We start from the raw sequence: 230686 nt of genomic DNA on the forward strand, positions 1-230686 counted from the left end.
ACTGTACTGCGGAATTACAGGTTCTTGGACTTCAGCCATTTTAAACTCAATATTTTTATAGGTGTCAGCAGATTTTTGTGCAGAAACTGTATTGAAACTCAAAGCAAAAGAGGCGAGAGCGACACATAAAAGGTTAATTCGGTTAGTTTTCATTCTTATTCTATTATAGTTAAAAGTCTTTTTAGGAAAGCGATTTACTGATAATTCAATTTTTAATTACTGAAATTTTTATTCAATAAATAAAATTATACTTTTTTAATTTGAAATGTTTAATGTAATCGATTACACAAATCTATTAAAAAAATAATATGAAATGACATTTTAGAATAGTTTATCACAGATTTTTTATGAATTTAATTTTTTTTGAATGCGAAATCAATAGAAAATGAAATGGCTGTTTTTATAGAGAAAGTCTATAAAACATGATGTTTATCAAAGTTACAGGAGGGTACAGGATGCATAGTTTTTTATGTTCGATTAAATTGTGCCGAATATTTAATTTATCTGTTAAAATTAATCATGATGTAAAATTTTTAGTACTTAAAATTTATATCCTGATAATTTTAGAGAAGAAAAAAGAAAATAATGCGTTCAATTCCTTTCAACAAATTACTGATCATTTTTTTAATGGTATTTACAGTTTCGGCAAATGCTTGCTGAAATCTGGGTTTCTCCAAATGGAAAAGATATAAATTCTGGAACCAAAGAGAGTCCGTTGGCAACGGTTCACATGGCAATGCGAAAAGCCAGAGAACTTCGTCGTTTAAAAGATCCATCTATAAAAGACGGAATCCGAATCATAGTAATGAACGGAACGTATTATTTAAACGAACCTTTATTTGTACGACCAGAAGATTCTGGAACTGCAGACAGCCCAACAACGATTGAAGCCGATGTAAATGCAAGACCCATTATAAGCGGTGGAATCGAAATTAAAAACTGGACAAAATCGACAACCATTATCAACGGACTTAAAAAAGGCTCTGTTTGGGTGGCAGATGCTCCTAAAAAAGCAGGAAGTCTGATTGATTACAGACAATTATGGGTAAACGGAAAAAAAGCCGTTAGAGCCAAAAATACCGCTGGAACTACAATGGAGCGTATTTTATCGTGGAATCACGAAGAACAAACCTGTTGGATTCCGTTTAAGGATAAATCAGTTAAGTTCGAACCGGGAATGGAAATGTTTATTGTGCAATGGTGGTCGAATGCCAACTTACGCATCAAAAATATTGAAGTTCAAAAAGACAGCGCTAAACTTTCGTTTGAAGAACCAGAAAGTCGTATTCAAAGTGAACACCCGTGGCCTGCACCGTGGATTTCTAAAAACAATGGAAATTCGGCTTATTTTTTAAACAATGCTTTCTCACTTTTAAACGAACCAGGAGAATGGTATTTGGACAAGAAAAGTGCTAAAATCTATTATATTCCAAGAGCTGGAGAAGAAATTAATTCGGTTACCGTTACAGCTCCAGTTTTAGAAAATCTGGTTGAAGTAAAAGGAACAATCGATTCGCCTGTTCATCATTTTCAATTTAAAGGAATTTCGTTTCAATACAGCAACTGGCTTCGTCCTTCACAGCAAGGTCACGTTCCGTTACAATCTGGTTTGTATTTGTTAGACGCTTATAAATTGAAAGTTCCTGGAACGCCAAATCAGGCGAGTTTAGAAAATCAGGCTTGGGTGGGAAGACCTCGCTCAGCAGTTGAAGTAAATTATGCCAATAATATTCAGTTTGAATCTTGTCGTTTTGAGCATTTAGCTTCGACTGGTTTAGATTTAAATAAAGGAACAAATCATAATACCATAAAAGGTAATTTATTTAAAGATATTGGCGGAAGTGCCATCAATGTTGGAGTTTTCTCAGAAGAAGCTTTTGAAGCGCATTTGCCTTTAATCATAAAAGACGAAAGAGAAATGTGTTCGGATGAAGTGATTTCGGATAATTTAATCACCAATGTAACCAATGAAGATTGGGGAACTTTAGGAATCAGTGCTGGTTTTGTTAGAAACATCACAATTGAACACAACGAAATTTCGGATGTATCGTATTCTGGAATGGCAATGGGCTGGGGTTGGACACATACGCCAAACGTGATGCAGAACAATAAAATTCTTGGAAATAAAATTCATCATTATGCCAAACATTTACATGATGTTGCAGGAATTTATACGCTTTCGGCTCAACCTGGTAGTCGAATTGAAGAAAATTATATCGACAAAGTTTACAACAGTCCGTATGCACACGATCCGTTTTTATGGCTGTATTTATATACCGATGAAGGGAGTGAAGGTTTTACGATTAAAAACAACTGGATTGCCGAAAAGAAAATCCTTAAAAACCATAACGGTCCAAAAGGGAATATCTGGGAGCACAATGATCCGTATGTAAGCACTAAAATTAAAGATGCTTGCAGGAATTAGAGCACCTTATAAACATTTAGAAAAAGAAGTCGTAATCGATGAAAAATGGGGATTGCAGGAAATGCCAAAATCGTATGCAATCGAATTAATCGGTTCTGATTTTGACATTGAAAAAATCAAATCGACTTTAACTGGCTTTAGAATAGTTGGTCAGGAATTGTACCAATGGAAAAATCATTTGGTGATTTACGGAAAAATGAATCAGCCCGAAAGAACAAAACGAAAACTGGCAGGCGCTTTTCCTTCTTTAGAAATTAAAATCTATGATGATTTGGTTTATGATTTCCAAAACTTCGAAAGATGTAAAGATTCAAAACCAGCATCAGATTGGGAAAATATTGTTTTAACAGCAAATCTTCCTGCTGATGAAAAACTGCAAAAAGAGTATGTAGAGTATCATAAAACGCAATTCGAAAAATGGCCAGAAGTTGCAAAAGGCTTCTGTAACGCCGATTTCCAGCAATTGCAGGTTTTCAAAAAAGACAGACAATTAATCTTGATAATCAGTATTCCGAAAGGAGAAAGCTTGGATAAACTGAATCCGAGAACAACACAAAATAATCCAAGAGTTGACGATTGGAACGCCTTAATGAAAAAATACCAAAGCGGAATTGAAGGCGCAAAACCAGACGAAACTTGGATTTTCTTAAACAAAGTAGAAACGAAATAATATTTTGCCACAGATTAAAAGGATTAAAATGATTTTTTCTAATCTGTGAAAATCCTTTTAATCTGTGGCAAAAAAATCTAAAATCTAAACTCAACAATCTAAAATAACCACAACCAATGTTAAAAATAGCCATTCTAGGACTTGGAGAAGGACGAAGCACAATGTCGGCTGCTATAGAAAGTTCAAAATTAGAACTCGTTAAAATATGCGACCGAAACGAAGAATTGTGTAAGCAACGTGCAAAAGAATTTGATTTTCATTCGTACACAACTAATTACGACGATTTATTGAATGATTTGTCAATTGATATTATCGCGATTTATACACCAGATCATCTGCACGCACAACACGTAAAGCAAGCTTTATTAAGTGGAAAACATGTCGTTTGTACCAAACCTTTTATCGATGATCTTTCGGATGCTAAAGAATTGCTAGAATTAAGCAAATCAACCGGAAAGAAAGTTTTCATCGGGCAAAGTTCTCGTTTCTTCGAACCAGCCAAAAGACAAAGAGCCGATTATGAAGCGGGTTTAATAGGAGATTTAATTACAATTGAAGCGCAATATCATGCTGATCACAGATGGTTTTTAAAGAAAGAATGGTCGCTTTTGCAATCGTTTAAATGGCTGTATGGAGGTTTGAGTCATCCTGTAGATTTCATTAGATGGTATTTGCCAAACATTCAGGAAGTGATGGGTTACGGAATGATCAGCAGTAATGGACAAAATGCAGGATTGAAGAATGAAGATACAATGCATTTTATCTTCAAAGCAACTGATGGTAGAATTGCTCGTGTAAGCGGTGTTTACACTTCGCCAACTCAGCCAGCACAACGTGACAGCGGAATGAGCACAATTTTGCGTGCTACAGAAGGAGCAAGTCAGGCTGATTATCATGAATTGCGTTATGCCGTTACAGACAAAACAGGCGAAGAAAAAGTAATTACTTGGGGAGACAGTACGATAAAATATTATTTCCGTTTTGAAGGACAAAGCCACCACGGCGGAGAATATCAGAATTACTTAGAATATTTTGTAGACAGTATCGAGCAAGGTTTTGAAGCCTATCCAAACATGGAAGAAGGAATTGGAACTGTTGCTTTATTACAAGCAATGGACAAATCCTTACAAACTGGAATGCCGGTTAAAATTGCCGATATTCTTAACGAATACGGACTATGAACAGTATCTACGATAAATTAACCACACTCGATTTTGTAATTGTTGCGGGTTATTTAGTGGCTTTATTGGTCATTGGATATGTGGTAAGTATGAAACAGAGAAAGAAAAACGAAACGCTTTTTCTGGCCGGAAACTCTTTAAACTGGTACAGCATCGGGTTTAATATGTGGGGAACAAACGTTGGTCCTTCGTCATTATTGGCTTTTGCAAGTATTGGTTATGCTACGGGAATTGTAGCCGGAAATTTCGAATGGTATGCTTTTGTGTTTTTACTGCTTTTGGCGATGGTTTTTGCACCAAGATATATTGCGAGTAAAGTAAGCACAATGCCTGAATATATGGGAAAACGCTATGGCGATAGTACTCAGAATATTTTGGCTTGGTATGCTTTGGTAAAAATATTAGTAAGCTGGCTGTCTTTAGGATTATTCAGCGGAGGCGTTTTAGTACGCCAGATTTTGGGAATTCCGATGTGGCAGAGCGTTACGGTTTTAGTGATTTTCTCTGGAATTTTCACATTTGCCGGAGGATTAAAAGCGATTGCAAAAGTGAATGTTTTTCAGATGATTTTACTGATTGTCGTTTCATTGACGCTTTCCTTTTTAGGTTTACAGAAATTAGGCGGAATAGATGTTTTAATTGCTAAAACGCCTTCTAACTTCTGGAATTTAGTTCGTCCTTCTGACGATGCGCATTATCCATGGCCCGCTATTTTATTAGGATATCCTGTAGCCGCAGTGGCTTTTTTCTGTACCGATCAGTCGATGGTTCAAAGTGTTTTAGGAGCGAAAAATTTAGAGCAGGGGCAATTAGGAGTAAACTTTATTGGATGGTTAAAAGTGATGGCGTTGCCGTTGTTTATTCTTCCCGGGATTTTGTGTTATGCGCTATATCCTGAATTAGGAAGCAATTCTGATTTGGCTTATATGACAATGGTTACGAATCTTTTTCCAAGCGGAATGAATGGTTTGGTTATTTGTGTGATGATTGCGGTTTTGGTGGGAACAATTGGTTCTTCGTTAAATGCTTTAAGCACCGTTTTTACGAATGACATTTATGTAAAGAAAATCAACCCGACGGCGACGATTCAGGATCAGATTAAAATTGGCCGTTTGACAATTGCTATAGGATGTGTTTTTGCAATTCTGATTGCCGTTGCAATTGACAATATCAAGGGACAGAATTTATTCAACATTTTTCAGGCGGTTTTAGGTTTCTTGGCACCTTCGTTATCTGTTGTTTTCCTTTTGAGTGTTTTCTGGAAACGCACTACCAAAAAAGCCGTAAATGCAACACTTTCTTGGGGTTCTGCTTTTAGTTTGTTTGTTGGAGTTTTATATTTATGGATTTTCCCTGCCGATAAATATCCAGTTTGGCCTCACTTTTTATTGATTTCGTTTTACATTTTTGCTACGCTTTTAATTGCAGCCGTTATTATTTCTTTAACCGATAAAAATCCTGAAGTGAATGTTTCAGATGAAACGGATATTCCTAAAACCAGTAAAAAGGTAAAGCTTTTGTTTGGTTTGTTGGGGTTGGTGATTTTGGTTTTGTATTTGGTTTTTAATGGGAATTAATAAATTCAAAGGATTTCAAATATAGCCCTTGGTTTTAACCACGGGAATGCAATGTATAACATTACGTTTGCCAAAATACGTTTCCCGTGGTTGAAACCACACGCTATGTTTTGAAAAAGATTGTAAATAAAGCAAGGTTATTTTATGAGTTGCCTCCATTTTTAACTGGAGGTCTATGTAAAAAGAATAGAAAAAGGCTTTAGCCAAATTGTCGATATTTGGCTAAAGCCTTTTGAGCTTTGTATTTCGGTTTCATCCAGCTAAAGCTGGACGCAATTAAAAACTTATTTTTTTAATAAATCTTTGAGTCTTTGAGACTTTGTGGCATTAAAAATTATTTCTGAGTTTTTTTCTTCTCCAAATTAGGCAAGAACCCAGTAATTACTCCAATCAAAGGTAGAAACGCACAAATCTTAAATACATATTCTATACTTGTAGCATCGGCAATTTTCCCTAAAATAGCAGAACCTAAACCGCCCATTCCGAAAGCAAATCCGAAGAAAAGACCCGCTACAAGTCCTACTTTTCCAGGCATTAATTCAGTTGCATACACTAGAATTGCTGAGAATGCCGAAGAAAGAATTAGACCGATAATTACAGATAAAGTTCCAACCCAAAATAAAGAAACATAAGGCAACATCAAAGTAAATGGAGCAACACCTAAAATAGAAACCCAGATTACATATTTTCTGCCGTATCGATCTCCAATTGGTCCACCAATTAAAGTTCCTGCAACAACAGCGCCAGAGAACAAGAATAAATACACTTGCGATTGCTGAATCGTAATGTGAAATTTATCTATAAGAAAGAAAGTATAATAACTCGTAATGCTACTCATATAGAAGTATTTAGAGAAAATCAGAACCAATAAAATAACCAACGAAGCAATTACTCGGTTTTTAGATAAATGATGTGTTTCAATTTGGTGAGAAGCTTTATTCGCATTTCTTTCCGATAAATGTGCCGTGTACCAAATCGCAATTTTATACAAAGCAAAAACACCAACTAACGCAATAATACAAAACCAAGCGATATAAGATTGTCCGTGCGGAATAACAATAAATGCGGCTAACAAAGGCCCAATTGCACTTCCTGCATTTCCTCCCAATTGAAAAATAGACTGCGCCAAACCTCTTTTTCCGCCCGAAGCCAAATGCGCTACACGCGAAGATTCAGGATGGAAAATCGAAGATCCAATTCCGATTAAACTTACCGATAATAATAAGTTGATAAAACTCGAAGCGATCGAAACAAAGAAAAGTCCAACCATTGTAAAACACATTCCAACAATTAGCGAGTATGGTTTTGAGTTTTTATCGGTATACATTCCCACAAAAGGCTGTAAAATAGAGGCTACCATTTGGTAAGTCAAAGTAATAATACCAATTTGAGTAAAACTTAGACTAAAATTATCTTTTAAAAGCGGATAAATTGAAGGAACAACAGCTTGTAAAAGATCATTAATTAAATGAGAAAAACTAATGATAAATAAGATCGAATAAGTGGTTTTTTTAACTATGTCAGGATTTGCTTTAATAGTGTCCATGAGATATTTTTTGATTTTTAAATTAGGTTAAAAAACAACAGCTGTATTATTTTTTGCAAAGATTAAAAGAATAGTAATGTCAGAATTGCTATATTTGGACAATGAATAGTCAATATCGGACATATAGAGTAGCAACGGATTTTGGATATCAAGTAGATTCCTCAATCCCAGTTATAGGTTATACTGAAACAGTTAACAACGAAATGTGTATCTCCCACTCGCATCCAAGAGCTCAATTGATCTACGCGACTCGTGGCGTAATGAATGTTGTGGTGGGCAATAACATTTGGGTTGTAAATCCGTTGCAAGGCCTTTGGATTCCAAGCGGAGTAGAGCATCAGGTTACTTTTCAGAAAGACGTTAACTATTACAGTGTTTTTATTGATCCTTCTGCAATTGGAGGATTGCCAGAAAAGAGTTTTTCGTTTGATATTCCGATGTTTTTAAAGCAGTTGGTTTTCAAAATCATTTCTTTTGGAACAAGTGGCAACTTAACAGAATCACAATTAAGAATCATTTATGTCTTTTTAGATGAACTGGCTTTAATAGTGCCAAGCGCCACATTTTTGCCTACTACAAATGATGAAAGAGTCGCAGAAAGTGGTAGAACTTTTAATGAGTGATGTTTCGAGTAAACAAACGATTGATTATTATGCTGAACTTTCTTTTATGAGCAGACCGAACTTTATCGCGATTATTCATAAAAGAATTGGGAATGAATTTCAGCGATTGGCGCACCCGAATGAAATTACTAGAAGCCATTAAAAGATTAGGCGAAAAACAATCCATAAAAGAAATCGCTTTAGATTTAGGTTACGAAACAGCGAGTGCTTTTATTTATATGTTCAAAAAGCATTTGGGCAAAACGCCTTCTAACTATATTTTAGAAGATGAAAATGAGAACGATAAAATGATTGCTTAGGTTTTGAATGTAAATTGAACGCTGATTAAACGGATTTGATTTACACGGATTTTTTTTGTTTTTATCTAAGATAACCACAATCTTTGTCATTTCGACGAAGGAGAAATCTTCGCAAGTAACTCCGCAACGAAAGTCCAATCTTTTTAGAGCTTCTCGTGGAGATTTCTCCTTCGTCGAAATGACAATAAAGAGAAAAAATAAATCCGTTTCATCCGAGTCTTCGCGATAGCGAATCCATCTCATCCGCGGCCCATAAAATTCTAACATCATTTTTTTTATTACTAAAAAAGTGATAAGCCATAATTTTTCCCTTAAAAAATTATCAAAAAGTACTGTTTTTTATGAAATAGCAGGATAGTGCAGGGTGTGAAATGTGATAAGAACACTTAACTTTAGTCCCAAAATACACTAACTATGCTAAACCGCTTTCCCATTTTTAAGACTTTACTTCTTTTTGTTGCCCTTTTTTCCTGTTCGCTGTCATTTGCACAAGAAAAACCAAAAGAAGCGACATGGATCTGGTATCCAGGAGATTTTGAAGTTTGGTTAAGCAACAAAATGCAAGTAAGACGTACAGAACGTGAAGCCGTATTTCCTCCGCTTTGGCAATATTACAGTCCGTATGCTTTAGTCACTTTTCAGACAGAAGTAGATATTCCACAGCCAGATGAAGTGAAAATCTTTTCAGAAGGACCTTTTCAATTACTTTTAGACGGCGTTCAAATTTACGGACAGCCAAAATCAATCGCAGTTCCTGCCGGAAAACACAAAATTTCTTTTAAAGTTTACAATCAGGAAGTATTGCCGGCTATTTATATTTCGGGTCAATATGTTAAATCTGATGCTTCTTGGAAAGTAACTAACGAAGATAAACTTTGGATTGATGAAACTGGAAAAGCACAGCAATCTGGCACGCCGTGGGTTCCTGTTGGTTCTTGGAATTTTAATTCGCCAGAAAATAAACCTTCTGAGTTTAAACTAACAACCAAACCTTTAAGTGCTAAGAAAACAGAGAAAATAGGAGCGGGTCAATTAGTAGATTTTGGCAAAGAAACTTTCGGTTACATTAAAATTCATGGTTTAAAAGGAAAAGGTAAACTAGCATTGTATTATGGAGAATCTCGTGAAGAAGCTTTGGATTCTGCCAAATGCGAAACTTTAGATCATTTATCTTTTGATGGAAAACAGCCTGAAATCTACACACATGATGGATCGAAAGCATTCCGTTATGTTCAGGTGCAAGCAGATGCAGGGGTGAAGTACGATTCTATTTCGATGCTTTATGAATATCTGCCATTAGACTATCGTGGAGCATTCAAATCTTCTGACGAGCAATTGAATAAAATTTGGGATGTGTCGGCTTATACGATGCATTTAACTTCTCGCGAATTTTTTATTGACGGAATTAAACGCGACCGTTGGGTTTGGTCTGGCGATGCTTATCAAAGTTATTTAATGAATTATTATTTATTCTTTGATTCGGCTTCGGTAGAAAGAACTTTGTTAGCGCTTCGCGGAAAAGATCCTGTAACGGCTCATGTAAACATTATAATGGATTATTCGCTGTATTGGTTTGTAGGTGTTTACGATTATTACTTACATACAGGCGATACAAAATTCATCAAAACTTTTTATCCAAGAATGAAATCGCTTATGGATTTCTGTTTAGAAAGAAGAAACAAAAACGGATTTTTGGAACCTTTAGAAGGCGACTGGGTTTTTATTGATTGGGCAGATGGACTTCCAAAAACAGGCGAAGTGAGTTTTGAACAGATGCTTTTAGCGAGAAGTCTTGAAGCGATGGCAGTGAGTGCTGAAATTGCTGGGAAAAGCGAAGATCAAAAACAATATCAGAAATTGGGAACTGATTTAAAAACTAAATTATTTGATGTCTTTTGGGATAAAAAAGAAAACGTAATGAAACATCAGCGTATCGATGGAAAAATTCAAAATATTGTAACCAGATACGCTAATATGTTCGGTATTTTCTTCAATTATTTTACTGAAGAACAGAAACAAAGCGTAAAAAATAAAGTGCTACTGAATAAAGATGTTCTTCAAATCACAACTCCATACATGCGTTTTTATGAGTTGGAAGCATTATGCGCAATGGGGGAACAAAACTACGTTTTAAAAGAAATGAAAGATTATTGGGGCGGAATGCTAAATGAAGGTGCAACCTCTTTCTGGGAAGAATACAATCCGAACAAAAAGGGAACGGAACATTTAACGATGTATGGTCGTCCTTACGGGAAAAGTCTTTGCCATGCTTGGGGCGCAAGTCCGATTTACTTATTAGGAAAATATTATTTAGGTGTAAAACCAACTGCTCCAGGTTATTCAGAATACGAAATCAAACCAAATTTAGGCGGTTTAAAATGGATGGAAGGAAAAGTACCAACACCAAACGGGGAAGTTGTCGTGTATTGCAGTACCAAAGAAATCAAAGTAAAAGCTGGAGAAGGACAAGGAAAATTGATTTTTGAAAGTGCCAGCAAACCTAAAACAAACTCGGGAATAATTACTGAATTAGCAAAAAACAAATATCAATTGATTGTAAAACCGAATGTGGAGTATAAAGTGAGTTATAAGGCTTTGTGAATTATGAATTATGAATTATGAGTTATGAGTGATTAGTAATTAGTGATTAACCGATAGTTTATAACGCCCAGTTTGTCATTCCGACTGAAAGGAGGAATCACGCTCGTAACCATAAAGATTGTCACGTTCAATTTGTCATTTCGACGAAGGAGAAATCTTCGCAAGTAGCTCCACAAAGATTGATCTGCAAAGCGTGCTCAGCAAACGAAGATTTCTCCTTCGTCGAAATGACAAGATTGAAGAAATGCATAAGAAAGAATAAAAGCCAATAAAAAAATAAAAAACCAATGTTTTCAAAAAACACAAAATACAACTTCAAATTAAAAACAGCATTCTTAATGTTATTAACCGTCTGCATCCAAGCCACAGCACAAACCACAGCATGGAAACCAGCTTCATTTGAAATCGTAAAATCAAATTACAAAACTTTCAAAACCACGCAATACGCACACGTTTTTTCAGGAAGCAAACACAATATTGTTCGTTTAGCTCCAGAATTGCAAGGTTTAACAGGAATTGAACTTCCTTTAGAGAAATATAAAAATGGAACTAATGCTCCATTACAATTAAAATTTAAAGAACAAGTTCAGGTTTTGATTGGAGTTTTTCAAGAAAATAATTCAGATTATCTTCAAGCTGATAAGCTTCAAAATGCTAAATTAATTTTAGAAAGTGGGGTTACTATAACAGGATTGCCTTCGGTTAATGTATATGCGATTTCTTTCTCAAAAGGAACTCAAACATTAAATTTTGAAAAAGGATTATTTGCAGTTTTAGGAGTTGTAAAAGCTTCTGAAAAACTAGAACCAAGAAATGCCAATTTTCCAGATGGAAAACTTTGGAACCCAACTTTTATCGTTGAAGGATTTTCAGATGAAAAACCACTTTTCGAAATTATTGGTGGAGAAAATAAACCTGTTATTGACGAAGGAATGTCTGGAACTGAAGGAATTCAGGGAGGTTTTGAAGGCGGACGCGTTGTAAAAGTTGGCGATACGTATCACATGTTTCCAACTGAAAGAGCTGGAGAAAAAGGAGTAGATTACTATTACGATCGTGTAAAAACCAAAATCGGACATTGGACAAGTAAAGATGCAATCCATTGGAAAAGAGAATCAACTATTTATCAAGCAAGCGGAACTTATGCCGTTACAGAAGACGATAATCCGATGAATGATCGTCGAGCGACTATTTGGTCTTATATGCCAATTTTCAACGAAAAAGAAAACAAATGGTACGGCTATTATTTGGCTTATACTGTTAGTAAAGAAATAGAACCAAATCATTCATTCGGAAGAATTTGGCGTTGTGAATCAACGGTTGATGGAATCAACGGAATCGGCGGGCCGTATAAAGATATGGGAATCATTATGGAACCAGGATTGGATTCTCAGCCTTGGGAAGGTCGTCAGGGTGTTGCTTCGTTTTTTCCGTATCAGGTTGGCGATAAATATTTTGGATTTTACAGTGGTGCTTATCCGTTCAATTCATGGGCAGATTATCCGAAGAAATCTGGTAAAGGCTGGTTTGTGGCTTTAGCAGAATCCAAAAGTTTAGAAGGCCCTTGGTTAAGAATGAATAAAGGTTTGGAACCCATTAAAACCATGCATCCGTTATTTGTAGAAAATCCAATAGTAAGTCAATTACCAAATGGAATGTACATCGCCATTTTCGACGGAGGTCCAGACGGTTGGGGACATCATTTACCAAATATGATTGCGTATTCTTTATCAGCAGACGGTGTTAATTGGGCTGAAGCTCATTATTTACCAATCGAAACCAAAGTCGATAAATGGTGGGATATTATGCGAACGCCATTATGTTTAATACCAGAAGGAAATGACGTTTACACAATAGTCTATAACGCCATTGATCTAAAAAGGAGATTTCATCCAACAGGAATGGTAAAAGTAAAATTAAACAAAGACGTTATGGAGTCTAAATTAAAGGAATTGAAAAAATAAATTAAAGTTTCCCGCAGATTTTGCAGATCAGGTAGATAAAAAAATCAGCTAAATCTGCAAAATCTGCGAGAGAAACAAAATAAAATCCGCATCATCCACGGACCAAAATATAACCAAAAAATGAAAATTAAATATCTACTAATTGCCATTTCAGCGCTTGTCATAACAAGCTGTGCTACCAAATACAAGAAAAGAGAAATTACTGATAGTGTAATGCAGGAGATTTACGAAGAAATCAAAACGCCTTACAAATACGGCTTGGTAATGGTTCCAACTGACAACTCATACAAAATGGATTGCCCGAGTGTATTTAGAAAAGATGGCAAATGGTATATGACGTATTTAATTTACGACGGAAGAGGTTACGAAACTTGGCTAGCAGAAAGCGATAATCTTTTAGATTGGAAACATCTAGGAAAAGTAATGTCTTTTTCAGAAAATGAAAAACATTGGGATGTCAACCAAAAAGCAGGATATATTTCGTTGCAAGATTTGACTTGGGGCGGAAGCTACGAATGGGAAAAATACGATGACAAATACTGGATGAGTTATTTTGGCGGAGACAGCAAAGGTTACGAAGCAGGCGTTCTATCAATCGGAATGGCTTACACAAAAGAAGCTCCGACAAAACCACACGAATTTCAAAGATTAGAAAATCCGGTTTTAACACCAAAAGACAAAGACGCTAAATGGTGGGATAATAGTACGATGTATAAAAACAGTGTAATTCGTGATAAAGACAAAGTTACAGGACACAATTTTATCATGTATTACAATGCCCGTGGCGATAGTATCAATCCTGCAAAAGGTGCTGAACGTATTGCGATGGCGGTTTCAAACGACATGAAAACATGGAAACGTTATGGCGATAAACCTTTAATCAATCATCATAAAGGAATTTCGGGAGATGCTTATATTCAGCGTATTAATGATACTTGGGTAATGTTCTATTTTGGAGCTTTTTGGACAGGTTGGAATCAAGGTGCATTTAACCGTTTTGCCGTTTCGAATGATTTAGTAAACTGGACGGACTGGAAAGGCGACGATTTAGTTAAATCATCAGAACCTTACGATGATATGTTTGCGCATAAGTCATTTGTTGTAAAACACGACGGAATTGTGTATCATTTTTATTGTGCCGTTAACAAAGCAGAACAAAGAGGAATTGCCATTGCAACATCTAAAGATTTAGGAAAAAGCAAATTGAATTTTGTGGCACCGCCGGAGAAAAAGAAGAAATAATTATGAGTTATGAGTTATGAGTTATGAGTTATGAGTTATGAAATATCTTAATACTCCCAACTGAAATGACTCCGTTAGGAGGCTCTCGTCGGTAGAAAAAACAAATTATCGCAAAGGAAATTTTGTCCCGTAGGGACAATTGAATCAAATAATAATGAACAATAATATAAAGCCAATGTTTTCATCAAAATACAATAATCCATTTTTCAGATTACGATTTTTGACGTATACATTTTACATTTTACTATTCACAACTTACACGCAGGCACAATCCGTAACAGGAGAACCAGCGGGAGTTCCGGAATTACATAAAAAATACGAATTCGCTCCGTGGGAAGATCCAACAATTACGAGTATCAATAGACAGCCATCAAGAGCAACTGCTTATTCTTATTCTTCTGTTGAAGATGCTTTAAAAGGCGACAGAACCAAAAGCCGAATCCAAATGCTAAACGGCGATTGGGATTTTAAATATGCAGTAAATCTAAAAGAAGCATCAAAAGATTTCTATAAAAACACCGTTTCAGGTTGGGATAAAATCGAAGTGCCTTCAAACTGGGAAATGAAAGGATACGATAATCCGATTTACAAAAGTGCCGTTTATCCGTTTCGACCAATAAATCCGCCTTATATTCCTAAAGATTATAACGGAGTTGGTTCTTACCAACGCAGTTTTACGGTTCCTGAAAATTGGAAAGATATGACCGTGACTTTACATTTTGGAGCCGTAAGTTCAGGTTTTGAAGTTTGGCTTAACGGAGAATTTTTAGGTTATGGAGAAGACAGTTTTCTGCCATCAGAATTTGATATTACACCATATTTAAAAGCAGGAGAAAATGTAGTTTCAGTTCGTGTAATTCGTTGGACAGATGGTTCTTATTTAGAAGATCAGGATCATTGGCGTATGAGCGGAATCCAGCGTGAAGTTTTCATTATGGCCGAACCAAAATTACGAATTCAGGATTTCTTTGTTCAAACTAAATTAGACAAACAATATACAGATGCAATTTTTAAACTGCGTCCGAAAGTAGAAAATCTGACTGGAGCAAAAATTAAAGATTATACGATGAATGTTCAATTGTACGATGCCAATAATACGGCAATGTTCAAAGAACCGCTTCAAAGACCTGTGATTGATTTAATCAACGAAAGTTATCCTCGTTTGGATAATGTACGTTTTGGATTTTTCAGGAAACGATCAAAAATCCAAAGAAATGGAGTTCAGAGGAGCCGAATTTATACACGATGGTCATTTCGATAAAAGATAAAAACGGAAACGTTACCGAAGCCAAAAGCTGTAAAGTTGGTTTCCGTTCGATTGAATTTTCGAAAGAGAATGGAAAAATGCTCATTAACGGAAAAGAAACTTATGTTTATGGCGTAAACCGTCACGATCATCATCCCACAAGAGGAAAAGCGGTTACTAGAGAAGATATCAAGCAAGATATCACTACGATTAAAAAGTTCAATTTCAATTTTATACGTACAAGTCATTATCCAAATGATCCTTATTTCTACGAATTATGCGATCAATACGGAATTATGGTCATGGACGAAGCCAATCAGGAAACACATGGAATTGGCGGTAAATTAAGCAACGACCCACTTTGGACAAATGCTTATATGGAAAGAATGATCCGAATGGTCGAAAGAGATAAAAACCATCCATCGGTCGTGATGTGGAGTTTAGGAAACGAAGGAGGAAAAGGGCCAAATCATCTTCGCAATGTCGGGTTGGGTTCACGATTTCGACATTACCCGTCCAGTTCATTATGAACCAGCGCAAGGAAATGCCAAATTAGACGGATATATCGATCCGCTTGATCCAGGATATCCAAAAACAATCGATCATGCTTATCGATTTGAAAACCCGCAGGATGATTCGTATGTCGATATGGTGAGCCGTTTTTATCCGGGCGTTTTCACACCTAAGTTTTTAGTAGATCAAAAGAAAGATACTCGTCCAATTATTTTTGTGGAATATTCTCATGCGATGGGGAATTCAGTTGGAAATTTAAAAGAATTATGGGATGAATTCCGTTCGCTTCCAAGAGTTATCGGAGGTTGTATTTGGGAATTTAAAGATCAGGGGCTTTTGAAATTCGATTCGAGATCAGGGCAGAATTATTTTGCTCACGGAGGAGATTTTGGCGAAAAATACCATGACGGGAACTTCAATACAAAAGGAATTGTAGATTCTAACGGAAAACCAAAAGGTTCCATTTTTGAAAATAAATGGGTGTATCAGCCAGCGATTTCGACTTTAAACGGAAATCAGTTAGAAATTAAAAATCGTCAAGCTGTTAAATCTTTAGAAGGATATATTCCAGTTTTAAAAGTGTTGGAAAACGGAAATGTAATCAAAACTCAAATTTTAAAACCATTTAAAGTAGAAGCAGGGCAATCAACAACTTTAGATATCAGTTCTTATCTTCCAAAAATGAAAGCTGATGCCGAATATATTTTAAATATAGAATTCCAACTTTCAAAAGACGAGCTTTGGGCAACAAAAGGTTACGCCGTTGCGGAAGATCAGTTCATATTGAAAAAGAAAGAGGCTGTTTCGCCAGAATCTAAAAAAGAAACGCTGAACGTTTCTGAATCAGATTCAGATTTTAAAATCAAAGGAAAAACTTTTGATATTACAATTGGAAAAACAAACGGAGCTTTAAGTTCTTATATTTTTAACGGAGAAGAACAAGTTTTCGCACCGCTAATGCCAAACTTTGTAAGACCACTTACAGATAACGACAAACGTGGATGGAAATCGCAAAAGCTACTGAAACAATGGTATAAAGCAAAACCAAAATTGGTTAACATTTCAATTGACAAATCAGCTTCAGAAATCAAAATTACAAGCAATTACGAAGTCATAAAAGACAGTGCGAACGTAAAAGTAGTTTACAACATTTTACCAAACGGATTAATAAAAGTAGATTACAGTTTAAAAGCATCAAACAAATTACCAAACATTCCAAAAATCGGAATGCAGATGGGAGTTCAGAGAAAATTCGATCAAATTTCATGGTACGGTAAAGGAGAATTAGAAAATTACAGCGACAGAAGTTTTGGTTCGTTTGTTGGAAAATATTCGCTTCCAATAAATGATTTTATCGAACATTATCCAAAACCGCAAGAAAACGGAAACAGATGTGATGTAAGGTGGATGGCATTAAGCACTCCGCAGAAAAACAATGGTTTTTTGGTTGTAAACGATAATAAAGTTCTAAGCATGGGCGCATGGCCATACACACAAGAAAACCTAAGTTTATCAGGACATACATACGATTTGAAAGATCCAGGATTCTTGACTGTAAACATCGATTTAATCCAAATGGGAGTGGGAGGAAACGATAGCTGGACGATTGTAGCGCAGCCATTAGAACAATATCAGATTAAATCTGGAAATTATGAGTATAGTTTTTATTTGACGCCGTTCAGCGGTTCAAAAAATGAATTGGAAAGTAGTTTGAAGAAGTTTAAGTATTGATAATTTTAAAATTAAGAACTATAAATTAAAGATACAGTTTGTCATTTCGAGGAACGAGAAATCTTCGCAAGAAACTCCACAAAGGTGATCCAGCATGCGGAGCTACTCACAAAGATTTCTCCTTACGTCGAAATGACAAAACAAACGAATAAAAATGGCGAATATCAAACCCGACAGGTTTCAAAAACCTGTCAGGTTTACAAACGAAATAAAACAAAGAATAATGTTTCAAAAAAAACACCTCTTTTTTATCATCCTTTTAGCAAGCCTCGTCTCTGCACAGGAAATCCATAAAAAAGAATCTTTTCAGCCAACTTTAGAATCCTCAAGACCTTGGGTGTATTGGTATTGGATGAAATCAGCGTATTCTAAAGCTGGACTTACAGCCGATTTAGAAGCTATGAAACAAGCTGGGATTGCGGGAGCTTATTTAATGACTATTAAAGGGCCAGCAAATCCGCCCTTGATAGATCCGCCAGTTTTACAGTTGACGCCTGAATTTTGGGATATGATTCATTGGGCTTTTAAAGAAGCAGATCGTTTAGGGTTAAAACTAGCTTTTCACGGAGCTGACGGATTTGCCGTTGCAGGCGGGCCGTGGATTACACCAGAAATGTCTATGCAGAAAGTAGTCTGGTCAACGACTGAAATTTCAGGTGGAAAAAAAGTGGCACTGAAACTGCCAGTTCCAGAACATTACAAAGACTATTATAAAGACATTGCCACTTTTGCGATTCCGATAAAAGAATACCAAATTACTTCGCAAATACAATTGCCAAAAGTAACGACATCAAACAATACCGATGCATCGTTTTTGGCTGATCTTAAAAAAGACGAAAACTTCAAGTTTGCCGATGCTGGATGGATTCAATATGAATTTCTCCAGCCTTTTACCTGCAAATCTATTGTAATTGAAACCAAAGGAAGAGATTTTCAGGCACAGCGTCTTATTGTCGAAGTGAGTGATGACGGAATAAATTTTAGATTCCACGAAAGAATGATTGCGCCACGTCACGGCTGGCAGGATATGGATTTTCCAAATACCCATACTATTACGCCAGTAACAGCAAAATATTTCAGATTTGTGTATGATCCAAAAGGAACAGAACCTGGAGCAGAAGATTTGGATTTTGCGAAGTGGAAACAGAATTTGAAAGTCAGTAAAATAACCCTTTCGAATCAATCACTGATTAATAATTACGAAGGAAAATCAGGAGCAATTTGGCGTTTAACTCCGCAGACTACAGAAAAAGAAATTCTGAATTCTGATGCATTCAAAAAATCAGAAATTATCAATATCTCTAATTTTGTTGATGCTGATGGAAACCTAAACTGGAAAGCACCAAAAGGAAAGTGGAAAATCATCCGAATGGGACATACTTCTACAGGGCATGAAAATGCCACTGGCGGAGCAGGAAAAGGACTGGAAGTTGATAAATTTAATCCAGAATTAATTCGTTTTCAGTTGGATCATTGGTTTGGAGAAGCCGTTCGTTCTGCTGGACCTGAATTGGCTTCGAAAGTTCTTGAAATCCTTCATTTTGACAGTTGGGAATGCGGAAGTCAAAATTGGTCTTCAGTTTTTCAAGCTGAATTTAAAAAGAGACGTGGTTATGATATTATAGAATATCTGCCAGTTATGGCTGGAGTTCCAGTAGAAAATGCCGATTTTTCAGAGAAAGTTTTATACGATGTTAGAAAAACAATTGCCGATTTAGTTGCCGATAATTTCTACGGAACAGTAGCAAAAATCGCCAAAGAAAATAACATAAAATTAAGTGCCGAAAATGTGGCACCGGTTGTAACAAGCGATGCATTGCTTCATTATAAATATGTCGATTATCCAAGTGGAGAATTTTGGCTGAAAAGCCCAACCCACGATAAACCTTTTGACATGGTTGATGCCATTTCAGGCGGACATATTTACGGAAAAGATATTATTCAGGCTGAATCTTTTACGGCTCTGAGAATGGATTGGGACGAACATCCCGGAAATCTAAAAACAACGGCAGACCGGAATTATGCTTTAGGAATTAACCGTTTATTCTATCACGTTTTTGTCCATAATCCGTGGACGGATAGAAAACCAGGAATGACTTTAGATGATATCGGAACTTTTTTTCAAAGGGACCAAACTTGGTGGAAACCCGGAAAAGCATGGTTTGATTATTGTCAAAGAGTGCAGTTTCAATTGCAAAAAGGAAAACCAGTAATTGATCTGGCAGTTTTTATTGGAGAAGATTTTCCTTCCCGTTCTTTTGTTCCAGATCGATTAGTGTCTTTTATTCCGAATGTATTTGGAAAAGAAAGATTGGAAAGCGAGAAAATCCGTTTAGAAAATGAAGGTCAGCCAACGGCAAAAATGCCAAAAGAAGTGACCTATTCTAAAAACATCACCGATTTATCACAATGGATTAATCCGCTAAATGGTTATCAATATGATTCTTTCAATGCCGATGTTTTAATTAATAGAGCGAAAGTAGTAAACGGAAAAATTTCGTTTGATGGTGGAATTGAATATGGAGCTTTATTCTTCCCAGGAAGTCATAAAATGGCACCAAATAAGATGCTTTCTTTGGCTTCCGCCGAAAAAATCCTCCAATTAATAAAAGATGGAGCAACGATTTTTGTAGATGAAAAACCAAACCTTCAGCCAGGAATTCAATCAGAAGCTAATGAAAAAAAATGGGAGAATGTAATTGATGAAATCTGGAATAATGCCAATTCATTAACATGGAAAATCGGAAAAGGTACGGTTATCAAATTACCGTATTTAGGAAATGATTTTACTTCAATTGGAATCACGCAAGACGTTTATTTTCCAAATTTAAACCGAGCTGATTCAGAAACATTGGCTTGGGCGCATCGTAAATCAGATACCGAAGATATTTATTTTATTTCCAATCAAAAAGCAGAAAAAAGAACATTCGATGCTTCTTTCAGAATAGCTGGAAAAGTTCCGCAATGGTACAATCCTGTGACAGATCAAACGTCAGATTTAGACAGTTGGATGATTTTAGATGAAAGAACAATTGTTACGATAACATTAGAGGCCAACGAATCTGGTTTTGTGATTTTTAAAGATGAGATAAAAGAACTTATAAATGAAAATTACAAAAAAGTATCGCAATTTGAGAAAGTTCAGACTTTAGATGAGAATTGGAAATTACAATTTGATCCTGAATTTAAAGGACCGAAAGAAATAGTAAAAACAAATAAACTTTTTGACTGGAGTACTTCTGAAAATGATCAGATTAAATATTATTCTGGAACTGTAGTTTATGAAAAAGAGTTTATCTGGAAAGGAAAAGAAACCAATAAAATCTGGTTGGATCTAGGTGAAATATCAAATATTGCCGAAATCAAAATCAACGGAAAAGATTGCGGAACGCTTTGGACTTTCCCTTTCAAAACTGATATTTCAAAAGCTTTGCAAAAAGGAAAAAACACGATAGAAATAAAAGTTACAAATACGTGGGCAAATAGATTAATTGGCGATCAAAAATTACCAAAAGAAGAAAGACTGACATGGACAACAGCGCCGTTTCGTTTAGAAGGAGAACCGTTGTTGAAAGCTGGATTATTAGGGCCAGTTATAATTTTACAGGAGAAATAAATGTTAGCCACAGATTAAAAGGATTAAAAAGATTTCTTTTGGAAAAATAAAAAGAAATCAATTGCCTCCAGCTTTAGCTGGAGGTTTCATAAGATAAATAGATAAGGGCTTTAGCCAAATAATTAGTTTGGCTAAAGCCCGACAAGTTCGAATATTTTTAACCTCCAGCTAAAGCTGGAGGCAATTGAAAAAAAATAACCATATATTAAATGGTGCAGAAGTAAGGAAAATTCGTGAATTCGTGGCGAAAAAAATCTTTCTAATCCTTTTAATCTGTGGCAAAAAATAAATAAAAAATGAAAAAATCAATTATTGCATTATTAACGATTTTAGCAAGTCTTCAAATCAGTGCAAAAATCAAACTGCCAGCATTGTTTACTGATAACATGATGCTACAGCAAAAATCTAACGCACCAATTTGGGGCTGGGCAGAAAAGAACGCTAACATCATAATCAAAACTTCGTGGGATTCTAAAAGCTATAAAACAAAAGCAGACGCTTCAGGTAAGTGGAAAACAGAATTACAGACTTCTTCTTTTGGTGGCCCATACACGATTGAAGTTTCAGAAGGAAACGAAAAAGTAACCATCAAAAATGTTTTATTAGGTGAAGTTTGGCTTTGTTCAGGACAATCGAATATGGAAATGCCATTGAAAGGATTTCAAGGTCAGCCAGTTAAAAATGGAAACGAAATTATTGTAAGATCGACCAATAAAAACATTCGTTTAATTACGATTCCAAGAGCAACGGTTTTGGAACCTTTGCAAGATTTCGAAGGAAAATGGGAAGAAGCTTCTCCAAAATCGACTTCAAATTTTAGTGCAACAGCTTGGTATTTTGGGTCGCTTTTACAGGAAGTTTTAAATGTTCCGGTTGGATTGATTCATGTTTCGTACGGAGGTTCGAGCATGGAAGCGTGGATGAATCAGGAAATGCTGAAAGATTTTACAAGTGCTAAAATTCCGACCACAAAAGAAGAATTGGCAAAAGATCCGAATCGTGTTCCGACAACTTTATTTAACGGAATGCTTTCGCCTGTAATTGGTTACGGAATTAAAGGCTGTATTTGGTATCAGGGCGAGTCGAATTACGAAAGAGCTTCTGAATATACCGCTTTAATGAAGAAAATGGTCAGCAGTTGGAGAGCGTTATGGAAACAAGGAGATTTTCCGTTTTACTATGCGCAGATCGCACCGTTCAATTATGCTTCTTTTCACCCAAAAGATTATCAGGAAAAATACAATTCAGCTTATTTGAGAGAAGCGCAGTTTAAGGCTTCAAAGGAAATTCCGAATGCAGCAATGGCAGTTTTAATGGATGTTGGAGAAGAAAATAACATTCATCCAATGGACAAAGAAAAAGGAGGGAATCGATTAGCTTTTCAAGCTTTGGCAAGAACATACGGAATTGAAGGTTTCGAATTCGAAAGTCCGAAATACAAATCGATGGAAATAAAAGATGGTGCTGTAACGGTTTCTTTTGATGATGTTGCAAACGGAATTACATCTTATGATAAAGAAGTAACTGGTTTTGAAATAGCAGGAGAAGACAAAGTTTTTTATCCAGCTAAAACTGTGCTCAGAAGAAAATCAGTGGTTTTGACTTCGGGTAAAGTAAAGAATCCTGTTGCGGTAAGATATTTATGGAAGGATTTCGCTAAAGCGGAATTGTTTAGCGCAGGTGGTTTGCCAGTTTCTTCATTTAGAACAGACGAATGGTAATTATGAATTGTTAATTGTGAATTGTTAATTGTGAATTGTTAATTGTGAATTGTTAATTGTGAATTGTGAATGATGAGTTATGAGTTTTGGCGTCTAGTTTGTCATTTCGACGAAGGAGAAATCTTCGCAAGTAACTCGACAAAGATTTGGATCCAAAATAATGATTTTTAAGAAGCTTAATTTATAACTCTCGCAGATTTGGCAGATTTTGGAGATAAAAATAAATCTGCTCAATCTGTCAAATCTGCGAGAGAACAAAAAATATACCTACAAGGTTTTGGAAACCTTGCAGGAAAACGTAAAAAATGAAAAATAATATACTATTACTACTTCTCTTCACGACGCTTTGTCTTAGAGCGCAAATCCCTGCACTTGATAATTACAATCAGGTTTGGACAACGCAAAGCAACAATTCATCAGAATCGATGCCTTTGGGTGGCGGTGATATTGGTATGAATGTCTGGGTAGAGAAAGGTGATTTGTATTTCTATTTTTCCCGAAGCGGAACTTTCGACGAACATAATACTTTATTGAAATTAGGTCGTGTAAAAGTGACGTTAAGCCCAAATCCTTTTGAAGGAAAAGATGGTTTTCGTCAGGAATTGAAACTCAAAGACGGTTATATTTTATTAGGGCAGAATAATACTAAAATCAAACTTTGGGTAGATGTTTTTAAACCCATAATTCATGTTGATTTAGAAAGTAAAAATGCACTGAAAATGACGGCTTCTTATGAAAGCTGGCGTTATCAAAATCGTTATCCAAAAGGAAAAGAAAACAACGCTAATTCATATAAATGGGCGCCTAAGGGAGAACTTATTACCTATAAAGATTCTATTTCGTTTGAAAATAATGGAGTTAAATTTTACCACAGAAATAGAGAAAATACTGTTTTTGATGTTGCGGTAAAACAGCAGAAAATGGAATCGGTAAAAGACCAAATGCTGAACCCAATTGCGAATTTGACTTTTGGTGGATTCATGAAAGGCGATAATTTAAAACCAGACAGAACATATCTTGGAAAATATCAGGATACCGATTTTAAAGGCTTTAATTTAACAAGCATTAAACCATCCAAAAAACATGCATTAGAAATTTATTTAAACACCAATCAATCTGATTTTTCTACTTGGGATAATGGATTAAAAAGTTTGATTTCGGCAAATAAAAATACAGCAAAACAAGCCGAAAAAAACACTCAAAAATGGTGGAATAACTTCTGGAATCGCAGTTTTATTTTCACTCAAAAAAATCAGTCAACTGCCAAAGATTCGGTGTATCAAATTGGGCAGAATTATCAATTGTTCCGATACATGCTTGGATGCAATGCGTACGGAAAATATCCAACCAAATTCAACGGCGGGCTTTTTACGGTTGATCCTGTTTACACAAATAAAGACCTCAATTTTACGCCCGATTTCAGAAATTGGGGAGGAGGAACGATGACGGCTCAAAATCAGCGATTGGTTTATTTTCCGATGGTAAAAAGTGGTGATTTTGATATGATGAAATCGCAATTGGATTATTACGTAAGTCTTCAAAAAAATGCTGAATTAAGAAGCAAAGTTTACTGGAAACATAATGGTGCATCATTCACAGAACAATTAGAAAATTTCGGCTTGCCAAATCCAGCTGAATACGAATGGAAACGTCCCGCAGATTACGATCCAGGAATGGAATATAATGCGTGGCTCGAATACGAATGGGATACGGTTTTCGAGTTCTGCCAAATGATGTTACAGCAGAAAGAATATGCGGGAGAAGACATTCAAAAATACAATCAATTTATTATAAGCTGTCTTCGATTTTTTGATGATCATTATCAATATTTAGCAAAACAAAGAGGAAGAAAAACTTTGGATGGAAATGGAAAATTAATTCTTTTTCGGGTTCAGGAGCAGAAACGTATAAAATGGCGAATAATGCCAATAGTACGATTTCGGCTTTACAGGTAATTACAGAAAAACTTTTAAACCTTTCCGGAAATCAATTGTCAAAAGAAGACTCAGAATATTTAAAAGCATTTCAAACTAGAATTCCGCCTTTAAATTTCGGGCAGATTGAAAATCATAAAGTTTTACTTCCCGCTAAAACTTGGGAAAGAGTTAATAATTCAGAAGTTCCGCAATTGTATCCTGTTTATCCGTGGGGAATTTATGGTGTTGGAAAACCTGATTTGGAAACGGCTTTAAATACATGGAAATACGATCCAGATGCTTTAAAATTTAGAAGTCATGTAGGTTGGAAACAAGATAATATTTTCTCGGCTCGTTTGGGCTTAACCGAAGAAGCGATGAAATACAATACACTTAAAATGGCCAATTCAGAAAGACGTTTTCCAGCTTTTTGGGGACCAGGATTTGACTGGGTTCCAGATCATAATTGGGGCGGATCGGGAATGATTGGCATGCAGGAAATGCTTTTGCAGGAAGCAGACGGAAAGATCTATCTTTTCCCAGCGTGGCCAAAAGATTGGAACGTTCATTTTAAATTACACGCCAAACAAAATACAACAATTGAAGCCGAACTCGTGAATGGAGAATTGAAGGTTTTAAAAGTAATTCCAGAAGAAAGAAAAAAAGATATTATAAATCTGCTTGGAAAATCTGAAGTAGAGAAAACAAAATTAAACTAACTATTGCTAATTAAAATGATAAAGAAATTAATAAGTGCTTGCAGTTTTGTCCATGCTTTTAACCACAAACGGACAAGCACAATCAGTCGCAAATACTGATAAACAAATTGTAAAAGTTGACTTTGATTTTTTTCAAAGAAGACTAGAAGAAGTTCATGATCCTAGTTATGATTCTTGGGTGATTAATGAAGGAAAAGAGGCCGAAAAATCATTTAATAATGTATCTTTTAAGTTAAAAGGAAACTTTACTTCAAAATGGTACAAAGTTGGAATGAGCGCTCCGTTTTACAACAAATTAGGAAGTGACGGTTTGGTTACGTCCGAAAATTTGGAATTGAAAATCAGTGGACTGAAAGCTGGAAGACATACACTTTTGACATTTCATAACGCTTTTGATGTCATTACAGGAAAAACTTTTTCTCCGATAAAAATCTACGTAAACGGAAAACTTCAGGAAACCGTAAATGCAAGTCAGAGAGCCAATGCTAAAATTGATGCTTCTATGGCGTATATTACTTTTAATGCTGAAAAAGGAAAAGATGTAATTGTTCGGCTTGAAATTGATCCTACTTCAAACCCGGATATTATAAAACAGATTGTAATCAACGGTTTTGAAATTGATACGCCAAATTTAATGAATCAGGCCAGAACTCCAGAACCAAAAAACAGAGACGAACATGTTGAAGTGGGTAAAACTTTAACTCTAAAATGGGATGCTGTAAAAAACGTAGCATCGCATAAAATATATTTCGGTGAAGATAAAAATGCGGTAGAAAACGCAACTGAATCTTCAAAAGAATTTAAAGGAAAATTAACAGAGAAATCTTTTACAGTTTCTGATTTATATTCGGGAACAACTTATTATTGGAGAGTCGATGAAGTGGATAATAATGGCGAAGTTACATTAGGAAATGTTTGGTCATTTAAACCTGCACAATTGGCGTTTCCAGGTGCTGAAGGTTATGGACGTTATGCTGTTGGTGGACGTGGAGGAAAAGTGATTGAAGTAACCAATTTAAATGACGATGGTCCGGGAAGTTTACGCGATGCCATTAATCAGGAAATTGGTCCAAGAACGATCGTTTTTAATGTTTCGGGAAATATAAAACTGGCTTCGAGATTAGTAGCAAATCAGCCTTATATCACTATTGCGGGACAAACGGCTCCAGGTGAGGGAATCACAATCAGCAGAGCGCCAATTGGATTGACAGGAAATGATGGTGTAATTCGATTTTTGAAAGTGAGAATTGGAGGCGGAACTACTTTTGACGGAATGGGATTAACGGGCGCAGATTATAGTATTATAGATCACTGTTCAATTAGCTGGACAATAGATGAATCGTTTAGTTCGCGTGGTGCGCATCATATTACTTTACAGCGAACTTTAATTTCTGAAGCTTTAAACATTGCGGGACATGATAAATATCCTGCTGGAAAAATGCATGGTTTTGCGGCAACAATTGGTGGAGATATTGGTAGTTTTCATCACAATTTATTGGCACATAATCAAGGTCGTAACTGGAGTATAGGCGGTGGCTTAAACGGTGACGGCTATTACACAGGAAGATTGGATATCACAAACAATGTGGTTTACAACTGGGGAGGAAGAACAACTGACGGAGGAGCAAACGAAGTAAATTTTGTAAACAATTTTTACAAACCGGGTGCTTCAACTACCATATTTGTGGCATTAAATGCACAGCATGAGGGCGTTGGAAAAGGAATGCAACGTTATTATTTTAACGGAAATATTATGCCAGGTTATTTTGATGAGAAATCTCAGGATAAAGGCAGAAAATCTACTATAAGTCATAATGAGAAAGTAGATTATGAAACTTTTGTAGACAAACCATTTTTTCCTTCTTATGTAGAAACGCAATCAGCGAAAGCGACTTACAAAAATGTGCTTTCAGATGTTGGTGCTAATCAGCCGTTTTTTGACAAACACGATAATAGAATTGTTGATGAAACTTTAAAAGGAACTTTCACTTATAAAGGCAGTAAAAGCGGTTTAGGCGGAATGATCGATAATGAACAAGATGCAGGCGGATGGCCAAATTTTGCATCAGAAACTCGTCCGACAGATTGGGATACAGATCATGACGGTTTGCCAAACTGGTGGGAAAAAGCTTTTGGCTTAAACGAAAATTCGAAAGCTGGAGATTTCTCAGATGCAAATCAAGATAATGACAAAGACGGATTTACGCAATTGGATAATTATTTAGACTGGCTGGCTCAACCTCATTATTTTCTGAATTCGGGAGAGAAAAAGACTTTAAATGCCACAGATTATTTCCAAGGATACGAAAACAAACCAGTGTATACTTTCTCTGATCTTAAAAATGGAAAAGTGGTTTTAAAAGGAAAAGAAATTCAGTTTACAACTGTTGAAAAAGGATTTGCTTCTTTCGTCTTAACCGTAAAAGATGCAGACGGAGATTCAATGAGTAGAATCATTAATTTCTTTATTAAATAAAAAAAGGTTTCACGCAGATTTGGCTGATTTAGGCAGATCTGCGCAGATTTTCTTAAAGAATAAAAATCAACAAATATCTGCTAAAATCTGCAAAATCTGCGTGAAAAAAAATCAGATTAGGAGATTATAATAGATTAAAAGAAAAAAATAAATCAGCGCAATCTGCTAAATCTGCGAGGAAAATTTAAACTCTCGCAGATTTAGCAGATCCAGCAGATTAAATTTATATCAAAATGAAAAAGAACATCATCATATCCTCTTTATTTCTTTCAACCGTAATCTTTGCACAGAACAAAGGTTTGGTTGCCAATTCAGAAAGTCCTTATTCGAAATTACAGAGTGTTGGTTTGCAAGACGTAAAATGGACAAACGGTTTTTGGAAAGAACAGTTTGATGTAGAAACCAAAAACACTTTGCCGTATATGTGGGATTTGTATCATAATGATGAGATTTCGCATGCTTACAAAAACTTCGAAATTGCGGCAGGTTTAAGCAAAGGAACTTTCAAAGGGCCTTCGTTTCATGATGGTGATTTCTACAAGATTTTTGAGGGAATGGCAGCAACCTATGCGGTTACAAAAGATAAAAAGCTAGATGCCGAAATGGATAAGGCTATTGCGCTTTTCGCGAAAGTGCAACGTAAAGATGGTTATATTCATACGCCAGTTTTAATTGATGAACGTTGGGGAACTTTAGGACCAGAAGAAGTAAAAAAACAATTGGGTTTTGAGAAATACAATATGGGACATTTAATGACTGCAGCTTGTATTCATTATCGCGCGACAGGAAAAACAAATTTCCTGAATATCGCTAAAGGTGTTGCTGATTTCTTGTATGATTTCTATAAAAAAGCTTCACCAGAATTGGCTCGAAATGCCATTTGTCCGTCTCATTATATGGGAATTGTAGAAATGTACAGAACGACTAAAAATCCGAAATATCTGGAATTAGCCAATAATCTAATTGACATTCGCGGAACTACAAATGACGGAACCGATGACAATCAGGATAGAGTTCCGTTTAGACAGCAGACAACTGCAATGGGGCACGCTGTAAGAGCGAATTACCTTTACGCTGGAGTTGCCGATTTGTATGCCGAAACGGGAGAAAAAAAATTACTAGATAATTTAGAATCGATTTGGGACGATGTAACGTATCGTAAAATGTACATTACAGGAGGTTGTGGTTCTTTATATGATGGTGTTTCTCCAGACGGAACATCGTATGATCCAACAGTAGTTCAGAAAATTCATCAGGCTTACGGAAGACCTTTTCAATTGCCAAATGCAACAGCTCATACCGAAACCTGTGCAAATATTGGAAATGTTTTGTGGAACTGGAGAATGCTTCAAATTACGGGAGATGCCAAATATGCTGACATCGTTGAATTAGCATTGTACAACAGTGTGCTTTCGGGAATGGATTTAGAAGGAGAAAAATTTCTTTACAATAATCCGCTGAATGTTTCAAATGATTTGCCATTTCACCAAAGATGGGGAAATGAGCGTGAAGGTTATATCGCCTTATCCAACTGTTGTGCACCAAACGTAACGAGAACAATTGCTGAAGTTGGAAATTATGCTTACAATATTTCGAAAGATGGTTTGTATGTAAATTTATACGGAAGTAATCAATTGAAAACAAAATCTTTAAACGGAGAAGAAATCGAAATCGAACAGCAAACCAATTATCCTTGGGACGGAAAAATAACGTTGAAAATTGTAAAAGCACCAAAAGATTTACAAAATTTCTTTTTAAGAATTCCAGGCTGGAGTCAGAATGCTGAAGTTTCGGTTAATAATTCGAAAATTACAGATAAGATCGCTTCTGGAACTTATTTGAAATTAAACCAAAAATGGAAAAAAGGAGATGTAATCGAATTGAATCTTCCAATGCCGGTTGAATTGATGGAAGCGAATCCGTTGGTTGAAGAAGTTAAAAATCAGGTTGCTGTAAAAAGAGGACCTTTAGTTTATTGTTTAGAATCAGATCAGCTTCCTTCGAAAGTAAGTGTTAATGATGTAGCTTTAAATTTAAAATCGAATTTCGCAACAAACAATTTCATCTTGAATAATAGAAATTTAGTAAGCATTGATGCAGAAGCCGTTATAAATTCAAATAATTCATGGAATAAAACGTTGTACAAGCCGCTTTCTTCTAAAAATGCAGATGCTGTACAGGTAAAATTGATTCCGTATTTTGCATGGGGAAATAAAGGAAAAGGTGAAATGACGGTTTGGATGTCGCACTAAATTTTGGACGCGGATGAAACGGATTTTTAAATTTGTCATAGAAGTATAAACGCACAGTTTTGTCATTTCGACGAAGGAGAAATCTTCACAAGTAGCTCGACAAAGATTGATGATTTAGATTACGGAGTTACTTACGAAGATTTCTCCCTACGGTCGAAATGACAAATACAAGATAAATAAGTAAATTGAAAAACATGAAATACATTCTATCCTTATTTTTAATAACGACACTTTCAATATCAGCTCAAACGCTCGATAATAAATTAACACTAACCGTTGCACAAGATGGTTCAGGAGATTTTAAAACCATTCAAGAAGCGGTGAATAATGTAAAAGACAATTCGGAGAAACGTGTTGTAATCACTATAAAGCCAGGAAAGTATGTTGAGAAATTGGAAATTCCGGCTTCAAAACCCTTTATTACTTTAAAAGGTTTAGACAGAAATAAAACGATTATTTTATTTGATGATTATTCTGGAAAACCGCTTCGAGAACCAGATCCATCGGGAAAGAAAGAATTTGGAACAGGAACTTCGTATTCTTTCATAATCAAAGGAAATGATTGTACGCTTGAAAATCTTACTGTAGAAAATACGGCAGGAAGAGTGGGACAGGCGGTGGCGCTTCATATTAAAAGCGATCGCGTTATTGTGAAAAATTGTAATCTTTTAGGAAACCAAGACACTCTTTATTTATCTGAAGAAAAAACTCGTATCTATTTTGAAAACTGTTTTATCAATGGTACAACCGATTTTATTTTTGGAGCCGCAACGGCTTATTTTTACAAATGTACAATTGAGAGTTTGGTAAATTCTTATATTACAGCGGCTTCGACTCCACAAGGACAAGCTTATGGTTTTGTTTTTGTTGATTGTAAGCTTACTGCAAAAGACAAATCAGTAGATAAAGTATTTCTGGGAAGGCCGTGGAGACCTTATGCACAAACCGTTTTCATTAATACAGATTTAGGTTCGCATATTATTCCAGAAGGTTGGAATGAATGGATTGATACTCGATTTCCTAATAAAGACAAAACTGCTTATTATGCAGAATTTGGAAGTAAAGGTTTGAGCGCAAAGTATATTTCGCAACGCGTATCGTGGTCGCATCAATTGAAGAAGGAAGATCTTAAAAAATACAATCGAGATTTAGTTTTAAACGGATGGGATCCGAATAAATAGTGCTTTAATTTTACCCAAAATAGGGAACCTTAAACAGAACAAAATTTTAATTTAACAAAAACCCGCTGACATCAATGTTTAGTGGGTTTTTTGTTGTTTTTGGGTTAGCAAAAAATGGATAGATTATCGTTTAAATTTCGTTGGTCAGAATTTACTTTTAAAAAATATATTTTTTAGTAAAAATTATTCAAACTTTTTTTATGCCATCCTGTAACTATCCTGTTTATTGTTTTGTAAGTTTTTTATCGTAAAATAAATATACTCTTAGTATTTTTCTCTATCGTTTTCGTAAGAAAAGGGTATTTCATAAGCACTTATTTATCAGTAGGGATACAGTTTAATTTTGCAGAATATATACTATATGTTTATTTTTGATATAAATCTTATTGTTTTTTCGTCAAAATGAGTTTATAAATTTTCTTTTAAGCAAACATTTGCCCGAAATATTTAGGTTCATCTATTTTTTCCATTCGTTTTTTATTAATATTGTTTTTTTAGTCACATTTTTTTTGACATTCTGCGATTAAAACAGGATAGAGCAGGACGGTTCTCATGTATCATCGTCCTATTTTTGGAATATTAAAATAAATGTGTTTTAAACATTTAATAATCTTTAGTTAAGATTTCTTTAAATAAAGTTTTATTAAAATTAAGACATGTTTAAAACATGACTAACTAACATTAATAACCTAACCAAAAAAAACATTTATGAAACAAGCACTTATAAGAAGATGTAGTTTTCTTTTGTTTGCACTGATGAGTGTATTGAGTTATGCTCAAGGCTCTAGTAATCAAGTTACGGTAACAGGAGCTGTTACTGATAATACATCAGGCCTTCTTCCTGGCGTAAATGTAACTGAGAAATCTACAAAGAATACAGTTACAACAGATTTTAATGGTAAGTATCAAATAAAAGTAAGACAAGGCGCTACTTTAGTGTTTTCATTTATAGGAATGAAAAAATTAGAAATTCCTATTAATGGACGTACTGTAGTAGATGCAAAATTAGCTGAAGATTCAAATGAACTTCAAAATATAGTTGTAGTAGGTTACGGTACACAGAAAAAGGAAAAACTTACGGGTGCGATTGCAACAATTAATGCAGCAGATGTACAAGATTTACCTGTTTCTAACTTATCTGATGCATTGAAAGGATTGGTTCCTGGATTGGCTGTTATAGATGGAGGCGGACGTCCTGGTGATGCTGCTTCATTACAAATTCGTCAAACATTTAGTTTTTCTAAAGATGGAGGATTTAATACACCATTAATTGTAATTGATGATATGGTTCAGGTAGATCCAGTATCTGGTTTTCCAACTTTAGATGCTTTTAACCGTTTGGATCCTTCAGAGATAGAAAGTATTACTGTATTAAAAGATGCTTCTGCGGCTATTTATGGTTCTCGTGCTTCACAAGGAGCAATTGTGGTTAAAACAAAAAGAGGTAAAGCTGGTGTTACCAAATTTTCATACTACAGTCAGTTTGCAGTAAATGATGCGGTAAGCCATAGTAAAACCATGAGCGCTTATGATTATGGAGTTTGGTCTAATAGATATCTGTCTGTAAAAAATTTAAGCAATAATGGGGTTGGTTATTTTTCTGATCGAGAATTAGAAGAAATGAAAGGCTTGAATTATGATTGGTTAAAAGAAGCTTGGAAACCAGCAATTCAAGACAAACATACTTTGACAGTTACTGGTGGTAACGAAAAAATGACATATTTTGCAGGTTTAAACTATTTTACTCAAGGAGCTAATTTAGGTAAGCAAGATTATCAAAAATGGAATTTTAGAACTGGTATTAATGCTAAAATTTCTAATTCAATGGATTTTTCTGTCGCAATTGCTACCAATTCTGGAGACATAGAAAAATCGTTTACTAAAGCATCTGCTAATATCAATGACAGTAGTTATGGTAGTATTGCAGGTGGTGGTGAGCAAGCTGATTATGGTTATTTGCTACATATGCCTAAATATATTCCTTGGGAAACGGTAGTTAATGATAAAGAATATTACATGTCTCCATTTCCTAAAACAACTAGAACTTTAGGAAGTGCTAATGCTAATACTACAATTGCAGGGTGGAACTATTTTGCAACATTAAACAATGGTTCGAAACAAATTTCAGATGATTTTTCATATAACGTGAATATGTCTTTGAACTATAAAGTTCCTTTCGTAAAAGGATTATCTCTTAAAGGTACGTTTGCAAGAACAGAAAGCACAGGATATACAGAACAAGTTCAGTTACCATTTGACTTGGCAAGAATTGTTGGATACGAAAAAGCAGATATGCACTTAGCAAGTTCTGCAGTTCCAACTACTGTAAATAATGGTGTTGACCCTTATTATCAAATTGATACTAACGTTCGTAACTCACGCGTATACTATAATACTTCTCTTAGCAGAAATAATCAAGCTAACTTTTTTGCAAACTACGCAAGAGTATTTGGTAATCATGATGTTAGTGGTATGGTTGGTATGGAGCGTACAGAAGCTGAATACAGAACAACACGTTTAGCATATGAAGGTACAGGAAAAGATTATGCTGGAACTTATCAGACAGCAGGAACAATTTCTTCAAACTCAATTAATACAAAAGGAGAATCAGGAACACTTTCTTACTTAGGTAGATTTAATTACAGTTTTAAATCTAGATACTTATTAGAGTTCCTTTTCCGTAGCGATGCTTCAACAAAATTTGCTCCTGAAAACTATTGGGGATTCTTCCCATCACTTCAAGCAGGTTGGATTGTGTCTAAAGAAGATTGGTTTACTAAAGCATTGCCAGGTGTAGATTTTCTTAAACTTCGTTATTCTATTGGTAAAACAGGAAAAGATAACGTACAAGCTTGGAGATGGATGCAGTATTATGATGTTATTGTTGATAAAGGTGCTGTGTTTGGAACTGGTGCTACTGGTGGATCTTTAGGAGGAGGAGTTACTCCAAAAGTTAACCCAAATAGGAATGTTGGTTGGGATACAACAATCAAAAACAACGTTGGGCTTGATGTAAATGTATTGAAAAATAGATTGCAAATTAGTACTGACTTCTATTATGATAGAACAACAGATATGTTAACTAACATGGCTGGTGCTGTTGGTGTGCCAATTTCAGTTGGTGGTGGTTTTGCTGAACAAAACTATGCAGCTGTTGATGCTTGGGGACTTGAGGTAAGTTTGAACTGGAGTGATAAAATCAAAGATGATTTTAGTTATAATGTTGGAGTGAACTTTGGTTACTCAGATAATAAAGTGAAAAAATATCCAGAGCAAGCTTTGCAACATCCATCATTTAATGTAACTCAAACTGGATCTTCTTCTTTCTTCCCATACTGGGGATTCAAAACTTGGAACGGAACATCTACTGGAGACGGAATTTTACGTACAGATGAAGATATTGCAAACTACTGGGCTTACTTATCAGAAAGAGCTGCTGCAGCCGGAACAACACCTAGTTTTAATAAAATTACAAGTATATCTGGTATGATTAAAGGTATGTTGGCTTATGAAGATGTCGGTGGAGCATTTGATCCTGCAACTGGTAAACAAGCAGGACCTGACGGAAGAATTGATAAAAATTTGGATTATCAGAAATTAGTAAATACAAATAGAACCTATGGTTTTACTACCAATTTAGGTATGAAATACAAAAGTTTTTATATGAGAACTCAAATCTCTACATCTTGGGGTGGATTCCGCGAACTTGATGTAGTAAAACAAGGAACTGCTACAGCACACAATATGTGGGCTCACGAAAGCTATTGGACAGATATGTACGGACCAGATAATGTCAATGGTAAGTATCCTAACTTAGCATTATATGACGATGAATTGGTTGGTGCTCCTTCAAACTTCTGGCAATTAAATAATTTCCGTTGTTTTGTTAGAAACTTAACAATTGGTTACGGTTTGCCAAAAGATGTTTTAAATAAATTAAATATTAGTAGTTTGTCATTGGGTGTAACTGGAAATAATCTTTGGGATTTCTACAATCCATATCCTGACCATTATCGTAATATGTATGATTCATCTTATGACACTTATCCAACATTGAGAACTTGGTCTGTTAACTTAAGTGTATCATTCTAAAAAAATAAGTAATTATGAAACTAAGAATAAACTCAATATTAACTCTTGCAGTATTACTTATAGTTAGTGCTTCATGTAGTGACAATTTTCTTGAAGATAAGAAAAATTTTGGACAGATTGATGATTCATTTTATGAAAGTCAAGAGCGTACAAATTGGTATATAAACAACCTATATTATGACTTTTTCTATGCATTTAAGTCTCCACAAGCTACTTTTGTAGGTCAGTACACCGATGCATATTCTAGATTAACAGAAGAAATAGGAGGAATTACAGACCTTGTAAATCCAACAAAAACATTAGTAAATTCTGATGATGCAACAAATTATTTTGGAACAAAACTAGAAGATAAAATTAAAAATGAGCCTTACAACCGTATCAGAGACTGTAATAGCTTCTTAGAAGAAGTAGATGTAAAAGGATCTAGTTTAGATAAAACATTCCGTGATCGTGCAAAAGGCCAAGTGTATTATTTAAGAGCGCTTCAATATTTTGATTTAATGCGAATGTATGGAGGTGTGCCTCTTGTTACTTCAACACAAGCGACAACTTCTACAAATGATGCAATTAAATTGCCAAGAGCTTCAGTTACTGAAGTAGTAAATCAAATTGTTGCAGATTTAGATATGGCAGCTTCGTTATTACCAGGAAACTGGCCAGACGCAGGCGCAGATTATGGACGCTTTACAAAAGGAGCAACTTTGGCACAAAAAGCAAGAGTACTATTAACCTATGCAAGTCCATTGTTCAATAAAAACTGGGATGGTTCTACAGAAAGATGGGATGCTGCACTACAAGCTGGTTTAGCGACAGAAACTCAATTGACAGCTGATGGATATGGCTTATACGGAAGTTCAGCAAAACAATGGAATGATATGTTTACATTAGAAGGATTTAATAAAGAAGCTATTGTGGTTCAATTGTTAGGAAACGGAGCAACTCTTTCTGTTAGTAATAACAATTCATGGGAAAAAGCAATGCGTTTAGTTAGCCAAGGCGGTACAGGAGCATTTGAAGCGCCAAAAGAAATGATCGACTTGTTTCCAATGGATAACGGAAAAAAACCTACAGCAGCCAATGGTTACGATCCTTTCTTATTCTTTAAAAAACGTGATCCTAGATTTTACAGAACATTTGCTTTTTCTGGAATGAAATGGGGATATGCAGAAAGTACAAGCAGTGTAGCTTGGTCTTATCGTTGGTTAGATGGATCAGATAAAGATAAACCATACTTTAGTGACAATAATCAAGAAAATAGCCCTGCATACGTAAGAAAAATGTCAAATGTTACTGCATCAAATGCTAGTAGTTTCCAATATTCTGTAACTAATATTCTTGAGTATCGTTATGCAGAATTGTTACTAAATATTGCTGAATGTTACGCTGCAAAAGGCGATATTGGTAATACAATTAATTACCTAGGAAAAATTAGAGCTCGTGTAGGAATTCCTTCTGCTGATAACTACGGAATTGGTATTTTGGCTGATAAATATGCTTGCTATTGTCGCTTGTTTATATGAGCGTAGAGTAGAATTAGCTTACGAAGGAAAACGTTTTTGGGATGTGCAGCGTTGGATGCTTTACAGTGATGAAGCTCTTCCAGGTATTAATGGTGGGACAGTTTCTAAATTAGGTTTAACGCCAATTAACGGTACACAACGTACAGGATATTATTTACAATATAAAAATGTCGCTACTAAAACAGATCCATTGTCTAGTGCACGTGCAGCAATCAGCGTAGATCCTGATTCAGCTAATTTTAGCAGTCAAATTGACGCTTTAGCAACTTTTTACACTGATAATTTTGTATTCACAAACTTATTGACTCCAATGGATAACGTAAACAACGTTGCTGCGCAAATTAAATTTAACCCAAACTATTATATAATGGGGTTACAAACAAGTATTCTAACTCAGAATAACTGGTTGCAAGCAAACGGTTGGATGGAACGGCGGAACCGCTGGAACCTTCAATTATCAAGAATAGATTTAATGTCAAAACAATGATTATTATATAAAGCTTTTCACCTGTATTCGTTAAAAGATACAGGTGATTTGTTTAAAAAGAATTACCACAACTAGAAATTAACATGAAAAATTCCGCATTATTTATCGCATCATCTCTGCTTTTTTTAGGAAGTGCAAAATGTTTTGCTCAATATCCGAAGATTAGTCCAGAAGTTCAGGCTCAGGAAAAAGCTATCAAAGAAGAAGCTCAAAGACTTTCTGATGAAGCTTGGGAAAAAGCTTTAGTCGTTATTGAAGAAGAAGCTAGACATGGAAAACCATATATTCCATGGGCAGCAAGACCAACAGATTTACCTCAAGCAGAAATTCCTGCTTTCCCAGGTGCTGAAGGTGGAGGAATGTACACATTCGGTGGTCGTGGCGGAAAAGTTTACACGGTAACGAGTCTAGAAGATCGTGGACCAGGAACTTTACGTGAAGCTTGCGAACAAGGAGGAGCTAGAATAGTGGTATTTAATGTTGCTGGAATTATCAGACTTAAAAGCCCGTTAATCATTCGTGCACCTTATATCACAATTGCTGGACAAACAGCTCCTGGAGATGGAATTTGCGTGGCGGGAGAATCAACTTGGATTGATACTCACGATGTAGTGATTAGACACATGCGTTTCCGTCGCGGAGAAACTTTTGTAGGTCGTCGTGATGATGCTATCGGAGGAAATCCTGTTGGAAATATCATGATCGACCACGTTTCTGCAACTTGGGGATTAGATGAAAATATGTCAATCTACAGACATATGTACAATCCTGGACCAGGTTATCCAGACATTAAAGTGGGAACGGTAAATATTACAATCCAAAACAGTTTGTTTGGAGAAGCTTTAGATACTTACAACCATGCTTTCGGAAGTACTTTAGGTGGTGAAAATTGCTCTTTTATGAGAAATATGTGGGCTAATAATGCAGGAAGAAACCCTTCTATCGGTTGGAACGGAATTTTCAATTTTGTGAATAACGTAGTTTTCAACTGGTACAACAGATCTACAGATGGTGGAGATTACACTGCTAATTACAACATCATCAACAATTTCTACAAACCAGGTCCTGTAACCGATTTAACACAACCAATAAGTTACAGAATTTTAAAACCAGAATCTGGAAGAAGCAAATTGCCTTATATGGTTTTTGGTAGAGCTTATGTAAACGGAAACGTAATTAACGGAAACGAAAAAGTTACTAAAGACAATTGGGACGGAGGTATTCAAATCGAAAATAAAAAAGGTGAGTTAATGACTTATGATGAATCGAAAGACTATTTTGCAAAGATGAAAGTAGAGAAACCTTTCCCAATGCCTTGGTTCAATAAATTCATGACTGCTGAAGAATCTTATGAGTTCGTACTTAAAAACGTTGGGGCAACCTTACCACTTAGAGATAAAGTTGACGAAAGAATTGTAAGAACAGTAAAAACTGGAGTTCCAGAATATGCAAAAGGATTAGAGAAAAAGACTTTCTATCAATTCGAGCACAGAAGGCTTCCAATGGATTCTTATAAAAAAGGAATAATTACAGATATTTCTCAAGTTGGAGGATATCCAGAATACAAAGGAAAACCTTATGTAGATACAGACAAAGACGGAATGCCGGATGCATGGGAGAAAAAATACGGTTTAAACCCGAACGATCCATCTGATGCGCAAGGAGATTTAAACGGAGACGGATATTCAAATATTGAGGATTACATCAACGGTGTAAATCCTGCGATAAAAGTAGACTGGAAAGATTTGGCTAATAACAAAGAAACATTAGTTAGACCTTTATTAGATTTAAAATAAGAATCGGCGAGATTAGAAACAGCAGAATAAAAATCTGCAAATCTGCTAAATCTGCGAGAGAAAAAAATTAGCCCGCAGATTTAGCAGATTAGGCAGATTAAATATTGTAATTCATAAAATTTATTAAGATGAAATTAATAAAAAATATAGGTGTTTTAATGATGTTTTTAGTGTTTGGGAGTAATATTGCGCAACAACATTTAGATCCTGAATATGTAAAAGTTACCAACGAAAGAGTCGCGAAAATCGTTACCAAATTAGATTTGAAAAACGAAGCAAAAGAAAAAGTAGTTTCAAATATCATCGCGCAACAATTTAGAGATTTAACTGAAATTCAGGATGGAAGAGATGCTGAAATCAAAAAAGTAAAAGAAGATACTTCTTTAGTTAAAGAAAAGCAAAACGAGAAAATTGATAAACTGAAAGCAAAGGCAGACGAGTCAATTGCAAAACTGCATAAATCTTATATCAAAAAATTAGGTAAAGAATTATCAGAAGATAAAATCACTGAGGTAAAAGACGGAATGACTTATGGAGTGCTTCCTATCACAGTCGCAGGTTACAACGATATGTTGCCAAATTTAACTGCAGAACAAAAAGACTATATCTACAAAGCTTTAGTTGAAGCCAGAGAGTATGCAATGGATGCGGGTTCATCTAAAGAAAAACACGGCTGGTTTGGTAAATACAAAGGAAGAATCAACAATTATTTATCAAAACAAGGTTACGATTTAAATAAAGAAAGTGCTGACTGGCACAAACGTATCGAAGAAAGAGAGAAAGCAAAAGATTCTACTGCAAAAGAATAATCTCTTAAAAACTAACTGCTATTAACTAGACCACACAATACAATGCAAAATATTTTTCCCAACTGTACTTTAAAGAGAACATTAATGGCTTTCTCATTTTGTTCCCTTGTTTCGTCGGCGTATGCCCAATATCCAGTAATTCCAAAACCTGTTCAGGAAAAAGCAGATGCTATTTTAGCTGATGAAGAAAAAAGATTGAGCGAAATATGGAATGCTAATTATCACATTATTAAAGAAGAAGCAAAACAAGGGAAACCGTATTTACCTTGGGCATTCTATCCAAAAGATTTTGTTTTTGCTGATATTCCTGCTTTTCCAGGTGCAGAAGGTGGTGGAGCTTACACACAAGGTGGACGTGGCGGAAAAATATTTGTAGTGACAAGTTTAGAAGACAGCGGAAAAGGAACTTTCCGTGAAGCTTGTGAAGCGGTAGGAGCAAGAACAATTGTTTTTAATGTTTCGGGAATTATTCAATTGAAAAAAAGAATCAGTATGCGTGCGCCTTACGTAACTATTGCAGGGCAAACCGCTCCGGGTGACGGAATCTGTATCGCCGGAGAAACTTTAGAAATCGACACGCACGACGTTATTATCAGACATATGCGTTTTCGCCGTGGCGCTACAGAAGTTACTAGAAGAGATGATGCATTGGGCGGAAACCCAATGGGAAATATCATTGTAGATCACTGTTCTGTAAGCTGGGGATTGGACGAAAATATTTCTTTATACAGACATCAATTTGCGGCTAATGCAAAATCAAAACTGGAGAAATTACCAGCTTGTAATATCACGATTCAAAACACTATTTCATCAGAAGGTTTAGATACTTATAATCATGCTTTTGGAAGTACAATCGGCGGATTAAATAGTACTTTTATGCGCAACTTATGGGCCGACAACATTTCAAGAAATGCTTCTATCGGAATGTATGGCGACTTTAATTTTGTGAATAACGTAGTATTTAATTGGTGGAATCGTACTCTTGATGGCGGTGATTATCGTTCGATGTTGAACATCATCAACAACTATTTTAAACCAGGGCCAATAACGCCACAAAACGAACCTATTGCACATAGAATCGTAAAACCTGAATCTGGATATATTGAACCAAAACAATACGGAAGAGCTTACGTTTCAGGAAACTTTATTGTAGGTTCTCCAGAAGTTACAGCAGACAACTGGAATGGAGGAGTACAATTGGAAAACCTTCCAGAAGCGGAAACAAAAGAATTTTTAGCGACAATTAAACAGCCAAAACCTTTTTCAATGCCAAAATTCAATATCATGTCGGCAGAAGAAGCTTATGATTTTGTTTTGACGAATGTTGGAGCAACAATTCCGAAAAGAGATGCTGTTGACGAAAGAGTCATCAAACAAGTTCGTACAGGAAAAATCGAAGTAAAAGATGGTTTAGAAAATAATATCGGAAAAGAATATATCAAAAGAAGATTACCAGCTGACTCATATAAAAAAGGAATTATAACGCATCCTGATCAAGTTGGCGGATATCCAACTTACAAAGGAAAAGCTTATAAAGATTCAGATAATGATGGAATTCCAGATGCTTGGGAGAAGAAATATGGCTTAAATCCTAACGATGCTTCAGATGCCAATAAAGATGCAAACGGAGATGGTTACACCAATATCGAAAAATATTTTAACGGAATCGATCCAAACACTAAAGTTGATTGGACGAAAACGGAAAACAATACAGATACATTGTCAAAATTAAAGTCTTTATTACAATAGAAAAATTATGAAGACCTAACAGGTTTTTAAAACCTGTTAGGTCTCTTAAATGTAATATCCGCTTAGTTTGTCATTTCGACGAAGGAGAAATCTTCGCAAGAAACTCCGCAAAGTATGTCAATCTTTGTCGATTTAGCAACGAAGATTTCTCCTTCGTCGAAATGACAAGATTGGAGAAAATAGGATTTTATAAATTTATTGTTCCTTTAAAAGGTTAATTTTAAGAATCTAAACTCTGAAATTTAAATTAAGAAAAAAAGTGAATTTCGATCAATTAAAAAATATAGTTTCTTCTTTTAAAAACACATTTTCTTTAATGTGTATTACTCTGTTTATTAGCGGAAACATCACAGCCCAAAACAATTCCCCAGACATTGTAAAAACCAAAGAAGGCAAACTTTCTTTCACAGCTGATAATCAAGGAAATCAAATCCCAGATTTTTCTTTTGCAGGCTATAGAAACTCAGAAGTTGCCATTCCGAATTTGGATAACAAAATTTTTGTTTCGCAGACAAGAAGAAGATGCAACACAGAAAATCCAAAATGCAATTGATTATGTAAGTTCTCTTAAACCAGATAAATCAGGGTTTCGTGGAGCAGTTTTGTTAGACAAAGGAACTTTCAAAATCAGTGGAACATTATACATTAGAAAATCGGGAGTTGTTTTAAGAGGAAGCGGTAATACCGAAAACGGAACTGTACTTTTAGGAACCGGATTAGAAAGAGAAGCTCTAATTAGAATTTTGGGTGAAAATGATAAAGTGTACAAAGATTCATTTGAATTCGCAAACGCTTACACGCCACTTGGAACACAGAAAATCCAATTAAAAAATACATCAAAATTAAAAGTTGGCGAGGAAATCGAAATCAGCAAACCTTTAACGGATAATTTCATTAAAGAGGTTAAAATGCAGGATTTCGGCGGAGAAACTTCTTGGATTGGCTGGAAAAAAGGGGATTGGACGACAACTTGGAATCGTGTTGTAACCAAAATCAACGGAAACGAAGTAACGGTAAATGCTCCAATCACAATGTCTTTAGATGATGTTTTCGGGACTTCTAAAGTAACTGTTTATTCTTGGCAAGGAAGAACTGAAAATAACGGAATTGAAAATATCTTAATTAAATCAACCTATAATTCTTCAAATTTAAAAGACGAAGAACATAGATGGCAGGCAATCAGCATTGAAAATACCAGAAATGCGTGGGTAAAACAAGTTAATTTCAAACACTTTGCAGGCGGAGCTGTTACGATTTTAAAAACAAGTCAGCAAATTACAGTTGAAGATTGTATTGCTACAGAACCAATTTCAGAAATCGCTTCATTCAGAAGACATACTTTTTATACCGAAGGTCAGCAGACTTTATTCCAGCGTTGTTACTCCGAATTTGGATATCATGATTTCGCCGTGGGCGGATTCGGAACAACTGGACCAAATGTGTTCGTACAATGCGAATCACATTTGCCATTCGAAAACAGTGGCGCAATCGGAAGCTGGGCAACTGGAGTTTTATTTGACATTGCTAATATCGACGGAAAAGCATTAAGCTATAACAACAGAGAACAAGGCGGAAGAGGCGCTGGATGGACAGCCGCTAATTCTGTAATCTGGGAATCATCGGCTTCAAAAGTTGAATGTTATAGTCCGCCAACAGCACAAAACTGGGCTTTTGGAGTTTGGGGACAATTTGGAGGAAACGGACATTGGAAAAACGTAAACGAACATATCAGTCCAAGAAGTTTATTCTACACACAACTAGAAGCTAGATTAGGAAAACTTCCAGTTCAGCCATTTATCTATGATTTAGGTTCAGAAGCTTCTTCAAGTCCGAGTGTAGAAGTTGTCGCAGAATTGACTAAAAACTCTGCTACAACGGCAAAAAGTTTACAAGAATTGATTGCAGAAGCTTCAAAAGCAAATCCGATTAATACAGACATTAAAGGTTTAAAAAATGCAAACGATTTAAAAGTTGCATCAAATAAAACAGAAAAATCAACTTCTAAAGTAACTACAGAAAATGGCTGGTTAACTTTTGAAGGAAAAGTAATTGCAGGAAAACAAACGAACGTAGCATGGTGGAGAGGCGATTTAAGTGATGATTTCGTTAACAAATCAACACCACATATTACTCGTTTTGTACCTGGAAGAACAGGAAACGGATTGACAGATAAAGTACAGGAAACAGTAGATTATTTGACTAAAAATAATATCGTTGCCTTAGAACACAATTACGGTTTATGGTACGAAAGAAGAATGGACGATCACGAACGCGTACGCCGATTTGATGACGATGTTTGGCCTCCATTTTACGAACAACCTTTCGCAAGAAGCGGAAAAGATTTCGCTTGGGATCATTTAAGTAAATATGATTTAACAAAATTCAACGATTGGTACTGGAGCCGTTTAGCGCAGTTTGCAACGCTGGCAGAACCAAACGGACAAATGTTAATCAATCAGCAATATTTTCAGCACAATATTTTAGAAGCTGGAGCGCATTGGGCAAGTTCGCCTTGGCGTTCAGCAAACAATATCAACAGCACGGGATTTCCGGAGCCACCACCATACGCAGGAGACAAACGTATTTTTATGGCGGAGCAGTTTTATGATATTACGAATGCCGAAAGAAGAAAATTACACGAAGGTTTCATCAGAAAATCGTTCGAAAACTTTCAGGAAAACAGCAACGTAATTCAGTTAACAAGTGCCGAGTATACAGGTCCGTTACATTTTATGGAATTCTGGTTAGACCAAGCCCAAAAATGGAAAGACGAAACAGGAAAAAAAGGCTTAATTGGATTAAGTGCTACAAAAGACGTTCAGGATGCTATTTTAAATGATGCTAAAAGAAATAAAACCGTTGACGTAATCGACATTCGTTATTGGTATTACAAAGAAGACGGTTCAGCTTACGCTCCACAAGGAGGCGTAAATTTAGCACCAAGACAGCACGCCAGAAAACTAAAAACCGGAAAAGAAACCGATAATCAAGTGTATCGTGCAGTTAGAGAATACAGAGAAAAATATCCTGAAAAAGTCATTTTATATTCAACAGACGGTTCTTCAAGATTTGGATGGCCGGCTTTAATGGCGGGAGCTTCATTGCCAAATATTCCAAAAATCGAATTGCCTCAGTTTTATTCTGCTTTAAGCGAAATGAAATTAGTTGATGGAAATACGTTTTCAGATAATCTTTGGAAACTGGAAAATAAGGGAAAAAGCTATCTTTTTTATGTAAAAAAAGACCAAGATATTACAATCGATTTATCAAACGAAAAAGGAACATTTGAAGTATTTGCAATTAATGCAACAACAGGAAATATAACGAAAAAAGCAAATGTCAGCGGAGGAAAACAAATGGTAATCCCACAAGCTGAAATAAAAGAAAAAGTACTTTTCTTAATTAAGAAATAGTTAGCCACAGATTTCACAGATTAAAAGGATTAAAAATAAAATCTGCCTAATCTGTGAAATCTGTGGGAAAAAATATAAAGACAAAGCTTGGGAAATCCATTAAATCAGTGAAATCTGTGGCAAAAAAATAAGAACACAATTCAAAAACAAACCAAAATGAATCTGAAAATTAAATCTTTATACGCTCTTTGTATAAGCTTTATGTTGACAGCACAAAGCGGATTTTCGCAATCTGCCAAAACAAAAGCATCTCTGCCTGAAATCAAAGTATCTAAAAATCAGCATTATTTTGTAACCGAAAACGAAAAACCATTTTTCTGGCTTGGTGACACAGGCTGGCTAGCATTCGGGAAACTGGACAGAGTAGGAATTGAGAAATATTTTAAAGACAGAAAAGAGAAAGGATTTAATGTCGTTCAGGTAATGGTTTTGCACAACATCAATGCCGTTAACGTTTATGGCGATGCGGCTTTAATCAACGAAGACGTTTCAAAACCGTTGATTACGGCAGGAAATGATTTCAAAGATGCAAAGCAATACGATTACTGGGATCACGTAGATTACACTTTAGATGTAGCTCAGAAAAACGGAATTTATGTAGCGATGGTTCCAGTTTGGGGAACCAATGTTTCAAAAGGGAATAAAGTAAGCAAAGAACAGACAACAGAATACGCTCAGTTCTTGGCTAACCGATATAAAAACAGAACCAATGTAATTTGGTTAAACGGAGGAGATACACATGGAAACGAATTTCAGGATATCTGGAATGCTATCGGAAATACTTTAAAAACCAACAATCCAAACCAGTTAGTAACTTTCCACCCGTTCGGAAGAACCGATTCTTCAGAGAATTTCCACAACGAAAAATGGCTGGATTTCAATATGTTCCAATCAGGACACAGAAGATACGATCAGGATTCTATAAAAACGAATTTCAAAGAAGACAATTACAAGTTTGTACTAAGAGATTTCGAATTGAAACCAACGAAACCTACACTTGATGGAGAACCATCTTATGAAGGAATTCCACACGGTTTACACGATACTTTACAGCCAAAATGGACAGCAAACGATGTTCGCCGTTACGGATATTGGTCGGTTTTATCAGGCGGAGCAGGATACACATATGGGCACAATGCTGTAATGCAAATGTTCAGAAAAGGAGATAAACCAGCTTACGGAAACAAAGAATTATGGACATCAGCCATTAATGCGCCTGGAGCAAAGCAAATGGTTTATATTAAGAAATTAATGGAAGAAGTGCCATTTTTAGAAGGAGTTCCAGATGTTTCTTTAGTAGTTAACCAAGGCGAGAAATACGATTATATTCCAGCGATAAGAGGAGAAAAATACGCTTTATTATACACCTACAACGGAAGAATAATAGAAGTAAAACTAGGAAAAATTGCTGGTGATAAATTCGAAGCGACTTGGTACAATCCAAGAAATGGCAAAAAAACTAAAATCGGAACATTTGATAATAAAGGAACTCAAAATTTTCAGCCAGAAGGTAAAAAAGAAGATGGTAATGACTGGGTTTTGATTTTGAAGTCAAAGTAAAAAAAGTCTAGTATGTCCTCCTGAGCGAAGTCGAAGGACTGCAACGATTGGACACTGTAATTGACATTGCATGCGCCCTTCGACTTCGCTCAGGGTGACAAAAAATGAGAATAAAAACTCTCGCAGATTTTGCAGATAAAGCAGATAAAAATCATTTTAATCTGTGTAATCTGTGGTAGAAAAAAAATCTGCACAATCTGCTAAATCTGCGAGAGAACAAAAAAATAAACTATGAAAAACATACTAATAATACTCTGCTTTATAACCGGATTAAACACCACTTTCGCAAACGACGGCTGGTTAAACATTCTAAACGAAGGCGGAAACAACAAAGGAATAAAATGTACTCAAGCCATTCAGAATGCTATAGAAAAAGCATCTAAAAACGGCGGAGGAACGATCTTTTTCCCTGCGGGAGAATATTTAACAGGAGCTTTAACATTAAGAAGCAACATTACGATTCATTTAGATTCGGGAGCGCTTTTAAAGTTCTCAGAGAACTTTGATGATTTTCTTCCTTACGTAGAAATGCGTTACGAAGGAATTGTAATGAAAAGTTTCCAACCATTATTTTATGCAAAAGACGTAGAAAATATTACCATCACAGGAAGAGGCGTAATCGACGGACAAGGAAAAGCATGGTGGAATGAAGTTTACCGAATCGAAACAGCCAAAGAACCGCTTCCTCCAACCAAGTATCAAACTATGTGGGAAGAACAAAACAAAGGCCTTTACACAGAACCATATTATAAAAGAACAGTTGATAAAAAATTCTTTAGACCTTCTTTCTTTCAGGCTTACAATTGCAAAAACATTTTGATTGAAGGCGTAACCTTTAAAAACTCGCCTTTCTGGACCATCAACCCAGAATTCTGTGATAATGTAACCGTTACCGGAATTTCAATTTTCAATCCACATTCACCAAATACAGACGGAATCAATCCTTCTTCTTGTACCAATGTTCACATTTCAAACTGCCATATCAGCGTTGGCGACGATTGCATCACGATCAAATCAGGAAGAGATGGTGATGGACGTAAATATGGGAAAGCGACAGAAAACGTTACCATCACAAACTGCACCATGTTAAGTGGTCATGGTGGAGTGGTTATTGGAAGTGAAATGTCAGGAGGAATCAAAAAAATCACAATATCCAACTGTGTTTTCGACGGAACAGATCGCGGAATCCGTATCAAATCGGCTCGCGGAAGAGGCGGTGTTGTAGAAGATATTCGTGTCGATAATATCGTAATGAAAAACATCAAAGAAGAAGCAATCGTTTTGAGCCTTTTCTACGATAAAGGAACTACAGTTGAACCTGTAACCGAGAAAACTCCGATTTTCAGAAATATTCACATGAGCAACATTACAGCTTCAAACGTAAACAAAGCCGGACAGATTCTTGGAATTACCGAAATGCCAATTCAAAACATTACGTTCTCCAACATCAATATGGACGGAAAAGAAGGTTTTACAATAAGTACAGCCACAGATGTTGAATTTCATGATGTAAAAGTAAATGCAACAATTGGTTCCTCTTTCAAAATATCAGATTCAAAAAATATTATTTTAGACAATGTTGGATCTTCAACACCAATAAAAGATGTTCCGGTTATCAAATTAGATAATGTTTCGAATGCGTTGATCAACAATAATTTTCCATTCAATCCAACTGATATTTTTATCGAGGCGGATGGGAAAGACACTAAAAACATTTTCTTGAAAAACAATGTTTTAAACAACGTAACAACGAAAATCAAAAAAGGCACTTCTTTAGATAAAAAAGCAATTACAGAATAAAAACTGGTGAGCCAACTTTGACAAAGTTTAAACAGAATGAAACATGAAAAAAATATTCATCATAGTAACCCTTTCACTTTTTGCGATTAGTTATTCGCAGAAAAAGAAAGATTTATATCTTTTTACGTCGTTTAGAGAACCTGCAACAGAAGGTTTATATTTGGCCTATAGCGAAGACGGTTACAATTGGAAAGGATTAGAAGGATCATTTTTAAAACCAGAAATCGGAGCCAGTAAAATCATGCGCGATCCGTCAATTACAATAGGAGCAGACGGAACCTATCACATGGTTTGGACAACTGACTGGAAAGGCGGAAACGGTTTTGGCTACGCAAGTTCAAAAGACTTAATTCATTGGTCAGAACAGCAGTATATACCCGTAATGAAAAACGAGGCAGAAGTGGTAAACGTTTGGGCGCCCGAAATTTTTTATGATGATGTGAAAAAAGAATACATAATTATCTGGGCATCGACAATTCCGTTTCGATTTCCAAAAGGAGTGGAAGAAGAGAAAAATAATCACAGAATGTATTACGTAACGACAAAAGATTTCAAAACGTTTTCGGATACAAAATTATATTACGATTCCGGTTTCAGTGTAATTGATTGTGTGATTGTCAAAAAAAGCAAAAAAGATTATGTTTTGGTTTTGAAAGACAATACAAGACCTATGCGAAACATAAAAGTAGCTTTCGGAAAATCGCCTTTAGGGCCGTTTGAAAAACCTTCAAAACCTCTAACCGAATATTTATCTGAAGGTCCAACAGTTGTGAAAGTCGGTAAAAACTGGTTATTGTATTATGATAATTATGGCTCAAAGAATTATAAAGCGTTAAGCACAACAGATTTTGTTCATTTTGAAGATGTATCATCCAAAATTAGCCTTCCAGAAGGACACAAACACGGAACGATTACAACAATTTCAAATGAAGTTTTAAAAGGATTAATTGATAGAAAATAAAAAGAAAAGACCGCAAATTTCAAAGATTAAAATGATTTTATAGTATTTAATAATCAAAAAATAAATCTGCACAATCTGCCAAATCTGCGAGACTAAATTTTTCTCCCGCAGATTTTGCAGATCAAGCAGAAAAAAAATCTTTTTAATCTGTGAAATCTGTGGCAAAAAAATAAAATACCAATGATTACTTTCCAAAACATAAAAACCAACATCATTACAACAGCCACAATCCTTTTGGCATGTACCGCTGTAAATGCGCAGAACGATACTGTGCGTTATGTTGGCAAAACACTTTCAAACATCGATTACCATCACGGACAATTGAGTCCTGCCGTTGGAGTCCACGCTACACAAATCATGCGTGCAAGCCGTGAACATCCTGAAAAAGCAGATGGTTTTGGATGGACGTACAATCACCAGCCGATGATGGCGTATTGGAATAATACCTTTTATCTGCATTATTTAAGCGACCCATCAGGCGAACATATTCCGCCAAGCCAAACTTTATTAATGACTTCTAAAGATGGCGTAACGTGGACAAAACCTGAAGTAATTTTTCCAATTTATAGAATTCCTGACGGATGGAAGAAAGAAGGCGTTGAAGGCGTTGCCAAAAATCTGGATGCGATTATGCATCAAAGAATGGGCTTTTATACGTCAAAAGACAACCGACTTTTTGCTTTAGCCTATTACGGAATTGCAATGGATGAAAAAGATGATCCAAACGATGGAAAAGGAATTGGTCGTGTGATTCGTGAAATCAAGAAAGACGGTAGTTTCGGCGAAATTTATTTCATTAGATACAACAAAACTTGGGACAAATCGAAATCGAAATTCCCATTTTATACCGCATCAAAAGACAAAGGTTTGAAAAAAGCCTGCGAAGAAATCTTATCAGAACCTTTGGTTTTACAGCAATGGGTAGAAGAAGCCGATCGTGATGATGAATTAATTCCGTTACAGAAACCTTATAAAGCCTTTAGTTATTACCATTTGCCAAACGGAAATGTAGTAGGATTATGGAAACACGCTTTAACTTCAATAAGTAGAAATGGTGGAAAATCTTGGGATTATATGCCATTGCGTGCTCCTGGATTTGTAAACAGCAATGCTAAAATCTGGGGACAAAAAACGTCAGACAATCGTTATGCAACGCTTTATAATCCGTCGGAATATCGCTGGCCTTTGGCAATTTCAACAAGCGATGACGGATTAAATTATAAAGATTTATTATTGGTTCATGGAGAAGTAAGTCCGATGCGTTACGGTGGAAATTATAAATCAGCAGGTCCTCAATACGTTCGTGGAATTACAGAGAAAAATGGAACTCCGCCAGATGGAAAAATCTGGGTGGGTTACAGTATGAACAAAGAAGATATTTGGGTGGCTTCGATCCCTGTTCCTGTAACTTCGGTAGTAACAGAAAATGTAAATGACGTTTTCAATAATCTTCCTGACGGACAAGAGTTAAAATTGTGGAATACGTATGACCTTTCATGGGCATCAACCAAAATCGAAAAGAAAGCCGATGGTAAAAAATGGCTGACGTTAAGAGATCAGGATTATTTTGATTATTCCCGTGCCGAAAGAGTGATTCCTTTCGCATCAAAAATGGAAGCCGTTTTCACAGTAAAACCAGAGCAAAATAATCACGGTTTATTACAGATTGAATTCCAAAACAAACAAGGTTTGCCTTCCGTAAGATTGATTTTTGATTCGGATGGAGAATTAAAGGTGAAAAATGGTGCGCGTTTGAGTTCGGTTACAAAATACGAAGCAAACAAAGCATATACAATCACAGTTAAGTTAGATGCTAAAAACCGTCAGTACACTATAAAAGTAAACGATGGAAAAGAATCAACAAAGATATTTTACGCGCCAACAGACGGTTTCGAGCGAATCATGTTTAGAACGGGAGAACAGAGACATTCGCCAGATCCAGACACAGCGCCAGACACAGACGATTACGACGATCTGCCTCAAACCGGAAAATTAATCCCAGAAGCAGTATTCAATATCGAATCTTTGATTACTAAAAAGTTATAATTATTTTACCATTAAGAGATTAAGTAAATTAAGCTGAATGTTTTAGTTTAGTTATTACCATAAAGATATTAAGAGAATTAAGTGGAGTGCTTAATGAAACTTATTTTTAAGATTATAAAGTAGTCAAAGCTTAATTTACTTAATCTCTTAATGGTTTGAAAAACAAGTATCTCAATGGTTCAATTAAAAATTTATAAAGTGAATATTTCAAAATCCATATTAACCTTCATTTTTGTTTTTTTCTTTTTCATTTCAAATGGACAAATTCTGCCTGTACGTTTAACAACAGAAATGGCTGAAAATCCATTAGCAGTTGTCGAGAATCAGCCAAAATTAAGCTGGCTATTGGTTTCAAAAGAATCCAATGCATCGCAAGTTGCTTATTTGATTTTAGTAGCTTCATCAGAAGAAAAATTAAATAATGACGACGGAGATATTTGGAACAGCGGAAGAGTTAATACCGACAAAAACTTGCATATCGTTTATAATGGAAAACCATTAAAAAGCGAAACCAAATATTTCTGGAAAGTAAAAGTTTGGAATCAGTCAGGTAAAGTTTCTAAATGGAGTAAAACAGCTATTTTCAGAACCGCTTCGTTAGAATCAGATTTAAATCCAATTTGGATTGGGGCGATTACAAAAGCCGACAGTCATTTGCCAGAAGGAAGAAATTACCACACAGCCACTTTCAACAGAGAAAAAAAGATGTCCTTTATCAATGCTTCCGATTCTTTGGCAAGAAGAAGTATCATGTTACGTAAACCTTTCGAAATAGAAAAAGCAGTCAAAGAAGCTGTAGTTTACATTTCGGGTCTAGGACATTACGAATTGACTATCAACGGGAAAAAAGTGGGTAACAGTCAATTTGCGCCTTTGTGGACCGATTATGACAAAACAGTCAATTACAATGTTTATGAATTAAATGCAAAAGAATTTCAAAAAGGTGATAACGTAATTGGTGTTTTGTTAGGAAACGGAATGTACAATACGCTTGCTGAAAGATATACCAAATTCTTTGTGAGTTTTGGACCGTCGACTTTATTCTTCAAAATGAAAATCAAGTATAATGATGGTTCAGAAGAAATTATAAAGTCAGATAGAACTTGGAAATACAGCAAAAGTCCTATTACCTATAATAGTATTTTTGGAGGAGAAGATTACAATGCCAATCTAGAACAAAAAGACTGGAATCGTAAAGGTTTCAAAGATAGAGATTGGAAAAAAGTAGTGATTCAGGAAGCACCAAAAGGAGTTTTAAGACCTCAGACTGCATCGCCAGTTACCATTCAGAAACAATACGAAGTGCAAACCGTAAAAGAGCTGAAACCCAATTTCTATGTTTTTGATATGGGACAGAATCTTTCGGGATTTCCAACCATCAAAGTAAAAGGAAAAAGAGGGCAATCGATTCGTGTTTGGGTTGCCGAAGGTTTAAATGAAGAAGGCACAATTGCTCAGGGAAGATCAGGAAAACCATACTATTACGATTATACTTTAAAGGGCGATGGAGTGGAAGAATGGACGCCAAAATTTAGTTTCTACGGTTATCAATATGTTCAGATTGAAAATATTAATTATAAAGAAGATAAGAATAAAGAGTTTCCAACTTTGGTCGATTTAAAATCGAATTTCATTTACAATTCGGCTGGAGAAGCAGGAAATTTTGCTTGTTCGAATGAGATTTTCAATAAAACACACGAATTGATCAATAATTCGATTAAAAGTAATTTCCAAAGCGTTTTTACCGATTGTCCGCAACGTGAAAAATTAGGCTGGTTGGAAGAAATTCAGCTGAATGGTCCAGGTTTAATGTTTAATTACAATCTTCAGAATTTCCTTCCCGCAACCATGCAGAATATTTCTGATTCACAACGTGATAACGGCTTAATTCCGACAATTGTTCCTGAATATGTAATCTTTGGAGGCGATTTTACCGATTCTCCAGAATGGGGAGTTACAGGCGTAATTCTGCCTTGGATGTATTATGAATATTACGGAGATGCTTCACTATTAGAAAAATATTTTCCTGTAATGAAAAACTATGTGGATTATTTAGGAACAAAAGCAACAAATCATATCGTTTCACACGGATTAGGTGATTGGTATGATTATGGAACACATCCTGCTGGATATTCTAAAAATAGTCCGATTGCGCTTTCTGCGACTTCGCACTATTATTATGGAGCTTATTTAGTAGCAAAAGCATCAAAATTACTAGGTAAAACCGAAGATTTTGAGAAATACGATACATTGGCTTCTGAGATTAAAACGGCTTTCAACAAAGAATTTTTTAACGAAGAAACCAAACAGTACGGAACAAACAGCCAGTTTAGCAATGCTGTTCCGATTTTTATGGATATTGTGGAGCCTCAGTATAAAGAAGCTGTAATGCAGAATTTATTAGCAGATATCAAAGAAAAAGGAGATCGCTTGACAACAGGAGATGTTGGAAATCGTTACTTATTTCAGACTTTGGCAAGAAATGGCGAAAACGAAACCATGTACAGAATGCACAATCATTACGATGCGCCGGGTTATGGTTTTCAGATTAAATTTGGCTTGACTACTTTAACGGAACAATGGGATCCGAGAAAGGGAAATTCGTGGAATCATTTTATGTTAGGACAAATTGAAGAATGGTTTTATCAAAGTTTAGCTGGAATCATGTCTGATCCTGAAAAACCAGGATTCAAACATTTCTTTATTCAGCCAGAAGTAGTTGGCGATATGACTTTCGCGAAAGCGGACTATCAATCAGTTTACGGAAAAATCGCTTCTTCTTGGGAAAAGAAAGACGGCAAATTTATTTTGACAGTTCAGATTCCGGTGAATACAACTGCGACAATAAAATTGCCGGTTGCTAAAAATTCGGAAATAAAAATTGACAATAAAAAGGTTAGGGTAGGTTTTGATGAAAAAGCTCAAAAGCCTGTTTTGGAATTAGGATCTGGAATTTATACAATAGAATGTCAATTGTAATTATGAGTTATGAGTTATGAGTTTTGAATTGTAAATAAACTCGAAAAAGTAGAAAAAATCAATTGCCTCCAGCTTTAGCTGGAGGTTTAAAATAAAGCAAGTCACAAGGCTTTAGCCAAATGAATAAGTTCGGCTAAAGCCAATTTTAGAAATTAATTTGTTTTCCTCCAGCTAAAGCAGGAGGCAAATCAAAAAAAATGTAATAATGAAAAGAATAAAATACATCTTCTTAGTTTCCATTTTTGCTTTGACATTCGCCAATGCGCAAAGTACTTCTGACACTAATTTTAGAAAGCCTGTATCAGAAACACTGAAAAAAATAGAAACACTTTTTAACGTCACAATCAACGATGACAGAGGTTTGCTAAAAGGAAAAGAACTAGATTATGCCGATTGGAGAATTGAACCTGGAAATTTAGCGCTTTCGCTAACGAACATTCTAGCGCCGTTTGAATTGATGTATTTTAAACAACCCGATGGAACCTACATTATACGCAAATATGAAAACCATAAAGTTTCGGTAGATAAAGGAAAAGAACGCTTGTTTTACTTAGAAAGCCTTTACTCGACCAAAGAAGAATGGGAAAAACGTAAAACGGAGTTAAAAGCTTGTATGATTGAATCATTTGGTTTGGATAAGGCGCCCCCTACGCCAAAATCTAAACCACTTTTAACTCCAAAAAGAATTTACAAAGATTACAGTGTCGAAAATATTGCATTGGAAATTTTGCCTGGTGTTTATGCGACAGGATCGATTTACAAACCATATCCGTTAAATAAAAAAGCAACTGTTATTTTAACTCCTGACGGACATTTTGGCGACGGAAGATATAGAAAAGACGAGCAGTACCGTTGTGCTATGATGGCAAAAATGGGAGCAATTGTGGTAGGTTACGATTTATTTGCTTGGGGAGAATCGTTACTACAATTTCCAGAAGAAACACACAGAAACAGCATTGCATCAACGGTTCAGGTTTTAACAGGAATTCGTTTTTTGGATTATTTAGCAACGGTTAAGAATGCTGATATGACAAGAGTTGGCGTTACAGGTGGTTCTGGAGGAGGATCTCACACGATGTTTTTAGCGAGCAATTGATGATAGAGTTAAAGTTTCAGCTCCAGTTGTAATGGTTTCGTCTCATTTCTCTGGCGGTTGTCCATGCGAAAGCGGACGCGGAATTCACTTGTGTGGAAATGGAACAAACAATGCCGAAATCTCAGCGATGATGGCACCAAAACCGCAATTGATTGTCTCTGATGGAAAAGACTGGACATTGGCAGTTCCGGAATTGGAATTTCCTTTTATCCAAAGAACGTATGAATTGTACGGAAAGAAAGATTTAGTCGAAAATGCACATTTTGCAAAAGAAGGACACGATTTCGGAATCTCGAAACGTATGGCTTTGTATCCGTTTATGGCGAAATATTTAAATCTTGATTTGAATAAAGTGAAGAACGACAAAGGCGAAATCGACGAATCGACTTGTGTAATTGAGCCGAAAGAGAAGTTGTTGGTTTTTGGAGATAAAGGAGAAAAACTACCGAAGAATGCTTTGAAAGACATCAACAAATTATATGAAATGTTCGGAGAAAAAAATCTGAAAGTTTACGAGGTTAAGAAGTAATAGAGTTTGCCACTAATTTCACGAATTGGCACGAATTATTTTTTTGCCACAGATTACACAGATTAAAAGGATTTTTTATCTCCCTAATCTGCTAAATCTGCGAGAGTAATTTTTTTTCACGCAGATTTAGCAGATTTAGCAGATTTTTTAATCGGTGGAAATCCATTAATCTATGGCAAATAAATTAGAGAAATTGAAAAAAATTAAAAAAGAAATTAGTGCAATTCGTGTAATTCGTGGCTGAAAAAAATACTATGAAGTTAAAAATTAAAATAACGGCAATCTGTATCGGAATTTTTTCCTTGACAGCAACAGCACAAAATGACCTAAAATTATGGTACGATAAACCCGCATCAATCTGGAACGAAGCTTTACCTTTAGGCAACGGACGTTTGGGTGCAATGGTTTTTGGCGATCCAGCGGTAGAACGTTTACAATTGAACGAAGAAACCATTTGGGCAGGTTCTCCAAACAGCAATGCACATAATAAATCTATTAAAGCACTTCCAATTGTTCGTCAGTTAATTTTTGACGGAAAATTTGAAGAAGCGCAGGATTTGGCGACGCAAGATATTATGTCGCAAACTAATGACGGAATGCCGTATCAGACTTTTGGAAGCGTTTATATTTCATTCGCTGGACATCAAAAATATACGGATTATTACCGTGATTTAGATATCAGCAATGCTACGGCGAAAGTAAAATACAAGGTAAACGGTGTTGAATTTACGAGAGAAATTTTAACCGCATTTTCAGATCAGGTAATTGTAGTAAAACTTTCTGCTAGTCAGCCGGGACAGATTACTTGTAATGTTTTCATGAACAGTCCGATTGATAAGACAGTTGCATCCACAGAAGGAAATCGGATTATACTTTCGGGAGTTGGAACTAACTTTGAAGGTGTAAAAGGAAAAGTAAAATTTCAAGGCCGATTAACAGCTAAAAACAAAGGCGGTGAAATAGATGCCAGCAACGGTGTTTTAAGTATCAACAAAGCTGATGAAGTAATTTTATACATTTCTATTGCTACGAATTTCAAAAACTATCAGGATATTTCAGGAGATGAAATTGCGAAAAGCAAAGATTATTTAGCAAAAGCCGAAGTAAAAGATTTTGAAACGATTAAGAAAGCCCACGTTGATTATTACCAAAAATTCTTCAACAGAGTTGCTTTAAATTTAGGCTCAAATGATTTGATTAAGAAACCAACAAACGAAAGAATCAGGGATTTCTCTAAACAATTTGACCCGCAATTGGCGAGTTTGTATTTCCAGTTTGGACGTTATCTTTTAATTTCAAGTTCACAGCCAGGCGGACAGCCAGCCAATTTACAAGGAATTTGGAACGACATGGTCACTCCGCCTTGGGATAGTAAATACACAACAAACATTAATGCCGAAATGAATTACTGGCCGGCACAAGTAACCAATTTGCAGGAAATGCACGAACCTTTTGTACAAATGGCAAAAGAGTTGGCTGTAACTGGTGCAGAAACTGCCAAAACAATGTACAATGCTAGCGGTTGGGTTTTACATCACAATACCGATATTTGGCGTGTAACTGCTCCGGTAGATTCAGCTGCGTCGGGAATGTGGCCGACGGGTGGCGCTTGGGTTTGTCAGGATTTATGGGAAAGATATTTATATACAGGAGATAAAAAATATTTAGCAGAAATTTATCCAATCATGAAAGGTGCTTGCTGATTTCTTTTTGGATTTCATGGTGATAGATCCAAACACAAAATATTTAGTTGTTGTTCCTTCAAGTTCTCCTGAAAACACACACGCAGGCGGAACAGGAAAAGCAACAATTGCATCAGGAACTACAATGGATAATCAGTTGGTTTTTGATTTATTTACGCATGTTATGGAAGCTTCGGCTTTGGTTTCTCCTGATGCTTGCTTATGTGAAAAAAGTAAGTGATGCTTTGGCAAAAATGCCACCAATGAAAGTCGGAAAACACAATCAGTTGCAGGAATGGCAGGAGGATTGGGATAACCCGAAGGACAATCACAGACACGTTTCGCATTTGTACGGATTGTATCCAAGTAATCAGATTTCGCCAATTAAGACGCCTGAATTATTTGAAGCGACCAAACAATCTTTAATTTACAGAACAGACGAATCTACAGGTTGGTCAATGGGCTGGAAAGTGAATTTATGGGCGAGATTATTAGACGGAAATCATGCTTATAAATTAATTCAGGATCAATTGCATTTGGTAACAGCGGATCAAAGAAAAGGTGGCGGAACGTATCCGAATATGTTAGATGCGCATCAGCCATTTCAAATTGACGGAAATTTTGGATGCACAGCCGGTTTTGCAGAAATGTTAATGCAGAGTCAGGAAGATGCGATTCATTTATTGCCTGCTTTGCCAAGCGTTTGGAAAGATGGAAGCATAAAAGGGTTAGTGGCAAGAGGTGGATTTGTAATTGATATGACTTGGAAAAATAATAAAGTTTCGGAGTTAAAAATCTATTCGAAAATAGGGGGAAACTGCCGATTGAAAGTTGAGAATAGACTGAAAGGTTCTTCGCTTAAAAAAGCAAAAGGAAAGAATCCGAATTCGTTGTTTTACGATGTAGAAGTGAAGAAACCGATTATTTCTAAAGAAGCAAAACTGCCTAAAGTGCAATTGCCAACTTACAATATTTATGATGTAAATATGAAAGCAGGGCAGACGTATACTTTTTCGGGGAATTAATTTTTTGAACCATATAAGTTATTTAAGAAAATATAATAGCACGTCATATTTGTCATTTCGACGAAGGAGAAATCTCCACAAGTAACTCCGCAAAGTGAGTCGCCAATCTTTGTCAAATTTCTAACGAAGATTTCTCCTTCGTCGAAATAACAAGATTGAGTAAAAAGAATAAAATAAAAACAGAATATGTTACAACATTTCAAACATAAAATAATTACGCTTTCAGTTGTCGTTGCTTGTATAAACAGCAGTTGCAAATCGACTGTGGATCATTCGCAAAAAGGAAAATCGGTTATTTTAAAAGAAGAAAACTTCAAACATTATGTTGATTATTTCAATACAATGGAAGATGAAAATTTGAAGTTTGCAATTCCGAATGACAGCGCTTGGACCTGGATGGAAAAGAATATTCCGTTGTTTGAATGTCCACAGCAGAATTTTGAGGAAATCTATTATTTCCGTTGGTGGAGTGTTCGAAAACATATTAAAAATACACCACAGGGATTTGCAATTACAGAGTTTTTGGTAGATCGTTCGTATGCCGATAAATACAATATGATTAGTTGTGCTTTGGGGCATCATATCAACGAATTCAGATGGGTTCACGATCCGAAATACATTGAGCAGGATGTGAAAATCTGGTACCGAGGAAATGATGGAAAACCAATGAACAAATTGTATAAATTTAGCAGTTGGACAGCCGATGCTTTATACAATCGTTATTTGGTGAATAAAGATGAAAAATTCTTATTGGATTTGTACCCAGACATGGTTACAGATTATGTCGTTTGGGAAAAAGACCGTCAGAGAAAAGATGGTTTGTTTTGGCAGCATGATGTGAAAGATGGAATGGAAGAATCTTTAAGCGGAGGAAGAAAAGTGCAAAATGCGAGACCAACGATTAACAGTTATATGTACGGGAATGCTATAGCAATTTCTAAAATGGCTGAGTTGAAAGGCGATAAGGAAACAGAAACCAAATTCAAAGCGAAAGCTGACGTTTTACAACAATTAGTCGAAACCAAATTATGGAATCAGAAAAGCGAATTTTTTGAAACTTTAACAGAAAAAGATACTTTAGCACAAGTTCGAGAAGCAATCGGATTTATTCCGTGGTATTTTAATCTTCCAGAGCAAAACAAAGGATTTGAAAAAGCCTGGGAACAGATTAAGGATGAAAAAGGATTTTCGGCTCCGTTTGGTTTGACAACGGCTGAAAGAAGAAGTCCAAGATTTAGAACACACGGAACAGGAACCTGTGAGTGGGATGGTGCGATTTGGCCATTTGCAAGTTCGCAGACTTTAACGGCTTTGGCGAATGTTTTGAATAATTACAATCAGGATTTTGTAGCCAAACCCGATTATTTCAAACAAATGGAATTGTATGTTCAATCACAATATTATAGAGGAAAACCTTATCTTGGCGAGTATTTGGATGAAACAACAGGTTATTGGTTAATGGGCGACAGAGAAAGAAGCCGTTACTACAATCACTCGACTTTTAATGATTTAGTGATTACGGGTTTGGTTGGTTTACGTCCGAGAGCAGATGAAAAGATTGAAGTAAATCCATTGATTCCGCAAGAAAAATGGGATTGGTTTTGTCTTGACAATGTTCTGTATCACGGCAATATTATTACCATTCTTTGGGACAAAACTGGAGAAAAATATAAAAAAGGAAAAGGTTTTAGAATCTTTAAAAACGGAAAAGAAATTGCAGTTTCTGAGAAATTGGAGAAGTTAGTTTCTGAATAATTTTAAACCCGACAGGTTTTTAAAACCTGTCGGGTTTAGCAGATAAAATTGATTTAGTTTAGAATAAAATTTGGAGAAAACAGTATTAAATTATTCAATCAAAGGTGGTGTATTTCATATTATATGGAATATGGTATTTGTGGTTTTAGGGATTTACTTTTTATCACTTATAAATGTTGAAAAATTTGCATTTAAATTTAGCAATTTAGTATTGCCAATTGTTGCTGTTTTGTTTATCGTCGTTTATGGAAAAAAGGCGGTAATGACTCTTTTTAATTTTCATAAAAAAATAATATTCTCACAAGAAGGATTAGAACTTAATGAGATTTTTTATGAATGGAAAGATATTGTATTTCCAAGAGTTATTGTCAAAACAGAACACACGGCAAAGTACAATTTGTCATACAAGGAGTTTTACCTCACTTTTGTTTATAAGCAGAAAACGATCGAAATAAAAATAGATGATTACGATGTATCTGAAAATGAAATTAAAGAACTTCTAAAAAAATATACTCCAAAGTTTACACCAAGCACTATGAGCGAAAATAAAATAGTTTACCAACCGATACATGATTTTGACCAGATCATCACTTTAGATGAATATTATGATCTTGAATATGAGGAATCTGAAGAAGCCATTAAAGACATTCAGAAATTAGCTGTAAAAGATCTAGACTCAGTAAAGCGTTTTTGTGAAACCAATATTTATGCACAGCCTGATAAAGTTAGGTTTGTCTATTACGCATTAAGTGAGGATGAAGATCTTGATAAATGGGCAGATTTTCTTTCGGATGAATTCAGAAGGGTTTATCAAATAGGATTAGAGCAAAATGAAGTAAAGGAACTTTCTTCTGTTATTAATGAGATTATTGTCGAGACAATAGATTCTTATCCTGCAGAAAGGGTTAGAGAAATACTGCTAAAGGGTTTAGATCATAAAGAATTTGAAACTCGCTTGAATGCCTTGGAATTTCTTCCTGACTGGATTGATGAACAGGTTTTAAAGAGTAATCCATCTATAGTATCGAAGCTGAGACAAAAGCTGAAAGATCCAGAATGGAAAATACGTTGGGAAACAAGTAAGTTATTAGAACGGAATAAAATAGCGTTTGAGAGTTTAAACGTATTGGATAAATTAAGACGATTTATTAATCCTTAACAATCTAGTTGTGAGCTTCGGAGAAGCATAATATTTATAGCATAATATATATCCAAATGATAAAAAGCTCCAGCGGAGCGATACCTATAGAAAATTATGTCACTCCGCTGGAGCTTATTGAACTTGTTATTATAAAATCTATAAATATATCGTCCCTCTGGGACTGAAAATAAAATCATGAAAAAGTTTTTTTTACATCTTACCTTAATCATTTCACTTTTCACAGTTTCGGCGAAAGCCCAAAACAAAATCATTGTGAGTGATTTAAAATGCGAAATGCTGACCAATCCTGAAGGAATTGACGTTTTACAGCCAAGATTAAGCTGGAAAATTAAAGCAGATATTAATGATGTAAAACAAACTCATTATCAAGTTTTAGCATCGTCATCTTTAGAAAAATTAAATGCAGGAGACGCAGATTTATGGGATAGCGGAAAGGTACAAAGCGAGGAATCTGTAAATGTAATTTATAATGGAAAAAAGCTAAAAGACCGACAAGATGTTTATTGGAAAGTAACGGTTTTTACCAATAAAGGAGAAGTTCAATCAAAAGAAACAGCACATTTCAGCATCGGAATTTTGACTTATGCTGATTGGAAATCAACACGATGGATTGGTTATGAGAAAACTTCTCCTGGAGATAGTATTTCGCAATACTCTCGATTATCAGCGAGATATTTAAGAAAAGAAATCAACTTAAAAAAGAAAGTCAAAAACGCCAAGGTTTATATCATGGGAATGGGCTTGTACGAGCTATACATTAACGGAAATAAAATTGGAGATCAGGTTTTAGCTCCCGTTCCTACGGATTATACGAAGAACGTGAAATACAATGTTTTTGATGTGACTTCGCAATTGCAGGAAGGTAAAAATACGTTGGGAACGATTTTAGGAAACGGACGTTTTTTTACGATGCGTCAAGATTATAAGCCCTATAAAATCAAAACTTTTGGATATCCTAAAATGGCTTTGCAGTTGTTTGTAGAATATACAGATGGAAGTAAAGATGTGATCAGAACCGATGATACTTGGAAAATCACAACTGACGGTCCAATTTTATCCAACAACGAATACGATGGTGAAGAATATGATGCCCGTAAAGAAATGAAAGGCTGGAATACCATTAATTTTAATGATAAAAAATGGCTTTCGGCAGAATATGTGCAAGAACCAGGCGGATTCTACGAAGGACAGATGTCGGCGAATATGAAGGTAAAACGCGAAGTAAAACCTATTTCGATAAAACAAACATCAAAAGGAACTTATATCTTAGATATGGGGCAAAATATGGTGGGCTGGTTGCAATTGAAAGTAAAAGGAAACGCTGGAGACAAAATCACCATGAAATTTGCTGAATCTTTACAGCCAGATGGTTCGTTGTATATTGCGAATTTACGTGATGCCAAAACAACTGATATTTATACTTTAAAAGGTGAAGGAGAAGAAGTTTGGGAACCTCGTTTTATTTTTCACGGATTTCGATTTGTGGAGATTTCAGGTTTGAAAACAAAACCAAGTTTAGAAAATTTCGTTGGGAAAGTCGTTTATGATGACATTGCCACAACAGGAACTTTTGATTCTTCAAACCCAATAATGAATCAGATTTTTAAAAATGCTTGGTGGGGAATCAGTGGAAATTATAAAGGAATGCCAATCGATTGTCCGCAACGAAATGAGCGTCAGCCTTGGTTGGGAGACAGAACAACGGGAGCTTATGGAGAAAGTTTCTTGTTTGATAATCAAACGTTATACGCAAAATGGTTAGATGATATTAAAAATGCCCAGACTATCGATGGCGGAATTCCAGATGTGGCACCAGCTTTCTGGCGTTATTATGGTGATAATGTGACTTGGCCGGGAACTTATATTACAGTTGCCGATATGTTGTATCAGCAGTTTGGAGATAAAAAAGTGGTTGAAAAACAATATCCGTCTATGAAAAAATGGATGGATTACATGGAAGAAAACTATTTGGTTGACGATATCATGATCAAAGACAAATATGGCGATTGGTGCGTTCCGCCAGAATCGTTAGAATTAATTCGTTCGAAAGATCCTTCACGTTTAACCGATGGCGAATTGATTTCTAGTGCGTTTTATTATCAGCTTTTAAATATCATGAAAAAGTTTGCTGTGATTGCAAATGCTCAAAATGATATTAAACATTATGATGAATTAGCTTCAAGAATTAAAAAAGCATTCAACGCTAAATATTTTAATGCGACCAAAAATAATTACGCCAATAATACGATAACAGCCAATTTACTGCCTTTAACTTTCGGAATGGTTCCGAATGAATTAGAGCAAAAAGTTTTCGAAAATCTGGTACACCAAGTGGAAGTGACAAAAAACGGTCACGTAAGCACGGGAGTTATTGGAACCCAGTTTTTAATGCGAACATTAACCAATTTTGGTCGTGGCGATTTGGCTTTTAAACTGGCCTCAAACAAAACCTATCCAAGTTGGGGTTATATGGTCGAAAATGGCGCGACAACCATTTGGGAACTTTGGAACGGAAATACAGCAGATCCAGCAATGAATTCGCAAAATCACGTCATGCTTTTAGGCGATTTATTGATTTGGTATTACGAAAATATGGCGGGAATCAAAAGCAATCCTGAGACTCCGGGTTTCAAACAAATTATTATGAAACCAGATTTTAATGCTGGATTGACTTATGTAAATGCTTCATACGAATCGATTTACGGAACAATTAAAAGTGATTGGAAAAAAGATAAAAAAGCTTTGGTTTGGAATATTACGATTCCAGCTAATACTTCTGCAATTGTGTATCTTCCTGCGACTGATATTTCGGCTATTTCAATCAATAAACAGAAGCTGGATAAGACTTCTTATACTTATTCGGTAGAAAAAAATCAAATAATTGTCACACTTTCGTCAGGAAATTTTGCTATTAGCGTTAAATAATCTGCATTTTTAATAATTCGGGACAGTACAGGATACATTGTTAATTTTTTGGTGTTATTTTTACACTTATTAAATATTTTTACCTAAAAAAATGTTAGGTATGTATTTATAGTCAAAAAAAATAATTCATAATTTAATTAAGAATGAAGTTAGCAAAATTAGCATTTGTCTTGTTTGGACTTTTCCTTTTAGGAAGTTGTAAATCGGCTTTAGAGAAAAAGACTTGGAAAGAAGGAATTTTAGTAGATGAATTTATTTATGATAAAGCACCTTATCCGTCTTGCCACGCCGTTACAATTGTCGAAGCTACAAATGGTGATTTAGTTGCCTCATGGTTTGGTGGAACTCACGAGAGACATCCAGATGTTTGCATTTATGTGGCCATTAAACCAAAAGGAAGTGATAAATGGGGAGAAGGTGTAAAAGTTGCCGATGGTGTGATGAAAGAAGGGCCGAGATTACCAACTTGGAACCCAGTTTTATATCAAATTCCGGGAGGCGATTTAATGTTATTCTACAAAATAGGTCCAAAACCATCGGAATGGTGGGGTGTTATCAGAACTTCATCTGATGGCGGAAAAACTTGGTCCGAGGCTCAGAAAATGCCAGACGGTTTCTTAGGCCCAATCAAAAATAAACCAGTTTTATTAAGCAACGGAACTTTATTATGTCCGTCAAGCATTGAAGGCGACGGCTGGAGACTTCGTATGGAATCTACTCCAGATTTCGGAAAGACTTGGGTAATGGGCGATACGCTTCCAAGAGGAAAACAAAAAATCAATGCGATTCAACCAAGTATTTTATTCCATAAAGACGGAAGTATTCAGGCTATTGGAAGAACTAGAAACAGAGCTATTTTCAGCACATTCTCAAAAGATAACGGAAAAACTTGGTCGGATGTAGAGTTAATCGGACTTCCAAATAACAATTCAGGAACTGATGCTGTAACGTTAAGAGATGGTAGACATTTATTAGTTTACAATCACGTTCTTCCTCCAGGAAAAGAAGCAAAAGGGCCAAGAACGCCTTTGAATGTTTCGGTTTCTAAAGACGGAATTCATTGGAACGCTGCTTTAGTTTTAGAAGATTCAAAAATCAGCCAATATTCTTATCCTTCAATGATTCAAAGTTCAGACGGAATGGTGCATATTGTATATACTTGGAGAAGAGAAAAACTGAAATATGTAAAAGTTGATCCAAGTAAATTAGTGGCGCTTCCAATTAAAAACGGAATCTGGCCAGGCGAAGAAGGAAAAGTAGTTACAGCGGTAAAAGCCGAAGAAGAGTAAAATAAATTGAACCATTAAGAGATTAAGAAAGTTAAGTTGTTGTATCTATTTATTCTTTTAAAAAGAACATTAAGCTTAATTTTCTTCATCTTCTAATGATAATAATAAAAAGTATTGAAGCTTAATTTCCTTAATGCCTTAATGGTAAAACCAATTAACATGAAGCTAAATAAAAATTTAATTGTTGTATTGTTTGTTACTTTATCAACGACATTTAATAGCTGTGCAACGGCGCAGTCTTCCAATAAAAAGCAAAAATACAAAGTTGCTGTTTGTGACTGGATGATTTTAAAAAGACAAAAATTAGGTGCTTTTGGTTTGGCAGCTGAAATAAAAGCGGATGGAATCGAACTGGATATGGGAGGTTTAGGAAATAGACCAACTTTTGACAGCAAATTGGGTGATCCAGTTGAAAGACAAAAATTCTTAGATAAATCGAAAGAAACTGGCGTTGGAATTAGCTCAATTGCGATGTCTGGATTTTATGCACAGTCTTTTGCTACAAGAGAAATCACACCAATGATTACGGATTGTATCAAAGCTATGAAAGACATGAAAGTAAAAGTGGCTTATCTTCCGTTAGGAACACAAACTGATTTGGTTAAAAATCCAGAATTACGTCCAGAAGTGATTAAAAGATTGCAATGGGCAGGAAAAAAAGTCGGTAAAATAGGTGGAGTAATTGCGATTGAAACTTCTTTGGACGCGACAGAAGAGAAAAAACTTTTAGATGAAGTAGGTTCAAAATATATTAAAAGCTCTTTCAATTTTGCGAATGCTTTAGATAATAAAAGAGATATTTCATCAGAATTGAAAATATTAGGAAAGAAATACGTAGCACAAATTCACGCTTCCAACACCGATCAGTTTTGGTTAGAAAATGACAAAGCGATCGACATGCCAAAAATCAAACAAACTTTGGATGAAATGAAATGGAGCGGATGGCTAATTGTTGAGCGTTCTCGCGACGTGACACAAGTACATAATGTTAAAGCCAATTATGGAGCAAACGTGGCTTATTTGAAGAAAATTTTCCAGAATTAAACAATAAACAGTGATCAATATGTAATCGTTAAACAACACAATTTTTCACTATAAATCTGCCGAATTTGCTAAATCTGCGAGAGATATTTTTCACGCAGATCAGGCAGATTTAGCAGATTATTTTTAGAATGAATACCCAAAAACAGCATACTATGAAATATTTACAATTACTTTTTTTATGTCTTTACGTCTCTTTCGCGACAGCGCAGAACATCACAGTTGTGAGTGATCCGAGTTCGCCGAGAGCAAAATTTGGAGCAGAGAAATTATCAGAAACCCTTTCAGCAAAAGGATTCAGCGTAACTTCTTCTGATAAATTCAAAAAATCAAAAGATAAAGTAATTGTAATTGGAGAAAAAGGAACCGATTTCTGGAAGAAAAATGCTAAAAGCGCTAAAATCGATGATAGCAAATTAACCAAGAAAGAAGGTTTCCAGATTCGCACTCAAAATAATATAATTTATATTGAAGGAACAGATGCAAGCGGAGCTTTGTATGGCGCTTTAGAATTAACAGATAAAATTAAAGCTTCAGGAAAACTTCCTTCAGAAATCAATATTGACGATAGTCCAGAAATGGTTTTGAGAGGCGCTTGTATCGGAATGCAGAAACCGGTTTATCTGCCTGGACGAGATGTTTACGAATATCCATATACGCCAGAAACTTTTCCGTGGTTTTATGATAAAGCTTTATGGATTAAATATTTAGATATGCTGGTAGAAAACCGCATGAACTCTTTGTATTTATGGAACGGACATCCATTTGCTTCTTTGGTGAAACTAAAAGAATATCCGTTTGCAGTTGAAGTGAGTGATGAAGATTTCAAAAAGAACGAAGAAATCTATAAATTCTTAACAGTTGAGGCCAACAAACGTGGAATCTGGGTAATTCAGATGTTTTATAACATTATTGTTTCTAAGCCTTTTGCAGAGCATTACAACATTAAAACACAAGATCGTTCAAGACCAATCACGCCATTATTGTCTGATTATACTAGAAAATCTATTGCGGCTTTTATCGAAAAATATCCAAATGTTGGATTAATGGTTTGTTTGGGAGAAGCAATCAATACCGTTGATGATGATGTAGAATGGTTTACCAAAACTATTATTCCGGGTGTTCGTGACGGTTTACAAGCATTAGGAAAAACAGAAGAACCACCAATTATTCTTCGTTCTCATGATACAGATGGGCCTTTAGTAATGGAAAAATCACTTCCGTTATACAAAAACTTATATACAGAAAGTAAATATACAGGAGAATCTTTAACGACTTATACGCCGGGAGGTCCTTGGGGAGAAACGCACAAACAATTAAGCGCTTTAAAATCAATTCACATTGAGAACGTTCATATTTTGGCTAATTTAGAACCTTTCAGATACGGTTCACCAGACTTTATTCAGAAAACGGTAAAAGCAATGCATAGCGTTCACGGAGCAAATGCACTGCATTTATATCCGCAAGCTTCGTATTGGGATTGGCCATATTCGGCAGATAAAACGAAATCAGGAGAACGTTTATTAGAAATGGATCGTGACTGGATTTGGTACAAAGCTTGGGCAAGATATGCTTGGGACAGCAAAAGAGATAGAAATGAAGAAGTTAAATTTTGGGATAATGATTTAGTCGCAAAATTCGGAACGAGTCAGGAAGCTGCAAATAACATTTTAAAAGCTTACGAAGAAACAGGAGAAATTGCTCCAAAAACATTAAGACGTTTCGGAATTACAGAAGGTAACCGTCAGACTTTATTGTTGGGAATGTTTGAAAGTCAGTTGGTCAATCCGTCAAAATGGAGAGTTTATCCAGGATTCCACGAATCATGCGGACCAGCGGGCGAATTGCTTTTAGAATATGCTAAAAAAGAGTGGAACAAAGAACCGCATTCGGGCGAACTTCCAACTCAGATTATTGCTGAAATTACAGAACATGGAAGATTGGCAGTTGAAGCAATAGATAAAGCAGAAGCAAGCATAACTAAAGACAAAGAAGAATTTGCACGTCTTAAAAATGATATGCATGCTTATAAGGCTTTCGCCGATTTCTTCTCAGAAAAAGTAAAAGCCGCTTTATTGGTTTTAAGATACAGTTATTCAAATGATATTACCGATTTAGATAAAGCTTTGCCTCATTTAGAAAAGAGCATTGAGTACTATGAGTTATTGGTAAAACTAACAAAAGATACGTACTATTATGCTAACAGTATGCAGACTGCTCAACGCCGAATCCCGATTGGAGGAGACGACGGAAACAACAAAAATTGGGCTGAATTGTTACCGCATTATGAGCGTGAATTGGCTAATTTCAAAAGAAATCTAGAGAAGCTAAAATCTTCAAAAGACGGTAAAATAGAAACTAAAGAAGGAAAACCTTGGAAACCAGCCGAAGTAACTTTTATAGATGAAAAACCGGGAACGTATCTAGTTAAAACAGGGACAAAAGTGTACGGAACAGATATTTCTGAATTGACCAAAGTTGCTCCAGAACTTCAGAATTTAAGAGGTTATTCTTTTGTTGAAAACGATCAAAACGAAAAAGGAACACATTTGAAGTTTAGAAATACAAAAGCGGTTAAATTAGTGGTAGGATATTTTAATTCTGATCAGAAGCGATTTTTATTGTCGCCAAGTTTGGAGACAGATGCAGCAGGAAATGCGCACGGTCAAGCTGAAGTAATTCTGGCAAGTGCAATGAATTTAAAAGATTTACCTCGTGTAAACATTCATACCTATACGTTCCAGCCGGGCGAGAATAAATTAGATTTAGGAAAAGGAAAAGTATTGATTTTAGGTTTCATCGACGCAGATCAAACTATAACACCACGTGATGTTGGATATATCGATGCAGGAGAAAAAGCGACAATTGACTGGTTGTTTTATTAGTTTGCATTCCTGCAAGGTTTTGAAAACCTTGTGGGTATTCTAAATGAACGTTAAAAATAAACCTACAAGGTTTTCAAAACCTTGCAGGAAATAGAAAATATGAATAGAATAGTTTTTTTTATTTTTTGTTTTTTTTCAAGTCTTTGCTTTGTTTGGAGTCAGAGCAAAGATTCGGGGAAGTTTCGTAAAGAAATTTCACTGAATTCGTCTTGGGAAACCATAATACTGGATAATCTTCCGCTGAAAGAAGAAGATTTTGTAGAAAATCCAAAAACTGATTCCAATTGGCAAAAGGTTAGTGTGCCTCACAATTGGGATCAGTATTATGGTTTCAGAAGAACAAAACATGGGAATTTACATGGTACCGCCTGGTACAAAAAAACACTAAAACTCGATAAGAAAGACAGTTCAAAACAGCATTTTCTCTATTTTGAAGGTGTAAGTTCTTATGCAACCGTTTGGATAAATGGTAAAAAAGTGGGCGAACACAAAGGCGGAAGAACTACTTTCACCTTAGACATTACAAAAGCAGTTTCTTTCAACAAAGAAAATATCATTTTAGTAAAAGCAGCGCATCCCTCTTTTATTGCAGATCTTCCTTGGGTTTGCGGAGGTTGTTCAGGAGAATGGGGATTTTCTGAAGGTTCTCAGCCAATGGGGATTTTCAGGCCAGTTTCTTTGGTAGTTACAAACAATGTTAGAGTTCAGCCGTTTGGTGTTCATATCTGGAACGATAAATCGGTTTCTAAACAAAAAGCGATTCTTCATACCACTACAGAAATCAAGAATTACAGCACTTCACAACGAAACTTAACTGTCGAAAATATCCTTTTGGATGCTTCAGGAAAGAAAGTTGCTATCAATAAAAGCGATAACAAAATCAATTCGGGAGAAATAAAGGAAATAGCAATGACACTTCCAGAGATTCAGAATCCGAAATTATGGTCGCCATCCAATCCGTATTTGTATAAATTGGTGACTTCGGTTTATGAAAATGGAAAAATAATCGATCAGTTAACAACTTCGTACGGAATCCGTTGGGTAAGCTGGCCGGTTAGTCGTGACGGGAAAGACAATCGTTTTTTCATAAATGATGAACCTGTTTTTATAAACGGCGTTTGCGAATACGAACATTTGATTGGAAAAAGTCATTCGTTTTCAGATGAAATGATTCATTCCAGAATCGAACAAATCAAAGCAGGCGGATTTAACGCTTTTAGAGAAGCGCATCAGCCTCATAATTTATTATATCAAAAAGAATTAGACGAAAACGGAATCCTGTTTTGGAGTCAGTTTTCAGCACATATTTGGTACGATACGCCAGAATTTAAAGAAAACTTCAAAACCTTATTACGAGAATGGATTAAAGAACGCAGAAATAGTCCATCTGTAGTAATGTGGGGATTGCAGAATGAAAGCACGATTCCGAAAGAATTTGCAGAAGAATGCACTCAGATTATCCGCGAAATGGATCCGTTATCAGCATCGCAAAGAATCGTAACAACTTGTAATGGAGGAGAAGGAACAGATTGGAATGTCGTTCAAAACTGGTCGGGAACGTATGGCGGAGATCCGTTAAAATACCATCTGGAAATGACTACTCAGTTATTAAACGGAGAATACGGCGCATGGCGTTCTGCCGATTTACATACAGAAGGTGAGTTTGACCAAAAAGGAGCTTTAAGCGAAAACCGTTTTTCTCAATTAATGGAAATTAAAGTTAGAGAAGCCGAATCGGTAAAAGATAAAATTGCGGGACAATTCAACTGGCTTTTTGCTTCGCATGAAAATCCGGGACGAGTACAAAACGGAGAAGGATTTAGAGATATTGACAAAGTTGGACCAGTAAACTACAAAGGACTTTTTACGATTTGGGGCGAACCTCTGGATGCGTTTTATATGTATCGAGCCAATTATGTTTCAAACAAAACCAATCCAATGGTGTATATAGTTTCGCATACTTGGCCAAGCCGTTGGGAAAAACCAGGAATCAAAAACGGAATCGATATTTATTCGAATTGTGACGAAGTAGAATTATTTAATGATGTCAATAAAGCTTCACTTGGAAAACTAAAAAATCCAGGAATTGGACAGCATTTTCAGTTTAATAATATCAATATTCAGTACAATGTTTTATATGCTGTTGGGTATGTAAACAAAAAAGCGGTTGCTAAAGATTATATCGTTTTAAATAACTTTCCAAAAGCACCAAGTTTTGATGCTTTAACCACCAATAAAGCAGATATTACAAAAGCCAAAAGCGGTTATAATTATATTTACAGAGTAAATTGTGGAGGTTTTGAATTGACAGATTCTGCTGGAAATACTTGGTTTACCGATACACATAAAAACGGACAAAACAGTTGGGGTTCGTTATCGTGGACAGATAATTTTGAAAAATTGCCCGACTTTTTTGCCAGTCAAAGAACAACTTTCGACCCAATAAACGGAACAAAAGATCCTGAGTTGTTTCAAAGTTTTAGATACGGAGTTGATAAACTGCGTTACGAATTTCCAGCATCAGACGGAGAATATTTAGTTGAATTATATTTTACAGAACCTTGGTACGGAACTGGCGGAGGCTTAGACTGCAAAGGCTGGCGTTTGTTTGATGTTGCTATCAATGAAAATGTAGTTTTAAAAGATTTCGATATTTGGGCAGAAGCTGGACATGATAACGCTTTGAAGAAAACATTCAAAGTAAAAAGCACAAACGGAAAAATTGTGATTTCGTTTCCAAATGTAAAAGCTTCGCAGGCGATCATTTCTGCGATTGCGATTGCAACAAAAGACATTCATGCAAGACCTGCGTCAGAATCTTCAAAAAATATCCAGAATTTGGTTTTAGATACTTATGATAAAACTAACAAAGTAGCTTCATGGCTAGATATTAATTCAAAACAATATTCAGATTCTGATGTTATTTTTACCGAATTGCCTTCTGAGATTTTTGGAGCAGATTATTTACAGTTTTCAGTTAATTCTAAAAATAAAGGTTCGTTTACAGCTAAAGAAGATTCAGATATTTATGTTTTTGCTGATGCTAAATTCAAAACGTCAGGAAGTTTTTCGGAGTATAAAAAATTAGAAGAAAATGCGAGAAACAGCAATGGGATTTCATTTGATGTTTTCACTAAAAAAGTAAAGAAAGACGAGAAAGTTCTTTTTGATAATTCAGAAACTATAAACACAATTGCAGTAGTTCCAACTTACGATATGGGCGAAAAAGATGATTCGAGACCAGTTGTAATCATTGAAGCTGAAAAGACAAAAACAACGGGAACAGGAATCGAAAAAGGAAATTTCAAAAAAGCCGATTATATTGAATTCATTAAAAAGACAAACAATAGCATCGAGTTTGAAGTTAAGCCAGGAGTTGCCGGAATTTATTTAATGCGTTTTCGTTTTATGAATAGAAATGAAACACCATTAAAAGTCAAATTCAAAATGGAAGATGCCTACGGAATTTTAATGCGAAATGATACGATTGAGTTTTTCCCTTCGCCTGAAAAATGGAAAATTTTGAATACGACTTCTGGGGGTTATATTAATGCAGGAACGTATAAAATAACACTTGAAGGTGATGATTTGAAGGGATTAATGTTGGATAATTTCGAATTTCAATAGTTTTTTTGAGGTTCAAAGAGGCAAAGGAGCAAAGGTGCAAAGATTTATGTTGTTTGTCAGGCTGAGCGAAGTCGAAGCCCACGTAAAGTTTATACCAAGTCTAGTTTGTCATTTCGACGAAGGAGAAATCTCCACAAGAAGCTCGACAAAGATTGGCGAATTACGTTGCGGAGTTACTCGCGAAGATTTCTCCTTCGTCGAAATGACAAGATTGTAGAAATTTGGAATTTTAAAAAAGAGATTATTTATATATTATGATTTTAAAAAAGATAATAATTGCTTTAACAATATTGTTTTCGGTATCAGTTTTTGCACAAAAACAAGCCAGAATTGTCGAAGATTTTAACAAAAACTGGAACTTCAAATTAGGAGATTATCCAGAAGCAATAAATGCCAATTTCAATACATCAGATTGGAGAACACTTCAATTGCCGCACGATTGGAGTATTGAAGGTGCTTTTGACAAAGACAGTAAAACGAAACAAGCACAAGGATTTTTACCTGCAGGAAAAGGCTGGTATCGTAAAGTATTTACAATTCCTGCAAACTGGAAAAACAAAACGGTTTCAATTGAATTTGACGGTGTTTTTAAGAACAGTGAAGTTTTTATAAATGGGAAATCATTAGGAATGCGTCCGAATGGATATATTTCTTTGGGATATGACTTGACGCAATATTTAAACTTTGGAAAATCAAATACAATTGCCGTAAAAGTCGATAACGATGCACAACCCAATTCAAGATGGTATACGGGTTCTGGGATTTACAGAAATGTACGTTTGGTTGCCAGTGAAAAACTGCATGTAGGGAAGTGGGGAACTTTTGTAACAACGCCAGAAGTTTCAGCAGAAAAATCAAAAATACATCTAGAAGTTACGATTGATAATGATAATGCTGTTGCAAAAGAATTTAAACTGGTTACTTCGATTGTAAATTCAGAAAATAAAGAAGTTGCCAATTTTACATCAACAGAAAAAATTGGTGCTAAAACCTCAGAAAAAAAGATTCATGATTTAAAAGTAAAACAGCCGAAATTGTGGAGTACAGAAAATCCGTATTTGTATAAAGTCATTACAAAGGTTTACGAGAAATCGAAATTGGTTGATAATTATGAAACTCCACTTGGATTTAGATATTTTAATTTTGATTCAGAAAAAGGATTTTCTCTAAATGGTGTTCCAACCAAAATTTATGGCGTTTGCTTGCATCACGATAATGGTGCTTTGGGTGCGGTTGAAAACATTCATGCGGTTAGAAGAAAACTGACTTTAATGAAAGAAATGGGAGCAAATGCTATCAGAATGTCTCATAATCCACATTCTTTAGAAATGATGCAATTGTGCGATGAAATGGGATTTATCGTTCAAGACGAAGCTTTTGACGTTTGGAAAAAGAAAAAAGTTACCAACGATTATCATAAAGATTGGGATGCTTGGCACAAACAGGATTTGGAAGATTTTATCAAAAGAGACCGAAATCATCCATCGGTTATGATGTGGAGTATTGGTAATGAAATTAGAGAACAGTTTGATTCGACAGGAATTGCGATTACGAGAGAATTAGCTAAAATCGTAAAATCATTAGATGTTACTCGTCCTGTAACTTCGGCTTTGACAGAAAATGTAATTGAGAAAAACTTTATTTATCAGTCAGGAGCTTTAGATCTTTTGGGATTCAATTATAAACACGAAGATTATAAAGATTTTCCAACTAAATTTAAAGGACAAAAAATATTGGCTTCAGAAAGTGTTTCGGCTTTAGAAACTCGCGGGCATTATGATTTTCCAGACGGAATTAAAGCTTGGCCAACAAAACACGGCGCTCCTTTTGACGGAAATGCTGATTGGACGGTTTCGGCTTACGATCAGGTGAAATCGTATTGGGGAGCCACGCACGAAGAAAACTGGAAAACTATTAAAAGTCAGGATTTCATGGCGGGAACTTTTATCTGGACAGGATTCGATTATATCGGAGAGCCAGACCCGTATCCATTTCCTGCAAGAAGTTCATATTTCGGAATTGTAGATTTAGCTGGTCTTCCAAAAGATGTGTATTATATGTACCAAAGCGAATGGTCGAATAAAACGGTTCTGCATATTTTACCGCATTGGAACTGGAAAAAAGATCAAGAAGTAGAAGTTTGGGCGTATTACAACAATGCCGATGAAGTAGAATTATTTTTAAATGGAAAGTCGCTAGGAAAGAAAGCAAAACAAAATGATGATCTTCATATCTCTTGGCTTGTGAAATTTGAACCTGGAACTTTAAAAGCGGTTTCAAGAAAGAACGGAAAAATAGTTTTAGAAAAAGAAATCCGCACAGCAGGAGAAGCTTCTAAAATCGATTTAAAAGCTGAAAAAACATCAATTAAAAACGACACTTATGATTTGGTTTATGTAACCGTTTCAATGGTTGACAAAGACGGAAACTTATTGCCAACCGCAATGGATTTAATTAATTTTGAAGTTTCTGGCGGTGGAAAATTAGTTGGTGTTGATAATGGTTATCAGGCCAATTTAGAATCTTTTAAAGCGAATTCTTGTAAGTTGTTTAATGGAAAATGTGTTGTTATTATTCAGTCAAATGGGAAGAAAGAGAATATTCAGTTGAAGGCGAAGGTTGGGAATAGAATTCCGATTTCATTGATTAAAATAAACGTTAATTAATTTTATATGCCGCTCCTTTGGAGCTTTGCTTCTGTAACCGTTGATTATTTTCTATAAATATTGCGCTTCTCCGAAGCTTTGTTTTAGGTAATTAGTCGTTTTCAATATTAGCTCTGGAAGAGCGAAATATTTATAGAAAAGATTAATTCAATATGGAGAAAAAGCTCCGGAGGAGCGAAACAAAAAAATCCGTTTCTAACTAGAATCGGATTTTTTTGTTTTTAATATTATTCGTCATTTTGGCTAAGACATCTTCCAAAACGGCTACAAACAACTTTAGGCTTCGGATGATCTTTGCATTATAATTTTAAAACAATTAAAAATGCAAAAGACAATTTTTATTACAGGAGCTTCAACAGGATTAGGAAAATCTACAGCAAAATTATTTCAAAGTAAAGGATGGCAAGTCATTGCCACGATGCGAAATCCGGAAAAAGAAACAGAATTAAACCAGCTGGAAAACGTCATTGTACTTCCGTTAGATGTTACAAATCCAGAACAGATTGATTCAACGATTAAAAGTGTTTTGGAGAAATATTCTGTCGATGTGGTTCTGAATAATGCAGGTTATGGTTTAATTGGCGCTTTGGAATCTCTGGAAAATCATCAAATTGAACGTCAGATCGTGACTAATTTATTTGGCGTTATTAGGGTTTCAAAGGCATTTGTGTCTCATTTCCGTGAGAAAAAAAGCGGTATTTTCATTAATATAACTTCTACTTTTGGATTAATGGGTTTTCCAACTTGCTCTATTTACGGCGCTACAAAATTTGCTGTTGATGGATTTTCGGAAAGTCTGGCATCAGAATTAGTTCAGTTTGGGATACAGGTAAAAGTGGTTGCGCCAGGCGGAATGAAAACAGATTTTGCCATAAGATCTATGGAAGTTGCTCAGCATGAAGCGTATGAAAAATTAACTTTAGAAGTTAGCAAAGGTTATAGCGCTGAACAAATTGACAATTATACAAATGCTGAAGATGTTGCCCAAATCATTTTTGAAGCTGCTACAGATAATAAAAGTCAACTTCGATATGTAGCGGGAAAAGATGCAAATGCATTGTATAACGAACGATTAAGTTTGGGAGCTGAAACTCAGATTCAGAACATCAAATCAATGTTTACTTTTTAATTTACAAATCAGATGAAAAATCAAGCTATAGAATTGACTACCTTTAAACTCAAAGGTTTTACAGCCAAACAATTTATTGAAGCAAATACTGAAATTGATGCTTTTTTGAAACGCCAAAAAGGATTTCGTTCCCGAACAATTTTTGAATTAAAAAAAGATTTTGTGTATGACGTGCTTGTTTGGGATAGCGTAGAAGAAGGTACTAATGCCATGCATAAATTAATGACAGAACTTAGTGATTCTCTTGTACACGATATGATTGATCAAAGCACCGTGAGTTGGAATATTGCACCGGTTGAACATTTTGTAAATTTGTAAAAAGCGGAGCATTTTAAGTCAAAATTTAATTCATAAAAAATGAAAAATCAACCCAGAATATTCCAGTCTGTTCCAGAATTGCATAAAGCTATGGGACAGCCTAAACCGTTGCATCCGCTGATTAGTATTCTGAATTATGGTGAAGCAGTTTTTGATCCCAAAGATTTTGAAAACGGAATTGTTTTGGATTTTTATAAAATATCTTTCAAAACAAATTTTTCAGGAAAACTGAGATACGGACACGGTTTCTATGATTTTGAAGAAGGTGGAATGTCGTTTGTGTCTCCGGGACAAGTTCTGAAAATGCAGGACGAAGAAGCGGATTACAGCGGAATGTCATTAAATATTCATCCTGATTTTTTTCGTCCTTATTCCTTAAATGCCACGATCAAAAAATATGGTTTTTTCTCTTATTCTGCTGCCGAAGCTTTATATCTTTCTGAGAAAGAAAAAGAGACTATTTTGGGCGTTTTTAATAATATTCAGGATGAATTGAATCAACGTATAGACAATTTCAGTCAGGATGTTATTATTTCGCAGATAGAACTTTTGCTTAATTACAGCAATCGTTTTTACAACCGTCAGTTTATAACCAGAAAAGCGGTTAATAATGATGTGCTTTCTAAACTGGAAGAACTATTAGAAGGTTATTTTAATAGCGAAAAACCAGAAGAAAACGGTTTGCCAACCGTACAATTTGTAGCCAATGAAATGCAGTTGTCACCCCGATATTTGAGCGATTTATTACGCAGTATTTCGGGACAAAATACTCAGCAGTTTATTCATGACAAATTAATTGAAAAGGCTAAAGAATATATTGCAAAAGGAACTCTTTCAGTCTCTGAAATTGCCTATAAATTAGGTTTTGAGCATCCACAGTCGTTCAATAAACTTTTTAAAAAGAAGACAAATGTAAGTCCGATTGCATTTAAAGAATTATTTACTAAAAACTAAATTATGGCATCATTAAATTTTGAAGAATTAAAACAACGTTCTGCACAGATAAGAAAGCGTTATCACGAACTAGAAATAGCGCATCATGGAAGTGAATGGACAATAGAAGAAGATGCGTTGGCTTTTCTAACCGATGCTGGTTTGGTTGGCCGCCATGTTATGTCGCACGAAGGCAGATGGCCAAAAGCAAATACAGAAGAAGAATTGAAGCATAAAATTGGAGAATCAATTTGGTGGCTTACAGTTTTAGCTGAAAGAATGAATATCAATATTGAAACCGTTACAGAAGATTTCTTAGCTAAAACAGAAAAATTATTATAAGGTTATTAAAAATAAAATAGATATAGATGACACCAACTTTCTTCCCAAATCAATTAGAATTTAGAAAATGGCTTGAGAAAAACCATCAAAAAGAGAAAGAACTTTTGGTTGGTTTTTATAAAGTTACGAGTAAAAAGCCTTCTATAAGCTGGTCAGAATCTGTAGATCAAGCGCTTTGTTTTGGCTGGATTGATGGTGTTAGAAAATCTATTGATGCGGAAAGTTATACAATTCGTTTTACTCCAAGAAAGCCTTCTAGCATTTGGAGTGCGATTAATATTCAAAAGATAGAAGATTTGACCAAAGCGGGTTTAATGACCGATGCTGGTTTGAAAGCGTTTAGTTTTAGAACCGAAAATAAGTCTAAGATTTATTCGCACGAAAAAGAACCAGTTCCGTTGTTAGATGTTTACGAGAAACAGTTTAAAGACAATAGAACTGCTTGGGAATTCTTTGAGAAGCAAGCTCCTTCGTATAAAAAAGTAATGATTCATTGGATTATGACCGCCAAACAAGAAAAAACACAGCTTTCAAGACTAGAAAAAACTATTACTGAAAGTGAAAAACAGAAAAGAGTCTTGTAGTTATTTTGAATAAAATGTTTTACTTTAGTAATCTGACTTCTAGTGAAATATGGAAAAAGAAAATACCACAAAAATAAAAGGAGAAATTTTGCTGGGTATTATTTTTGCCCTAGAATTATACGCCTTGCCTGTACAGTTTTATTTACTGTTGAAAAATCCTGAATTCACTTTTTTTAGTGCAAGCAGTTCGTTTTTTTAGTTTCTTTACCATTACAACCAATACGATTGTTTTTATTTGCAGTGCTTTGTTATTATTTGGCGGCAAAAGTAAGGCAAATGCTTTTTTCAGAAAGTGTACTACTATTACGGCCATTACAGTTTATATATTGATTGTCGGAATTGTTTTTAATGTGCTCCTTCGCCCAATTTTAGATTTGCAAGGACACCATCGCATTGTAAGCGAAATTTTCCATACTGTTGTACCAGTTTTATTTTTCTTTTTCTGGCTGTTTTTTGTAAGTCCAGAAAAGATCTCTTTTAAAACCATTTGGTTTTGGTTGGTTTACCCGATTATTTACATGATTTATACCATAATCCACGGTTTTATTTCTAGTTTTTATCCTTATCCTTTTATTGATGTTACTAAGCTCGGATTGCAAACAGCACTCATAAACGGAGTTTTCGTTTTAATCTCTTTTGTGGTATTGTCTGTGATTTTGATTTCGATTTCAAAAATTAGGACTAAGAAGATTAGCTTGGAAAACTAAAATAAAATATGCAATCTTCTAGTCAGGAATTGGCAAAAAAAGGAACTTTCTTCTTTCCTTCTTTCTTCTGAAATTTTTCTACAAACTTCCGATGGCATTAATTTAATAGATCAAAAATATCTTCATTTTTGTATCTAAACTTTATTTTAAGGTTGTAATTGATTGTTTTTTAGGTTATTAAAGATGAAAATTCATTACCTGAATATTGCGTAATTACTGGTCTGACTAATTAATTAGTACAAATATTAATCAATTAGTTTTGCTACTAATTAATTAGTAGTTATATTTGTCAAAAGATTTCTACTATGATAAAATTAGCCAAACGAGAAGAACAGATTATGCAGGTTTTTTGGGATTTAAACAAAGCCTTCATCAGAGACATTATTCCATTGTTGCCAGATCCGAAACCACATTATAATAGTGTTGCAACGATTGTCAAAATATTAGAAGAAAAAGGGTTTCTAAATCGGGAAACAATAGGGAATATGCATTGCTTTTTTCCGGTAATTCAAAGAGAAGAATATCAACAATTTGCGCTTAAAGATGTTGTGAGTCAATATTTTGATAATTCGTATCCACGTATGCTTGCCTTTTTTGCTAAAGAGCAAAAATTAACCGAAAAAGAATTGGACGAAATCGTAAACATGATAAAAAAAGATTCTATATGATACCATATATTCTATACACAGCGCTTATTCTTTTTGCTTGTCTTATGTTTTATAAGTCTGCTTTTGCAGAAGGAAACTTTTTATAATTTGAATAGATTTATTTTGCTGGCGTGCATGCTAGTAGCTTTTACTTTGCCGTTGCTCCCGATTCCGCAAGCAATTCTCCCTTCAAAAACAAAAAGAAACTGCGGCTATTCCTTCCATAAAAAAAACATTTGCAAAAGAATCAACTGCTGAGCTGAAAACACTTCCTGTAAATGAAGTTTTAGTAAATGAAACAAAGCAACAGTTTAATATGTCTTTGATCCTACAGTGGATAGTGTATTTGTATTGGTTTGGTGTCATTGTTTTTGCGCTTAATTTTTTGATGCAAGCGGTTATATTATTTTACAGAGCGTACACATCAGAGATTATTAGGGATGGAAAATTTAGAATTGTCGAAATAACAGGCGATAAAGCACCTTGTTCTTTTGCTAATAATATTTTTATAAATCCTGAAAAATACGAATGGGAAACGTACAATCAGATTTTGCTCGCATGAAAAAATTCACATTGAGCAAAAACATACTATTGATCTTTTGCTTGCAGAAATCGTACTTGTTTTTCAGTGGTTTAATCCTTTTGCTTGGCAATGGCGAAAAGCATTAGAAAGTAATCTTGAATTTTTGACTGATAACGAAATGCTACAACAAGGTAGCGTAGAAAAAGAAAGTTATCAATTTAGCCTGCTAAAAGTAGCGGCGCCACAATTTCCTTTGAGTCTTACAACTAATTATAATCAATCATTACTCAAAAAACGAATCATTATGATGAATTCAAAAAAATCAAACGTAAACACAACATGGAAATATTTTTTCCTGTTACCATTATTGGTATTGTTTGCCTGCCTTTTTAATCAACCGGCAGCGCAAAGTCAGACGCTAACTTCGAATATTAAAAACGAAGGAACTAAAGCGAGTCCAAACACTCAAAAGGGTGATCAAACGGAAGGAAACTGGTTTGCCACAATCAAAGGCAATAAAGTAGAAATGGAGTTTAAAAACGACGAGAATAGTCATTCTACTCATACTTATGATATTAGCGAGTTTAGCGGATTATCAAAAGATAAACAAGGAACATTTTCTCTAACGCGTGAAGCGGGAACAATGAACTTTACCGGAAAATTTGAAGGAAATAGTGGAAAGGGAACGTATAAGTTTGTTGGCAATAAAAATTTCGCCAAAGAAATGGTCGCACAAGGGATTACATTGGCAGATGATACAGATCTTATGGTTTTCTTTGCTGTAAATATAAAAACGTCGTATGTAAAAATGCTGCATAAAAAAGGGTATAAAAATGTAGACAAAGAACAAGTAATTCCGTTGGCGGCTTTAAACGTAAGTGAAGATTACATCGATTCTATTAAAGATGCCGGAATTGGAAATATAGATATTGAAACGCTGATTCCTTTTAAATCCTTAAACATTGATAAAGCTTTTATTGAAGATATTATTAAATCGGGTTATAAAAATGTTTCACCAGAAAATCTGATCACTTTAAAATCTCAAAATATTGACGGAAAGTATATTAATGATTACCGTTCTTCGACAAAAACAAAAAAGAATGAAAGTGGAGAAGAAAATGAGGACAATATTGTTGCTTTCAAAACTTTAAACATAGATAAAGCTTATATTGATTCTTTTAAGAAAATGGGTTATAATGATCTTTCAAATGACGACTTAATTGCTTTAAAAGCTTTAAATGTAACTCCAGAATATGTTACTCAATTCGAAAAAGTAGGTTATAAAAACATTTCGTCTGAAAATCTTGCGGCTTTAAAATCGCAAAATATCACGGCAGATTTAATTAAGGAATATAAGGATTTGGGTTTTTCAGATCTAGATTTAAATGATATTGTGGGTGCAAAAGCGGTTGGTGCAACGCCAACTTTCATTAAAGCTATGAGAGAAAAAGGACATAACTTTAAAGGTATTGAAAAGTATATAGCTTTAAAAGCAGTTGTTGGCAACTAAGCTAATATTGCTTTTGATAGTTAAAGCAATACATTTTCTCTGTAAATAAAATATTTCAAGTTGTAAGACTACAATCAAAATATATTAATAAAGCCCGAATCTACAGATTTGGGCTTCATTTTTTAGACAACTTCAAAAACAGTTGTTTTAAAATAGCATACTCAACACGAATTATTTAAATAAAATCATTTTATACCAAAATGCTGTAAAAAATGTTGTTGGTCGAAATTCTATTCGAGAGATTTCAATTTATACTACATTTATGCTTTATAGACTATTCTAAAGCAAATCAGCAATGAAAAAAATATTTCTTTCCTTATGTCTTTTTGGTGTAATTTCTAGTGCTTCAAGTCAGGAATTGGCAAATGCACCTAAGCCTTTTGGACCAGTTCCGACCCAGAAACAAATTGATTGGCAGGAAATGGAATTTTATGCTTTTGTGCACTTTTCATTAAATACTTTCACGAATAAAGAATGGGGTTATGGAGACGAATCACCAGAACTTTTTAATCCGTCGCAGTTAGACGTTCGCCAATGGGCGCGCGTGGTAAAAGAGGCTGGAATGAAAGGAATTATTTTGGTTGCCAAACATCATGACGGTTTCTGTTTATGGCCTTCAGCTTATACAGAACGTTCTGTAAAAAATTCTCCGTGGGAAAATGGAAAAGGAGATTTGGTAAAAGAACTGGCTGCTGCCTGTAAAGAATACGATTTAAAATTAGGATTATATCTTTCTCCTTGGGATAGAAATCATCCACAATACGGCAAACCAGAATATATATCGTATTTCAGAAATCAGTTAAAAGAATTATTGACGAATTATGGAGACGTTTTCGAAATGTGGTTTGACGGAGCAAATGGCGGAGACGGTTATTATGGTGGTGCAAACGAAACTAGAAAAATCAATTCTTTGACTTATTATAATTGGGATGAAACGTATAAGCTAATTTACGATATCGCGCCAAAAACGCTAGTTTGGGGAGTTGGACCATCTGAAGCAAGATGGATTGGAAATGAAGAAGGACGCGCAGGAAAAACGAATTGGTCGTTACTTCGTCAGAAAGATGAATTGGCTGGAAAAGTACATTACTCTGAGTTTATGTCTGGGCATGAAGATGGAGAAAAATGGGTTCCTGGCGAAGCCGATGTTTCCATTAGACCAGGATGGTTTTATCATTCAGTAGAAGACGATAAAGTGCGTTCGCTTGACGAAATGGTCGATATTTATTATGAATCGATTGGACGAAATGCGACTTTATTATTAAATCTTCCAGTTGATACGCGTGGTTTAGTTCATGAAAATGACGAAGCAAGATTGAAAGAATTGGTTGCCACAATTAAAGCCGATTTCAAAAAAGAACTATTGGCAGGAACTCAGGTTCAAGCTTCAAATATTCGTGCAAACGATTCTAATTTTGGTCCGCAGAATGTTATTGACGGAAATAAAAATACGTATTGGGCAACTGACGATAAAGTGAAACAAGCTACAGTTGAATTTACGTTTAAAAAGCCAACTGCAATCAATAGAGTTTTGCTTCAAGAATATATTAAACTTGGACAGCGTGTAAAAGCATTTTCGGTAGAAGCAAAAGTTGACGGACAATGGAAAACAATCGCCAACGAAACGACAATTGGCTACAAAAGGATTTTACGTTTAGATCGCGTTACGGCTTCTGCACTTAGAATAAATATTCTGGATGCAAAAGCAGGATTTGTAATTAGTGCAATTGAGGCATATAATGCGCCAACTTTTGTAAAAGAACCTCAAATTCTTCGTGATAAAAATGGCTTGGTTACGATTAAATCGGAAGAAGGAAATGCAGTTTATTATTCGCTTGACGGAAAAAATCCTTCAGAAAAAAGTACTTTATACAAAACTCCATTCGTATATAATAAAGCAGTAGAAATAAAAGCTATTTCGAGAAATACAAAAGAGAAAATTAATAGCGCGGTAAAAACAGCTAAATATGGTGTTTCTAAAGAGAAATGGAGAGTGATTTCTATTTCAAGCGGAGACAATAAATCGGTTGAACGAATTATTGATGGCGATGCGAATACCGATTGGGCTTTTGGAAACAATGAAAATAAATTGCCGCAGGTAGTCATTATTGATATGGGCGAATTGCATACGATAAATGGCTTTACTTATACGCCACAGCAAGTTGGAAATAATTTGAATTTGATTTCGAATTACGAATTCTATACGAGCGAAGATAATATTACTTGGACGAAACAATCTGAGGGAGAATTCTCCAATATCAAACATAATCCAATTGAACAGCTTAAGAGTTTTACTGCGGTAAAAGCTAGATTTTTAAGATTTGTTGCCACAGCAGCTGTTGGGAAAACACAAACAGTTTCGATAGCCGAAATAGGTGTTGTGGAATAAAAGTCCTTTTTTTGGAAAAAAAGTTGTTTTAAAAAGAGCCGATATTGTAATTGTATATTATTTCTATAAATATTAAGCTTCCCGAAGCTTATAAAAAAAGGAGTTGCTTTTTTGAAACTGTCCTATTTTGTCTTTTGCCGAAGCTTAGCCGTTATTAGTCGAATTTTTAGTACAAGCGGATAATATAATTCTACTTTTATCTTAATAATTAAATGGCAAGGCAAATGATTAAAGAAGATATTGGTTTTAGAGAAGCAGGAAAATTTGAAGAAACACGTTTTGAGAAAATTCACAATGTTATTTTCGAATCGTCGCAAGAAGCTTCTTTATTGGTAGCGCAGGAAATTGCCAATTTAATTCAGAGAAAAAATGAGCTAAACGAGCCTTGTGTTTTAGGTTTGGCTACGGGTTCTTCGCCAATTAAGGTTTATGAAGAATTAGTTAGAATGCATAAAGAGGAAGGTCTGAGTTTTGAGAACGTTGTGACTTTCAATTTAGATGAATATTATCCGATGGATAAAAATGATATTCAGAGCTATTATCATTTTATGCACGAACATTTGTTCAATCATGTAAACATTCCTTCTGAAAATATCAATATTCCTGATGGACAGGTGAGCGCCGAAGAATTACAGCAATATTGCATTGATTACGAGATGAAAATTATCTCTTATGGAGGTTTAGATTTTCAGCTTTTAGGAATCGGTAGAACGGGGCATATTGGGTTTAATGAACCTGGTTCGCACGTGAATTCGGGAACTAGAAGCATTACTCTGGATCATATCACGAGAGTTGATGCGGCTTCTTCTTTTTTAGGAATAGATAATGTTCCGAGAAAAGCCATTACAATGGGAATTGGAACCGTTAGAAACGCAAAAAGAATCGTTTTACTTGGCTGGGGAATCAGCAAAGCAGGAATTATAAAAAACACAATCGAAGGAGAAGTTTCTTCGCACGTTCCAGCTACGTATTTGCAAGAGCATAACAACACAACATTTGTTCTAGATACAGAAGCTTCGTCTGAATTGACAAGAGTTAAAACGCCTTGGCTGGTTAAGTCTTGTGTTTGGACAGATGAATTAAAATTAAAAGCGGTGGCTTGGTTAAGTGAGTTAACGAAGAAACCTTTCCTGAAACTGACGGATAAAGATTATAACGACAACGGTATGTCGAGTCTTTTGACGGAAGAAGGAACTGCATACGATTTGAACATTAAAATGTTTAATAAAATGCGGCAAACCATCACTGGATGGCCGGGCGGAAAACCCAATGCAGATGATACTTATAGACCGGAGCGTTCCACGCCGGAGAGAAAAAGAATTATCATTTTCAGCCCGCACCCAGACGATGATGTGATTTCTATGGGAGGAACTTTTGACCGTTTGGTAGAGCAAGGTCATGAAGTTCATGTAGCCTATCAGACTTCTGGAAATATTGCAGTTTCAGATGTTGAAGCTTTGAAGTTTGCTGAAATTTCAAAAGCATTACATCCAGATTCTAGAATGTCGGACAAAATAATTGACTTTCTTCAGAACAGAACAGGAAATGAAATCGATTCACTAGAAGTTAGAAAGTTAAAAGGATTAATAAGAAGAAGCGAATCTTTTGGAGCAACACGTTACATTGGTTTGCCAGATTCTAACGTAAACTTTTTAGATCTTCCGTTTTACGAAACTGGCACGGTTAAAAAGAATAATCTTTCGGATGCAGATATCAACATTATGTGTGATATTATAGAAAGAATAAAACCGCATCAAATTTATGCCGCAGGAGATTTGGCAGATCCGCACGGAACTCATAAAGTGTGTTTAGACAGTTTGTTTGAAGCTTTAAAAAGACTAAAACATAACAGCTTTATGGACGATTGTTGGGTTTGGCTTTACAGAGGCGCTTGGCATGAATGGGAATCGTACCAAATTGACATGGCAGTACCAATGAGTCCTGATCAGGTTTTAAAGAAACGACATGCTATTTTTTATCATCAGTCTCAAAAAGACGGCGTTATGTTTCAAGGTGATGACAGCAGGGAGTTTTGGGTGCGAGTTGAAGACAGAAACAGATTGACTGCAGAAAAATATCACAGCTTAGGATTAGCAGATTACTCGGCTATCGAGGCGTTTAAGCGTTATCATTTCTAAGTGCTTTTGCAGCAATAAAGATAATAGACTATTTCATGGTTTATTTTGGTTAGTTACCTATAATTGAGAGAAAATGCGGTCGTGGTTGGCCGCATTTTCGTTTTTTATAGTTTTGTTTTTTTAACCGAAAAGTTTTTTTACCGCAAAGAGCGCTAAGATTTACGCAAAGGTCGCCAAGATTTTATTTTTACGTTGTTTGAAAATTGAGCATAAAAAAGTTCGCAAAGCTTAACGAATAGCTTTGCGAACTTTTTGATTCTCTTTTCTTTATCAACTAGCTTAAAAAAACTTAGCGAACTTTGCGTAAATCTTAGCGTGCTTTGCGGTTAAACCTTTATATAGATGAATTAAGGATTTTCTGTTTTACTTCATCAATATAAGATCTTCCGATAACGTAACGAAGTCCTTCGATTTCGATGCTATTTCCTTCTACAGCATCAATTTTATCAATTGCAATTGTGTAGGATCGATGTATTCTAATAAAATCTCTTTCTGGCAGTAATCCTGTAAAATCTGATAAAGTACTGTGAATTATGAATTTACCAGAAGTTGTACTGATTTTTAAATAATCTTTTAAACTTTCGATAACTAGAATTTCGTTCAAGAAAATCTTTTTCATTTTTTTCTTGTCGATTTTCACGAAAATAAAAGGATTCTCTTTACTATTTTCCTGTGGTGTTTTAGTGGTATTATTAAGGCGTTTGTTGATCTTGTTTACCGCTTTCATTAGTCTCGGAAACTCAATTGGTTTTACCAAATAATCTAAAACATCAAGCTCATACGTTTCAATTGCGAACTGATCGTAAGCACTTGTGATAATAAGTAAAGGAGGGTTTTCTAAACTTTTAATAAAATTAATACCATCCAAAACAGGCATGTTAATGTCTAGAAAAATTACATCTATAGTATTGTTTTTTAAGAAATTTAATCCTTCAATAGAATTACTAAAAGTATTTACTAATTCTAAATCTTCAATCTGTTCAATATAATTTTTAATAACGTTTATTGCCAATGGCTCATCATCGATAATTAAACACTTTATTTTCATTTGTACTGTTATTTTTGGCCGGTATGTGATTTTTTGTAGGTATAGTTTTCTAAACTTATAAAAGGCGGGGTCAAGTAACTTTTATAACTAGTTTAACGACAAAAATATTCTTTTTATTTTTAAATGAAAGCTTATAGTCACTTTTATTATATCCTAATTCGAGTCTTTTCTTTACGTTTTCAATACCTATACCACTTGACTTGTTAAAATTATCTTTATGTACGGTAAATTCGGGCATTGGGTTTGAAATTGTGAAATATAAATAATCTCCTTTTACTTTAAAGTTAATGTCAATTACAACATTACCAGTGTTTTTGTTTACTCCGTGTTTAAAAGCGTTTTCGACAAAAGTCAAAAGCAATACCGGTGAGATTTCTTTATCATGAATATCTCCAGAAATATACATGTTAACTTCAAGGCGTTCTCCATTTCTAATTCTTTCCAAATCCAGATAATTCTGAATGCACATAATTTCATTTTCTAAAGTCTGCTTTTTGCCTTTTGTTTCATAAAGCATGTATCGCATCAATTCAGAAAGTTTTAAAACGATCTTTGGTGTTTTGTTTGATTTTTCTACCGAAAGCGAATAAATATTATTTAAGGTATTAAAGAAGAAATGTGGAGAAATCTGCGATTTTAAAAACAATAATTCGGTTTCTAGTTGAGATTTTTCTAAATCGGTAACACGTCTTTGCTCTTTTAAGAAATCCAAAGTAATTTTAATTGCTGTAACAAATGTCATTACATACAATTCGCCCATCATCATGTCTATCGTGTAATTGAGCGTAAGCGTGTTGATGGTCTGTGGACCTTCTGGCCAGACATTGTGTGTAATTAGCAAATAAGTGAGATTAAATTTTAAAACCACCATTATAAAAATAGCGGACAATACGGTTACTATATATAGGAAGTATTTTTTACGGTAAACCAAATAGGGCATTAAAACCAAAATATTCAGATAACATAATGCCATGTGAATAGGAAATCCGAGTAAAGTAGTTTTTAAAGAGTAAACGTAATCGTTAAAATAGCTTCCCCATCGGAATGTATTAAACACAAAATACGTCAGCCAAAAGTAAACATGATAACGTATAGGTAAACTATAAGGTTTGCTGGAGTTGAAAATCATAATCGTAGAAAAGAATGTCGTTTGTTACTATTTTTTGATGTTTAGAGCTGTTTAAATGTCGTCCGTCTAAAAATATTTTGGTAAAAGTTGAATTTGTATAAATTTAAAGTTAAATTAATATTGTTTTGATATGAGGAAAATTACGCCGCTTTCTCTGACGGTAATTTTTACTGCAAGTTGCAAAATAAATGTAGATAAAAATAAACATCCGCAAAGTTTTGCAACAAATTATGTTGATCCTTTTATAGGTACTGGAGGCCACGGACATACATATCCTGGCGCAACAGTTCCGTTTGGGATGCTTCAAGTGAGTCCAGATAATGGAATTTCTAGTTGGGACTGGTGTTCGGGCTATCATTATTCGGACTCCATAGTTTCTGGATTTAGTCATTTACATTTAAGCGGGACAGGAATCGGTGATTTGGCTGATATTTTATTTATGCCGACAGACAAAAAGTTAGACTTAACCGCCAAAGCCGCTTCACGCGATTTCTTACCGTATAAATCAAAATATAATCATGTTAACGAAAAAGCAATACCGGGTTATTACCAAGTTTTTCTTGAAGATCCTAAAATCAATGTAGAATTAACTTCTACACAAAGAACCGCATACCATAAGTATACCTATAATAATAACGACACACAATCTGTTGTTGTCGACTTAGGTTTTGCTATTAATTGGGACAAAGCAACAAAAACAGCTATTACAGTTGAAGATGCAAATACTATTAGCGGTTACCGTTATAGTACAGGTTGGGCAAAAAATCAGAAAGTATTTTTTGTAGCAAAATTTTCTAAGCCAATTATTGAATCTATTATTACGGCAGATAAAAAAGTAGTCTCAGGGAAAAGCGCTGAAGGCGAAAATACTGCTCTTCAATTATTTTTCGATCCTAAAAACTCTAAAGAATTAGGCGTAAAAGTGGCGCTTTCTTCTGTAAGTATCGCTAATGCGAAAGATAATCTAGAAGAGAACAAAGAATTTGAGAAAGTAAAAACAGACGCTTCTGCAGTTTGGAACAAAGCTTTAAGCAAAATTACAGTTGAAACTCCAGTCGATTCTCTAAAAACTATTTTCTATACGGCTTTATACCATGCTCAAGTTGCTCCAGTAACGTACAGTGATAAAAACGGACAATTTAGAACGGAGGATGATAAAATTGTAACTTCAAAAAATTACACAGCTTATTCCACCTTATCTCTTTGGGATACGTTTAGAGCTGAAAATCCGCTGCTAACTATTTTAGATCCGAGTAGGGTTTCAGATATGGTGAATTCGATGTTAGCGTACTACGAAACCAAAAAGATACTTCCGGTTTGGACTTTATATGCAAATGAAACCAATACAATGACAGGATATCACTCGATTCCGGTTATTGTTGATGCTTATTTAAAAGGTATTAAAGGTTTTGATGCTGAAAAGGCTTTTGAAGCAATGAAAGCAACAATGATGCAAGACGAACGCGGATTGAACTTCTACAAAAAATACGGATACATTCCTTACAATTTATTAGACGAATCAGTTACAATCACTTTAGAATATGCTTATGATGATTGGTGCGTGGCTCAAATGGCGAAAGCTTTAGGAAAACAAACAGATTATGAGTTTTTCTCTAAACGTTCAAAAGCTTACGAATATTTATTTGATGCCAAATCTGGTTTCATGAGAGGAAAATCTGAAGATGGAAAATCTTGGAACGAACCTTTCGACCCAAAACACTCTAATCATAGAGAACACACAGATTATACTGAAGGAAATGCTTGGCAACACAGCTGGTTTGTGCCTCATAACGTTGACAATTTTATTAAACTTCATGGCGGAAATGCCACTTTCACAAAACGTTTAGAACAGTTATTCACAGAGAGTTCTGAAATTACTGGAAACAATGTTTCAGCAGATATTTCTGGTTTAATCGGACAATATGCACACGGAAACGAGCCAAGCCACCACATTGCTTATATGTTCAACCATGCAGGTCAGCCTTGGAGAACGCAATATTGGGTTCGTCATATTTTGGACACACAATATAATACCACAGCAAATGGTTTGAGCGGAAACGAAGATTGCGGACAAATGTCGGCTTGGTATGTATTTAGTTCAATGGGATTATATCCAATGAACCCAGCTTCGGGAGAATACGAAATTGGAAGTCCGATTTTTGAGAAATCGACCTTAAATCTTCCAAACGGAAAAACTTTTGTGATTGAGGCAGAAAATGTTTCAGACAAAAACTTCTATATCCAATCGGCTACTTTAAACGGAAAAACATTTAATAAAACAGCCATTTCTCACCAAGAAATGCAAAAAGGCGGTGTACTTCATTTTGTAATGGGGGCACAGCCAAACCAAAATTGGGGTCTAAACTAACTAATTCAAAATAAATAATTTAATGAACATTATTGACGTATCAATCATTTTAATCTATATCGTACTCTCGGTCGGTATCGGAATCTGGATTTCAAGAAAAGCATCAAAAGGACTTGATGATTATTTCCTTGGAGGGAAATCAATCAAATGGTATTTCTTAGGATTGAGCAATGGCTCAGGAATGTTTGATGTTTCAGGAACTTCCTGGATGATTGGAGTTTTATTTTTATATGGCGTAAAAAGTTTCATGTTTATGTGGCTTTGGCCAATCTGGAATCAGATTTTTGTCATGATGTTTCTCGCAGTCTGGATTAGAAGATCAAAAGTAATGACGGGATCTGAATGGATTTTAACTCGTTTTGGAAGCGACAAAGCTGGAAAAGCATCGCATATTATTGTAGCTATTTTTGCTATTATTTCTACAATTGGTTTCATCGCTTATTTCTTTGTTGGAATCGGAAAATTTGTAACCATCATTCTTCCTTGGGATTTAACAGTTCACATGAATGGTTCTGTTTTCTTAACATCAGAACAAGCTTATGCTTTGTTAATCATTTTCTTGACTACCATTTATACCGTTAAAGGCGGAATGTTTTCTGTAGTTGCAACAGAAGTAGTACAATATATTATTATGATTGTTGCCGGAGTTTTAATCGCTGGTTATGCATTCATCAATTATACAGATATTCAAATCAATTCGGTTATTACGCCAGAATGGAAAAATGTTTTCTTCGGATGGGAATTTGAAACGCAATGGAGCGATAAATTCGAAACTTTCAACAGATTAATTGATACTGAAGGTTACAAAATGTTCGGCGCTTTTATTGGAATGACTTTATTCAAAGGATTTTTTGCGAGTGTTGCAGGACCAACTCCAAGTTACGATTTACAAAGAGTTCTTTCTACGAAATCGGTAAAAGAAGCGGCTTACATGAGTGGTTTTACCAACTTGATTTTATTCATTCCGAGGTATTTATTAATCACAGGAATTGTAGTTATTGCCTTAGTAAATTTAGCTCCAGAATTAAACGCAAACGTTAATCTAACAGGAGCAGATTTAGAATTATTGATGCCAAAAGTTGTAAATCTTTATATCCCAGTTGGAATTAAAGGAATTCTTTTAGCAGGATTATTAGCCGCTTTCATGTCTGGATTCTCAGCCTTCGTAAATGCAGGTCCAGCGTATATTGTAAATGATATTTATAAAAAGTATTTCAAACCTGTTGCTTCAAACAAACACTATATTAAAGTAAGTCAGATTTCTTCTTTCTTGGTTGTTGGTCTTGGAGTTTTCATGGGATTCTTTGCAGATTCTATCAACTCATTAACACTTTGGATTACAAGTGCTTTATACGGAGGTTACGTTGCAAGCAAACTTCCTAAAATGGATTTGGTGGCGTTTCAACGGATGGGGGTATTTCTGGGGAATGGTCGGCGGATTAATTGCGACTTCTCTTCAATTCATTTTAGATCAAAACAAAGGAAATTTAGCAGCGGGGACATTCTTGCATGATCTTTCGCAAGTGCCATCAATTTACTTATTCCCATTAATTTTCGGAATGTCAATATTAGGTTGTCTTTTGGGAACTTACTTAAGCAAACCAACAGATATAGAAGTACTGAAATCTTTCTATACAAACGTTAGACCTTGGGGATTCTGGGGGCCAGTTTACAAACAATTGAAAGCGGAAGATCAATCTTTCCAAAAAAATAATGATTTCTATCTTGATATGATGAATTGTGTAATTGGAATTGTATGGCAGTCAAGTATGATTCTGCTTCCAATTTATTTCATTATAAGAGATTATCCGAAGGCGGGTGTTGCTTTAGCAGTGTTTTTAGTGACGACTACGGTGTTGAAGTTTACTTGGCTGGATAGAGTTCGTAAGATAGAAGAATAATACGTGTAGCAACTTTGTCAAAGTTTCAAACTTTGACAAAGTTTTACCATACAGTTTGTCATTTCGACGAAGGAGAAATCTTCGCAAGAAGCTCCATCTCGTAAGTTGCCAATCTTTGTAGAGTTACTCGTGGAGATTTCTCCTTCGTCGAAATGACAAAACTGTGTGTGACAGTTCAAAACAACAGTCACAAACAACAGAATAAAAGAATAAAAAAACTAATAATAAAAAAAAACAAAAAATGAGTACTATTCCTTGGCAAGACAGACCCGAAAACAGTAAAGATGTAATGTGGAGATATTCTGAGAATCCAATTATCGACAGATATTCGATTCCTTCATCAAACAGTATATTCAATAGTGCAGTTGTACCTTTTGGAGACGGATATGCTGGGGTTTTCAGATGTGATAATAAAGCGGTTCAGATGAATATTTTTGCTGGTTTCAGTAAAGATGGTATCAATTGGGACATTAACCATGAACCAATTGAGATGAAATCTGGAAATACAGAAATGATCGAATCTGCTTATAAATATGATCCACGTGTAGTTTGGATCGAAGACCGTTACTGGATTACTTGGTGCAACGGTTACAACGGACCAACAATTGGTATTGGTTATACTTTCGATTTTAAAGAATTTTTCCAATGTGAAAATGCCTTTTTACCATTCAACAGAAACGGAGTTTTATTTCCACAGAAAATTAATGGAAAGTACGCGATGTTAAGCCGTCCAAGTGATAACGGACACACGCCTTTCGGAGATATTTGGATCAGCTATAGCCCAGACATGAAATATTGGGGAGAACACAGATTGGTAATGAAACCAAGTCCGTTTGAACAAAGTGCTTGGCAATGTACAAAAGTTGGTGCAGGACCAATTCCGATTTTAACAGACGAAGGTTGGTTAATGATTTACCACGGAGTAATCAATACTTGCAACGGTTTCCGTTATGCAATGGGTTCAGCACTTTTAGATGTTGATTCGCCAGACCAAGTAAAATACAGAACACAACCTTATTTATTAGGACCAGCAGAGACTTATGAAATGGTTGGAGACGTTCCAAACGTAGTATTCCCTTGTGCTGCTTTACACAATATTGAGGAAGATAAATTAGCGGTTTATTACGGTGCAGCAGATACTCACGTAGCAATCGCTTTCGGAAAATTAAGTGAAGTAATTCAGTTTACAAAAGAAAATAGTTTATAATATAAAGATGCATAGTAGAAGTAATTTATTGTCCCTTGCCGTTTTTTTTGTTGGATTGATGGGTTATGCGCAATCTGAAAAAGAGGTTACACCAAAAAGTTATATTGCCTATAAAACTTCAAAAGAAATTGTTATTGACGGAGACGGCGCAGATAAAGACTGGGAAAAAGCATCTTGGACAACTCCTTTTGTCGACATAGAAGGCGTTGAAACTCCAAAATACAAGACTCAAGTCAAAATGTTATGGGACGATAAATACTACTATATTCTCGCTAAAATAGAAGAACCTCACGTTTGGGCAAATCTAAGACAGCGCGATACTATTATTTTCTACAATAATGATTTTGAGGTTTTTATCGATCCAGATAACGATACGCACAATTATTATGAATTAGAAATTAATGCCTTAAACACGGCTTGGGATTTATTCATCAATAAACCCTACCGTGAAAAAAATACCGTTCTAAACGATTGGAATATAGATGGTTTAAAATCGGCTGTAAAGGTTGACGGAACTTTAAATAATGCTTCCGATACTGATAAAGGCTGGACATTAGAAATTGCAATTCCGTGGTCGGTTTATAAAACATCCTATTTTGATGACATTGTTCCAAAAGATAAGTTTTGGAGAGTCAATTTCTCTCGGGTAAATTGGCGAGCATTCTATCGTTGACGGAAAATACGAAAGAAAAAAAGATTCAGAAGGAAAGTTTCTCCCAGAATACAATTGGGTTTGGTCGCCTATGGGAGTGATAAATATGCATGAGCCCGAAAAATGGGCTTATGTATACTTCTCTTCAAAAGAAAGCGATGATAAATTTACAATTCCGCAGGAAGAAAAAGTAAAATGGGAACTGTATACATTGTACCGTGCTCAAAAGAGATATTTTGATAAAAATAAATCATGGGCAAAATCACTGCAAAGTATCAGTAAAAAAAATATAGTTGTTGATGGAAAAGTTTTAAAACCAGTTTTAGAAAATCATTCATCAGGATTTAATATCTTGGTAAAGAGTCCTTTTTCAAACAAAACCTTAATAATTAAAGAAGATGGTAAAATTATTACGAACGAATAAGTCGCAAAAACTATCAAAAGTTTTAGTATTAGCGCTTTCGCTGAGTTTATTCTCGTGCGGACAAAAAGAAAATAAAGATCAGCAAAACGGTAAATTCACTTTTGGAGTCTGGACAACTGCCGACGCTAAAAAATCGGATGCAGATTATTCAAAAGAATTCAAAAAATACAAAGACGGAGGAATCGACGAAGTTTTAATTAACACACAAACCGATCCGAAACTATTAGCAAGATTAGTTCCGCTTGCAAAAAAAGAAGGACTAAAAGTACACGCTTGGATTATGGCAATGAACCGTCCAAATGATTCAGTTGCTCTACAACATCCAGATTGGTATCAAGTAAGCAAAGAAGGAAAATCTTGTTTTGATAACCGTCCGTATGTAGATTATTACCAATGGCTTTGCCCAACTAAAGAAGAATCTAGAAATCACGTTTTAGGTTTGGTTGAAGGTTTAGCAAAAGTAGAAGGAATTGAAAGTGTGCACTTAGATTACATTCGTTTCCCAGATATTTTTCTGCCAATTAGTTTGTTGCCAAAATACAACTTGGTTCAGGATGTAGAACTACCACAATTTGATTTCTGTTATTGTGATGCCTGCGTAAGCAAATTCGAAAAAGAACATCATAAAAATCCGAAAAATAGCCACAACACTTCAATTGATATGGAGTGGAAAAACTTCAGATTAAATGCAGTAAAAGCGGTAGTTGATGATGCGTATAAAATCGCACACAAATACAATAAAAAATTAACTGCTTGCGGTATTCCCTTATCCAGAAATGGCAGATCATATGGTGCGCCAGCGTTGGGACAAATGGAATATTGACGAAGTATATCCAATGATTTATCATAGTTTTTATGATGAAGAAATTGACTGGGTAGGTTATGCAACCAAACAAGGCGTAACCGATTTAGAAGGAAAACAAACGAAAATAAATACAGGGATTTATATTCCGGGATTAAAATCGGATGCAGAATTGAAAGAAGCGATTTTGCTGGCTAAGAAAAATGGTGCAACAGGAGTTTCATTTTTTGACGGAAATGCCTTATCGGATAGTAATTTAAAAACAATTGCGGCCGTAAAATCGGCCTTGTAGTCGATTTTACTGGGATTAAAAATTATTACTGATTAATTTAGCAACATTAAGAACGTTTTGTTTCTGAAAGTTGAATTAAAACCAAAAGACATGTCAAATAGAAGAGATTTTATTAAGAAAACCACTTTAGGCACTTTAGCCATAAGTTCTGTTTTGGGCGTAAGTGGATTTGCTTGCTAATCATGAAAATGAAGAAACAGCAGAACCAAAAGAAAAAAGCAGACCAAACCAATTATTATTTCGACATGGAATCACGGTTTGCCTGCGAATAAAGAATCCTGGAAGAATTTAAAAGAAGGGAAATCGGCTTTGGATGCTATCGAAGCGGGAATGAAAATACCTGAAGCAGATCCAACTATACGTAGTGTTGGTTATGGAGGATATCCGGATCGCGAAGGAAAAGTTACCTTAGATGCTTGTATTATGGATCATAACAGCAATTGTGGTTCTGTTTGTTTTTTACAAGGAATAATGCATCCAATTTCGGTTGCAAAAAGAGTATTACAAAATACTCCGCACGTTATGTTGGCAGGACAGGGAGCATTACAGTTTGCCTTATCAGAAGGCTTTAAAGAAGAAAATTTACTGACTCCAGAATCTGAAAAAGACTGGAAAAAATGGCTGGAAGATTCCAAATACAAACCAGTTATTAATATAGAAAATCACGATACCATAAGCATGCTAATGTTAGACCAAGATGGCAACCTTTCTGGCGGATGTACCACGAGCGGTGCAGCTTGGAAAATGCACGGACGCGTCGGTGACTCCCCAATAATCGGCGCAGGTCTTTTCTTGGACAACGAAGTTGGAGCTGCAGCGGCAACAGGTTTGGGCGAAGCCGTTATTAGAACTGCTGGAAGCGCAATGGTTGTCGAATTAATGCGTCAAGGAAAATCTCCTTATGATGCTTGTAAAGAAATTACAGAACGTATTTACAACAAACATAAAAACCACAAAGACATGGAATACCTGCAAGTTGGTTTTATTGCTTTGAATAAAAACGGTGAATACGCAGGTTACAGCTTAAGATCAGGATTTAATTTCGCTGTTTCTGATGATGCAAAAGGACATAGAATGGAAGATGCGAAATTTAAAATGTCTTGGGATAAATAAATATGATTACGTTAGATGGATTAAAATCCATCCCTACAATATATTTCGAGCCAATGGCTCTTTCATAAAAAGTTCCGAAAGAACGGATTATTTTGTAGCAACGGATTTTAATCCGTTGAAGATATGAAATGCAATATTTGTCATTTCGACGAAGGAGAAATCTTCGCAAGAAACTCTACAAAGATTGGCGAGTTACTTTGAGGAGCTGCTAACGAAATGACAAACTAAACCTAAAAACTACATCTTTAAATGTTTGAACAAACAATTAGAGAAACCAAAAAACAAAGAATGAAAAAATTACTATTCCTATTAACCGTAATCACTTCAATTTTCTCGGCTAACGCGCAGAAAGTTTACACGGAAAGTGATATTCGCATCATTCCGAAACCGACTCAAACTCTGATTAAAACAGGTGTTTTTGAATTTACAAAAGACACAAAATTTGTAGTAAACGGTGATTTCCAAAAAGATGCTCGCAAATGCTTTGGCTTCTAAATTTGGGACTGCTGCAGGATGGAAACCAGAAGTGACTACAAAAGCTCCTGCGAGTAATTATGTTTTATTGAAAACAGATCCGAACTTAAAGAATGAAGCTTACGTTTTAGATGTAAATCCGACTAATATTGTTATTTCTGCAAAAGGGAATAATGGTTTTTTATATGCTTTAGAAAGTATCAGACAATTACTTCCTGAAGCAATTGAAAGTCAGTTTGCAATTACTTCTGCAAAATGGCAGATTCCAAGTTTGACTATTAATGATGAACCTCGTTTTAAATGGAGAGGTTTAATGCTGGATTTTTCACGTCATTTCTTTGATAAAAATTATGTTTTAGCTACAATAGACCGTTTAGCGACACATAAAATGAATGTTCTTCACATGCATTTAGTAGACGATCAGGGTTGGAGAATTGAAATCAAAAAATATCCAAAACTAACAGAAGTTGGCGCATGGAGAGTAGATCAGGAAAACAGAAGCTGGAATGCCAGATTAACCACAAATCCTGACGAAAAAGGAACTTATGGTGGATTCTTCACACAAGAAGAATTAAAAGAAATTGTAAAATATGCGACCACAAAAGGAATTGAAGTAATTCCAGAAATCGAAATGCCAGCTCACGTAAGCAGTGCCATTGCATCTTATCCGGAATTGGCTTGTTTCGATCAGAGAATTGGAGTTCCTTCTGGAGGAGTTTGGCCTTTAACAGATATTTACTGTGCAGGAAAAGAAACTACGTTTGAGTTTTTACAGAATGTTTTAGACGAAGTAATGGCCATTTTCCCTTCAAAATATGTTCATATTGGAGGAGATGAAGCGACTAAAACCAATTGGGCAAAATGTCCGCACTGTCAAAAAAGAATTAAAGACGAGCACTTAAAAAGTGTAGCAGAATTACAAAGTTATTTTGTAAAACGTATTGAAAAATATGTTAATTCTAAAGGTAAAAAGCTAATTGGCTGGGACGAAGTATTGGAAGGCGGATTAAATCCAAGCGCAACAATTATGTGCTGGAGAGGTGAAAAAATTGGTGCAGAGGTCTGCTAAACAAGGCCACGATGTAATTATGTCTCCAGAATCTCCTTGTTATTTTAACTTCTATCAAGGACCTCAAAATGAAGAACCTTTAGCTTTTGATGCTTATAATCCGTTAAATAAAGTATATCAGTTTGATCCAGTTGTACAAGGAATGACTCCTGAAGAAGCTTCGCATATTTTAGGCGGACAAGCCAATTTATGGGCAGAACATATCGCTGGTCCAAAAGATTCTGAATATATGATTTTCCCAAGATTAGCCGCTTTATCAGAAACATTATGGAGTCCGAAAGAGAAACGTAATTGGAACGATTTTACATCGAGATTGTTTTCAATGTTCAAGCGTTACGATTATCAGGGATTAAATTATGCAAAAAGCGCTTATTTGGTAACGGCTTCTTCTACAGCTGATTTGGCAAATAAACAAGTGAAAGTGGAATTGAAAAATGAATTTCCAAATCCAGATATCCGCTATGTTTTAGGAAACCAAAGCATCGATCACCATGCTATAAAATATACTACGCCAATTGAAATTAAAGAAACTACAGTTTTAAAAGCTTCTTTATTTCAAGACGAAAAACCAGTTGGAAAAACATTTACAGATACGATTGTTTTCCATAAGGGATTTGCGAAAAAAGTAAAATACTTAACACCTTTTAATGAGAATTATAAGGGAGATGCTAATACTATGGTAAATGCCATTCGCGGAAGCAAAAATTTCCACGATGGGCAATGGCAAGCTTGGCTAGTTAATGATATGGAATTGGTAATTGATCTTGAAAAAGTAGAAAGTATTGAGCAAGTATCAGTTGGAGCTTTAGAAAGTCAAGGCGCAGGAGTTAATTTCCCAATTCAAGTGAAAGTTTTAATTTCTACTGATGGAATTAAATATACGCAAGTTGGAAAAATAACACGTCCGTATGCGACAAATCCAGTTCCGGAGTTGAAAGATTTCAAAATCAATTTCCAAAAACAAAATGCACGTTTTGTAAAAGTAATCGGTGGCAACTTAAAGAAAAGTCCAAAAGGAGAAAGCTCTTGGTTGTTTGTAGATGAGATTTTGGTGAATTAAATATTTTAAAAAATGAATAAGATATTATTTAAGCTCGGTGTATTATTGATTTGCGTGATGCCGTTTTTTACAAAGGCGCAAACCAAAGGATTTTCTATATCTAATGGAGAATTTCAAAAAGATGGGAAAATTATAAAAATACATTCGGGAGAAATGCACTATGAGCGTATTCCTAAAGAGTATTGGAGACATCGATTGCAAATGATTAAAGCTATGGGATTGAATACCGTGGCGACCTATGTGTTTTGGAATTATCACGAAATAGAACCAGGTGTATGGGATTTTAAAACGGGAAATAGAGATTTGGCAGAGTTTTTACGCATTGCTAAAAGTGAAGGATTATATGTGATTCTTAGACCAGGCCCGTATGCATGTGGTGAATGGGAATTTGGAGGATATCCTTGGTGGTTGCAAAACAATCCAGATTTAGTAATTCGTACCAATAACAAAGCATTTTTAGAAGCTTGTAAAACGTATCTGGAACATTTATACGCAGTCGTAAAGGGAAATTTTGCTAATCAGGGAGGCCCAATCATTATGGTTCAGGCTGAAAATGAATTTGGTTCTTATGTTTCTCAAAGAACTGATATTAGTGCTGAAGATCATAAAGCATACAAAACTGCAATTTACAATATACTTAAAGAAACGGGATTCCCAGAACCATTTTTTACTTCTGATGGTTCTTGGTTATTTGAAGGCGGCATGGTTGAAGGCGTATTGCCAACTGCAAATGGGGAATCAAATATAGAAAATTTAAAGAAGCAGGTTGATAAATACCACAAAGGGCAAGGGCCTTATATGGTAGCAGAGTTTTATTCTGGTTGGTTGGATCATTGGGCAGAGCCATTTATTAAAATTGGATCTGAGGAGATTGCAAGCCAAACTAAAAAGTACCTTGATGCAGGCGTTTCTTTTAATTATTATATGGTGCATGGCGGTACTAATTTCGGATTTACTTCTGGAGCAAATTATAATGAAGAAAGTGATATTCAGCCGGATATTACAAGTTATGACTATGATGCACCTATTAGCGAAGCAGGTTGGGCAACACCAAAATTTATGGCCATTCGTGAAGTAATGCAAAAGTATTCTAAAACAAAATTAGCACCGATTCCAGAGAAAATACCGGTTACAAAATATCCAAATCAGCCTGTCCAAGCCAGTATGGATGTTTTAAGTTGGATCAAAAAAGAAAAAGCGGTTGTAAATGATCAGCCTTTAACATTTGAAAAGTTAGGTCAGGGAAATGGATATGTTTTGTATAGAAAAAGATTTACGCGACCAATTTCTTCTGGCAAATTGAAAATTGAGGGATTGAGAGACTTTGCTACCGTTTATGTAAATGGAGTTAAGGTGGGTGAATTGAATAGAGTTTTCAAAAATTACGAACTGACAGTTTCTATTCCGTTTAATGGTATTTTAGAAATTCTGGTTGAAAATATGGGACGCATTAATTACGGTGCCGAAATTGTACATAATACGAAAGGAATTATTTCTCCAGTATTCATTAATGAATATGAAATTAGTGGTGGTTGGGAAATGTATAAAATGCCAATGAGTGAAGTGCCAGCTATTAAAAACGAAACGATAAAACCAGGACGTCCAGTTTTATATGAAGCTACAGTAAACATCGATAAACCAGCTGATACTTTTCTTGATATGTCTGCTTGGGGAAAAGGAATTGTATTTGTTAACGGACACAATCTTGGACGCTACTGGAAAGTAGGCCCGCAGCAAACGCTATACGTACCAGGTTGTTGGTTGAACAAAGGTGAAAATAAGTTTGTTGTATTGGAGCAACTTAACGAAAACACTCCAAAAGAATTAACTTTTACAGATCAACCGATACTTGATAAACTAAACTAAAAAAACAAAGAATAATAAATTATAAATTAGATTAAAGATGAAAAAAGGAATATTCATAATCGCCCTTTTATTTTCAGCTCAGATATTCGCTCAGGCGATTTATGAAGATGAAAGATACGTACCAGAAACAGATCCGTTAGTTTTAAAGAACTTAGACGAATGGCAAGGCAAAAAATTTGGTTTGCTAATGCACTGGGGAACTTACAGCCAGTGGGGTATTGTAGAATCTTGGTCTATTTGTCCAGAAGATTATGGATGGTGTGAACGTAAAAAAGGAAGCAATCCATCTAATTATAATGATTATATCAAGGATTACGAAGGATTAAGAAAAACGTTTAATCCTGTAAAATTCGACCCTGCAAAATGGGCAAAAGCGGCTAAATATGCGGGAATGAAATACATGGTTTTTACCACCAAACACCATGATGGTTTCAATATGTATGATACTAAATATTCTGATTACAAGATTACTAGTAAAGATGTTCCTTTTCATACGAACCCGAAAGCAGATGTTTTAAAAGAAATTTTCAACTCTTTTAGAGGAGAAGGTATTTCAACTGGAGCTTATTTTTCTAAACCAGACTGGCATAACGAAAACTATTGGGATCCTTATTTTCCTCCATTCGACAGAAACGTAAACTACGATCCGTCTTTATACCCTGAAAAATGGCAGAAATATGTTGATTTCACGCACAACCAAATCTTAGAAATTCTTTCTAACTACGGAAAAGTAGATATCTTATGGTTAGATGGAGGATGGGTTAGAAAAAGAGACCAAGTGAACATCAAAGAAAACTACGACGAGAAATTTACTGAAAACGAATCTAAAAACGGTTTCATTAAACACAGAGTGGTAGACCAAGATCCAAAAATGGATGAATTGGTTGTAAAAGCGCGTCAGAAACAACCAGGTTTAATTGTGGTAGATAGAGCAGTTCACGGTAAAAACCAAAACTACTTAACACCAGAAGGACGTGTTCCTGATAAAACATTGCCTTATCCTTGGGAATCTTGTATTCCAGCTGGTGGTGGATGGTCTTATTCTCCAGGTGCTCAATACATGACAGGAAGACAAGGAATCCATTTGTTAATTGATATTGTAGCTAAAGGCGGAAACTTATTATTAAACGTTGCTCCAAGTCCAGAAGGAGAATGGGATAAAGGCGCTTACGATTTATTGCAAGCTTACGGAGATTGGATGAAAGTAAACAGCACAGCAATTTACAATACAAAACCAATCGAACCTTATAAAGAAGAAAACATTTGTTTTACACAAAATAAAGCAGGTAATGTATTTGCATTTTATTTAGCTAAAGAAGGAGAAGACAAAATTCCTGCTGAAGTTACTGTAAAAGATATCAGTCCTAAAAAAGGAACAAAGATTACGATGTTAGGTTCTAAAACTTCTTTAAAATGGACAAAAGAAGGAAACGGATTTAAATTAATTATTCCAGAAAGCTTAAGAAATAATCTTCCTGCAAAAGAAGCGTGGACTTTAAAAATTGAAGCGATCAACAGATAAAAATGAAACCTATGGTTTTAAATAGAAACAAATTTCAAACAGCATGTATTTTTTGCATGCTGTTTTTTAGCATTACGATTTTTGCGCAGGAGCCTGCCGATTTCGTGAATCCGTTTATTGGAACTTCTAATTATGGAGCGGCTTTTCCAGGACCAATTGCTCCGCGCGGAATGGCAAGTATCAGTCCGTTTAATGTGGCTGGAATAAAAAATACGCCTATGGAAAAAGACAGTCAGTGGCTTTCGAATCCGTATGTGAATGAAAATATTTTTTTGACCGGATTTAGTCAGGTGAATTTAAGTGGTGTCGGCTGTCCAGAATTGGGCGTTATTTTATTGATGCCAACGACTGGAGCAGTAGAAGTCGATCATTTAAAATATGGTTCTACTTATTCTAATGAAGTTGCAAAAGCGGCATATTACAGCGTAAACATCGACAAGTATAAAGTAAAAGGCGAATTTACAGCTTCAAAACGAGTTGGGATTAGCAGATTCACTTTCCCGAAAGGTCAATCTAATATTTTGCTAAATCTTGGTCTAGGATTAACGAATGAAGAAGGTGCCATGATAAAAGTGGTTTCTTCAACAGAAATTGAAGGAATGCGTTCTGTTGGATCATTCTGTTACAATAGCCCAGAAGATGCTTATCCGGTTTATTTTGTGGCTCAATTTTCTAAACCTGCCGATAAATTCGGAGTTTGGAAAAAAACTGCGAAATACAACGGTGTCGAAGCACAATGGATGGGCTACAACGGAAAAACCAGAATGATGGAAAATACGATCAAAACCGTTGTGGGGGATAGTATTGGAAGCTATTTTACCTATAAATTCGATAAACAAGAAACGGTTGAAGTGAAGATCGGAATTTCGTACGTAAGTATCGAAAATGCTCGTGAAAACTTAGCAAAAGAAGTGGGTAACAGATCTTTTGACGCAATTTACAAAGAAACCTATAACGAATGGAATGAAGAACTTTCTAAAATTTTGGTTGAAGGCGGTTCAAAAGATGACAATACGATTTTCTACACGGCTTTGTATCATACTCTAATTCACCCAAATACTTTAAATGATATTAACGGAGAATATCCAGTAATCAAAAGAAGTGAAATTCGTAAAACCAAAGATACTCGTTATACCGTATTTTCTTTGTGGGACACGTATAGAAATGTCCACCCGTTAATGTCTTTGGTTTATCCAAAACAGCAATCGGATATGGTAAAAAGTATGTTGAGTATGTTCGATGAAAACGGCTGGTTACCAAAATGGGAATTGAATTCGACTGAAACTTTTACCATGGTTGGAGATCCTGCAAGTATAGTAATTACAGATACTTATATGAGAGGGATTCATGATTTTGATGTTAGTAAAGCATATTACGCGATGTTGAAAAGCGCAGATAATATTGAAAATAATCCGCTTCGTCCGGGATTGAAAGATTATATCAAAAAAGGATATTTGACAACCGACCATAAAGGTCCAGTTTCGACGACTCAGGAATACAATATTTCAGATTATTCCATTTCGCTTATGGCCAACGAATTTGGAGACAAAGACAATGTAAAACGTTTTAAAGAACGTTCTTTATCCTACAGAAAATTATTTGATAAAAACTTAAATCTGCTTCGTCCAAGAACGCCTGACGGAAAATGGTACGAACCTTTTGATCCTGCTTCTGGAGCTAATTTTGAAGAAAATGTTGGTTTTATCGAAGGAAATGCTTGGCAGTACGCTTTTATGGTTCCGCACGACATTATCGGATTAAAGAAATTAATGGGTGGTGATCAAGCTTTTTCGGCACAATTGCAGAAAATTTTTGATATCAAACAGTTTGATATGGCAAACGAACCAGACATTGCCAATCCGTATTTATTCAATTATGTAAAAGGCGAAGAATATAAAGCTCAGGATATGGTAAAGAAATTGGTTCAGGAATATTTCAAAAATGAACCAAAAGGATTGCCAGGAAATGATGATACCGGAACAATGTCGGCTTGGTTAGTGTATTCGATGATGGGAATTTATCCAATTTCTCCAGGAGATCCAATTTATACCATTACCACGCCAATGTTTCATAGAGTGACTATTAAATTAGATCCAAGATATTATAAAAAAGAAAACATCATAATTGAAAGACAAGAAAATAATGGTGGAAAAATCAATTCGATTGAGATAAACGGAAAAACACTTAACAGCTTTTTTATTTCGCACGACGATTTTGTGAATGGAACAAAGCTTAAAGTGATTCAAAACTAAACACACACAACTATGTTACAATTAAGAATGAGGAAAACGGCCATTATTTTTGTAATGGCTGTTGGTTTTTTAAACCATACCCATGCCCAGAAAAAGTATCTTTATCAAGATGCAAAAGCTCCTGTTGAAGATAGAGTAAAAGACTTGTTAAGCCATATGACACTTGAAGAAAAAGTGCGTCAGATGGATATGTATAGAGGAGATTTTTTTAAGGAGAAGGAAGATTTTGCTAAAGGTAAGTCGGCTGAAAAAATAGGGAAATTGGGGATTGGAGCAATTCATGATCTTTATCCGCGTTCAGCGAAAATGATCAATGATTTGCAGACTAATGTAATCAAAGGAAACCGTTGGGGAATTCGGCACTGATTATGTGTGAAATGCTTCACGGATATTTAGACGAAGGAAGCACTGCTTTTCCAATGAACATTGGACTTGGAGCAACTTGGGATACTTCTGTTTTAGACAAAGTGGGTAAAGTTATTGGTATGGAAGCCAGAGCTCATGGAGTTCATTTTGGTTTTGGACCAAACTTAGATTTAGGACGCGAGCCAAGATGGGGAAGAGTTGCAGAAACTTTTGGTGAAGATGCATTTTTAAACAGTGAAATTGGTTTGGCATTCATCAAAGGATTACAAGGAGACGATTTAAAATCGGATCGTTCTATTATTGCTGAGCCTAAACACTTCGCAGTTCACGGTATTCCACAGGCAGGAGGAAATTCTTCTCCAATTTTAGTTGGAGAACGTTCTGCTAGAGAAGATCATTTGCCATCTTTCCAAAAAGCATTTACAAAAGGCGGCGCATTGGGAACAATGTGCGCATATTCTGAGTTAGACGGAATTCCTTGTGCAGCAAATCACTGGTTATTGACTGATGTTTTGAGAAACGAATGGGGTTTTAAAGGACTTGTAGTTTCAGATTTAGGAGCAATTAAATACATTCAGACAACTCACAAAGTGGCTGATTCTCCAAAAGATGCGATTAGAGAAGCTGTTTCTGCAGGAGTTGATATGCAGTTTTACGATTTTTCTAATGAATTCTGGCAAAATACAATTATTGAATTAGTAAATGAAAAGAAATTGACAATGGAGAACATCGACCGTGCAGCGGGAGCAGTTTTACGTTTGAAATTTTTATTGGGTCTATTTGAAAATCCGTACACAGATAAAAACTTGATTAAAGAGCGTTTTCATACTAAAGAAAACCAAGCTGTTGCTTTAGAAGCGACTCAAAAATCAATGGTTTTATTAAAAAATGACAATAATATTTTACCATTAAGTAAAAATCTTAAAAACATTGCTGTTATCGGGCCAAATGCAAACGCTTCAAGACTTGGAGGTTATGCTCCTAAAAACAGCGTTGGAATGACGGTTTACGAAGGTGTGCAACAAATAATGGGAAAAACAGCAAATGTTGTTTACCAAGAAGGTGTTCCTTTGATCGTAAAGGGTCAGGCTATTCCATCTAAATATTTATTCACTTCAGACGGATCTCAAAACGGATTAAAGGGAGAATATTTCAATAACAGAGAGCTACAAGGAACTCCAGCTTTAACTCGTATTGACAGCCAATTAGAATTTGACTGGCCTTGGGCTCCTGGCGATGGTGTAAATGTGGATGATTTTTCTATTCGTTGGACGGGCTATATTCAATCAGACAAATCGTTTGATGGTTGGTTAGGTTTAAGTTCAGATGACGGAATCAGAATGTGGGTTGATGATCAATTGGTTATCGACAACTGGACAAAAGGAGCAACAAGCATTGTTACCACTCCTAAAAATATTGAAGCAGGAAAGAAATACAAAGTCCGCATTGAAATGTGGGAAGGCGGCTGGGGAGCTAGAGCTCACTTACGTTGGAACTTAGAAAAAGTAGACATGCAGCCAGCAATCTATGCCGCTAAAAAAGCAGATGTTGCAATTGTAGTTTTAGGAGAATCAAACGAATTGGTTGAGGAAAATAGAGACGTTGCAAGCTTGGATTTGCACGGAATGCAACAAGAATTGATTGAAGCGATTCAAAAAACAGGAACTCCAGTAGTTTGTGTGTTATTAAACGGCCGTCCGCTTTCGACAAACTGGATTGCTGAAAATATTCCAGCAGTTTTAGAAGGATGGTTTCCAGGAGAATTAGGAGGAAGAGCTGTAGCAGATGTTTTATTTGGAGATTACAATCCAGGTGGTAGATTACCGATTACGGTTCCAAAATCGGTTGGACAGTTACCTATATATTATAATCAAAAGCCGTCTGCGATACATAAATACGTTGCAGAAAGCGAACACCCTCTATATTCATTCGGTTACGGATTGAGTTACACGAAGTTTGAATATTCTAATTTAAAAATCAGTGCAAACGAAATCAAACCAGACGGAGACGTAAAAGTTTCTGTTGATGTGAAAAACACCGGAAATTTAGATGGAGATGAAGTTGTACAATTATATGTAAATGATGTTTACAGTTCTGTAACAACTCCAGAGAAAACTTTAAGAGGTTTTAAACGATTAAACATTAAAAAAGGAGAAACAAAAAATGTTGAATTTACACTTACAAAGGACGAATTAGGCCTGTATAACAGGCAAATGAAGTTTGTTGTAGAGCCAGGAGACTTCGAAGTAATGGTTGGCGGAAACTCAATAGATCTTCTAAAAACCAAATTCAAGGTTTCTAACTAAAAAGTGTTAAACACCGAATAATTTTAAACGATTTTTAGTTAAAAAAATGAATACAATCAAAAAAGGCCAATTTCTATTCGATTAATAGATTTTGGCCTTTTTTATAAGGCAGAGTAGGATTACAAATGAAAACGTTTTCTTTCAATATATGACCAAAGATTTACCAACACCTTTGAAAAATTGTCATTTGTCGAAATTATATTTTGTTAACAGAATGTATTCTTAAGTTTAACATGTTATTAACTCTAAAAAAACAACTAATATGATTAAAAGCGTACTAAAATTACTGTTTGTCATATGCCTTTTTGGGTTTCAAAGCCTACAAGCGCAGACAACAGTAAAAGGAACGATAACAGATGCTCAAAGCGGAATTCCAATTCCTGGAGCAAATATTATTGTTAAAGGAACTAAAACAAGTGCTTCATCAGATTTTGATGGTAAATACAGCATTAATGTTCCTAATCAATCAGCAGTTTTAGTTTTTACTTATGTAGGATCTTCTACAAAAGAAGTTGCTGTTGGATCACAATCTACAATTAACGTATCTTTAGGTCCAGATACACAGCAATTAGGAGAGGTAGTTGTTACTGCTCTTGGTATTAAAAGAGAGAAAAAAGCAATTACATATTCTGCGCAGAATGTTTCTGTAGACGAATTGTCTGAAGCAAGATCATTAAACGTTGCCAACTCACTTTCTGGTAAAGTTGCTGGTCTTAACTTCTCTACAACTTCTAATGGTGTTGGTTCTTCTTCTAGAATTACATTAAGAGGTAACAGATCTCTTAACGGAAACAACCAGCCTCTTTATGTAGTAGATGGTGTGCCAATTAGTAACGGAACAACTAATACAAATCCTGATATTGATACAGGAGGAACAACACAGCCTGATGGTATCTCAAACATTAACCCTGAAGATATTGCTTCGATGACTGTTTTGAAAGGACCATCTGCAGCGGCTCTTTACGGTTCTAGAGCATCAAATGGTGTAATCGTAATTACGACTAAATCTGGTAAATCTGGAAAAACTTCAGTTTCGTTATCATCTAACTTTATGGCATCTTCTGCTTATAACTTGATGAATTTACAAAATGAGTACGGACAAGGTACAAACGGAAATTATGTTTCTAACTCAAGCTCAAGCTGGGGTGCACCTCTAGACGGACGTCAGGTATCTGCTTGGCAGTTAGTTCGTAATCCAAATTATGCTGGACCAGCTACACAAAGCTATTCTCCACAGCCAAATAACGTTATTGATTTCTACAAAACAGGTTATAACTTGGCAAACACGTTAACAGTTACTGCTGGTAACGAAAAAGCACAAGGTTATTTCTCTTATACTAACACACGTGCTGAAGGTATTGTTGGAGGAAACCAAATGGACAGACACAATCTTAACTTAAGATTGACAAGCAAAATTTCTGATAAATTATCTTTAGATGTAAAAACAAACTACATCGTTCAAGATATTGATAACTTATTGAGAACTGGTGAAGAATCTATCGGAACATCTGCTTATTTATTGCCTCGTAGTATCGCTTATAGAGATTACAAAGACTTCGAATATATTGATGCTGCAGGACAAAGACAAGTAAACTATTTCCTTGACGAAACAGGAGCTCCAGGTGGAAACCCATTTTGGTCTGCTTTAAGAGATGATGCTCGTACAGATAAAAGAAATAGATTTATTGGTTTAGCTTCTCTTAAATATGAGTTTACAAAAACTTTAAGTTTACAAGGTAGAGCAGGTTTAGACCAAATGACAAACAAAAACGTAAGAAACAGATATGCAACAGCTGCTTTCAACAGCAACTTAGGTTCTTATAGCGAATCTTATGAAACAGTAAGCGAATTAAACATTGATGCTTTACTTTCTTACAACGAAAAATTCGGAGATTTCTCTATTGGTCTTAACGCTGGTGCGAGTTCATTGCAACAAAATAGTTCAGCTTTAAATTCTGGTGGGGTATTAAGTAAAAGAAATTACTTCGCATTATCAAACGTGCAAACAGTTCAATCTACTTCTACAGCTTCAGAAAAAAGAATTAACTCTGTTTACGGATTTGGTCAAATTGGTTTCAGAAACTATTTATTCTTAGATTTAACAGCTAGAAATGACTGGTCTTCTACACTACCAACAGATTATTTCTATCCATCTTTCGGACTTTCTGCTGTTCTTTCTGATATGTTTACATTGCCAGAAGTAATTAGTTTTGCTAAATTAAGAGCTTCTTACGCAGAAGTTGGTAACGATACAGATCCGTATCAAACACAACAAAGATTCTCTTACATTGGAGGAAATGGTGGTATGTTATACGGACAAAACACAAAAGCAAATCCAAACTTAAAACCTGAGATTTCTTCTTCTACAGAGTTTGGTGCTGATGTTAGATTTTTCAATAATCGTTTAGGTTTAGATTTTACATACTTTAAGACATTAACTAATAATCAAATTTTCTACATCAATACTCCTGAATCTTCTGGATATTCTAGAGCAATCGTAAATGGTGGAGATATTGAGAATAAAGGTATCGAGTTCACACTTACTGCAACTCCAATTCAAACAGAAAACTTTACTTGGGATATTACAGCAAACTACGCTTCTTACAAGTCAAAAGTAAAATCTATCTTTGAAGGAAGAGATGAGTTAGTAATTGGTGAAGGACGTTTAGTTAGAAGTAAAGTTGTTCAAGGTGGTGAGTATGGTGATTTATACATTAAAGGTTTCCAAAGAAATGATGCTGGAGAAATCCTTGTAAATAGTGCTGGTATTCCATTAGCAACAAATGGTTTTGATGTTCGTGCTGGTAACTTTAATCCAGATTGGACTGCAGGTTTCAAGAACAACTTCAAATACAAAGATTTCTCTTTAAGCTTCTTAGTTGATTTCAGAATTGGTGGTGAAGTTATTTCATACACTCAAGCTAGACAAGCTGGTTTAGGGGTAAGCGATATCACTTTAGCAGGAAGAAATGGCGGAATCATTGTTGATGGTGTTGTAGATAACGGAAACGGAACTTACACTAAAAACACAACAAGCATTAACGCTGAACAATATTGGACAGCTATCGGACAAAGAACTCCAATTGCAGAACCATTTATTTATGATGCAACAAACATCAGATTAAGAGAACTTGTTTTTGGTTACTCAATGCCAAAACGTTTATTAGGTAACTCAGGATTTACAAGCATCGATTTCTCATTAGTAGGTAGAAACTTGTTCTTCTTCTTAAACAAAGCTAAGTACTTTGATCCAGAAGCTGGTGCAGGTACAGGTAACTTACAAGGAATAGAATCTTTCAACATTCCATCAACGAGAGATTATGGAGTGAATGTTAAATTCGGATTTTAATTAAAAAAGAGATATCATGAAATATAGTTTTAAAATAAAAACATTAGGAGTTGCATTAATGGCAGTTTCGATTTTATCAAGCTGTACTGGCGATTTTGATGAAATAAACAAAGATCCTAATTCATTAACTGAAGATCAGTTGGATGCAACATTAGCCGGTCCAGCATTTGCATCTGCATTATATGCGGGAATTCACAACGGCTCTTATTCGTCTCCAGGAGTTGATGATCATGGAACATGGGGTATTGCAACTGGTATTCTGCCATCCACTTTTGTGCAATATAATAGTGTTCCTTATGGTACAGAAAGAAATGCTTTTGTTAATGGGTATGAAGGACGTGCATGGTCAAAATTTTATACTGTTGCAGTTCCAGCTTTAAACAATGCAATTAAAGCATCTGAAGGAAATGCAGAAGCTCTAGCAGTATTAAAAATTTGGAAAGTTTTTATGTACAACCAAATGGTTGATGCTTATGGACCACTTCCTTACACTCAGGCTGGTAATGGTAAAGAAAGTGTATCTTATGATAGTGTAGATTTTATTTACGATGATTTCTTTAAATTATTAAACGAGGCAAATGCAACATTAGCTTCTGCTTCTATGACCTCTGTTGCCTCTCTTGCACCAAATGATAGAGTTTATGCAGGAAGTGTTGACAAATGGAGAGTTTTTGGAAATAGTTTGAGATTACGTTTAGCTTTAAGAATTTCTGACAAAGATCCTGCAAGAGCAAAAACTCAAGCTGAAGCTGCAGTAGCAGCAGGAGTTATGCAAACAAACGATCAAAGTGCATATTTTAAAGTTAGTAACATTACTCCAAACAATTTAAACATGATTGTAAACAGCTGGGGCTATGTAATGACTTCTTCTATGGAAAGTATTTTAGTAGGATACAACGATCCGCGTTTAGCAAAATGGTTCTCTCCAATTGATACAGGCGTTTATAGAGGAAAACCAGTTGGAGGATTACAAGATCAGTTTGGAGCTACTAAATTCTCTACTTTTAATAATGATGTTTTAGGAAATGGGGCAACTAACACACTTAGCGAAACTAAAAACATCGAAATCTTTATGGCTTCTGAAAACTACTTAAGTAGAGCAGAAGGAGCTTTAAATGGATGGAATATGGGCGGAGATGCTAAAACGTTGTATGAGACTGGTATTAGATTATCTATGTTACAATGGGGAATTACTGATGCAACAGCAATTAATGCTTATATTTCAGGATCAACTTTACCAACTTTACCAAACGTTTTAACAGTATATCCAACATTAGATTTACAAGATATTCCAGTAAAATTGCCAGTTGCTTGGTCTTCAACAGAATCAAATCAAAGAACACAAATTGCAGTTCAAAAGTACTTAGCAATTTTCCCTGAATCTTGGGAATCTTGGGCAGATTTACGTAGAAGCGATGCTAAAGTTATCTATCCAGTTTTAAATACAGATAATCCTGATGCTGGAGTTGGTAAATCTTTAATGAAAAGAATTATTTACACGACAAATGAGTACTCATCAAACAAATCTGGTGTAGATGAAGGAATCTCTAAATTAGGAGGTCCAGATTCTGGTGGAACAAGACTTTGGTGGGACACAAAATAATTAATTTGGTAAAGTAAAAAGTCAATCGATTTGTTACTTGAGCAGAAGGAGAGGTAACTCTCCTTTTGTTTTTTATGAAGACCAGTGAATTTTTGCCCCAACTTTAATTCATTACATACAATATTAATTTTCATCAAAATAAAATGATTTTAAAGACAAAATATACTGTTGCAGCATTGTTTGCTTTATTTCTTTTTTCTAATGGAATAAAAGCGCAAATAAAGGCTGTAAATATCGAAAGCAGTTATATTGCAGATCCGCCTGTTACAACCAATAGCCACGCTTCAACTTTGGTTGAATACAAACCAAACGAAATTTTAGCGACTTGGTTTGGCGGAAAATATGAAGGTGCAAAAGATGTCGGAATTTACATTTCGGCTTATAAAGACAAGAAATGGTCTGCACCAAAAGAATTGATTCAGCCATTGATTAAAAACGGAGATACACTTCCTTGTTGGAATCCGGTTTTGTTTAAAAGCAAAAGTCAGAATTTATATTTGTTTTATAAAATTGGAAAAAATCCAAGAGAATGGTTTGGTGCTATGATGATTTCGAAAGATAACGGAACAACATGGGGAGAGCCAAAATATCTTCCAGAAGGAATTTTAGGTCCAATTCGGAACAAACCAATCGAAACTACTCCTGGCGTAATTTTATGTGGAAGCGAGCACAGAAAGTGTGAGTACAGACGAATGGCGCGTGCATGTTGAAGAATATACAGAAGCAACAGATTCTTGGAAGAAAATAGCGGTAGAAAACAATCAGAATTTCGATATCATTCAGCCCACATTTTTAATTCATAGCAAAAGCGATATTCAGATGCTGTCTCGAAGCAAACACAATAAAGTAATTTCGAGCTGGTCAGGAGACAATGGTAAAAGCTGGATTAGAACCAATACGATAAATGTCATTAATTCCAATTCGGGTATCGATGCTTTAACAATCAATAAAAATTTGTTTTTACTGGTAAACAATCCACTTCCAATTGGAAAAGACTGGTTTAACGGACGTAATATTTTAGACGTAGAATATTCTAAAGATGGTTTAAAATGGACTAAATTATTCGATCTAGAAAAAGAAGAAAAAGGAGAATTCAGTTATCCAGCCATAATCCAGACCACAGACAAAAGAATACACATTTTGTATACTTATGATCGAAAATATATTAAACATACTTCTTTTGAGCTTAGTCTATAATATTCTGTAAAACAAAATATGCAAACTTTAAAACACTTTCTTCCAGCAATTTTATTTTTTAGTATTCAATTGAATGCTCAAAGTAATGACATGTCTAAGACCTTTTACAAACATGACAAATATCTTTCATCAGATAAATTAGAAGGTCGCTTTGTGGGAACTAAAGGAAATAATGATGCAGCTGCATATATCAAAAAATATTTTGAGAAATATGGTTTACAGCAATTCAAAGATAGTTACTATCAGCCTTTCAAAGTATTTGTTAAAGAAGGAATCAATAAAATGAAATCGGATACAGTGGCAACGCAAAATGTTGTGGGTTATATTGAAGGTTCAGATCCTAATTTAAAAAACGAATACATAGTAATCGGAGCGCATTACGATCACTGGGGCTGGGGCGGACAAGGTTCTGGAAGTAAAAAGAAAGAGGCTTTTGCCATTCATAACGGAGCAGATGATAATGCGTCGGGAGTTTCAGCTTTGTTGTGCATTTTAGAAGAAATTTCGAAACAAAAAGTAAAACCAAAAAGAAGCATCATTTTTATTTCGTTTAGTGGAGAAGAAGAAGGATTACTCGGTTCAAAGTATTTTATTAATCACCCTCCAGTTTCAAAAGAAGCCATAAAAGTAATGCTCAATATGGATATGGTCGGAAGATTGAACGATAAAAAAGAGCTTTATATGGGTGGAGCAGGAACTTTTCCGAACGGTGTAGAATTAATGAAAAAACTGCAAGAAAACTCAGGATTAAACCCTGTTATTCATGCGGGAGATGTCGGTGGTTCAGATCATGTTTCTTTTTACAAAGAATCCATTTCAGCAGTTGGTTTTCATACAGGCGGACATCCGCAATACCATACGCCAGATGATGATATTGAGCTGATTAATTCAAATGGAGGAGCGTTAGTTGCTAAATATATTTATAATGTGCTCATACAAATTGCCAATTATGAAGAAGCTTTGGTTTTTATCAAACAGAATTAAATAAAGCATTATTCAATACAATAAATTAAGTCGACTAGTGAAATTAATGCCTGTTCAGTTTCACATAAAAAGTTAAGTTAATTAGTTTTTGTTTGTTAGAAAAGACGGTGTCTATTAAATGTTATAGACACCGTCTTTCATTTTGAAAGCCCATGAAGCCATAGCATCAATAACGGGCAGCAGGCCAGTTCCTGCATTACTTAATCTATAAGTTACAAATGGAGGTACAACGGGTTTTGCTTCACGAATGACCAATCCATCTGCTTCTAGCTGTTTTAAATGCTGAATAAGCATTTTTTCTGTTACAGCGGGAATTGCTCTTTTTAATTCGCTGTAACGTTTATCTCCAGTTGATAAATGATATAAAATAATAGGTTTCCAGTAGCCTCCAATTTTCTCCATAACAAAAGTTACAGGACATTTTTCCAACGCATACTGCTTGTTTTCCTGAATAGTAGACGATTCTTTAATTGCTGTCATGATACATACTTTAGGGTAAGTACTTGTATAAAAGTAAGTACAAAGATACCTTTGTCTTGTTAAATAAAAAAACATTTTAAGATGAAAATTATAATCTCAGGTTCATTAGGAAACATAGGAAAGCCACTAACGGCACAATTAGTACAATCAGGTCACGATGTAACCGTTATAAGCAGTAATGCAGATAGAAAATCTGCTATTGAAGATTTAGGTGCAAAAGCCGCAATAGGATCAGTTAGCGATGCTGATTTTCTTTCTAAAACTTTTGCTGGTGCAGATGCTCTTTTTGCTATGACTCCTCCAAATATGGGTGGAGTAAATATTATTAAAAATACTACAGATGCTGGTACCGCTTTCGCGAAAGCAATCCAAACAGCAAACATTAAAAGAGTGGTAATGTTAAGCAAGCATTGGAGCAGATTTACCAATAGGAAATGGGCCAATTGCAGGTTTGTATAATATTGAGAAGATTTACGAGAAATTAGACGTTTCTGTCACATTTTTAAGAGCAGGATATTTCTACATTAATTTCTATAATGACATCCCAATGATAAAAGGAGCAGGGATTATGGGAGCAAATTTTCCAGCATCAAATCGTATTCCGTTAGTACATCCAGAAGACATTGCAAATGCTGCTGCAGAAGAATTACAGAAAAATCAAGAAGGTAAAAATATTCGTTATATCATTAGTGATGTAAAAACACCTTCAGAAATTGTAAAAGCATTTGGAACTGCAATTGGTAAACCAGAACTTCCTTGGATTGAATTTACAGATGAGCAATATTTTGGTGGAATGACTCAAGCTGGAGTTCCAGAAGAAATGGCTGGTTTATATACGGAAATGGGATCTGGATTAAGAAACGAAACCATTGTCGCCGATTTCTTAAATAATGATGGAATTGCAACTGGTAAAATCAAATTAGAGGATTTTGCAAAAGAATTTGCTTCAAAATTTTAATTATAAGCTGTTGGTTAAAATGATTTAATACATAGAAACATAGTTTTTGTTATTTGAAAAAAGTCGGTGTCTATTAAATGTAATAGATGCCGTTTTTTGTTTTAAAAAATTGATGTAGAATTAAAAACATTGGTATTATTTTAGTATTTGCTTAAATAAACAAATTAGTTATTTTTGTCTTATGGACAATAATTCTTGTATTAGGCAAAAGGCAGACATTAAACAAATTAATCGTTGTAAGGAACGAATTTCGGAGCTGCATAATTCTTTTGATTATTTATCGAATGGACTTGAATTGGCAGGAAATAATGTAAGATTGAGAATTTTATTTCTGCTTTATGAAGAAAAACGGCTTTGTGTTTGTGATTTAAGCGATATTCTAAACATGACAATTTCTGCTGTTTCTCAACATCTTCGAAAACTCAAAGATCGAAAGCTTATCATAACTGAAAGAGAAGCACAAACTATTTTTTATTCATTGACAGAAGAGTATGAAAAAATGTTGAATCCATTTTTTAAAATACTTAACGATAACAAAATTTTCGAAACAAATGAAAATGAATAAGAAACTAATCGGCACTGGACTTTTGACCGCGTTTGCAGCTTCATTATGTTGCATTACACCAATACTAGCTCTTATAGCAGGAACTAGCGGACTTGCTTCAACTTTTTCTTGGCTTGAACCTTTTCGTCCGTATTTTATTGGCTTAACAATTTTAGTGCTCGCTTTTGCTTGGTATCAAAAACTAAAACCACAAAAGAAAATAGATTGCAATTGCGAAACCGATGAGAAAACAAATTTTACGCAGACCAAATCATTTTTAGCAATTATCACTGTAGTAGCAGTTTTGCTTTTAGCATTTCCATCGTATGCTCATATCTTCTTTCCAGATTCTGAAAACAAAATAATTGCTGTGGATGCGTCCAAAATTCAGAAAGTTGAGTTTACGATTAAAGGAATGACTTGTTCGGGTTGCGAGCATCATATTAAAACGGAAATAAACAAACTCGAAGGCATTATCGAAGTGTTGGTTTCTTATGAGAAAGGAAAAGCGATTGTTAGATTTGACAATACAAAAGTCAGCATTGAAGAGATAGAAAAAGCAATCAACGCTACAGGTTACACAGCATTAGAAAATAAAACTATAATAGGATGAAAATCGAATTACAATCCATACTAACTTGTCCTAACTGCGGACACAAAAAAGAAGAGACAATGCCAACAAATGCTTGCCAGTATTTTTACGAATGCGAAAAGTGCAAGACAATTCTAAAACCTTTAGAAGGTGATTGTTGCGTTTATTGCAGTTTCGGTTCTGTAAAATGTCCTCCGATTCAAGAAAACAAGAAATGCTGTTAATAATGAAATGAAACTATCATAAAAAAACATTCCGCTTACTATAAATATAAGCGGAATGTTCGATTAAAAAAACTCAAGTGATGAATTTTTCACAGACTGTTTTCACAGTTGTATATTTTTAGAACACACCAATGTAGTGGTTTCCTGGTTTGTTAACCAATTTTGCACCCTTAGTAACTTTTCCAGAAGGAATATCAATTACATAAATGTTACCATCCTTTCCAACTGGCGTAACAGCGATGTAGAAATTATTTCCATCAACTACAAAACCTTGGTATTGACCAAAATCTAAATTAGCATCATACTCAATACCTTCTACTTTTGTAGCTGTTCTTGCGTTTAAATCAAGTCTTGCTAAGAAACCTTGATCAGTCCCATTTTGAGTATAAACCGCATAAGCAATTCCGTTTCCAGCATATCTCCAAGCATCAATATAAGTTCCTTTTACTCCTAAAGCTGTATCTAAGCTAAACACATAAGAATTGTCATATTGATTGTTTTGATTGATTTTTAAAATATAAGAACCTTTTTCAGTATCTCTTTGTGTTGCTTGATAAATATTTCCGTCAGTTCCAACAAAACTATTAAAGCTTCTAAAACCACTTGTATCACCAAAAGCAACTGTCGAAGTAATAATTTGAGGATTTGTTAAAGCAGGATAATCAACTATAAGAGATTTAGATCCTAAACGTGTAAAAGTTGCCTGATTTTGCCCTGTTGCAGGATCTGTTTTACGCATCCATGTTCCAATGATTAATTTATCTCCAGCTTTGTTTAATGTTGGAGCATCTAAGCGGAAAATGTGGTGTCCTTGCGCTTCTTCTTCAGCGGTTAATGGAAGTTCATATTGTTTGAAAGCAGAAATTAAAGTTTGTCGCATATCTAAAGATAATACAGTAGCAGTTCCTCTAGTGTACTTGTATGTTTTATCTGGATTCGTGTTTACCACTGGAGCAGTTACATTTACTGCAATACCAGTTTTATCTCCATCAAAAATTTTATTCCATCTTGGAGATGTTCCTGCATATTGAGAGATGTTAACTTTTGCTGTAGATTCGGTAAAACTTTTTCCTCCGTTTACTTTGTAAGTCATAAACTCTCCGCCATTTGCACCTGTGTAAGTGATGTTGAAAAGAGTATTTCCGTCTACAGAAGACTGTAAACGAGCCGTTCTGCTAGATTGAACAGCCATACCATTATCGTAAACATTTACAGAAAAATTAGGATCGATTGCGTTTTCTTTACTGATAGAATAAACTCTTGTTCCACCATTTCCATCTCCTGGATCAGTTTGCATTAAAGCTCCTGCTACAGTAATCCATCTTCCGTCTGTTACTGGATTTACTGGTTCTGTATTTTTATTATTGTCATCGCTGCTGCAAGAAATGGTTAGCGCTAACGCACCTAGTAATAAACCAGAGGTTAATACTTTTAATGTGTTTTTTTTCATATTTATGGATTTAAAAAATTAGTTATTTATAATGTGATTAAAATTTACTGATCGTATAATTGAGCTTAATGTAAAAAGCGCGACCTGGTTTTTGAGCGACGAAATTGTCATAGACTTGCTCATCGAAAATATTTTTAGCATCAAAACTCACTACAAATTGTTTGTTTGGAAAGGCATAACTTAGACCTAAATCCTGAGGAAACTGAGCTGTTGTTCTATCAATTTCAAGCCAAGAAGTGTAAAAAGGAGCTACATAACCGCAGTAGTAATAAAGGTTTAATTCTGATTTACTTTGAATTACATTTTTAAAATTATATTGAAGATTTCCATTTACAGTAAAATAAGGCTCGTTTGGGAGCTGTTTATTATAATGAATAATGGTATTTCCATTTTCATCGTACCTATCTTTATAAATAGAATTGAATTTAGAAAGGTTTACTCCTGCGAATAATCTTTCTTTAAATGAATATTGAATAGATGTTTCAAAACCTACAGATTGCGTTTTTCCTAAATTTACGAATGGGGTAGCTTGAACGGCTTCATTAACTCGATTACTTATTTGCTGTACAATTTTATCTTGAATATTTCTCCAAAAAGCATTTCCATAGAATGAAAACTTATGATTATTAATTAAATAAGGCCCTAATCGTAAACCAACATTGAAATTATTACTTTGTTCGGGACCTAAATTAGGATTGCTTAAAATGTTTTGGCCCGGAAGTCCAAATATTTCATTCTCATTTGGCAATCGAATTGCTTTTTCTGCAGAAAACATAATCAATGCCTTTGGAAAAACAGCATATGAAGATGCAAAACCATATCCTGTAAAGTTCGTATTTCTAATGTCAGTATCCATAATCACAGACCTCTGACCATCTTGGCCGACTAATATTGTTGGGGTAACTTGTTCTGTTTTTAAATAATAATTTTTGACAAAAAAGTTAGCTTTTAGACGTGCTTGAAAAGCCTGCATTTCATAAGCAAAAGAAGTAACAGATTTATCCAAATCTCGCGTAGCCAAAAAATTACGAATCAATTCTGGCAAGCATCTCATCTTTATCATTTCTGTCAACAGTATAAAACATTCCGTTTGCAAGAATCTTATGGTTTTTAGAAATGTTATAAGTTAAACCGGCTCTTGTATTAAAAATATTCAATTTTTGATGGTTCATTGTAGGTGCTCCCTGCTGTGCGCCAAATACAGATAAAATAGGCTCGCCATATAATCCTATAGCTTTTTCACCATTCCAGTTGTAATTCCACTTTACCGTATCGTTAACCATATCATTTCTATGGCTATAAACAGAAATTATCGAGAAATCTAAATTCTTGATTAAGAAATCTTTTTTATTATAATTAAGACTAAAAACATTTGCGAGCAGATTCACTAAAACGTCCTTTATAAGGTTTAGTCATGTACTGACCGTGCTGAATCTGATTATAATCTTCAGAACCATTATAACTGATAGAAAAATTATCTGCCCATTTTACATCAGTAAAACCCGCTTCAAGTCTTCCTCCATACGATCTGTACATGCTTTCAAAACGTTTCGCCCTAATATATTCATAGCGTCCGTTAGGAGCAATATTATATACAAATCTTCCCCAAACTTCATAGTCATTGTCAGAATAATTCTGAAATCCATTGGCTTTAACAGTAAAACCAGATTTGTCTCTATAAGTGGTACTAAAGTTTGATTGGATAGTATTAAAAGAACCATAAGAAACCGAAGCCGCAATCATGTTTTTAGATCCTTTTTTAAGAATCACATTAATGGCGCCACCAAGAGAATCATCTGCTAAATTTGCAGGAACAACACCTTTGTAAACTTCAATTCTTTCAATTAAAGCTGGCGGGATACTATTTAAGCTAAATGAAGCACCATAAGTTTGAATAGGAATTCCATCAATAAAAATACGAATAGCATTTCCAGACATCCCGTTAATGTTGTAAGTTACAGCAGAACCTAAACCTCCATTTTGCCTAATTCTAACACCTCCAGAACGATCCAATAAATCGTTGGTTTGAAGATTTCTTTTTGCCGCTTCCTGTGTTTCGATAACATTTACAGCAAAACCTTTCTCCATTATTTCTTTTCTAATAGAAGATTTTTTGATTACAACTTCTTGTAAATCTTTAGGGCCATTTCGGTCTAAAGAAATATTAAGTTCTGTATTCGGTTTGTTGATAGTAATTTTTGTAGTTCTTGTTTGACCTTCCATAGAAGAGGTTTCCAAGATATACTCTCCGTATTTTAAACCCTTAAAATCGTAACGACCAAAATCATTAACAATAGCATATTTTTGAGTTCCTTTAATAATAATTGATGAACCATAAGCTAATTCATCGGTTCCAAAAGTCACTTTTCCTGTAAGATTTCCAGTTTGTGACCACGCTGAAATGGTAAATAAAAATAGTAGTAAAATTGTTCTCATATTGAGTCTGCGTGTAAAAGTGCTTGCAAACTTATATGATAATTTAAATTTAATCTAAATAAAGCAATTAGAAGATTATTAGAATTGCAATGAAGATTCTAATGTTATTTTAATATTATTTTTTTTGAGTTATGAATTATGAGTTGTGAGTTATGAGTTACGAATTGATGATTCGGTTGTCTTCCTGAGCGAAGTGGAAGGATATGCGCAAAGTATTTTTCTGATCATTGAAATGAAATAATCTCGCTAAGTCGCGAAGACGCAAAGTTCATTTATGAGTTGCCTCCAGCTTTAGCTGGAGGTCATTTTTAAAAGAAATGAAAAAGGCTTTAGCCAAAATAAGTTTGGCTAAAGCCTTTTATGTAGGATTTATTTATCCCCCAGCTAAAGTTGGAGGCAATTCATAACTCATACTTCATAACTCATAACTTATAAGCGAAGTTCTTAGACTTAACAACTTTCCCTTTATCAGTAATCATTACACAACTATAATTAGGAAATTTTTGAAGTAAAAGCAAACCTTCTTTCTGTCCCAAAACCATCATAGAAGTGCTTAATCCGTTAGCGGTTTCTGCGTTCGGACCAAAAACCGTAACACTGCATAAACCAGTTGCAGGATAACCAGTTGCAGGATTTATAATGTGCGAGTAACGTTTTCCGTTAAAAACAACGAACTTTTCATAACTGCCAGAAGTTGTTACAGCGCCCTCTTTTAACGGAACGGCGACTAAAATCTTCTCCGGTTTAAACGGATTTGTAATTCCGATTTTCCAATCTTTTCCATTGGGTTGTTTTCCCCAAGTGCTCATGTCACCAGAACCGTTTACAATGCCAGCTTGAACACCTTTTGCAATCATCATGGCGCGGCATTTATCAGTTGCATAACCTTCTCCTAAAGCACCAAAACCAATTTTCATTCCTTTTAACTTTAAGAAAATAGTAGATGCTGTGCTGTCTAAAATGATGTTTTTATAGCCAACTTTCTCAACAGATTTTTTTATGGCTTCCGCCGAAGGCATTTCAGTCATCGAACCGTCAAATTTCCAAATACGGTCCAAAGCGACAAAACTAACATCAAATCCGCCATTTGTAATTTCAGAAAGTTTAATCGCTCTTTGTGCCAATTCGAAAACTTCGCGATCTACTTGAATGGGTTTTATTCCCGCATTCTGATTCACTTCAGAAACTTGAGAAGTGGGTTTCCAATCGGAAATTAAATTTTCAATTCGCGTAATTTCAGCGATAACTTCATCTATATTTTTTTCTGCAGAAAGAGAATCTTTGTCGACAATAGAAATATCAAAACGTCCGCCCATCAAAAGCGTAGTTCTTTTTCGTAATACTTGCGAATGTGCAGATACACAGCAAATAATTACAAAAAACAATGAAATTTTATAGGATAATAATTTATGCATGAAAATGTATTAAAAAGTCAAAAGTCGAAAGTTGAAAATCAACAATCTAAAATTACTCTAATAACAATCCGTTAAAAATTGTTTATTCGCTTTATATTCTTCAAGTGTTTTTAGTCCTTTTGAAAGACACAATTCATTTAAGATTGATTCGACATCTTTCTGCATGGCAAGTGAACCACAAATCATAACGACACCACCTTTTTTAAATAGATTCGTAAAGAAAGAGGAATCTCTTTTAATCAAATCCATTACATAAATATGTTCTGCTTCACGCGATAAAGCGACATGAAAATTATCCAGATGTTCTTTCTGAATCATAATGTCAGCAAACTTTTTGTAAGCCATTAAAGTTGGCGTCTCCATTCTAAATCCGCTATACAAATGAAGTTCTTGTTTTGCTTTATTTTGTTCAATCATTCCTAAGAAAGGAGCAATTCCTGTTCCGTTAGAAATAAAAGCCACTTTTTGAACTTTTTTAGGAAGATGAAAAGCAGGATTTTTTACAATCTGTGCTTTTATTACATTTCCTGGTTCTAAAGCATTCAGGAAGCCAGACCCCAATCCGTTTGGATGCAATTTTACAACTAATTGAATATTTCCAGAATGATTTCCAATCGAGTAGAGGCGTTCTCTAGAATCGTTAGCGGGATAAATTGCCAATAAATCGCCCGAACTAAATTTAACTCTAGAACTAGCTCTTAAAGTCAGAATAAAAGTATGTTCGGTTTCAGAAATTGGTGTTTTATCCAAAACCATTAATTTTTGCAGACCTTTCGGAATATGGTTGTATAATGATGGAGTTGTAGCCAGCGGAATTCCTGTTTTCTCGCTCCATAATTTTATCCATTCTACAAACTCAACCGCCGATTTATCATTTACAGTTTGTAAATTCAAATAACGATCTGCCCATTTTTGTTTTCCTAAAAGCTGATCTATTTCAATAGCAAACTGGCAAAAATCTGGATACGATTTCGAGCCAAAACCAACTACAGAGAAATTAATATTTTGATTTTGATTTTGTTTCTCTAATAAAGTTTTGAATTGCGTTCCGTTAGAAGGAGCGTCTCCTAAACCATGAGTTGAAGTAAAAACAATAATGTGTTCTGCTTTTGGATATGCGGAAAATTTATTCAATTCACTGACAAAAACTTTCTGCCCGTGATCAATTAATTGTTTCTGAATTGAATTGGCAAATCGGAAAGTGCTTCCGTTTTCTGAACCAACCAAAAGAATAAAAGTGCTTTCGCTAGCTTTAAATTTATTCTTAATACGACTAGATCTTCTTTTTAAAGTAATTGCAAAACCAGAATAAATAAAGAACAGAATGTTAATGCAGGCTATAGCCAAAATAATCGCCCAGATTCCGTTAATTCTTCCTGTATGAAGATCTAAGCTTAATGCCGCAAATTGAGTTCTCATTGGCGAAAGCTTTTCAGAAATTACAGCTCCTGTAACCTGATTGATTTCAATTTCTCGGTCTTTCAATTCGATAATATAAAATTCTTCAGGATCATCTGTAAAAGGAAATTCGATTTTCTTTACGTCAGATAATAAAGTGGTATTAAAAATTGAAGTTGTTTTGGCTTTCTCTGAAAGTTCTGTTTTTACAGGTTTTGATTTTTCTTCGCCCATAAAAAAGTTGAATCTTTCTAGAGATAAGTAAGTTCCTGTAAGCGAAATAATTAAAATCGGAATTAAAGCCAATCTTCCTAAAAGAACATGGTAATATTGTGCAAAGTATTCTTTGATTATTTTAGAAAAGAAATTTCGGATGCCGCGCTGTCTTTTTAAAACCAGTACGAAACCCGAAATTGATATTAATAGCAAGCAAAAAGAAATTACGCCCACAAAAAAACGTCCTGTTTCATGAAGAAACAGTGAACGGTGCAAACTGGTAATCCAATTTATGAATTCGCTTTTCTTTGTAGGAGTTCCTAATACTTTTCCAGTTTTTGGATCAATGTATGCTTTAACGTCATTTCCATCTCCATCAATAGCTTGAAGCGTTACAAATTGATTGTAATCTACACTCAATTCTGTAATTTCAGAATACTTTTTCTTTAAAATTGGAAGCGTTTCGCCTAAGGTTATTTTATTAAAATCTTCTGCTTTGTACGGAAGTGTTTTTTCCTGAACCGCATCGACCGCCAGAATGATTCCTGTTACCGAAGCCAAAAGCAAAAAAATAGAAGAAAATAGGGCCAAAGCCAAGTGTGCGTAACGCCAAAAAGAAAGAGTCATTGAGTGTATTCTAGAAATGTAATGGTATTATATTTTACTTAATCTTACGTATTTGATGTAACCTTTACCATCTGTTTTTTCTGCAAGACCTTCAGTTGTAAGAGGCACTTCAAGATCGCTTACATAATATTTCTGATCTTCTACAGCAGATTCAAAACGTAATTTGTAACCTTTATTAATTTTAGAATTCTCAATTTCGATTGTAGTAACACTACGATCACCTCCCGTTACAGAAGCTCCAGTTTTAGCGCTTATGTCGTCTGATTTTTGTGCAGTGTGAAATTTATTCCATTCTTTTAAAGACTTGTACCATTTTTTATCATCGCCCATTACGTAAAGAGTTTTTTCGTATTCTCCTGCCGAATTCACTAGCGAAACAACGATATAAGCACCTTCTCCCATATAGTTATTCATTTGTAGCATAATCTTGTATTTGCTTGATTGCGCTTGAGATTGGAAAGAAACTAAAAAGATAAAAGCGCTTGTAAGAGCAATTTTTAATATTGATTTCATCTGAAATTATGTATTTGTGTGGATTTGTAATGTGAAATCCCAAATCCCAAATGTAAAGTTTGGAATTTGGAATTTCAAATATTGATTATTAATTAATTGTTTATTTTAAGAATTCAACAGAAACGTTGTTTTTGGTTAAAAGCTCATTCTCTTTCGCTAAAGCGTAAGCCGTTTCGTCAAATTCTGTACTGATGTCTTTTTTAGCTCCAGCAGAAACTAAATATTTTAAAATAGCATCATCCTTAGAAGTCATTGCCGCTCTGTGTAAAGCCGTTAAACCATCTTTATTTTTAGCGTTGATGTCAACTTTTAAGTCAGTGATTTTTTTAAGAAGAGAAACATCATTTTTAGTAATAGCTAAATGATATAAAGTGTTTCCGTCTTTTTGTGGAGCCGCAAGGTTTAAACCTTTGTCTTGAAGTAATTTTGCTTTAGCATCAAAAGGATCAGTAGCGACTTTTTCTCTTCCTGCAGGGCGATATGATTGTACTAAGTAAACACCTAAATTATTTCCGTCTTTGTCTTTTACATTTACATCTGCACCTTTGGTCAAAAGTAAATTTACAGCTTCTGGAGTTCCGTTTCTAACAGCAAAAGTCAAAGCAGATTCTCCTTTAAGATTTTGAGCATTTATGTTTTTAACAGAAGGAAGAAAAAATTCTAAGACAGCAGTTTCTCTAGCCGCAGCAGCAACCATAACTGGCGTATTTCCTTCTTTATCAGCTTTGTTTACATCAACACCTTTACCTAAAAAATATTTAATAATTTCAGCTTGATTTGGTTTTCCAGCCAAGAAGTGCAATACATTTTGTCCCGCTTTATTTTGAGCAGTTGCTTTAATTTTTACTTCTTCAACCAAATATTTATAAGTTTCTAAAGTATTACTTTCTCTTCGGCTTCCTTGTGCGACAAATAAAAGCGCATCGCTAGTTGGTTTAATGCCTTTTTCTACAAGTTTTTTCAAAAGAGCAATATTTCCATATCTTGCGAGCATAAGTAAAAGCTGTGTTTCCGTCATTATCTACATCTTTTAAAGACATTCCTTTAGTAGAAAAATAGTCAGCGACTTTTAAATCTTTATCAGATGCAATGGCCAAAAGCAAAAGGTTTGCTCCATTCGCATATTTTTTTGTCGGATTAAGTCCAGCTTTAAAGAAAGCATCGTACATCGCAAGCATCAGACTGGCCGTTTGAAGCGACGAAATCAGCAGGAGCGGTTCCGTGGCTGTCTTCAAAATTTACGTCAGAACCTTTAGCAATTAAATATTGAACCAATTCAGTATTTCCTCTATATGCTGCCCAATGGAGATAGATACGATTATCGTGAGTTAATTTTGTGATTGAATTTCCAGGTTGCTCAACCAAAAATTTGATCGTTGCAAAAGGCGCGTCATTATTAATGGCTAAGGTGGTAACATCAAATGCGTTTGCATTGGCTTCAGCTGGATTATTTCCTTTAGAGATTTCTGCCTGAACCGTTTCAACAGTTGGAGAAGTTTTCCAGAAAGCCGCATCTAGCAACGCATTTTTTTGCTGAGCACTTACAAATAGAGTAGCGACAAATGCAAAAGAAACAAAAAGATTCTTTTTCATATTTCGATAATTTATGGTTATTGAATTGTACAAGATTAATTTATTTTTTGGGAATATTTTATTCTATTTAGAATAAATAAAAATAAAAGCAAATGTAAAAATTAATATTCTTAAACCAAGAATAATTTACTGTAAAAAGGGAATTTGAAGGTATTTTTTCAAAAATTAAGAATCCCTTAAGTAAATTTTAATTTTGTTTTAATTCGATCTCTTTTTGGAAGTGGCAAAATGATTTTTGAATGTTTTTTCTCTTTTATAGCTCTAATAAGATTAAATGGCGAGAATTGTTGCAATAGTTCTTTTGTAAGCCGTTGATTTTAATAACATCTTTGACTTTTTTACTATTGGTTTGAGTGTAAGTTTGTGTAATAAAGTATGTTATGATTTTTTTGTAGGCAATTATTATTTGGAATTATTATAAATAACTGATGTTTTTTTGCTGAAATATTTACTTTCAAATTTCTCTTTCATCAAAACGAATGTTGATAACTGTTTTCGTTTTGACCTCAGAAAGTACTTTTTTTCATGTTGATAACTTAGTATTATTTTTAGGGAAACTGCTAGCTCATTGTAAATTACAGCGTATTATTTTCATGTTGATAAAATTTGCAAAATCGTGATTTTTTGAAGTTTCAAAACTGTTGATAATTGGGCAGATTTTTAACATCAAAAATTGGACAATAGAATAACTGTGGGTTAAATTTGTAATTATAGAAATCACGCTAATACCTCCCCAAAATAAGCGCTCGGATTTCTATTTCAAATAGTCACTTAAAACTCTATATATATATGTCAATTTTTGATAAAAGAATCAATTATAAACCTTTTGAATATCCTGAGGTTCTGCAATTTACCGAAGCTATTAATAAAGCTTATTGGGTACACACTGAAGTAGATTTTACTGCCGATACGCAAGATTTTCATGCGCATTTGGATTTGGCAGAAAAAACAGCTATTAAAAATAGTTTATTGGCAATTGCGCAGATTGAGGTAGCTGTAAAAAGTTTTTGGGGCAATATATATGAGCATTTTCCAAAACCAGAATTCAACGGATTGGGAACTACTTTTGCGGAATGTGAATTTAGACATTCTGAAGCGTATTCTCGTTTGTTGGAAGTTTTAGGATATAATGATGAATTTGAAAGATTATTGGATGTTCCTGTAATTCGCAGACGTGTAGATTATCTTTCGAATGTATTAAAAGACACAAAATCTCAGGATAACAGAAAGTACATGGTTTCCTTGATTTTGTTTAGTATTTTAATTGAAAACGTTTCTCTTTTCAGCCAGTTTGCTATTTTATTGTCATTCACAAGATTCAAAGGATATATGAAAAATGTGAGTAATATCATTGCTTGGACTTCAATCGATGAGCAGATTCATGCTAATGGCGGAATTTATATTATTAATAAAATCCGTGAAGAGTTTCCAGAATATTTCGACGCAGAAACTCTCGAATTAATTAGAGAAACTGTTAGAGAATCAATCACTGTGGAAGCCGATATTTTAGATTGGATTTTTGAAAATGGAGCGATTGAAACGATAAACAAAGAAGACTTGGTAAACTTCATGAAATTTAGAATTGATGAAAGTTTAAAACAAATCAATATCGAAACGATTTTTAATGTTTCTCCCGAAGAGTATTCAAAAATGACTTGGTTTGAAGAAGAAGTTTTTGCAAATAGTTTAGATGATTTCTTTGCGAAACGTCCAGTAGAATATACAAAACACGATAAGAGTATCACAGCAAACGATCTTTTCTAATACAAGCCCATAATACATTATGAATACGATAGACACAAACCCAGCAAATAATAATTTTGAACCACAAAACGACAGCAAAATGTGGTGGAAAAATTCTGAAAGTGAACAGATTTTAAACCGCGGTTATCTTTTAAAAGGAGAAACTGTAGAAGGAGCAATTGATAGAATTTGTACGGCTGCGACAAAAAGGCTTTACAAACCAGAATTGAAAGAGTCTTTCATGGAAATGATCGAAAGAGGTTGGATGAGTATCAGTTCGCCAGTTTGGGCAAATATGGGAACAGAAAGAGGATTGCCAATTTCTTGTTTTAATGTGCACGTTCCAGATAAAATTGAGGGAATTACACATAAACTTGGAGAAGTAATTATGCAAACCAAAATTGGAGGTGGAACTTCTGGTTATTTTGGTGAATTACGCGAACGCGGAAGTGCAGTAACTGATAACGGAAAGAGTAGTGGAGCAGTGAGTTTTATGAAGCTTTTTGACACGGCTATGGATACCATTTCTCAAGGAGGAGTTCGTCGTGGTGCTTTTGCCGCTTATTTAGATGTAGATCATCCAGATATTGAAGAGTTCTTGAAAATTAAAAGTATTGGAAACCCAATTCAGAACTTGTTTACCGGAATCTGTGTGCCAGATTACTGGATGCAAGAAATGATTGATGGAGATGCTGAAAAAAGACAAGTTTGGGCAAAAGTATTAGAAAGCCGTCAGCAAAAAGGATTGCCTTATATTTTCTTTAGCGACAACGTAAATAAAAATAAACCGCAAGTTTATAAAGATCAGAATCTAAGAATCAACGCTAGTAATTTATGCGGCGAGATTATGCTTCCGTCTACGCATGACGAATCATTTATCTGCTGTTTATCTTCTATGAACTTAGAATTATATGAAGAATGGAAAGATACTGAAGCAGTAAAATTAGCGATCTTTTTCTTAGATGCTGTTTTACAAGAATTTATTGAAAAAACAGAAGGAAACTATTATCTTTCTGCGGCAAATAAATTTGCTAAAAGACACCGTGCACTTGGTTTAGGTGTTTTAGGATGGCATTCTTATTTACAGAAAAATATGATTCCGTTTGAAGGAATGGAAGCTAAAATGAAAACAACAGAGATTTTCAAACATATTAGTGACAAAGCTGATAAAGCAAGTCAAGAGTTGGCTAGAATTTACGGAGAACCAGAACTGTTAAAAGGTTACGGAAGACGCAATACTACAACAATGGCAATTGCTCCAACAACATCTTCTTCTGCAATTTTAGGACAAACTTCGCCAGGAATTGAGCCTTTTAGCAGTAATTATTACAAAGCTGGATTAAGCAAAGGTAATTTTATGCGTAAAAATAAATACCTTAAAAAACTGCTTGAAGAAAAAGGTTTGGATAATGAAGAGGTTTGGAGAGGAATTATGCTAAATGGAGGAAGTGTTCAGCACATGGAACAATTGACTCAGCAGGAAAAAGACGTTTTCAAGACGTTTAAAGAAATCAGCCAATTAGAAATTGTACAACAAGCAGGAATTCGTCAGAAATTTGTTGATCAAGGACAAAGTTTAAATCTTAATATCCCAGCAGAATTGGCAATCAAAGATGTAAACCGTTTGATGATTGAAGCTTGGCAACAAGGGGTAAAAAGTTTATACTACCAAAGAAGCCAAAGTGTTTCTAAAGAACTAGTAACAAGTCTTGTTTCTTGCAGCAACTGTGAATCATAAAAATTATAAAGCCGAATCTTTAGATTCGGCTTTTTTTGTGAATTTTTACAGCTAAGATTTGTTAAGATTTACTCGTAAGAAACGCAAAGGGTTTCACGCAGATTTTAAAAGATTTAAGCTAATTAAGACAGATATGAATTGCCTCCAGCTTTAGCTGGAGGTTTTTGTTTTATATTGTAAAAGGCTTTAGCCAAATTCAAAGTTTGGCTAAAGCCTTCTTCCTTTCCTTTTTACCTCCAGCTAAAGCTGGAGGCAATTCATGTGAAAAAAAACTTAGAGTCTTAGCGTCTTAGTGGCAAAAAAAATAGCTCTAAACCTTAGACTTCAACCTACTCAAAGTTTCCTGAGAAATATTAATATAAGAAGCCACAATTTTATTGGGCAATCTTTTCACAATCGCAGGATTTATCTTCAAAAGTTGATTATATCTCTCCAAAGCATCCATTGTGGTAAAAGACATTAACCGATTGGCATTATTCACATAAGCTTTTTCTAAATAATTGCTGTAGAACTCACGCCATTGAGGAATAATTTTCATTAAATGATTAAAATCTTCGTGTGAGATGCTTAGCAATTCGGATTTCTCAACAACCTGAATATTTTCTAACGCTGGCATTTTGGTAATAAAACTAACTAAAGCTGTTGCAAATTGATTTTCGAAAGCAATATATCTCGTAGCATCTTTTCCTTCTTCATTAATAAAAAAGATTCTCAAACAGCCTTTTGCAACAAAAAATGTTTCTTGACTTATTTGTCCCTGAGCTAGCAAAATTTCATTTTTCCCTTTTTTGATAAATTTAAAATAGGAAAGAATGGTTTCTAAATCTTCATCAGAAACGTTAATGCTTTTTCGAATGGAATTACCAAGTTGTTCGTATATCATTTAATTATAATCTCTCACAAATTTGCGGTAATAAATAATATCTTCAATAGATAAAACCACCAAATCGTGTTCTTGTGCAAAGCTAACAATTTTGTTTAGTTTAGCCATGCTTCCGTCTTCGTTCATCAATTCGCAAAGAACGGCTTCGGGTTGTAAGCCAGCCAATTTCATTAAATCTACGCTTCCTTCTGTATGACCATTTCGTCCTAAAACACCATTTTCATTCGCTCTAAGCGGAAAAACATGCCCAGGTTTCGCTAAGTCTTCTGGCTTCGCATTCATTGCAATTGCAGTCTTTATAGTTGTAATTCTGTCTTTTGCAGAAACTCCTGTTGTTACTCCATTTTTAGCTTCAATCGTAATGGTAAATGGAGTTTGAAAACTGCTTGTGTTTTCTTTTACCATGTAAGGAAGTTCCAATTCGTCTGCTTTATTGTTAGTCAAGCAAAGACAAACAATTCCGCTGCATTCACGAATCATTAAAGCCATATCTTGAGCACTCATATGATGTGCAGAAAATATAAGATCGCCTTCATTTTCTCGATTTTCATCATCGGTTACCAAAACACCTTTTCCGCTTTTAAGTTGCTCCAAGGCATTTTCAACACGTTCTTTACTCGAAATTCCAAATTGGGTTAACGGACTTAATTCTGTACTTATCATAAAAGTTTTTTTAGAAATAATAAGAGACAAATCTAAAATTGTTTGAAACTAAAAAGTTTGATATAAGTCAATAAATCGACATTCTATTTTTTTAATGTTAATCTAATTAAGTTGTCATAAAATCTTAATTTAGTACCCAGATTCCATAATCGAAAGTTTAATAAATACCATCTTAAATGGAGAATATCACCGTTATTATAATGCTCGCTTTTCGGCGTTGCTTTTCTTAGTCTTGTTAGCAAAAGATATAACTTTCCCATTCCGATTGTTTTGGTTTTATGTGGCGTTGTTATTAGTATTGTTCCTGGACTTCCTGTGATTGCTTTAAGTCCTGAAATTGTATTTATTATATTTTTACCACCGCTTTTGTATCATGCGGCGTGGCATACTAGCTGGTCAGACTTTAAGCAATCTATACGTCCAATAACTTTTGCGACTGTCGGTTTGGTTTTCTTTACAACAGGATTAGTTGCTGTTTTTGCACATTGGCTTATAGATGATATGTCTTGGCCGTTAGCTTTTTTACTTGGTGCAATTGTTTCGCCTCCCGATGCAGTTTCGGCAACAGCGATTACAAAAGGGTTAGGTCTTAATCCTAGATTGATTGCTATTCTAGAAGGAGAAAGTTTAGTAAATGATGCTAGTGGTCTTGTTGCATACAAATATGCGCTTACGGCAATTACAGCGGGAAATTTTGTTTTGTGGCAAGCCGGATTAAATTTCGTCTTAATGTCAGCTTTGGGCATAGGAATTGGTTTGGCTGTTGGCTTTATCATGTATTATATCCATAAAAGATTTGTTTGCGACGATATTATCGAAGTAACGCTTACATTATTGACACCATTTGCTTCCTATCTTCTTGCCGAGCATTTTGAAGGATCGGGAGTTTTGGCTGTGGTAACAACAGGACTTTTTTGGCGACAAGATCAGGTACGATTTTTTCGCATGAAAGTCGAATAATGACCAATACCATTTGGGATGTGCTTAATAATATTCTGAACGGTTTGATTTTTATTTTAATCGGACTTCAGTTAAGACAAATTATTGCTGGAATTAGCAATTACTCTGGAAATTCATTATTTATCTGGGGAGCAGTTATAAGTATCGTGGTGATTCTAGTTCGTTTTTTGTGGGTTATTCCTGCTACAATTCTACCAAGAATAATTAGTAAAAAGATTCGAGAAAAAGAACAATTTGATTATCGAAACATGATCATTTTTGGATGGTCAGGAATGCGTGGTGTGGTTTCTATGGCTGCGGCTTTGGCACTTCCGTTAATGTTGAATAAAACAGAAGAATTTCCGCTTCGAAATTTAATTATATACTTAGTTTTCTGTGTAATACTTTCAACTTTGGTTATACAAGGTCTTACGCTTCCGTGGTTGATTAAGAAGCTGAAAATTGAACGTTATTCGATACTTGCAGAAGAATATAATATTAGAAATGTAATTGTTTCAGAAACTATTGCTCATATAGAAGACAATTTCTCACTATTGAATGACGAATTGCTTCACAATATTAAAAGTAAATACGAAGTAAAATTTAATCGTCTGCAAAAGACTGAACTTCCTGCAAATTTCTTTGGAAATGGAAAACTTCTTGGAGGTGAAATTTTTAATGATTTCACTAAAATTCAAATTGATTTGCTAAATGTAGAAAGAGGAAAATTAGAATCAATGCATAAATTTGGCTCTGTAAACGAAGAAATCTTCCGCAAAATCGAAAAAGAACTAGATCTGGAAGAAACCCGTTTATGGATGGAAATGTACGAGGAAAATTAATTGTTAATTGTAAATGGTGAATTGTGAATGTCTTCTTTGCATACAGAAAATAATTAATAATTCACCATTTACAATTCACCATTAAATAACCCCCATTTTCTGCATTAAGAATGTTGCGCTTTTATTTTTGCAGATTCCGTTTCGGAGTTTGTAATCAAAATGTAAATCGTTGTTTTGGATCTCAACTTCGAAACATTGATTGGTTAAAATATCAGGAAATTCGTTTGTTGTTAGGCATACTTCAATGTCGTGTGTTGCGATGGCGCCAATAGCTTTTTTAGAAATGATTTTCTTCACCACTTCAATTGTTCCGTTTCTTTTATCATCAGAGTTTGTACCTCTTAAAATCTCATCTAATAAAACAAAAGCAGGTTGATTTTCAAGTTCATCCATGATCTGTTTTAAACGTTTAATTTCAGCAAAAAAGTAAGACTCAGAATCAGATAAAGAATCTGATAATCGCATTGAAACTAATACTGGAAGTGGATGTACTTTAGCTTCTGATGCACAAATAACTGAACCAATTCCGCTAAGTACCATATTGATTCCTAAACTTCTTAAAAAGGTACTTTTACCAGACATATTAGATCCAGTCAAAATCACAAAAGATTGTGGGTGAAATTGTGTGTCATTTCCAACTCTTGTTGCGGGGTTCAATAACGGATGACTTAGATTTTTGAACTCGATTTTATAATCAGAATTGATTTCGGGAAAAACGAAATCTTCATTGTTGTAAGCTAGATTAGCTAGACTATTTAACGCTTCAATTTCGCCAATAATAGAAACCCAATGATTCATTTCTGAAGCATAATCTTCTTTCCATTTTAAAAGTGCCTTTAAAACATGCAGATTAAATAAGAATGTTCCGTTGAATAAAGTGGCTGTTACAAAGTTATTTATCGTATCCATTCTTGAAAATAACTCAGAAAGCTGTTTTAAATGCTGACTTGCTTTGGCATTCTTAAAGTTAAGCTGTTCTTGTAATCGAATTAGTTTCTTAGATTGGAAAGATTCACGTTCAATTTTTTCAATCAATAAACTGTATTGCTTTATGATGTTAGCGACATTATCAGCTTTTGCTATTTCCGATTGAATTCTCTTTACAGCTCTTCCTAAAACAATTAAATTGGCAATAAAAACATACGTTAAATAAGAAAGTATAATAGTTTTTGATGTAATAAAATACGCTGCCAGAAATCCAAAAAACGTTACTGGAAGAATAAATGATAATGCAACTAAAACTTTAGGTAAGGAGTTATTTGTAAAAGAAGTCCAATGTTTTATTGCTTCGTAAGATTGTTTAGAATCTTGACTTATGATTGCTAAAGCCTGAAATTCTTGCCTCCAATCAATTTTGTTTTTTAATTCATTTATAGCTTCCTGATTTTCTAAAATTTCAGCCTCAGGAAGAGTGTGAAGCAATAATTCTGCGAGTGTTTTTTTTCCGATAAAAGATGCTGTTCTATTTAGATTTTGAAATAAAGAATGATCTCCAAAAATATCCAAATCGTAAGCATACGGATGATGGAAATCGATAAATTCAGCTCCATTTTCAAAAGGCGTTTTTTCTCTTCTCAGAAAGGCAATTTCATTCTGATTAATTTTTAAAAGTGTTTCTGCAAGCAATCTTTGAAATGACACTCTCGAATGTATTCTCAGAAAAAAAATAAAACCAGCAAAAGATAGAACAGCTAGAATGACATAAAGTATTTGATCTGTTTTGATGTAATAAAACATAAAAAACAAGAAAAGGAAAATACTTAATAGTCTCAAAAGACTTATGCTGTTGTATTTTTTGTTGGTTTTATTATAGAGTTCTGAGTATTTTGTAACGTTGTCTGGATATGCTTTCATTCTATTATTTTGGTTGAAATACAAATATAGCTTTTAAGTCACAAAATCATCACTATTGTTATTTAATCTTCATGCATAACCAAAATCGGAATGGTAACTTCTTTGGCTATTTTTTTTGAAAAACTAGAATCAAAAAGACTTTCAAAGAAAGAACGTTTATGTGTTATTGTGGTCAAAATATCAATGTCTTTGTAAAGTATAAAATCAAGAATAGTTTCTTTTACATCGTCACTTGGCAAAACTAGAAACTCCACATTTTCTTCAGAGAATTCTTTTTCCCATTCTTTTCGAACTTCTTCTGAAACATCAGAATTAGAAGTTTTAACGTATAAACTTTTTACTTTAGCACCGGTTTTTTTAGCAATTTTCAGAATTTTTTTCAGTTCTTTTTTATCTTTTTCACGGTAGCGTGTCGTAAAGCCAATAGTTTTTACTTTTCTGTATTTTGCATCGATAGGAATACACAGAACAGGAACTTCAACTCCAGAAATGACAGATTCGGTATTAGAACCTGTAAAGAATTTAGTCCAGTCAGAAGCACTGTTGGTTCCCATAATCACAAAATCGACTTGATCTTCTTCTACAGCGTTTTTTAAATTGTAGATAAGATCACCATCCATTAAACGGTGTTTGATTACAATATCTTCTAATTTACGTTCGGCTGCAATTTGACGCAGTTTTGGAATTTCGTCTTTAAACATTTCAAATTTTGCCAATTCGATTGAACTGTATATAGAAGCGTAATTCTCTGGAAAGAATTGGCTGTCGTAAACGGGAATCTCGAATGTATGAAGTAAGATTAATTCGGCGTTTACCACTTTAGCAAATTCTAAAGCATGGACAAATGCATTGGTAGCAAGATCAGAGAAATCGGTTGGAAATAATATCTTTTTCATAGTACTTAAGATTAAGGTTTGTCTCTCAAATTTACTCATTCTGCAAAGAAAACAACCTGATATTTATCAGTATTTTAACAATTAATATTTTATTAATCTCAATTAATTTGAAGATTTCTTGTTTGAATGGAGTTGCATTAACGCAGAAAAGAATTTGAGCGTTTTTTTATACCTTTGCAAGCATGATAAATCAAGATTCTATAGTTGCTTTGGCTACGCCTTCGGGAGCTGGAGCCATTGCCATAATTCGTATTTCTGGAGCCGAGGCCATCACAATTGGCAATTCGGTGTTTAAATCTATTAAAAACAAAGATTTAACGAAACAGAAAACACATACGCTTCACTTAGGGCATATTGTAGATGGAAGCAAAACATTAGACGAAGTTTTGGTTTCGGTATTTAAAGGTCCGAATTCTTATACGGGAGAAGATACGATTGAAATTTCTTGTCACGGATCAACGTATATTCAGCAAGAGATTATTCAGTTATTGCTTCGAAATGGATGCAGAATGGCCGATGCTGGTGAATTTACATTGAGGGCTTTCTTAAATGGAAAACTGGATTTATCGCAGGCAGAAGCCGTTGCAGATTTGATTTCGTCAGACAACGAAGCTTCTCACCAAATTGCCATGCAAGCAAATGCGTGGCGGATTCAGTAATGAAATTGCGAAACTAAGAGAAGAACTTTTAAATTTTGCTTCTTTAATTGAATTGGAATTGGATTTTGCAGAAGAAGATGTAGAATTTGCAGACCGAACACAATTTCATGAATTATTAAATAGAATTGAATTTGTTTTAAAACGTTTAATTGATTCGTTTGCTGTTGGAAATGTAATTAAAAATGGAATTCCAGTTGCGATTGTAGGTGAACCAAACGTTGGAAAATCAACTTTGTTAAATGCTTTATTAAACGAAGAGCGTGCCATTGTTTCTGACATTGCCGGAACAACTCGTGATACCATTGAAGACGAATTGGTAATTGGTGGCATCGGATTTAGATTTATTGATACTGCAGGAATTCGTGATACTAAAGATGTTGTAGAAAGTATCGGAATCAAGAAAACTTTCGAAAAAATAGAACAAGCTCAGGTTGTAATTTATTTGTTTGATGGATTAAAGTTTCAAACATCAAGTTCTGAATTTGTAAATGAAATTGAACAGATTAAGAATAAATATCCGCTAAAACCGCTAATTATTGTGGTTAATAAAAAAGATATTTTATCTGCTGATGAAGTAGCTAATATTACTAATCAGTTAGAAAATTTAAATGCAAAATTGCTATTAATTTCTGCAAAAGAAAAAATAGGAGTAGAGGATTTAAAAAATGAATTATTATCTTTTGTAAATACTGGCGCATTGCGTAACAATGAAACGATTGTTACCAACACGAGACATTATGATTCGTTATTAAAAGCGTTAGACGAAATTCAGAAAGTAAAATTTGGTTTAGAATCAGGTCTTTCAAGCGACCTTATGGCGCTTGATATTCGCGAAGCTTTATATCAATTTGGACTTATTACAGGTCAGGTTTCTAACGACGAATTATTGGGGAATATCTTTGCTAATTTCTGCATCGGCAAATAGAGGGCGCAAAGAAACACAAGATAAAAACAAACAAAATAGCTAAAATGTTGGTAATTAACATTTTGGCTATTTTTTTATTCAATTATTTTTTGGAATATTTAGGTGTTGTTTTGTTAAAATTTGTACCTCATTTGTACCTCGGGTTCCGAGGCACAAGAAAAATTTAACGGTATGGTCAGATTTTGGCACATTTTGGCACCTTATGGCACAAAATGACACATCAGGAGAGGATTTAATGGACAATGTAGGGCACATAACTAAAAAAATTAAAAAATTATGAGTTCAAACATGCGAATTACAAGAATCTGCCAATTCTGCAATCAGGAATTTACGGCAAAAACCACGAAAACCAAGTACTGCTCGCTAAAATGCAGCAGTAGGAATTACAAATGTTTTGTATTCTGGTGATTTAACGAATCTGGATATATAATTTGCTAAATTTTAGAAGCATAAACTGGTAAATGAAAAAAAAACAGAGTGCAATTGCATAATAATTGCATAATATGTATCGCTTGTTCTGATTATTTTTGATAATGATTGTAAAGTGTAGCAGGATTTGGAAAGGCTGTAAATGGAGTTGTTTTTTCAGTGTGGTCTTTCTTCTAGATTTGTCAAAAAATTTAAAATCAAAAAATGAAAAAATATATACTTTTTATTTTGATGTTTATTGGAACAATGGCCTATTCCCATAAAAACATATCTCATCGCGCTTTTTTAGAAAAGAACTTGACGGAAATAGAAAAACTGGCGGCAACGGCTAAAGTTTGGGGATTTTTGAAATATTATCATCCTAAGGTTGCCGATGGAAGCCAGAATTGGGATGAGCAACTTTTTAAAATTTTAAGACAAACTGAAAATACGCAGACTGTACAGCAATTTTCAAATGCCATCTCAGACTGGATCATGTCTCTTGGAGAAGTTAAAAAGTATGAAAACATTAAAACTGATATTGATAATGTCTATTTTGATAAAAATATAGATTTTTCGTGGTTTGATGATAGAACTATATTTACAAAAGAACTTTCTCAGATGTTGAAGTTTGTTCAAAAATATAAATTCCAAGGCGAAAACTATTATGTGACATTTCAGAAAAAGGATCCTAATGCTGTCCCGTTGCAATTTATTAATGAAGTGAAATACTCAAAATTTGATTGGACAGATAAAAATATGCGTCTTCTAGCATTTTTTAGATATTGGAATTACGTTGAATATTTTTTTCCATATAAATATCAGACAGATCAGGATTGGAATTTGGTGCTTACGGAAATGATGCCAAAGTTTTCAGATCCGAAAACAGAGCTTGATTTTCATTTGGCAATGCGAGAATTGTCAGTTAAACTGAATGATTCTCATTCTTCACTTGGCACAAGTAAAATGTATGATAAATTTGGAGAGAAATTTGTACCTGCTGATTTTAAAATTATTGACAGTAAAGCTGTGGTAGTGGGTCTTAAAAATGATTCTCTTGCACGAATATCAGATATAAAGATTGGTGACGTCATAACAGAAGTTGAAGGGAAATCTATCCAAACCATAATTAAAGAAAATACAAAGTATGTCGAAGGATCTAATAAAGCTTCTGTTTTAAGAAATTTTTATTGGGCTATTTTCAACGGTAATTCAGATTCTGTTCAAGTTAAGTATACTAGAGAGGGAAGATCCTCTCAAAAATATATAAAGAGATATGAATATGCATATTTAATTGCAATTCCTAAACCTAAAGAAAAGTGGAGATTTTTAAATAACAAGGTTTCTTATGTTAATCTTGGTGAAATTACAGAAGATGATGTGCCTGAAATGATGAATAAAATTATGGTCTCAGATGCCATTATTTTTGATTTGAGAAATAATGCCAGAGGCGCAGATTATTTAATTGCTGAATATTTAAATCCCGAACCTAGAGAATTTGTAAAGTTCGCAGATGCTGATTTGAAAACTCCTGGCAATTTCATCTGGCGAAAAGAGGAAGAGAAGTGCGGAAAAGTTAATCCGAATTATTATAAGGGTAAAGTTATTGTCCTGGTTAACGAAGTGACACAGAGCCATGGCGAGTATACTGCAATGAGCTTAAAAGTGGCTCCAAACACTACCGTGATTGGTAGCCAGACTTCAGGAGCAGACGGTGGGGTAGTCCGATTTGAAATTATAAGAGGATTTAGGACACAGTTTAGTAGTTATGGCGTATTTTATCCTAACAAAAAAGAAACACAGCGTATTGGAATTGTTCCCGATATAAAGGTAGAACAAACCATTAAAGGCATACAGAGCGGGAAAGACGAAATTTTGGAGAGGGCTTTGAAGTTTGCCGAAAAAGGCAAATAAACCAGTAAAGCTTTACTGGTTTTTAAGACTTCTCAATTTTTCTTCCAATTCAATATTTTCTTTCAATAGCGAATCAATCTGCTGTTGCAGATAGAAAGGAATATGCTTATACTGGTTTTGTAAGATTGTATCTAATTTTTTTTCACAAACAGCAGGCTCATATATTTCTTCCATTTCGACCTGCAGAACTTTTGCTATTTTAGTCCATTCACCCATGGTGATTTTTGTTATGCCTTTTTCTTTGCGGCTGTAAGTGGATTGCGTCATGCAGAGTAAATCAGCTATTTCCTCTTGAGAGAGTTGTTTTTCAAGACGTTTAGCCTGCAATTTAACTTTAATCATTTTTTCTTTCTTTTTGGGAAGCAATTATAATAAAAAAATATAAGAATATACCAATAAAAATTAAAATTGAAATTTTGATTTTGATATTTTTTTGTGATAAAAATAAAGGTTATTGCATTTTTTATTGTAATAAATAGATGAAATTGCATAAAAGTTGCATAAGACTTATCTGTCATGTTTTCTATTTTTGAATCGTATCTAAAGAAATAATTCAGAGTTTTTTTACCAGAAGTCGACATGGTTTAAAACATAGGTTATTTTACAATTTAGATGAATTAATTTAATTTATTGTTCAACATCAAACAATCAACAAATGAAGAAATTAAGTTTAAAAAGTTTAAAAGTAGTTAAACTGTCAGACAAGGAAAAAGCTACCATTACAGGTGGAAGCGCAACATGTTACAACTCAGGATTAAACTCCTGCAATCAGACATCTGCGTGGCCAATTAACTGCAGAACCACATATACTACAACCTGTTAAAAGTATTTATTGTAGGAGCTGAATAGGTTCTTATTATAATTTATCTGCTCTAAGAGTATTTTCATATTGAAAATACTCTTTTTTTAACCACAACAGATTAATCGTCAAATAAATGAAAAAAATTATCCTTTTTGCCATTTTGTTGGTAAGTATTGTAGGCTACTCCCAAGAGAAAGATTGTAAAAAATTTAAAAATGGAAAATATTATTCTTCTGCTTTTCCTGACCAGTATATAATTAGAAAAGATTCAATAGAAGAAACATATACTGATGGAAAATTAGGTCTTGTATGGGATGTTAAGTGGTTGTCTGATTGCAAGTACGAACTTGTATGTAAGAAAAATTATGGTACAGAACCTGTTCCACTAGGATACAAACTAGTGTATACCATATTTGCTACCGAAGGAGACTGTTATTATATGACTGTATTTTTTAAAAATGAAAAATATCCTCAAGGCAGTACATTTCAGCGAGGAGTTTGTTTAATGAATGATTAAGAAGCCAACAGTGGTTTGTTAATAGCAGTAGGGCTTTATATGACATATTTTACTAATAGGAACGATTCCATATTGAAAATTGAAAAATATATTTGGGAATCATTTGCGAATGAAAAAAAGATTGGACTGTTGACAGGTTTATCAGGAATGGCTCTATTTTATGATAAAATGTATGCTGTTTATAAGGAAGATGTTTATCTGGAAAAGTTGGAAAGTATTGTTGAAAAAGTGAACAATATTCTTGAAAAAGAACCTACATTATCTTCTTTATGCTCTGGTTTAGCAGGTTTTGGTCTATTACTATTAAGTTTAAAAAATAGCTCGATTGAAATTGATAGCGAATATTTTGAGGACATAGATGTTATTTTATTAGAAGATCTTAGAAGTTTTAGCGAAACAGATAATTACGATTTTTTGCACGGTTCTATGGGAGTTGCCATGTATTTTATTGAAAGGTGCAAATCTTATAAAAGCCAAAATAACATATCTAAGTTAAATAAGTTTGCAGAAGATTTGATTCATAAAATGAATCAGAATTTTAAAGAAGTGCTGGTATCTGAAACGGCATTAGAAAATGATGATAGATTTTGCATTTATTTTGGCATTGCCCATGGTGTGGCGTGTTATTTGAATTTTCTGATCCATTTAGATCAAAATTTTGACGAGCTTACATCAGACATTACATCAGTAATAAAAACAGGAGTGGCATTTTTGGAGTCTTATAAAAGGTTTGATGAAAACTCGAAACAATATTATCCCAATTTACTTCTAATAAAATCGGGTACAATTGTAGGTTCAAGATTGTCTTGGTGCCAGGGCGATTTTGGCATCTCAAATGCACTTTACAATTGCGGTGTTTTTTTTAATGAAGATCGTTTAATAGACGAAGCAAAAATGCTGATTAAAGCATCTTGCCAAATGACTTTAGAAGAATCTCTTGTGAACGATATGGGAATATGTCATGGTTCTGGCGGGATTGCATTACAATATTATTTGGCTTCAAAAAAATACAATATTGATTTTTCTCCGGAGATAGAAAAATGGCTAGATATTGCCAATACTCAAACTTTAAATTATAAATCCTTTTTATCATTTGAAAAAGGAGAATACCATGAAGAAAATAATCTTTTGGAGGGTGCTGCAGGTCTTGGAATGACTTTGCTAACAGTAGAAAATAAGATTGATACCAAATGGCTCGAATTTATAAATCTATTTTAATCACTACTTTTTTAATCTTATAATAAACCAGTTACATGAATTTTTTTGATGCAATTATTAAAAGAGCTGTTAATTTTTCTGTTCAGTCCTATACTGAGAATAAGAATGATGTAATACGTTTTTTTGAACAAGACGATTTATTTCAGCTTTCAATTTTAGTTTCTTCAAATAGTCTATTTCACGATGTAAAAAAGAAGAAAACGGAGAAAATAGAAACTTCGCTGGCAAAATATTATACAAGAGCTCATTTCAAGCCAACGCCTTTTGGCTTATTTAGCAGTGTGGGAGTTGTAAATTGGGGAACTGCGACCCAATTGTCAAAATCTAAAAAAATTAGTCTATCTGTAACACATGATAATTTGTTTTTGTCTCTACAAAAGGAAAAACAAATTATGGAAAATTGGACATTATTTCAATACTCAATAAATCCTTCTATGCATTTTGTTGGAGAGGAAAAAATCGGTTTTTATAATTCTAAACCCAAAATCAACGACAAAATCGAGATAAATTTTGTAGAGCTAGATTATGATGAGGATTTAAAATGGCTTCTTGAACAGTTTAAATCAAAACCTGATATGAGCTCTCTTATAAACGCATTGCTGGAACAGGGATTTGAAAAAGAGGATGTAGAAGACTACTTATTGCGACTTATTGATACTGGATTATTGATTGAAAATTTTATGTTTAATCCATACGCTAAAAAATTAGAAAATAAGCAGATGCCTTATTTATCCGATTTAATAAGTAAGGGAAATTTTCAGTTAAACAGTGCCGAAGATATTAAATCGTTTAACAATCAATATCTGCATGAGCAAAATTTATTTTTTGGAGAAATCGGAAGCGAACGCTTTTCACATTCTATTAATTCTTTTGAAATGCAGTCTGGACAGCTTAATGCAGATATAAAGTCATCAGTAAAAAAATATATTGATTTTGTACTAACCTATAATTTTAATACAAAACCTGTTACAGGAAAAATAAACGAATTTATTGCCAAAGTTTCAGAACATTACAATGACGGTTTTATTCCTTTAAATACAATATTTAATCCTTATTCAGGCATAACCTATTTTGACGATAATTCAGATTATATTCTTAAGCTTCATCAGGATATTTTTTGCAAGGTTATCGCTTCTAGCGAAACAGAATTAGTATTGGATCTTCCTATAGCGGATGATATTGCGGAAAAAAGAAAAAGTCTGCCTCTTACCTTTAGCGTGCTTGTTGAGGTTTTAAAATGTAAAAAAACAGGAAAAGAAATCACCTATATGCAAGCCTTTGCAGGTGGCTCTGCTTTGAATATCATTTCGAGATTCAGTGAGGTTAATAAAGAACTTTGCCAACAAATCACCAATTTTGAAAAAGAATTTCATAAGGATAAAATTTTAGCAGATATTAATTGTGTCGGAAACTTTCGAAGCATAAATATTGCTCCCAAAAAACAGCTGTACGATTTTTGCATTCCTTTAAATACTTCTAATACAGCAAGTAAAAATCCTGTATTCGTCTCAGACATTTATATGCATTTACAAGGCGATAAATTTCGGTTAGTATCAAAAGAATATCAGAAGGAAATTATACCTAAGAAAGTTTCAGCGGTCAATCCTAAAGTATCTGAATCTGATTTATACAAATTTTTATGTGATCTTGAACTGTATAACCAAGAGATTTATGCCATTAGTTTTGATTTTAATACGTATGCTTGTTTTAAAGATTATATTCCCAGAATCTATTTAGATGAAGCTATTTTATTATCCCGGCCCAATTGCTATTGGTAAACAGCAACTATAGTTTTGAAGAATTTAAAGCTTATTTTTTTGAAAGGCTTTTAAAATTCCAATTTACGCAAACCGTTAATTTTTATTATTTAAAAGGAAATTCAATTATTGACACTTCAAAAGATAATGAACTAAGAATAATCTATGACAGTTTGAAAACTAGGGATTATTTTTACATCTCTGAGAATATATATGAACATTTTGATCCTATTGTAGAAGACGATTCTGGCAATTATGCGCATGAATTAATAATAAGCGTGAAGAACACTTCTTATGAACCAAATGAATTTTCTAATAGTGGGGTTGTCATTGAAAATTGTAGTTCTCCTCGAGTACCAATTGTATCAGAATGGATCTATTTTGAAGTCTATTGCAATTCATTCGCCGATAATGATATTTTAAAGGGCATTTATAGTGAGCTTTATTTGCAAAAGAGGTTTTCAAATTTCTTTTTTGTCCATTACGATACTAATGGACGTGTGTTGAGATTAAGGTTTAGAACAGATTCTATAGATAATAAAAAAGCTGTGCTAAGTTTTGTAGATGGCTTAAAACAGAAAAATATCATTAAAAAATATCATCTTCTGCCTTATGAGCCAGAAACATTCCGATATGGAGGTGAGGAGCTAATGGCTTGTGCTGAATATATTTTTAATTTGGATACCATAGATTTAATCGAAAATGTAACACTGCAAGATTTAAGTAAAGATGATTCTAATATTGTTTCGGTATTAAAAATTATCAATTATCTCGAATTAATGGGTTTTAGCAAAGATCAAATGATTGATTTTTGTGAAAATGCAGTTCGGAAATTTTCAAAAGAATTTGAACTAAATGCCGACTTAAGAAAAAGTTTCAATGAAGACTATGCCAAAATAAGGTTTAAAATTTCAGACTACAGATATGAAAGCTTTGTTAATATTGAATCATTAAAAAATAGACTTTCTCAAAATTTAAAACAGAACACAATTCCGAATAATGCGTATGCATGGCTGATTATACATATGAGTATGAATCGTCATTTTAATGAAAATCAAAGGTTTAATGAATTTCGTTGCTATTATTTGGCAAAGAATTATCTGAACCAGTTAAAATTTAAAAACCGCTTAAACTAATATTGTTTTCAAAATGAAAATTATACAAAGCTTTTGGTCCGGAAATAAAAAAATGAATGAAAAGTACGGATGGTACAATTCTGAATTTCATTGGATGGGATGGATATTGAGCGTAAACCAGCTCATTAAATATTATGATAAAGTTGAGTTGTATACTGATAATTACGGATATGAAATCCTGATTAATCAGCTTAAACTGCCTTATACAAAAGTTCATGTTGTTTTAAATGAATTAGACATTTTTCCTTCTGAATTATGGGCACTGGCAAAAATAAAAGTATATGCAATGCAGGAGGAGCCTTTTATACATGTTGATGGAGACGTTTTTATTTGGGAACCATTTCCAAATAATTTTAAAAAGGCCTCTTTAATAGCTCAGAATATTGAAACTGCAACAGACTACTATTTTGATACATGGAATAGTATTACACCATTTTTACTGCATATGCCAGACGAAATGAGTGATTTTGATATTAATATGGCAAATTTAAGTGCCAATATGGGAATCACTGGAGGCTCAAATCTTGAGTTTTTTACCGAGTATGCTAGCAAAGCTTTTGAGTTTGTTGAAAAAAATAAACTGATATGGAACAAAATAAACCTTTTTAATTTTAATGTATTTTTTGAGCAGGTTCTATTTTTTAAAATGGCAAAAAACAATAGTATTTCTGTAGAATATTTGTTTTCTGAAATTTGGGCAGATAACTTATACGAAGGATTTGGCGATTTTCATTATGTCCCTTTTCAGAAAACGTATCTTCATTTGCTAGGTGATTTTAAAAGAAATGCTTCTGTATGCAGAGCTATGGAATCGTACGTAAAAAAGTTTTACCCTGAAAATTATTCGCCGCTTATTGAAATGTATTCAAAAAATGGCGACCATTTAAAATCAGAATATCCTTTAGATCAAAATATGATAACAGAGTTGGAAGAAGAATTTGAACTAGAACTTCATAACAACGATTTCAAGGTTTTAAATTTCCTCTTAAAAAGAGACCTCAACAATGTTAGTTTAAATGAATTCTATAAAGGGTATTTGGATAAAAAAAGAGATTTTAAGATTGTGCGTTTGCCAGGTTTTAAAATTGCAGAGAAAGATGATGTCAGAATTTTTGAAATAGATGAAAGTAAGTCAGAAATTAGGTTATATGTAATTGACGAGGTAGATGAGATTCTTATCGATGAGTTGAGTGTTCCTATTACTTATTTTGATCTCATAGAAAAAATGAATCTCTATCTGGAAGATCAGCAAGATCATGAAGCTGTACAAGAACTTGCAGCAGTAATCGAAGGAAAAATAGAAATATATATCACCTTAAAAATTATAAGTATTTATAGTTGCAATTAGTAAATTAAGCATGAAGATTATTCAGAGTTTTTGGAGCGGTAATCAAAACGATTTTAGCAATGCATGTGGCTGGGAATCCTATAGATACAATTGGATGAGCTGGATTTTGAGTCGCTATCAATTAGTGAAATACCATAAAAATGTAGAGTTGTACACTGATGCTTTTGGTTATAAAATTTTAATCGAAAAATTAAAATTACCATACACAAAAGTTCATGTTGTTTTAGACGAGGTAAACCATTACCCAAAAGATTTTTGGGCAATTGCAAAAATTAAAACTTTTCAGCGACAAGAAGAGCCTTTCCTGCATGTTGACGGAGATGTTTTTGTTTGGGAAAGTTTGACAAACCATTTTCACGAATCGAATTTGGTAGTTCAGAGTATGGAAGTTACAGATTACTATTATCAAAACATATGGAGCAATATCTATCCAGAACTGGAGTATTTGCCTAAAGAGCTGGCGGAATTTCATAATGATAAAACCAATGTTTCTTTTAACATGGGAATTGTAGGCGGAAATAATGTAGAGTTTTTAAAAATTATTGTAGCAAAAGTTTTGAATTTGTCAATCTAAACAAGAAATCATGGAGTCGGATTAATGGTTTGCATTACAATGTTTTCTTCGAGCAGTTGCTTTTTTGCAAATATGCACAATCAAAGAAACAGGAAGTTGATTTCTTATTTCCTGAAATTCCAATCGATAACGAATATTTTGGATTTGCCGATTTTCATGAAGTTCCGCATAAAACGTATCTGCATTTACTTGGAAATTATAAGAAAGAACCGGCAGTATGTAAATTTATGGAACTCTATCTCATGAAGAATTATCCGGAAGCTTATTCAAATTTGGGAGCTGTAATTAATGAATTTACTGGCAGCAGTTCTGAAAATGATTATTTAAACCCGAATTTATTCAAAGACTTGAATGCGAATTTCAAATCGAGATTCGTAAAAATTCATTTAGCTCTGGAAATTTTCTTCTCAAACGAGATCTTAATAATTCAGGACTGCATCAAAGAATAGAGGAGTTATTTCTAAAAAGGGAAAATTTTTCTATTGTAAAATTAAAAGGCTTTGAATTTAAGAGAAATACTTCGCCAGAAACAGACGAATTGGATTATCTGGTAATCGAAGAGATTAATTCAGCTGAAAGGAAATATAAGCTGGATGAGTTTGACGAAATTTTACTCGACGAACTTCAAAATCCTATTTTATATTCTGATTTACTAAATGTGATGAAGGAATATCTAGAAGAACATAATGAAGAATCTTTAAATGAACTGTCAGATGTGTTAAATGCAAAGTTGAAAAATTATATTAAGCTAAAAATAATAAGCATATACAATTAATTTTGAAAAAATTCCCCAATTATATCCAAGCCGATTCAAAGGACTGTGGTGCAACCTGTATAAAGATTATTGCCAGATATTATGGTAAAACTATTCATATTCAAGATTTAAGGACTTACAGCGAAACAAGCAGAGAAGGAAGCAATTTGCTGCTTTTGGGAGATGCTGCGGAGAAAATCGGTTTTAGAACTTTGGGGGCAAAACTGAGTCATGAAAAATTAGAAGAAGTTCCGCTTCCCTGCATATTGCATTGGAACAAGTCGCATTTTGTCGTTTTGTACAAAATAAAAAAAAGGAAGTATTATATTTCAGATCCTGGATTTGGCCTATTGGAATATGATGAAGAACAGTTTTTAAAATCTTGGATTGGAAATAATGCAGAGCGGTCGACAGAAGAAGGCATAGGTCTTTTAATAGAGCCAACGCCAAATTTCATGGACAGTAAAGATGATATTGGATCGCAAGAGAGTAAATTTGGGTTTTCGCCGCTTTTTAAATACATTATTCCTTACAGGCATTTTTTATTGCAATTGGCCATAGGTTTAGCCGCAACGAGTTTGTCGCAGATCTACTTTTTCCGTTTCTGACCCAAAGCATTGTAGATGTAGGAATTCAGAACCAGAACATTCATTTTGTTTATCTTATTCTGTTTGCCCAGCTTTTTCTGTTTGTAGGAAAAACGGCTTTAGATCTTATAAGAAGCTGGATTATGCTTCATATGTCAGCGCGAATTAATATTTCTTTAATCTCAGACTTTTTCATTAAGCTCATGAACCTGCCCATATCTTTTTTTGATGTGAGGATGACAGGCGATATCATGCAGCGTATAAATGATCATCATAGAATTGAAAGCCTTCTTACTTCATCTTCGCTTACTGTTTTGTTTTCTGCAATAAATATGATAATCATGGGAGGTGTGCTGGCTTACTATAATGTTGAAATTTTTTGCGTTTTCTTTTTAGGAAGTGGCTTATATTTTTTATGGATCATCCTGTTTTTAAAACGAAGAGCAGTTCTTGATTATAAGAGGTTTGCAGAGGTGAGCCAAGAACAAAGCAAGGTCATCGAGCTTATAAGCGGCATGCAAGAAATAAAGCTTCATAATGCCGAAAAGAAGAAAAGATGGGGTTGGGAATTCATACAAGCAAGACTCTTTAAGGTCTCAATTAAAAATCTTGCATTGGAGCAGGCTCAGATTTTGGGATCAAATTTTATTAATGAAATTAAGAATATCATAATTGTGTTTCTTTCTGCTAAATTTGTTATTGACGGGCAGATTACTTTAGGAATGATGCTGGCTATAAGTAGTATTGTTGGAAGTTTAAATGGACCTGTCGTTCAGATTATTGCTTTTGTTAGGGAAGTGCAGGACGCTAAAATTTCATTGGCCCGCCTTTCTGAGATACATGAGAAAGAAGATGAATGCCAGCAGGAGGATAATCAGATTCATGAACTTCCAGGTGAGTTTGATATTTTAATCAATAATCTGTCTTTCCGTTACGCGGGTTTGCACGATTTTGTACTTAGCGGACTCAATTTAATGATACCTGCAAACAAAGTGACAGCTATTGTTGGGACAAGCGGAAGTGGTAAAACAACCCTAATGAAATTGCTTTTGAAATTTTATGATTTGGAACGTGGTGCTGTAACTCTTATGGCAAAGGATCAAAAGCAGGATAATGCAACTGTCGATCTGAAAAATATAGCGCAAAAGACTTGGCGCAATGCAATAGGAACTGTCATGCAGGAAGGGTTTATATTTAATGATACTATTGCAAACAATATTGCGGTAGGATCTGAAATAATTGATAAGGAGAAATTGAAATATGCTGCAGATGTGGCAAATATTTCTGGATACATATCAGGGCTTCCTTTAGGCTATAACACTAAGATTGGAGCAGAAGGACAGGGAATGAGCACTGGACAGAAGCAGCGCCTTCTTATTGCGCGGGCAGTTTACAAGAATCCTGAAATCTTATTTTTTGATGAAGCAACTTCAGCTTTAGATACTAGTAATGAGCGAAAGATAATGGAGAATCTAGGAGTCTTTTTTAAAAACAGAACGGTGGTTATTATTGCCCACAGATTGAGTACCGTTATTAAGGCAGATAAAATTGTCGTATTGGATAAGGGACAAATCATAGAAGTGGGAACACATCAAGAACTTGTTAAGTTTAAAGGGTCATATTACGAACTGGTTAGAAACCAATTGAATTTAGGAGCCTGATTAAAAATATATTTATAAAAATGCCTCAGAGAACCGATATTGAGTTAAGAAGTGAAGAAGTTCAGGATATCCTGACCAAAATGCCGCATTGGATGATCCGATGGGGAACAGTTTTAATGTTTGTTATTATCATTCTGCTATTTTTCATCTCATGGTTTGTGAAATATCCGGATGTGATAAAAACCGAAATTATAATTACTACCAATATTCCGCCAGAGAAAATCATGTCGAAATCTTCTGGAAGAATTGAGGCTATTTTGGTTAAAAATAAAACATTGGTTAAAAAGTACAGCACATTGGCTATTATCGAAAATACAGCCAATTACAAAGACGTTTTTTTGTTGAAGAGTATTGTTGATAAGCATAATATCAATAACGCTAAAGAAGAATTTCCTTTTCAACTATTGAAAAATATGCAACTGGGCGAAATTGAAAGTGCGTATGCGGCATTTGAGAAAGACTATCAGGCTCAGGAATTGAATATAAATCTGCATCCTTTTCAAGTCGAAACCAGAGCGCAACAGTCTGAAAAAAATCAGATAAAGGAAAGAATAGGAATCTTACAGCAGCAGAAAGTGATCAACGAGCACGAACTGGAACTTCAGAAAAATGAAGTTGCCCGTTTTGAAACGTTATTCAATAAAGGGATAATTTCTGCTCAGGAAATAGAAACCAAAAAAACTGAACTTGCTTCAGGCGCAGAAGAGTTATAAAAGTTTATTATCGTCGATTTCTCAACTTAAATCTTCTTTGATTGACAACACAAAATCGAGCCAGAATTTGCAGATTAACAGCACCAAAGAAGAAGTTAATCTCGCCCGCAATGTTTCACAATCCTTTTATCAGTTAAAAAAAGCAATAAGAGATTGGGAGCTAACATACGCGCTGAAATCATCAATAACAGGAAAGGTTACCTTTTTGCAGGTATGGAATGAAAGCCAGACTATAAATGTTGGAGATAATGTATTTTCAATTATTCCGCATGAAGAAAATGGATTTATTGGAAAGCTAAAAGCATCTGCTTTAAATTCAGGTAAGATAGAGGTGGGACAGCGTGTCAATATTCGTCTGGCAAATTATCCTGACAGGGAGTTTGGGGTTGTGAAAGGAGAAATCAAAAATATTTCGCTCGTGCCTGATAAGGATGGAAATCTGCTAATGGATGTCACACTTTCTAAAGGCTTGAAAACATCATATGGGAAAAATATTGCTTTTCAACAAGAGATGAAAGGAAACGCCGAAATTATAACTGAAGACCTGCGTTTGATAGAGCGGATTTTATATCAGTTTAAAAGTGTTTTTGAGGAGTCATAGTGAGAGTTTAGAAGGCAAATGTTTTTTGCCGCTTTTTAATCTACTTCTTGTTAGCGTCCTGTTTTTTTGAATGCCTTGTGATTGTTGGAAAGTTAAATTTCTGATACAGGTATTGTTTAGCTTTTAAATAATTTATGCAAATAAGACTTTTTTTTCTCATAAAAAAAGTCCCTGGCTTGGTTTGATTGCATGTATTTTGTACCTGCTTAAAGATTGCATTCATTCCTGTTTTTTTAGAGTTTCTTGTACTTTTTAGAAGGTTTTGGTACGATAATTAGATGCTGAATTTCTATATTCAATCTTGATTTTAGTTTTGTCTCCGAAATTGTAAATGTTTGTAGGCTAATTTTTTAAATCAATAAAATAGTTTTTAAAATCTTGATTTTTATTTGATACTTTTTTATCCATTTATTTTCCATATAAATTAGATTTTTCATTAGCACGAATTTTACTAGTTAAAAATTACAGGTATGAAGAATCAATTATCACCGCTTTTTAATAAAGGAGCCTTCCTCCTAATTTACGACTTTTTTTTCTTCTAAACCTTCAGCAACCAATACTTTGGTCCTGTAAAATAATGAAAGGAGAATGAAACAGACTTGGTATTATCTTTTTTTAATAAACGCAGAAGTGATTAAACTAAAATTGCAGATTATGCGATTGCAAAAACAATTATCGCAGGAAGAAATTGCTGATCTGGTAGGTATGACTCAATCCACTTACAGCAGAAAAGAAAAAGGAATTACGAATATAACAATGCAGGAATGGATGAAAATTGCTAACGTCTTAGGTGTCGAAAAAGACGAAATATATCAGGCACCCATTTCCAAAGGAAGCATGTTAAATGTATCGGAGCATCAAAATCTCTATGATATTACTTATGTTTTAGAGCAAATAGACTTTTTGCAGAGGAAAAATTATGAGCTAAGGGAAAAAATAAGTACACTTCAAAAATAACGTTGCAATTTTTAATTGAACCTTATAATATTAGACTGTAAAGGCCTGAAAAATCTGCAAATTTGTGCATAAAAAAGAGATAACTAGTTATGCACTGCCCCCAAATAGTGTCTAACTTTTTGGGGGCAGTGCATTTAAGGGTCTGAATTTAGTAATGTTTCGAACTTCAGTAGTTAAATAGTTTTATACTAGTGTTTTAAAACAATATTAAATAAAATTGCACCGATTCTGCACCCAGATTGATAAGTTTATTTCAATATTTTGTATAACAAACATCTTTCAAGGTGACTTTATTTTCGAGGCCGCATATAAATTACAGACACTATGAATATGCTCGCCTTAGTTTTTCGAAAATAAAATAAGTAGAAAAAAATCTTACTAATACAAGATAATCTAAAGGTAATTTTTCAATGTTTAAATTGTAACGAAATTTTGGATGGTAAATAGGAAAGATGTTAGAAAGAAAATCGTCATTTATTAAAATTAAACGGACTATGGTCTTCAAATAATAATAATCATTCTCATTAACTGCTTAACTTGTTTTGTATTTTAGAAGAATTAAAGAATAATTTTTTTAAATTTGACACAACTACTTAGTTCATAAGTTCTTTTTACACTCTGCAATAATTTTCCATAAGAAGACATTTTTCTGCGTGTTTTTTTGTAATACTTTTCTATGTGAAAATTTGTACCTTGACTAGTTTAACCCTTATGAAATAAGGAAAGTTAACTTTTGCATCGGGAAATAGAGGGCGCAAAGAAAGACAAAGTAAAAATAAAAAAAGATTCAAAATGTTGGTAATTAATATTTTGGATCTTTTCTTTATTGAAGTGTTTTTTAGAATATTTAGGTGTTGTTTTGCTAAAATTTGATATTGCCAAGCTGTAAAATCTTCAGTCTTGTTTCTGTGGCTGCAGATGGAAGCTTTTTTAAGTGCAGATGCCTGATAGCCTTTGCTTTTAAGAGATTTTCTGCGGCTCGCAAGAAGGGGCTACTCCGAAACAATAATATAATAATGGTCCGGATCCCAAAGCGTAAATTGGTTTTTCAGGGAGTTTTCATTATAGTGGATTCCCTTTTCAACAGAGGCATCCAGCTCCAGAGCGTTTTGAAAGACAGCAGGCAGATCATCCACCCGGAAGAAAAGTATCAATCCGTTTGCTGCGCCATCATTTGGGCTGGCCATGGTCGGGTGCTTGTGTTCGCCCCATTTATGGAGGCATAATATCACAATATCCCCACTGGTGAGGATTTCAAAGGTTTCTCCTCCGTGCACGCCTTTACAGCCCAACAGGTTCTGATAGAATCTTGAGCTTTCCGGCACGTTAGCCACTGCAATGATTGTTTCGGTTTTTACCATATTATAAGAATGGGAGTGCAAATGATATTTGGATTTGGAAGCCTTTTTCAAATGTAAGGATTAAATGGGCGCGAACTGCTGGCATTGCCGCTTTTTTGCGTCTTTCCTGCAATAGCGTACGGCGCTTTTTTATCAGAACCGGCAGTTCTATCAGGTGGCGATAAAAAAGCAATGGCAATGTATAAAAAGGCTCAGTAGCATAGTTTGTAAGCTAAAATCCGATGCATATTGACAGTTAGTTAGTTAGTTAGTTAGTTAGTTAGTTAGTTAGTTAGTTAGTTAGTTAGTTAGTTAGTTAGTTAGTTTTTCTTCTTTTAGATTATTTTTAATTTTGGTTTTGGCCGGCGGGAGAGAGAATGAAGGGAGGGTTTTGTCTTTTAAAGGGAAGGAGTATTTTTTCTTGTTCTAAGCACTGTTTAATGATTATTTCGTTACTGCGCAGTAACGAAGTACCTTTGTTGTTGTCTGGTATCCATTCAAACTTAAAGGCTCCAGATTATTGTGGGCGAATGAATGAAATAGAAAAAAAGGTACAAAATTCAGCAGGTGCGGGGTTATTAACTGTAATGCTTTATCAATAGGAAATATGCGGCTCTGCTGCGGCATCGTGCCGTTAAGGCTGCTACGGAAGCCCTTTCAATCCTGTCGGCAGGAACGTTAAAACAGCAGAATAGGCGCCGTCTTTTCCGCCGACCAATTGAGGAAGGTGCCCGTCTTTGTACAATACGAAAGCGGTAATTCCCAGAAGCATTACGAATCATTAAATAAAAAAGCACCTGTTTTTGGACAGGTGCTTTATAAACTAGTACTATAGTATATATTATGCTACGATTACGTTTACTGCGTTCGGACCTTTTCGGCCTTCTTGGATGTCATATCGAACTGAATCGTTTTCACGGATGTTTTCCGATAGACCTGAGGCATGGACAAAAATTTCGCTTCCTCCATCATTAGGAGTTATAAATCCGAATCCTTTTTCCTCATTGAAAAATTTTACTGTACCTTCTTGCATATTAAATATTTAATTTGGACAAATGTACTCTATTAAATGATAGCAACTTAGGAAATAGTTTTTAATTATGTTTTAATTAACTTTAAGTGCAGACAGTCCAATTTGATGGAATATGAGGAATCTTTGAAATAAATGTAACTCATCTGATCTGGATTTTTTTTAAAATTAGCGTTTTCAGCTTTTCTTGAAAGAGCGGTTATGCTTGGAGATATTCCTTGAAGGAGTAGGTTTTGAATAGGATTTTGGGTTTTAAAATTATTTAGGCATTAAGAAAACTTACATGTACTTTTTTGTTGTTTTGTTCTTTTTACTTTAAAGTGAAAAAAAAATCTTACATTTATATTTACTATATGTATTTCAAGGATATTCAACACCTTATGGATTATACTGATATGTTGCACGAACCTTTACATAAACTTATTTATTTAGCAGAGGATGATGAGGATGACAGAATTTTATTTTTGGAAGTCCTTAAGGAAATCCATCCTGAGATTGGCGTAAAGGTATTTGAAGACGGCCAGCGACTTTTAGACAGTCTTCATGAGGCAGAAAATGACAAGCCTAAAATCCTATTCCTAGATATAAATATGCCCTGCAAAAATGGTTTTGAATGTCTAAAGGAGATAAAATGTAGAGTAGGATGTTTGAGTGGGGTAAAAATTATTATGTTTTCTACCAGCAGCAGTACATTACATATTGAACTTTCCTATAAACTAGGAGCTGATGGCTATGCTATTAAGCCAGGCTCATTTAACGAACTTAAGGATTTGCTTCAAGAAATTATAGCAATAAACTGGAGCAAAGCCTCAAGAAATAGAACAGAATTCGTTTTGGATAGTAAAAAGTAAAAAACAAATGAAAAGTTAGTCGCGCCTAGTGATTTTTTAAAGCTATTTTTTTATGCAAGATTATCTGATGCAAATTAATTTATACCGCAACTTCTTTTTCAGTGGTAGCTAAATGGGCAGATTCTTCAATAGGAGTTTTTAAAGAAGCCTCTTCTGCTTGGGTTTCTTCAGTAGGACTCTGCTGAGCATTTTTTTTCATAAGAATATAAAAATCCCTCAGGTGCCACCATGCAGGACAACGATCGATAGGACCGTTAAAGTTTCGAATACCAATGTAACAGCTTTTTAGAAATAACCGAGTATCGGTAATCTTTGCCCATCCTGTCCATTCCACAATTTCAGGCGGTGGATTATTCTCAAAATGGCGTTTTATCTCTTCGTAATTCATGCCGTAAAATTAGATAAAAACTATGCATGAGGCAAGGTATACAATTGGGTTTATGCTTTATTAGCTATGGGGTTGTACTGTTTTTTAGTTCACTGTTTTGGAAGTCAGTTTATTGGAGACAAAGTTTTTTTTTAAGTTTATTTTTATTAAACTTAATTTTTGGCTATCTGCAATACCAAGCTTAGAATGATGTAATATTATTAGCAGATTCTGTAAGTTTTTATATTCATATTGCAATAAATTTGTTTCTATACTGGTAATGATACTTTATTAAACAGTCAGAAAAAGTAACAGGGGACCGGCGGGTTCGTCTGAAGGTTCTGTACAATGATTTAGTTAGTTACCGCATACCATTTCAGGCACCCGCCAAGTTGCCGAATAACTCCTTAAATATTTAAGGAGTTTTTTCTTTTCTTTTAGCAGATAATTTTCTATAGAAAAAGATATCTTTTTTATGTTGCCATATTTTTTTCTTTTTAAAGACTTTTTAAGTTTGATTGGTTTATCAAAGGTTTTGGTTCTGAAATCATTACAGTTGGTATCTGCATTTATTCAATATTGTTTTAAAAAAAACAGCCTTTTGAGCTGTTTTTTAATTGAAAGAGAATTTTATCTATTTGGTTTTCGTCGGACGAATCTCTATTTTGCTCGGTAGAACATTAGGGTTCATTTTTAGGAGATCTACTACCATCTGTCCGATATCTGAGGGTTGGATTTTCCAATTGTCATCTTCATTTGGCGTATGGCCGTTAAAATTTGAAGTAACCGATCCTGGCATAATGGTGGTACACTTTACATCATAATCACGCAGATCTAACATCGCAGCTTGGGTAAAACCCACCAGTCCGAATTTTGAAGCATTGTAGGCAGCACCTTTTGCAAAGAAATTGGTGCCTGCAAGTGATGCTATTGATATGTAATAGCCTTTGTTTGTTTTTAGTTGTCCGCTAGTTGCTTTTAAGGTATAGAAAGCTCCTGTCAGATTAGTATCAATCATTGCGTTCCAGTCCTCTAAGGACATTTCGTCTACGGGAGCAAATTTACCTACTCCAGCATTAGCAATAACAATATCGAGTTTTCCAAATTCAGATGTAATCTGTTCAACAGCTTTGAGCTGGTCATTATAATTTCTGACATCAGATTCTAGAATAAGGATATTCTCGCTTCCCAATGCCTGCTGCGCCTTTTCAAGCGCCTTTATATCCCTTCCTGAGATCGCTACTTTTAGCCCGTTCTGAACTAAAGCTTCTGCAATGCCAAAACCAATGCCTTTTGTCGCGCCGGTTATGTAGGCAACTTTGTTTTCTATGTTCTGCATTTTTATAAAATTAATTTAAGTCCTTTTTATTGCCTGTTCTAAGGCAACTATTTTGTATGTACTGTCAAAAAAAGCATACCGTTTATAAAAATACGATAAATTTCTAGTATTGTAGTAATAAAGCTGGTATCTAAAAACATAAACATACACTGTTTAAAGTGCCTCGAACATTAACAAGTGCTCATGTTAATCAACATCTAACTGTCTTTCATTAATGAGACTTTAAGGGCAGTTTTTACATATGCTAGTAACACTATTATGGTTTTAAATATGATTTTAAAAGAATTGTATATTTGTAAGAAAATAGGTGTAAATACGTGAAATTAACCCGATGTAAAATTTTACATTTGGCCTTTGAAAGAGAATTTACAGATACAGAATATACAAATATTTAGGTTTTAATTTTTTAATGTTTTATGACAGATAGATATCATGAGATTATAGCAGGAGAGAAAGCGGCTTTAAAACTAAAGCTCTCAGAGATTAGGCGCCGCCACAATAAAGAACTCTGTATTTTATTTGCGAGCATATGTTTTGATTGTGCTTTGTATGATCTTCTTTTTACTTCCGCTCTCGTAATGCGTTTGTTTGATAATAGCATATTAGAAGTTTTCGTGGTTTTGCTAAGAAGAAGGGAATTTTGCTGGGCAATCTACTTTATTTAGAGGGAAACAAAAAAGGAAACATCCGCAGGGATATTTCCTTTTTTTATTGTTTAATGGAAGATATTTGAATTTATCTACCGCTAGATGCTGTAATTTTTCCTAACTGCAATCTGAAGTCTGGTCTTTTTGCATTGCTTATGTCAACAAAAGTTTCTTTATTGTCGGTTTGCGAATATACATTTTGGAATAGGTTGTTGCCATACCAGTTTTCTAGATCAGAATTGTCTGTCTTATTTTCTGTAAAGATGTTACCCGTACATTGGTTGAAAAACATTTCTTCAAATTTGATCTTCTTTAAGTTATCTGCATTTACTGCCATTTGGCTATCTAATAATACAGCTGGATTAAAACCTGAAATCACACTTCTTTTAAGCTCAAGAGAAGCATTATCAGCTACATAAACAGCTTCTTTTATAAGACCAGCCTGAATATCAGCTTTGATATTATCACTGTCATTTAAAAGTGTAAGGTTTGAAGCAGAAACGAAAGTTGATTTTCTAGTAAAATCAGTTTCGCTCTTCTTTTCGTATGCTTTTACCTCAAGACATCTTGAACCGTCTCTGTTACTTGAAAGATAAGAAGATCTAACCGCTAGAGAATTAAACAAACGGCATTGAGCACCTTGTGTGATTTTAAAATCGTCGTTTATAGATTTATATGAAACCAGTTGTGAAGCATTTACATCTCCACCATAAAAAGCAAATGAATCGCCTCCTGAGAAGCTCACCATAATGTTTTCTAAAACAGTTTTGTTTCCAGCTCCTGCAACAGTTAACCCATTAAAGCTATCTGCTCCTTTTACTTTTCGGCCTGCAAACTCAATTCGAACAAATTTAAATATTCCAGAGTTGCCAGCTGCATTGTCTCCTCCGTATGCGGTAAGTGAAGGATCAAGATCCATAGTGTATGAGCCAGCTCCACCAAATTTATTGATAGGGGCATCACCAAGGATTACTACGCCACCCCAGTCGCCCGCTTTTTTCATGCTTGCGTTTGAAGTGAAAATAATAGGATCAGTTTCCTGTCCTTCTGCTATGATTTTTGCTCCTTTTGTTATGATAAGAGTTCCTTTGCTTGCTGCATCTCCAATAATTACAGTACCAGGATCAATTGTTAGAATTGCGTTATTAGTAACATATACATTTCCTTGAAGGATGTATACATTTTTTTTCATCAGCTTAGTGTTCTGAGTGATATTTCCAGCCAGTATCTGGTTGGCATCTTTAGACTCCGTCTTTTGCGGTTTGAATTCTGTCCAGTTGTCCAGCCAGTTCGCATATCCGATAATTCCTTTTTCCTGCTGCGCGTTCACGCCTACGGCAATCAGCAGGCACATCATTAAAGTAATTTTTTTCATAGTCTTGGGGCTATTTGTAGTGGTATTTTTTTTGGCTCTTTTTAAACAGATTATAAAGTTTTTAGCTTTTGTGGTCGCTGGGAAGAAAATGTCTGACTAACAACTACAAGAAAATTTAAATCTTTTTTCTGAAGAACCTCTAACAAAAATACGTAAAATCATGAGACTTTACAGGGCTTTACTTATATTTAACATTTGTTGAAGCTAAGTTTAACAATGAGTGACATCTTTCTTTCTTTTAAATTTTTTAAATCATGATTTTAGCGCTGAAGGATAGGTAGTTAGGATAATTTATTAGTTTTCATTGAATTTTAGCTTTCTTGCTAGCGTTTAAAAACTTTTATCATATTATTTTCATTTCTGTTCCAACCTTTTAGGCCAAGTAACAATCTATTATAGTAAGGGAAACAAAAAATATTCTTTTTTGTAAAAATTCTGCCTTTCTTTAATCAAAAAATATATTTCTAATGAAACTTAGATTATGCCTGTTGTATTGCCTTATATGCATTTTTGCATCTTGTAGAACGCAAAAAGATTCAAAATCAGATATTAAAATTGCTAAAACAGTTAGCGGAATTGTGATGGATGAAAATGGTCCGTTGCCTGGAGCTACTATCACTGTGAAAAACCAGAAAAAGGGAACATATGCAGACTTGGATGGAAAATTTGAAATTAGCTTAAATGAAAATGATGTATTAATTGTAGGCTTTATAGGTTTAGAATCAAAAGAAGTCACCATTACTGCTAAAGATTATTATGAAGTAAATTTAGAAGCTTTTAAGCCTTTTGTAAGTCGTAAGGAAAAAAGAAGAATAAGACGGGAGATGCGAAGAAACGGATTTTATATTTATCCAGATTAATGAACTTGATGTTTCTTAAGTTGAGATTTTGATGAGGTTTTATTTTTATCGACAACAATATGCCTCGATTCTGTTGCAGTACTTTTATGCAGTTTTACATATAGTGAAAAATATTTTAAGAAAAAGCAACCTATAAATTGTCTGACCTTGTTTTGGTTATCCCTTGCTTTTTTGTGTAAAGCAATAATAGTTAACTTTGTTTTACTGCAATAGAGACAAATGCATATGAAGATAAAGCCGATCCCAGTAAATACATTACCACCTGATTTTAATGAGGGCATCATAATTGGAAGAAGGTTCTTGAATGGCGCAATCGGATTCTAAAGAAACGGAAAGATCTCATCGAGATTCTGGATTTACCTTTATTGTGCAAGAAAAAGGGAGTACTCACATGGAAATTGATTTTCAGAAGATGGAAATCAAAGCGCCTTCGGTTATTTTTATCCATCCAAACCAAGTGCATCGTTTAATCTTATTTGAAGAAGCTGTAATTACGAGTTGGATAATGACAGTAGAAAATCTTCGTCCAGAATATTTAAAGATTTTAGAAGATCTTGTTCCTGTAAATGTACTTCCTGTCGAAGAAGATGTTCTATCGATAGTAACTGAAACGGCTTTACTCTGTGTTAAAATGTCTGACAGAAAAGAGGAAAAATTATATGGTTCAATTGTAAATGAATTTGGCAATGTATTGGTCGCATTAGTAGTATCACAATATTTAGCCGAATCAAAAAGAAATGAGAACTATTCAAGGTTTGAAATTATCACTAAGGCATTTATGACCGCCTTAGAATTGAATTTTACAATCGAAAAAAGTCCAAGTTCTTATGCTGAGAAATTAAATATCTCAACGCCTTATTTAAATGAATGTGTTAAAGCTAAAACAGGCTACTCGGTTTCACATCATATACAACAGCGTATTGTGCTAGAAGCAAAGCGCTTGCTTCATCATTCTGATCAGTCTATTAAAGAAATTGCAACAGAATTAGGCTATGATGATTATTCTTATTTTACCCGTTTGTTTTCTAAAATAACCAAAATGACTCCATTGGCATTTCGAAATCAAAACCGCGATTAGTCCTATATTTGCTTCTTTCTGACATTGTCCGTTCCTACGAAACGCGATTTCTTTGCACCAATAAAAAGTATGATAAGATGGAAAGAAAAGCAAGCAGTCTGTTAGAAAATAAAAAAATAGCTATTCTAGGCGCTGGACCAGGTGGATTAACATTGGCTCGTCTGTTGCAATTGAAAGGAGCAGAGGTTAAAGTTTATGAAAGAGATTTTAATCAGGATTCTCGCGTTCAAGGTGCAATTGTGGATCTGCATTTTGATTCTGGTTTAAAAGTAATGCAAGCAGCGAACTTATTGGAAGCTTTTAAAGCTAATTATATGAAAGATGCCGATAGGTATCGTTTGGTTGACAAAGATTTAAATATACTTCTTGATGAAATTAATGAGGGCAATCAAGATAATTTTGACGATGAGCATTTTAGGCCTGAAATTGATAGAGGAGTATTAAGAAATATGATAATTGAAGGCCTTTTGCCTAACACTGTAGTATGGGATAGCCAATTTCTGAGTATGGAACAGGTTAACAACACGTGGGAATTGAAATTCAAAAATGGTATGACGGCTAATGCAGATATTGTAATCGGCGCCGATGGCTATCGTTCAAAAGTTCGTTCCTACGTGACAGATATTAAAGCATTGTATTCTGGTGCAACAATTATTCAAGGGGAAATTGAAAATCCGAAAATTGACTGCCCTGATATGTATGAGCTAGTCAATAACGCAAATCTTAGCGCAATGGATATAGGAAAAACTATTGCGGTACAGCCAATGGGAAATGGCGGTTTGACATTTTACGCGGCTTCTCTGTATGCTAAAGATTGGATTGAAACAAGTGGTATCGATTTTAATAATGCTGATGAAGTTTATGCTTATTTGGTTGGATTTTACGCCGACTGGAACCCAAAGTTTTTCACTTTATTTAAATCGTGCAAGAAATTTCTAGTTCGACCGCTAAATTATTTTCCAACGGACCAGCACTGGGAAGCAAAAGAAAATGTAACGCTTCTTGGTGATGCTGCACATCTGATGCCACCTTCTGGAGAAGGAGTTAACACTGCTATGCTAGATGCTTTAGATTTGAGCGAATGCTTAACTAATGGAGAATTCAGCGATCTAAAATCTGCTGTTGCGGCTTATGAAACAAAAATGAGGGCAAGAGCTTCAGTTTTAGGAAAAGAAGCTATTGAAGGAATAAAGGATTTTGCTTCTCCAAGCAGGGATTCTATAGAAGATTTAGTAAGAATGTTTTTAAATCGGAAAGAATGAAATACAGATTTTTTTTTGATTATACGGGACAATTGTTAAATTAAATTTATATGTTAATTTTTTTTAAGAATAAGATTTATATTTTTTTATTTTAGCGAACTCAATTAGCCCCCTTTTCCAAAATGATGTTCTGTACAAAAAAAATTAGATTCTTTTTTGTGTTATATGCTTTTGTTTTTTTTACCAAATTACAATCTCAAAAGCTATTCTCTTCATCCAAAGATTTAACAACTCATATTGAGTCTATTATAATCAAAGAAAATAATCAAAAGAAAGACACTTTAGAACTAAAAAAAAGACTGTCTTTTTTGAAGGAATCATCCAATAAAAAATACCATATTCTTTATGATGCTTTATTAGCAAACGGCTATTCAGTCTTCTTTGACAAAACAAATCCCCAAAGCGAGTATCATTATTTAAAATCTATTCAAGAGGCCCAAAAAAGTAAAGACTTAAGTCTTATTATTTGGACACAGCTAAATTATTCAAAGTACCTGTATTTTTACTGTCAGATTGATAGGCTTACTCCGATCGTTCTTAAAGTAATGGAAGAAAGCAATCAGATCGATAGTTCGGAGATGATTTTACCAGGAGAAACTTTTAAATTTTTTGGATGGATAATGTTTACTATAGAAGATGATTCTGCTGTAGATTTTTTAAAAAAATCAATGCTTTACATGAAAGGAACTTCTTCAGAATCTGCAGATGTTTTAAATGCAATTGGTAACTGTTATTTCAGAAAGAAAGATCTTGTAAATGCAATGCATTATTTTGATAAATCTGAGGCTGTGGCATTAAAAACTAATGATAGTGTAAGATATGCAAAAGTTTTAGGTGATAAAGCGCTTATTTACAACAAAAAAGGAGACGTAGATACAGCTGTGAATCTTTTAAGGCAGGATATAGCTTATTCTCAAAAGTTCAAAATTGAAAAAAATGAGATGTATGCTTCGATACTATTGGCAAAAATTCTGCTGAAATTAAACAATAAAATAGAGGCTGAAAAAATTCTAGAAAGAGCTGGTAAAATTGCAGGAACTAAATCTTATTACAGAAGTTCTTTAAAAGAAGTAATCGAATTAAAACTACTGCTTTTAAACGGTGAAGACTCTCAAAAAGAACTGATATTAAGACGACAGCTCAAACAGGTTGAAGAGTATTTACTTCAAACCAATGGCAATACTGTATTGAAAAGAACTAATTGGCTTATTCAGAAAAAAAGTATGAAGATGAAACCCAAAAAATCTTATTGGAATTAGAAAAAAGCGAAAGAATAAGAAACATTGGTCTCTTAATCTTAATTTCAACGATACTTTCGAGTGCAATTGCTTATGTTTTTTTTACTAAACGACTGGAAAATAAAAGATTAAAAGAGGAAGAATATGAAAATGATCTTTTAATGTATGAAGAAAAACTTAAAGATGTAAGTTCTAATATAGATAGCTATGCTGAAAATCTTCAAAATAAAGACAAACAAATATCATTTTTAGAAGAAGAACTCGAAGAAATTAAAAGTTTTACTTCAAAGCATTCAGAACAAGAAAAAAACAAATTGCAAGCAAATGTTAAGTTCTCACATTATGACTGATGAAAATTGGAGTGCTTTTAAAAGAGAATTTATAAATCAGTACAGTGATTTTTATTATGCGATAATAGAGAATTTTCCTGAAGTAAAAGAGTCAAATCTTAAAATAATAATGCTTCAAAAATTAAATCTTAACAATTATGAGATGTCTAATTTACTTGGTGTAACAATTGATGCGGTCAAAAAAAGCAAACAACGACTGAAGAAAAAATTAGGCGATAAATATGACCTTTTGTTTGAAATGGTAGAGTATAAAACATAAAGTTAGCAGCGCATAAAAATAGTATATAAAACAAAAAATGGAAACAAGCTTCGGCTTGTTTTTTTTATATTTTTTTTAAATCTGTCCTTTTTTAAGGGAAGTTATTTTTTTAGAAGTCATGGAGCTAGTTGAGTGAGCTACAAAAACAAAAAATTACTACGCGCGTACTTTTTTTTCTGAAAATGAAGTTTGTGGGGCAAAAATATAACATCATTTTAAAATGTCTTTTTTTTGTCCACCCTAATAAATAGGCTTAGTAGGGAAGATGTTTTTAATTTTGAAGCTTAATTGAGACTTTATTTTTAATCTCATTTCTGTAAACACTTAAAATAATTACAGTTGCTTGAAAAAAATCTACTTACAGTTATTTATGATGTTCTCTTGTTCATCTATCACTTTTCGAAACCCAAATATTTCATGTCTTGAAAAGATTGGTGCATTTGCAAAAATCTCAATATCTAAAATTGCAACGGTAACGTTATTTTTTGAATTTTTCCCCTTATTCAGTAACAAACAAAAAATGTCAATCTTATGAAAGAAATGACTTTTTTATTAAATGTCTCCAAAATATACAGTTAAACTAACCGAGAATTATATCAATCAATTTTACTACTTACTTTTTTATGGAAAAAAACTACTTATTAATTTTGAAGTTTCTAGTCTTTGTATGGCATCTCTATTTACAGAAGATTAAAACTTTTAAGCTTTTAAAAAAACAACCCAATTTATTAAGATACTCGTTTGTAACTTGTTTCTTTTTATTTACTGTTTTATTGCAATCTCAAACAATAAAATATGTTACTGTAAATGGTTCAGGAAGTAAAGACGGAAGTTCTTGGAGTAATGCTTCTGAGAACTTACAGAAAATGATTAGTTCATCTGACAGTGGTACTCAAATATGGATTGCCAGAGGAACATATACTCCTAAAGTAGCTTTGGCGCCTAACGGCAGTGCACAGGACAGGAATAACACTTTTGGACTAAAAAAAGGTGTACAATTATATGGTGGCTTTATTGGTAATGAAAACAGTCTTTCACAGAGAAATATTACAGCAAATGAAACTATTCTTAGCGGAAATTTGGGTGGTGGAAATTTTGCACACCATGTGATACTTATCTATGCTCTTGAAGAAAATGAGAATTACTACTTAAACGGACTAACCATTAGTGATGGTAAGGCTGATTCATTAGAGTATTATAAAATATCTACAGAAACTAAGAAGAATTCTATTAACGATAATATCAAAGATAAATATCCGGATTGGTTTGTTTCGATGACGGAAAGCCCTTATTATAGTTATGCTTCATTAGGTTTGCAACTTGCAGGATTTAGTGGCTTGCCAAGTATAGCTTCAATTCCGGGAGGTGACATGGTAACAACGGAAATACTTAATACATCCTATCCTAAAAGTAATGGTGGGGCTATATACAACATAAAAGGGGTTTTAACATTAGAAAACGTAACCTTTAAAAATAATCAAGGTATAATTGGTGGGGCAATATGTTTACAGGAAGGTGCTCGCGCCAATTTTACTAACTGTATATTTTCTAATAATACGGCAACAGATAATGGAGGTGCAATTAGCAACAGCGACAGTTATTTGACTATTGCAGGAGGAAATTTTAATGCTAACAGTGCGCCTCTGGGAGGAGTTATTTCTGATTTAGATGGAAAACTTTTAAATCTAAGTAATGTAACATTTAGTAATAACCTGGCGAATAAAATTAAGACTGGTACCGGTTATGGCGGGGCTATTTATATTGAAAAAGTGAGTCAGGATAATTCGTCATCAAGGATTGTCAATAATTGTACTTTTGATAACAATAGTGCAGATGTTGCAGGTGCTATTTATGCTGACGAAAATATACGTAATCTTAAAATTACGAATAGTGCATTTACCGGTAACAATGCTTTGATGGAGGCTTCTGCTACAATTGCTGGAGGTGGAGGAGCTATTTTGCTTCGCAGAGTTATTAATGCAGAAATAACATCAAATAATTTTAGCAATAATAAAGCTTTAAAAAGTATAGGAGGAGGAACCTTTGCAGTTGAAACAAATGGTATTACATTTTCTGGAAATACATTTTCTGGAAATGCTTCTTTGTTAGGAGGTGCTGCATGTTTCATTGAAAATAAAAATACAACGACCTTAACCGGAAATACTTTTACCGGAAATAGTGTTACGGATACAAGTAGTTATTCTGTTTCTGGATTTGGAGGTGCTATAGTATCTGCAAATGATAATAACATTAAAATCTCTGATAATATATTTACAGGAAATACGGCTACTAAATTTGGAGGAGCCATTAATTTCGAAACAATCACAGTTAATTCTGTCATTAATAATAATATTTTCAAGACCAATAGTGCTTCTGAATTTGGAGGAGCAATCTATGCCAATGTAGTTAGCAATAATATTACTACCAAGCTAACAATAAACAATAATAATTTTGAAAGTAACAACTCTGTAAAAAGAGGAGGAGGAATATTTTTAGCTAATTATAGTACAACTGACATTCGTGATAATTCATTCGTAGGAAACAAATCTTATTTTGGAGCTGTTTTAGATATTGAAAGTTATACAAAAAACCAGTTTTTCAATAATACTGTAAAGAATAATGTTGGCGTCGCAGACAGCGCAGGGTATTCTGGTTGTATAATTGCTGTCTTTGAAGGTGTAAATAAACTGTATAATAATGTTTTTACAGGAAATGAAAGTTTTACGACTATTTTTCAACCTAATTCTACAGTCGATTTTATAAATAATACTGTTTGGAATGAAAGTCCGGGTTATGGTATTTATACCTTCAGTAAAAATGTTAAGCTGTATAATAATATTCTTGAAGAACTTACTGTCTCAAGTACTTCGGCAGATGTTCAAAGTAATTCTTTTAGGTATGATAGTCAGAATAATTTTGTAAATAAAAACAATAATATTCGCGAAACTAACCCATATTTTGCTGATCTTGCTAATTATAATTTTAATCTAACAGGTTGTAGTTCCATAATAAATAAAGGAAACAATTCTTTATATTCAAGTGAGTATCCAAACACTGATTTTTTAGGTAAGAACAGAAAAGTAAATACGATTGATATTGGTGCTTATGAAAATGAATTAGGTGCTTCTGGTAAAACAGCACCAACTGCTGTTGCGACACAATCTTTTTGTAATGAAGCGATTGTTAATGATTTAAAAGCAACTGGCACAAATGTAAAATGGTACAGTCAAGCTTCAGGAGGAAGTTCGTTAGCCAGTAATACAGCTTTAGTTTCTGGTAATACGTATTATGCAAGTCAAACCGTTAATGGTTGCGAAAGTGATAGAACAAGTGTTAGTGTATCGATAAGTTCTACTCAGGCACCAACTGCACAATCTCCACAAAATTTTATTATTGGTCAAGCAGGAGCTAAAATCGTAGTAAATGGAAGCAATTTAAAATGGTATACACAAGAAAAAGATGGTACAGCATTAACAGCAACACCTTCTTTAAATATGTCATCTGAAAATTCTGCTACTTATTGGGTAAGTCAAACTAACGCCAACAATTGCGAAAGTATCAGGACTAAAATAGTTGTTAATGTAACTAAAATACCTCTTACAATTAAAGCTGTCAATAAGGTAAAAGTATTTGATGGAAGTGTTTATGGAAATAGTAATTATACTGTAACTTATTCTGGTTTTGAATCTGGTGATAGTCAATCAAATAGTACCTCTGGAACTCTTTCTTTTTCAGGTGACGCTGCTACTGCAACTGAACCAGGTATTTATAAAATTATTCCTCAGGGTATTACTTCTACTAAATACACTGTTTTGTATGAAGAAGGAACTTTAGAAATAAAATCAAATTTAATTCTAACAGACAATATCTTATATGTAAAACAAAACGGAAGTGGCGACGGTTCTTCATGGAATAGTCCTTTAAGTAATTTAGAACTTGCTTTAACAAGAGCTTCTAATATTAACTCCGTACATACAGATGATACTGATCCTAAAAAAGTTAAAAAAATATTTGTAGCAAAAGGGACTTATCAAGTGACTTCAGGAAAGTCATATATAATGCCTAAAAATATAGAAATATATGGCGGATTTGATCCTGATAATGCTATTACAAATCTAACACATCAACGTATCACAGGTAATTTAAACGATGGAAGTATTTTAAAAGGAAATAATGCATCGGTTATTAAAAATGATGATAATAGTTTAACTAGCAGTGCTCTTTTAAACGGTTTTACAATAACAAGCGGTAGTGCAACTAATGGTGGAGGTATATACAATAAAAAAGTTGCAAGCAAGATTTGAAAACTGTATCATCAGAGCCAATAATGCTACTACAAACGGTGGTGCTATATATAATGAAAACGCCAATACAACATGGGTTAACTGCTTAATTGTTAATAACACAGCACCAAATGGAGCATCTATTTATAACAATGCATCGTTACCTACACTTCTTAATCTTACTATAGCAGATAACACAGGTGCGCAAGGAGCAGCATTGTATAATGCAAGTGGTTCTTCTGCAAGAATTGTAAATACAGTTAGTGTAAAAAATAATTCAGACATTGTTAATAATGCCAGTACTCCTAGTTATGAAAACAGTTTAATACAAGGTATAGGTGGTGTTACAAGCACAACTACAGTTTTTGATGCAAATTATTCGTTATTAACTACCAGTCCTGCTCTAAATGCTGGTAAAAACAATCCTGCTAGTATTGCTTTTCCAGCTAAAGATTTAAAAGGCAAATCGCGTATTATTGATACTAATGTAGATATAGGGGCTTTTGAGAGAAATAAAACCCAAACCATAACAGTGGCTGCTCTTACAAAAAAATACGGAGATGAGCCATTTACACATGGTACTGCAACAAGCGGATTACCATTAGAATATACGTCTAGTAATACTTCTATTGCTATAATAGAAAACGGAAAAATTAAGCCCGTAGGTGCCGGAACAGCAACTATAACCCTAAAACAATCAGGAAATGACAGCGAATATGATGCTTGCACCTCAAACAGATTTCTTATTAACTGTAAATAAAGCGACATTAACTGTAACAGCAGATAATAAATTATTTTTTGAAAATGGTTCTGTCTTTAAAGACTTTTCTGTGAGTTATACTGGGTTTGTCCTAGGAGATACTCCAAGTACAGCTTTTGGGGGTGCAATAGCTTATGGCGGTACAGCTGTAACTGCAACCACTATAGGTAACTACGTTATAACTCCTTCTGGATTAACATCTTTAAATTATAATATTACTTACAATAATGGTAAGCTAACAATTGAGTCTGATGTTCAATTAACAGATGGTACAATATACGTTAAAAAAGGAAGTGCAGGAAAAGGAACCTCTTGGGATGATGCACTAGGAGAAGTTGCTGAGGGATTAAAATTAGCATACTCACTTAATACTAGTACTAGACCAGATGTTACTAAGGCTAATAAAATATATGTGGCTAAAGGGACTTATGCTCCACAATACAGTCCAAAAGACAGTTCTAACTTTGCGGATGAAGATACAGACAATAGTTTTTTATTAGTTGATGGTGTAAAAATTTATGGAGGTTTTGATGGATCTATTGCTAATGAAAGCATATCCAACAGACAAATTCAAAAGAATAAAACTATTTTAGATAGTTATAATCCAGTAACAGGACAAAAAGTACATCACATTGTTATTGTTTCTAACTCTACAGGAGACAACGAAATAGATGGATTTACCATTATGAATGGTGCAGGAGGCTTTGGATCATGGATGGGGGCTGGTGCGACAATGACCATAAAGGGTAAGCCAATTACCCAAGCATTTGGTTCAGGTATTCGTGTACACAGTTCTAACCTTAATATAAAAAACTGTACTATTACTGGAAATTCCTCTGGTAACCAAGCTGGTGCTATGTATATAACGGATGTGTCAAATGTATCTGTTTTTAATACGCTTTTTTATAATAATAGCGCAGATCATTATGGGGCATCAGGTACCTCTATGGTGATATCAGAAGCTAATGTGAAAATTTATAATTCTACTTTTGGAGATTCGCAGAATTCATTTCAAATTGTTACTGATCATGTAAATGCTAATTTGGAAGTATATAACTCAATATTTAGATATTTCGCTGATCCTACTCATAATGATATAAATAAATCGAGAGGAACAATTACCGTTAAGAACTCTTTTCTGCCTAATGCAGAAACTTTTTATAGTAGTAAAGGCTTTGTGTTAGCAAATAACATCTATAATGTAGACCCTGGTTTTATTGATGTTAACGCTAATAACTTTGCTTTAAAAACAAGCTCTGTAGTTGTCGATAAAGGAGACAATTCTTTTTATAACACCGCTATTTATCATGATAAAGATATTGCAGATGATAAACGTGTTCAGAATAATACAATAGATATGGGATGCTTTGAATCTAAGCTACCTCAAACTATTACAGCATCTGATTTAACCAAAAATTATGGAGATTCAGATTTTGTTAATGAAGCTGTAACAGTAAATACTGGCTTAGCGTTAACTTATACCAAAAGTAGTAACACTACTGTTCTCGCTATTGTAAATGGTAAAATTCATACACAAAATGCTGGTACAACTACAATTACTGTTGCTGTAGCAGGTAATGAAACTTATGCTCCAACAGAAAAAACCTTTGTTTTAACTATAGCAAAAGCAAACTTAACTGTAAAAGCAAATGATAAGACCAAACTTGCCAATAATTTAGCAATGTCAAATGCAGATTATGATGTAAGTTATACAGGTTTTGTTAACGGTGATGATCGTTCTAAGCTAACTGGATCATTAGTATATTCAGGTAATGCTATAGGTAAAACCGAAGTTGGCATTTATACAGATGGGATAATGCCAGGTGGTTTATCTTCCAATAATTATAATTTTATTTATAATGCAGGAACTTTAAAAATACTACCTAATGCTTGCATTAACAAATAATACGCTATATGTAAAACAAGGTGCAGTTGGTGGGGATGGTTCTACATGGCAATTAGCACTAAGTGATTTGTCATTAGCTTTACGCTATGCTACTATTCTTAATAACAATGCATCAAATACTGTAAATAAAATCTATGTAGCTCAAGGTACATATACACCAAAATACAGCTCAAGAGATAACTCTAACTTTATTGATGAAGGAAAAGATAACAGCTTTTTATTACCAGATGGTGTAAAACTATATGGAGGTTTTGATGGAAATATTGCCAATGAGAGTTTAACTGACAGAAATATTAAGGAGAATAAAACGATTCTAGATGGACAATCTACAATTAACCATATTATTACAGTTTCTAATTCAGCAGGTAATAATGAGATAGATGGTTTCAGTATTGTAAAAGGTAAAGCGACAAGCGCAACACTTGGAACAGAAGGAACTGTAACAATAAACGGAAAAGCTATTACCAGAGAGTATGGAGGAGGAATGCGTGTACACAGTTCCAACCTTACTGTAAAAAACTGTATTTTTTCAGAAAACTCTTCAGGCCATCGAGGCGGCGGTATGTATATTACAGATAATTCTAATGTTTCAATATATAATACACTGTTTTACGGTAATTTAGTTTCTAACACTGGAGCACAAGGAACTTCAGTAGCACTAAATGATGCCACTGTAAAAATTGTGAATACTACTTTTGGAGATAATATTAGTAATTCAGCTCATATTTTTACTAATGGTACTTCAAATTTAGAAGTGTTTAATACTGTTTTTAGAGATAATCCAGGCAATAATGATATATATAGAGTAACAGGAACAGTTACGGTTAAGAACTCTTTGCTGTCTAAAGCTCAATCTTTATACGCTCCAATGGCATTAGCCAATAATTTCTATGAGCAACCTGCTGATTTTGTTGATGCCAATGCATTTAACTTTGCTTTAAAAACCACATCTCCAGCAATTAACAAAGGAGATAATACACTATATAATGTATCAATTGCGGGTAATAAAGATATTGCGAATAACAGTCGTTTTCAAAGTACGACAATTGACATGGGATGTTATGAGTCCAAAATATTACAAACTATTGATGTCGATGATATTACTAAAAAATATACAGATGCTGATTTTGTAATAGGAACTGCATCAAGCGGGCTGTTACCACTTACTTATAGTAGTGATAACAAAAATATAGCTTACATTACAAAAGATAACAAAATTCATATTGTAGGAGTTGGACAAGCTATAATAACAGTTGTTCAAAGTGGAGATGAGATTTATGCTCCAGCAACTAAAACCTTTAAACTTACGGTTGGAAAAGGAGACTTTTCTGCCACTTTACAGCCGGAAACATACACTTATGATGGTCTTGCAAAATATCTGAATGTTACAGCTTTACCAGCAGGGGTTAGTGTGTCTTATGAAGGTAATGGACAAATAAATGCAGGAGACTATATTGTTAAAGCAATTATTAACGGAGGTGAATATTATAATGATATTACATTATCTAATACACTTAAAATTGATAAAAAAGAGCTGTTAGGTATTTCATTTCCATCAAATACATTTACTTATGATGGTTTTGATAAGCACCCTGAAATATCAGGAACTTTACCTGAAGGAGTAAGTGTGGTTTACTCAAATACACAAAAGAATGCGGGAGCCTATAACAACGTAAAAGCAACGATTTCAGGTTCAAATTACAACACGTTTGAGTTAACTACTTCTATGACAATTAATAAAGCAGATCTTCCGAGTGGAATATTTTTATTAGAAAAAGAAGAAGTTTATGATGGCACTCCTAAAAGCTTATCACTTGATGGAATGCTTCCTGATGGAGCTACAGTAACTTATATAAATAATGATAATATAAATGTGGGCTCTTATAATGTTACAGTTAATATCAATGGAGGAATAAATTACAATGACAAACAGCTTATTGCCAAATTAACAATTGTAAAAGGCAATCTAACAGATAATTTCGTTCTAGCATCCAATACCTTTACTTATGATGGAAGCGAAAAATCATTAACGATTCAAGGCGGTCTTCCTAATCAAGTTTCTGTCAGTTATACTAATAACGACAAAATAGAGGTTGGTACTTATAGGGTTTATGCAGTATTAAGCAAACCAAATTATAATGATAAAGTAGTTGAAGCCGATTTAATTATAGAACCAAAAACTATAAATGCTATAGCACAGGGTAAAGTATCAAAAGTTTATAATGCGACTGCTGTCATAGCATTAAATGCTGATAACTTTGCTTTAGAAGGTGTTGTTGATGGCGATGATGTACAATTGGATAATCCTGCAGCTGGTGATTTAGATGATAAAAATGTAGGAGAAAATAAGCAAGTTACTGTTAACAATTTAAAATTATCTGGAACAGCTTCTAAAAACTACGTTTTAAGCCCAACTTCTTTAGTGGCTAATATAGCAAAAGTTGCACCTAAAGAAGTAGAGGTTTCATTAAAAGGAAATGTATCCAAAGTTTTTGATGGAACAACTCAAGCAGTTTTATCAAGTAATAATTTTGAGCTTATCGGAATTTTAGAAAATGAAACAGTAACGTTAAACAATGCGTTATCAGGAACATATGATACAAAGAACATTGGAGACAATAAAACTGTAACAATTAGCGACTTAACAATTAGCGGAGCCAATGCTTCAAATTATGTGTTAAGTGCTGAAACGAAGTCGGGACAAATAGGTGAGATTACACCAAAAGAAATCACTGTAACGGCTGATGCTTCTCAGGCAAAAGTATATGGAGATGTTGAACCATCTTTGAGCTACACTATTACTCCTGATTTAGTAAGTGGTGATTCATTTACAGGAACTTTAGAAAGAGCAGTAGGAGAGAACATAGGAACTTATGCAATTGCACAAGGAACGTTGAGTGCAGGAACCAATTACAATCTTACCTACGTTGCTGATGATTTTGAAATTACAGCAAAACCAATTACTGTAACGGCAGATGCTTCTCAAAGAAAAGTATACGGAACAGCAGATCCAGTTTTCACTTATGCGGTTTCACCAAGTTTAGTTGGAAATGATGCTTTCTCTGGTACTTTAGAAAGAATATCGGGAGAGAATGTCGGGAATTATGCAATAGGACAAGGAACACTGACAGCAGGCGGAAATTATGCCGTTACGTATGTTGGAAAAGACTTTGAAATTACAGCAAAAACAATTGAAGTCACTGCCAATTCGCAAACAAAAGTATATGGAGAGACAGATTCAGCATTAACCTATTCGTTCGCACCAAGTTTAGAAAGCGGAGATTCATTCACAGGAGAGCTATCTAGAGTTGCGGGAGAAAATATTGGAGATTATGCTATTAACCAAGGAACTTTGAGTGCAGGATCTAATTACAGCATTGATTACGTAAGCAAAGATTATACAATCACAGCAAAACCTATCACGGTAACTGTTGATGCATCTCAAAAGAAAATCTATGGTTCAGCAGAGCCAATTCTGACATCGACTGTTTCGCCAAGTTTGGTAGGAACCGATGCTTTTACAGGAGCTTTATCTAGAATAATTGGAGAGAATGTTGGCTCTTATGCAATTGAGCAGGGAGATTTGAGTGCAGGCTCAAACTACACCATTACTTTTGAAAGTAAAGATTTTGAAATTACGCCAAAAGAAATCTCAGTAAGCGTTAATGCTTCTCAAAGCAAATATTATGGAGAAGCCGATCCGATTTTCACTTATACTGCAAGCGAAGCTTTGGTATCAGGAAATAGTTTTAGCGGAAGCTTAAGCAGAGCAAATGGAGAGAATGCTGGAACTTATGATTATACTATTGGAAGTCTATCAGCAGGATCAAACTATGTTCTAACTTTAGTTACCTCAGACGCCTTTACTATTGCGGCAAAACCAATCACTGTAACGGCAGATGCTTCTCAAACAAAAGTATACGGAACAGCAGATCCAGTTTTCACTTATGCTGTCTCACCAAGTTTAGTTGGAAATGATGCTTTCTCTGGTACTTTAGAAAGAATATCGGGAGAAAATGTCGGAAATTATGTAATAGGACAGGGAACATTGACAGCAGGCGGAAATTATGCCGTTACGTATGTTGGAAAAGACTTTGAAATTACGGCTAAAACAATTGAAGTCACTGCCGATTCGAAAACAAAAGTATATGGAGAGACAGATTCAGCATTAACCTATTCATTCGCACCAAGTTTAGAAAGCGGAGATTCATTCACAGGAGAGCTATCTAGAGTTGCGGGAGAAAATATTGGAAATTATGCTATTAACCAAGGAACGTTGAGTGCAGGATCTAATTACAGCATTGATTACGTAAGCAAAGATTATACAATCACAGCAAAACCTATCACGGTAACTGTTGATGCTTCTCAAAGAAAAGTATACGGAACAGCAGATCCAGTTTTCACTTATGCGGTTTCACCAAGTTTAGTCGGAAATGATGCTTTCTCAGGTACTTTAGAAAGAATATCGGGAGAGAATGTCGGAACTTATGCAATAGGACAAGGAACGCTTACAGCAGGCGGCAATTATGCCATTACGTATGTTGGAAAAGGTTTTGAAATTACACCAAAAGAAATCTCAGTAAGCGTTAATACTTCTCAAAGCAAATATTATGGAGAAGCCGATCCGATTTTCACTTATACAGCAAGCGAAGCTTTGGTATCTGGAAATGCTTTTAGCGGAAGCTTAAGCAGAACAAATGGAGAGAATGCTGGAACTTACGATTATACTATTGGAAGTTTATCAGCAGGATCAAACTATGTTCTAACTTTAGTTGCCTCAGACGCCTTTGCTATTGCGGCAAAACCAATCACTGTAACGGCAGACGCTTCTCAAACAAAAGTGTACGGAACAGCAGATCCAGTTTTCACTTATGCGGTTTCACCAAGTTTAGTCGGAAATGATGCTTTCTCTGGTACTTTAGAAAGACTAACAGGAGAGAATGTCGGAACTTATGCAATTTCACAAGGAACGCTGACAGCAGGTAGCAATTACATCATTACATATACTGGAAACGATTTTGAAATTACCAAAGCAGATCAGGTAATTACTTGGAACCAAACTTTAGTTTCAAATTGTGATGGAGTAAGTGAAAGTGTTTTAACTGCCAGTTCAAATAGCGGTTTGCCTGTAATGTATACTTCTTCGAATACGGATGTGGTAACGATTTCAAATGATGAACTAGTTTATAACAATTCCGGTTCGGCGACCATTACAGCATCTCAAGCGGGCAATAATAATTACAATGCGGCTGAAACGGTGTCATTGCCAGTTATAAATAGCCAGCCGAATTTAATCAGACAACAGTTTGAAAATGTTATTTTCTTTGACAATAGTTCAAAAGAATTTAAATCTTATGCCTGGTACAAAGACGGAATTTTAGTTGCAGACCAAACTTTGCAATATTATAAAGAAACAGGAGGTTTAAACGGAACATATTATGCCGTTGCAACAAAATTAGACGGAACATTAATTACTTCTTGTCCATTAACGCTGTCTTCAACCAAAACAGTTGAAACGGTTAGAATTTATCCTAACCCTGTCAGAAAAAATGAGAGCTATCAATTGATTACCAATATAGACCCAGCTAAAATGCTAAATGCTCGCATTGAGGTGTTTGCTGTAAATGGATCGCTGATAGACCAGAGAACAACTAATGATAACGAGACTACTTTGCAGGCTCCAAATGTTGAAGCTGTTTATATCGTGAGAATGACTTTATCAAATAGCAAGACGTTTACAAAAAACCTTTTAGTGAAAAACTAAATAACCGAAGAATATGAAATCCCCATTATTTATAAATGGGGATGGATTGTTCTGAAAAAAAATAACAGACATGAAATTTAATAGTAAATATATACTAGGAATAATATTAATTCTATTCTCTACAGTTGCCAATGCCCAATTTTATGTAGGCTTGCAAACAGGAGTGGCCAATCTAGAAAGTAACGTACAAGGAATAGTAGCCGAAACAAAAATGGGAGGAGCTATAAAAGCAGGATACATCTATTCCTTTACAAAAAACATCGGAATTGGATCAGGATTGGAATTTTCGCAATACAAGCAAAACATATCTTTGGTTTCCCCTTCGAGCACACTAACTAATTATGAAGTAGATGCTTCAGGTTCTGCATTTATTTATACGGTTACTACAAGCAATTATAAAGAAAAACAAACATTGCAATCTATTCAAATCCCGCTTTTTGTGCAATTTAAAACGAACATCAATACAGGAATTGATTTTAATTTTAGAGCAGGAGTAAAGTATTTTTTGCCTGTTAGCTACAAAATAAAAGCGACCGCAGATAATGTAAATGGTATGGCTTATTATCCTGATGTAAATTTAACGATCGATAATCTGCCTGAATACGGAATAGGACAGCAAAGCGGCTATTCAGCAGAAGGGGAATATGACACCAAAGGAATTTTTATGAGTTCTTTCGAGTTAGGATTTACATTCGACATCAATAAAAAGAATGCTTTATATGTGGCAATGTTTTTCGAGAACGGATACGGAACGATACTTGACCAAAAAAATAATCAGTCTTATGTAGGGTTTAATCCAAAATCAAGCACCGACAGAAAAGCGAACGGTTTATACAGTACTGAGAAAAATGCTGAAATAAAACCAGTGGCGTTTGGTTTGACATTAGGATGGAATTTTAAATAATTTTATTCTTTAAAAAGAATGATGCTTTAGACTTTATGTTTTGCCAATTATTTGTATTTGCTTCTTTTTAATAAGATGAAATCAATTGTTGCATAAGGAAATTATAAAGTTCCAAAGAAAACAAAACAAGAAATAACAAAAAGAGTTAAGATGTTCATGAAATTATCTTAGCTCTTTTTTTGTGTTTATTTTTTGTTGAGGTTTTAGTTGGTCTGCATCTAATTTAAATTTTCTATTGAATAGCGATTTCAAACACCAATAAAATTTATAATTGTTATTTTTGAGTTAATATCGTAATCAAGATTTTTTCTTGGCCTTTAAATCTATATTTTTAAAACCTTAAAACGATATCTTTAGAAAAAAATGACAAGGAAGTTCTTAAAGAAAACTGCAATTACCATTACAACCCTATTTCTGCTTTTCATAATTGTACTAACAATTGTTCCGTATGTCTTCAAAGATGAAATAACAAATAAATTAGAAAATTTAGCCAATGAAAAACTGGATGCAACAGTACGTTTTGACCAGATTGGATTGTCAGTTTTTAAACATTTTCCGGCATTAACCATTTATGCCAAAAATGTCAGTATAGACAGCAAAAAGAAACAATTTGATACCGCAAGAATTGTAAAAGCAGGAAGAGTGTCAGCTGGATTGAATTTTTACAGCTTATTAAAAGGAAAGATCGTTTTGGATGCAGTGTATCTCGACGAGGCCGATCTTAACCTTGAAATAGATTCTAAAGGAAATGCCAATTTTAATATTGTAAAACCTTCTAATTCTGCAGATACCACCCAAACAGAATTTAATATCAAACGGGTTGTAATAAAACAAACCAACATATCCTACAATGATAAAAGTGCATTGTTAAAATTTAAGGTTCAGGATCTTAGTTATAAAGGAACAGGAGATTTAAGTGCAGAATTATTTGATCTTGATTCTAACGTAAAAATAAAATCATTCGATTTTAGCTTAAATGGCGTTGATTATGTGCGCAGTAAACCGGTTAATGCCGAAATTACAACTTACATTGATGCTAAAGCACTTAAATTTAAGTTTGAGCGAAATGTCATTCGCATTAAAAATTTTCCATTTTCATTTAATGGCTATTTTGCATTTATAAAAGGAGGATATGATTTTGATTTGCGCATGCAGTCTAAAAATTCTACATTAGAAGAAATGCTATCGCTCGTGCCTCCAGTTTATGATAAGTGGCGCGAACAAATGACAATTACAGGTAATATAGATTTTAGAATATTTGCCAAAGGAAAATACATGCAGGATCAATCAGAAAAACCAATCGTTTCAGCTGATTTGCAAATTAATAATGGCGCCATAGCATATAAAAAAATTAAAGAGCCATTAAAAGATATCAATATAGCGACAAAAGCTGAGGTTAAGGATTTAGACATTAATAAATTAAAATTCGATTTAGATAACCTATCCTTTAATTTGGATAAAAAGAAAACGACAGTTAATTTTCATTCGGAAGGTTTCAAAAAGCTGAAAATTAAAACCCTTATAAAAGCCGATTTAGATTTGGCAAAATTAAAAGATGCCCTAAATCTGAATGATAATGATATTCGCGGCGATATTGCTTTAGATTTAAAAGCCGATGGCGTGTTTTTAAGAGATTTAGGTTTTAGCCCTCGTTTAAACAAGATAGATACTATAATTAAGAGTATTCCAAAGTTTGAATTTAATGCAAGCTTAAAAAACGGATATATTAAAAATATAAAGAAACCAGATGCAATCAAAAACATAAATCTAAATCTTAGTTTAACTGCCAAAGACAGTATTTTGCGTAATGTTTCGGGTAAAATAACCAATTTGAATGCAGAAGCACTCGATAATTTTGTACGAGGACGTTTTGAACTTCATAAATTATATCCTTTTACAGTAGATACAGAATTAGAATCTAAAATTGATTTAGCGCAAATACATAAATTCTATCCTTTAGACAGTTTAGAAGTCAAAGGAGATTTAAATTTAAAAGTAATTATGCACGGAGTTTTAAACCGTAAGCAGAAAAAATATCCATCATCAAAAACAGTGATAAATATTAAAAATGGATATTTAAAATCACTTAAATTCCCAAAAATACCTGTCGAAAATATAAACATAAGCGCAGCTGTAACAAGTGAAAAAGGAACTGGAGAAGATTTAAATGTCAAATTACAGCCTGCCGAATTTGTATTAGCAGGATCACCTTTTAAAGTTCAGGGCGAAGTAACTAATCTTTATGATTTAGTTTATAACATCAAAACTCAAGGAACATTAGATGTTGGTAAATTAACGCAGATATTTCCTGTAAAAGACATGAACATTTCAGGAATTATCCAGACCAATCTTATTGCCAAAGGTTCTAAAAAAGATATAGATGCCAAAAATTACGACAATATTAAAAATGGAGGTAAGCTAGAAGCTAAAAATTTGGTAATTAAAAGCACCCTGTTTCCAGAACCTTTTGAGATCTCTAAAGGAACATTTAAGTTCTTTAAGGATAAAATGCGTTTTGAAGAATTCAATCTTACGTATGGTAAATCTGATGTGGTATTAAATGGTTATATCCACAATGTATTGCGATATCTTTTTAATAGAAAATATTTACGTCAAGCTAACGAAAAGCTTAAAGCAGATATTAATTTATCAAGCGATCAGATTAATGCGAACGAGTTTTTTGATATGATTGCTAAATATACAGACCAGAAAGCGGAAGAAGAAACAATGCAGAAAACAGATTCTACAGCTGTAAATGCAAATAGTAAAACCAGTACTGATAAAAACAAAAACTACGTAATTAGAATTCCAAGCACTGCCGATTTGAAAATCTCAGCAAAAGTTAATAATCTTCAATTTGATACATATAAAATTAAAGATTTTGTTGGAACACTAGTGGTTAATGATCGAAAAGTTCAGGTAACAGAAGCAGACTTTTAATATGGCTGGAACCAAAATCGCAATGACAGGAGATTATAAAGCGCAACATAGACGTTTAGCAAAATACAATGCAAATTTTAAAGCCAGTAATTTTGATATTCAGCGTGCTTATGCAGAAATTCCAATCTTTGCCGAATTGGTCAGTATGGCTAAAGATGCCTACGGATTGGTATCAGTCGATTATCAGCTTGGAGGAAGTATAGATCAGAACATGGATATTGATTTTAAATCTATTGAAGGTGAAGGAACTTTGACTCTGGAAGACATTAAATTCAAAAATTTTAAACTTTTAAATCATGTAGCTAAAAAAGCTGATGCGGCAGATTTAGAAAAAGCGTCATTTAATAAAATTGCCATTCATTCGGCAATAAAAAATAATGTAATGACGATTACACCTACAACCATGAAAATGGCAGGTTTTAGAGGAAAACTCGAAGGACAAGTTACAATGGATGGTAAAATTAATGTTGGATTCCGTTTAGGTCTTCCGCCAATGGGACTTATTAATATTCCGATGAAAATTACGGGAACTGCAGATGATTTTGAAATTTCTACAGGTAAATTTAAAGAAGATACAACTTTTGCAGAAGAAAGCGAATTAAACAATTTGCAACCAGAAACAAGACGATCAAGAGAAAGAGATAGTACAAGATTACCTCGTCGTGAAGGGGGAAGAGTAAAAGATACGCTTAAATCAAAATAGCGGTCAAATAAATAAAAATTATGGTAAACGACTATAAAAAACACGATTTGTACGGAAAGACATTGATTCAGAAAATTGAATTGGCACCACCGTTTCATTTTGATTTTCCTGTTACAGAACAGGCCTGTTTTTTATATGTAAAAGGCGGAGATATTGAATATCAAATTGATGACCAACAAATAAACATTACCGCCAATTATTCATTATTACTGAACTGTATAAATTCTGGAAAGCAGATTCATAATTCAAAGTCAAAAAATAATTGTGAAATTGTAATTGTCACTTTTTATCCAGAGATATTAAAAAAGATTTACGACAGAGATCTTCCGCAGCTTTTACAGAGACCTCTAAACGTAATCTCGAATAAATCTAGTGAAAAAATAAACAATGATTTTCTAATCCAGAAATACATAGAAGGATTACTATTTTATTTTGAAAATCCTTCTCTTATCAATGAAGATATTCTGATTTTAAAATTAAAAGAGATTATTCTGCTGTTATCACAAACACAAAATTCAGAATCAATACAAGTGATATTGTCGCAACTTTTTTCTCCTACAACTTATACTTTCAAACAAATTATAGAAGCAAATTTGTTTTCGCTGACTAACTATTGAGGAATTAGCACAATTGAACAATTTGAGCGTTTCATCATTCAAACGTGAATTTGCAAAAATATACAACGATACGCCGGCCAATTACATTAAGGTTAAAAAGCTCGAGAAAGCGACTCAGTTATTGCAAGTTTCAGATCAGCGTATTACAGAAATAGCGTTTGATTGCGGTTTTAATGATCTGGCCAATTTTACCAAAAGCTTTACAAGCAAATACAATATAAGTCCAACAAATTTCCGCCAGAAAAAGGACAATGAATAATTAAAAAATGGTTTTACATATTCTTTTAAGCATCCTTAAGATACATTCTTTTGGATGCTTTTTTGTGGACTAAATTGACAAATAATTGAACAAATCGACAAAACCATTTTCTTTGTTTTATTCGAAGTTTGCTGTGTATTTTCAAACAATCTAAATCAATAAAAAATGGGATTATCAAGCTTAGGAATTTTTCATACAATTATAGGTGTTGCGGCGATCATTGCGAGCAATAGCAGATTTTATCAAATATGGTAAAATCAATTTAAACAAATCATCTGGTAAAATATATTTTTACGGGACAATTGTTACCTCACTGACATCATTAGGCATATCAAAACATGGCGGATTTAATCCTGGACATGTCTTTTCTATTTTTATAATTATTCTTGTTTTAGCTGACTTATTTTCTGAATTCTAAGAGAAAAAATAGTAAAAGAGCTCGCTATTTTGAAAACTTTTGGTTGTCTTTTAGTTTTTTTCTGTCTCTAGTTCCTACAGTTAATGAAACTTTTACAAGAATTCCATTAAGTCATCCATTGGCTAAGGATATAAAAGACCCAATAATAAGCAATACGCTTCTTGTTTTATTAGTACTATTTGTTGCAGGTTCAATTTATCAGTTTAAAAAGCAAAAGTTAATCAATGAAAAGCAGGATTTTAATTCATGAAACCTTTGTCTTAAAATAGAACAGACCTTCAATTTAATTGAAGGTCTGTTTATTGTTTGAAGATTAGATTGTTTTCAAAAAAAGTTTAATCTTCTTTTTCAATAGATGCTTGTAGCATCAAATAATGAAGATCTATGTTCTGTACAAAAGGCTTTAATAATTCACTACCTGGGCCAAACATTGCCAATTCGACATAATCTCCTGAATGATCCATACTAATCCATCCCACATTATTATGCTTTTTCTGAATTTCAGAGTAGGCTTTAAAAGGCAGTTTTTTGTAATTATATAACCCATCTTCCTGCTTTTCTAATCCAGAATAGAAATTCAGTAAATGTTTAGCCTCATCATCTGTAAGACTGATTTTATTAGTTTCTTTTATCCAATCTTTAACTTGCTCGCAAATTAAAATCGGCATGAATAGCGTTTAAAATATATTCGTTGGTGTATTTATAATCTGCAATACTATTGAAATTTTTGGTTGCATCAGCACCATATATAAGACCCGGATTTGCATTTCCGTGATCGGTTGTTATAATTACAAGCGTTTCTTTATCTTTTTCAGCAAAATCAATTGCAGTTTTAACCGCTTCATCAAAAGCAAGTTGATCATGAATTAAAGCCGCAATATCATTTGCATGTGCAGCCCAATCTACTTTTCCGCCTTCAATCATCAATACAAAACCATTTTTATGATCTTTCATTTGGTCAATAGCTGCCGCACTCATTTCGGCAAGAGTAGGCGTTTGTTGTAGAGCCTCGATATTATTTCTGTCAATCGTGTACGGAAGTGCACCAGAATTAAAAACGCCTAATGTTTTTTCACCTTTTTTAATATTCTCTAAATCTGATTTTTGTTTTAATACCTGATATCCTTTTTGTTCATAAATTTTATAAACATCTTTTTTATCAGCTCTTTTAGAAGGATTAAAAAACTCATCGCCGCCACCCATCATTACATCCAGTCCAAGATTGGCATACATTTCTGCAATTTCATTTTCAGCATTTCTGCTATCAGAATTCACACAAAAACCTGCAGGAGTTGCATGAGTAATGGTAACTGTAGTAACGCAGCCTGCTTTTTTTCCAGCATTCTTAAATTTCTGCCAGATTGGAAGATACTTCTCTCCATTCGGACCAATATTCAGCACACCGTTTTTAACGCGATGCCCGCCTCCAAAAGATGAACTTGCAGCAGCAGAATCAGTTACTGCAGAACTTGCAGATGCGGTATCCATTAAAGCTCTCGAAACTTTATTCTCTTTATAAAGGTTCATCCAATTTCCATTTTTCCCCAAAATATTTTGAGAGTAAAGATTGGCCATTTGTAACGTTCCGGTGCTCATTCCGTCACTTATAAGAAAAATGATGTTTTTTGCTTTTTTTCCTTTTTTATTTATCGCTCCTAAATCATTTGATAAGATAACGGAAGGACTAAGAGTAAATAGTCCTGCCAAAACTGATGAGCCTTTTAAAAATTTGCGTCTGTTCATTGTGCTTTAATTAGAAGAAGTAAATTAAAAGTATTTCTTTGTTTAATGCAACTTTGATGCGTTAAATAATTGTTTTGTTTTGATAAATATAATTTTTAACATGCGAGTTTTATTGTTAAATGTTTTGATGTTTAGTTGTTTACGGGTTTTTGATTATAAATAATTAGTGTAATTTGTCAAGATGAAATAAAAGTTTAATTTTACTTTTTTATAATATCCTTCTTGTTTGCCACCTAATATATTTCCTTCCTAACTATATTGGCAAGCTGTTGGTTCAGAAGGCTATTTTCAAAACTTACACTATTTACAAAACCTCATTACCACATGTATCAATTTATAAAATATATTGTACTGGCTTTTGCAGTATCATTAAGTTTAATTTCTTGTAAAGAAAAACAAGGAAATAAGATTAAAGTTGGTTTTTCGCAGGCCATGACAACCGATGATTGGCGAAAACAAATGAATAGTTCTATTAAAATTGAAGCGTCGCTGAGACCAGAAGTCGATTTGACAATTAAAGACGCCAATAACAATGTCAATAAACAGATAGAAGACATAGAAAAATTTATTTCTAATAAAGTTGATGTTATAATTGTTTCTCCTATTCAATCTAAACCATTAACAGCTGTTGTAGAAAAATCAATCAAAGCTGGAATTCCCGTTTTGGTTGTCGACCGAAAAATTGAGGGAGAAAATTATACAGCTTATTTAGGTGCCGATAATATAGAAATTGGTCGAATTGGCGCTCGTTATATTATTTCACACAGCAAAGGTACTGGTAAAATTATCGAAATTACAGGAGCAAATGGGTCTTCGCCAGCCTATGAAAGATCGCTTGGTTTTAATCAGATTATCAATGAAAATAAACGTTTTAGCATTGTTAAAACCATTCAAGGGGATTGGGAAAAAGAGTCTGTGAAAGAGCCATTAAAGATTGCTCTTCAGCAAAATCCCGACGTTGAATATATTTTTGCGCATAATGACCGAATGGCTTTGAGCGCCTGGGAAACTGCCAAAACTTTAGGATTAGAAAATAAAATTAAGTTTATTGGTGTTGATGCATTAAACAGTGTAAATGGCGGAATTGAATTGGTAAAAAATGGTGTTCTAGATGGAACAATTTTATATCCTACTGGAGGAAATGAGGCTCTAAAATTAGCATTGAAAATTTACAACAAAGAATCTATTTCCAAAAACAACATATTAAACACTATTGTTATCGATAAAAATAATGCAGAAATTATCGAAAACCAAATGGATAAAGTCGACCAGCGAGCAAGTTGTAATAGAATCGCGACAAGAGGCCATTAAAGTACAGGAAAAAGAATATGCTTCACAAAACAATTTGGTTCGTTTACTGAGTTTCTTTCTTGTAATTATTTTAAGCTTAACCATTTATAGCATTTATTCTACGATTTCGATTTCTAAGAAAAAGAAACAGCTGGAGAAAATTAACCAAACTGTTATTCATCAGAATAGTGAAATTCAGGAAATGGCAAAACTTGCGACTAAAAGTAATCGCCGCAAAATTGAGTTTTTTTACAGGACTTTCACACGAGTTTAAAACTCCTATCACTTTAATAATGAGTTATGTGGAATCTTTAATAGAAAATGATAAAATTAAAGGAACTGCATTGATCGACGAAGTTAAATTAATCCATAAAAATTCTAACCGTTTATTGCGATTAATTAATCAATTGTTAGATTTCAGAAAAATCGAAGAGCAAAAATTTACTTTAAGAGCTTCCAATACTAAGATTTATGATTTTACTAATGAAGTCATGCTTAATTTCAAAGGTGAAGCTGCGCGTAGAAATATTGATTTTCAATTGATTTGCAAAAACAAAAATCTTGATCTTTTTATTGATCGAAATTTGATGGATAAAGTGTATTTCAATCTATTGTCAAACGCTTTTAAATTTACGCCAGATAACGGAAAAATTACGATTTCAATTATTGAATCGTCTGATAATTCAGTTAAAATTCATTTTAAAGATTCTGGAATTGGAATTCCCGAAAATGAATTGTCAAATGTTTTTAATCCTTTTTTTAGAGCATCAAATAATAACAAAAACAGTTCGGGAATTGGTTTGCATTTATCGAAAGAATTTGTGCTTTTGCATAAAGGGAATATTGAATTGAAATCAAAACAAGGCGGCGAATTTGTAATAACGTTATTGAAAGGAAATGAGCATCTACAGCCTTCAGAAATTATTCAAAAAGTAGAAAATTTAAGTAGTATTCCAAGTCTGATTACTGATAATTTGGAGCTAGAATCAGAATTAAAAGATTTAAATGCAATTGCAGATTCTGAAAAACATTCTCTTTTAATTATAGAAGATAATGCCGATTTGGTAACTTTCTTAAAAGCTAAATTATCTAATGAATATATTGTAAATATTTCTGATGGGAGTGATGCTATAGAAAAAGCTTTAGAAATTATTCCTGATATTATTATTTGTGATATTAATCTAGTGGATAAAGATGGTTACGAAATTAGTAAAGAATTAAAAAAAGATCTTCGTTCCTCACATATTCCTATTATTATTTTAACGGCGCAAAGTAATAAAGAAGCTGTTTTAAAAGGATTACAAAGCGGTGTCGATCTCTATTTGACTAAACCATTTAGTCTTTCAATTTTGAAACAGTCTATTTTGAGTCTGCTTTTCAACCGAGAAAAATTACGTTATTATTATACTAATAATATATATCGTGTAGAACCTGAATCTAAATTTGGAAACCAGGAACAGACTTTCATTACCAAAATGAATAGCATTATTATGGCAAATGTTGAGAATCCTAAATTTTCTGTTGAAGAATTGGCAGACAAATTAGGCGTTTCTAGAGTACAGTTGTATAGAAAAGTAAAAGCAATTATCGGAATTAATATTAGCGATCATATTAATAATGTCAAATTAGAGAAAGTCTGCAGAGCTTTTAAAGTCAAATGAAATGAATATTTCTGAAATTGCGTACTCATTAGGTTTCTCTTCTCCAAACTATTTTTCTACAGCTTTTAAGAATAAATTTGGAATTTCTCCTAAAGAATATAAAACGTCCAGCTAATTTGTCTTTAAAATTGTTTCTTTTAAAGTATCAATTTTGAAGGTGATGTAACAAAATCGAAACTACAAGGTTTTCGTAAAAGATTTTTAATTTACGTAAAGTCTTGTAAATAAAGGTTTTGAGCTTAAAATGCTAAACCATCAATATTTATAGGAATAAATTGTAACATCATTAAAAATAAGTTGATTTTTTTGCAGATATCTTAGCAACAAGTTTTTAATACATGTACAATGAATAAGATATTGATTTGGTCTGTTACTGCTGCACTGGCAGGTTTTCTTTTCGGTTTTGATACCGTAGTTATTTCTGGAGCTGATAAACAATTACAGCTTCTGTGGCACTCGTCAGATGCCTTTCATGGTTCAGTTGTTATGGCAATGGCATTATGGGGAACTGTAGTTGGTGCTATTTTTGGAGGAATCCCAACTAATAAAATAGGACGTAAAAAAACGCTGTTCTGGATTGGTATTTTATATTTCGCTTCAGCAATTGGTGCTGCCTTTGCAAATAATCCATTTGTATTTGCTGCTTTTAGATTTATTGGCGGTTTAGGAGTTGGTGCTTCTACTATTGCTGCTCCGGCTTATGTGTCAGAAATTGCTCCGGCAGACAAACGAGGAAGATTGGTTGCTTTATATCAGTTTAATATTGTATTAGGTATTTTAATTGCTTTCATCTCCAATTATTTTCTGAAAGATATTGGAGAAAATGCATGGAGATGGATGATTGGTGTTCAGGCAATTCCTTCTCTTATCTATATTCTTTTTATTTTGACAATTCCAGAAAGTCCAAGATGGCTTTTGTCTAAAAACCGTGACGAAGAAGCTCGTAAAGTTTTATATACCATTGATCCGTTTGCAAATATTGCCGACTTAATAGATGATTCCCGTGAAAACGGTGTTACCAAACACGAAAATATTTTCATGAAGAAATACCGTTTCCCTTTGATTCTCGCTTTTTTAATTGCCTTTTTCAATCAGTTTTCTGGAATTAATGCATTTCTATATTACGCGCCAAGAATTTTTGAAGAAGCCGGCTTAGGACAAAATACAGCGTTGTTAAGTAGTATCGGAATTGGAGTTACAAATCTTATTTTCACCTTAATTGGTGTGGCATTAATTGACAAATTAGGAAGAAAGTTGTTAATGTACATTGGTTCTGTTGGATATATTATTTCACTCGGACTAGTATCGGCTTCTTTCTATTACAATTGGGGAGGCTTATCAGTTCCTATTTTCCTTTTCCTTTTTATTGCTTCACATGCAATTGGTCAGGGCGCGGTAATTTGGGTTTTTATTTCAGAAATATTTCCAAATCATATTCGAGCATCTGGACAAGCATTTGGAAGTTCAGTACATTGGGTTTTGGTCGCGATTATTCCCTCTTTAATTCCAATGTTATTTTCAGAAATCGGACCCGAAGTTGTATTCCTTATTTTTACTTTAATGATGGTTTTACAATTGTTATTTGTAATTTTTCTGATGCCGGAAACAAAAGGAATCTCTTTAGAAGCTTTAAGCGAAACACTAACTAAAAAAAATAACCACAAAAATGAAATCAAAGAAACATCTGCCGTTAGCTCTTTATAGTGCTGCCTTACTGTCGATAGTAGGATTAAAACCGTCTTCTGCAACTGCACAAACTGCTGCCGTAACTGTATCGAACACCGCGGAAGAACAAATGTATCGACCAAATTTTCATTTTACGCCAAAAAAAGGCTGGATGAATGATCCTAACGGAATGTTTTTCTCCAATGGATATTATCATTTATTCTACCAGCATTATCCTGACGGAAATACATGGGGACCAATGCATTGGGGACATGCCATTTCTAAAGATTTAATTAAATGGGAAGAACAGCCAATTGCGCTTTACCCAGATAAAGACAAATATATATTTTCAGGAAGTGCTGTTGTCGACACGCACAATACATCTGGATTAGGAACTGGAAATACAGCACCAATTGTTGCTATTTATACTTTGCATGATATGGCAAAGGAAAAAGCTGGCAAAATTGATGTGGAGCAGCAGGATATTGCTTTTTCTAATGATAATGGTTTTACATGGCAGAAATTTGAGGAAGGAAATCCTGTCGTTAAAAATCCTGGAATTAGAGATTTCCGCGATCCAAAAGTATCTTGGGATGAAACTCATAAACAATGGATTATGGCTTTGGCAGCGACAGGATCGAATTCATTTTTACAAATCAGCGAATCTGAAAAACTGGGAATTTGCATCTGAATTTGGAAAAAATATTGGTGCTCATGGCGGTGTTTGGGAATGTCCCGATTTCTTCGAAATAAAAGTAGAAGGGACAAAAGAAACCAAATGGGTTTTAATCGTAAATCTTAATCCAGGCGGGCCAAACGGAGGTTCTGGAGTTCAATATTTTGTTGGAGATTTTGACGGAAAAACATTTACGATGGATCAAAGTTTTGCCGAAAGAGTAAATAACGAAAAAGCAGTTTGGGCAGATTATGGAAAAGATAATTATGCCGGAGTAACTTGGAATAATGTTCCAACTTCAGACGGAAGACGTTTATTTATCGGATGGATGTCAAATTGGGAATATGCACAGCAAGTTCCAACAACAACTTGGAGAAGTAGCACCACAATTCCGCGCGAATTGAAACTGGTTAAAAAAGAGGGCAATTATAATTTGGTTAGTATGCCAGTACGAGAACTAAATAATTATGTTGCTGAAACTATTAGTGCAAAGAGTTTAAACGGAAAAGGAAATTTAACATTGGTTAAAGATGGTTTTAATGATTTGACTAAAAGCATTATTAACTTAGATTTAAAAAAATTAAAACAATGCGATTACACTTTTACGCTTTCTAATTTAGATGGCGAATCTTTAAGTTTTGGACTCAATAACAAAGAGAATTTTCTATTCATAGATCGTTCTAAAGCCGGTAAAGTTGATTTCTCTGATAAGTTTGCTTCAACCATAAGTAAGGCGTTTTTGGAAGGAAGCCAAAAAAGTGCCGCTTTTAAAATTATTTTGGATAAAACTTCAATTGAAATTTTTTATAACAATGGCGAAAAAGTGATGACTGAAATCTTTTTTCTAAATAAACCATTCTCAGCTTTATCTATTTCTTCGAAAGAAAAAATGGAGATAAACAATTTTAAAATTCAAGAACTAAATTTTTCTAAAAGTCATTAAAAAAGAATAGCAAAAGCACTTTTTCTTTAGTGAAGAAATGACTGCCAAAGCTTGAAAACATTCGAAAGATTATTCCTTTCTGACCTTTTATGCTTTATTCTGAAATAGATCGGCCACTTAAAATTGGCATTCGAAATACTAACTACGTAATTAACCAATTAAATATAACCAAAACCATTAATTTATGAAAAGTAAGATTATTTATTTTCTATTTTTCTTCTTTCCGATGCTGATGATGACGGCTCAGGAAAACGGAATAAAAGGAACGGTCTTTTCGTCTGATGACGGAATGCCGCTTCCTGGAGCGACAGTAATTATTTCAGGAACTAATACCAGTTCAGTAACTGACTTTGACGGAAATTTTTCCTTGCCGAATGTTGCTCCAGATGCTGTGCTTGTAGTTTCTTTTATAGGATATGCACCGCAATCGATTTCAGTTAAAGGGCAAAAAACAATCAATGTAACGCTAAAAGTTGACAACAATCAATTGAATGAAGTTGTTGTAACGGGATATTCAAAACAAAAGAAAACGGATATTACAGGAGCGGTTGCTGTTGTAAACATGAAGGAAGTCATGAAACAGCCAGAACCAAACCCTATAAAAGCTTTACAGGGAAGAATTGCCGGAGTAAAAGTATCGTCTGATGGTTCGCCAAGCGGCGGAAATACCAAAGTGGTGATTCGTGGTGTTGGAACTTTAAACAACACAGATCCGCTTTATGTTATTGACGGAATGCCGACAAAATCTGGAATGCATGAACTAAACCCGAATGATATTGAAACCATTCAGGTTCTGAAAGATGCTTCTTCTGCAAGTATTTACGGTTCTCGCGCTTCAAACGGTGTGATTATCATTACAACCAAAAAAGGAAAAGAAGGTAAAATGAGAATCAATTTCAGCACCTATGCTTCCTTTTCTGATTATTCAAGAAAGTTAGATGTTCTAAATGCAAACCAATTTGGACAGGCGCTTTGGCAAGCAAATATTAACGACGGTTTAAATCCGAATAACAATAATTTACGCTATCAGTTTGATTGGTCGGTAAATAATAATAAACCGCAATTGAATAAAGTTTTGGTTCCAGAATATTTAGATGCACAGCAAACTCTTAAAGCTTCAAATACAGATTGGTATGATGCTATTTCTCAAACCGGAGTTGCCAATTCTTATGATTTGTCTGTTTCAAATGCATCAGATAAAGGAAATTATGTTTTCTCGCTTGGTTATTATGATAACGAAGGTGTCGTAAAAACTACTGATTTCGAAAGAATTTCGGCTAGAATGAACAGTTCTTATAAATATTTTGACGGGAAATTAGTTATTGGAGAAAATTTCAGTTTAAACCGTACAAACGAAGTGACAGATCCTGGCGTTTTAGATCCTGCACTTAGAGCTTTGCCAATTATTCCGGTTCACACTGTAGACGGAATAGGTTGGGGAGGTCCTGTTGGAGGAATGAACGATAGACAAAATCCTGTTCGTCTTTTAGAATATAATAAAGACAATAAATACGATTATTTGCGTCTTTTTGGTAACGTTTACGCGGATTTGGAAATCATTAAAAACCTGCATATCAAAACCAGTTTCGGAATGGATTATGGTTTTTATAAGAAGCGTACTTTACAAAGAAGCTACAAATCAGGTTATCTGCAAAATGATCAAACTTCTGTAACTATCGATCAGTCAATCAGTGATAAATGGACTTGGACGAACACAGCAATTTATAGCTTAAACTTTGGAAAAAGCAATCTGAATTTGATGGCGGGAACGGAAATGTATAAAGATACTTACGATACAAATACATTACGTAAAAATGACTTTTTGATTGAAACGCCAGATTATATGTATCCAGATGCAGGAACGGGAGAATCTTTTACTAGTGGAACTTCGACTGTATATTCTTTGCTTTCTTATTTTGGAAAAGTAGATTACGAGTTTGATAATCGTTATTTGGTTTCGGCTACAATTCGTCGTGATGGTTCTTCTCGTTTTGGAAAAAACAATCAATTCGGAACATTTCCGGCAGTTTCAGCGGGATGGAGAATCAGCAATGAAAACTTCATTAAAAACAATGCTCCTGTTTTTTCTGACTTAAAATTAAGAGCAGGCTGGGGACAAACCGGTAATCAAGAAATTAGCAATACAGCAGTTTACTCGCTTTATCTGGCAAGTTACGCAGGTGGAAGCCCAACTTGGGCAACATCTTACGGAACCGCTTACGATATTGCAGGAAACGGAAACGGATTGCTTCCGTCTGGTTTTATCGCAACGCAATCAGGAAATGATGATTTGAAATGGGAAACTACGACACAGACCAATATTGGTTTGGACTTTGGTTTATTCAAACAAAAATTAAGCGGTTCTGTAGATTATTATATCAAGAAAACAGATGATATTTTGGTATTGCCACCGTACTTAGGAGTTATAGGAGAAGGAGGAAACCGTTGGGTAAATGGAGCTTCTATGGAAAACAGAGGTTGGGAATTTTCTTTAGGATATCATGACGAAACTTCATTTGGATTGAAATATGATATTTCAGGCAATATTTCGGCTAACAGAAACAAAATGACCAAATTACCAGATGAAGTTAAAAACAATTATGGAGGTGATGGTCTAAACGATAATATCTTGGGACGACCAATAAATTCAATGTACGGTTACGTTACTGATGGCCTGTTTACAAGTCAGGATCAGGTTGATAATTCGGCTATTCAAGAAGGAAAAGGCCTTGGAAGAATTCGTTACAAAGATTTAAATGGCGATGGCGTAATTACAGACAAAGATCGTACATGGATTGGAAACCCAAATCCAGGATTGCTGTACGGAATCAATTTAAACTTGTCTTATAAAAACTTTGATTTTACCACTTTTTGGGAAGGTGCAACAGATGTTGATGTGATTAACAACACAAAATACCAAACTGATTTTTGGAGTGTTGATGACGTAGGATCAAATAAAGGAACTCGTTTACTGAATGCCTGGTCTTTGGATAATCCAAATTCAACTATTCCGGCTTTGACAACGGTTGACAGAAATGCAGAATCTAGATTTTCGACTTATTATGTAGAAAATGGCAGTTACCTTAAACTAAGAGTTTTGCAACTTGGATATAGTTTGCCAAAAGAACTATTGAAAAAGCTAAGTATGGAAAGCTTCAGACTGTACATCAGCGGTCAAAATTTATTGATTCTTGATGCGAAAAGCTTCACAGGAGTTGATCCTGAAAATGCAGGTTTTGGATATCCACAGCCAACAACTTTTACTGCTGGTCTTAATTTTACTTTATAATAAAAGATTAAAAAAATGAAAAAAATAATATATATGGCAGGATTTTTAGCGATAGGTTTCTTCGCTTCCTGTTCCGATTTTTTAGAAAATGATCCGCGTGGCGTTTTGTCAGAAAAAGATATTGTAACGCCTGAGAATGTTGAAGGATTTATGAATGTCGCTTACGCTCAATTAGGAAATGATCATTACGATTCTCCGTACAGTTTATGGCCATTTGGAAATGTTCGTTCTGATGATGCCTACAAAGGTGGAAGCGGTACGAATGATATTCAGGATTTTCACTTTTTTGAAGTTTCAAATAATATCCGCCCAGATTTTGGAGAGTTGGACAGTTTCTGGTATATCAGTTATGTGGGCGTTTCAAGAGCCAATAAAGCATTGAAAGCTTTGGAACAAATCTCAGAAGCAGATTATCCGTTGAAGAAAACGAGAATGGCTGAAATGCGTTTCTTGAGAGGGCATTTTTACTTTATGCTGAAAATCATGTTCAGAAATGTGCCTTATATTACCGAAGATGTTCCGGTTGAAGATTATAAAACGATTTCAAACAAAGCACTTTCAAACGAAGAACTTTGGGAAAAAATTGCAGAAGATTTTCAGGCAGCAGCTGATAATTTGCCTGATACACAACCAGAAGTTGGACGTGCCAATAAAAAAGCGACTTATGCTTATTTGGCAAAAACTAGATTGTATCAGGCTTATACGCAGGATGAAACTTTTAAAGTTACAGGAATCAGTCAGCAAGCATTTGCAGGAAGTAATTGCCGCAACGGATAAAGTAATCGGAAAAGCTTCTTTAGAACCTGACTTTGCCAACAACTTCTTACCGGGAACTTATGAAAACGGACCTGAATCTATTTTCTCAATTCAGTTTTCTGATAACGACGGAACTTTATACGGAAGATTAAATTTCTCGGATGTTCTTTCTACGCCACAAGGTTTAGGCTGTTGTGATTTTCATAAACCAAGCCAAAATTTAGTGAATGCTTTTAAAACAGGAGCAAATGGTCTGCCTGAATTTGATACGTACAACAACGAAGATTTTGATTACAAAAATATAGATGCAAATACGGTTGATCCAAGATTATATCATACGGTTGCAATGCCGGGTCTGCCTTACAAGTATGATCCAGAATTTTTATATGTTGAAGCTTGGGTACGTTCTCCAGGAACGTATGGTTATTATGCTTCTTTAAAAGAAAACGTTGCCCCAAATTGCAGTTGTGTTGTAAATATTGATCCATTTTACGGAAATTCTAAAAACAGAATTCAGATTCGTTATGCTGATGTGATTTTGATGCGTGCCGAAGCTTTGATTGAATTAGGAAGACAATCTGAAGCTTTGCCCTTAATTAATGAAATCAGAGAAAGAGCAGCGCAAAGTACAGGAAGATTACCTTATGTGAGTAACTTCAAAATCAATACTTATGTGGATGGAAGCAATTGCAACTGGACACAGGATTTTGCCCGTAAAGCTTTGCGTTGGGAACGTCGTTTAGAATTGGCGATGGAAGGAAGTCGATTCTTTGACCTTGTTCGTTGGGGAATTACAGATCAGGTTATGAATGATTTTTATGCAAAAGAAAAAACAAAACGTACCTATTATCAAGATGCTTTTTTTGATGCGCATAAAGAAGAATATTGCCCAATTCCGTTGAAGCAAATTAATTTCAGTCAGGGATTGTACAAACAGAATCCAGGTTATTAATCTTTAAAAAATCAGCAATATGAAAAAAGCTTTAAATAAATATTGGACCAAAGTGTCTATAGTATTCGCAATGATTTTTATGATTACTGCCTGCGAGAATAGTTTTGAAACTGGCGGATTTGATGTGAGTTCGCCTTCAAATGTACTTTCATTCAAATTGAATGGAGTTTCAGGAAGCATTGATCAGGCAGCAGGAAAAATTACTGTTGTAATGCCTTACGGGTCTGATATAACAGCCATAAAACCGGAAGTTGTTTTTGTAGAAGGTGCGACATCAAATCCAGAATTAAATTCGGCGATGAATTTTACAAATCCGGTAAAATTCAGAGTGGTTAACGGTAATTTATATAAAGATTATACAGTGACTACAACCGTTTTGAGTCCAATTAAGAGTTTTACAATTAATGGAGTTGCAGCGACTGTAAACGACATTAGCAAAACCATTAATATGACGCTTCCTGAAAATACTGATTTAACAGCGCTTAAACCAGTAATTGAAACAACTGCTGGTGTTACGATTTCACCTGCTTCAGGAGCAACAGTTGATTTTACAAATGCAGTTACTTTTGTAATAACATCAAACGGAAAAAGCGTTAATTATACCGCAAATGTTGGAGTTCCGGTAACAGGATTAACTGTGGCGTTTTTAGGAACTGCGGCTACAAGATCAGGAATTACAAATATGGATGAAGTTACGGCTTCGAACTGGTTGTTTGATAACTTTCCAGGAGCTAAATATATTTCTTTCGAAAGTATACAAAACGGTGCCGATTTAAGTGATATTGACGTCATTTGGTGGCATTTTGATTCGGTCGCCAATTTACCTTCTGTAGCTTATAATCCTGCGGTTACAAATGCATTGAAAAATTTCAGAACAAATGGAGGAAATCTGTTGTTGACTTCATTTGCTTCACAATATGTTGATGCTTTAGGAATTGTTCCGTCAGGAAAAGGACCAAATAATGTTTTTGGTGACTTTCCTCCAAACGGATTTGTAGACGGAAATTCATGGGGAATGTCATTCGTTGGTCATGAAGGTCATCCAATATTCCAAGGTCTAACCACTTTTGAAGCTGGAAAAGCCAATTTACTGCAAAGTGGAACTTTCAGATTAAATCATACAGCGTGGTGGTTTTTACCGGAATGGGGAGGCTACAACAATGGAGAAGGTTGGAGAAACCAAACAGGAGGAACCAATCTGGCAAGTGAAGCGTGGGATAATGAACTTAACGGAAGAGTAACCATTGCAGAATTTCCAAATACAAGCACAAATAAAAATGTAATTGTTATCTCGATGGGAGCTTACGATTGGTACAATGAAACCAATAGCAGCGGAGTGCCAAGTCAGGCAAACGAGTTTATTACAAATATCAAACTGTTGACACAAAATAGTATCAATTATCTAGCGGCAAAATAATCCACTTTGAATTTAATTTAATTAAAATGAAATATAGAAATATAATCACAATCGCCTCTGTTTTCTTTTCGCTGGTTTCGTGTAGTCAGGATGAAACGTATATTGGAGGTTCGATTTCGGGAGGGAATTCTGAAATAACAAGTGTTTTTCCTGTTCCGCCGGCGCAATGGATGGGCACGAACGATCCTTATTACAGCGCGGGTTATACGGGAGATATTATGCCTTTTTTCGATAACGGAAAATTTCATATTTATTTTCTGCATGATGCACAAAATAAACCTGCCGGAAAAGGATTTCATGATATTCATGAATACCAAAGCACAGATTTGGCACATTTTACTTATGAAGGTCAAACCATTCCGTATGGTACAACGCTTGAACCTGATTTTGCTATTGGCACAGGATCAGTTGTCAAAGTGGGTAATCTCTATTATTTTTATTATACAGGGCACAACGAAAATCCGGCTTTTGTGCAGTCGAATGCCAGAGAAAGTGTTTTATGTGCAACAAGCAACGATTTGAAAAAATGGACAAAAGTTCCGTCTTTTAAAATTACAGCTCCTGCAGGATATTACAATTATGATTTCAGAGATCCGCACGTGTTTTATAATGATGAATTGAAAAAATATTCAATGTTAGTAAGCACACAGACAGAACCAGGAAGAAAAGCTGTTTTGTTACATTTTACAATCGCAGATCCTGCATCGGGAAAATGGGATGTTGAAGCTCCAATTTATACCACAACTCCTGAAGATAATTATCTGATGATGGAATGTGCGGATATTTTCAAAATGGGAAGCAATTGGTATTTAATTTTTTCTGAGAATTGGAGCGGAAACAAAGGAACGCATTACAGAATTTCATCATCAATCAATGGGCCATGGATAAAACCTGAGAATGACAGAATTGACGGAGAATATTTTTATGCAGGAAAAACAGCTTCTGACGGAAATAAAAGATATGTTTTTGGATGGAATGCCAGAAAAACACCTGAAAATGATTTAGGAAACAAGGATTGGGCTGGAAATATGGTTATTCATGAATTGATTCAGAATTCAGATGGAACTTTAGGAACGCAATCACCGAAATCGGTTAAGGATTTATTTTCGAAAAAGAATGCTACTGCAGAAGTAAATGCCATTTCAGCAAATGCAACAGCTAATAATGGAACTTATTCTTTATCTGGAGAAACAGAAAAAGCAATGGTTACTTTTAAAAGCGTTGGAAAGAAAGTTAAAATAAAAGCCGAAATCACTTTAGCGAAAGCTAACGGAACAGCCGGATTTGTTTTTCATACCAATGATACAGGAAGTTATTATAAAGTAGTTTTGGATATTGCTAATGGAAAAATAAGCGGTTATAATTCGGCTTCACAGGAAGTAACAAGCTTGCCTTTTGCTTTTCAGATAAATACAAAATATGATGTTGAAGTAATTGCTGAAGGAAGTGTTGTAGTCTTTTATATCAACGGAAAAGCAGCGCTCACCAATCGCATTTATGGGAGAGACAAAAATAAATGGGGTTTAATTGCAGAAGGGCAAACAAGTACAATTTCAAACCTTCAGGTAACGCAGCCCGAATAAAAACTAATATTAAAATAATTCTAGAATGAATAAGGGAAAAAACCTTAAGGCGATGGCATACGGAGAGGTTCTTTGGGATGTCTTTGCCAATGAAAAAAAGATTGGCGGAGCTCCATTGAATGTGGCCTTACGCATGAAAACGTTAGGTTGCGAAGTAGCCATGATAAGCTGTGTAGGAAATGACGAAGATGGAAAGGCAATAAAAAGTCAAATAAAAGAGCTTGGGCTTGAAACAGATACGATTGTAGTGTCACAAGATTTTCCAACGGGTTTGGTCAATGTTACATTAAATGAACGTGGATCGGCAACGTATGAAATAAATTATCCGGCAGCTTGGGATAAAATTGTTTTGAATGATTTAGCAAAAACTACCGTTGCAGAAGCAGATGTACTGATTTACGGAAGTTTGGTTTGCCGTGACACGGTTTCGAGAAATGCTCTAGAAGAATTGCTTCAAAATGATGTTTATAAAGTATTTGATGTGAATTTAAGAAAACCGCATTATACTTATCAAATCTTAGAAGAACTTATGCAATCAGCCGACTTTATTAAATTTAATGATGAAGAATTACTTGAGATCGCAAAAAAGATGAATTCTCCTTTTAAAACTTTGGAAGAAAACATGGCTTTTATTGAAGAAAAAACGAAAGCCACAGCGATGTGTGTTACCAAAGGAAAACATGGAGCTTTACTGTTATGGAAAGGGAAAATCTATGAAAATGGAGGTTACCCAATTGAAGTTGCAGATACTGTTGGTGCAGGAGATTCTTTCTTAGCGAGCTTTAATCACTTCATTATTAAATAGTAGAGATCCTCAAAGTTCAATTGATTTTGCCTGTGCAGTAGGAGCACTTGTTGCTGAGGCGCCTGGTGCAAATCCCGAAATTTCTACTTCAAGAATTAATGATTTAATGGCAACAGTTAAAGGTTAGTCTCTTTGATAGAAGTTAAAGAAACTAGATTATTTTATTAGCAAAGAACTCAATACTTTAAAAGAGCAGTATTTTTACTGCTCTTTTTATTTATATAAAATTTTATCGGTTAGATTGGCAGGTTTTTTTCAAATGCAGAACCAAAAGAGAAAAAAGAATCAGTGCTTCCTACGCCTTCAATTTGATGAATTTGTTCATATAAGATTTTGCGGAGCTCCTCATTATTTGCCGCAACAATCTTAATGAACAAAGCATAATTTCCAGAAACCCAATGGCATTCTACCACTTCAGGAATTTCTTTGAGTTTGTTCGCAATCGAATACGAAAAATGTGCTTCTTTGGTCACTATTCCGGTATAAGTTGTGGTTTCAAAACCCATCATTTTAGGATCTAATTTCACAGAAAAACCTGTTATTACTCCACTTTCTTGCAATTTTTTAACTCTTAAATGGACTAATGAATTAGAAATGTTTAATTCTTTTGCTAAATCTGAAAAAGCAATTCTACTGTTCTCGCTGAGCTTTTGAATAATTTCTCGATCTAAATAATCAGTATTTTCGTTCTTATTGAGCTTTGCCATAAGTTATGTCAATTTGTGTTTTCTATAATTTTGACAATTCTAATTGTCAAACTGGTTTTTAAAGTGTCAAAAATACATAAAAAAATGTTAAAAATGTCTAATTGTAAATAATCGACTTCATTGGCTGTTATAATAACAGTATTATTGATATGTTTGTGTCATTATAACACTATTTAACAAACCAACAAATGAAGAACAATCAACTACTTACAAAGCTATGGGAGCAATATATCGATATAACTCCATCGGCACTGAAAATACATGAGTTGTTAGAAGAGAAAGGTGAAGAAATAAAAAATGACCATATTGCAATTCGAACTTTTAACGATAAACGTATCAACATCGAAGTATTAGAAAAAGCTTTTCTAAATGTAGGATATGAGGCAAAAGGCGAATATTATTTTGAAACCAAAAAGCTGTATGCTAAACATTATGAAAATGCTTTGGATAAAGACGCTCCTAGAATTTTTATTTCGGAATTGGAATTAGAAAAATGTTCTGCAGAATTGCAGGAAACAGTGCGACAACTTTTAGACAGCTGTGATCAAAATGCATTTAATGATCCGAATCTGATTTTAAGCGGAGCAGTTTGGAATGGAAATTCACAAGCGGTTTACAAATCGCTGTTAGAAGAATCTGAATATGCGGCATGGATGTATGTTTATGGTTTTAGAGCAAATCATTTCACTATAAACACAAATGCATTAAAAGGATTTCAAACATTAGAAGAATTAAATAACTTTTTAGAAGATAATGGTTGGAAACTTAACGCTTCTGGCGGAAAAATTAAAGGAACTCCAGAACAATTATTAGAACAATCTAGCACATTAGCAGATTTATACGATATAGATTTTAAAGAAGGTACACTAAAAGTGCCATCATGTTATTATGAATTTGCCCTTCGTTATCCTATGGCAAATGGAGAATTATATCAAGGTTTTGTAGCATCATCAGCAGATAAGATTTTTGAAAGTACTGATGTAAAACTTCAAAAATCGATTTAAATAATCGTTTTTTAGAAGAAAAAGACTTTGAGATAAACATAACAAAAAGTTCATAATGAAAATCGAAGAATTAAAAGCTACAATACAAGAAGCTTTAAAGGAATTAAATATAAAAGACGTTAACGAAGGAACTTCGACAGGGCTTAATAATTTTTCAGATGGAGAAATTTTAGAAAGCTATTCTCCTGTTGATGGCCAATTAATAGGAAAAATTAAAACATCATCTCCTGCTAATTACGAAAAAGTAATGGAAGTGGCGAGTGTTGCTTTTAAGGAATTCAGATTAATGCCAGCGCCACAGCGAGGCGAGATTGTTCGTCAGTTTGGCGAAAAATTGCGTAAAAACAAAGAAGCGTTGGGCAAATTGGTTTCGTACGAAATGGGCAAATCATTGCAGGAAGGTTACGGAGAAGTTCAGGAAATGATCGACATCTGCGATTTTGCTGTTGGACTTTCGCGTCAATTGCATGGATTGACAATGCATTCAGAGAGACCTGGACACAGAATGTACGAACAATATCATTCTTTAGGAGTTGTCGGGATTATTTCTGCATTTAATTTTCCAGTGGCTGTTTGGGCTTGGAATGCTGCTTTGGCATGGGTTTGCGGTGATGTTTGCGTTTGGAAACCATCTGAAAAAACACCACTTTGTGCAATTGCATGTCAAAATATAATGGCTGAAGTTATTAAAGAAAACAATCTTCCAGAAGGTATTTCTTGTTTGGTTAACGGAAATTATAGCATAGGAGAACTGTTAACCAATGACAAACGTATTCCGTTAATTTCTGCTACAGGATCTACTCGAATGGGTAAAACTGTCGCGCAGGTAGTCGCAGGGCGTTTAGGAAAATCATTGCTAGAATTAGGTGGAAATAACGCAATCATTGTAACGCCCGATGCCGATTTAAAAATGACAATTATAGGTGCCGTTTTTGGTGCCGTTGGAACAGCTGGACAAAGATGTACTTCTACACGTCGTTTAATTATTCACGAAAGTATTTATGATAAGGTAAAAGATGCTCTTATCTCGGCATACAAACAATTGCGAATCGGAAATCCTTTAGATGAAAAAAATCATGTTGGTCCTCTGATTGATACGCAAGCAGTAGAAATGTATGAGAAAGCTTTGAAACAAGTCGTTACACAAGGAGGTAAAATTCTTGTTGAAGGCGGAGTGCTTTCTGGTGAAGGATATGAAAGTGGCTGTTATGTAAAACCTGCAATTGCAGAGGCAGAGAATACTTTTGAAATTGTACAGCATGAAACTTTCGCTCCTGTTTTATACCTATTAAAATATTCAGGTACAGTTGAAAATGCTATAGAAATCCAGAATGGAGTAGTGCAAGGATTGTCTTCTGCAATTATGACAAATAATTTAAGAGAAGCAGAATTGTTTTTATCTGTTACTGGTTCTGATTGTGGAATTGCAAACGTGAACATCGGGACATCTGGTGCCGAAATTGGTGGAGCTTTTGGTGGAGAAAAGGAAACCGGTGGAGGACGTGAATCTGGATCTGATGCATGGAAAATTTACATGAGAAGACAAACCAATACAATCAATTATACTACGAGCTTGCCATTAGCGCAAGGAATAAAATTCGATTTGTAGCCCAAAGAGATTAAAGCTTAACAAAAAATCACCCCAAAGAGAATACCACATTTTGTTTGATAATGTTTCTTGAACATTATCAGGCGAGGTGTATCTGCATGCAAAAAAACTAAAAATGTAAAAAAAACAACTAAAAATTTACTAACTAAAACCATTACCGAAATGAACAGAAAACTAATTAGGAGACTTTATTTTATTCCTTTACTGCTATGTTTGTGGTTACCAAACATCAATTTTGCGCAAGCGCAAAAGACTATTTCAGGAAAAGTTACAGACGATAAAAATAATACGTTGCCTGGCGTAAGTATTTCTATCAAAGATTCTAAATTTAATGCGACAACGGATATTGATGGAAATTATACGTTGGTGTATTCATCGACTTTAGAAAATCCAGTTATCGTTTTTTCTTATGTAGGATTTACAGGAATAAGCGAAGAGGTAAATAATCGCAAAGAACTTAATGTGGTTATGCAGGAAGAAACCAATAAACTGAATGAAGTTGTCATTATTGGTTATGGTTCGCAAAAGAAAAGTAATGTTACAGGAGCCATTTCTACCGTTAAAAAAGAAAGCCTAGAAACGCGTGCGACAACAAGTCCAGCAGAAGCACTTCAAGGCTTAGTTGCAGGGGTGAATGTGCAAAAAAGCGGTGGTGTTGCAGGTGCCTCTGTGAGCGTGAAAATTCGTGGAGTAAATACATTTGGAGCAACAGAACCGCTTTATATTATTGACGGATTTCAGGGATCTATCAATACTATTAACCCAACAAATATAGAATCGATGGAGGTTCTTAAAGATGGTGCTGCGGCTGCAATTTACGGATCTGTCGCTGCCAATGGTGTAATTATCGTAACCACAAAAAATGGACAGAAAGAAGGAGTAAAAGTAGATTTTAGTTCTTTTTTAAGTATCACAAACCCATCTAAAACATTAGATTTATTAGATGCTGATGGTTACAAAACGGTTAATAAAAGAATGTATGACGAATACAATAAATATGCAACTTCTCCAAAACCGCTTCCAGCCTATATTACTGCACCGTCTGATACAAATACAGATTGGCAGGACGAAGTTTTCCGTTCTGGACTTACACAAAATTATGGTTTAGGAATTCAAGGAAGACAAGGAGATTTCAAATTTGCACTTTATGGTAATTACGTAAAGCAAAAAGGTATTGTAATAGATAACGAATTTGGTCAGCAAACAGGTAGTGCGAGAGTGAGTTTCAAAAAATCGATTTTTGACATTGATGGAAAAATGGCTTATATGGGAACGCAAAATGCATTGCCTAATTTCCAGTTAAAAGAAGTATATACAATGTCTCCTTTGGTTCCAGTTTATGACTCATCAGAGGAATATGGCTATGGATTGTCAAATAAAAATGGTTTGCCAGCAGGTACAAATCCAGTTGCTGAAGAGCATTTTAGAAAAAGCAATGATATAGGACAGGATATAACGGCAAATATTGCGACAACAGCAAACATCGCACCTTGGTTAAAATACAAACTGGCTTATTCTTACCGTGTGAAAAACAACCAGCAAACGGCTCATTTTCCACCTTATATTGCAAATCCTAAGGAAGTGCATCTTTATCCGATGCAAACAGAATTAAGAACTACTTGGAATGAGCAAATATTAGACAATATTATCACGATTGATAAAACCTTCGGGAAACATGTTTTTGGTTTAATGCTTGGTAATACTTTTAATAGTCAGGCATCAAACTGGAATCAGGTTAGTGTTGAAGGTAAGACAACAGATTATACAGTAGAAAACGGACAACTAGTTTCTATCGATCGTCCGTCAGGATTTCTTGATCCTAGTTTTGAAACAATTGGTGCCGGAAAAGGAGGAACGTATTCTGCCGACGGTTCAAAATTTCAATACAACAGAGTATCTTTCTTTAGCAGGTTAAATTACTCTTACAACGATCGTTACTTACTTCAAGTAACAGTTAGAAAAGATGGTTCTTCTAAATTTGGAGAAGACAGCCGTTGGGGAACTTTCCCATCTATTGCTTTAGGATGGAAAATCGAGCAAGAAGATTTCTTTCCAAAAGACATGATTCTTTCTACTTTAAAATTAAGAGCAAGCTGGGGACAATTGGGTAACGAAGCGGCTTTAGGTTATTATTCTGCAAATACATTAATTAAAACAGGTAATACTTTAGGAAACGGTTATGTTCAAGGTATAGGAAGCAATCCTTGGCCAGGAAGTATTGCAACAGCATTAGAAAATAGAAATTTGCAATGGGAAACCACAGATTCTAAAAACATCGGTATCGATTATACGCTATTAAAAGGAAAAATCAGCGGTTCGATGAACTATTACCATAATGTTACAGACAACTTATTGATTACGAAAAAACTTGCTCCATCTGCCGGAATCGATGATCCAGTTCTTAACGTAGGTAAAATTAGCAACAGCGGATTCGAATTTGAAGTAAATTACCGTGATCAAGTTAATGAATTTAAATATAATGCAGGATTAAACCTTACTACGCTTAAAAATAGGGTAGAAGAATTGGCAAACGACGGACAAACTATTTACGGAGAAGGATTAAAATACGGAGACGAACACTTTCCAACTCAGGCTCGCGTTGGAAGTCCAATTAGCGGATTCTATTTATACAAAACAGATGGTATTTTCCAATCTGCTGACGAAGTTGCCGCACATAACAAAAATGGAGTTTTATTACAGCCAAACGCTAAACCTGGAGACATTCGTTTCAAAGATTTGAACGGAGATGGTGTTATCGATGAAAAAGATAAAGCTTATGCAGGAACAGGATTGCCAAAACTAGAAGTAAACCTTAGCTTAGGTGCAAGTTACAAAGGATTTGATTTTTCTGCTTTGATAGGAAGCGGTTGGGGCAATAAGTTATACAACGGAAACAGATATTTCTATGAGTCTATGAATTCAGGAACAAATATGCTGGCTTCTACACTTAATTCATGGACACCAGAAAATCATAGTAATATACCACGTGCCGTATTGCAAGATCCTAACGGAAACAGTCGTGAATCAGATCGTTTTCTTGAAAGCGGAGACTTCATCAGAATGCGCCAATTGCAACTTGGGTATACTATTCCAAGCAAAATGTTAGGCAAAGCAAAAATTGATAAACTTAGAATTTATATAAGCGCCGAGAACTTGTTTACTATCACCAATTACTCAGGTATCGATCCTGAATTCTCACGAGCTTCAGTAATTGATACTGGTGTAGACCGTTTTGTTTATCCATTTACAAGATCATTTGTTTCTGGTATTCAGTATATATTTTAATTCTATTTAATAAGACACTATCATGAAAAAGATATTTTTAATATTATCCACTATAGGTTTATTCACTTTTGCAAGTTGTGATGATTATCTGGATCAGCAATCGCCTGATCAGCTTACATCAGATAATTTCTGGAGAAACAAAGCTGACGCCGAATCAGCTTTAGCGACCACTTATTCTCAGTTAGAATGTGCGGTTGATGAGTGGGCTTTCGCCGAAGTAAAATGGCCAGTTGAGGCTTATCGTGAAGACATAAACGAATTAGGAAGCGATGCATTGAACTACCAAAACTGGGTAGAACTTTCGACTTTTACGTACACCAACGGAAACAGTCAGTTTACTAGTTATTGGAAAATTAATTATAGAGGAATCAGTAATGCCAATCAGGTTATTGATAAGTTACCACAGGTTCCTTCAGATAAAATAACTGATGCAGACCGCAAACAAATTGAAGCCGAAGCTCGTTTTTTACGTGCTTACTATCATATGAAACTTATTCTTAACTGGAATCAAATCTATATTAGAAATAAATATGTTACTAAAGAAAGCGATTTGAATATTCCTTTGTCAACACGTGCAGAAGCTTGGGATTTTATTATAAACGAGTTTAAAGCTGTAGCCGATGTTTTACCAGCAAAACAATCAGCAGATAAAACAGGACGCGCAACAAGCGGTGCAGCAAACAGTTATTTAGGATTTGCATATTTAACAAGAGCCTATGAAGAAACAGCTCAAAAACAAACTTTCTTAAATGACGCACTTACAGCATTTAGCAAAGTACAAGGTTATGAACTAGTTAAAGATTATGTTTCTATGTTTGACGGAACAACCAAAAACACAAAAGAATCGATCTTTGAACTTCAATTTTCAGAAACTACAGCAAACGGAGCATTTTATCGTAATGCACTTCATTATTGGATGGCAGCTTCTGAACTTGGCGGATGGGATGAAATTCTTCCGAGTCCAATGCTAGTAAATGAATTCAAAAAAGAAGGAAAAATTGCGACTACAGGAAACTACGATTCACGTTTTTACAGTACCATTTTCTTTAAAGATCCTTATTTTAATAACCCTAGCAATCCATTGGTATTAGGAACTACATATGATGATAAATTTGGAGATACAGACAAACCAGTATATCGTAAATATATTCCGAGTACACAGGAAAAAATGGATCAAGAATTTACAGCGATCAATATTCCTTTGATGAGATATTCGAATGTATTGCTAATGCAGGCCGAAGCTTTAAATGAATTAGGACGTCCAGGAGAAGCTATTCCGTATATTAATAAAGTTCGCGAAAGAGCAGACATGCCAGCAATGACAGGAACAACCACAGCAGAAGTAAAAGCACAAATAGAGCACGAAAGAATTTTAGAATTCCCTCTTGAAAATTATCGCTTTTATGATTTGCGTCGTTGGGGAAAAACAAAAGAAGCGCTTGATGCTGTTGGAAGAACAGGTTTTGATGTCGCAAAAAATAATTTTTATCCAATTCCATTGACAGAATTGCAAACGAATTAATTCTCGAAATGATTTAAATTTCAAAAAGAATAGCCTATATTTCTTGGGCTATTCTTTTTGTCTAAAGATTATCGATCTTGCCAATAAAAAGAGCAAGACTTTATCTAAATAATAACAAAAACAAACATAAAACATGAACAAAAAGAACATACTTTTTATTCTTGCTTCCTTTTTTATAATACAGGCAGGTTGGTCTCAAAAGAGCTTTCCAAATTTAGAGTCAGGCAAAAACAGTATCAATTTTAAAGGAGATCCAAAAAATGCTACAGATAGAAAATCATTGGCATTTTCAGATAAAGGCGCTTGGTTCGGATTTGGGTTTTTAGAACCATCAGAAATTCAAGCAGGATTTTCAGGACCTTTCTTAATGACTGAACAGAATGGCGTTTGGTTAAGTTCTTCTTTTGTTTCATTACAGCTAAAAGACGAAAACAAACAAGAAATCATCAACTGGAAAAATTCATTGGTCGCACAAAATAGCTACAACAGCCATTTAGAACAGCAATTTAAAAATGAAAAACTAGAAGTAAAACAGCAATTAGTGTTTTTATCAGGGCATTCGGCTTTACAGAAAACAGCGATTACCAATAAAACAGCTAAACCACTAACTATTTTTCCTTCTTATAATGCAACTTTGTTTTTAGATGATTTACAACTATCAAATGAAAACAATGTTTTAAAAATCACTTCTGCTAAAAGTATTGCTGTAGGTTACATTCAATTCTTGAAAACAAAATCAGAAATTGAAATTTCGAAACAAGGATACCAAGCGCAGACAGAAAAGTTGGTTTTAAAACCAAATGAAACAAAAGAAATAATTGTTTCTCAAAGTTTTATTTTTCCACAATATTCATGGAAAACCGAAAACGAGACAATACAAAAAACGGTTTTTAATACACTGCTTAACAACACGCAAAAAGAAAAAGAAAAGCAATTATCGCAATTAATTGCCAAAAAGAAAACCATTTATAAAGATCAGATTTATTCTGATTTGATAGCAAAATTGGCACTAACATTACAAACCAACACTAGAATTGCAGCAGAAGGATTAAAGCATGGCGGTCTTTTTCCGAGTTACAATTACGAATGGTTTCATGGTTTTTGGGCTTGGGACAGCTGGAAACACGCTGTTGCAGTTTCAAATTATGATTCGGAGTTAGCCAAAAATCAAATGCGTGCTTTATTTGATTATCAAGAGCCAAATGGTTTTATTCCAGATTGCATTTACAGAAACAATGATCTAGAAGAAAATAATTACCGAAACACAAAAGCACCTCTTGCGGCTTGGGCAATTTGGAAAATTTATGAAAAAACAAAGGATATTAATTTTCTAAAAGAGTTTTATCCGAAGTTAAAATTATACCATAATTGGTGGTACAAAGAACGAGATCATGATCAGGATGGTTTATGCGAATTTGGTTCTACAGATGGAACTGTGATTGCGGCAAAGTGGGAAAGCGGAATGGATAATGCAGTTCGTTTTGATGAAAGTAAAATTCTAAAAAACGGAGAAAAAGCATATTCATTAGATCAGGAAAGTGTTGATCTGAATTCATTTTTATTTGCAGAGAAAAACTTTTTAAGTAAAATGGCAAGCAGACTTTAAAACTGAGTGTCGAAGCAAAAAAATGGAATGAAGAAAGTGCTCGCACTAAAAATGAAAATTCAAAATCAGTTTTGGGATGCTTGCAACAGGCTGGTTTTATGATACAACCATTGACGGAAAAACATTGATAAAAGCAATGGGATGCGAAGGATATTGTCCAATTTGGGCAGAAGTCGCTTCTGCAGAACAAGTGAAAGCGGCAAAAATTAATATGCTGGATTCGGCAAGTTTGAACACTTTTGTCCCTTTACCAACATTGGTCGCAAATCATCCTAAATTTAAGCCAGATAATGGCTATTGGAGAGGACCTGTTTGGTTGGATCAAAGTTACTTTGGAATTAACGGACTAGAAAAATATGGCTATACAAAAGAAGCAAATGAGTTAGCGCATAAACTGATTCATAATGCAGAAGGAGTTGTGGATAAAGGAACTTCTATTAGAGAAAATTATCAGCCCGTTACAGGAAAAGGATTAGAAGCTTTTAATTTTAGCTGGTCTGCGTCGCATTATTTAATGTCGCTTTTGGAGGATAAATAAACATCCAACATTTCATTAATACCAAAACTATAAAATATGTTTAACTACAATATATCTTTCAGAAAATTAATAATGGCAGGATTGCTTGTTGCAAGCTGTCATTCAATTCCTCTTTTTGCCCAAAACAAAAAAAATACAGTTTCAGAAAATAAAGATCCGCAGCTGTTTTTTCTCAAAGGCAGATTTAATGCAAATAGGGGTTTATTATTATCCGGAACAATGGCCGAGAGAACAATGGGAACGCGATTTAAAAAATATTAAAAAACTAGGATTTGAGTTTACGCATTTTGCCGAATTTGCGTGGACTTTTATGGAGCCTGAAGAAGGAAAATACGATTTCAAATGGCTAGATGATGCTTTGGCAATTGCAGAAAAAGCAGGTCTAAAAGTAATTCTTTGCACACCTACGCCAACACCTCCAGCTTGGATGGGAGAAAAATATCCTGAGATTTATCTAGTCGATGCAAGTGGACGCAGAAGAGAACATGGAAATAGAGCGAATCAATCTGTATCTAATGAAAAATACAGAGAATTTGTAGAGAAAATTGTTTCTGAATTAGGAAAAAGATACGGCAAGAATAAAAATATCATAGGCTGGCAAGTAGATAATGAACCTGGCGCACCAGACGATTTTAGTCCTTCGGCACAAAAAGGATTTCAGGAATGGCTTAAAGCAAAATACGGAACAATCGAAAAATTGAATACCGAATGGGTAGCTAGTTTCTGGAGTATCAGATATAATAATTTTGAGCAGATTGCAATTCCAAATGCGGAGATTTATTCTGAAGACAAACTAAGCCCGCACGCTGTTTTGGATTTCAAAAGATATACGGCAGATTCGCAAGCAGAATATTTAAATCTGCAAGCCGAAACACTTCGAAAATATATCGATCCAAAACAATGGGTAACAACAAATTATACCAATGTAGTGTATGGTGCAGATCCAAGAAGAACAGATAAAATGGATTTTGCCACTTATACAATGTATCCAGTTAGCGGAAGAAATACATTAGGAGGACAGAATTTCAGAATGGGATCTCCAAACAAAATCATGGAAGCCAATGATTATTATCGATCTATAAATGGCGTTACTGGAGTTATGGAAATGCAGCCAGGACAAGTAAACTGGGCAAGTATTAATCCGCAATTGCTTCCAGGAACCGTTCACATGTGGATTTCTCAGGCTTTTGGCGGAGGTTGTTCATTTACTTGTACGTATAGATACAGACATCCTCTAGGAAGCGACGAAATGTATCATGACGGAATTGTTGGAACTGATGGAGTAACTTTATCAACGGGAGGAAAAGAGTTTGTACAGTCAATCGAAGACATGAAATTGCTTCGTAAAGAATACAATTCAAAAGCGACGATTCCGCAGGAAATTGCAAAAAGGAAAACAGGATTTTTATGGAGCCATGAAAATCTTTGGGATTTGGAAAACCAAAAACAAACTGAATTCTGGAATACATGGAGACATAGAAATACGTATACCTCGGCAATAAAATCAACAGGCGCGCCAATGGATTTTATTACAGAAGAAAGCGATTTTTCGGCTTATCCATTTATTGTGGCGCCAGCGTATCAATTAGTTGATCAAAAGTTGGTTGACAAATGGACAAAATATGTTGAAAATGGAGGAAATTTAATTCTTTCTTGCCGAACAGGTCAGAAGGATAAAAACGGACATTTTTTTGAAGCGAATTGGAACGCACCAATTGTACCTTTAATCGGAGCTGACGTTGAATTTTTTGATATGTTAGTTGAAGATGTAAACGGAACAGTAAATTCTGGAAGCAATACCTACAAATGGAATGCTTGGGCAGACGTTTTAAATCCGAAACAAGGCACAGAAGTTTTAGCCACTTATGCCGATCAGTTTTACAAAGGAAAAGCACTGCAATTACAAGAAAACTAGGAAAAGGAACCGTTACTTATATTGGAGCAGAAAGTAAAGATGGAAATTTGGAAAGAGAAGTTGTTCGAAAAGTTTATGAGAATGCAAAAGTAGCCATCGAAAACTTTCCAAAAGGTGTTTATGTAGAATGGAGAGACGGCTTTTTTGTTGGGGTAAATTATACCAATGAAACAATTAATCTGCCTATTCCCGCAGGAAGTAAAATTTTAGTTGGACAAAATCCACTAGAACCAGCTCAGGCTGTAATTTGGAAATAGAATAAAATAAAGTTTGCCACGAATTGCACGAATTAGATACTTGTAGAACAACTTAAAAAAAGAAAAAAATTAGTGCAAATTCATGAGATTAGTGGCTAAAAAAAATAAAAAACAACTTTAAAAGAATACCAATGAATTTTTCAGAAGCAATTATTCAAGATTTAGTAAAAGAACATTACGGTTTTAGCGTAACCGTAAAAGCATTAAACGGGTATGATGAATTGAATTTTCTTTTATCAAATGAGAAAAATGAAAAATACATTCTAAAAGTATCCAACGAAAGTCATCCGTTTCCTTTTTTAGAAGCGCAAGCGGCCATTATAAGACATCTTACAAAAAGCATTATTTCAGATTGTTTTCAGCATTTTTGCATCAACAAAAAAGGAGAGGAGCTTACAAAAATAGTAACAGATTCTCAAACCTATTATATCCGAATTTTAAACTTTTTAGAAGGCGTTTTCTGGGTAGATGAAAAAAACAAAACAACTGAATTGCATTATAATTTAGGTTCATTTTTGGGTAACATGGATCGTGCTTTGGCTGATTTTTCGCATCCTGCAATGCATCGAAATTATACTTGGGATATTAGTAAAGCTAGTGAAGCAAGCGATAATTTGAAACACATTCTAAATCACGAAAGAAGGCGTATTGCAGGTTATTTTTTATTGCAGTTTGATACAGAAGTAGCACCGCAAATTCATCGATTGAGACATGCTTATATTCACAACGATGCTAACGATTATAATGTTTTAGTGCAAGGAAATCGTGTTAACGGACTTATTGATTTTGGCGATATGGTTTATACAGCTTTAGTCAATAATTTGGCAATCGCCTGTACTTATGCAATGTTAGACGAGGAAGATCCATTGACTGTAGCGGTAAAAATTGTTGAAGGATATCATCATTCATATGCGCTTACTGAGCAGGAATTAGATTTATTGTATTATTTAATCGCAGGAAGACTTTGTATTAGCGTAACGCAATCGGCTTATAATGCTTCATTAGACAGTAACAACGAACATCATTTTATTACTGAAAAACCAGCTTGGGATTTATTATATAAACTAATAAAAATTAACCCGATCAAGGCGCAAGATGCGTTTAGAAAAGCTTGTGGTTTTGAAGGGTTAATTACAAATGACGATTACTCAGAATTGCTTGAAATCAGAAAAAAGAAAATAGGCAGAAACCTGAGTATTGGTTACAAAGACAAACTAAAAATTGTAAAAGGAGCTTTGCAATATTTATATGATGACAAAGGAAGAACTTTTGTTGATTGTGTAAATAATCCTTCGCATGTTGGTCATTGTCATCCCGTTGTTGTTAGAAAAATGCAAAAGCAAATTGCAACTTTAAATACCAATACGAGATATTTGAATGATGCGATTACAGAATATGCAGAAAAACTAACTGCAACTTTACCAGAAAAACTTAGCGTTTGTTATTTTGTTAATTCAGGAAGTGAAGCCAATGATTTGGCGATTCGCATGAGCCGTCATTTTACCAAACAAAAGGATATTATTGTTTTAGATCATGCCTACCACGGAACTTCGACAGTTGCAATGGAAATGAGTCCGTATAAATTTGACAGCAAAGGCGGTTCAGGGCAAATGCCTTGGATTCATAAAGCAATTAATCCAGATTTGTATCGTGGACCGTATAAATATGGAGATACTGAAGCCGGAGAAAAATATGCTGCCGATGTGCAAAGAATTATTGAAGATTTAAAAAACGAACACAAAGCGCCAGCAGTATTTATTTGCGAAACTTTGTTGGGAGTTGGAGGACAAATTCCGTTGCCAGAAAATTATCTTAAAACAGTTTATCAATATGTTCGTGCCGCAGGAGGTGTTTGTATTGCAGATGAAGTTCAAGTTGGATTTGGAAGAATTGGAGATCATTTCTGGGGATTCGAATTGCAAAATGTCGTTCCTGATATTGTTGTTTTAGGAAAACCAATAGGAAACGGACATCCGCTTGCAGCTGTTATTGTTACTGAGGAAATTGCAGAAGCCTTTAACAACGGATTAGAATATTTCAATACTTTCGGAGGAAATCCTGTTTCAATGACAACAGGATTGGCAGTTTTAGATGTAATTCAAGAAGAAGAAATGCAAAAGCATGCTCTAGAAACTGGAAATTACTTGATGGATGGATTAAAAGGCTTAATGGCTAAATACCCAATTATAAGTGATGTTCGAGGGCATGGTTTGTTTATTGGTGCAGAAATGGTAAAAGACAGAATTACGATGGAACCGGCTATTCCTGAAATTGATATTGTTGTTGAAAAAATAAAAGCAAAAGGCTATTTGTTGAGTACAGACGGACCTTTGCATAATGTTTTAAAGATAAAACCGCCAATGCCATTCAACAAACAAAATGCTGATGAAATGGTTGAATTGCTAGATATTGCATTAAGCGAACTATAAAATCTTTCCATTAAAATAAAAAGTCTTCCGTTGTAAAAGACGGAAGCCTTCATTAGTTCTACACAACGATTTAAGCAAACAAAAATTAGCGACAGCTTTTCTCTTTTATCATTTTTGGTAGAAGTGGATTTGTATACAATAAAGTAAAAAAATGAATGATAATAAACTTGCCAATTTAGAAAAGCAATTAGAAGGAAAATTATTTTACGATCATACCATGCGTCTGCTGTACGCAACAGATGCAAGCGCTTACAAAGAAATGCCTTTGGCTGTAGCTGTTCCGAAAACTAAAGAAGATATCCAGAAAATTATTGCTTTTGCAAAAGAAAACAACAGCAGTATCATTCCTCGTGCGGCCGGAACTTCATTAGCTGGGCAAGTCGTTGGAAACGGAATTGTGGTTGATATTTCGCAAGAATTTACCAAAATTATCTCTGTTAATAAGGATGAAAAATCGGCTTGGGTAGAACCAGGAGTAATTCGCGATGAACTGAATCTTTATTTGAAATCGTACGGACTTTTTTTCGGACCAGAAACTTCTACCAGTAATCGTTGCATGATTGGCGGAATGGTTGGAAATAATGCTTGTGGAGCACGTTCTGTTGTATATGGATCAACGCGCGAACATGTTCTTGAAATAAAAGGTTTTCTGGCAGATGGAAATGAAGTCGTTTTTGGCGCTTTAACAAATGCTGAATTTGAAGATAAATGCAACGGAATTAATGTTGTTGGTACATTAGAACAAGCAATTTATGTTCAAGCGAAAGAAATACTTTCATCTGAAAATAATAGAAATTTATTTGAAGCCAATTTTCCTAAAAAAACAATTCCAAGAAGAAACACAGGTTACGCTTTGGATTTATTGGCCGATAGTTCGCCTTTTATAGATTTCTCAGAAAAGTTTAATTTCTGTAAATTGATTGCAGGATCTGAAGGAACTTTGTTTTTTTCGACAGCGGTAAAATTAAATCTAGTTGATGCTTTAAAACCTTTTTCAGCATTGATTTGCGTTCATTTCGAAAGCATTCATGAATCTTTAAAAGCAAATATTGAAGCATTGAAGTTCAATCCTGATAGTGTAGAATTAATTGACCACTATATTTTAGAATGCACCAAAGAAAATATAGAACAAAGCAAAAATCGCTTTTTTGTGAAGGGCGATCCTCAGGCTATTTTGGCTGTCGAATTTTTGAGAGATTCGCAAGAAGAAATCGAGAAGATTGCAGAAGAGATGGAAGCTTTAATGCGATCTAAAAATCTAGGTTATCATTTCCCAATTGTGTATGGTGAAGACACCAATAAAGTTTGGGCATTAAGAAAAGCTGGATTAGGCTTATTATCGAATATTCCCGGAGATGCAAAAGCAGTTGCGGTGATTGAAGATACAGCCGTAGACGTAAATGATTTGCCTGATTTTATAGCAGATTTTAATGCGATTTTAAAAGAAAGAAATTTAAACTGTGTGCATTATGCGCATGCCGCTACTGGCGAATTGCATTTGCGTCCGATTATAGATTTAAAAACCAAAGAAGGAACGGCTCTTTTTAGAACTATTGCAACAGATATAGCGCATTTGGTTAAAAAATACAAAGGTTCTTTAAGTGGTGAACATGGTGATGGAAGACTTCGTGGAGAGTTTATTCCGTTGATGCTTGGAGATGAAATTTATCAGCTATTTATTCAGATAAAAAATGTTTGGGATCCGTGGGGTGTTTTCAATCCTGGAAAAATTGTGAATACGCCACCAATGGATACAAGTCTACGATATAAAGCAGGCCAAGATACGCCAATGCCTGAAACGTATTTTGATTTTTCAGATCATAACGGAATTCTTCGTGCCGCCGAAATGTGCAACGGATCTGGAGATTGTCGAAAAACAGAAAAAAGTGGCGGAACAATGTGTCCAAGTTATATGGCAACTCGAGACGAAAAACATACGACTCGAGCGCGCGCCAATATGCTTAGAGAGACTATTACAAACTCAACGAAAGCAAATAGGTTTGATGATGAAAATTTGCTTGACGTTTTGGATTTATGTTTAAGCTGTAAAGGATGCAAATCAGAATGTCCTTCAAATGTGGATATGGCAAAATTGAAAGCCGAAACATTACAGCAGTATCAGGATAAAAACGGAGTAAAATTTAGATCTAAACTAATTGGAAATACGCCAAAAATAAATCAATTATTCGCTTCAGCTCCGTGGCTATATAATTTATCTGCGAAAGGAATTCTAGGAAATTGGATTAAAAGAGGAACTGGTTTTGCCCTAGAAAGACAATTGCCTTTAATGCATAAAATTACTTTTGCCAAATGGATGAAAAGCTATAGCCAAATTGGTGATTTTAATAATGGAATTGTGTATTTGTATAATGATGAATTTCTGAATTATTTTGATGTCGAAATAGGACAAACCGCTGTAAAACTTTTAAACAGATTAGGTTATAAGGTTGAGATTCCTAAAATTGGAATAAGCGGAAGAACTTATTTATCAAAAGGAATGCTAAAAGAAGCACGAGAAATTGCAGAACAAAACACAAAAGACTTTGAAGCAACAATTCCAACTGATGGAATTTTAATCGGAATTGAACCTTCTGCAATACTTTCATTTCGCGATGAATACCCTGATTTGTGTCGTGGTGATCTCAAAGAAAAAGCAAAACAATTTGCGGCGAAAACTTTTTTAATTGAAGAGTTTTTGGCTAAAGAATTGGAAGCTAAACGTATTTCTCCTACTAGTTTTACAGAAAAAACAGAAAGAGTGCGTATGCATGGACATTGTTTTCAGAAAAGTTTATCGTCTTTAGCGCCACTTAAAAAGATACTTTCATTGCCAAAGAACTATACTGTTTTAAATATCCCGAGTGGTTGTTGCGGAATGGCAGGCTCGTTTGGTTATGAAAAAGAGCATTATGATATTTCGATGAAAATTGGTGAATTGGTTTTGTTTCCAACAATTAGGGCAGAAGAAAGTGTTACTTTAATTGCTGCTCCAGGAACAAGTTGCAGACATCAAATTGCAGATGGAACAGGACGAAAGGCACAGCATCCTGTGGAAATATTATTTAAGGCTTTGAAATAGAGATTTGTTATTATTGTCCCCATATTCTGAAGAGACGCAATGTGTTAGGTCTTTTTAGCTATACTTTACGTATGAAATCTGTTATATCTGCAAAATCTGCGAGAGGCATTTTTGACTATTTTTTTCTCTCGCAGATTTTGCAGATTAAGAGGATTTATATCTAAGTAAAAGACTATTTTAAAAAAAACAATAATTCAAAAAAAATTATAACTTAATATTTATCGTCGTGCCATCTTTAATAACTTTATTGATTGCTAGCTTTTTTCCATCAGTTATTTTTAACCTTAGGTTTTTGCCAGCTCTTTCAACTGTAATATCAAAATCGCGTTCAAAAGCATGAATACCCTTCAGTTTCATAATAGACCAATTTTTAGGAAGACGTGGCGTAAAATCGAAACTGCGCAAACCAGTTGGACGAATTCCGAATAATCCTTCTGTAAAAATTCTGCAATACAAACCGCTTTCAGCCGAAAGATGACGCTGATCGCCTTCTGGATACGCTTCTACAGGGTATGGAACGTGATCGCCCAATAAACGTCGGTTAGAATAATAATGTAAAAAATCAAGTGCTTTATCTGTTTCGCCAGCAGCAAGAACTCCTCTTAAAGCATATAAGGTAGATCGATCCCAAAATATTTTATCTCCGGCTATACTTGCCAAACCATCTTTAGTCCATAATCTAGGAGAAAATAAAGCATCTATAGTTCCATCTTTTCGATCATAAATTCCCATAGTAAGCGGCGTGCAAATCCAAGCTCTTAAAACATCATTTTCTTTATAATATTTGTAGGTTTCAAAACCTTCGACTTTAGCGCCAAAATAGTTTTCAATTGCAGTCTTTAATTTCTCAGCTTCGGTTTTATACGTTTTAAGCAGACTTTCATTTTTTCCTAAAACCTTACCTAAATAAATTGCTGAGTTTAATGCATCATAATACAGAGAAGAAGTATTGAGGTTGGCTTTTCCAGCTGGTAGACGTCCTTCTAATTCATCAGAATCTGAAGCGACAACTCCCTCAGCATTTATTTTTCTGTGACAATATTCTAAACACCATTCTATTAATGGCCATAATTGTTTTGCTTCATCTACATTTCCTCTTGAAAGTGCATAACGAGCTGCTCCATAAGCAATCATTGCGCCATCACCACGATCTCCTGCGCCCGCCCAAATATCCGTTCCTTCTGCAACAATAGAACTCGGAATCGGTTTGTAGTCTTTGTTCATGAATTTTGCAAATTGGAGATAAGCATTCAATGAAGCTTGATTTCCATACTCATACCCCAAATAAGGAAAGAACGGACCAACATACTCGGCCTGATCGTTTGCCCAGATTGCGGCATAATACGATTCTCCTCCAGGACCGTGCATTGGACCGTTTTTGGTTTCAAAAATACTTTCAGCCGCTCTGATTTTCGCGAAAGCAAATTCAGTATTTAAAACTTGATCTGGTGTTTCCAAAATTAATTTGCTCCAAATTTCACGGATTAAGTCAATGCGTTTGTTTTTTTCTTCTTCGGCATTTACAGCAGGAACAGATTCGCTTGTTTTAACGCCAGAATAAAAAACAGAAAAAGTAACACTTTCGTTGGGCTTTAGGTTAAAAGTTCCGTCATTAAATAATTGCACCTGAATTTTGTAACTGCCTTCTGTTCCTTTTGTAGGATCTGAAGTATAAATCGTATTTGATTTTGGAATTTCTACAATAGAGTTTTTTTCAGAAGTGTTTTTAATAGTGTAAATTTCATTGTAACCTGCCAATGCTGTAGAAGGAAAAAATTGTCTAGTAAGTTCAAGAACATTCGTTTTACTTTTAATTAATAATGTTCCGTTAAGAGTTATCGAGACTGTTTTCTCTCCTGTAATAGGTTTGTAATTTACAGTTACAAGATCAAAAGCATCTTGAGCAAATTGACGTGTAAAACTTGCATGTGTATTGTTAGGAATAGTTCTGAGCATTGGCCAGATCAAACTTCGAGTAGCATGAAAAGAACCATCTGCCGCTACGCCGTATCTTAAAACGCATGAGATTTTTTTTCCGCTCATTTCGATATGGTCATCATGCGGAATAGCATTGTTTATTTGCCAAGAAATTGTGCCATCGTTATTAATTTGCCATCGCTGATCGTCTTGAGAAAATGCAATATTGCTAATAAAAAATAATGCAGTAAGAGTAAGTAAAAAAGGTTTGCGTTTTTTTCCAGAAGATAGCTTCATTGCGTTTGTTTTTTGTATTTGTTGTGTTGTGTGTTGTGTGTTGTGTAGTTTTTTATGCTTTACAGAATAATGCTGTAAGTAGCACAGGTAAATTGTTGACCTCAGAAATGCTCTTTTTTCGTCTTAGAATGTTAGTGCTGTTTTTTTGCGAGACATTCGGCTCGGTTCTTATGCTTGTTGCGTCAATAATTCATGCTTCTTCGTTTGGTTTTCAAGGTTAATAATTGAGTTTTTCGTTAGTTTTTTTGTCTTTTATTCTATTTTGTAACCGAAATAAATTGTTTTGAGCTTGTGCAAATTGTTTGGATAAATAGATAAATGCGAGATCCAAAAGTATAAATGTTCTTAAGTTTTACATACCAGTGCCTACTAGTTTTTTTTAATTGGAGGTAAAAAAGAGAGATGATTTTAAACAATCTGAAAAGCAAAGAGGATAATATATACACAGAATGTAAATTGTCTAATTGGAGAATAGGTAACTTAATTTTATTTTCTTCTAATAGTAATTTATTGAAAGTAATTTCAAATAAATGATTTAGAATTTTGATGCTTGTAAGCATTATTTAATCAAGAAATGGATAATATAGTATCACAAAAAAAAATGGTAAAACTTTTACATTTTTTTTCTTCACCCTATTTTTCGACCATACCAGTTTGCTTTTTACGCTATTGTATTAGGAATAAGCATGTTTTATCTCGTTTATAAATAATGAGATTAAACAGTTTTTTTTTAGCCCAAAGAATGTCTGTAGAACAACAGTTTGTCTACGAATTGTATAGTCGCAAATATTGATTAATGAATAATTACAAATTCAGCTTTCTATATTGCAAAGGAGAAAGCTGTTTTAATTCTTTAAACTTTCGATTAAAATTGGAAATATTATTGAAGCCGCATAATTCGGCAATTTCCAAAACAGAGAGTTCCTCATTATTAGATAATAATTTTGCGACTCTCTCAATGCGCACTTCAATTAGAAACTGAAAAAAAGATTTGTTTGTCCGGACTTTAAAATACCGACAAAAAGCATTTTTGGTCATACTGGCTATCGAAGCAATTTCATCAAGCGTTATGTTTTTATGAAAGTTAGTCATAACATATTCAAACACAATCTGCATTCTTTTCCCTTCATTATCAGTTATTTTCTTTTGATATAAATAATTAGAAAGCGGAGTAGTTTCAGATATTGAGAGCCATTTTAGAATATCAAGAAATAATATAAATCGTGTATAACTGTCGGCTTTTCGTAACTTCTTAAAATATTTGACTACTTTTTTTGGTGCGTTATGAATGATAAATCCATTTTTGTCGCTTTCTAAAATAGGATGAATATTTCGGAAAGTAGATAATTCAAAAAAATCTTTCCCAAACGAATTGAAAGTAAAGAATAAAGTTCGCATTACAGAAATTACATTTTCTTGAACATCGCTTCTAAATACATGGGGCAGATTGCTTCCAATTACCAATATATCGCCCTCGCGATATTGCGAAATAGTATCGCCAGCAAAAACGGCTCCTTCTCCTTTTTCTATAAAACTAATTTGAATTTCTTCATGCTGGTGCAGTTTATCATAAAATGATACTTCTATATCTTCTTGATAAATAAGGGGATCTTCTCCAGATTTTGGAATTTTGAATGGAAAAACTTTCATATAGTGGTTAGTTAGTTACTATCAAATATATTGTATTTGATCAAAAAAATGATGCTATAATGTTCTGTTTTTTGACATTTGTCATTATATAGGGTAATATAATATCATTTTGTGGTAATTTTTGAAGGCTTAGCTCTGTCGTTTCTAGATAATTTTGGCTTAAATAAAAAATTAAAATTATGAGCATTGAATGGAATGGCGTGATGCCGGCGGTAACTACAAAATTTACTGCAGATGATAAATTAGACTTCAAAATGTTTGAAGTTAATATGAAGGCACAATTAGATGCTGGGGTGTCAGGGATTATTTTAGGAGGCACTTTGGGTGAAGCCAGTACACTTTTGGAAGAGGAAAAAAGAGAATTAGTACAACATACCGTTTCACTTACAGAAAATAAAGTGCCTGTAATAATGAATATTGCAGAGCAAACTACAAAGGGAGCCATTTTAGCGGCTAATAAAGCAGAGCAAGATGGAGCAAAAGGATTAATGATGCTTCCTCCAATGCGTTACAAAGCATCTGATTTTGAAACGGTTGCTTTTTATAGTGAAGTGGCAAAAAGTACAAAACTTCCTATTATGGTTTACAACAATCCAGTTGATTATAAAATCGAAGTTTCTTTAGATATGTTTGAAGAGTTATTAAAATTTGATAATATTCAAGCAGTAAAAGAATCTACAAGAGATATTTCTAATGTTACAAGAATGATTAACCGATTTGGGGATCGTTTAAAAATACTATCTGGAGTGGACACATTAGCATTAGAAAGTTTATTAATGGGCTCTGATGGATGGGTTTCTGGATTAGTTTGTGCTTTTCCTGCAGAAACAGTAGCCATTTATAAATTGGCTAAAGCCGGAAGAATCGATGAAGCTCTAAAAATTTACAGATGGTTTTTGCCTTTGTTAGAATTGGATATTAATTCATTTTTAGTTCAAAATATAAAATTAGCAGAAGTAGCAACAGGAATTGGAACTGAAAATGTCCGTGCTCCAAGATTGCCATTGCAAGGGGCAGAAAGAGAAAGAGTTCTTGCCATTATTGCCGAAGGACTAAGAACAAGACCAACTTTGCCAGATTACAAAAATTTATAGCATCTTATTGCCAAGATTGGCTCTTTTGGTTATCAGTCTCAGTGAGAATTGTTAGGGAATTCTTTACTGAGACTATAACTAAGAACTGTGACTTCAATACATTTCATTTATTAGACAAAAACATGATTACAGGAAAAAATTATATAGGAAGCCAGCTAAAAGCGAGCGGTTCAAAAATATTAAAAACGTTTAATCCGTTATTGAACAAAGAAAATCCTTGGGTTTTTACAGAAGCAACTCAGGATGAAATTGAGGAAGCAGTTACTTTAGCTAATCAAGCATTTTCGAGTTATAAAAAATATTCAGGAATTGAAAAAGCTAAATTCTTAAACGCAATTGCTGATGAAATTTTAGCTTTGGGAGATACTCTTTTAGAACAATACTGTACCGAATCGGGTTATCCGAGAGGCAGGGCGGAAGGTGAACGCGGTCGAATGATCGGTCAATTAAGAGCCTTTGCCGAAATGCTTACAGAAGGAAATTGGGTTCAAGCAACAATAGATACTGCAATAATTGACAGACAACCTGCACCAAAAGAAGATTTGCGCAAAATGTTAGTTCCTCTAGGACCAATTGTGGTTTTCGGGTCGAGTAACTTTCCTTTTGCATTCTCTACAAGCGGAGGAGACACAGCTTCGGCTTTGGCTGCGGGTTGTCCGGTTATTGTAAAAAGCCATTCCATGCATATAGGAACAGGCGAAATGGTCGCTTCGGCTATTATAAAAGCGGCTCAGAAAACCAATATGCCCGAAGGCGTTTTTTCTAATCTTATAGGAGACGGAAGAACACTCGGAACGAGTTTGGTAAAACATCCGTTAATAAAAGGTGTTGGTTTTACAGGAAGTATAAAAGGTGGCCGTGCTTTATGCGATTTGGCTGCACAGCGTCCAGAGCCAATTCCGGTATTTGCCGAAATGGGAAGTATAAATCCTGTAGTGCTTTTGCCTAATGCATTGAAAAAAACAGTCAAAAATGGGCAACAGCTTATGCAAATTCGATCACTTTAGGAGCGGGGCAATTTTGTACCAATCCAGGATTATTATTAGCTTTAAGAGGTGAAGAATTAAAAGAATTTGAAGAGAACCTAAATCAAGCCATTGAAAAAACTCAGCCTGGCTGTATGTTGCATCCTTCTATTTATGCTGATTTTAATAACGGAATTTCAAAAATAGAAGAACATAACGGGATTTCGAAAATCGCTCAGTTTAAAGGAGAAACAATTCCAAATCATGGCATTCCAACAGTTTTAAAGGTTAATGGAAAAAAGTTTTTAGAGAATAAAATATTGCATAACGAAGTTTTTGGTCCATTTTCTATTTTAATTGAATGTGAAAATGAGACGGAATTAATAGAAGTTATTTCTAAACTGGAAGGACAGCTGACAGGAACAATTATAAGTGAAGAGAACGAAATTGACAAGCACAAAGGAATAATTGCCGCTTTACAGAATCGCGTAGGTCGCTTAATATACAATGGCGTGCCAACAGGAGTTGAGGTTTGCGCTTCTATGCTTCACGGCGGACCTTATCCTGCATCGTCAGATTCACGTTATACTGCCGTAGGAATACACGCGGTTTACAGATGGGTTAGACCATTAAGTTATCAGAATTGGCCAAACGAATTGCTGCCTGCTGAATTGCAAAATGAGAATCCATTACAAATTGTTCGTACAATAAATAATAAACTAACACTATCTCAAATATAAAATGGTAAAGAAAACTTTTTTTTGTGTAGATGCTCATACGTGCGGAAATCCAGTTCGGGTTGTTGCCGGTGGCGGACCAAATCTACAAGGTAATTCGATGAGCGAAAAACGGCGACATTTTTTAAAAGAATATGACTGGATTCGTAAAGGATTAATGTTTGAACCAAGAGGACATGATATGATGAGCGGAAGCATTTTGTATCCGCCAAGCGATCCTGCCAACGATGTTGGAATTTTGTTTATAGAAACTTCTGGCTGTCTGCCAATGTGCGGACACGGAACAATTGGAACCATCACAATTGCTGTTGAGGAAGGATTGGTAACGCCAAAAACTCCAGGTATTATAAAAATGGAAGCTCCTGCAGGTTTAGTGCATATAGAATATCAGCAAACTGGCAAAAAGGTAGATTGGGTACGTCTGACCAACGTAAAATCGTATCTAGCAGCCGAAGGTCTTACTATTGATTGTGAAGAATTGGGTGAGATTGTTTTTGATGTGGCTTATGGAGGAAATTATTACGCGATTGTCGATCCGCAGAAGAATTTTTCTGGTGTTCAGGATTATACAGCGAGTAAAATTATTCAATACAGTCAGGAAGTGCGCAAAAAGATTAATGAAAAATATCCTGATTACTTCATTCATCCACAGAATGATACCATTCGAGATGTGTCGCATATGTTATGGACAGGAACGCCAATAGATCCTACATCTTCAGGCAGAAATGCTGTTTTTTATGGAGATAAAGCAATCGACCGTTCGCCGTGCGGAACAGGAACATCGGCCCGAATGGCACAATTGCACGCAAAAGGAAAATTAAAAAAAGGGGAAGAGTTTATTCACGAAAGTTATATTGGAAGTAAGTTTATTGGTAAAGTCGTAGAAGAAACTTCTATTGGAGATATTCCAGCTATTGTTCCAAGTATTCAAGGTTGGGCAAAAGTATACGGTTATAATACTATTGTAATTGATGAAAATGACGATCCATATGCGTTTGGATTTCAGGTTATTTAATGAATTAATTTATAGTATAACTAGAAGTTTAAAAAACTCTTAACGAATTAAAATTTATGAAAAAAGTAGCTGTTATAGGCGGCGGAATTATTGGTTTATGTTCTGCTTATTATCTTGCAAAAGAAGGTTATGAGGTGAGCGTATTTGACGAATCTGATATGAACAATGGCTGTTCGTACGGAAACGCGGGTATGATTGTGCCTTCACATATTATACCGCTCGCGCAGCCTGGCATGATAGCACAAGGAATAAAATGGATGTTCGATAGCCGCAGTCCGTTTTATGTAAAACCACGTTTGAACAAAGATTTAATAAACTGGGGAATGCAGTTTTATAAACATGCCAATTTACGTCATGTAGAAAATGCAATGCCCGCTTTACGAGATCTTTCTCTTTTGAGTAAAGAGCTTTATCAGGATTTTGCTAAAGAGAATAATTCTTTTTTTTACGAAGAAAAAGGACTTTTAATGCTTTATAAAAGTGATAAAGTAGGAGAAGAAATGCACCACGAAGGAAAAGAAGCAGAACGTTTAGGGTTGGAAGTAGATTATCTGTCAAAATCTGAAGTTGCGCTTTTAGAAAAAGGAACTAATACAAATGTAATTGGAGGAGTTCATTATAAAAGCGATGCACATTTGTATCCTCAAAAATTTATGACTTTCATCAAAGAAGAATTGGCTCGTTTAAAAGTCGAAATTCATTCTCAAACGAGCGTTAAAGATTTTGTTTTAGAAAGAAATAAAATAGAAAAAATAGTAACCAATAAGGGACTCTTTAGAGCCGATGAAGTGGTCTTGGCATCAGGATCTTGGAGCCCTTTCTTGGCCAAAAAGCTAAATATTTCGATTTCAATTTTACCAGGAAAAGGATACAGTTTTACATTAAAAGACAAAACCCAGAAACCAAGTATTCCGTCTATTTTATGTGAAGGAAAAGTGGCCGTGACTCCAATGGCAAATGACATAAGATTTGGAGGAACGATGGAAATTACACATACCAAAGACAATAAAATAAACGCAAACAGGCTTCAGGGAATCATTAACAGCATTAACGATTTTTATCCTGATATGAAAGTCGAAATGCCAAAGCAAGAAGATACTTGGTTTGGGTTTAGACCTTGTACGCCAACTGGAATGCCGATTATTGCTAAAGACAAAAAAATCGTAAATTTGACATTAGCAACAGGGCATGCCATGATGGGATTAAGTCTCGCGCCAGCAACAGGAAAAATCGTAACAGAGATTATTTCTGGCAAACCTGTTTCTGTAGCTATTGACAGATTCCAAATATAAATTATGAAATACAATGCAATTCCGGTTTCTTTGTTTATTGAAAACCGAAAAAGATTTACCGAAAAAATGAAGCCAAATAGTGTAGCTATTTTGACTTCAAATGATGTAATGCCAAATAATGCAGATGATGTTATGGGCTTTGCACAAAACAATGATTTGTTTTATTTGTCTGGAATTGATCAAGACGAAACTATTTTGGTACTTTTCCCAGATGCTTTTAAAGAAGAAAACAAAGCCATACTTTTTGTAAAAGAAGCCAACGAACATACACTAATTTGGGATGGTAATTTTTTAACCAAAGAGCAAGTAACTGCTATTTCTGGAATACAGAATATCAAATGGATTCATGAATTTGAAAAGACCTTACAGCTTTTTGCTTTTGAAGCCGATACTTTTTATTTAGGCCATAATGAGCACATCAAAAGGGTAACTTCTGAAATGGAAACCAGACAGGATAGAATGATTAAATGGTGCAAAGAAAAATATCCGTTGCATCAATATGATCGTGCGACAAAAATAACTCGAGCATTGCGACCTATTAAATCAAACGAAGAAATTGACTTAATCAAAAAAGCGACTGCGTTGAGTGTCGAAGGTTTCCATAGAGTTTTAGCCGCAATCCGTCCGAATGTAAAAGAATACGAATTAGAAGCTGAATTGTTATACGCGACCGCAAAAAACGGAGGGACAAGACAAGCATTTAAATCTATTGTAGCATCTGGCGGAAATGCCTGTTCACTGCATTACAATTCCAATGATGATGTTTGTGAAGAAAATGAAATGGTTCTGCTGGATTTTGGAAGCTGTTATGCCAATTATAATTCAGATACAACAAGATGTATTCCGGTTAACGGAACTTTTAGTCCAAGGCAAAAACAGGTTTATGAATCTGTTTTACATTGTTTGAAAGAAGGTTCAAAATTATTGAAGCCAGGAGTTTTGTCTAAAGATTATGAACTTCAAATGGCAAAATTAATTGAAACCGAATTAGTCAAATTAGGATTGATCACAGAGGACGAAATTAAAGCTCAAGATCCAGAAAAACCTGCTTACAAGAAATATTTCATGCACGGAACTGCGCATCATTTAGGTCTGGATGTTCATGACGTTGGTCTTTATTCTAGACCTTTTGAAAAAGGAATGGTTCTAACTTGTGAGCCTGGAATTTATATTAGAGAAGAAGGAATTGGTTGCCGTTTAGAGAATGATTATTTGATAACGGAAGATGGAAACGTAAATTTGAGTGAAGCCATGCCAATTGAAATTGCCGATATTGAAAGTTTAATTAAAAATAAAAAATAATAAG

At 34.4% G+C, this 230686-nt stretch carries 159 protein-coding genes and 11 pseudogenes (1 of these 170 running past the window's edge); 141 read left to right on the forward strand and 29 right to left on the reverse strand.

Annotated features, from left to right (window positions below; translation table 11 throughout):
* Window positions 1–153: the 5' end (the start) of a glycoside hydrolase family 28 protein gene (locus P5P87_RS01350; protein ID WP_278021264.1), read on the reverse strand. 1524 nt of this gene lie to the left of the window's left edge; 153 of the gene's 1677 nt are visible here — the first part of the coding sequence; it begins with the start codon at window positions 151–153; its stop codon lies beyond the left edge, outside the window.
* A 496-nt stretch (window positions 154–649) separates the two neighbouring features.
* Between P5P87_RS01350 and P5P87_RS01355 the strand changes: the two genes are divergently transcribed.
* The 4 genes from P5P87_RS01355 to P5P87_RS01370 all read left to right on the forward strand — a co-directional run bounded on the left by P5P87_RS01355 (window position 650) and on the right by P5P87_RS01370 (window position 5853).
* Window positions 650–2425 (forward strand): right-handed parallel beta-helix repeat-containing protein, encoded by a 1776-nt coding sequence (locus tag P5P87_RS01355; protein WP_278021265.1) that lies wholly within the window; start codon window positions 650–652, stop codon window positions 2423–2425.
* A complete protein-coding gene (locus tag P5P87_RS01360) occupies window positions 2409–3095 on the forward strand; it encodes an L-rhamnose mutarotase (RefSeq protein WP_278021266.1) in 687 nt (228 codons plus the stop codon). The genes P5P87_RS01355 and P5P87_RS01360 overlap by 17 nt, the downstream gene beginning before the upstream one ends.
* Before the next feature lie 116 nt (window positions 3096–3211).
* Window positions 3212–4276 carry a Gfo/Idh/MocA family protein gene (locus tag P5P87_RS01365; RefSeq protein WP_278021267.1) on the forward strand — a complete coding sequence of 355 codons (1065 nt, stop codon included), beginning with the start codon at window positions 3212–3214 and terminating at the stop codon, window positions 4274–4276.
* Window positions 4273–5853 (forward strand): sodium:solute symporter, encoded by a 1581-nt coding sequence (locus P5P87_RS01370; protein WP_278021268.1) that lies wholly within the window; start codon window positions 4273–4275, stop codon window positions 5851–5853. Before P5P87_RS01365 ends, P5P87_RS01370 begins: the two co-directional genes overlap by 4 nt.
* 334 nt (window positions 5854–6187) lie before the next feature.
* Here the strand turns inward: P5P87_RS01370 and P5P87_RS01375 are convergent, their stop codons facing one another.
* Entirely contained in the window at window positions 6188–7399 is a 1212-nt protein-coding gene (locus P5P87_RS01375; protein ID WP_278021269.1) for an MFS transporter, read from the reverse strand.
* Window positions 7400–7500: 101 nt separating this feature from the next.
* Between P5P87_RS01375 and P5P87_RS01380 the strand changes: the two genes are divergently transcribed.
* The 52 genes from P5P87_RS01380 to nagB all read left to right on the forward strand — a co-directional run bounded on the left by P5P87_RS01380 (window position 7501) and on the right by nagB (window position 87613).
* Window positions 7501–8022: an AraC family ligand binding domain-containing protein gene (locus P5P87_RS01380; RefSeq protein ID WP_278021270.1), complete on the forward strand. Its 522-nt coding sequence runs from the start codon at window positions 7501–7503 to the stop codon at window positions 8020–8022.
* A 92-nt stretch (window positions 8023–8114) separates the two neighbouring features.
* A complete protein-coding gene (locus P5P87_RS01385) occupies window positions 8115–8321 on the forward strand; it encodes a helix-turn-helix domain-containing protein (protein WP_278021271.1) in 207 nt (68 codons plus the stop codon).
* 414 nt (window positions 8322–8735) lie between these two features.
* Window positions 8736–10922, forward strand: a complete 2187-nt coding sequence (locus P5P87_RS01390; protein WP_278021272.1) for an alpha-L-rhamnosidase-related protein — start codon at window positions 8736–8738, stop codon at window positions 10920–10922.
* A gap of 287 nt (window positions 10923–11209) precedes the next feature.
* Window positions 11210–12886: a glycoside hydrolase family protein gene (locus P5P87_RS01395; RefSeq protein WP_278021273.1), complete on the forward strand. Its 1677-nt coding sequence runs from the start codon at window positions 11210–11212 to the stop codon at window positions 12884–12886.
* Between the two features lie 120 nt (window positions 12887–13006).
* The gene (locus tag P5P87_RS01400) at window positions 13007–14128 is read left to right on the forward strand and encodes a glycoside hydrolase family protein (protein WP_278021274.1); all 1122 of its coding nucleotides are present in this window, start codon (window positions 13007–13009) and stop codon (window positions 14126–14128) included.
* A 154-nt stretch (window positions 14129–14282) separates the two neighbouring features.
* Complete coding sequence (locus tag P5P87_RS01405) at window positions 14283–15389, forward strand: sugar-binding domain-containing protein (protein WP_278021275.1); 1107 nt, start codon at window positions 14283–14285, stop codon at window positions 15387–15389.
* Window positions 15374–15904, forward strand: a complete 531-nt coding sequence (locus P5P87_RS01410; protein ID WP_278021276.1) for a glycoside hydrolase family 2 TIM barrel-domain containing protein — start codon at window positions 15374–15376, stop codon at window positions 15902–15904. The genes P5P87_RS01405 and P5P87_RS01410 overlap by 16 nt, the downstream gene beginning before the upstream one ends.
* Complete coding sequence (locus P5P87_RS01415; RefSeq protein WP_278021277.1) at window positions 15855–17618, forward strand: beta-galactosidase small subunit-related protein; 1764 nt, start codon at window positions 15855–15857, stop codon at window positions 17616–17618. Before P5P87_RS01410 ends, P5P87_RS01415 begins: the two co-directional genes overlap by 50 nt.
* Window positions 17619–17841: 223 nt before the next feature.
* A complete protein-coding gene (locus P5P87_RS01420; RefSeq protein WP_278021278.1) occupies window positions 17842–21234 on the forward strand; it encodes a glycosyl hydrolase in 3393 nt (1130 codons plus the stop codon).
* Between the two features lie 296 nt (window positions 21235–21530).
* Window positions 21531–22955: a sialate O-acetylesterase gene (locus P5P87_RS01425; RefSeq protein ID WP_278021279.1), complete on the forward strand. Its 1425-nt coding sequence runs from the start codon at window positions 21531–21533 to the stop codon at window positions 22953–22955.
* Between the two features lie 305 nt (window positions 22956–23260).
* Window positions 23261–24910, forward strand: a complete 1650-nt coding sequence (locus P5P87_RS01430; protein WP_278021280.1) for a DUF5703 domain-containing protein — start codon at window positions 23261–23263, stop codon at window positions 24908–24910.
* Window positions 24868–25590, forward strand: coding sequence for a hypothetical protein (locus tag P5P87_RS01435; RefSeq protein ID WP_278021281.1), 723 nt, complete (start codon window positions 24868–24870; stop codon window positions 25588–25590). The genes P5P87_RS01430 and P5P87_RS01435 overlap by 43 nt, the downstream gene beginning before the upstream one ends.
* Window positions 25591–25642: 52 nt before the next feature.
* Window positions 25643–28066, forward strand: a complete 2424-nt coding sequence (locus P5P87_RS01440; RefSeq protein WP_278021282.1) for a pectate lyase family protein — start codon at window positions 25643–25645, stop codon at window positions 28064–28066.
* Between the two features lie 233 nt (window positions 28067–28299).
* Window positions 28300–30318, forward strand: coding sequence for an aceric acid hydrolase (locus P5P87_RS01445; RefSeq protein ID WP_278021283.1), 2019 nt, complete (start codon window positions 28300–28302; stop codon window positions 30316–30318).
* 194 nt (window positions 30319–30512) lie between these two features.
* Window positions 30513–31499 carry a pectinesterase family protein gene (locus P5P87_RS01450; protein WP_278021284.1) on the forward strand — a complete coding sequence of 329 codons (987 nt, stop codon included), beginning with the start codon at window positions 30513–30515 and terminating at the stop codon, window positions 31497–31499.
* 708 nt (window positions 31500–32207) lie between these two features.
* Window positions 32208–35591 carry a SusC/RagA family TonB-linked outer membrane protein gene (locus P5P87_RS01455; protein ID WP_278021285.1) on the forward strand — a complete coding sequence of 1128 codons (3384 nt, stop codon included), beginning with the start codon at window positions 32208–32210 and terminating at the stop codon, window positions 35589–35591.
* A 14-nt stretch (window positions 35592–35605) separates the two neighbouring features.
* Entirely contained in the window at window positions 35606–37111 is a 1506-nt protein-coding gene (locus tag P5P87_RS01460) for a RagB/SusD family nutrient uptake outer membrane protein (RefSeq protein ID WP_278021286.1), read from the forward strand.
* Window positions 37083–37598: a RagB/SusD family nutrient uptake outer membrane protein gene (locus P5P87_RS01465; RefSeq protein WP_278021287.1), complete on the forward strand. Its 516-nt coding sequence runs from the start codon at window positions 37083–37085 to the stop codon at window positions 37596–37598. Before P5P87_RS01460 ends, P5P87_RS01465 begins: the two co-directional genes overlap by 29 nt.
* An 83-nt stretch (window positions 37599–37681) precedes the next feature.
* Window positions 37682–39394, forward strand: a complete 1713-nt coding sequence (locus tag P5P87_RS01470; protein ID WP_278021288.1) for a polysaccharide lyase — start codon at window positions 37682–37684, stop codon at window positions 39392–39394.
* Between the two features lie 128 nt (window positions 39395–39522).
* On the forward strand, window positions 39523–40203 hold the full coding sequence (locus tag P5P87_RS01475; protein WP_278021289.1) for a DUF3826 domain-containing protein: 681 nt from the start codon (window positions 39523–39525) through the stop codon (window positions 40201–40203).
* Window positions 40204–40245: 42 nt separating this feature from the next.
* On the forward strand, window positions 40246–41952 hold the full coding sequence (locus P5P87_RS01480) for a polysaccharide lyase (protein WP_278021290.1): 1707 nt from the start codon (window positions 40246–40248) through the stop codon (window positions 41950–41952).
* Window positions 41953–42268: 316 nt separating this feature from the next.
* Window positions 42269–42505 (forward strand): hypothetical protein, encoded by a 237-nt coding sequence (locus P5P87_RS01485; RefSeq protein ID WP_278021291.1) that lies wholly within the window; start codon window positions 42269–42271, stop codon window positions 42503–42505.
* Window positions 42453–45365 carry a DUF6298 domain-containing protein gene (locus tag P5P87_RS01490; protein WP_278021292.1) on the forward strand — a complete coding sequence of 971 codons (2913 nt, stop codon included), beginning with the start codon at window positions 42453–42455 and terminating at the stop codon, window positions 45363–45365. Before P5P87_RS01485 ends, P5P87_RS01490 begins: the two co-directional genes overlap by 53 nt.
* A 156-nt stretch (window positions 45366–45521) precedes the next feature.
* Complete coding sequence (locus P5P87_RS01495) at window positions 45522–46925, forward strand: glycoside hydrolase family 140 protein (protein ID WP_278021293.1); 1404 nt, start codon at window positions 45522–45524, stop codon at window positions 46923–46925.
* 231 nt (window positions 46926–47156) lie between these two features.
* On the forward strand, window positions 47157–48725 hold the full coding sequence (locus P5P87_RS01500) for a glycoside hydrolase family 28 protein (protein ID WP_278021294.1): 1569 nt from the start codon (window positions 47157–47159) through the stop codon (window positions 48723–48725).
* Between the two features lie 43 nt (window positions 48726–48768).
* On the forward strand, window positions 48769–49686 hold the full coding sequence (locus P5P87_RS01505; RefSeq protein WP_278021295.1) for a glycoside hydrolase family 43 protein: 918 nt from the start codon (window positions 48769–48771) through the stop codon (window positions 49684–49686).
* A 180-nt stretch (window positions 49687–49866) separates the two neighbouring features.
* Window positions 49867–51732, forward strand: coding sequence for a sialidase/neuraminidase family protein (locus tag P5P87_RS01510; RefSeq protein ID WP_278021296.1), 1866 nt, complete (start codon window positions 49867–49869; stop codon window positions 51730–51732).
* A gap of 198 nt (window positions 51733–51930) precedes the next feature.
* Entirely contained in the window at window positions 51931–54711 is a 2781-nt protein-coding gene (locus P5P87_RS01515) for a glycoside hydrolase family 78 protein (protein WP_278021297.1), read from the forward strand.
* A gap of 205 nt (window positions 54712–54916) precedes the next feature.
* Window positions 54917–55807, forward strand: coding sequence for a hypothetical protein (locus P5P87_RS01520; RefSeq protein WP_278021298.1), 891 nt, complete (start codon window positions 54917–54919; stop codon window positions 55805–55807).
* Between the two features lie 31 nt (window positions 55808–55838).
* A complete protein-coding gene (locus P5P87_RS01525; RefSeq protein WP_278021299.1) occupies window positions 55839–56336 on the forward strand; it encodes a hypothetical protein in 498 nt (165 codons plus the stop codon).
* A 254-nt stretch (window positions 56337–56590) separates the two neighbouring features.
* Entirely contained in the window at window positions 56591–58039 is a 1449-nt protein-coding gene (locus P5P87_RS01530; RefSeq protein WP_278021300.1) for a glycoside hydrolase family 95 protein, read from the forward strand.
* A complete protein-coding gene (locus tag P5P87_RS01535; protein ID WP_278021301.1) occupies window positions 58029–58259 on the forward strand; it encodes a glycosyl hydrolase family 95 catalytic domain-containing protein in 231 nt (76 codons plus the stop codon). The genes P5P87_RS01530 and P5P87_RS01535 overlap by 11 nt, the downstream gene beginning before the upstream one ends.
* Complete coding sequence (locus P5P87_RS01540) at window positions 58243–59043, forward strand: glycosyl hydrolase family 95 catalytic domain-containing protein (protein ID WP_278021302.1); 801 nt, start codon at window positions 58243–58245, stop codon at window positions 59041–59043. The genes P5P87_RS01535 and P5P87_RS01540 overlap by 17 nt, the downstream gene beginning before the upstream one ends.
* Before the next feature lie 186 nt (window positions 59044–59229).
* Window positions 59230–60798 carry an MGH1-like glycoside hydrolase domain-containing protein gene (locus tag P5P87_RS01545; RefSeq protein ID WP_278021303.1) on the forward strand — a complete coding sequence of 523 codons (1569 nt, stop codon included), beginning with the start codon at window positions 59230–59232 and terminating at the stop codon, window positions 60796–60798.
* A gap of 70 nt (window positions 60799–60868) precedes the next feature.
* A complete protein-coding gene (locus P5P87_RS01550) occupies window positions 60869–61957 on the forward strand; it encodes a HEAT repeat domain-containing protein (RefSeq protein WP_278021304.1) in 1089 nt (362 codons plus the stop codon).
* 177 nt (window positions 61958–62134) lie between these two features.
* Window positions 62135–64885: a glycoside hydrolase family 78 protein gene (locus tag P5P87_RS01555; protein WP_278021305.1), complete on the forward strand. Its 2751-nt coding sequence runs from the start codon at window positions 62135–62137 to the stop codon at window positions 64883–64885.
* 143 nt (window positions 64886–65028) lie between these two features.
* Window positions 65029–66174, forward strand: coding sequence for a sialidase family protein (locus P5P87_RS01560; RefSeq protein ID WP_278021306.1), 1146 nt, complete (start codon window positions 65029–65031; stop codon window positions 66172–66174).
* A 159-nt stretch (window positions 66175–66333) separates the two neighbouring features.
* Window positions 66334–67218 carry a sugar phosphate isomerase/epimerase family protein gene (locus tag P5P87_RS01565; protein WP_278021307.1) on the forward strand — a complete coding sequence of 295 codons (885 nt, stop codon included), beginning with the start codon at window positions 66334–66336 and terminating at the stop codon, window positions 67216–67218.
* A 152-nt stretch (window positions 67219–67370) separates the two neighbouring features.
* On the forward strand, window positions 67371–70100 hold the full coding sequence (locus P5P87_RS01570) for an alpha-d-galacturonidase (RefSeq protein ID WP_278021308.1): 2730 nt from the start codon (window positions 67371–67373) through the stop codon (window positions 70098–70100).
* A 99-nt stretch (window positions 70101–70199) separates the two neighbouring features.
* A complete protein-coding gene (locus P5P87_RS01575) occupies window positions 70200–73727 on the forward strand; it encodes a malectin domain-containing carbohydrate-binding protein (RefSeq protein ID WP_278021309.1) in 3528 nt (1175 codons plus the stop codon).
* Window positions 73728–73981: 254 nt separating this feature from the next.
* Window positions 73982–76393: a glycoside hydrolase family 2 TIM barrel-domain containing protein gene (locus P5P87_RS01580; protein WP_278021310.1), complete on the forward strand. Its 2412-nt coding sequence runs from the start codon at window positions 73982–73984 to the stop codon at window positions 76391–76393.
* 322 nt (window positions 76394–76715) lie between these two features.
* Window positions 76716–77522 carry an SDR family oxidoreductase gene (locus P5P87_RS01585; protein ID WP_278021311.1) on the forward strand — a complete coding sequence of 269 codons (807 nt, stop codon included), beginning with the start codon at window positions 76716–76718 and terminating at the stop codon, window positions 77520–77522.
* A gap of 12 nt (window positions 77523–77534) precedes the next feature.
* A complete protein-coding gene (locus P5P87_RS01590) occupies window positions 77535–77840 on the forward strand; it encodes a hypothetical protein (protein WP_278021312.1) in 306 nt (101 codons plus the stop codon).
* Window positions 77841–77879: 39 nt separating this feature from the next.
* Window positions 77880–78794: a helix-turn-helix domain-containing protein gene (locus tag P5P87_RS01595; protein WP_278021313.1), complete on the forward strand. Its 915-nt coding sequence runs from the start codon at window positions 77880–77882 to the stop codon at window positions 78792–78794.
* A 3-nt stretch (window positions 78795–78797) separates the two neighbouring features.
* A complete protein-coding gene (locus tag P5P87_RS01600) occupies window positions 78798–79115 on the forward strand; it encodes a nucleoside triphosphate pyrophosphohydrolase family protein (RefSeq protein WP_278021314.1) in 318 nt (105 codons plus the stop codon).
* A gap of 26 nt (window positions 79116–79141) precedes the next feature.
* Complete coding sequence (locus P5P87_RS01605; protein ID WP_278021315.1) at window positions 79142–79699, forward strand: YdeI/OmpD-associated family protein; 558 nt, start codon at window positions 79142–79144, stop codon at window positions 79697–79699.
* A 176-nt stretch (window positions 79700–79875) separates the two neighbouring features.
* Window positions 79876–80406, forward strand: a complete 531-nt coding sequence (locus P5P87_RS01610) for a Pr6Pr family membrane protein (protein WP_278021316.1) — start codon at window positions 79876–79878, stop codon at window positions 80404–80406.
* A gap of 305 nt (window positions 80407–80711) precedes the next feature.
* Complete coding sequence (locus P5P87_RS01615) at window positions 80712–81074, forward strand: BlaI/MecI/CopY family transcriptional regulator (RefSeq protein WP_111376737.1); 363 nt, start codon at window positions 80712–80714, stop codon at window positions 81072–81074.
* Window positions 81075–81369: 295 nt separating this feature from the next.
* Entirely contained in the window at window positions 81370–81615 is a 246-nt protein-coding gene (locus tag P5P87_RS01620; RefSeq protein ID WP_278021317.1) for a hypothetical protein, read from the forward strand.
* A 37-nt stretch (window positions 81616–81652) separates the two neighbouring features.
* The gene (locus tag P5P87_RS01625; RefSeq protein ID WP_278021318.1) at window positions 81653–83086 is read left to right on the forward strand and encodes a M48 family metalloprotease; all 1434 of its coding nucleotides are present in this window, start codon (window positions 81653–81655) and stop codon (window positions 83084–83086) included.
* 295 nt (window positions 83087–83381) lie between these two features.
* Window positions 83382–85475 carry an alpha-L-fucosidase gene (locus P5P87_RS01630; RefSeq protein ID WP_278021319.1) on the forward strand — a complete coding sequence of 698 codons (2094 nt, stop codon included), beginning with the start codon at window positions 83382–83384 and terminating at the stop codon, window positions 85473–85475.
* A gap of 224 nt (window positions 85476–85699) precedes the next feature.
* On the forward strand, window positions 85700–87613 hold the full coding sequence (nagB, locus tag P5P87_RS01635) for a glucosamine-6-phosphate deaminase (RefSeq protein ID WP_278021320.1): 1914 nt from the start codon (window positions 85700–85702) through the stop codon (window positions 87611–87613).
* 334 nt (window positions 87614–87947) lie between these two features.
* Here the strand turns inward: nagB and P5P87_RS01640 are convergent, their stop codons facing one another.
* On the reverse strand, window positions 87948–88661 hold the full coding sequence (locus P5P87_RS01640; RefSeq protein ID WP_198857349.1) for a LytR/AlgR family response regulator transcription factor: 714 nt from the start codon (window positions 88659–88661) through the stop codon (window positions 87948–87950).
* A gap of 70 nt (window positions 88662–88731) precedes the next feature.
* Window positions 88732–89790, reverse strand: a complete 1059-nt coding sequence (locus P5P87_RS01645; RefSeq protein WP_198857348.1) for a sensor histidine kinase — start codon at window positions 89788–89790, stop codon at window positions 88732–88734.
* A 130-nt stretch (window positions 89791–89920) separates the two neighbouring features.
* Between P5P87_RS01645 and P5P87_RS01650 the strand changes: the two genes are divergently transcribed.
* The 20 genes and pseudogenes from P5P87_RS01650 (at window position 89921) to P5P87_RS01740 (ending at window position 116597) form a co-directional block, all read left to right on the forward strand.
* Window positions 89921–92158 carry a GH92 family glycosyl hydrolase gene (locus P5P87_RS01650; protein WP_278021321.1) on the forward strand — a complete coding sequence of 746 codons (2238 nt, stop codon included), beginning with the start codon at window positions 89921–89923 and terminating at the stop codon, window positions 92156–92158.
* A 22-nt stretch (window positions 92159–92180) separates the two neighbouring features.
* Window positions 92181–94059: pseudogene (locus P5P87_RS01655) on the forward strand (sodium:solute symporter family protein).
* A gap of 241 nt (window positions 94060–94300) precedes the next feature.
* Window positions 94301–95266 carry a glycoside hydrolase family 130 protein gene (locus P5P87_RS01660; protein WP_278021322.1) on the forward strand — a complete coding sequence of 322 codons (966 nt, stop codon included), beginning with the start codon at window positions 94301–94303 and terminating at the stop codon, window positions 95264–95266.
* A 7-nt stretch (window positions 95267–95273) separates the two neighbouring features.
* Window positions 95274–95939: a carbohydrate-binding family 9-like protein gene (locus P5P87_RS25695; protein ID WP_340696611.1), complete on the forward strand. Its 666-nt coding sequence runs from the start codon at window positions 95274–95276 to the stop codon at window positions 95937–95939.
* Window positions 95940–96009: 70 nt separating this feature from the next.
* Window positions 96010–96342, forward strand: coding sequence for a hypothetical protein (locus P5P87_RS25700; RefSeq protein ID WP_340696612.1), 333 nt, complete (start codon window positions 96010–96012; stop codon window positions 96340–96342).
* Window positions 96317–97436 (forward strand): annotated as a pseudogene (locus P5P87_RS01670) (putative glycoside hydrolase). The gene P5P87_RS25700 and the pseudogene P5P87_RS01670 overlap by 26 nt, the downstream one beginning before the upstream one ends.
* 90 nt (window positions 97437–97526) lie before the next feature.
* A pseudogene (locus tag P5P87_RS01675) lies at window positions 97527–98549 on the forward strand (isoaspartyl peptidase/L-asparaginase family protein).
* A gap of 288 nt (window positions 98550–98837) precedes the next feature.
* The gene (locus P5P87_RS01680) at window positions 98838–99044 is read left to right on the forward strand and encodes a hypothetical protein (RefSeq protein ID WP_278021323.1); all 207 of its coding nucleotides are present in this window, start codon (window positions 98838–98840) and stop codon (window positions 99042–99044) included.
* Window positions 99019–100309 (forward strand): annotated as a pseudogene (locus tag P5P87_RS01685) (beta-N-acetylhexosaminidase); the annotation flags it as partial. The gene P5P87_RS01680 and the pseudogene P5P87_RS01685, both read left to right, overlap by 26 nt.
* 105 nt (window positions 100310–100414) lie before the next feature.
* Entirely contained in the window at window positions 100415–101152 is a 738-nt protein-coding gene (locus P5P87_RS01690; protein ID WP_278022846.1) for an FN3 associated domain-containing protein, read from the forward strand.
* A 12-nt stretch (window positions 101153–101164) separates the two neighbouring features.
* Window positions 101165–103018, forward strand: coding sequence for a glycoside hydrolase family 35 protein (locus P5P87_RS01695; RefSeq protein WP_278021324.1), 1854 nt, complete (start codon window positions 101165–101167; stop codon window positions 103016–103018).
* Between the two features lie 37 nt (window positions 103019–103055).
* A complete protein-coding gene (locus P5P87_RS01700; protein ID WP_278021325.1) occupies window positions 103056–104540 on the forward strand; it encodes an alpha-L-fucosidase in 1485 nt (494 codons plus the stop codon).
* Window positions 104541–104551: 11 nt separating this feature from the next.
* Window positions 104552–106792, forward strand: a complete 2241-nt coding sequence (locus P5P87_RS01705) for a GH92 family glycosyl hydrolase (protein WP_278021326.1) — start codon at window positions 104552–104554, stop codon at window positions 106790–106792.
* Between the two features lie 12 nt (window positions 106793–106804).
* The gene (locus tag P5P87_RS01710) at window positions 106805–107158 is read left to right on the forward strand and encodes a hypothetical protein (protein ID WP_278021327.1); all 354 of its coding nucleotides are present in this window, start codon (window positions 106805–106807) and stop codon (window positions 107156–107158) included.
* An 11-nt stretch (window positions 107159–107169) separates the two neighbouring features.
* Window positions 107170–109464, forward strand: a complete 2295-nt coding sequence (locus P5P87_RS01715; RefSeq protein WP_278021328.1) for a glycoside hydrolase family 3 C-terminal domain-containing protein — start codon at window positions 107170–107172, stop codon at window positions 109462–109464.
* A gap of 262 nt (window positions 109465–109726) precedes the next feature.
* A complete protein-coding gene (locus P5P87_RS01720; RefSeq protein WP_278021329.1) occupies window positions 109727–112813 on the forward strand; it encodes a SusC/RagA family TonB-linked outer membrane protein in 3087 nt (1028 codons plus the stop codon).
* Window positions 112814–112829: 16 nt separating this feature from the next.
* A complete protein-coding gene (locus P5P87_RS01725) occupies window positions 112830–114416 on the forward strand; it encodes a SusD/RagB family nutrient-binding outer membrane lipoprotein (RefSeq protein WP_278021330.1) in 1587 nt (528 codons plus the stop codon).
* 143 nt (window positions 114417–114559) lie between these two features.
* Window positions 114560–115126, forward strand: a complete 567-nt coding sequence (locus P5P87_RS01730; protein ID WP_278021331.1) for an exo-alpha-sialidase — start codon at window positions 114560–114562, stop codon at window positions 115124–115126.
* A complete protein-coding gene (locus P5P87_RS01735; RefSeq protein ID WP_278021332.1) occupies window positions 115095–115613 on the forward strand; it encodes an exo-alpha-sialidase in 519 nt (172 codons plus the stop codon). The genes P5P87_RS01730 and P5P87_RS01735 overlap by 32 nt, the downstream gene beginning before the upstream one ends.
* Before the next feature lie 18 nt (window positions 115614–115631).
* Complete coding sequence (locus P5P87_RS01740; RefSeq protein ID WP_278021333.1) at window positions 115632–116597, forward strand: M20/M25/M40 family metallo-hydrolase; 966 nt, start codon at window positions 115632–115634, stop codon at window positions 116595–116597.
* Window positions 116598–116711: 114 nt separating this feature from the next.
* Here P5P87_RS01740 and P5P87_RS01745 read toward each other — a convergent pair whose 3' ends face one another.
* Window positions 116712–117077: a winged helix-turn-helix transcriptional regulator gene (locus tag P5P87_RS01745; RefSeq protein WP_008467415.1), complete on the reverse strand. Its 366-nt coding sequence runs from the start codon at window positions 117075–117077 to the stop codon at window positions 116712–116714.
* Window positions 117078–117158: 81 nt separating this feature from the next.
* Here P5P87_RS01745 and P5P87_RS01750 point away from each other — a divergent pair, with 81 nt between their 5' ends.
* From P5P87_RS01750 to P5P87_RS01770, 5 genes are all read left to right on the forward strand, one after another.
* A complete protein-coding gene (locus P5P87_RS01750; protein ID WP_278021334.1) occupies window positions 117159–117536 on the forward strand; it encodes an SDR family oxidoreductase in 378 nt (125 codons plus the stop codon).
* A gap of 88 nt (window positions 117537–117624) precedes the next feature.
* Entirely contained in the window at window positions 117625–118035 is a 411-nt protein-coding gene (locus P5P87_RS01755; protein WP_278021335.1) for a Rossmann-fold NAD(P)-binding domain-containing protein, read from the forward strand.
* Between the two features lie 181 nt (window positions 118036–118216).
* Entirely contained in the window at window positions 118217–118600 is a 384-nt protein-coding gene (locus P5P87_RS01760) for an ArsR/SmtB family transcription factor (RefSeq protein ID WP_198857333.1), read from the forward strand.
* The gene (gene merTP / locus P5P87_RS01765) at window positions 118587–119192 is read left to right on the forward strand and encodes a mercuric transport protein MerTP (protein ID WP_198857332.1); all 606 of its coding nucleotides are present in this window, start codon (window positions 118587–118589) and stop codon (window positions 119190–119192) included. Before P5P87_RS01760 ends, merTP begins: the two co-directional genes overlap by 14 nt.
* Window positions 119189–119395 (forward strand): GDCCVxC domain-containing (seleno)protein, encoded by a 207-nt coding sequence (locus P5P87_RS01770; RefSeq protein WP_198857331.1) that lies wholly within the window; start codon window positions 119189–119191, stop codon window positions 119393–119395. Before merTP ends, P5P87_RS01770 begins: the two co-directional genes overlap by 4 nt.
* Window positions 119396–119513: 118 nt before the next feature.
* On the opposite strand, the gene P5P87_RS01775 is transcribed toward P5P87_RS01770, so the two are convergent.
* From P5P87_RS01775 to P5P87_RS25715, 10 genes are all read right to left on the reverse strand, one after another.
* A complete protein-coding gene (locus tag P5P87_RS01775; protein ID WP_278021336.1) occupies window positions 119514–120845 on the reverse strand; it encodes a hypothetical protein in 1332 nt (443 codons plus the stop codon).
* A gap of 37 nt (window positions 120846–120882) precedes the next feature.
* Window positions 120883–121899, reverse strand: coding sequence for a TonB-dependent receptor domain-containing protein (locus tag P5P87_RS01780; RefSeq protein ID WP_278021337.1), 1017 nt, complete (start codon window positions 121897–121899; stop codon window positions 120883–120885).
* Entirely contained in the window at window positions 121871–122233 is a 363-nt protein-coding gene (locus P5P87_RS01785) for a hypothetical protein (protein WP_278021338.1), read from the reverse strand. Before P5P87_RS01785 ends, P5P87_RS01780 begins: the two co-directional genes overlap by 29 nt.
* Window positions 122208–123281 carry a TonB-dependent receptor plug domain-containing protein gene (locus tag P5P87_RS01790; protein ID WP_278021339.1) on the reverse strand — a complete coding sequence of 358 codons (1074 nt, stop codon included), beginning with the start codon at window positions 123279–123281 and terminating at the stop codon, window positions 122208–122210. Before P5P87_RS01790 ends, P5P87_RS01785 begins: the two co-directional genes overlap by 26 nt.
* 422 nt (window positions 123282–123703) lie before the next feature.
* On the reverse strand, window positions 123704–124696 hold the full coding sequence (locus tag P5P87_RS01795; protein WP_278021340.1) for an FAD:protein FMN transferase: 993 nt from the start codon (window positions 124694–124696) through the stop codon (window positions 123704–123706).
* A gap of 57 nt (window positions 124697–124753) precedes the next feature.
* A complete protein-coding gene (locus P5P87_RS01800) occupies window positions 124754–126937 on the reverse strand; it encodes a PepSY domain-containing protein (protein WP_278021341.1) in 2184 nt (727 codons plus the stop codon).
* 27 nt (window positions 126938–126964) lie between these two features.
* Window positions 126965–127450, reverse strand: coding sequence for a DUF2271 domain-containing protein (locus P5P87_RS01805; RefSeq protein ID WP_198857326.1), 486 nt, complete (start codon window positions 127448–127450; stop codon window positions 126965–126967).
* A 100-nt stretch (window positions 127451–127550) separates the two neighbouring features.
* Complete coding sequence (locus tag P5P87_RS25705; RefSeq protein WP_340696613.1) at window positions 127551–128444, reverse strand: ankyrin repeat domain-containing protein; 894 nt, start codon at window positions 128442–128444, stop codon at window positions 127551–127553.
* Window positions 128386–128628, reverse strand: a complete 243-nt coding sequence (locus P5P87_RS25710) for a hypothetical protein (protein ID WP_340696614.1) — start codon at window positions 128626–128628, stop codon at window positions 128386–128388. Before P5P87_RS25710 ends, P5P87_RS25705 begins: the two co-directional genes overlap by 59 nt.
* Entirely contained in the window at window positions 128600–129043 is a 444-nt protein-coding gene (locus P5P87_RS25715; RefSeq protein ID WP_340696615.1) for an ankyrin repeat domain-containing protein, read from the reverse strand. The genes P5P87_RS25710 and P5P87_RS25715 overlap by 29 nt, the downstream gene beginning before the upstream one ends.
* A 789-nt stretch (window positions 129044–129832) precedes the next feature.
* Here P5P87_RS25715 and P5P87_RS01815 point away from each other — a divergent pair.
* Window positions 129833–130807, forward strand: coding sequence for a ribonucleotide-diphosphate reductase subunit beta (locus P5P87_RS01815; protein ID WP_198857324.1), 975 nt, complete (start codon window positions 129833–129835; stop codon window positions 130805–130807).
* A gap of 79 nt (window positions 130808–130886) precedes the next feature.
* Window positions 130887–132524 (forward strand): ribonucleoside-diphosphate reductase subunit alpha, encoded by a 1638-nt coding sequence (locus tag P5P87_RS01820; protein WP_422854109.1) that lies wholly within the window; start codon window positions 130887–130889, stop codon window positions 132522–132524.
* Window positions 132525–132834: 310 nt separating this feature from the next.
* On the opposite strand, the gene P5P87_RS01825 is transcribed toward P5P87_RS01820, so the two are convergent.
* Entirely contained in the window at window positions 132835–133407 is a 573-nt protein-coding gene (locus P5P87_RS01825; RefSeq protein ID WP_278021343.1) for a Crp/Fnr family transcriptional regulator, read from the reverse strand.
* Window positions 133408–134070: a 3,4-dihydroxy-2-butanone-4-phosphate synthase gene (gene ribB / locus P5P87_RS01830; protein WP_278021344.1), complete on the reverse strand. Its 663-nt coding sequence runs from the start codon at window positions 134068–134070 to the stop codon at window positions 133408–133410.
* A gap of 270 nt (window positions 134071–134340) precedes the next feature.
* Between ribB and P5P87_RS01835 the strand changes: the two genes are divergently transcribed.
* Complete coding sequence (locus P5P87_RS01835; RefSeq protein WP_278021345.1) at window positions 134341–135030, forward strand: cation:proton antiporter; 690 nt, start codon at window positions 134341–134343, stop codon at window positions 135028–135030.
* Window positions 135030–135851, forward strand: coding sequence for a cation:proton antiporter domain-containing protein (locus P5P87_RS01840; RefSeq protein ID WP_278021346.1), 822 nt, complete (start codon window positions 135030–135032; stop codon window positions 135849–135851). Before P5P87_RS01835 ends, P5P87_RS01840 begins: the two co-directional genes overlap by 1 nt.
* An 81-nt stretch (window positions 135852–135932) precedes the next feature.
* Here the strand turns inward: P5P87_RS01840 and P5P87_RS01845 are convergent, their stop codons facing one another.
* Together P5P87_RS01845 and P5P87_RS01850 are read right to left on the reverse strand one after the other, a co-directional pair.
* A complete protein-coding gene (locus P5P87_RS01845) occupies window positions 135933–137705 on the reverse strand; it encodes a MutS-related protein (protein ID WP_278021347.1) in 1773 nt (590 codons plus the stop codon).
* A 62-nt stretch (window positions 137706–137767) separates the two neighbouring features.
* Complete coding sequence (locus P5P87_RS01850; protein WP_278021348.1) at window positions 137768–138601, reverse strand: universal stress protein; 834 nt, start codon at window positions 138599–138601, stop codon at window positions 137768–137770.
* A gap of 182 nt (window positions 138602–138783) precedes the next feature.
* On the opposite strand from P5P87_RS01850, the pseudogene mnmE reads away from it, so the two are divergent.
* Both mnmE and P5P87_RS01860 read left to right on the forward strand, forming a co-directional pair.
* Window positions 138784–140185, forward strand: a pseudogene (mnmE, locus tag P5P87_RS01855) (tRNA uridine-5-carboxymethylaminomethyl(34) synthesis GTPase MnmE).
* 633 nt (window positions 140186–140818) lie between these two features.
* A complete protein-coding gene (locus P5P87_RS01860; protein WP_278021349.1) occupies window positions 140819–142507 on the forward strand; it encodes a S41 family peptidase in 1689 nt (562 codons plus the stop codon).
* A gap of 12 nt (window positions 142508–142519) precedes the next feature.
* Here the strand turns inward: P5P87_RS01860 and P5P87_RS01865 are convergent, their stop codons facing one another.
* Complete coding sequence (locus P5P87_RS01865) at window positions 142520–142849, reverse strand: helix-turn-helix transcriptional regulator (protein ID WP_278021350.1); 330 nt, start codon at window positions 142847–142849, stop codon at window positions 142520–142522.
* Between the two features lie 313 nt (window positions 142850–143162).
* Between P5P87_RS01865 and P5P87_RS01870 the strand changes: the two genes are divergently transcribed.
* From P5P87_RS01870 to P5P87_RS01925, 12 genes and pseudogenes are all read left to right on the forward strand, one after another.
* A complete protein-coding gene (locus P5P87_RS01870; RefSeq protein WP_278021351.1) occupies window positions 143163–143330 on the forward strand; it encodes a hypothetical protein in 168 nt (55 codons plus the stop codon).
* A gap of 112 nt (window positions 143331–143442) precedes the next feature.
* Entirely contained in the window at window positions 143443–143826 is a 384-nt protein-coding gene (locus tag P5P87_RS01875) for a hypothetical protein (protein WP_278021352.1), read from the forward strand.
* A gap of 72 nt (window positions 143827–143898) precedes the next feature.
* The gene (locus P5P87_RS01880) at window positions 143899–145044 is read left to right on the forward strand and encodes a lanthionine synthetase LanC family protein (protein ID WP_278021353.1); all 1146 of its coding nucleotides are present in this window, start codon (window positions 143899–143901) and stop codon (window positions 145042–145044) included.
* Between the two features lie 35 nt (window positions 145045–145079).
* Window positions 145080–146822, forward strand: a complete 1743-nt coding sequence (locus P5P87_RS01885) for a lantibiotic dehydratase (RefSeq protein WP_278021354.1) — start codon at window positions 145080–145082, stop codon at window positions 146820–146822.
* Window positions 146816–147937, forward strand: coding sequence for a thiopeptide-type bacteriocin biosynthesis protein (locus tag P5P87_RS01890; protein WP_278021355.1), 1122 nt, complete (start codon window positions 146816–146818; stop codon window positions 147935–147937). Before P5P87_RS01885 ends, P5P87_RS01890 begins: the two co-directional genes overlap by 7 nt.
* 13 nt (window positions 147938–147950) lie before the next feature.
* Window positions 147951–149285 (forward strand): DUF6734 family protein, encoded by a 1335-nt coding sequence (locus P5P87_RS01895; protein WP_278021356.1) that lies wholly within the window; start codon window positions 147951–147953, stop codon window positions 149283–149285.
* A 10-nt stretch (window positions 149286–149295) separates the two neighbouring features.
* Window positions 149296–150308, forward strand: a pseudogene (locus P5P87_RS25720) (DUF6734 family protein).
* A gap of 89 nt (window positions 150309–150397) precedes the next feature.
* Window positions 150398–150634 carry a hypothetical protein gene (locus P5P87_RS01910; protein WP_278021359.1) on the forward strand — a complete coding sequence of 79 codons (237 nt, stop codon included), beginning with the start codon at window positions 150398–150400 and terminating at the stop codon, window positions 150632–150634.
* A gap of 2 nt (window positions 150635–150636) precedes the next feature.
* A pseudogene (locus tag P5P87_RS01915) lies at window positions 150637–152861 on the forward strand (peptidase domain-containing ABC transporter).
* A gap of 20 nt (window positions 152862–152881) precedes the next feature.
* Window positions 152882–153574: an HlyD family secretion protein gene (locus P5P87_RS25725; protein ID WP_340696616.1), complete on the forward strand. Its 693-nt coding sequence runs from the start codon at window positions 152882–152884 to the stop codon at window positions 153572–153574.
* Window positions 153549–154175: an HlyD family secretion protein gene (locus tag P5P87_RS25730; protein ID WP_340696617.1), complete on the forward strand. Its 627-nt coding sequence runs from the start codon at window positions 153549–153551 to the stop codon at window positions 154173–154175. Before P5P87_RS25725 ends, P5P87_RS25730 begins: the two co-directional genes overlap by 26 nt.
* Before the next feature lie 588 nt (window positions 154176–154763).
* Window positions 154764–155132, forward strand: coding sequence for a helix-turn-helix transcriptional regulator (locus P5P87_RS01925; protein ID WP_278021360.1), 369 nt, complete (start codon window positions 154764–154766; stop codon window positions 155130–155132).
* Window positions 155133–156124: 992 nt separating this feature from the next.
* On the opposite strand, the gene P5P87_RS01930 is transcribed toward P5P87_RS01925, so the two are convergent.
* The gene (locus tag P5P87_RS01930; RefSeq protein WP_278021361.1) at window positions 156125–156493 is read right to left on the reverse strand and encodes a VOC family protein; all 369 of its coding nucleotides are present in this window, start codon (window positions 156491–156493) and stop codon (window positions 156125–156127) included.
* A gap of 820 nt (window positions 156494–157313) precedes the next feature.
* A complete protein-coding gene (locus P5P87_RS01935; protein WP_198857304.1) occupies window positions 157314–157505 on the reverse strand; it encodes a cold-shock protein in 192 nt (63 codons plus the stop codon).
* Window positions 157506–157822: 317 nt separating this feature from the next.
* Between P5P87_RS01935 and P5P87_RS01940 the strand changes: the two genes are divergently transcribed.
* Window positions 157823–158353 (forward strand): response regulator, encoded by a 531-nt coding sequence (locus P5P87_RS01940; RefSeq protein WP_278021362.1) that lies wholly within the window; start codon window positions 157823–157825, stop codon window positions 158351–158353.
* 79 nt (window positions 158354–158432) lie between these two features.
* Here P5P87_RS01940 and P5P87_RS01945 read toward each other — a convergent pair whose 3' ends face one another.
* The 3 genes from P5P87_RS01945 to P5P87_RS01955 all read right to left on the reverse strand — a co-directional run bounded on the left by P5P87_RS01945 (window position 158433) and on the right by P5P87_RS01955 (window position 162081).
* Window positions 158433–158741, reverse strand: coding sequence for a DUF6965 family protein (locus P5P87_RS01945; protein WP_278021363.1), 309 nt, complete (start codon window positions 158739–158741; stop codon window positions 158433–158435).
* 613 nt (window positions 158742–159354) lie between these two features.
* Window positions 159355–160059 (reverse strand): SDR family oxidoreductase, encoded by a 705-nt coding sequence (locus tag P5P87_RS01950; RefSeq protein ID WP_278021364.1) that lies wholly within the window; start codon window positions 160057–160059, stop codon window positions 159355–159357.
* Between the two features lie 735 nt (window positions 160060–160794).
* Window positions 160795–162081 carry a hypothetical protein gene (locus P5P87_RS01955; protein WP_198857301.1) on the reverse strand — a complete coding sequence of 429 codons (1287 nt, stop codon included), beginning with the start codon at window positions 162079–162081 and terminating at the stop codon, window positions 160795–160797.
* Window positions 162082–162548: 467 nt separating this feature from the next.
* On the opposite strand from P5P87_RS01955, the gene P5P87_RS01960 reads away from it, so the two are divergent.
* From P5P87_RS01960 to P5P87_RS02030, 15 genes are all read left to right on the forward strand, one after another.
* Window positions 162549–162941 carry a carboxypeptidase-like regulatory domain-containing protein gene (locus P5P87_RS01960; protein ID WP_278021365.1) on the forward strand — a complete coding sequence of 131 codons (393 nt, stop codon included), beginning with the start codon at window positions 162549–162551 and terminating at the stop codon, window positions 162939–162941.
* 304 nt (window positions 162942–163245) lie between these two features.
* The gene (locus tag P5P87_RS01965) at window positions 163246–164019 is read left to right on the forward strand and encodes an AraC family transcriptional regulator (protein ID WP_278021366.1); all 774 of its coding nucleotides are present in this window, start codon (window positions 163246–163248) and stop codon (window positions 164017–164019) included.
* A 77-nt stretch (window positions 164020–164096) separates the two neighbouring features.
* Complete coding sequence (locus tag P5P87_RS01970; protein ID WP_278021367.1) at window positions 164097–165281, forward strand: FAD-dependent oxidoreductase; 1185 nt, start codon at window positions 164097–164099, stop codon at window positions 165279–165281.
* Window positions 165282–165826: 545 nt separating this feature from the next.
* Entirely contained in the window at window positions 165827–166540 is a 714-nt protein-coding gene (locus P5P87_RS01975) for a tetratricopeptide repeat protein (protein WP_278021368.1), read from the forward strand.
* Complete coding sequence (locus P5P87_RS01980) at window positions 166531–166869, forward strand: hypothetical protein (protein WP_278021369.1); 339 nt, start codon at window positions 166531–166533, stop codon at window positions 166867–166869. Before P5P87_RS01975 ends, P5P87_RS01980 begins: the two co-directional genes overlap by 10 nt.
* Window positions 166862–167128, forward strand: coding sequence for a hypothetical protein (locus tag P5P87_RS01985; RefSeq protein ID WP_278021370.1), 267 nt, complete (start codon window positions 166862–166864; stop codon window positions 167126–167128). Before P5P87_RS01980 ends, P5P87_RS01985 begins: the two co-directional genes overlap by 8 nt.
* 773 nt (window positions 167129–167901) lie before the next feature.
* Window positions 167902–171432, forward strand: a complete 3531-nt coding sequence (locus P5P87_RS01990) for an Ig-like domain-containing protein (RefSeq protein ID WP_278021371.1) — start codon at window positions 167902–167904, stop codon at window positions 171430–171432.
* Window positions 171416–172171 (forward strand): choice-of-anchor Q domain-containing protein, encoded by a 756-nt coding sequence (locus P5P87_RS01995; RefSeq protein ID WP_278021372.1) that lies wholly within the window; start codon window positions 171416–171418, stop codon window positions 172169–172171. Before P5P87_RS01990 ends, P5P87_RS01995 begins: the two co-directional genes overlap by 17 nt.
* Window positions 172116–174077, forward strand: a complete 1962-nt coding sequence (locus tag P5P87_RS02000; protein WP_278021373.1) for an MBG domain-containing protein — start codon at window positions 172116–172118, stop codon at window positions 174075–174077. Before P5P87_RS01995 ends, P5P87_RS02000 begins: the two co-directional genes overlap by 56 nt.
* Window positions 174058–179841: an MBG domain-containing protein gene (locus P5P87_RS02005; RefSeq protein WP_278021374.1), complete on the forward strand. Its 5784-nt coding sequence runs from the start codon at window positions 174058–174060 to the stop codon at window positions 179839–179841. Before P5P87_RS02000 ends, P5P87_RS02005 begins: the two co-directional genes overlap by 20 nt.
* A gap of 70 nt (window positions 179842–179911) precedes the next feature.
* A complete protein-coding gene (locus P5P87_RS02010; RefSeq protein WP_278021375.1) occupies window positions 179912–180745 on the forward strand; it encodes a hypothetical protein in 834 nt (277 codons plus the stop codon).
* 363 nt (window positions 180746–181108) lie between these two features.
* Window positions 181109–183685, forward strand: coding sequence for an AsmA family protein (locus P5P87_RS02015; RefSeq protein WP_278021376.1), 2577 nt, complete (start codon window positions 181109–181111; stop codon window positions 183683–183685).
* A gap of 1 nt (window position 183686) precedes the next feature.
* The gene (locus P5P87_RS02020; protein WP_278021377.1) at window positions 183687–184388 is read left to right on the forward strand and encodes an AsmA-like C-terminal region-containing protein; all 702 of its coding nucleotides are present in this window, start codon (window positions 183687–183689) and stop codon (window positions 184386–184388) included.
* Between the two features lie 20 nt (window positions 184389–184408).
* The gene (locus P5P87_RS02025) at window positions 184409–185005 is read left to right on the forward strand and encodes a hypothetical protein (protein ID WP_278021378.1); all 597 of its coding nucleotides are present in this window, start codon (window positions 184409–184411) and stop codon (window positions 185003–185005) included.
* Window positions 185006–185027: 22 nt separating this feature from the next.
* Window positions 185028–185264: a helix-turn-helix domain-containing protein gene (locus tag P5P87_RS02030; protein ID WP_278021379.1), complete on the forward strand. Its 237-nt coding sequence runs from the start codon at window positions 185028–185030 to the stop codon at window positions 185262–185264.
* Between the two features lie 753 nt (window positions 185265–186017).
* Here P5P87_RS02030 and P5P87_RS02035 read toward each other — a convergent pair.
* Window positions 186018–187425: pseudogene (locus tag P5P87_RS02035) on the reverse strand (alkaline phosphatase).
* Between the two features lie 324 nt (window positions 187426–187749).
* On the opposite strand from P5P87_RS02035, the gene P5P87_RS02040 reads away from it, so the two are divergent.
* The 11 genes and pseudogenes from P5P87_RS02040 to P5P87_RS02090 all read left to right on the forward strand — a co-directional run bounded on the left by P5P87_RS02040 (window position 187750) and on the right by P5P87_RS02090 (window position 202462).
* The gene (locus P5P87_RS02040) at window positions 187750–188736 is read left to right on the forward strand and encodes a substrate-binding domain-containing protein (protein WP_278021380.1); all 987 of its coding nucleotides are present in this window, start codon (window positions 187750–187752) and stop codon (window positions 188734–188736) included.
* Between the two features lie 191 nt (window positions 188737–188927).
* The gene (locus tag P5P87_RS02045) at window positions 188928–190376 is read left to right on the forward strand and encodes an ATP-binding response regulator (RefSeq protein ID WP_278021381.1); all 1449 of its coding nucleotides are present in this window, start codon (window positions 188928–188930) and stop codon (window positions 190374–190376) included.
* 1 nt (window position 190377) lies between these two features.
* Entirely contained in the window at window positions 190378–190491 is a 114-nt protein-coding gene (locus P5P87_RS02050; RefSeq protein WP_278021382.1) for a helix-turn-helix domain-containing protein, read from the forward strand.
* A gap of 230 nt (window positions 190492–190721) precedes the next feature.
* The gene (locus P5P87_RS02055; protein ID WP_278021383.1) at window positions 190722–192080 is read left to right on the forward strand and encodes a sugar porter family MFS transporter; all 1359 of its coding nucleotides are present in this window, start codon (window positions 190722–190724) and stop codon (window positions 192078–192080) included.
* 151 nt (window positions 192081–192231) lie between these two features.
* Window positions 192232–193105: pseudogene (locus P5P87_RS02060) on the forward strand (glycoside hydrolase family 32 protein); the annotation flags it as partial.
* A 54-nt stretch (window positions 193106–193159) separates the two neighbouring features.
* Window positions 193160–193660: a GH32 C-terminal domain-containing protein gene (locus tag P5P87_RS02065; protein ID WP_278022847.1), complete on the forward strand. Its 501-nt coding sequence runs from the start codon at window positions 193160–193162 to the stop codon at window positions 193658–193660.
* A gap of 184 nt (window positions 193661–193844) precedes the next feature.
* The gene (locus tag P5P87_RS02070; protein ID WP_278021384.1) at window positions 193845–196949 is read left to right on the forward strand and encodes a SusC/RagA family TonB-linked outer membrane protein; all 3105 of its coding nucleotides are present in this window, start codon (window positions 193845–193847) and stop codon (window positions 196947–196949) included.
* A 15-nt stretch (window positions 196950–196964) separates the two neighbouring features.
* Window positions 196965–198657 (forward strand): annotated as a pseudogene (locus P5P87_RS02075) (RagB/SusD family nutrient uptake outer membrane protein).
* Between the two features lie 19 nt (window positions 198658–198676).
* The gene (locus P5P87_RS02080) at window positions 198677–200074 is read left to right on the forward strand and encodes a DUF4960 domain-containing protein (RefSeq protein ID WP_278021385.1); all 1398 of its coding nucleotides are present in this window, start codon (window positions 198677–198679) and stop codon (window positions 200072–200074) included.
* A 26-nt stretch (window positions 200075–200100) separates the two neighbouring features.
* Window positions 200101–201657, forward strand: a complete 1557-nt coding sequence (locus tag P5P87_RS02085) for a glycoside hydrolase family 32 protein (RefSeq protein WP_278021386.1) — start codon at window positions 200101–200103, stop codon at window positions 201655–201657.
* 25 nt (window positions 201658–201682) lie between these two features.
* Complete coding sequence (locus tag P5P87_RS02090; RefSeq protein ID WP_340696618.1) at window positions 201683–202462, forward strand: PfkB family carbohydrate kinase; 780 nt, start codon at window positions 201683–201685, stop codon at window positions 202460–202462.
* Between the two features lie 236 nt (window positions 202463–202698).
* On the opposite strand, the gene P5P87_RS02095 is transcribed toward P5P87_RS02090, so the two are convergent.
* Window positions 202699–203169 (reverse strand): Lrp/AsnC family transcriptional regulator, encoded by a 471-nt coding sequence (locus P5P87_RS02095; RefSeq protein WP_198857282.1) that lies wholly within the window; start codon window positions 203167–203169, stop codon window positions 202699–202701.
* Window positions 203170–203357: 188 nt separating this feature from the next.
* On the opposite strand from P5P87_RS02095, the gene P5P87_RS02100 reads away from it, so the two are divergent.
* From P5P87_RS02100 to P5P87_RS02145, 10 genes are all read left to right on the forward strand, one after another.
* On the forward strand, window positions 203358–204173 hold the full coding sequence (locus P5P87_RS02100; protein WP_278021387.1) for a DUF1338 domain-containing protein: 816 nt from the start codon (window positions 203358–203360) through the stop codon (window positions 204171–204173).
* Between the two features lie 55 nt (window positions 204174–204228).
* Window positions 204229–205782 (forward strand): L-piperidine-6-carboxylate dehydrogenase, encoded by a 1554-nt coding sequence (amaB, locus tag P5P87_RS02105; RefSeq protein WP_278021388.1) that lies wholly within the window; start codon window positions 204229–204231, stop codon window positions 205780–205782.
* 162 nt (window positions 205783–205944) lie between these two features.
* A complete protein-coding gene (locus P5P87_RS02110; RefSeq protein ID WP_278021389.1) occupies window positions 205945–209067 on the forward strand; it encodes a SusC/RagA family TonB-linked outer membrane protein in 3123 nt (1040 codons plus the stop codon).
* 22 nt (window positions 209068–209089) lie between these two features.
* Entirely contained in the window at window positions 209090–210589 is a 1500-nt protein-coding gene (locus P5P87_RS02115; RefSeq protein ID WP_278021390.1) for a RagB/SusD family nutrient uptake outer membrane protein, read from the forward strand.
* A gap of 133 nt (window positions 210590–210722) precedes the next feature.
* Window positions 210723–212195, forward strand: a complete 1473-nt coding sequence (locus P5P87_RS02120) for an MGH1-like glycoside hydrolase domain-containing protein (protein ID WP_278021391.1) — start codon at window positions 210723–210725, stop codon at window positions 212193–212195.
* A 76-nt stretch (window positions 212196–212271) separates the two neighbouring features.
* Entirely contained in the window at window positions 212272–212733 is a 462-nt protein-coding gene (locus P5P87_RS02125) for an MGH1-like glycoside hydrolase domain-containing protein (protein ID WP_278021392.1), read from the forward strand.
* A 187-nt stretch (window positions 212734–212920) separates the two neighbouring features.
* Window positions 212921–214648 carry a beta-galactosidase gene (locus P5P87_RS02130; protein WP_278021393.1) on the forward strand — a complete coding sequence of 576 codons (1728 nt, stop codon included), beginning with the start codon at window positions 212921–212923 and terminating at the stop codon, window positions 214646–214648.
* 47 nt (window positions 214649–214695) lie between these two features.
* Window positions 214696–214905 carry a hypothetical protein gene (locus P5P87_RS02135; protein WP_278021394.1) on the forward strand — a complete coding sequence of 70 codons (210 nt, stop codon included), beginning with the start codon at window positions 214696–214698 and terminating at the stop codon, window positions 214903–214905.
* Between the two features lie 131 nt (window positions 214906–215036).
* Complete coding sequence (locus P5P87_RS02140) at window positions 215037–217334, forward strand: aminotransferase class III-fold pyridoxal phosphate-dependent enzyme (RefSeq protein WP_278021395.1); 2298 nt, start codon at window positions 215037–215039, stop codon at window positions 217332–217334.
* Window positions 217335–217485: 151 nt separating this feature from the next.
* Entirely contained in the window at window positions 217486–220413 is a 2928-nt protein-coding gene (locus P5P87_RS02145; RefSeq protein ID WP_278021396.1) for an FAD-binding and (Fe-S)-binding domain-containing protein, read from the forward strand.
* 204 nt (window positions 220414–220617) lie between these two features.
* Here P5P87_RS02145 and P5P87_RS02150 read toward each other — a convergent pair whose 3' ends face one another.
* Window positions 220618–222627 (reverse strand): hypothetical protein, encoded by a 2010-nt coding sequence (locus P5P87_RS02150; protein ID WP_278021397.1) that lies wholly within the window; start codon window positions 222625–222627, stop codon window positions 220618–220620.
* An 804-nt stretch (window positions 222628–223431) separates the two neighbouring features.
* Window positions 223432–224277 (reverse strand): AraC family transcriptional regulator, encoded by an 846-nt coding sequence (locus P5P87_RS02155; RefSeq protein ID WP_278021398.1) that lies wholly within the window; start codon window positions 224275–224277, stop codon window positions 223432–223434.
* A 179-nt stretch (window positions 224278–224456) separates the two neighbouring features.
* On the opposite strand from P5P87_RS02155, the gene P5P87_RS02160 reads away from it, so the two are divergent.
* The 5 genes and pseudogenes from P5P87_RS02160 (at window position 224457) to P5P87_RS02180 (ending at window position 230682) form a co-directional block, all read left to right on the forward strand.
* Window positions 224457–225371 carry a dihydrodipicolinate synthase family protein gene (locus P5P87_RS02160; RefSeq protein WP_278021399.1) on the forward strand — a complete coding sequence of 305 codons (915 nt, stop codon included), beginning with the start codon at window positions 224457–224459 and terminating at the stop codon, window positions 225369–225371.
* Between the two features lie 122 nt (window positions 225372–225493).
* Window positions 225494–227076: pseudogene (locus tag P5P87_RS02165) on the forward strand (aldehyde dehydrogenase (NADP(+))).
* Between the two features lies 1 nt (window position 227077).
* Window positions 227078–228088, forward strand: a complete 1011-nt coding sequence (locus tag P5P87_RS02170) for a 4-hydroxyproline epimerase (protein WP_278021400.1) — start codon at window positions 227078–227080, stop codon at window positions 228086–228088.
* A 56-nt stretch (window positions 228089–228144) separates the two neighbouring features.
* Window positions 228145–229380, forward strand: coding sequence for an NAD(P)/FAD-dependent oxidoreductase (locus P5P87_RS02175; protein WP_278021401.1), 1236 nt, complete (start codon window positions 228145–228147; stop codon window positions 229378–229380).
* Window positions 229381–229383: 3 nt separating this feature from the next.
* Entirely contained in the window at window positions 229384–230682 is a 1299-nt protein-coding gene (locus P5P87_RS02180) for an aminopeptidase P family protein (RefSeq protein ID WP_278021402.1), read from the forward strand.
* Window positions 230683–230686: the final 4 nt, after the last annotated feature.

This window comes from Flavobacterium ginsengisoli (assembly GCF_029625315.1).
Classification (GTDB): Bacteria; Bacteroidota; Bacteroidia; order Flavobacteriales; family Flavobacteriaceae; genus Flavobacterium; species Flavobacterium ginsengisoli.

Excerpts from the sequence above, each read along its gene's own strand:
- P5P87_RS02070 (WP_278021384.1), top strand. The coding sequence starts at position 193,845 with ATGAAAAGTAAGATTATTTATTTTCTATTTTTCTTCTTTCCGATGCTG.
- P5P87_RS01790 (WP_278021339.1), bottom strand. The coding sequence starts at position 123,281 with ATGAGAACAATTTTACTACTATTTTTATTTACCATTTCAGCGTGGTCA.
- P5P87_RS01615 (WP_111376737.1), top strand. The coding sequence starts at position 80,712 with ATGATAAAATTAGCCAAACGAGAAGAACAGATTATGCAGGTTTTTTGG.
- P5P87_RS01555 (WP_278021305.1), top strand. The coding sequence starts at position 62,135 with ATGAAAAAGTTTTTTTTACATCTTACCTTAATCATTTCACTTTTCACA.
- P5P87_RS01965 (WP_278021366.1), top strand. The coding sequence starts at position 163,246 with ATGGCGCAATCGGATTCTAAAGAAACGGAAAGATCTCATCGAGATTCT.
- P5P87_RS01520 (WP_278021298.1), top strand. The coding sequence starts at position 54,917 with ATGAAAAGAATAAAATACATCTTCTTAGTTTCCATTTTTGCTTTGACA.
- P5P87_RS02150 (WP_278021397.1), bottom strand. The coding sequence starts at position 222,627 with ATGAAGCTATCTTCTGGAAAAAAACGCAAACCTTTTTTACTTACTCTT.
- nagB (WP_278021320.1), top strand. The coding sequence starts at position 85,700 with ATGATTAAAGAAGATATTGGTTTTAGAGAAGCAGGAAAATTTGAAGAA.
- P5P87_RS01750 (WP_278021334.1), top strand. The coding sequence starts at position 117,159 with ATGAAAATTATAATCTCAGGTTCATTAGGAAACATAGGAAAGCCACTA.
- P5P87_RS02050 (WP_278021382.1), top strand. The coding sequence starts at position 190,378 with ATGAATATTTCTGAAATTGCGTACTCATTAGGTTTCTCTTCTCCAAAC.
- P5P87_RS01430 (WP_278021280.1), top strand. The coding sequence starts at position 23,261 with ATGAAAAATAATATACTATTACTACTTCTCTTCACGACGCTTTGTCTT.
- P5P87_RS01435 (WP_278021281.1), top strand. The coding sequence starts at position 24,868 with ATGGCGAATAATGCCAATAGTACGATTTCGGCTTTACAGGTAATTACA.
- P5P87_RS01600 (WP_278021314.1), top strand. The coding sequence starts at position 78,798 with ATGGCATCATTAAATTTTGAAGAATTAAAACAACGTTCTGCACAGATA.
- P5P87_RS25715 (WP_340696615.1), bottom strand. The coding sequence starts at position 129,043 with ATGAAAAAGAATCTTTTTGTTTCTTTTGCATTTGTCGCTACTCTATTT.
- P5P87_RS01745 (WP_008467415.1), bottom strand. The coding sequence starts at position 117,077 with ATGACAGCAATTAAAGAATCGTCTACTATTCAGGAAAACAAGCAGTAT.
- P5P87_RS02145 (WP_278021396.1), top strand. The coding sequence starts at position 217,486 with ATGAATGATAATAAACTTGCCAATTTAGAAAAGCAATTAGAAGGAAAA.
- P5P87_RS02055 (WP_278021383.1), top strand. The coding sequence starts at position 190,722 with ATGAATAAGATATTGATTTGGTCTGTTACTGCTGCACTGGCAGGTTTT.
- P5P87_RS01700 (WP_278021325.1), top strand. The coding sequence starts at position 103,056 with ATGAAAAAAGGAATATTCATAATCGCCCTTTTATTTTCAGCTCAGATA.
- P5P87_RS02040 (WP_278021380.1), top strand. The coding sequence starts at position 187,750 with ATGTATCAATTTATAAAATATATTGTACTGGCTTTTGCAGTATCATTA.
- P5P87_RS02085 (WP_278021386.1), top strand. The coding sequence starts at position 200,101 with ATGAAATATAGAAATATAATCACAATCGCCTCTGTTTTCTTTTCGCTG.
- P5P87_RS01475 (WP_278021289.1), top strand. The coding sequence starts at position 39,523 with ATGAAATTAATAAAAAATATAGGTGTTTTAATGATGTTTTTAGTGTTT.
- P5P87_RS01710 (WP_278021327.1), top strand. The coding sequence starts at position 106,805 with ATGTTACAATTAAGAATGAGGAAAACGGCCATTATTTTTGTAATGGCT.
- P5P87_RS01985 (WP_278021370.1), top strand. The coding sequence starts at position 166,862 with ATGACTGATGAAAATTGGAGTGCTTTTAAAAGAGAATTTATAAATCAG.
- P5P87_RS01595 (WP_278021313.1), top strand. The coding sequence starts at position 77,880 with ATGAAAAATCAACCCAGAATATTCCAGTCTGTTCCAGAATTGCATAAA.
- P5P87_RS02125 (WP_278021392.1), top strand. The coding sequence starts at position 212,272 with ATGCTTGCAACAGGCTGGTTTTATGATACAACCATTGACGGAAAAACA.
- P5P87_RS01575 (WP_278021309.1), top strand. The coding sequence starts at position 70,200 with ATGAATAGAATAGTTTTTTTTATTTTTTGTTTTTTTTCAAGTCTTTGC.
- P5P87_RS02140 (WP_278021395.1), top strand. The coding sequence starts at position 215,037 with ATGAATTTTTCAGAAGCAATTATTCAAGATTTAGTAAAAGAACATTAC.
- P5P87_RS01375 (WP_278021269.1), bottom strand. The coding sequence starts at position 7,399 with ATGGACACTATTAAAGCAAATCCTGACATAGTTAAAAAAACCACTTAT.
- P5P87_RS01760 (WP_198857333.1), top strand. The coding sequence starts at position 118,217 with ATGGACAATAATTCTTGTATTAGGCAAAAGGCAGACATTAAACAAATT.
- P5P87_RS25700 (WP_340696612.1), top strand. The coding sequence starts at position 96,010 with ATGGGAGTGATAAATATGCATGAGCCCGAAAAATGGGCTTATGTATAC.
- P5P87_RS01400 (WP_278021274.1), top strand. The coding sequence starts at position 13,007 with ATGAAAATTAAATATCTACTAATTGCCATTTCAGCGCTTGTCATAACA.
- P5P87_RS01630 (WP_278021319.1), top strand. The coding sequence starts at position 83,382 with ATGAAAAAAATATTTCTTTCCTTATGTCTTTTTGGTGTAATTTCTAGT.
- P5P87_RS01755 (WP_278021335.1), top strand. The coding sequence starts at position 117,625 with ATGATAAAAGGAGCAGGGATTATGGGAGCAAATTTTCCAGCATCAAAT.
- P5P87_RS01570 (WP_278021308.1), top strand. The coding sequence starts at position 67,371 with ATGAAATATTTACAATTACTTTTTTTATGTCTTTACGTCTCTTTCGCG.
- P5P87_RS01585 (WP_278021311.1), top strand. The coding sequence starts at position 76,716 with ATGCAAAAGACAATTTTTATTACAGGAGCTTCAACAGGATTAGGAAAA.
- P5P87_RS01725 (WP_278021330.1), top strand. The coding sequence starts at position 112,830 with ATGAAATATAGTTTTAAAATAAAAACATTAGGAGTTGCATTAATGGCA.
- P5P87_RS02080 (WP_278021385.1), top strand. The coding sequence starts at position 198,677 with ATGAAAAAAGCTTTAAATAAATATTGGACCAAAGTGTCTATAGTATTC.
- P5P87_RS01530 (WP_278021300.1), top strand. The coding sequence starts at position 56,591 with ATGAAGTTAAAAATTAAAATAACGGCAATCTGTATCGGAATTTTTTCC.
- P5P87_RS25695 (WP_340696611.1), top strand. The coding sequence starts at position 95,274 with ATGCATAGTAGAAGTAATTTATTGTCCCTTGCCGTTTTTTTTGTTGGA.
- P5P87_RS01955 (WP_198857301.1), bottom strand. The coding sequence starts at position 162,081 with ATGAAAAAAATTACTTTAATGATGTGCCTGCTGATTGCCGTAGGCGTG.
- P5P87_RS01850 (WP_278021348.1), bottom strand. The coding sequence starts at position 138,601 with ATGAAAAAGATATTATTTCCAACCGATTTCTCTGATCTTGCTACCAAT.
- P5P87_RS01410 (WP_278021276.1), top strand. The coding sequence starts at position 15,374 with ATGGTCATTTCGATAAAAGATAAAAACGGAAACGTTACCGAAGCCAAA.
- P5P87_RS01865 (WP_278021350.1), bottom strand. The coding sequence starts at position 142,849 with ATGATTAAAGTTAAATTGCAGGCTAAACGTCTTGAAAAACAACTCTCT.
- P5P87_RS01425 (WP_278021279.1), top strand. The coding sequence starts at position 21,531 with ATGAAAAAATCAATTATTGCATTATTAACGATTTTAGCAAGTCTTCAA.
- P5P87_RS25710 (WP_340696614.1), bottom strand. The coding sequence starts at position 128,628 with ATGCTTGCGATGTACGATGCTTTCTTTAAAGCTGGACTTAATCCGACA.
- P5P87_RS02065 (WP_278022847.1), top strand. The coding sequence starts at position 193,160 with ATGCCAGTACGAGAACTAAATAATTATGTTGCTGAAACTATTAGTGCA.
- P5P87_RS01970 (WP_278021367.1), top strand. The coding sequence starts at position 164,097 with ATGGAAAGAAAAGCAAGCAGTCTGTTAGAAAATAAAAAAATAGCTATT.
- P5P87_RS01485 (WP_278021291.1), top strand. The coding sequence starts at position 42,269 with ATGTGTATTACTCTGTTTATTAGCGGAAACATCACAGCCCAAAACAAT.
- P5P87_RS02115 (WP_278021390.1), top strand. The coding sequence starts at position 209,090 with ATGAAAAAGATATTTTTAATATTATCCACTATAGGTTTATTCACTTTT.
- P5P87_RS01780 (WP_278021337.1), bottom strand. The coding sequence starts at position 121,899 with ATGAGATGCTTGCCAGAATTGATTCGTAATTTTTTGGCTACGCGAGAT.
- P5P87_RS01580 (WP_278021310.1), top strand. The coding sequence starts at position 73,982 with ATGATTTTAAAAAAGATAATAATTGCTTTAACAATATTGTTTTCGGTA.
- P5P87_RS02095 (WP_198857282.1), bottom strand. The coding sequence starts at position 203,169 with ATGGCAAAGCTCAATAAGAACGAAAATACTGATTATTTAGATCGAGAA.
- P5P87_RS01960 (WP_278021365.1), top strand. The coding sequence starts at position 162,549 with ATGAAACTTAGATTATGCCTGTTGTATTGCCTTATATGCATTTTTGCA.
- P5P87_RS01380 (WP_278021270.1), top strand. The coding sequence starts at position 7,501 with ATGAATAGTCAATATCGGACATATAGAGTAGCAACGGATTTTGGATAT.
- P5P87_RS02010 (WP_278021375.1), top strand. The coding sequence starts at position 179,912 with ATGAAATTTAATAGTAAATATATACTAGGAATAATATTAATTCTATTC.
- P5P87_RS01800 (WP_278021341.1), bottom strand. The coding sequence starts at position 126,937 with ATGACTCTTTCTTTTTGGCGTTACGCACACTTGGCTTTGGCCCTATTT.
- P5P87_RS01730 (WP_278021331.1), top strand. The coding sequence starts at position 114,560 with ATGATTTTAAAGACAAAATATACTGTTGCAGCATTGTTTGCTTTATTT.
- P5P87_RS01935 (WP_198857304.1), bottom strand. The coding sequence starts at position 157,505 with ATGCAAGAAGGTACAGTAAAATTTTTCAATGAGGAAAAAGGATTCGGA.
- P5P87_RS01840 (WP_278021346.1), top strand. The coding sequence starts at position 135,030 with ATGACCAATACCATTTGGGATGTGCTTAATAATATTCTGAACGGTTTG.
- P5P87_RS25705 (WP_340696613.1), bottom strand. The coding sequence starts at position 128,444 with ATGCTCGCAAGATATGGAAATATTGCTCTTTTGAAAAAACTTGTAGAA.
- P5P87_RS01825 (WP_278021343.1), bottom strand. The coding sequence starts at position 133,407 with ATGATATACGAACAACTTGGTAATTCCATTCGAAAAAGCATTAACGTT.
- P5P87_RS01565 (WP_278021307.1), top strand. The coding sequence starts at position 66,334 with ATGAAGCTAAATAAAAATTTAATTGTTGTATTGTTTGTTACTTTATCA.
- P5P87_RS01450 (WP_278021284.1), top strand. The coding sequence starts at position 30,513 with ATGAAATACATTCTATCCTTATTTTTAATAACGACACTTTCAATATCA.
- P5P87_RS25725 (WP_340696616.1), top strand. The coding sequence starts at position 152,882 with ATGCCTCAGAGAACCGATATTGAGTTAAGAAGTGAAGAAGTTCAGGAT.
- P5P87_RS01365 (WP_278021267.1), top strand. The coding sequence starts at position 3,212 with ATGTTAAAAATAGCCATTCTAGGACTTGGAGAAGGACGAAGCACAATG.
- P5P87_RS01660 (WP_278021322.1), top strand. The coding sequence starts at position 94,301 with ATGAGTACTATTCCTTGGCAAGACAGACCCGAAAACAGTAAAGATGTA.
- P5P87_RS01545 (WP_278021303.1), top strand. The coding sequence starts at position 59,230 with ATGTTACAACATTTCAAACATAAAATAATTACGCTTTCAGTTGTCGTT.
- P5P87_RS01925 (WP_278021360.1), top strand. The coding sequence starts at position 154,764 with ATGAAACAGACTTGGTATTATCTTTTTTTAATAAACGCAGAAGTGATT.
- P5P87_RS01805 (WP_198857326.1), bottom strand. The coding sequence starts at position 127,450 with ATGAAATCAATATTAAAAATTGCTCTTACAAGCGCTTTTATCTTTTTA.
- P5P87_RS02175 (WP_278021401.1), top strand. The coding sequence starts at position 228,145 with ATGAAAAAAGTAGCTGTTATAGGCGGCGGAATTATTGGTTTATGTTCT.
- ribB (WP_278021344.1), bottom strand. The coding sequence starts at position 134,070 with ATGATAAGTACAGAATTAAGTCCGTTAACCCAATTTGGAATTTCGAGT.
- P5P87_RS01390 (WP_278021272.1), top strand. The coding sequence starts at position 8,736 with ATGCTAAACCGCTTTCCCATTTTTAAGACTTTACTTCTTTTTGTTGCC.
- P5P87_RS01945 (WP_278021363.1), bottom strand. The coding sequence starts at position 158,741 with ATGAATTACGAAGAGATAAAACGCCATTTTGAGAATAATCCACCGCCT.
- P5P87_RS01845 (WP_278021347.1), bottom strand. The coding sequence starts at position 137,705 with ATGAAAGCATATCCAGACAACGTTACAAAATACTCAGAACTCTATAAT.
- P5P87_RS02020 (WP_278021377.1), top strand. The coding sequence starts at position 183,687 with ATGGCTGGAACCAAAATCGCAATGACAGGAGATTATAAAGCGCAACAT.
- P5P87_RS01420 (WP_278021278.1), top strand. The coding sequence starts at position 17,842 with ATGTTTCAAAAAAAACACCTCTTTTTTATCATCCTTTTAGCAAGCCTC.
- P5P87_RS01470 (WP_278021288.1), top strand. The coding sequence starts at position 37,682 with ATGAAAAATTCCGCATTATTTATCGCATCATCTCTGCTTTTTTTAGGA.
- P5P87_RS01455 (WP_278021285.1), top strand. The coding sequence starts at position 32,208 with ATGAAACAAGCACTTATAAGAAGATGTAGTTTTCTTTTGTTTGCACTG.
- P5P87_RS01525 (WP_278021299.1), top strand. The coding sequence starts at position 55,839 with ATGGTTTCGTCTCATTTCTCTGGCGGTTGTCCATGCGAAAGCGGACGC.
- amaB (WP_278021388.1), top strand. The coding sequence starts at position 204,229 with ATGAAAATCGAAGAATTAAAAGCTACAATACAAGAAGCTTTAAAGGAA.
- P5P87_RS02110 (WP_278021389.1), top strand. The coding sequence starts at position 205,945 with ATGAACAGAAAACTAATTAGGAGACTTTATTTTATTCCTTTACTGCTA.
- P5P87_RS01605 (WP_278021315.1), top strand. The coding sequence starts at position 79,142 with ATGACACCAACTTTCTTCCCAAATCAATTAGAATTTAGAAAATGGCTT.
- P5P87_RS01975 (WP_278021368.1), top strand. The coding sequence starts at position 165,827 with ATGGAAGAAAGCAATCAGATCGATAGTTCGGAGATGATTTTACCAGGA.
- P5P87_RS01775 (WP_278021336.1), bottom strand. The coding sequence starts at position 120,845 with ATGAAAAAAAACACATTAAAAGTATTAACCTCTGGTTTATTACTAGGT.
- P5P87_RS02015 (WP_278021376.1), top strand. The coding sequence starts at position 181,109 with ATGACAAGGAAGTTCTTAAAGAAAACTGCAATTACCATTACAACCCTA.
- P5P87_RS01815 (WP_198857324.1), top strand. The coding sequence starts at position 129,833 with ATGTCAATTTTTGATAAAAGAATCAATTATAAACCTTTTGAATATCCT.
- P5P87_RS01645 (WP_198857348.1), bottom strand. The coding sequence starts at position 89,790 with ATGATTTTCAACTCCAGCAAACCTTATAGTTTACCTATACGTTATCAT.
- P5P87_RS01820 (WP_422854109.1), top strand. The coding sequence starts at position 130,887 with ATGTGGTGGAAAAATTCTGAAAGTGAACAGATTTTAAACCGCGGTTAT.
- P5P87_RS02005 (WP_278021374.1), top strand. The coding sequence starts at position 174,058 with ATGCTTGCATTAACAAATAATACGCTATATGTAAAACAAGGTGCAGTT.
- P5P87_RS01510 (WP_278021296.1), top strand. The coding sequence starts at position 49,867 with ATGATTACTTTCCAAAACATAAAAACCAACATCATTACAACAGCCACA.
- P5P87_RS01395 (WP_278021273.1), top strand. The coding sequence starts at position 11,210 with ATGTTTTCAAAAAACACAAAATACAACTTCAAATTAAAAACAGCATTC.
- P5P87_RS01740 (WP_278021333.1), top strand. The coding sequence starts at position 115,632 with ATGCAAACTTTAAAACACTTTCTTCCAGCAATTTTATTTTTTAGTATT.
- P5P87_RS01370 (WP_278021268.1), top strand. The coding sequence starts at position 4,273 with ATGAACAGTATCTACGATAAATTAACCACACTCGATTTTGTAATTGTT.
- P5P87_RS01895 (WP_278021356.1), top strand. The coding sequence starts at position 147,951 with ATGAAAATTATACAAAGCTTTTGGTCCGGAAATAAAAAAATGAATGAA.
- P5P87_RS02000 (WP_278021373.1), top strand. The coding sequence starts at position 172,116 with ATGACAGCGAATATGATGCTTGCACCTCAAACAGATTTCTTATTAACT.
- P5P87_RS01860 (WP_278021349.1), top strand. The coding sequence starts at position 140,819 with ATGAAAAAATATATACTTTTTATTTTGATGTTTATTGGAACAATGGCC.
- P5P87_RS01360 (WP_278021266.1), top strand. The coding sequence starts at position 2,409 with ATGCTTGCAGGAATTAGAGCACCTTATAAACATTTAGAAAAAGAAGTC.
- P5P87_RS01500 (WP_278021294.1), top strand. The coding sequence starts at position 47,157 with ATGAAAAACATACTAATAATACTCTGCTTTATAACCGGATTAAACACC.
- P5P87_RS02170 (WP_278021400.1), top strand. The coding sequence starts at position 227,078 with ATGGTAAAGAAAACTTTTTTTTGTGTAGATGCTCATACGTGCGGAAAT.
- P5P87_RS01355 (WP_278021265.1), top strand. The coding sequence starts at position 650 with ATGCTTGCTGAAATCTGGGTTTCTCCAAATGGAAAAGATATAAATTCT.
- P5P87_RS01495 (WP_278021293.1), top strand. The coding sequence starts at position 45,522 with ATGAATCTGAAAATTAAATCTTTATACGCTCTTTGTATAAGCTTTATG.
- P5P87_RS02160 (WP_278021399.1), top strand. The coding sequence starts at position 224,457 with ATGAGCATTGAATGGAATGGCGTGATGCCGGCGGTAACTACAAAATTT.
- P5P87_RS01770 (WP_198857331.1), top strand. The coding sequence starts at position 119,189 with ATGAAAATCGAATTACAATCCATACTAACTTGTCCTAACTGCGGACAC.
- P5P87_RS01950 (WP_278021364.1), bottom strand. The coding sequence starts at position 160,059 with ATGCAGAACATAGAAAACAAAGTTGCCTACATAACCGGCGCGACAAAA.
- P5P87_RS02155 (WP_278021398.1), bottom strand. The coding sequence starts at position 224,277 with ATGAAAGTTTTTCCATTCAAAATTCCAAAATCTGGAGAAGATCCCCTT.
- P5P87_RS01385 (WP_278021271.1), top strand. The coding sequence starts at position 8,115 with ATGAATTTCAGCGATTGGCGCACCCGAATGAAATTACTAGAAGCCATT.
- P5P87_RS02025 (WP_278021378.1), top strand. The coding sequence starts at position 184,409 with ATGGTAAACGACTATAAAAAACACGATTTGTACGGAAAGACATTGATT.
- P5P87_RS01505 (WP_278021295.1), top strand. The coding sequence starts at position 48,769 with ATGAAAAAAATATTCATCATAGTAACCCTTTCACTTTTTGCGATTAGT.
- P5P87_RS01680 (WP_278021323.1), top strand. The coding sequence starts at position 98,838 with ATGAAAAAATTACTATTCCTATTAACCGTAATCACTTCAATTTTCTCG.
- P5P87_RS01650 (WP_278021321.1), top strand. The coding sequence starts at position 89,921 with ATGAGGAAAATTACGCCGCTTTCTCTGACGGTAATTTTTACTGCAAGT.
- P5P87_RS01620 (WP_278021317.1), top strand. The coding sequence starts at position 81,370 with ATGTCTTTGATCCTACAGTGGATAGTGTATTTGTATTGGTTTGGTGTC.
- P5P87_RS02090 (WP_340696618.1), top strand. The coding sequence starts at position 201,683 with ATGAATAAGGGAAAAAACCTTAAGGCGATGGCATACGGAGAGGTTCTT.
- P5P87_RS01715 (WP_278021328.1), top strand. The coding sequence starts at position 107,170 with ATGCTTCACGGATATTTAGACGAAGGAAGCACTGCTTTTCCAATGAAC.
- P5P87_RS01640 (WP_198857349.1), bottom strand. The coding sequence starts at position 88,661 with ATGAAAATAAAGTGTTTAATTATCGATGATGAGCCATTGGCAATAAAC.
- P5P87_RS01930 (WP_278021361.1), bottom strand. The coding sequence starts at position 156,493 with ATGGTAAAAACCGAAACAATCATTGCAGTGGCTAACGTGCCGGAAAGC.
- P5P87_RS01465 (WP_278021287.1), top strand. The coding sequence starts at position 37,083 with ATGCTTGCTATTGTCGCTTGTTTATATGAGCGTAGAGTAGAATTAGCT.
- P5P87_RS01460 (WP_278021286.1), top strand. The coding sequence starts at position 35,606 with ATGAAACTAAGAATAAACTCAATATTAACTCTTGCAGTATTACTTATA.
- P5P87_RS02130 (WP_278021393.1), top strand. The coding sequence starts at position 212,921 with ATGCAAATAGGGGTTTATTATTATCCGGAACAATGGCCGAGAGAACAA.
- P5P87_RS01885 (WP_278021354.1), top strand. The coding sequence starts at position 145,080 with ATGAATTTTTTTGATGCAATTATTAAAAGAGCTGTTAATTTTTCTGTT.
- P5P87_RS01690 (WP_278022846.1), top strand. The coding sequence starts at position 100,415 with ATGTTCAAGCGTTACGATTATCAGGGATTAAATTATGCAAAAAGCGCT.
- P5P87_RS01875 (WP_278021352.1), top strand. The coding sequence starts at position 143,443 with ATGAAAAAAATTATCCTTTTTGCCATTTTGTTGGTAAGTATTGTAGGC.
- P5P87_RS01415 (WP_278021277.1), top strand. The coding sequence starts at position 15,855 with ATGTCGGGTTGGGTTCACGATTTCGACATTACCCGTCCAGTTCATTAT.
- P5P87_RS01590 (WP_278021312.1), top strand. The coding sequence starts at position 77,535 with ATGAAAAATCAAGCTATAGAATTGACTACCTTTAAACTCAAAGGTTTT.
- P5P87_RS02120 (WP_278021391.1), top strand. The coding sequence starts at position 210,723 with ATGAACAAAAAGAACATACTTTTTATTCTTGCTTCCTTTTTTATAATA.
- P5P87_RS01445 (WP_278021283.1), top strand. The coding sequence starts at position 28,300 with ATGAAAAAGAACATCATCATATCCTCTTTATTTCTTTCAACCGTAATC.
- P5P87_RS02180 (WP_278021402.1), top strand. The coding sequence starts at position 229,384 with ATGAAATACAATGCAATTCCGGTTTCTTTGTTTATTGAAAACCGAAAA.
- P5P87_RS01705 (WP_278021326.1), top strand. The coding sequence starts at position 104,552 with ATGGTTTTAAATAGAAACAAATTTCAAACAGCATGTATTTTTTGCATG.
- P5P87_RS01560 (WP_278021306.1), top strand. The coding sequence starts at position 65,029 with ATGAAGTTAGCAAAATTAGCATTTGTCTTGTTTGGACTTTTCCTTTTA.
- P5P87_RS01695 (WP_278021324.1), top strand. The coding sequence starts at position 101,165 with ATGAATAAGATATTATTTAAGCTCGGTGTATTATTGATTTGCGTGATG.
- P5P87_RS02100 (WP_278021387.1), top strand. The coding sequence starts at position 203,358 with ATGAAGAACAATCAACTACTTACAAAGCTATGGGAGCAATATATCGAT.
- P5P87_RS01440 (WP_278021282.1), top strand. The coding sequence starts at position 25,643 with ATGCTTTTAACCACAAACGGACAAGCACAATCAGTCGCAAATACTGAT.
- P5P87_RS01480 (WP_278021290.1), top strand. The coding sequence starts at position 40,246 with ATGCAAAATATTTTTCCCAACTGTACTTTAAAGAGAACATTAATGGCT.
- P5P87_RS01870 (WP_278021351.1), top strand. The coding sequence starts at position 143,163 with ATGAAGAAATTAAGTTTAAAAAGTTTAAAAGTAGTTAAACTGTCAGAC.
- P5P87_RS01795 (WP_278021340.1), bottom strand. The coding sequence starts at position 124,696 with ATGCATAAATTATTATCCTATAAAATTTCATTGTTTTTTGTAATTATT.
- merTP (WP_198857332.1), top strand. The coding sequence starts at position 118,587 with ATGAAAATGAATAAGAAACTAATCGGCACTGGACTTTTGACCGCGTTT.
- P5P87_RS01720 (WP_278021329.1), top strand. The coding sequence starts at position 109,727 with ATGATTAAAAGCGTACTAAAATTACTGTTTGTCATATGCCTTTTTGGG.
- P5P87_RS01405 (WP_278021275.1), top strand. The coding sequence starts at position 14,283 with ATGAACAATAATATAAAGCCAATGTTTTCATCAAAATACAATAATCCA.